We start from the raw sequence: 230,686 nt of genomic DNA on the forward strand, positions 1-230,686 counted from the left end.
TTAAAAGTTTGATCAAATGACGTAATCGAAACGTATGACAAGAACACTGATACCATGAGAATTACAACTACTGGAACTAAGATCACTCTCACGTTCGCAAAAGACTTAAATGGATTTAATTTCTTAATCTCAAACGGTTCCGAGTCCTGAACGGATTCAGTTTTGTTAAGAAAAATAAAATAGGATAACCCTACGATCATGCAGAGCGCAATTTGGATTTGGAAAGTTAAGAAGATAGAAATATCGCCAACAAAACCACCTATGAAAAAGCCGACAGTTCCAGCTGCACTAATAAAAATACTGCTCAAGGTCAATTGATAACCACGATCTTCGGGTTTACTTTGGCTGACAAGGTAGTTAAGCTGTGAAACTTGGAAACCACCGGAAAAAATTCCTGCCAAAAAGCGCGCTAAAATGACAGAAATTTCTGTCGTGGCATTCATAAATAAATACTGCGCGAAACCATAACCAAATAAGGTAATTAAAAGAATGGTCGACTTTTTAATACGAGAGGACAATTCTCCCCAAAATAATGAAAATAAAAAAATTCCTAAGGCCATACTGGCAAATGCCGTACCAAACATGGAATCCCGTAGTTCTAGATTATTTATAAATGCGGGGGTAACAGGATGCGCTAAATTATTAGAAATCCCCTGAAACATGGTGATAATGTGAAAAATAATAAGCGACGTCTTTGTTTTTCTCATAGTGCCTCCTTTTAACGAACAGTTGTATTCTTAATAGTTTAACAGCATTCTGTTAATATTCAATGAAAAGTAAACTTTATATTTATAAAAGTCATAAAAAAACTGAAACCCTTTTACGAAGGATTTCAGCATATTTAAACATTATTCCCACTCAATAGTAGCTGGTGGCTTGCTGGTAATATCATAGACAATTCGGTTGACGTGGTCCACTTCGTTTACGATGCGGCGTGAAACAACTTCAAGAACGTCATACGGAATGCGTGCCCATTCAGAAGTCATCCCGTCTACAGAATTAACTGCACGGATACCGACTGTATAGTCATAAGTACGTCCATCTCCCATAACGCCCACACTTCTGATACCTGGTAAGACAGTGAAGTATTGCCAGATTTCGCGGTCGAGTCCTGCTTTTGCAATTTCTTCGCGAAGAATCGCATCAGATTCACGAACGATTTCCAGTTTTTCTTCGGTAATTTCGCCAAGAACACGAATACCGAGGCCTGGTCCTGGGAAAGGTTGACGCCATACTAGCGTTTCAGGCATCCCTAATTCGACACCTAGTTTACGGACTTCATCTTTAAATAATGTATTTAAAGGTTCAATCAATTTGAATTGCATATCGTCTGGTAACCCACCAACATTATGGTGTGATTTAATTGTTTGTGCTGTTTCAGTCCCACTCTCAATAACATCTGAATAAATGGTTCCTTGTGCAAGGAATTCAATTCCTTTTAATTTGGTTGCTTCATCATCGAACACACGAATAAATTCTGTTCCGATTACTTTACGTTTTTTCTCTGGATCAGAAACACCTGCAAGTTTAGATAAGAAACGCTCTTTTGCATCCACTTTTATAACATTCAAGCCAAATTTACCTTCTAAACTAGCCATAACAGAATCTGCTTCGTCCTTACGCAACAAGCCGTGATCTACAAAAATACATGTTAATTGATTGCCAATCGCACGTTGCAGTAATACACCCACAACAGACGAGTCTACCCCACCAGAAAGTCCGAGTAGCACTTGTTTATCGCCGACCGTTTGACGGATTTTCTCCACTTCCATATCGATAAAGTCAGCCATCGACCAATCTCCTTGGCAACCACAAATATCAAAGGCAAAATTATGAAGCATTTCGTTACCATGCACAGAATGACGCACTTCTGGATGAAATTGCACCCCATATAATTGGCGTTCAGGGTTAGCAAATGCTGCGACTGGACAGTGTTCGTTTTTAGCTGTTACTTGGAAATTTTCAGGGACAGCAGTAATTAAGTCACCATGACTCATTAGCACGGTTTCGTTTTGGTCTAAACCTTTAAATAGCCCTGTTTCATTTTCGAGGATTTCAATTTCAGAACGACCATACTCACGTTTATGACTGCTTTCAACACGACCTCCGAAAGCCATCGTCATTAGCTGCATACCGTAGCAAACACCTAGAACAGGTAAGCCAAGCTCGTAGATAGCAGGATCAACGGTAAAAGATCCTTCTTGATAAACACTATTTGGTCCACCAGAGAAAATAATTCCTTTCACGTTCTCCATTTTTTTGATATCTTCTGCTGTCGTCCGGTGTGAAAGTAATTCTGCAAATACCCCTAGTTCACGTATGCGGCGTGTCAACAGTTGGTTGTATTGACTACCAAAGTCGAGCACAATTATTTTTTCGATGGTCGTAAAATCTTTTGTCATGAGTGTGTCATCCTCCAATTAATATTTTTTTATATTTAAATAATCAATAAAATGATTATCTGTTTTGTGAATAATCAAGTCTGCTCGCGTCATCGTTGGTGCGATAAAATTCACCAAGTTAGGCAAGTTAACCGTCTTCCAAACCCCTCTCGCCATTTCAATAGCTTCTTGGCGATTGCCAATTGCATAGGAATAGTAATAGTTATCCGGTTGGTCGATTGCTAAATCCATTAACATTTCAAATCGTTCCAGATACCAATTTTCAATGTTCTCAACTGCAGCATCCACATAAATAGAATAATCAAAAAAATCACTGGCATAAATCTGTTCATTTGTAGGAAGCTGTAAAACATTGATCCCTTCCACAATCAATATGTCAGGCTGATGTATTTCATTATACGCGTTTGGAACCACATCGTAAATACGATGTGAGTAAATAGGATATTTCACATGCGGTTTTACTGTTTTAATATCCAACAAAAACTGAATCAATTTTCCCATGTCGTAGCTTTCAGGGAATCCTTTTCGGTTTAAAATCCCCCGCCTTTTAAGCTCAGCATTCGGATACAAAAACCCATCCGTTGTAATCATACCAATTTTTTTATCCGGATAAAACTTCTGAAGTAATTTTTGCAAAACGCGGGCTGTTGTACTTTTACCAACCGCGACACTACCGGAAACACCGATAATTAAAGGTGCTGGTTCATAGGAGCGGCCTAGAAAAGAACTTTTCATTCGTCTTAAATTACGATAGTTTTTGGCATATAAGTCAATGACTTCTACTAAAGGGACGTAAATATCTTTTACATCCGCTAAAGATAATTTATCATTTAGAGAAATTAAACCTTTTAGTTTATCTTCAGATAATAAAGGTACTGAATCTTGATGAAAATTTTTCCACTCATCACGATCAATTCTATAGTAGTTACTATTTGAATTCATGAACTTTCCTTTCATGCTACATACATTTTAAATAATTGTATCATAATTTACGATTAATTCACTAGTTTCTATCATTACCAATCTTTTTTTTAGAATAGCAGTTAAGTTTTCTTAAAATAAGCCGTGATTTGTTTACTTTATACAGTCCCTTAGCTAAAATGAAGAAAATAGAAATACAGAAAGGATGAGTACCTTGAAAAAAGAAACAAAATACCTAGAGCTATGGGGCGACTTAGTCAATTTGAAAGATTTAGTAGTAGCCATCATCCTGTCTGGTAGCTTAACTATGCTTGGTTATTTTCTAGCGCCAAATGGTGATACCACCAAGCAGCTTTTCTTTGGATTAGCGGGCGCTATTATAGCGCTTCTTATTAATACCTTTTTTATAAAACCTAAACGACTCATCTCTAAAAGTCCTTCACAGGAGGTTGATTAGATGGATCTAACACTTCTTTTGCAAATGTTTTTAGCTTCAATAGGAGCCACCGTTCTTTATACAATGATTGGGTTTATTCCTGGAACAGATGAAACGGCCGTTTTAATGCCAATTACTCTTGCAGTTATTTTAGCTGGTGTTCAACCTATTGTCGTTTTAACCTTTTTCATCTCAGCAATTGTCGCTTTGAATTTAATGAATGCGATGCCGACACTCGTAGTAGGTTTACCTGGTGGTGTCATGTCAACCCCAATGATTCCTCATGCTATGACTATAAAAAGAGCGGGTTTGACACATGAAAACATTCGTAAAGCGGCCGCTGGTTCTTTGATTGGTGTCTTAGTGGCTCTTCCAACAAGTCTCTTAATTGCCAACCTAATCGCATCACAAGCTGGCGTTATTAAAGAATATGCGAGTTGGCTCTTTGTTTTTGGTGCTATTTTTCTCTCACTCATGGGCAAGGCTAAATTACTTTCATTACTCATGATTATCCCTTTAGCTATGCTTTTTCAAAGTTTGCGAACCATTTATTGGGAATTAGGTATTGTTTTACCGGAAAAAAATATTACGACCTCATTTTTCCTAGGAATTACTGTAGGACCACTATTAGTTAATCTATTATCTTTCCTTATCCCTGCTAACCGCTCGAAGCTTGAGACTGATAAACTTAAAGAAACGCTGATTCCAACGATTTCTAAAGAAAATCTAACTTTAAATCCTTTCCAAATTATTAAAAAAGACGAATCCATTGCGGCGATGCTAGCTTCTTTCTTTTCAACCTTTGTTTTTGTTTTAAGCCCGGTTGGATTGATTATTCTTTTTGGAGAATTGGTTGGTAAACGGAAAAAAGATCCCATCGAAAAGGCGAGTACCTCGATTGTTACAATGAGTGCTTTAGCGCAGTCTACTTATCTTTCAGGAATTATCATCTGTGTAGTCGCCTTAGGAATTCCTTTGTCTCCTGCAGCCATTGGCCCTGGTGGTGCTCTCTTTACAGCTCCGCCAATTTTTTCAATGGAAAATAATATTCATCACGCTCTATCTGGTTTTGAGTTTGTTGTAGCGATTACTATGGGAGCTTTAGTTGCGGTTACAATTGTCTATTACCTAGCTTTGCGCTACGCTACTCAAATTACTACTTTTGTACTAACAAAAATTCCCCATGAAGCGATTTTGGGTCTTTTTATCGGTTTAGTTTTGTTACTGGCTTATATGGACGCTGGTCTATTAAATATTTTTGGTGTCATCTTGATTGGCTTTATTGGTGGCTACTTGAATAAACTAGGAATGAATTTTGGTATTCAATTTATGACTCTTTATGCAGCGCCATTTATTCTATCATGGTTTGCAAAATAGAGTACGCTCTTATAAAGGAAGATGACAAATGAAAAATGAACAAATTATCGGTACGTCACACGGAAAAATTATCTTAATGGGAGAACATTCAGTTGTTTATGGACATCCCTCCATTGCTCTTCCCTTTCCAGCTGTTCATATGGAAGCAACCATTAAACCAGCTAATGAAGCCACAATTATTGACTGTTCTTACTACAGTGGTATTGCCGATGATATGCCTGAAGTCTTGCAAAGTTTAAAAACAGCAATTGAGACTGCTCTACTTAGTTTAGATAAAGAAAACGAAAAACTAATGATATCGGTCAATAGTACCATTCCTCCAGAGCGAGGAATGGGTTCCAGTGCAGCAGTAGCGGTAGCCATTACCCGAGCAATTTATCATTACTATCATCAGCCGCTTTCCCACCAGCGGTTACTGGAATTGGTTGATGTTTCTGAAAAAATTGCACACGGTAATCCGAGTGGTCTGGATGCCATCATGACAAGTGGTGATCATCCTGTTTTCTATAGAAAGGGACACCCTTTTGTTGAGTTTGACTTGCGTTTGGATGGCTACCTTGTAGTAGCAGATACGGGTGTAACTGGACAAACCAAAGCAGCAGTTGGTAGTATTGCCAGTCGCTTAGAAACGAATGAAAAACAAAAAACTAAGCAACAAATAGAAAAATTAGGCTTATTAGCTGAAAAAGCACGCACTTATTTAGAAACCAACCAACCAATTGCATTGGGTCAAGCCATGAGTGAAGCACATGATTTATTATCTGACCTAGGTGTCTCAAGTACGGAATTAAACCGCCTTGTAGAAGCTGGCAAAGAGGCTGGTGCATTAGGTGCTAAACTAACTGGAGGCGGACGTGGTGGCTGTATGATTGCTTTAGCGGCTAATAAAAATGCTGCTGATAAAATTAGTCAAGCTCTACTAAATTCAGGTGCTGTTAAAACATGGATTACTTATTTAAATGAGGAGGTTAAGGTTTGAAAAACGCTGCCTTTCGCGCACATACGAATATCGCGTTAATTAAATACTGGGGCAAGGAAGATGAGACGCTATTTATCCCTATGAATAGCAGTTTGTCGCTCACGTTAAACGAATTGTACACCGATACCTTTGTCAGCCGTTTAGATGAAGGTGCAAAAGATTCTTTCATATTAAATAACCACGAACAATCGGAAGAAGAAACAAAAAAGATTTCAAAATTTCTTGATTTATTTCGAAAAGAGGCTGGTATTTCTTCGGCTTTTCGAGTAGAAAGTATCAACCATGTCCCAACTGCTGCAGGGTTAGCATCTTCTGCTTCGGCCTTTGCTGCTTTAGCGGGTGCAATGAACCAGGTAACCGGTCTTCAGATGGATCCACAGAAACTATCTACATATGCGCGTCGTGGTTCTGGCAGTTCCACTCGGAGTCTTTTTGGAGGATTCGTTGAATGGCAAAAAGGAACTTCATCAGAAGATTCTATGGCAATTCCGATTGACCCTGCCGATTGGGATATTGGCATGGTTATTGTGGCAGTTAATAAAACTGCTAAAAAGATATCAAGCCGCTTAGGTATGAAACAAACGGTTGAAACCTCTCCTTTTTATCCGGCTTGGGTTTCTTCTGCTAAAGATGATTTAATTGCTATTAAGGAAGCCATTCATGAACATGATTTTAAACGATTAGGTGAAATTACAGAGCATAGCGCCATGAAAATGCACGGATCGATGTTGGGGGCTAAAAGACCGATTATCTACTTTGAACCGGATAGCATGAAAGCTATACAAACTGTCAAAAAGTTGCGAGAGGAAGGCCTTTTATGTTATGTTACCATGGATGCCGGACCAAACGTTAAAGTACTCTGTCGTCTCTCAGAAGCGGAAAAAATCAAGCAAAAATTGCTAGAGGATTTCACTGAGGAACAAGTACTCATTAGTGGTCCTGGACCCGGAATTCGCCCCCTTACAGACAATGAAGCACAGGTCTATGGGTGGTCCATTCGTTAGAGAGGAAGAGGACAGTGATACAAGCCAGTGCACCAGGAAAGTTATTTATAGCAGGTGAGTATGCCGTGGTAACACCCGCACATCCTGCTATTTTAGTGGCCGTTAATCAATTTATTACGGTAACCTTAGAGGAAGCTATCGATAGCGGCTCCATCCATTCATCTTTAAACCAAGGCTTACCCATTCCTTGGACACGATTAGATGGTTCCCTCTACATTGATCAAAGAGAAAACACCTTTATTTATATTACAGAAGCAATTAAAATTACCGAAGATTATATTCAAGAACAAGGAATTTCCCTGCGGTTTTTCCATCTTTCAGTTGAAAGTGAACTGGATAATGCTAAAGGAAAAAAATATGGTCTTGGCTCTAGTGGTGCGGTAACCGTGGCAACGGTTAAAGCTTTACTGCAATTTTATGGTCTTACTATTTCCCCCGAACTTGTTTATAAATTATCTAGTCTGGCTCATTTAGTTGTCAAAAGTAATGGTTCTTTTGGTGATATTGCAGCGAGTGCTTATACCGGTTGGATTGCTTATGCTTCTTTTGACCGCGATTGGGTCATCGAAAAACAAGCCAGCTTATCAATAACCGAGCTCGTGGCATTAAATTGGCCTGGGCTTATGGTTCACCGCTTAACTGTTCCAAAGGAAATACAGCTTTTAATTGGCTGGACTGCTAGCCCTGCATCAACCACGCATCTTGTTGATAAAGTGAACCAACAACGCGTCGATATGGCTGAGTTTTTCCCACAATTTTTACAAAAAAGTAAACAAATTGTGACTGACTTAATCTCTGCTTTTGATAATAAAAATATATCAGAAATTAAAGACAACATTCGTAAAAACCGATTTATTCTTAAAGAACTCGCTGCTAAAGCTGGGGTGCCGATTGAAACCACTTTATTAGAGCAGTTAATTAAGATTGCCAGCTCCTATGATGCGGCTTCAAAAACATCCGGTGCAGGTGGTGGAGATTGTGGTATTGCCTTATTAAATGATAAAGCTGCTGCTCACCTCCTCCTCCAAGAATGGGAAAAAGCTAGGATTCAACCTCTGCCGTTAGAGGTTTATCAAGAAGACTGTGAGGGTGAAAAATGAATATAGACTCGAAACGTAAAGATGAACACGTAGAACTAGCTGAAAAACAATATGTCTCTGGAAGTCAATCTGATTTTCAAAAGGTCCGCTTTGTCCATCATTCCTTTCCCGAAATGGCCACAAAAGATGTGTCGCTTCAAGCGCATCTATTAGGACACGATATGCCCCTCCCCTTTTATATTAATGGGATGACCGGTGGTAGTGAAAAAACTAAAAAAATCAATGCCGATTTGGCAGAAGTTGCACGTCAATTGAACCTTGTAATGGCTTCTGGATCCGTTAGTGCCGCTATTAAACATCCCGAGCTTGTAGATAGCTTTAAAGTTATTCGCGACGTTAATCCTAATGGGTTTGTGCTTGCTAATATGGGCCCCAATCACTCTGTCGAGAATGCCAAACGTGCGGTTGATATTTTGCAGGCAAATGGGTTACAAATTCATATAAATGCACCTCAAGAACTGGTTATGCCTGAAGGCGACCGCGATTTTTCTATCTGGCTCAAACAAATTGAACAGATTGTGGCTCACGTCGGTGTCCCTGTTATGGTCAAAGAAGTTGGTTTTGGAATGAGCCGTCAAACTATTCAACAGTTGATGTCTATAGGCGTACAATGGGTGGATGTTTCAGGCCGTGGTGGTACAAACTTTGCTGCAATTGAAAACGAACGTCGGACAAGTTTTTCTTATGATGATTTGGAAAATTGGGGTCAATCAACGGTTATTTCCTTATTGGAAGCCTATGAGTTCAAGAGCGACGTTCATATTTTAGCTTCTGGTGGAGTTAAAACACCTTACGATATTATTAAAGCGCTCAGTCTAGGAGCAGAAGCAGTTGGTCTATCTGGTCAACTCTTAAACATGGTCGTAAATGATGGCCCTGAAAAGACTATTATGACCCTAGAAGGATGGCGTGATAAACTAATCGCTATTATGACTTTACTTGGTAAAAAATCAATTACAGAATTGCAAGAAACAGATCTTATTTTCCAAAGAGACATCATCGATTGGTGCGACATGCGCATGATTGATTACCGTTCCTTTAGCCTGCGATCAAAATAAGTAAACAGACAGACTCAAGTTAGACTTGAATCTGTCTGTTTACTTTTTATTTGTATTTAAATTAAGTAAGCCAAATGAATAGTGCGATGGAGAAAACGCCAGCTAGAATGGCATAAATCATACTTTTGGTTTTATAGGCGACCAAGACGGTTATAATGGAGGGTAACAGTTTAACATTGGTCATTAAGTTAAAAGTTAATTGATCCTCCTAAAAGAAAATATCAGTCGCGATAAGAGAAGCAAAAATTGATATTGGTAAATAAGTCATCCATTTTTGAAACCACTCCGGCAATTGTGCATTTCTAAATGCAAGAATGGGTATTAAACGCGGTAGGTAGGTTACCAAAGCGGCTCCAAAAATAATTAGCAAGATATCAGGATTCATGTAGTCGCGCTCCTTTCCAATCTTTAAATAATTCCAGGCTAAGACCAAATAAAGAGGCTAACACTGAAGCAAATAATATGACAATTCCGCTCGGCAAAATGAGCTTTAATAAAATAGCTACAGCCATTCCAAATATCCCCGTCCAAACAACAATCTGATTATCCATCTGAGAAACAAGTAAAAAAATAAACATAGCTGTTAATACATAATTCATCACAACCGTTGACAAAGCGATCGTATTGCCTAATAAGGAACCAATAAAGGTACTACCAACCCAAGTCATGTGGGCAATAATACCTGCTGCTAATGCTTTTTCGGGTGTCCAATCTTTATCCACTTTAAACTTCATCGTATTCACTGCAAAGGACTCGTCGGTAATGATTTGGGCAAATAAGAGGTTAAAGCGTGTTGATTGCCTTTTGAGTCTTTTAGCGAAGGTTGAAGCCATCAATAAATGCCGTAAGTTTATAAAGAAAACCATGGTAATGATTTCAATAATTGCCGCACCACTTAATAGCATGGACGCTATTAGAAATTGAGAAGCCCCTCCATAAATCAATAAGCTAGCCATAAAAACTGAAAAAGGATGAAAACCTGATTGTTGAAGTAAAATTCCACATGCTAACCCCAACGGTATATAGCTAATACTAATCGGAAAAATAATTTTAGCGCCGGCCAACCAATCGTCTTTTTGCAAAAGAATACCTCCTCATTAAATTTTAGTAGTTTTGATTTTAACATAATTTGGTACGATAGTAATCAGCTTCTTTTGTACATTTTGCTTGTAATGCATTAAAATAGATGCAAATAGGAACGGGAGGTGCGTTAATGTATATTTTAGACAATATGGAAGTCACCGTTCGATTGGTTGTGGCTGTTTTAATTGGTTCAATTATTGGACTTGAAAGAGAGCGCAAAAACCAATCAGCTGGAATTCGAACGAATATCATTGTATGTGTATCTGCCTGTATTCTAACGATTATTCAAATAAAGATATCTTTTTCTGTTATACAAATGGTTTCTGCTGATCCAGAGCTACATGGGGTACTGTCAACAGATTTCGCGCGTATTACCGCTCAAATTGTTAGTGGTATTGGTTTTTTAGGAGCGGGTGCAATTTTGACTACACAGATGGATACCATATCCGGTTTAACAACAGCCGCGACCATTTGGGCCGTTTCAGGTCTTGGTATTGCTGTTGGAATGGGTTATTACTTCTTATCTATTTCTTCAACACTCATTCTCATCTCAGTTTTATACTTATTAAAAAAAGTCACCAAGCCGGGAGAAAAGCACGTATTAATTATCAAAATGACTAATGATAGGCATATCAAAGAAGTTCGGAAAGTATTTGAAACCTATGAACTTCATAAAATTAATGAAGACTTTGCGATGTCCCGAGTAGATGGCGAATTAATTTATACCTTTACTTATTTTTTATACATCCCTAATAAACTTGACAATAGTGACTTAATTGATGCTTTTTTAGATATTAGTGATGAAATTGTTGGGATTACTATTAAAGATTAAAAAAATTCGTAAGGTTTTTAGCCTTACGAATTTTTTTATTTAGTAATAACTTCATGGATCAGTGTGGGGATAAGTTGCTCTTCCCCAATTTTGTAAGCAGCTAACGCCATATTTTCTGCTTCAGTCATCTCTTCTTTATTAGCATATAAAGTGACGATGACTTCGCCAACTTCAACTGCGTCGCCTACTTTTTTATGTAGCATTAAACCGGCTGCTAGATCAATTTCTGATTCTTTGGTTGCACGTCCTGCACCTAACTTCATCGCAGCTACACCAATGTTATCGGCAATAATTTCAGTCACAAATCCTGACTGCTCTGCTTTGACATCTTTAGTAAAGGATGCTTGCGGCATGAGGCTATAGTCATTTACCACTTCGGGATTTCCGTCTTGAGAGGCAATGAATTCTTTGAATTTTTCTAGTGCTTGTCCATTAGCTAATTTTTCTTCTAGCAAGGTTCGTGCTGCTTCTAGTGAGTCTGCTCCTCCACCTAGATAAACCATTTGCGCTCCTAAAACCAAACACAATTCTTTTAAATCATCTGGGCCTTTTCCTTTTAAGGTTTCAATCGCTTCTTCTACTTCAAGCGCATTACCAATTGCTTGTCCAAGTGGTTGGCTCATATCAGAAATAATTGCCATTGTATTGCGTCCAGCTAGATTTCCAATTCGAACCATGGCTTTAGCTAATTCTTCAGCAGCTTCTGTTGTTTTCATAAAAGCTCCTGCGCCCACTTTTACATCCAGAACAATTGCATCTGCTCCTGAAGCGATTTTTTTACTCATAATAGAACTTGCTATTAATGATAAGGAATTAACGGTTCCTGTTACATCACGTAAGGCATATAATTTTTTATCAGCAGGAGTCAAGTCGCCTGATTGCCCGACGACTGATAGTTTATTTTTATTTACTAATTCAATGAATCGCTCTTCTGATATTTCAACGTGAAAACCAGGGATTGATTCCAATTTATCAATTGTCCCACCAGTATGTCCCAGACCACGTCCACTCATTTTAGCAACTGGAACCCCAGTACTTGCAACAAGTGGTGCTAATACCAATGTAGTTGTATCCCCTACTCCACCAGTAGAGTGTTTGTCTACTTTGATTCCTTCAATCTCAGACAAATCAATTTGATCCCCTGATTCTGCCATTGCCATGGTCATTTCCATCCGTTCATTATCAGTCATATCTTGGAAATAAATCGCCATCGCAAGTGCGCTCATTTGGTAATCTGGGATACTCCCATTTGTAAAACCGTTAATTATATAGTGAATTTCTTCTTTAGATAATTCCTTACCTTCTTGTTTTTTAACAATGAGATCAACCATTCTCATAAGTATAGCCACCCTTTCAATTTTTATCGTTCAACTTTGATATCTTTGACGCCTTCATCTGTTCCGACTAATACACGGTTGACACGATTTAAGAAAAGCCCATGTTCAACCACACCAACCATTTCAATCAATTCATTTCCTAATGAAAGAGGATCGGTAATTTTACCCATATGTAAATCTATAATATAGTTTTCTTCATCGGTTAGATAGCGACTGCCATCTTGGTTAGTACGAAATTCTGGGTTATACCCTTTTGCTTTTAATTGATTGAATATATGTTGTGAACCATATTTAATCACTTCAATTGGTAGTGGAAAAGCTCCTAGCTCATCAACCATTTTGCTCTGATCAACAATCCAAATTACTTGGTCAGAATTATTAGCAACAATTTTTTCAATTAAGAGCGCACCACCGCCACCCTTAATCCCTTGAAAATCTTTACTGATTTCATCTGCTCCATCCACTGTAATAGCGATTCGTTCGACTTCATCAACACTTTTTAGTGGTATTCCTAAACTTTCAGCCTGTTCTTTTGTTCGTGTCGATGTTGTTACACCGGTTACATTTAAATGTTCTTCCTTGACACGACGACCAATTTCTTCAACAAAATAATATGCGGTTGAGCCTGTCCCTAATCCTACAACCATTCCATCTTCAATATACTTCGCGGCTTCGATACCCACTGCTTTTTTCAATTCCATGGTTCACCAATCCTCTGTATTTGTAGTAACCACATTATAACATAGGCTATTCTTTCGAAAATAAGATATAGATGAGAAAATCAATCAAAATAATTGTTAATGTCCACTTTTGTATATATTTTAGAGCCAGGGTGGGGATAAAATAAAAATAATGACCACATCAACTTATTTTGAAACTCTAATCTGAGAATTAAATCAATATAATAACCACTTTTGCACAAAAAAGACTAGAAGGAATTAGATTCCTTCTAGTCTTTCATTAATTTCGATACATTTTTACTTCTAAAAACAAATCATTATAAAGACCTAACCATTCTGGCCCTAAATTTTCGTAAACTTCCATATTTTCAATGGCTGCATCAGATGGATAAAATTGCGGATCGGCAATAATTTCGGGATCCATTAATTCTTTAGCAGCATCGTTTGGTGTTGAGTAACCCACATATTCTGCATTGATGGCGGCATTTTCAGGTTCGAGTAAAAAGTTTATAAAGGCATAGGCACCTTCCACATTTTTAGCTGTTTTAGGAATCACAATATTGTCAAACCATAAGTTTGTGCCTTCTTCTGGGATTACGTAGTGTAAATTCTCATTTTCCCAAACCATTTCACTTGCTTCACCAGAAAAACTAACCGCAATGGAGGCTTCTTCTTGAATCATATACATCTTAATTTCATCGGCAATAATGGCTTTTACATTGGGAGTCATTTCTTTTAATTTCGCAGCTATTTCGACTAGTATTTGTTTATTCTTTAAGTTTAAAGAATAACCCTCGCTCTGCAAACCAATTCCCATTACTTCACGGGCACCATCTATAAGCATTAACTCATTGCGGTAACTATCATCCCATAAATCATTCCAGGAGGTAGGTATATCCTCAATCATCTTATCGTTATAAATAATCCCTAAAGTACCCCAAAAATAAGGAATAGAATAGTCATTGCCTCTATCAAAACTTAAATCTAAAAAGCGCGGATTAATATGCTCTAATCCTTTAATTTGGCTATGGTCTAATTCTCGTAACATGTTTTCCTCAATCATCCGGGAAATCATGTATTCTGACGGAACGGCAATATCATAAGACGTTCCACCTTGGTTTATTTTTGTATACATGGCTTCGTTGGAGTCAAAGGTTTCATAAGAAATTTTATAGCCGGTTTCTTCTTCAAATTCTTTCAATAAAGAAGGATCAATATAATCGCCCCAGTTATAAACCGTTAGCGTATTATCCCCGGTAAACCCCTGCGCATGATTCAAATAGTCAATTCCAGAAACAAGTAATAAGGAAAAAGCCAAAACTGAGAGAATCCCTATCAATAGCTTTCTCATAATGAAATCCCCTCACTTTCTATAAAGTGAACTGTTTTAGCGGCTTTTTCGCGGCGCTTCTGTCCATAAATCTGAATGCCATTATATCCAAGTACTAAAGCTAGTGTAAATATGAACATTAAAGCACTCAAAGCATTGATTTCTAGACTGACACCACGGCGGGCGCGTGAATAAATCTCAACTGCTAATGTACTAAAGCCATTCCCGGTTACAAAGAAAGTTACCACAAAATCATCTAAAGAGTAGGTAAAAGCCATAAAGAAGCCACTTAAAATCCCTGGTGTAATACTTGGCAGTAAGATGCGTGAAATCACTTGCCAAGAATTGGCTCCTAAATCTTCTGCTGCTTGAATCATCGAGTCTTTCATTTCATAAAGACGTGGTAGAACCATCAAAACGACAATCGGAATAGAAAAGGCAACATGCGAAAGAAGAACGGAAACAAATCCTAAATTAAAACCAATTAAGGTAAAAAGGATCAAGAGGCTGGCACCGATAATAACATCTGGTGATACCATTAAAATACTATTTAAACTCAATAACAGTTTTTTATTTTGCTTCTTTTTAACATAATAAATATAAATGGCTCCAAAAGTACCAATAAAAGTCGCTAATAAAGCGGCCAGCATGGCTACTAATAAGGTATTTAATACAATCCCAATTAAACGTGTGTCTTCAAAAACCGCTTGATAATGCTCCCAGGTGAAGCCAGTAAACTGATTCATCGTTCCACCGGCGTTGAAAGAATAAAAAATCAGATAAAAAATAGGTAAGTAAAGGATAACAAATATTATGAAAAGGAAAATATTATTTCCTTTGGAGTTAGAAGTTAATTTCATACTTTACTTCCTCCTTTATTTTTTCGGTCACCGGTTAAAAGTAAAATTAGGATCATCGATATAATTAAGACCACTCCAATTGTTGAACCCATTCCCCAATTTTGAGTCACTAAGAAATGTTGTTCCACAGCCGTCCCTAGAGTAATAACGCGGTTTCCACCGATCATTCGCGTCAACATAAAGAGAGAGAGCGAAGGAATAAATACTGCTTGAAAGCCACTTCGAACGCCTGTCATACTTAATGGAAAAATAACCCGTTTTAGGGTTTCCCAACGCGTCGCTCCTAAGTCGAAACTCGCCATTTGTAGCGAGGGATTTATTTCCATAATGGAGTTATAAATAGGTAAAATCATAAAAGGTAGTTCAATATAGGTTGCTACAAATATAAAACTGAAATCGGTAAAAAGAATTTGTTGCGGTCCCAATCCTAGAAAAGTCAGAAATTGATTGACCGAACCGCTTTGACTAAATATTCCAATAAAAGCGTAAGCTTTTAAAAGGAGATTAACCCAGGTTGGTAGAATGACTAGCGACAGCCAGAGTTGTTTGTACTTTGTTCGACTCAAAAATAAAGCAGTCGGATAACTAATCAAAAAAGTAAAACCTGTTATTAATAAGGCATAAAAAAATGAATTGATTGTCATTGTTAAGTAATTACCTGATGTGAAATAAGCGGTATAGTTACTTAATGTAAAGTTACCTGAAATATCAAAAAAAGATTGATATAGAATTAATAAAACAGGAACAATGACGAATAGTCCTAACCATAAAACATATGGGGTCGCGAACCAGTATTTAGCTTGTTTTGTCATCTTGGCCCTCCTCACTCATCATAACTTTCCAGACGTGCATCAAATTCTTCTTCGGTTTCTCCTAGACGCATGACATGAATATCTTCGGCATTGAAATACAAGCCCACTTCAGAGCCAATATCGGCTTTTTTAGTTGAGTGAACCATCCACTCATTTCCATCCTCATCATATCCAATTATTTCATAATGGACGCCGCGGAATAGTTGCGTATCAACTTTGACAATTAACTTTCCTTTTTCGACCGATGTTAATTCTAAATCCTCTGGACGAATAACAATTTCAATTTTTTCCCCAGGCGTAATTCCAGCATCGGCACATTCAAATTCTTTACCGACGAAACCTACACGGTAGTCTTCAATCATTTTACCAGGAACAATATTACTTTCTCCGATAAAGTCAGCTACAAATCGATTAATCGGTTCATCGTAAATATCAACCGGTGTTCCACTTTGAACGATATGTCCCTTGTTCATAACAAAAATCCAATCGCTCATAGCTAATGCTTCTTCTTGATCATGAGTGACAAAAATAAAGGTGATTCCTAATCGCTGTTGGATTTCACGCAACTCATATTGCATATCCGTCCGCAACTTCAAGTCTAAAGCAGACAAAGGCTCATCCAACAAGAGTACTTCTGGTTCATTCACAATTGCTCGCGCGATTGCTACTCGCTGTTGTTGCCCACCAGACATTTCACGAATTTCACGTTTTTCATAGCCAGACAATTGCACGAGTTTCAGAGCATTTTTCACTTTTTCTTGAATCTCATTTTTAGGTAATTTCTTTAATGATAATCCAAAAGCAACATTGTCATAAACATTCATATGGGGAAATAAAGCATAATCTTGAAAAACCGTGTTTACTTTTCTTTTATTGGGCGGTACCTCGTTGACTCGTTCATTATTAATCCGAATTTCTCCACCAGATGCCTCTGTGAATCCAGCAATTAAGCGTAAAATAGTCGTTTTCCCACAACCAGATGGCCCTAAAAGGGTATAAAATTTTCCACGTTCTACTTCAAAATCAATATCATGTAAAACTGTCTCATTATCATAGACTTTGTTAACATTTTCTAAGGTAATAATCATTTCATCTGCCATATTGACACCTGCTCTTTCGTTTCATTTATAAATAAGAATTCGTCACGACGATTAAGACTTCTGCTGGTCCGCGACTTCTATTTCTTAACTGATGGTATTCTCTTGCTTGAAAATAAAAAGATTGTCCCCTTTTTATAGAATAGACTGTCTCCCCTAATTGTAATTCTACCGAGCCTTGCATAACATATCCAAATGTTTCGGATAATGAAGGCGGGAATTGCTTATGTTCTCCATTTGGTTTTAAGGTTAACATAACTGCTTCCATTTCTTTATCATTTGAATCAGCCATGAGCCAATTCATTGAAAAACCCTTTTCTTCATCTTCAAAAATAGTCCCATCACTCGCTGTATAGACAACCGGTTGACTTGAGTAATCTGAATCAAAAAAAGTTTTAGGATTGGTGCCCAGTACTTCTAATAAATTAAAAAAGGTTTCCATAGAAGGTGAACTTAGTCCATTTTCAAGTTGCGAAATATACCCTTTGGTCAAATCGGTTCGCTCTCCTAACTCTTCCTGCGTTAAGTTTTTTCGGAGACGTAATTCTTTTAATTTTTTGCCGATATCCACCGTCTTACCTCTTCTCTAAACTTAGTTTAGTATAAGTAATTATATTGTTTAGCTGCATTTAAAATTATAAAGATTATTTCCTAAAAAAACAATGCTTATAGGCAAAAAAACAGAAAAGATGAGAAATAGGAACTCAGCTTTTCTTGTAGGTAGGATTTTTATTAAAATAATCGAGCAACACGGTCATAATGAATGAATTTCTCGGTGAACGCGTATGGATCTGTCATATTAATTTGTTTCGCAAAGGTATATAAATTTGTCTCTTTCAGAGACGAAGCTTCAATAATTTCTGGACTTGCTAACACAAATACAGGACTCGCATCGGCAATAACTTTTCCCTTCACCATTACGATTGTACGTTTAGAATACTCTAACATCAAATGCATATCATGAGTGACAATTAAAACAGTGACCCCTTGGACGTGGATGGATTGGAGAAAATTCATTATTTCTGTGTAGTTGCTAAAATCTTGCCCCGCTGCTGGTTCATCCACAATAATTAACTCAGGATTGAGAACGAGAACCGAACCGATGGCAACACGGCGTAGCTGCCCAAAACTCAAAGCTGTCATTGGTAACTGCCGAATATACTGTAAGCTACAAATGCGAATTACTTTTTCAACACGCCTTGAGATTTCTTGATCAGTAAAATTCCGTTCCCGTAGACGATAAGCAAGTTCTTCATCAATCGTTTCTTGTGAGATGGAATCAAATGGATTTTGTGGGATGTAGCCAATACAAGTTTCTAGTTCCTCTTCGCTGTAAGCAGAAATATCTTCTCCCTTCCAAAGTATTTTTCCAGTCTGAATCTTCTCTTGACCGGACAACACTTTAGCTAAGGTTGATTTTCCTGAGCCATTAGGACCCACTAGACTCAACATTTCGCCTTCATTAATTCGAATACTCACTTGGTTTAGGATGGGTCTGACATTCCATGGATATTTAAAGCTGATATCTTGTAACTCTAAGAGGGCAGTTGACTGAACAGGGTATTCAAATTGCGGTAAATAAGATAACCATTGTTCCATCTTCTCTTTTAAATTCGGACCATTCAGTTTATGGACCAGATCCAAATGGTTGACCTCGTCCAAATTAACACCGGCATAGCGCATAGCAGTAATATAGAGTGGCTCGCGAATACCGATTTCGCTCAAGACTTCTGTTTTTAAAATATCAGATGGCGCACCATCTGCCATAATACGGCCGTCGGAAAATAAGATAAGGCGTTCCACAGGATATACAAGTGCATCCTCTAAGCGATGCTCGATGATAATAATCGTAGTATTAGTCTGGTTGGCTAGTTCATCAATAAATTTCATGGCTGCATCCCCTGATTTAGGGTCTAAGTTTGCTAATGGTTCATCTAATATTAAAACTGGTTTATCATCAATAAAGAACCCTGCTGAATGTATCTTTTCAAATTGATTATCAGTGAGTTTGCTAAAGCTTTCTTTCAAATCAGGCGTTCGACTTAAAAACCAATCCATACCGGCTAATTTTTTCTTTTCTAAGTATGTTTGGAAGGGTTGGACTGCTGTTTGATTGTTACTGTCACGATTTTTTTCATTAAGAGCTGCCATACTGGCTGCCATACTAATGGCAAGTTCATTTGGCAAAAAATTAGAAATAGTGGGAGTCGTTCCTTCTCTTCCGTATACAATACGTCCCATATAGTCGTTGTTGTCTTTATTAGGTAAAACCCCAGACAGACAACGTGCAAAGGTAGATTTTCCTGAACCACTTGGCCCAACAACTAATATTTTTTCTCCTTCATTAATCGTTACGTTTAATTCATTTAAAACAGGAGTAACTTGGTCTGAATAAGTAAATGTAAAGTTCTGAAAGCTTATAAATGGTTTTTTCAAGAAATATCCTCCTTTGCAGCATTCTTTGTCTGAATCACGAAGGTACAGCTGCTATATTTTCAACTAAATTTTCGCCGATAACGCGCACTTCTGTTTCAAGCGTAACATCATACACTTCTTTAATGGTCTTTTGGATATAAGCAATTAATTCCAAATAATCAGTTGCAGTAGCATTGTTTATATTGACAATAAAGCCTGCGTGTTTTGTAGAAATTTGGGCGCCTCCCCATATTTTACCTTGGAGACCTGCATCTTGAATAAGTTTCCCTGTAAAATAGCCCGTTGGACGCTTAAAGACACTTCCACACGATGGATATTCAAGAGGTTGTTTGGATTCACGTAATTCGGTTAATTCATCCATTTTTTCTTTAATATGCTCAAATTTTCCTTTTTCAAGTTCAAAAACGGTTTCTAAGACAATGTCTCCTCGCTCTTGAATCACACTCGTGCGGTAACCAAATGCCATTTCTTCATTGCTATAAACATGACGCTTTCCTTCTAGAGTGACCACTTCGACTGACTTGATCACTGTTTTAACTTCACCGCCATAAGCACCAGCATTCATAAATACGGCACCCCCGACACTACCAGGAATACCACAAGCAAATTCTAGGCCAGTTAAGTTAGCACTTAAAGCTTTTTGAGCTGTTTCGATAATGGAAGCGCCACTTTGGACGACTAGTTTATTTTTCTTAATTTCAACTTCATTTAAGTCAGTTAAAATTATGACAACACCACGTATGCCGCCATCTTTGATAATGACATTACTTGAATTTCCTAAGATAGTTAGTGGGACTTTATGTTCGTGTACCCATTTGACAATACCTTGTACATCTTCTTTGGTATTAGGAAAAACGACGATATCTCCAGCGCCACCCGTTTTCGTATACGTATATTTATTTAAAGGTTCATTTTTTTTAACAATGGTTAATGGAAAAAGCTGACGCAATTCCTTAGCTATTTGTTGTTTTTCTAGCACACTTCTCGCCTCACTATGTTTTGTTCTTATATATGGTATAAGTATCCCAGCATATAGTCCTTATCATTAATAATTGTAGCATAACATATTTTTATGATAAACTGTGATAAAATCATTTTATTACCAGAAAGGATGAACGTATTTTGAAAAATAAGCAACTCAGAGATGCAACTATTTTTACTGCGCTCAGCATTCTCTATCCCGTTTATCTTTTTACGACACGCAACCCTGAATCAATTGCGACAGTGTCTATTTTACTTGCACTTCTCTTTCCAATTGTAGGCGTTATTTATGGGTTAAATGTAAAAGAAGCAAAATTTAAATGGTCCATTGTTATCATTAATTTAATTGTTTTAACTATTTTTACTAATTACGCCTTAGTCATTTTATTTTAAGATAAACAAAAACCACTCGAAATAAAATTCGAGTGACTTTTTTAGTCAATTAATAAACTCATCATGACACCATCAACAAAGGTACCATTAATACACATGATACGTGATAAAAGACCTTCACGATGATACCCCATTTTCTCGTATAATACAATAGCTCGTTCGTTTTCAGAGTGAACTGTTAACTCTAAGCGACGAATCACACCTGATTCTTTGGCCCATATTTCAATTTCTTCCATTAAAGCTGTTCCTAGTCCAAATCCCCAAAATTCTTTCGAGACGGTAATACCCACTTCACCCACATGTTGGGTTTTTGGCTTATCATCGGCCCCAACTGATGCCATTCCAATTATTTCTTCATTATTAATAATTGCCACAAGTAAAATTGCATTTTGCTTATCCATTAAACCTTCTAGATACATCTCTTCAAATGCTTCGGACAATTCTAAGCCCTCTTCACCATATGTTAAGAAATCAGTTTCAGCACCTGTTTGTCGGCTAAAAGCTAATATTTCTTTCGCATCAGAGGGGATAGCTTCCCGTATCATAATCTCTATTTTTTCAGTTTTCATTTACATCCTTCCAATCTAATAACAATTTTTCGTAACGTTCTCCTAATGCTTGGACAGTGAACCGGCGTTTTTCCATTTCTTCACCGACTTTATTAATTTCTATCAATAAATAAGTTGTTGGTAGATCTTCCGAAATAAATTTTGACCATTCAACCACACTAACGCCCTTACCATAAAAATACTCCTCTAATCCCAGCCCTTCTCCACCTGCTTCTTCTAAACGATAAACATCCAAGTGGTAGAGTGGTAGGCGCCCTTTGGTATATTCGCGGATCAATGTATAAGTCGGACTTTTAATGATTTGATCAATTCCCATTCCTTTTGCTAATCCCTTTGTAAAGGTTGTTTTTCCACTACCTAAATCTCCTTCGAGCAAGATCACATCACCTGGTTGTACCCGCTCACCTAGAAGTTTGGCAAAAGCTAGTGTTTCTGCTTCTTGAATCGTTTCGAAAACGTATGTCATCTGACTACCTCCTTGTAAAACTTTGGTCTATTATAACCCAAAATCGTTTTAAAAAGACAGCCTTAACAATAAAGTTAAGGCTGTCTCAAATGATTTATTAAGCTAAGGTTTGGTTTGCAGTAATAATGGCAGTTTTGTAAACATCTTCTTCAATACATCCCCGTGAAAGGTCAGAAATTGGTTTATTTAGTCCTTGTAGAATTGGACCAACAGCTTCAAATCCACCAAAACGTTGCGCAATTTTGTAGCCAATATTTCCTGATTGAATTTCTGGGAAAACAAAGACAGTAGCTTTACCAGCAACTTTTGATTCGGGGGCTTTCTGGTTAGCGACCGATTGAACAAAGGCAGCATCAAACTGTAGTTCGCCATCAATATTGTATTGTGGTGCTAATTCTTGTGCAATTTTTGTTGCTTCTGCAACTTTTTCTTGTTCAGGCGATGAAGCGGAACCTTTAGTAGAGAAGCTAAGCATGGCTACATTTGGTTCAATTCCAAACATTTCAGCTGTTTTAGCCGATTCTACCGCAATTTCAGCCAATTCTTTGGCATTTGGATTAATGTTAATCGCACAATCCGCAAATAGATATTTTTCTTGGTCACGTCCACGAAGCATAATGAAAGCTCCTGATGTCCGACTGACGCCTGGTTTTGTTTTAATAATTTGAAGTGCCGGACGAACGGTATCACCGGTTGTATAAACAGCACCACTGACTAATCCATCAGCGATTCCCATATGTACCAACATCGTTCCAAAGTAATTACTATCTTGGAGCATTTGGCGTGCTTGCTCTTCTGTTGCTTTACCTTTACGACGTTCAACAAATGAAGCAACCATTTTATCAATGTCAGCATAGTTTTTTGGATCTTCAATTGTAATGCCATTGATATTAAAGCCACGGTCTTTAGCAGCTTGTTCTACAGCTTCTTTATTTCCCACTAATACAGGCTCTACCAATTCTTCTGACTTTAAGCGTACAACTGCACCTAAAATACGTGGATCAAGTGATTCAGGAAAGACGATTTTAATTTTTTTTCCTTTAATTTTTGCTTCTAACGCTTCAAACATTTCCATTTAGAGTTTTCCTCCTCAGAATTTTTATACCTTCTTTATCATACATGACTTGTCTAAATATTTCACTGTTTTTATCTGAAACAGTAAAAAAAACTGTTTCAAATGTACTTGAATGTATAAAGATAACAGGTATTAGACCTTTTAAAAAGTCCAAGTCCGCAATATTTCTTCAAGTGTTGGTACTAAATACTCATCTTCTGGTTCATATTCTTTCTTATAATCTTTTTCAGCTATAACAAGGTGGTCATAAAAGACGTAGGGTGTATCGGAAAATCCAATCGTTTCAAAATCGGGATTCACTAGGTGATAAGTGGTTCCGATTGCAGCCGTTTCTTTTGCTTCAGGATCAAAGACCACACTTGCTTCATATTGCTTAAACTCAATTCCATCTTTTTCAAAATAAAAATGGCGTTGTTTTTTCCCTAAAAACCTTACTGGTTCAGAAACCCACTCTTCTTGGTAGAGACCAGTTGCTTTAATTCCTTCAACATCATGATAACGCGTATAAGCTTCAATCGTTTGGCGTGTCAAGGGCTCATACCCTGTAAAGGGTTTGTACTGCATCTGGCGGATTAAAGGCGTTACGTGACGAACTGATTCAAGATAAGCCTGAAATTTCCTATTATTGATTACTGTCACTAGTGCCATGCCACTGACTATTAGAAGTGAAAACACGAATAGACTCTTACCAATTTTTGTATATCGCTTGTAAACAGAAAAGACCGCAATCAAAATTAATAAGAAAATAGAACCTAACAACAAAGGAGCCCATAAGTGATACCATTTCTCTGCTGAAACCCAGTATTCTAAAGTCAAAATTGTTGGCTCCTTTTATTTTATAAATTAAATTCTTTGGCTATTAAGCGGTAAGATTCATGACGTATTTCTTGTGGATCGGCAAAGGTCATAATCATCGCTTCGTCGATTTGGTAGGTTTCGGCATAGCGTCTTAGTTTTTCAGCAATTAACTGGGGTGTACCAATTAGTAGCGCGTCTTTTACCTTTTCTACTAATGCACGGTCCAGTTCAGTTAACGGATACGTGGTTGCTTCTTCAGCGGTTAAAAATTTGTTCATACGTTGACCACGTAATAAATTCATCATGGCAATTAAATAAGGCAGCGCATAATAGTCAGCTTCTTCTGTTGTTTCACAGGCCATTGCATAAAATGCAACTGATAATTTTTTTTCTGGCATAAACGGTGAAGGTTTAAAGTTTTTATTGTAGTAGTTAAAAGCTTCTGGATTCATCTTGCCACTAAAAAATTGTGCATAAGAGTATCCCATCCCTTTTAGGGCAGCTTCTCTGGCACTTTCCCCACTTGATCCTAACAACCAAATGGATGGAACGGTTTCAATTTCAGGAGTTGCTAATGTTTTTTGGTAGAGTTCATATTGGGGTTGTTGATCCAATAAAAGTGCTCTCACGATATCAACTTTGTCATAAATGTTCGTTGCATTTGGTAATTTACCTTGTGCCAAAGCCATAATGGCATGGCGGTCACCGCCAGGAGCACGACCAATCCCTAAATCAATTCTGTTTGGGTAGAAGGCTTCTAAAGTTTTAAACACTTCTGCTACTTTTAAGGGCGAATAATGCATCAGCATGATGCCTCCTGCCCCAATACGGATTCTTTGTGTTTGAGATGCGACATGTGCAATAACAATTTCTGGTGCCGAGCTGGCTAAATTAGGTGCACCATGGTGTTCTGAATACCAGATACGTTTATATCCCAGTTTTTCGCCCATTTGAGCGAGCTTCACTGTATTTTCTAGCGCCATTTTCGCGTTTCCTTGCGTTGATATAGGTATCTGATCGAGTATGCTTAAATCCATTTTAATAAAACCTCCTATAAATGCTGTCTTTTTAGATCTTTTACCTGTCCGTTTCGTTACCTTAATCTAACACAAAAAGACTAACAAATTAACCTGTTAGCCTCTTATTTTCTATAAATGATACTTATACTTCTTCCCTTTATTTTTTACAGCTGATTCAGTTTCGTATCGGCTTCTTCTAAACGTTGGCGTCGCTCAGTTGATTCTTGAAACATTTCTTCTAACTCACACCCATTCTCAGTTACAAGTGCGTGTTTCATCGCAACAAACTGTTTTTCAAAATCAGCCATCGCGTTTAACAAAGCCTCTTTATTTTCTAAAAATAACTCGGTCCATAATGGGGCATTGATTTTAGCAATTCGCGTTAAATCCCGATAGCTATCACCAACAAACGATGCCGTCTCTCTTTCAGGATGATCACTGTTTATTAGTGAAACTGCAATCGCATGGCAAAGTTGACTGGTGAAAGCAATCATTTCATCGTGCTTCTCAGGTGTAACGATGGAAATTCGTTTAAATCCTAATCGTTCAAAACGTTTTTTTACTTTCTCAATATTTGCCAGTTGGTTTTCCGGTCGGGGCGTGATGACATAGTTTGCACCTTGGAAAATAGCTCCATCTGCGTATGCGTAACCTTTACTTTCACGACCAGCCATCGGGTGACCAAAAATAAAATCAACTTGCTTGGGTAAACTTTTTTCCATGTTAGCCATCAGCGCGCCTTTTACTCCTGTTACATCCGTTAAAATCGCACCCTTTTTAAATTCAGACTTGTGGCTTTGTACGAAATTTTTTAAGGCTTCTGGATAAAGACAAATAATGACGAGATCAGCGCGTTGTAGAATGGTTTGGTTATGACTTTCGCCTTCCTCAATTACACCGTCCGCTAAGGCTTTATCTAGGGTTTCTTGGTCGCTGTCAATCGCTAATACACATTCATCAGAAAGCGGCTTCTGTTTTAAAGCTTTCGCAAACGAGCCGCCTACTACTCCTAAACCTACAATTGCTATTGTTGTCATCTGTCTTCCCCCTTTATGAGATACGAGATTCTTGTTCAATAATTTGAGGAAGGGGTTTATCCACCATACTGGCATCCCAAATACCTTCCGATTTCGCAATAATTAAATTTGCTTGAATATCACTTAACATATTTGTCGTTGTAAAGGCCATGTCTAAAAGGCGATAAACAGCAGCAATAGGACCCATCAAAGCAAATGGTAATCCAACAATAGATAAATAAGTGGCCCCTAAGATTATTCCACCACCAGGAATACCAGGTGCTCCCATATTTAGTAACAATGAAACAAACATACCAAAGGCAATTTGTTGCCAAGATAAACTTAATCCATAGAAATCAGCAACGAATACCGTTAAACAAGCAAAAGATACAGATCCTCCAACCATATGAATAGTCGTTCCTAAGGGTAAAATAAAGCGAGAAATTTCTTTAGGTACTTTAAAATGCCCTTCTCCTACTTGAATTGATGTCGGTAAACTTGCAGCTGAACTTGTAGTGGATAGCGTCATTAAAGAAATAGGATACATTCCTTTTAAAATCGTTAAAGGACTGATTCCAGTAATGAGAACAGTTGGTAAAATAATAACGAGAATAATGACTACGAGGCAAGCAATATAAGCAGTCAGAATGTACATTCCTAAAGCTGAGAATATCCCAGCGCCATATTGCGTTACCGCAACAGCCATCAAAGAGGCAACGCCTAACGGAGAAAACTCCATAATAATCCCTAAAACTTTAAACAGAACTTGGGAGAGGCTGTTCACGAAATCTTTTACGGGTTTAGCGGGTTCACCAACTGTAATGACTGCCATTCCGAACAAAGCGGTAAATAAAATAACTGCTAAAATATTTCCCTCAGTCATAGCTAAAAGAATATTTTTAGGCACAATACTGGTCACAAAACCAATTAGTGATGGATTGGCAAGCTCGCCTTCAAAAACGGGAGCCGATGCTAAGGAAACACCTCTTCCTGGACGAATTAATAAAGCAACGCCGTAAGCAATGAGCGAACTCACTATTAAATTAACAATAAAGAGGGCAACTGTTTTCATACCCACTCGACCTAATTCACGGCCGTCCCGCATACTAATGATTCCGGTTGAAACAGATGCGAATATAATTGGAACAATCATCATCTGGATACCATTTAAATAAATTGTGCCTAAAAACTCTGTTGCTAATGCCAATCTCGGTGCAGCAATTCCAATAATAATTCCGAATACAAATCCTAAAGTAATTCGAATAAATAAGTATTTTTTTGACATTATCTTTTTCAACATTACTCATCCCTCTTTCTTTATTTCTACATCAAATTGTCCTAACAATTGAACGTATTCCGATACTTGTTGTAAGGTTTGCCATAATATTTCAAACGGCACTTGCATGCTTGCGATATTTAATTCAATAAAAAAACCATAAACAAATGACTTTCCGGATATGGGTCGGGCATTTAAAGCTAGCAGGTTACAATCAAACAAATTAAAAACTTGTAATAACTTAGATAAGGCACCTGATTTATGACGGGTTTCAGCGTAGAGTGACAACTGATTACCAGTTAAAACCGCGTTATCTTTATATTTCATCATGTAAAAGCGCGTGGTATTGCTGTTTTCTGTTTGAATTTGAGACTTTAAATCTTTTAATCCATATAACTTACCGGCTCTCGGGCTTGCAATTGCCGCTTGGTTTGTATCCATTTTTTCTTTAATAAATAAAGCTGCCTTAGCGGTATCTTCGTAAGCTTTCGCTTCTAAATAAGGGTGAACTTTAAAAAAATGATCACATTGAGAGAGTGCTTCTGGATGCGAATAAACAGTTTGGATAGTTGATAGCTCACTTCCAGGTAATCCCCATAAAGTATGTTGAACGGACTCATAATGTTCAGCAGTAGCAACAATAGGTTGATAACGAAATAAATCAACTGATCGAGCGATAAGTCCTGTTGTCGAGTTCTCTACTGGAATGACAGCACAATCTAATTTTTTAGTCGCTAAATCATGAACCAAATCAGGAAAATTTGAATAACCAACCACGTCTAATTCTTCGGTTGCCTTGTATTGACTTTGAACAACCGTTTCACTATATGAACCGGGAATACCTTGATAACCTACTTTCATTCCATCATCTCCTTATATAATGATAATAAAAAAGAAGCACCACTTAGTTTTCTAAGCGATGCCTCTTTTCTAAGTTCTTCAAAAGAACTATGAGAGTAGACTCATATTGACCGCTCAGTATTTCTAAGCGGCTGGAAAGACCATGAATAAGCCACTTTAGATATGAAAGTTCTTCACTGTTCATACCCAAAGTTTGAATACGAACTATCTAAAGTAGCGATAAAAAACAGATAGATGCGTTCGTTGCTTATTTAACATGTTCTGACCTCGTTTCATTTTTTATTCTCTCTATCATAAATGATTAAGATTAAAATTACAAGTTTATTTTAATTTTTTTCTAATCATTCTGTTAATTGCCAGTTTATCGGCTCTTTTCTTAATTGTTTTAAAGCATCATTCGTCTTTGAAAAAGGTTTAGATCCAAAGAAACCTCTCCTTGCCGAAAGAGGACTTGGATGGGGTGCAGTCAAAACAATATGTTTATCCGTATTAATCAGCGCTTTTTTTGCGATAGAAGCATTTCCCCATAAAATAAAAATTACAGGGTCTTCCCGTTCATTTAAGCTATGAATGACTGCATCCGTTAGCTGCTCCCAACCCTTTTTCCGGTGTGAATAAGCTTGTCCTTTTCGAACAGTCAAGACGGTATTTAAAAGAAGAACGCCTTGCTCTGCCCACTGGTTTAAATGTCCATGATGAACGGGTTTCACACCTAAATCACTTTCTAGCTCTTTATAAATGTTACGTAAGGAAGGTGGAATCGGCACGCCTTTTTGAACAGAAAAACTTAATCCATGAGCTTGGTTTGGTCCATGATAAGGATCTTGTCCGAGAATGACTACTTTAACATCTTTAAAGGGGGTTTTTTCAAAAGCAGTCCACAAGTTGTTCATACTTGGATAAATGATGTGATTACTGTACTCTTCTTTTAAAAAGTCTCTTAACTGAAGATAATAGTCTGATTGAAACTCTGATTCTAAAATATCTTGCCAGTCGTTTTTGATAAGCGTCTTCATTTCTCACATCTCCTTTTAGACTAGTGTACCAAAACCAAAAAAATGTTACACTAGTCTTATCTAGAAAAATTTTAGGAGGCGCTATTGTGATCCAATTAATTGTATCTGACATGGATGGTACCTTACTGGACAATAAATTAGCTGTTTCAGAAGGAAATCAGTTGGCGATTCAAGCAGCTGAAGAAAATGGGATTAAGTTTATGGTTGCAACAGGACGTGGTTATACTGAAGCTGTACCAGCTCTTACTGAAGCAGGTATAAGTTGCCCTATGATTTCCGTTAACGGCGCACAGACCTATGATAAAAACGGGCAACTTATTGATAGTATCGGTATTGATAAAAAAGATATTCGCGAAATCCTCGCTTTTACAAAAGCAAATGGTTTGTATACAGAGCTGGTCATGTCAAGTGGGGTTTATTCCAACGACAAATTGCAATATGTTGAAACCTTGACGCACTTACTTAAAACGACGAATCCTCATACTAGTTATAAAATGGCTTTGGTCTTAGCTCTTGGTCGGATGGACCAGTTTAATATGAATTACGTGGATGAATACGAGGAAGTTCTAGCCGATGATAAAGATTTAGCCCTTAAAGTTTTAGTTTTTAGTAACCAAGGACAAACTGAATTACAATCGGTTCGTGATGAATTTGGAACAGACAGCCAACTAGTAATCACTTCTTCTTTCTTCAATAATATTGAAATCAACCATGTTGATGCTCAAAAAGGGATTGCCCTTGAACGGGTTGCAAAAAAACTAAATATTCCAATGGAAAAGGTTATGTCAATTGGTGATAATTTCAATGATGTGTCTATGTTAAAACGAACAGGAGTTAGTTTTGCTATGGCCAACGCAGAAGATGGTGTGAAAGAAAGGGCCAAATACATGACAGCTTCCAATTCAGAAGATGGTGTTGCTGAAGCAATTTACCGTTGTATTAACGAAAAATTGTAACACTTTAGGGATTTCAAACGTCTTTATTAATAGAAAGGAGGCGTTTGGAATGGAACCAGGATTACTTCCCTACATTGAAATGATCAGTAACACAGGCTTTCCGATCGTAGTTTCACTCTATTTACTTAACCGTATGGAAAAGAAACTCGATACGTTAGTCCTAGCTATTGAAAAATTAGGTAGGAACGAATAAAATCAGTGAAAGGCTAAAATAAATGTTTCACTTTAGCCTTTCTACTAGCGATACTCAAAGGAGAACAAACATGGTAAAAACAAAAGTAAAGGTTAGCGACCTCAAAAAAAGTTTTGGTACAAACGAAGTTTTAAAAGAAATCAATGTAACAGTAACAGAGGGTGAAGTTGTTTGTATTATCGGCCCTTCTGGCTCTGGAAAAAGTACCTTTCTACGCTGTCTAAACGGATTAGAAGAAATCAGTGGTGGAAAGGTAGAAATCGACGATTTCGACATCACAGATTCGGAAACAGACATCAATAAAGTTCGCCAAGATATTGGTATGGTTTTCCAACATTTTAACCTTTTTCCACATTTGACGGTGGCTGAAAATATTGTTTTGGCTCCGGTAGAATTAAAACGCATGACTAAAGAGGAAGCCCACCAAAAGGCTGTAGAATTACTGGAAGTCGTTGGGTTAAGTGAAAAAATAGATGTTTATCCTAATTCTTTATCAGGTGGACAAAAACAGCGGGTCGCTATTGCGCGTGCTCTAGCTATGAATCCAGATATTATGCTTTTCGATGAGCCTACTTCTGCTCTTGACCCTGAGATGGTTGGTGAAGTTTTAGAAGTTATGAAACGTCTAGCGAAACAAGGGATGACTATGATCGTAGTGACGCATGAAATGGGCTTTGCCCGTGAAGTTGGCGATCGGGTTATTTTTATGGATGGCGGCTATATTGTAGAAGAAGGTACGCCAGAAGCTATTTTCCAACACGCAAAACAACCTCGTACACAAGATTTCTTAAATAAAGTTCTATAAATCAAAAAAATCCATTCGCATCTGCGAATGGATTTTTATTTTCCTTTAATTTAAAACGGTAACTGTCATCCCTTGTCTTCCGAAAGCATGAACAGCTCCTAAATCTTCCATATGAATATCAATACGGTTCCCGATAATTGCCCCACCAGTATCTCCAGCTACATAAATACCATATCCTGGCACTTCAACTAAAGACCATAATGGAATAACTGACGGGTCAACGGCGATAACTGCGGAATTTGAACGAAGATCAATTCCTGTTGCCGTAAAGTTAGTTAGCCCTGGCTCGTTACGTGAATAAGCAGTTGCTTCTACCGCGATTTTTTGACCAGAAGCAGGACTCGTTTCTACTGGTTTGGCAGCAGGTTTTACGGGTTCTGTTACTGGTTCTTGTTCTTCTACGACTGTTGTTGTTTCTTCAGTAGTAGGAGTTGCTTCTTCTTGTTCACTTGCTTCTTTTTTAGCTGCTTCTTGTGCTGCTAATTTTTCTGCTTCAGCTTTCTCAGCACGAGCAACTTCCGCTAAGCGATTTTCTTCTGAGTTCTTTTTCGCTAAAATACGATCGAGTTCTAATTGATTATCATTTAAAACGGTTTGTAGCGAACTTAATTCTTGCTCTAATTTTTTTGATTCTTCATCTGCTCGTTTTGTTTTTTCTTCACTTGCTGCAAGTTCTTGAGCAAGTTCGGTTTCTAGCTCTTTCAATATTTCTTCCGCTTCAACAGCTGCAGAAATACGTTCGTTATCTGCCCCTTGGAGTTGGCTAATGATTAGCAACATATTAATAAATTCTCCAAAATCTTCTGCTTCTAGTAGCATTAATATCATATTATTTGTTGAAGGAGATGTTTGTAAAGCTAATAACCGTTCTTGTACTTGCTCTTTTCTAGCTAAAACAAGTTCTTCTTGAATCGCGATTTCTTCAATCGTTTGTTCTTTTTCAGCTTCTATTTCTTCTACTTGAGAAAGTAAGTTTGAAACTTCTGCTTTTTTCTCATTTACAACAACAAGTTTTTCATTAATTGTTTCTTCTAATTCTGAAATTTCTTGGGTTTTAGATGTCTCTTGGCTTTGTAATTTGTCTAAGGTACTTGCTTGAATTGGAGCTGCAAACATCAATTGGCCTGCTAAAGCAGCTAGTAAAAACTTTCCAGCTTTATTTCCTTTACGCAATTTATTCTCCTCTTTCCTTAAAAATTCTTCTACTCATTATACGACTAATTCATATTAGAGCCATTGCACAGACCTTACGATTGTGTATCAACTCATTACATCATGTAACACTCTCGTAATATGTACGATTAAAATCCTCTTTACAATTGTTACCTGAACTTGCTATGATGAATGGAATGAAATTTAAAGGAGAATGTCTCATGACAAAAAAAGGTTACTACGCTGCTCCCCTCTTTTCTCATATGGAATTAGAGTATAATAGTAGGATGGTTGAAAGAATCCGCGACTCTTATCCACAACTAGATCTCTATGTTCCCCAAGAAAATGGTGCGATTAATGATAAAAGTGCTTATGCAGACTCCGTCACAATTGCTAAGCATGATACGGATGCTCTTTTAGCTTCTGATATCATGATTGCGATCTTAGATGGTCAAACAATGGATGTTGGCGTTGCAACAGAAATCGGCGTCGCTTATCAAGCCGGTATTCCAGTTGTTGCTCTCTTTTCTGATTCCCGCCAGCAAGGCGCAACTAATTCAAAAAAATTAGCAGCTTTACAAGAAGTGGCTGAATCACAGTTTCCTTATGTTAATCTGTATACGATTGGGCTTATCAAGTCACATGGTGTTGTTGTTAACAACCCTGAAGCTTTAATTGAACACATACATATTTTTTAGATAAATAAAAATTAAGAAGTGGTTCGGATACATTAGCCGAGCCACTTCTTTTTTTATCTGCCTATTCTGTGACATTACGGGTGCTTTTCGGTAAAATAGATGTAATTGTTAGACTCAAAGGAGAGTAACTATGAATAACGAAAAAATAGCCTTAATCGATATCGGTTCCAATACAATCCGTTTAGTAATATTTGGTGTAACGGACGACTATAATATTTTTGAATTACAAAATATTAAAACACCGGCACGACTTACTCAGTATTTAGATGAAGACTTATATATGTCTCAAAAAGGAATTCAGGTATTAATTGCAATCTTAAAAAACTTTTCCGAAGTTATAGATTTATACCAAGTTACGCAAACGCTCCCAATGGCAACAGCAGCGATTCGTCAATCTAAAAATCGAAAGGATATTGTTCACCAAGTCTGGCAACAAACCGGTATTGAAATACAAATTCTACCGGAAGAAAAAGAGGCTTTTTATGGTAGTTACGCAGTTACTTTATCAACCGAAACGGCCGATGGTATTACAGTTGATATCGGTGGTGGTAGTACGGAAGTCACCTACTATGAAAAAAAAGAAATCATTCACCAACATAGTTTCCCGTTTGGAGTGGTGAGTCTTAAGCAGTTATTTTTTGCGGATAAAAAACATAATAACGAAAAAGCAATTGAAACAATGACCGATTACATCCAAGAACAATTTGAATCTCTACCTTGGTTACGTAAAAAGCGTGTACCGATTACTGCAATAGGGGGTTCGGGGCGTAGTATTGCTAACGTCCACCAACGCCAAATAAATTATCCCTTAGCCGGTGTCCATGGGTACCGTATGTCGCGTAAAGACTTAACACAGACACTGGAACTATTTAAATCTTTATCGATTCCCGAGTTAAGAGATTTAGATGGTTTAAGTCAAGACCGAACCGATATTATTATTCCAGCTAACATTGTATTTCAAACACTCTTTGATTATGTAAAAGCACCGATTTTTATTTTCAGTAATCAAGGTCTTCGTGAGGGAATTATCATGGATTATCTCAATAATAAATCTGACGGTGAAGCTTTTTCTAAAAAAAATACTGCTACACAAAGTATTTATAAACTCGGTCTCAGCTATCAGACACAAAACAAAGTTGCTGACCAACGTGGACATTTAGTTGGTATGTTGTATGAAGAGCTATGTAAAGTTGGTGTCTTTGAAAAAGATGCCTATGATGGACGTCTCTTACAATATGGAAGCTATTTATACTTCTTAGGTTCTTATGTGGAGAATGGTGCTGTTTCACAACATACTTTCTATATCATTTCTAATAGTGAACTCAATGGACTGCCTCATAAAGAAAGAGTAGTCGTTGCTTTACTAGCCGGCTATAAAAATAAATCTCTTTTTGAGCAGTATTTAGAATCCTTTAAAGGTTGGTTTGATTCAGATTTCACGGATCAACTTCGTGATTTCGGTGGGCTAATCAAGTTTGCAAATGCACTAAATGATTCTCATCTAAACGTCGTTAAAAACATACAAATTGAAAAGAAAAAAGATGACATTGAGATTCAACTCTTTTATAAAGGGACAATTATTGCTGAAAAGTATCGAGCGCTCCGTCAACAAAAGCACATTCACCGTCTCATAAAAGGTGATACTCGTATTGTCTTTATCAATTTAGAAACTGGCGAACGAGATCAACTGGAATATTAGTTCTCAATGATTAAAAGGAAGTGGCCACTTTGACGATACCCATTAATCAATATGACTTACACGCACCTGAATATTTTTTTAATCGTGAATTGAGTTGGTTAGCTTTTAATCAACGGGTCATTTTAGAAGCTAAGGATGAAACCAACCCCTTGTTAGAAAAAGCTCGTTTTCTAGCGATTGGTAGCTCAAACTTGGATGAGTTTTTTATGGTTCGAGTGGCACGGCTACAGGACCAACTTAAGTTAGCACCCGCGCATAGAGATTTGAATTCCCAATTGACTGCTCACCAACAGTTACAAGCAATTTCAGAAATGAATCGCGAAAATACGCATCTTCAATATGAGCTGTTTTCTCAACTGAAAAAGGAATTCAGTGACCAGGATATTTTCTTTTCTTCTTTTGATCAGCTCGATCCCCTAGAAAAAGATGAGGCTACCAATCACTTTAGAAAAAACATTTTACCTTTGCTTGATCCCATTAGGATTGATAACCGCGGCGAATTCCCTAAATTACAAAATAAAAGGTTATACTTATTTGCCCGTTTAAGAAAGTCACAGGTTGATTCTCTAACAGTTATTCCGCTCTCTGAATCACTAGAACGTTTTTATATATTGCGTAGTGAAAATAAAATAAAGGTTATTCTAATAGAAGACTTGGTAGAAAGTCTTCTAGGGGAATTATTTAGTAATTTTGAGCTCGTATCGACCTTTCCTTTCCGAATAACTCGCAACGCAAATTTTGAAATCGATGAAGATGATGGTGATGACTTTTTAGTTGTGATGGAAGAAGCGATTCGACAGCGACAAGATGGCGAAACCGTACGTTTGGAAGTAAAAGTAGATTTATTAAATAAGGCTCACCAAATTGACTTTGCATTTTTAAAGAATCAATTAGAAGTGAATCAACGCGAATGCTATATTTTTCATGATACCTTAGATTTAACCTTTTTGTTTGAGCTTATTACTGAGTTACAAGATGGATTCCCGACATTTTTATATTCACCCTTTTCGCCTATTATCCCAAGGGAACTACGTGACCATTCTTTGTTTACAGGAATTAAAAAAGGAGATGTTTTTCTTCACCATCCCTATGATTCCTTTCAACCTGTTATTGATTTCATCGATGAAGCAGCAAATAATCCACAGACTTATGCCATTAAACAGACCCTTTACCGTCTCTCTGAAGCTTCCCCTATTATTGCTTCTTTAAAACAAGCAGCAGAAAATGGGATTGCGGTCACCGTTTTGGTGGAATTGAAAGCACGTTTTGATGAAAAAAATAATATTCACTGGGCAAAAGAATTAGAAGATTCCGGGGCAAGTGTTCTTTATGGGGTTACCGGGTTGAAAACACACAGCAAAATTTCTCTAGTTATCAAAAACGAGGGGCACCATCGTGTTTGCTATGCACACATTGGAACCGGTAATTACAATGACCACACGGCAAGGGGCTATGAAGATATGGGTATTTTTACTAATCATCCTGAATTAGTTGAAGATGCTCACACCTTTTTTAACTATTTAATTGAACAAGCGAATAGACCGACTTACAGACAGTTATCAGTTTCTCCTTACGATATTCGCTCGTCTTTAATCCACTACATTGATCGCGAAATTGCCTTACACCAACAATACGGAAACGGTCGGATGATTGCCAAAATGAATTCCCTTACCGATAAAACACTGATTATTAAGCTCTATGAGGCCAGCCAAGGTGGGGTACAGGTTGATTTGATTATTAGAGGTATTTGTTGTTTACGGCCGGGAATCCCAGGTGTGAGTGATAATATTCGTGTTACAAGTGTCATAGGACGCTATTTGGAACACAGTCGGATTTATTATTTTCACCATAACGGTAAGGATAACCTTTTCTTATCATCGGCAGATATGATGACACGAAATATGATTAATCGTGTTGAAATTGCTTTTCCAATTTTAGATGCTACCATAAAACAAGAAATTCAAACGATCCTCTCCGTATATCTTGCTGATAATCAAAAAGCTTGGAGTCTAACTAAAAATGGTGATTACTTGCCTATTAAAAATCAAGAAAAGCCCTTATCAGCACAAAATTATTTTATTAAAAAAGCTTTAGATGAAGAAAAGAAAAAATAAAAAGTTGGCTTTCGCCAACTTTTTTTATTATTTCTTTTTAGATAGTATCCATCCAATTACTAAACCAATTAGAGCTGGAATGACCCAACTCATTCCAATTTCAAAAAACGGAATTGTTTCTGTCGCCCACAAGGAGACTTTATCTAACTGTAGTGTTTCCTTAAACCCTGTCGGGAGATTATGAATAAAATCAAGAAGCGCAAACGGGAGTGTAAATACCGTTGTCATTTGATAAACAATCGCTTTATCTTTAAACAAAGGACTCATAATTGCTACTAGAATTAAGGTAATTGCTAAAGGATACAAAAACATCAAAACAGGAATCGATAGCGAAATAATTTGAGATAAGCCTAAGTTTGCAATCCCAAAAGATATTCCAGTAAAGATATAAACAAAGTGGTTATAAGTCAGTTTATTTGGGAAAAGTGTTACAAACATTTCGCTGATAGCTGTAATCAGCCCTACAGCTGTTTTGAAGCAAGCTGCAGTAATAATAATTGCGAGCACAATCGCTCCGAAGTTTCCGAAGTAATGATTTGATACAACTGCTAAAGCGACGCCACCGTTAGGACTAACTTCAAAAATAGCTTGGCTGGTTGCTCCGATATAAACGAGACTCGCATAGATAACTGCCATCAAACTGGTGCTAAATAGTCCAGCTATCATGGTATCTTTTGCAATCTGTTTGGGATCAGTTACGCCTAAAGTCTTAATGGTACTGATTATAATAATCCCAAATGCTAAGGCTGCCAAAGCATCCATCGTATTATAACCTTCTAAAAAACCACGAAATAAAGCGCCCTCTTGGTAAATTTCTTGTACCGGAATGTCATTGACACGCCCCATTGGATTTACGAGTACAAACACAATTAAAAATGCAATTGACACTAGAAAAATAGGGTTCAAAACCTTACCAATCCATGTCAAAATTTCTGTTGGCCGTAAAGAAAACCAAAGCGAAGCCCCAAAAAACAAAGCTGAGAAAATAAGTAGGACGATTTGTAAACTTCCTGGACTCAGATAAGGTGCAAAACCTGCTTCAAAAGAAACCGTTGCGGTTCTTGGAATTGCAAAAAAGGGACCGATTGTTAGATATAAAGCAATGGTATAAAATACCCCATAACTTGGACTAATTTTACTTGATAGCTCGTATAAACTTTCTTTGCGTGAAACCCCCATCGCGATGATACCTAAAAAAGGCAGTCCAACGGCTGTAATTAAAAGGCCAAAGGTAGCAGAAACCATATTCGCACCTGCTAATTGTCCCATTTGGATTGGGAAAATTAAATTACCAGCCCCAAAAAATAAACCAAATAACATCGAGCCAATAAATATGTATTCCTTCAAAGTCAATTTTTTCCCCATAATAATCTCCCATCTTTTTGATTTTCCTATTCTAACATGATTCACTCCTTCTATCCATATGATATAATGATATTGTTGAACAGATTCCGTCAAAAGGAGGGATAAAATGGACCAAAAGGACATTCTGCTAACCAATATTACGATAAAAGGTCATTTTCATGACATTTATATGTATAGTCGTTTCTTATATCTATGGAAAAATAAACATGAAGTCCGTATTTATCATTGGGGAAAATTGATGAAAGAATGGGCGATTGAAGATTTGCCTATTTACCAAGATCGTCTTCATAATCAAATTTTAAAACAGACAGAAAATAGTTTAAAACCGTTTCTCTTTAAAACGATTACCTTTGAAAAAGCTGTTTATGACAGTTTGATTTATCGTCATCGTCTCTATTACCTAAATGAAAATGGTTTTTACTATTTAGAACCAGAAAAAGCCACCCCCACTGAGATCCTCTTAACGAAAGGAAATTTCCGCACGATAAAACTTAATCGCAGTAATCGAATGATTTTAGTTTCCGATGAACGAGGTGTTTTTGAATGGTATGATAACAAACTGATACAGTGGGATTCCATCCCAACCTATAAAATGGTTTGGAACGATGAGAATATTCTGCAATTAGATGAACATAATCGTCCTATCCAGTTACTACAGTTTGAGATCCACCAGAAAATTCCTTATTTAATGAAGCGCATTCCTGCTCATGACCTATCTAAAATGGATTTATACTATGAAACTTCTCTCGAAATTGATAAATCTGAAGAAGAGGATTATCGGATTAGTCTGTTTGAGTTTTTACCGGAGACTGAATCTTTATCTTCAAAGAAAATTGGTGAACAAGTCAAACTGGCTTTAAAACCTCATAAAAAACTATCTGGAATGGTCTTAGATAACCATAGTCTTTACCTTTCTCAACAAAAATCTAAATTGAGTCTCGAACTAAAGGGTGATTTATTCCTGTCAATCGCGAACGATGAATATCATACTTTCCGTATCTATCAAAAGTCTCATCACTATCAAAATCAGCTTCATCTTCTTTCCGATCAACAGCTAACGATTCTAATTTTTAACCAATTGCTCTAGAACTTGGCAGTAAAGCTGTTATTTTAATTGGATTATGTTAGAATATGAAAGGACAAAATTAAACGAATTGAGGAATGCCAAAAATGATTACCGTATCAAATGTCAGTTTACAATTTTCTGATCGTAAACTTTTTGACAATGTAAATATTAAATTCACACCGGGCAACTGTTATGGCGTAATCGGCGCAAACGGAGCCGGTAAGTCAACCTTTCTAAAGATTCTATCAGGTGAAATTCAACCTACAACAGGTGACGTAATCATGAACCCTGATGAGCGTCTTTCAGTACTAAACCAAAACCAATATGGGTTTGAAGAACATACTGTTCTAGAAACGGTCTTAATGGGTAACAAACGTTTATATGAAGTGCGTAAAGAAAAAGACGCTATTTATATGAAAGAAGATTTCACTGATGCTGATGGAATTCGTGCGGGGGAATTAGAGGGTGAATTCGCTGAACTAAACGGTTGGGAAGCTGAAGCAGATGCTGCTAGCTTGCTACAAGGTTTAGGAATTTCAGAAGAGTTCCTTGATAAGAAAATGAGCGAATTAATTGGTGCGCAAAAGATTAAAGTTCTTCTAGCACAAGCTTTGTTTGGTCAGCCAGACGTCCTCTTGCTAGATGAGCCGACGAACGGTTTAGACAAGCAGTCTATTGAATGGTTATCTGAATTCTTAATCAACTTCCCTAATACCGTTATCGTTGTATCCCATGACCGTCATTTCTTGAATACAGTTTGTACACATATGGCCGACGTCGACTTTGAAAAAATTCAACTGTACGTGGGGAACTATGATTTCTGGTTACAATCTAGTCAACTCGCTGCCAAATTAGCAGCCGACCAAAACGCTAAAAAAGAAGATAAAATCAAAGAACTTCAAGATTTTATCGCGCGCTTTAGTGCCAATGCCTCTAAATCAAAACAAGCAACTTCTCGTAAGAAAACATTAGATAAAATTACCTTAGATGATATCCAACCATCCTTACGTAAATATCCTTTTGTTGGTTTTTCCCCAGAGCGTGAGATTGGAAACGATGTATTGATTGTTGAAAACCTTTCTAAATCAATCGACGGTGTTAAGGTATTGGATAACATTAGCTTTGCAGTTAATCGTACGGACAAAGTTGCCTTTACAAGCCGCCGTGATATTGCAACAACTACTCTATTTAGAATTTTAATGGGTGAAATGGAAGCTGATTCTGGTTCTTTCAAATGGGGCGTCACAACGTCACGTAGTTATTTACCAAAAGACCATTCTTCTGAATTTCCTAATCCTGATGTTGATATTCTTGAATGGTTACGACAATTTGCTGGTAAAGATGAAGACGACAATACCTTCTTACGTAGCTTCTTAGGCCGCATGCTCTTTACTGGTGACGATGTTATGAAAAAAGTCTCAGTCTTATCTGGTGGTGAGAAAGTTCGGATTATTTTATCGAAAATGATGCTTTCTAAAGCGAACGTTTTAATTTTAGATGACCCAACCAACCACTTGGACTTAGAATCTATTACGGCATTAAACGATGGAATGATTGCTTTCAAAGGTGCCTTGCTCTTTGCATCGCATGACTATGAGTTTATCAATACGACTGCAAACCGAATTATTGAAGTAAGTGCAAATGGTATGGTTGACCGTTTAGATACTACCTATGAAGATTTCTTGAACAATAAAGACGTGCAAACTCGCGTTGACTCACTTTACAAATAATCTAACGTATCAAAAAAGTCTGGAGTAAAATCCAGACTTTTTTGATACGTTAATTTCTTTTTACCCACGTTATATTAGCGCGGCATGCAATCGCGTGATCATTTTCAATATGGTGGACAGTCATGACTTTGTCTTTTTCTACTTCTTCTACCGAAACGAAACTATTAATAATATTTCCAAAATTCACTTCTTTTTCATATTTAATATTAACAGAACCGACTGTATAATTTTTTAAAATTTCAAGATCAATTGAATTGATCATCCAGTCAAAGTACTTGGCATTATTAACATGATTATTACCATCAATATCTAAATAGCGTACGCGAAAAGGTAGCTCGGAAGCAGTTTCTAGATTAACAGCTTGAATTTTTGGTGCTCGAATCATCGTCCGTATCTTTTCAGCTTGATAAGGGGCGACTAATTCTTCTTGGATTTGAGTTAGTTTGCGTGTTTTAATATCCATCATAGCAAATGTTGTTAGAACTTCTACTAATATATTATCGGCTTCATCAAATGCACGAAATTTCCGGTAGGTAAAGAAGCGGTTGTAGCTAATAGCTTCTGTTTCAATCGTAATCGTTTCACGACTCTTTGGCATTTGAGTAATTTGCATATCGTATTGAATAATAATCCACGATAAACCGCGTTCACTCATTTGTTCATTTGTATTTCCCAAATGGCGACTCTGTAGACCAGATGTTTCGACCATAATATTGATTAAAGCTGGTAAAGTCATTTCTTTTTTGACATCGCACTCAAATGTATGCACAATGTGTTTTCTTCTAAATTTTAAACCACTCATTTTATTCCCCCGCCTCTTCATTCACCTTATAGTTTGTTATAATAAGTAACAATAGTAATCAGTACATTTAATTCTACCATAAAGGAGTGATTTTTTTGCGAATTTTACATACAGCGGACTGGCATCTTGGAAAGGTTGTCAATGACTTCTCCATGCTAGAAGAACAGCGCAATCTCTTGTACCAGATAATTGAGACCATTCAAACCCTAGACTTAGATGCAGTGATTATAGCGGGTGATCTATACGACCGTGCCTTACCACCTAAAGAAGCCGTTTCTTTAGCTGATGAAATTTTAACTTATTTAAGCGATACATTAAAAATTCCTATTTTACTGATTGCAGGTAACCACGATAGTAATGAGCGGCTCGAATACGGAGCGCGCCTATTTACCCAAAATAATCTTTTTATTGCCGGTACTTTAAAAGAAGAAACGCAAAAAGTAAGAATAAATGGAGTAAATTTTTATTTACTACCTTTTGCTGATCCCGCCTACGTACGCGAAATGACTCAAAACAAAGATATTCGCTCTATGGAAGATGTTGCACGCTACCAAATTGCGGCAATAAATAAAGATTTGAATCCTACGGAGGTAAATGTATTAATTGCACACGGCTATGTCATTAATGGAACGGCTGATTCTGTGGAAGCTTCCGACTCTGAGCGACCCTTGACTATTGGGACAGCAGAATACATCCCGGTATCATTGCTGGAAGATTTTGATTACGTAGCTCTAGGGCATTTACATAAGCCCCAAAAAGTAAAAGAAAGTCATATCCGTTATAGTGGTTCCTTATTGAAATATTCAAAGTCAGAAGTCAGCCATAAAAAGCAGATAACCCTTGTAGAATTAGAAAAAGGTAACTGTACCGTCACACCCCTCAATCTCCAACCACAGCACGATATGGTTGTCAGGCGTGGTTACTTTAAAGAACTTCTACAGGAAAGTTCGCAAAATTACATCTTTTTTGAGTTACTCGATGATACGGTTATTTTTGATCCCATGAACCAACTTCGGAAAAAATTTCCACGGGCAATGGGCTTAGAATACATCAACCGTAAACAACTAAGTCAAACAGGGATTCAGGTTACACAAAAAGATTTAAAAGTAAAAAGTTTTCCTGATTTATTCTGTGATTTCTATGAAGAGCATACTGGTAAACAATTAACTGCATCTGATCAAGCATTTATTTCAAATGAGTTTTCATTTGCTGAAAGGAGTATTCATGAGACCAATTAAATTAGAGATGGCTGCATTCGGCCCTTATAAAGAACATACAATTCTTGATTTTACACAATTTAATAACCAATCGCTCTTTCTAGTTAGCGGTCCGACTGGTTCTGGGAAAACAACTATATTCGATGCTATCGCCTATGCTCTTTATGATTCTCCTAGCGGTGAAAGTCGCAACAAAGATGCTTTTAAGTCGGATTTTGCTACTGATATGGATCTTTGTAAAGTCGCTTTTACTTTTGAAGTCAATGGTAAGGAATATTATATTGAACGGATTCCCAATCAAACAGGTCCAGGTGCGCGTGGACCAAAAAACATTGCTTCGTCGGTTCTTTTTCGCGATGGTGACATCGTTACCACAAAAATTAAAGAAGCAAATCAGGAAATTGCAGAGTTGTTGTCTATAAATTATGAACAATTCAAACAGATTGTCATGCTCCCTCAAGGTGAGTTTAAACGTCTACTTGAATCGGATAGTAAAAATAAAGAAGTTATTTTCAGAAATATTTTTGGAACCGAAGTTATCCTTGCTTTCCAAGAACAGTTACAAAAGCAAGTCGCCCAACTTAATAAAAAAGTAGAACATAATCAAGTGCGATTGCAGTCTTCTCTCGCCTATTTGCCAACTCTTGAAGATGAAGAATTAACGAACTTAGTAGAAACGGAAGATTATTCAGCTATCATTCAACGCTTAAGCCTATTACAACAAAAACGAATAGAAGAAACCAATAAAATAAATGAAGAACAAACCAAACAGACTTTAAAAACGAGAGCGCTTGAACGTCATCATGAAGAAAAAGGTGTATTGGAAGATTTAGAAGAAAAAATAAAACAGTTAGCTGATAAAGAGACAGAATTTAATTTATTAGAAATAAAAATCAAACAGTTCGAAAATGCACAAGCATGTCTTGAGGCCAAGCATCAGTTAGATAATGAAAAAGAAGAAGAAATGACTCTTGCTGCTCATCTTCTCGATACCACTAACGCGATTAACGAAACAAAAGAAAAGATAACTGCTATTAATTCTTCGTTCGTTCATGTAGAAAAAGATTACCAAGCTCTCCCTGAATGGCGAGAACAAGAACAACAACTAAAAGAAAACATAGCTGTTTTTAAGCAGTTAGATCAATTACAAGAAGAACTCGACCTTTTGACATCAAAGGATCAGACCAACCAATTAGATTTAGATAATCTAATCTTAGAACTCGCGCAAGTTGAGCAGGATTCAAAAGCAATTGCTCAAACAATTAAAAAAATTCAAGACTCACATATCCAAATTTCAGAAATAAAAGAAAAATTAACAAAACAAAAAACCATCCAAACATCTCATGAAACAAGAGAGAATGATTTGAACCGAATGGCTCGTCTTTTAGACAATTATGAACAGGCAAAACTTAATATGCAAACTGAAGAACAGATATTTAACAGTAAAAACAAAGCTTTTACAGAGGCAACGCATCAATTTAATCAGAATATAGCTGGGCTACTGGCTTCTAAAATGGAGGAAAATCAAGCTTGTCCAGTATGTGGGTCGCTTGACCACCCTGCTCCAGCCCCTCTTATTAATCACGCTCCTACGGAAGCTGATTTACAAATTTTACAAGTAGACGTATCAGAGGCTCAAATGAATTATTCCCAAGCAGCAGCCAGAGTAGGAAGTTTGAATAATCAGTTGCGTGAGTTAGAAAACCAATTATCAATTCAACGCTCTAGCCTTTCAGATAAACAAGTAGAAATTCAAATAAAAAAAGCGGAAGTACATGAAAAAATAACCGACTTAAATATACAGTTAGAAGAACTACAAATCATGACACAAACAGAAGAAACGATTCAAAGTAAACAGACTGATTTACGAAAAAAAGAAAAAACTTTACTCATTCGCCAAGCACAACTTGAAACAGACCAAGAAAGAAATAAAAATGAGAAAGTGAAGAAAGAAAATCAATATCAGCTTTTGGAAAAGTCAGTCTTAGACCTTGAGCATGCAAGATTAGAAGAAGAAATAAAAGATTTATCTGAGAAAATAAAGGAAACAGAAAAGAATTATCCTTTGCTTAAATCCCAAATAACCGATTTAGAAAAACAGTTAGCAATCTACGAAAACACCTTATCTTCACAAGAAAAACAAATTCAAGCGATTAAAAAACGTATGATACTAGCTGAAAAAAATTACCAAGAAAAATTATCACAAGCCCAATTGGATGAAAATTTTGAAGATCAGCTCTTGCCCATTGACCAAGTGGAGTCTTCAAGAGCTAAACTCTCTGAATATCAAGATACGGTTAAAATAACTCATAGTCGTTATCAAGAACAATTGACAGTGGTTGCCTCTTTTGGCGAACATTTAGACGCTCAAACCTTACAAAATCAATTGCAAGAGTCATTCAAAATAGCCGACCAACTAAAACGTGAGTACCAGCATCTCGCTACCCAGCTAGATGCGATTAGTCAGGTACTAACAACTATGAAAACAACTTATGAAGAAGGACAACTCTTGATGGATAAATTTGGCCATTTACAGCGCATCTCTGATATTGCCAACGGAAAATCAACTGAAACAGGTCGCCTTTCTTTTGAGCGTTACGTCCTAGCTATTTACTACGAAGAAATCGTCCTTGCTGCTAACCAACGGTTGGCGCAAATGACTGCGAATCGCTATTTACTTCAGCGATCCGAACGAGAAAGTAAAGGTGCTGGCGCCAAGGGATTAGAGCTAGATGTATTTGATCACTATACCGGTCAAATACGCAGTGTCAAAACACTTTCTGGTGGTGAAAGTTTTAAAGCCTCTTTAGCTTTGGCGCTTGGTTTGAGTGATGTCATGCAGCAACAAAGCGGTGGTGTACAAATTGATACGCTCTTTATTGATGAAGGTTTCGGGACGCTTGACTCTGAATCTTTAGAACAAGCCATCCAAACATTAGCGGAACTAAACGCAAATGGCCGAATGATTGGGATTATCTCACATGTAGATGAGTTAAAAACACGCATCCCTGCTCATATTAAAGTAACCCACTCAACAAGTGGGAGCCAGGCCGAGATTATCGTTTAATTCAGACAAAAAAAGCGATTAGCCGTTTATAATTTCCACAACCTAAAACAGTGTAGTGTGATTATAAGAAGAAGCTAGTCGCTTTTATATTTGCTTTTAACTAACACTGCGATTGGAAATTCACCAAATCGTTTAATTTCTTTTTCTAAACTTGCTTGGTTCAATTCTTCTCGAACTCTGTAAGTAGATTTTGCTGTTAACAATGCATTAACGACTCCTGCTTTCAAAACATCTTTGGGATTATTTGTTTGTCTGTATTGATAAACAACTCCCGCAACTAAAGCTTCATGGGTCCCCCAGAAATAATTGGTAGCAGCTTGCTCTTTCTTCATAACGAACTGAAATATTCCTTCTTGAGAGCTCCCATAAGCAATACTCAAATCTTCACTGGTTATTAAAACATACTCAGCACCCATTTTTAAATAGCGCTTAATAATTCGAATGATATCTTGATCGGACTCTATCTTGGTATCAAAGTAACGTTCTGAATCCGTTCTACTCGTTACTAATAATTTAATCCCTTTAAAGTTCTCTGGTAAATGTGCGGATTTTAATACAGAATCCGTTACTAATATAAGGGGAATTTTATTTTTATTCGTTAAATCCATTAAGGCTTGCAAGGTAGCTTGAGGAAGACTCGTATCGACAATGATGACGCATGCTTGTTTTAACAATTCCTTATGTTCTTTGAGCCACTCAACAGTCATTTGCTCATAAATTTCAACCTCAGCTAAAGCTAGAAAAATATCCCCACTACTGTCAATAACATCCATATAATTACCTGTTTTCGTATTTGCAATCGTCTTGACAGCGTCTATTTTGGCGAAGGGCTGGATAGCATTTTTTAGCCATTCTGCCTCTTTATCATCACCTACCACACTTAACAAAACAACATCTTGATCTAAACGTCCTAAGTTCTCTGCAACACTTAAGGCAACACCACCACCAGTTATTTGAGATATAATTTCGTCTGACTCTTTGTCAACTAATTTATTGGTAATGAAATAACGTCTATCAAGTGCAGCAGCACCTATACAAATAATCGGACGTGTTTCATTAACAACATATGCTTTTCCTAATAAGTAGCCACGTTTTACCAGACCTGAAATGATATTGGCAACAGCAGGACGTGACAAACCTATTCGATCTGCTATTTCTTGTTGCGAAATAAAAGGATCTTCCTTGATATATGTAAATACTTTGGATTCTTTTTCATTTAAGGCCATTAGATATCCCTCTCTTCAAAACCTTCATCCTAGTAGCTAAAAGTCGGTTACTTTCTGAGCGTTTGAAAGTGCTTCTTTGAATACTTGCTCATATTTTTCAGTATCTCCTAATTTCCGGTAGATTTTTGAAGCTTCAAAATATGCAACTGCTAAACCTTCATAATCATTGGGGGCATGTTTTTTTCGATAAAGAATTTCTTCTTCACTTAAGAGTTTTGCTGCTTCAATGTCACCTGCTTGCCGGTAGACCACTACCAACAAATGATGCATTTCTAATTCATGGCTAATATTTTCTGCTTTTCTAGCGTTCAAACGTCCTTCTTCAAAGCACCGTCTTGCTCCCTCAAAATTGCTTTGTTTTAAATAGTTAAGACCTAAACCGTATACAATTAACTGATAGAGTTCATTCTCTTTGTCATCTAAAAGATATAATGCTTCTAAAAATTTTTCCTCTGCTTCTTCATAGTCTTTCTTCTCATGGCTTTTCAATGCACTATCGGCTAACTGCTTAATTTTATTAGCTGTCATCATTTTCCCACCTCTAATCTTATCTTGATTAAAGTTTTATATTGTTTTTTATAAGTAATATGAGTGTCCCAGCAATTGCGATCGTACATCCCAAGACAAGAATCCGATTAATGAATAGGTTTCGGCGTACTACCGGCGAAACGCTTGACTCTTTAAATCTCATGGTAATATTCATCATGGAGTCACTATCTTCATTTGTATGAGAGATTATTTCTGTTGTTGTCGTTCCTTCAGTTTCTGTTTGATTCTTAACCGTCGTTTCTGTGACAACCTCAGTGGATTCTTCTGGTGGTAATTCTTCACCTAAATCAATTGGATTCGTTGGATTTGTTGGACTAAGGGCTGTTTGAGTTGTGGGAATACGCTTAGCATGAACAAGAATCCGTTTATCATTCACCATAAAAGGATGGCAAGAGAGTAGACTCAATAAATCTTGTTCCGGTACGACCATAATACCCGATGCATCGTTTGCTTCTACTATTTGGGTTCCTGTTACTTCATAGGTTAACACATTATTTAAAATTGTTACTATGATTTCATCTCCAGGCACTAAAAGATCAATATGCCGGAAGTAATTGGCACCTGCATAGCCACGATGAGCAGAAATAACCGCATGTGTACTTTCTCCACCTACCGGCAATGAAGTGCCTGTTACCGTTGCAGCTCCCATAGAAAGATGATAAGAGGTTGCCCCATTATAAATAGGAAGTTCCTCACCTATCTTAGGAATAGAAAGATATCCCAAAAAATTATCCGTAAACACCTCATCTGTAACACCAATGTCATCAGCTGCCACATCTTGTGTAAAGGGATCGCGAATTTCACGGATACCCTCTTCATAAATAACTTCTTCTTGAGTAACTGAATTAACAGTTTCTAACTGACGGGTGATCATTTGTAAATCTTCATCAGGGTAATTTCTGACACGTTCTTGATAAGTTTCAACTTGCGTTGCTGTTTCCATTTCTTTTATCAAAATACGAAATTGCGGAATTCCAATAATTAAAGTTCCAATCAGAAAAATTAACAGGTATACGTTCTTTTTCATGGTTGTTCACCTGCACTTTTCTGCTTCTTACGAATGATGAAAATGATAATAGCAATGATGACTCCCAATCCTAAAACTATTAAAATAATAACCATTTTATTATTACTTGCTACTGTAGTGGCATTTCCTTCATCTTTTTCTTCCGCTGTAGGAACATAAGGAACACGTGTACCAGTCACCAAAATACGATGAGTGTTAATCATATAAGGGGTACAGGTAATTAGAGTCACTAAGTCTTCACCTGGTACGATTTTAAGCGTTTCAGTTTCATGGGGTAAGACCGTTTTAATTGTTTTCACTTCATAAGCTAAGGTGCCTGCTAATGAATGAATTAAAAAATCATCACCAACTTGCAAATCATCTAAATGAGTAAATAGCTCTGATTGAGGTAGTCCGCGATGCCCAGTTAAAGCAGCATGAGTACTACTCCCACCAATGGGTAAGGAACTTTTCTCTAACAATCCAATGCCGTTTTGAAGAATATAGTCGGTTGTTCCTTTATAGATAGGAATATCAATTTTTAATTTAGGGATTTCGATATGACCCAGTGTTTTCCCTAAACGCTTGTCTTTAGGAATATTCTCTTGATTAGCTTCCTTTTCAATTTCTTCAAAAGGATCCACATAAATGAACTCGTCTGCGGTTAAAGAATGATTATAAGCTTGTAATTTTTCCAGTTCTAACTCTTTTATTTGTTCATCCATATCTGCTTGTTGTCGTTTATAATCCAAGATAATTTGCAGCTGCGAATATTCTGCGTAAATCTTCCCTATATTTGGGTATAAAAAAATGGCAAGCCCAACCGTAAATATGAAGGCCAGCACCCATTTTTTTCTGTTTCTTTTTCTATTCATACGCTCACCTCATTAATAGTCGGAGCAATTGTTCACCAAAAGGATGGTTAACCACCATCCCTTTGGTGAACAGATGAATGGCTTCATCTGTCACTTCTAGCTATTTATTCTTTTTCTTCTTTTCTGTATAGTTTAACAGCACCTGCCATCAAACCAATCCCTGCAATTGTAAAGGCAATGGTACCCATACCACCGGTTTCTGGAAGCTTAATTTGTGTCTTATTTAGAATTTCATGTGGATTTGTAACTCCATAAGAATCTGCACTGACTACAAAGTCAAAGTCTGAACGAAGCATATGTCCTGGTAAAGCAACCCGTTCTTCTAAAGAATAGTTTCCGAAAGATAGACCTTCGATTTCAAAGTTCCCATTGGTATCTGAAACTAAGACCATAGGATTAGCAGTTCCATCTCCCCAAGTATAGTTGGTTTGAAGATATTGTTTAGCTGCACCACTGCCGCGGTAGATCCAGAATTCTGCGCCACTAAAATCTTCTAAGGTACTATCGCTAGATGTTTTATCAAATTTAGCGCCACCTGTTTGTGTATATGGAGGTGTTGGATCTGTTTTTGTTTGTGTTCCAGAACCATTATCAAATTCGAATACGAAATTGTTTGGAATTTTTTCGCCCATCTCAGCAGTTTCATTAATTTTAGTATTAAATGATATTTTTAGCATTTTACCAGCGTAATTTGCTAAGTTTTCTTTAGTAAAAGCGACAACTAATGTTCCTCCACCAGTCATTGCCGGTTCTGTTTTGGTAAATTCAACAGCAGTGCCGTCCACAGTAGCTGTTAGGCCTCCAGCATAATCTAAACGTGAATCTAAATCATCAGTAAATTGGAATTCAGTGTAATCGCTAATGTTGGCAGGAATACGAACGTCAATATTCCAATTAACAATTTCTCCTAAGTTAGCAGAAAAGTCATCGTTATCATCATCCGTATTTTCTTTATTTGGTTCGGTTAAAAGGTAGTTATTGAATTTTTTATCTCCTAGTGCATGGATTGTAGCTTCCCCATCTTGAAGATCAGTATCATGATCACCATTTGTTACCTCAAATGTAATTACCTTGTTATTTAAACCGTAAGGGGCATCGACAGCAGTTTCTACAATATAGTAGTTACCTACTTCCAAACCTTGACCTGCATTATCAAAGTAGACACGACCTGTTGCATCATTTGTGTTAACTATTTTTTCTTCAATTAATGTGCCACCTGGTGATGTTCCTTTGTATAGTTTGAATGTAGCTGTTTTATTAGGGTTTTCTTCTTTGTTTTCAAAGAACTTATAGAAGTCTACGGTTGCAACAATGAGCCGGTTTTTTGGATAAACGTGAACTTTTTCTAACCAACCGGTTCCATCTACTTTAGTCATTGGTACATCTACCAAGAAGTTAGGACTTGTATAAGTAACCCCAAATGGCAAGCTCTCTATATCTTCAACAACTAAGTAGCGTCCTGCAGTTAAACCAGGAAATTCAAGTAGTCCATCAGTTCCTGTAACTCCAGTGCCTACTACTGCACCTGCTGGAGTGGTTGTGTCAGTTGCATCATCTGCTACTTTATAAATATTGAAGGTAACACCTGCTAAACCTTTTGTACCAGTAATCGTTAATTCCTCACCATTATGGTTTTCAATATTAGGAATCTCATCGACGTTAAATTGTAATTTATGAATGATTAAATCCCCAGTTGCTGGTCTCCCATTTACCTCTGTGGTTGGCGTGTCATCATCTCCAGATACTGCAGATGTTAGAATTGGTCGCGTTGCGCCGGCGAACATCAACATTGCTAAAAAGATGGTAGCAATCCATTTGAATAGTTTATTCATTTTTCTCTCCTCCTTACTTTTCATTTTTTCTGATAAAGGATAATCCTGCGGTAATCATGATGATAAGACCCATCATTGTAAATATTGGTGTGCCTATTCCCCCTGTTGAAGGAAGAACACTTTGTTTTTTATTTACAATTTCAATTAAAACATTTGGATCTTCTTCATCACTAATGACGATGGTCCATTGTTTACTTGGCAATTGATAATTAGCGGGTGCCTTTGTTTCTACCAACGTGTAAGTGCCATAAGGAATAGACGTAAATACTAATTCTCCATTGACGGTTTTACCTTGAAGAGGATTTCCTTCAATGTCCATTGCAATTGTTCCATCTTCTAGCTGCATTTCAAATTCTGCATCATCCAGTAAGATTGGTTCATTAGGATTCTCTTTATCATATTTAGTGATGGTTAGGGAACCTAATTTTAGTGTGTTTGTAATTTCAAATCCTTCAACAGTAGCTTCGTAATTTGGAACCGATACTTCTTTAATGGTATATACATATTCATTACCTTCAGCATCTAATTTAGGAAGAGTTTCAAATGAACCAGTCCAATCAGCTCCAAAAGTTAATTCTCTGTAGGCTTCTTCAGAGCCGTTTTGATAAAGTCTAACCGTAATACTTTCTGGGCGTGTATTAAATTCATTGTTGTTGTCTACCCAAATTTTCTTAACTGGTATAGAAATTTCATTAAGCTTATTAATAATTATTAAGGGTGAACTTTCTACAGTTTCTTCATTTTCATCAGTAACAACGACCGTTACTTGTCCATCTTCGATTCCAACAACTACTCTGTAAGTTAAGTATTCGTTTATGTATCCATTAGGTGCATTTGTTTCAACCAATGTATAGATACCTTTTGCAAGACCATTGAAAGTAGCAATTCCAGCAGCATTCGTTGTTTGGGTTACTTCTGTATTATTGGAGTCAGTTAATGTAAAGGCAGCTGGATTATTAGTAATAAGATTTCCTTGCTCATCTTTTTTATGAACAATGAGTTGTCCTTTTTTAATTCCTACCTTTATGTATCCGGTTGTTTTACATCCTTGCGCATCTGTTACAACAACACGATAGGTTGTTTGGCTAGTAGGTGTCACAGTTGGATTTCTATCTGTAGAAAATGAAGTTGTTTGATTGCCGAGATACCAAGCGTATGTGTAAGCACCTGTTCCGCCACTTTCTTTCATATAATTATCTTTGCTAGAATTTGTTTCAATTCCCAATTGAATCGAATCACCCAGTAAGATATCAACATCTGTAGTGGCAATTTCCAAACGTAGCGGTACATGAACAGTTGGTACAGGGAAGGTTAGTTTTTGATTGGGGACATTATTTATATCAGTGTAGGTCAATTGAGCAACTTTATTAGTTGGTAATTTGTCTGCTAAATTATTACTTCCTAAAACAGTCTCTTTAGCTTGAACCTTATAGGTTAATTTTGGATTTTGTGCAAGTGTGCCAATGTTCCAGGTAATTGTTCGAGTTGCCAGATTGTAAGTTGCACCTGATGGCAAAGAGCTTTCAATTAAATTGAAATCATCGCCAATTGTGTCAGTAACAATTCCATCCTTACCATAATATTCAATTTGATTGTAAATACTATCAAAAATACTCTCTAAGTCTGTTGCAGTTGGTGCTTCGTAAAAGCCTGAATTCTGCACGTTATTCAAAAAACTACGAGCCGCTGTTAATTGAGCAGGTGACATTCCTTTAGTTAATCCAATAGAGAATAAATTACCATAACTTTTCAGTGAATTAGATGCGGTGATAGCTCGGGTATAGTGAACCGTGTCTGTATTGGTCGTTTCATTATATCGGTAACCATTACTTGCAGTTGGCAATCCATCCGTAAACAAGATAGCCACTTTTGCGGAGTTCGGATTTTGTGGGTTTGCACTTGTAAATGCGTTACGACCCGCAATCAAACCTGCTTCAGTATTCGTACCATTTGCGGGAGTCAAAGCATTAATCTTATTTGTCACATTCGTTAAATTATTAGTAAAAACCTGAGAAATAACAGCTTGACTTTGATCACCATTGGCATACACACTACTAGGTCCATCATATTGAACTACTGAAACACGGTTATTAGGTTTCCCTTGTAATACAAGTGTCGTAAATCGAATTGCGGCAAGTTTTAAAGCTGCCATCCGGTTTTCAGCGCCTATGCCTTCAGCCATACTTCCAGATTTATCGAGTATTAGCACTACATCAACTGGTTTGACGGGTGGAACACCTTTAATATCTAACGTGACTTGGTAAGTCCGGCATCCTTTAATTGCAACTGCTGTTTTATTCAATTCAATCTGCCCAGGTATGTTTGATGATGCTCTCATTTTTTTTGTGATCAATGGAATTGGAAATGTTTGATGGACATAATCTTTTGATACTGGTTCAGCAATGTCGGACTCTTCTTCGTCTTTAGAAGTTTCTGATTCTTTTACTTCCGTTGAGGATTCCTTCATTTCATTTTCAGATTCTTCTGATGAAGATGATTCTGTCATGACTTCTTCAACTTTAGATTCTTTTTCAGATACCATTTCTTCAGAAACTTCTGATTCTACTTCGATAATTTCCTCAGGAATTTCTTCTGGCTCTGAAATAATCTCTTCTACTACTTCTGATTCAACCTCTTCTACTACTGGTTCTTCAGGGATTTCTTCTACTGGTTCTGATTCTTCCACGGTTGGGATTGGGGCGGCAAAGGTAATTGTTTTGGTTAGAGGGGAATTGTATAAGGTGATGGGTCCTTGTGTTTCTTCATCTACTATTTCGATTAATAAACGAAGACTTAAGTTAATAAAACTTTCATCTGTAATATCTGTGCGGAAAGTCACGACTTGCGACTCGGCTGTGGGGGTGAGAGTGGGGTTTTGAATTTGTAAAATTCCTTCTTTATCTTCCTGACTTAAACTTGTCGTAATAGCATAGGGAGCTCCTAGTCCACCACCATTTGCGTCAATTTCTAACTTCATTGCAGATGATTTTTCAGTTGCTGCTTTGTCTAGGTTTACCGTCCATAATACACTTGATTCTTCGGCATCAAGCGTGGCTTGTACCGATGCTTTTCCATCGGGTCCATCGTATAGGACTGTATCCACAACATTTGTCAGAGATTCGGCTTGTACATAATTATTAACATTTCCTACAAAATTGAGGATATTCGGTAATAGAATGACAAGGCTCATCAGCCAAACAAATGCTTTATCGAGATAACGCATACGATTTTCCATATTCTGACCTCCTTTTTGTAAAAGAGAATATGCGAAATAAGCGTGTGGCTAAGTGATTAAATTGTAAGGGAGTGTTAGTATCCATTTGAGGAAAAAGATACAAGTAGATAAATAAGAGGGATAGAGCAAGTGTAGGTACAGAAATAAAAGAATAGAATGGGAACATACGTAGAAAGAATATAGTAGTGATAAGGAGATGGATTATGCTAGTGAATGTGTATTTTAGGAAAGGGATGAGGGATTTTATTGACTAATGTTTATCTTTATGGCTACATTGTAAACTCTTTTGAAACTTAATGCAACCGCTTTCGAACTTTTGTCGGTATTTTTTTAAAAAACGCCAAGATTCCTTTTTAATAAGGAATCTTGGCGTTTTTCACTGTTAGTTTTTATTTAGATACTCTGCATCAATTACTTGGTCTACAATTGCTTGGTAGTTTGCTGGTGAAATGGTTATGTGATCATAAGCATTTAATCCGTGTTCAACTCCAAGTTCATCTGTATATTCATCTAAGAAATAAATTTTAAACTTCCGTTTCAGTACATCATTGTCATTATAGTGATAAGTGAAGTGTGAAATAGTTGGTTTGAAAATAACATTATCGATAAATGTTTCTTCATCTTCCACTACGAAATCAAAGGTTATCATACCACCAAGTGTATTGTAATCTTCTAGCGCATGGGCTAGTAAGTTTCCAAGCGACCAAACGACTAGGGTTTCATTACCGTTTTCCCCCGTTAACCATTCAATTGGTTGAATCATATGCGGATGCGTCCCAATCACAACATCTACTTCTAAATCTGCAAATAGTTGTCCATAATAACGTTGGAAGTCATTGACAACCGTTGTGTCTTCATCTCCCCAGTGGGCAGAAACGATCACAACATCACTTACTTCTTTGGCACGTGCAACATCTTGCCGAATTTGTTCTTCATCAAAGTAAGCAATACGCCAGTCTGTATCTGGTACCATTCCATTAGTTCCATAAGTATAGGCTAGAAAAGAAAAGGTTACGCCATCGCGTTCAATGGTTGGGACGGTAGCGCGGTCTTCTTCTGAAAGGAACGCACCTGTGTAGATAACATCCTCAAATTGATTCCAATAATTGACCGCATGAATGGTTCCTTCTGGACCATAGTCCAAAGTATGATTTGTAGCGCCATTAACCAAATCAAAACCTAAATCCACCATATTTTTACCTAAAGCTTCTGGTGTATTAAAAGAAGGATAACCGGCATAAGGAAAATCCGGTCCGGCAAAAATGGTTTCTTGATTTAAAAATGCTAAATCAGCATTCGCCACTTCATCGCTGATATTTTCATACATATCAGAAAAGTCATAGCTGCCATCTTCTTGCTCACCAGCAAGTATAACATTTTCATGAATAAGGTTGTCCCCCACACCAATAAAAGAAATACGTTTTTCTTCTGGTTCAATGTTGCTTTCTTCCACAACTGTACTCAGTTCACTTTGAGTTGACTCTATTTTTTGACTTTCTTTTACATCGGGTGCCTTTGCACTCGCACAACCCCATAGCGTTAGCATGGAAAATACTGTCAGCCATTTTTTCATTTTTTATTTCCTCCATTATTATAAAACCTTGTGTCATCACCTTAAATTACCACAAAAAAAAAGAGAGTACAAGTTCATAAGCTTGAACTTCTACCTCTTTTCTCTCTATTCTGGTACAAGAATTGTATCCGGATTAATATTTAATTTTTCAGCCATCTCTTCATTTATGACCAAACGAAGGACTTTGGATGATTCTACAGCCATGGTCGCTGGGTCTGCATCGTCTTCTATTATCTCTAAGGCCATTTCGCCTGTTTGGCGACCTAATTCATGATAATCAATCCCATACGTAGCTAGTCCTCCTGCTTCTACTTGCTCAGTGGAAGCTGCAACAACAGGTAACTGGTTGGCTTCAGCTACTTGAGCAACGGTTCCCATTGTACTAGCCAGTGTATTATCTGTTGGAATATAGATGCCTTCTACTTCACTTGCCAGAGATTCCATCGCTTGCATGACCTCGTTTGTAGAGGAAACTGTTTTAAGGACAACCTCTAAATCTGATTCTTCAATAAGACGCGTTGCTTCGTCGCCTTGGATAACCGAATTTGGTTCACTTGAGTTATAAATAATACCGATTTTTTTTGCCTCTGGGGTCAAAGAAAGTAACAGTTTAATCTGTTCTTCAATCGGTCCAGCATCCGTCGTCCCGGTTAAATTGCCGCCAGGTTCCTCAAGATTTGCAACAAGACCTGCATCCACGGGATCAGTAATGGCAGTAAAGAGTATCGGTGTTTCTTGATCCACATTTGCTAAAGAAACCGCAGCTGGCGTTGCAATTGCAAGTATCAAATCATTATCACCAGACAAACGCTCGGACATCGATTGTAGGTTCGATTGGTCGAGCTGGGCATTTTGATAATCGATGTTTAAGTTCTCGCCTTCAGTATAACCTGCTTCGGTTAATACTTCTAAAAAACCTTCTCGGGTGGCATTTAAAGACTCGTGATCCATCAGTTGTAAAATTCCTAAATTTACTGTTTCTGCTGATTCATTTGTACTACTAGTGCACCCTGCTAACACGAGACCTGCTATGACCGTTAATCCTGCTTTTATTGTCCATTTTTCCATCATTTTTATTCCTCCATTTTATCAGTGGGTTTCTTCAATGAATTGCTTCTTTCTAAAACAAAAACCCCATTCAGATATTTATCCATCTGAATGGGGTCTAACTTCAATTGAAGAAAGAAATAAATACTTTCCGCAATTACCACTCAGATTTTCATCTATGTGGCAATTGCTCGCGCAAACTAACTCTAGCCTCATAGATACAAACACTGTTTGTTGTGCTTGTACCCATCAGCGATGATTACAAACACTATCTAAAGAAGCTAAAGAAATAAGTGGATTGTGTTAGAGTTCGTTTAAGCTTTGTCATTTTAAAAACCTCACTGTTGTTTTTTAGTAAAGTCATCATAACCTATAAAAAATGAGAAGTCAATGATAATATGAGAAATAAATGAGTTTATTTTATATCAGTACTCTATTGATGCTTTTATAAACTAAAATAGCTAGAAAAGCTTTTAATAAATCTCCCGGTAAAAATATAAAGACACCAGAATAAAGCATTTGCCAAGGGGTCATCTGTAAGTTCAAAATATAATTTAAAACAAACGCCATATAAGGAGTCCCTATCAAGTAAGTTATTCCGATACCGATAAGAACGAGTAAATAAAGATTTTTCCATCCTTTTTTTGTTTTTAGCCAAGCGATAAGCATTGCCACTACAATAAAAGAAAGTAAAAATCCAAAACTTGGGCCTAGAATAATTTGTGGACCTTTTAATAGAACTGTCATTACAACTGCTAATAGCTGTGTATAAAAAGCGAGATGTGGGAGAAATAATAAACCAGTTAACAAAACAAATAAAGTTTGTAAGGTAATCGCTACAGGTCCTAATGGGATTACTATAAAACTACTGATCACTGTTAAAGCAGCCATCATACTCATACGCGTCATCTCACGCGTCCGTACGGTCATGATTCATATCTCCATTTAATACTCACTTCTCCATACGATAAATTTCGTTGTGATCCATCAGGTAATTGTATTTGTAAGGCTCCTGTATCATCTATTCCACTAGCCAAACCTTCAAGAAGTTGTTTTTGGTCTAAAAAGGATACCTTTTTACCTAAAATAAAACAGCGTTTTCGATATTCATCAAGGTATTGTTTATCATCCATATTTTTATAAAGAATATAGAACTGATTAATTATTTCAGCGATTAAATGGTTTCGGCTAATCTCGCCTTTTTCTTTAAAGAGTGCCCCTACTAAGTCTTGAAGAGTCTCTGGCAAGTCCGGATTTTCAACAATATTCATTCCAATTCCTAACACGATGGATTGAATCGATTGTGTTTCTAAGCTAATAATACCTTCTGTTAAAATCCCCCCCACTTTATAGCCTTCTAAAAAGATATCATTCACCCATTTTATTTGGGGCTTAAGGGAGGTCAACTTCTCGATCGCTTTACAAACAGCTACAGCGGCTACTGTCGTAATTAAAGTGGCATCTTTTTTTGAGTCTAAATCTTTTAAAACGAGACTAAAATAAACTCCCGTTTCAGCTGGTGAATAAAAAGCGCGGCCTAACCTTCCTCGGCCTTCTTCTTGATAATCAGAAACAATTAAAAGATCCTTGTCTAAACTACCGTTTAAACGGCGCTTTGCTTCTGAATTAGTCGAATCTATTTTGGAAAAAACTTCTACATCAATATCAGCATGTATTAAAGGAAGAATGACTGCTGCATTTAAGGAGTCTGTCCTTTGCGTCAAACGATACCCTTTATTAGTAGTTGAAGCCACTTGAAACCCTTCATCTTTTAATGTATTTACAGCCTTCCAAACGGAATTTCTACTGACATTTAATTGACTCGCAATCAACTGACCTGATATAAAGTCTTCACTTGTCTCTAAGATTGCTAATACTCTATCTTTTGTGGACACGGGTTCACCAACTTTCTTATAATACTAGTTAGTGTACGAAGTCATCGAGCTAATGTCAACCCTATTTTTAAAAGGGTGACATTAGACGAAAAAAGATTGGACCAAAGTCCAATCTTTAGGTAATCTCTATGTTTATTGTGGAATGACAGTGACTGTCATAGCTTGACGGCCAAATGCAGTTGCTGTACTTAAATCAGTAATATGAATATCAATACGGTTTCCAACGATCGCTGATCCGGTATCCCCAGCAATGTAAGTCCCATAACCTGGTACAATAACGGTTGATCCCAATGGAATAACACTTGGGTCTACAGCAATAACGGCAGGATTTTGACGTAAGTTAATTCCTGTAAAGGTATAGTCGCTTAGAGATGGTTGGTTTGTTGAATAAGCAGTTGCTTCAACTTGTACTTGGTACCCTTCACCCGAAACTTCTTGAGCGGGTGCTGTATTTGTTTCTACTGGTGCCTCAACAACTGGTTCTTCATATACTTCTACTGGGTTGACAGCTTCTTCTTCAACCGCTTCGTATACTTCAACCGGTGTTTCAACTTCAACCACTTCTTCTTCTTGACTCACATCATAAGATTTTTGCTCTGTTCCTTCGCCAACTGTAACGACTTTTTTATCTGCTGATAAGCGAATTGAGTTTCCAACAATAATCATGTCTGCATTATTAATATTATTTACTTCTACTAATCTATTTAATGGAATATCTGTCGCTTTTGCAATAACTGAAAGGGTGTCTCCCCATGCAAAGGTATATTTACTCCCATTATCATCAGCTTTGATATCTTTTTTAATTTCATCTGCTGTACGGGCTGTCCAAGCTAATTCACTTGCACTTGCTTCAGTTGGTGTCGCAAATGCTAAAATTCCAGAAAAAGCAACGGATGCTCCAGCGATAAATAGTCTTTTTTTCATATTCATAATTATAATTCGACCCTTTCTTTGTTTGCATCTATTGTGCAACTGTTCCTTAAATTTTCGGTTGGTTGTCTTGTTTCACGCCTGCTCTTCTTGAGCCACGTTCATCCTAACACGTTAAAAAGCGAAAGTACGGTTTATCATAGTTTTGTCAATACGCTTTAATATCCTTGTATTACTCTGGCCTTTAAATGACAAGTTTGATGCAACCGTGACAAATATTACTGATCCACTTACTTTTTGTAATATATTATGAAATAGAAAAAGACCACCCTTGGAATTTTTAATTCCAAGGGTGGTCTTTTAAGTTTAATGTTTAATGCGATACTTTAAATCTTTTAAGCCGCAAAGCGTTAAGTAAAACAGATACGGAACTAAAACTCATAGCTGCACCAGCAATCATTGGATTTAGTAATGGACCACCGAATATATAAAGAAGTCCCATCGCTACTGGAATACCTAAGAGGTTATAGGCAAAAGCCCAAAATAAATTTTCTTTGATATTTTTTATAGTCGCTTTACTTAAGGCAATGGCAGTTGGGACATCCATTAAATCACTATGCATCAACACAATATCTGCTGATTCAATCGCCACATCGGTACCCGTTCCAATTGCCATTCCGATATCAGCTTGTGCTAAAGCAGGTGCATCATTAATACCATCACCAACCATTGCTACTTTTTTACCTTCTTCTTGTAAAACTTGTACTTGGTGAGCCTTGTCTTCTGGTAATACTTCACTCACTACCCGATCAATTCCGACTTGTTTAGCAATCGCTTGAGCAGTACGCTCGTTATCACCAGTCATCATCACCACTTCAATTCCCATATCGTGTAATTTGTTAATAGCAGCTAGACTGTTTTCTTTTAAGGTATCTGCTACTGCAATAATCCCTGCCAATTCGTTATCGATAGCAATAAACATCGGTGTTTTACCTTCCATTGCCAAACGATCTGAATCTGTCTGAAAATAATCTAAATCAATATTTTGAACTTCCATCAGAGCACGGTTCCCTAATAATATCCTTTTTTCAGAAACCGTCACTTCAATTCCCTGGCCGGGAATCGCATTAAACGCACTTGCTTTCAATAAAGACATATTTCTATCTTCTGCTGCATTGACAATCGCTTCACCAAGGGGATGTTCAGAGCTTTTTTCGGCAGAAGCTGCCAAAAGAAGCAATTTTTCTTCTTTTATAGTTCTTACTAAAATATCTGTTACTTTAGGTTTTCCTTCAGTGATTGTCCCAGTTTTATCTAAAACAACTGTTTGGATACGATGAGCTGTTTCTAAAGCACCACCACTTTTAATAAGTACACCATTTTCTGCACCTTTTCCAGTTCCGACCATAATAGCAGTTGGCGTTGCTAAACCAAGCGCACATGGACATGCAATGACCAAAACCGAGATAGTGATGGTAAGAGCAAAAACCCATGATTCTTGTCCGAGAAAATACCAAGTAAGTCCAGAAAGTAACGCTAAAACAATAACAATAGGAACGAAAACACCTGATATCTTATCTGCTAATTTTGCGATTGGTGCTTTAGATCCTTGTGCATCCTCTACTAATTTAATGATTTGTGCTAAGGCAGTATCTTTACCAACTTTAGTAGCTTGGTAGCGAATCGTCCCATTTTTATTCATACTTGCCCCAATTACAGAGTCTCCGGTATGTTTTTCAACTGGCATACTTTCACCGGTTATCATTGCCTCATCAATAGCAGTTGTTCCTTCTAGAATAAGGCCATCCACAGGGATTTTTTCACCAGGTCTTACAATAATGACGTCCCCGACGACTACAGCTTCAACTGGAATCTCTACTTCCTTATCTCCTCTTACAATACGGGCAGTTTTAGGTGCAAGCCCCATCAATTTCTTGATTGCTTCAGATGTCTTTCCTTTTGAGACAGCTTCAAAATATTTACCTAACGTTATTAATGTTAGGATAACTGCCGCTGATTCATAATAAAGCGCCATTGCAAATTGGCTAGAACCTAGATAAATAGCTACAGTCGCGTATAAACTATAAATAAATGCTGCACTCGTTCCTAACGCTACTAGGGAGTCCATATTGGGATGCCCTTTAAATAAAGAGCGAAAGCCTACTATAAAAAACGATTTTCCTAAAATCATAACTGGAATAGTCAAAATAAGTTGCGTCATGGCAAAGACAAGTGGTTGATTATTTGGGTTAAGAAAGGTAGGTAGTGGTAATCCAATCATATGTCCCATAGAAATATATAAGAGTGGAATAGTAAACACTGCTGAAAGCCAGAACCGTTGCCACACCGCTTGTATATGCTGTTCTTTTTTTTCTTGAACAGCGTCTACTGCCTCTATACTGTCTACTTCTTCTGTTGCTTTATACCCTGCTTCTGCCACTGCTGCTTTAATATCAGCCACAGTTATACGTGTAGGATCATAGTTGACAACCATTTTTTCAGTTGCTAAATTGACTGCTGCATTCCCACTTCCAACAAGTTTTAAGGTTGTATTTTCGACTGTTTGAGCACAAGAAGCACAGGTCATTCCTTCCACAGCTAAGCGAATTGTTTTGAGTGGCTTGACCATTTTGTAACCTGCGTCCGAAACGGCTGCATCTATAGAAGAAATTGAAACATCATCAGCCATTTCAATATTTAATTTTTCAGTTGCTAAGTTGACAGATGCTTGCGTAACACCTGCTACTTTACTAGCAGCTTTTTCAACTGTCTGCGCACAGGACGCACAAGACATCCCTTCAATGACGAACGATTCTTTTTTCATTTTCATTCTCCTTCATATAACTGTTATGACATTGGCATTGGCCTGGTAAACAATCACAAAAAATCTTTTCGACTGCCTGTTCTTTTTTCTTTTGGAGAATATCTTCTATTAATTGAATATCATCTCGGCTAAGAGTGGCTTGCTCAATCTGATTTGCAAGCGTAGCACCAACTTTGGTAGCACAAATATGTTCAAAGACGTCTGTAGCAAGAGCATTAATACTATCCTCTTCTGATATCATCGCGCTGTATAAGTATTTTTTCCCTTGTTTTTTTGTTGAAACAAACCCTTTTTCAACGAGTCTACCAATTAATGTTTTTACGGTTGCAGACTTCCAGTTCATTTGTTCGCTTAAGACTTCTGTAATAAAACGACTTGTAGCCGGCTGGTTTGTCCAGATAACGCGCATAATTTCCCATTCAGCTTCAGTAATTTTAACGGCTGGGGTAGTTTGCATTTGTATTTCCCCTCTCTGTTTACACTTGTAATCTATAATAACAGTTTACATCTGTAACCTTTTATTGTCAAGGATTCTAGAATAAAAAAAAGGCTTAAGACAAATGTCTCAAACCTTCCTTAGAAGCGATTAATGTAACGTTGCGAGCGCACCCATTGGATCCCACGGTTCCAATTTAATAACTGGTTCATCTAAAGCTTCTAACCATTTTGAATCAATGTATTTTTTATTTACAGCAATTTGATAATTATATTCATCAAACCACGCATCTTCCATAGAAAAAATACCTTTATCACCGACTGCGTCGCCCCAACTATTTTCAACTTTCCATTTAATTGGTTTTCCATTCGCATCTAAATCTACGCCAACAAACACCATCGCATGAGTGAGTAAGCTTTCTCCATAATCTAATCGTTCTGCTTTATTAAGCAGAATATCTTGTCCTAAAACAAGATCATAGACATAAGTTTGGCTGTCCATAATACCATGTTTACGTTCAGACATTTTCCCGACATCACAACCGAACCAAACCGGTTCGCCTGCTTGAATAGATCGAATCGCTGCCTCTTTTAACGCTTCGATCGGTGCATTGATATAAGTGACGGGTTTTGCTTCCCTAACAGTTCCTAAATATCTAACTGTATAGGCGCGTTTATAGGGTTTATCTGCAGTTGGTGCATTTAAGAGACTCACCATATTTTCTAAATCCCAGCCTACGTATGTCTGGAAAAATTCCCGTGGTGTTATGTCCTGGATGCGTTGGAAATTTCCATCTTTATCACGGTATTCATAGGTAAAGGTTTCAGGAACTTCACCCAATGCTTTGACAAGTAAACTGTAAATAAAGTAGAGCATTTCTTCTTTTTCTTCATGTAATTGCTCAACTGTATGACCTGCTTGAGAGCTGTTTCTTAACTCTTTGGCGAACTGACGCAATTTAGAAGTTAATAATTGATTCAAAGTTGCTGTTCGAGAAGAATGATAGGTCTCAGGCATAGCCGATTTAGGTACGGCTCCATATTTTTGAAGAATTCCTGAAAACATATCCCACTGTCCACCATCTTGGACTGGATCTGTTAATAAATGCGCAAGTAACCGTGAATCTAACGGTTCCTCACTTGTTTCTAAAATGGATTCTAAAAAATAATTTGCTTTTTCCAGTTTATCCCAAAACAGCGTGTAGTTTTGAGAAAATTCGAAATGATCAACATTTAACTGCTTCATTGTATCCACACGCGCAGTGTTTAAGGCTGCAAACATCCAACAACGTCCGGATTGTTTTTGATTCGTCATCTTGCCTATTTTTGTTTCATCACTAAAGACGAAATTATGACGGCGTAAAACTTCGTTATTAAAAGCTGTATCCTCAAAGCCAACGCGGGCAACAGCATTTTTTATCGTCTGGTCTTCTTTGCTCGTTGCGAAACGGGATTTAAATTCTGTTAGCATATCTGTATGAATCATAAAATAACTTCCCTTCTATATAAATTCCTGTCCCTCTATGTTACGCCTCTTTCCAATGACTTACAATAAAAAAAGCACCCAAATTAATGGACGCTTTCTTTTATAAAACATGAGGATGGTTCAAATTGAAATTTACTTTTTGGTTTTTTTCCCCAAATTTCAATCTTAATTGACCCTTCTTCTACATTAATGGGGCATCTGATACGCCCTTTGATTATAGGTATGTCTAAGTATATATTCCCATTATGAAAAACTTTCACTCGCTCAGGCTGTGCATTCATTGAATATAAAGCCTTAGTAGCAGCGTCAATACAAGACTCAGCTCTTACCTCAGTTGAGTGAATAAATTCGCTATTAGTGAATAATTTCTCATCCATTTAATAAAAACTCCTTTTATTTTTGAAAACGCTGTATACTTGTTCGTTAAATTAACTTATATAAGATACCACCTTACTCGTCATTTGTCAAATAAAGCCAAAAGAGAGAGTGGAACAAGCGTTCCATTCTCTCTTCTTTAGTCTGCTACACTTTCGATAATTTTTTCAATTGTATTTAGGAGACTATCGGTATCATTATGACCAATTTCATAAGCGGCAACTTCTTTAACGCTTGGTGTTGCATTTTCCATTGCATAACTATGCGTCACACTTTGTAACATTGCAATGTCATTTGGGCTATCGCCAAATGCTGCACTCTCGCCAGCTGAAATGGCCCATCTTTCTTGAAGTAATTTCATACCTAAACCTTTGTCAACATCATTCAATAGAAGATCAATGAAACCATTTCCACTCGCCAAAGGAGTTAGAACATCACCCAGTTCATCATTTAAATAAGTAACCATTTCAGAAACATCTTCTACTCCAAAGTTTGAGGTAAACTTAACGATCTCATCTGTGACCTCATCAAAATGGTCCACTTTTTCTAGTTCAATATAGAATTTCTTGAAAAGATTGAGGTATTTCTCGTCTGTCTCTTTTAAGACATAAGCTTTCTCTTTTCCACAAATCGCAAAAGCAACCTTACCGTCACCATAAGCTTGCAAGGCCCGAATGGCTCTACGAACAATCGAATCCTTCATTACAGCTAGATACAACTCTTTGCCATCATCGTATACGTAGGCACCATTTTCCGCTATAAATGTTATCTCTGACTCTAACCCTTCAAAGTAGTTTAATAGTTGTGGCAATTGATTACCACTCGCGCAAATAAAATGGATATTCTTCTCTTTCATGCGCTTAAGTAGTGACTCAAAATAAGGGCGATTATACGACATCTCAGTATTTAAAAATGTGCCATCCATATCAACTGCAATTAATTTTATTGACATCATCCCACTCCTTTTAATTATACCTTTCTAGTTTAACAAAAAAACATGCGATTAGCTCGCATGTTTCGTTTTTTCATCATTGGTTATTAACTTTTCGGCAATAATCAGTAAAATAGGAACCATGATATCATCTAAATAACCGATTGCGGGAATAAAATCAGGAACAAGGTCGATGGGGCTCACAATGTAAAGAATGATGCCTAAAACAATCCATTTTCGCCGACCCTTCACTTCCTTATCAAACAAAGAAGTAATCAGCGATTTAACTTTACCAACTGGCGTTGATTTTTCTTTTTTCTTGATTTTCATCGTCTATTCCTCCCCTTTAGTTCTTATTATATAAAAAATAGTCGCCTATTAAATCAGCCTTAAGCATGAGTTTAAGAATTTATGGAAATTTTAGTCTTAACTCTGTCCTTTTTAAGATTTTTTTGGATAATTCTTATGACTTCGTCTTGATCTTCTTTATTATTGACAATATCGAAATCAGCGATGTTAATTTTTATCTTAGCACTATGGTTGTAATTCTCATACCATTGCTGATAATTATCAAATAGGAGTCGGTAATAAGCGAGTAACTCCGGATTATCATCAATTTGTTCAAAATCACGACCACGTTCTTGAATACGATTTAAAATCATTTCAAAGGGACCGTCTAAAAATACAAGTAAGTCAGGAGACTTCTTAGGTACCCCTTCTAGTTCTTCCATCATATTTTCTAATAAATCATTATAGATCACCAACTCTTCCACAGAGATATTTCCTTGAAGATGGTTAACATACGTAAACAAAGCATCTTCATAAATCGAACGATCTAACACATTATGGTCTGCTCTCAAGGCATCTTTAATACTTCTAAATCGTGCATTCAAAAAATAAATTTGGAGACTAAAGGCCCACTTTTTTGGATTATCATAAAACTTGTCGAGGATAGGATTGTAATCAACACTCTCGTAGAACGCTTGTGTTCCTAACTGACTCGATATCATTTCTGTGTAAGTGGACTTCCCAGCCCCAATCATACCTGCTAAAACTATCACACTCATCATATCCCTTCTTTCAATTACAGCTCTTCAATCTATCTTTTTTCGAAAAAAACATTCTAAAAAAACTCCCAAAAATCAAACCTCCCCCGAGGTATACCTGAGGGAGGTAACGTAATTATTCATTTATAAAGGCTTCAAAATATTCTGTGACTTTAGCTGGATCTGCGACAAGTTCATTGCCTGTATCAACTAATGGAGAAACAGTGGAATAAGCCGGGAGTTTTTTACCCTCATAGGCTGCATTAATTTCTTCTTGATTAATTGAATATAAAATTGATTTTCTTAGGTTTGCACTTTCTGAAACTGTACGACCATTAGTATTAAATAACATGTAAGTAACAGCATTACTTGGTATACTTTGCAATGCTAAACTGTCATCATTCTCAACAATTTCGTACTTGGTCTCATCTAAACCATATAAAAGATAAATTTCACCAGAACGCAATGACGATAGAGCACTATCAGGGTCTGAAATGAAACGGACAGTTACATTTTTGATATTTGGTGCCTCTTGTGTTTCTGGTCTGTATCCTGGGTTCGCTTGGAATTGCGCTTCATAATCATCTTTTGTAGTCATTATGTAAGGTCCGCTTGCATAAAGGTGATTCGTACCATTAATAATAGCACGTTGATCGCCATATGCAATATCTATTGACGGATTAAAAGAATTTATATCATAATTATTGACACTTTCAACTTGTTGTTGAGAAACGATACCTGCGGATTGATGTGCTAAATAATTTAACACTTGCGGAAACGGTTCAGTCGTAGTTACCTTAATGACTTGATAAGAACCTGATGTATTATCTACTTCTGCAATTTCTTCAACTGCATCAGCAATAGGCATGTCTAGATTTTCTTCTAACCCCTCTAAAACAGTGCCAGAACCGTTTGATAGTTGAATTGATTCTAATTCAGAAAGATTAGTTACTAATTCCACTGTATCGATATGCTCATGCAAGGTATAGGTACGGTGATCTGGAACAGAATTACTATCTTTAGCACGGTTCAATGAAAAAATAACATCTTGTCCACTAACCATCTCACCCGTATCAATTGCTTGTCCATTCTCAACCGCTGCAAAGTTGATATCATCTCTAAGGACAAAATAGAAATCAGAATTTCCTTCGGCAATAGCGTGACTGTGAGATAGAGCTCCTTCAGAAGTAACTTGGTCATCATCAGTTAAGTTAACTAACCGTACATACATATTTGTATTTAATTGATTGATTGATCCATCATTAGCTTTAATAGGATCTAGTGATGTTAAATCACTCATTGTCTGCGTAAGCATGAGTGAATCCGTTTCATTTTTTGTTTCATCACTAAATGAAACAGGTTCCCATGCGAACGCACGTGATTTTGATAAATGAATAGACTCTTCCTTTAAAAGATTTTTATCGAATGCTTGCGCTTTTAGAGAATTATAAAGCGGAACAATATAAGCTTTTTCTGTTACTAATACATTTTCTAGTTCCTTATACGTTTCTTGATATTCTTCGGGCGTTTCAAGAGCAGCTTCATTAATCAAAGCGTCTACTTCTGGATCAGACATAATACTGTAATCACCATTGGTTGTAAACAAAGAACGGACGGCGTAATCTGGATTTCCTGTTACAGTTGTCCAACCAGTAACTGCTAAATCAAAATTTCCCGCGTCTTGTTGTGCACTAAAACTTGAATAATCGGGCTGTGTGTTTAATTTAACGTCAAAACCGTTTTTAATCAATTGATCTCGAACAATATTCATATCGGTTTCATTTGCACTCATACCTAATATTTCTATTGTTGGTTTTTCCTCCGAGCTTGTATTGGTACCTTGACTAACATCACTCTCCGTTTGTACTGAGCAAGCTCCTAAAATTAAGGCTGCAGTAGTGGCCAGAAATGGTAATAATTTTTTTTTCATTATAGATAACCCTCCAATGTTTTTAATTTAGCTTCGGATCAGTCGCATCGCGCAACCCGTCACCCAAAAAATTAAATGATAACACTAATAAAATAATTGCCAACCCGGGATAAACAGCTAAATAAGGATTGGTTTCTAAATATTGGCTGCCATTTCTCAATATATTTCCCCACTCAGGAATATGAGCTTCTACTCCTAATCCTAAATAGCTAAGACTGCTAGTCGCAATAACTGCTGTACCAATTGTTAAGGTGGAGCGAACAATCATCGGAGCCATAGCATTAGGTATGATATGTTTGCGAACTAAAACCCAATTGCTCTGTCCAAGCGCTCGCGCTGCTTCTACGTATTCATAATTCGCAACCTGCATGACATTGGCGCGCATTGTTCTAGCATATGAAGGAATGGACCCTAAACTCAAAGCTATGATTAAATTAGTTGTTGAAGCGCCAAATGACGCAACAATTGTAATTGCAAGCAGCATACTGGGAATTGCGTAGAGAACATCTAAGAAACGCATGATTAAGCTATCAGTTCGGCTACCATAAAAACCTGAGATTGCTCCTAAACTACCTCCAACGAAAAATGGGAGGAAAGTTGATAGCAAACCTATCGATAGTGATATTTGAGAACCAAATATAATTCTTGAGAAAACATCTCTGCCGTAAGAGTCTGTTCCAAAAGGATAGGTAATTGACGGTGGTTGTAAAATATTTGCATAGTTGTTCTCAACAGCAAAGGATTCACTAAAACTATAGTTACTTGTAATTGCTATTGTAATTAAAAAAGCAATAAACAACATCCCTAGTAAGGCCGCTTGATTCCGCGTTAATTTTTCTATAATACTTGTTTGTCTTCTTTCACCATTTAAATCTTTATTTTTTATATACATAGATATAGCTACGAATAGAACTAAGATATTTCCGGTGGTGGCAGTTAATAGCAGAAAAATAAAAGTCAATAACTTCACCTTTCTGTCCCATTTATACCATCTATGCCCCCATATCATAAATATGATATGAAAAACAAACACAAACCCAAGTATATACAGCATCGGAATAAAATAATTAGAAACAAAAGGTTTAAAAATATTCAATGCTGTAATAGCAATAACGAAAACATCTACTAATACCATATACAAAGAATAAATAAACCCTGAATCTGGTATTTTTTTTAAACTCATCATGCCGGATAAGAAGGTAAAAACGTTTCCTCCCACTATCCCTAATACTAAAATGATTTCTAACACTTTCATAAAAAGTTGTTGATTGTCAGCATCAAAATTAGCTTTCTTTATTTTTCCTAAGAGATAAGTATGGATTATACTTAAGCTTATATGGAAAACCGCTAAAAATATTAGCGGTACATTAAACTGAAACGGAGTCCAACTTATACTAGCAATTAATAAAAGAATTGCCATTCCCCACGTCAATCCATTATTAAATTGGAAATAACGTAACATTTGTCTTGCACGATAGCTTCTCATTTACTATTTTCACCCACTTTTATTGTTGTCCTCTCTGAATCCGTGATCTAATTCGTGGATCTAAGAAACTATATAAGACATCAACAAACATATTAACAATTGATAAAACAACTGCAATGTAGATAACGCCCCCCATTACACTAGGGATGTCTGGAACAAACTGTTTGTCAACAATATAGCTACCAATACCGTTAATATTAAAAACTTTCTCAGTAACGGAGGCACCACCTAACATACCACCAAATTGTAGACCGATTATTGTTACAATAGGAATTAAAGCATTCGGAACAGCATGCCGTAAAATAACACGTCTATTGGATAGACCTTTTGCACGTGCAGTTAAAATATAGTCTTCATTAATAACTTCAAGAGTAGACGAACGCGTCATTCTGGCTACAGATGCCATTAAACCCGTACCTAAAACAACTGCTGGCATTAATAAGGATAAATAATTATTCACACTGTATGTTGCTGGTAGCCACCCTAAGTTAATTGAAAAGACCAAAATAAATATTAATCCTTGCCAAAAGCTAGGGATTGAAATACCAATTAAAGCGATAAACATGAACAAATTATCAAATGTTGCGTTTGCTTTCACAGCTGCATAAATACCAGCAGGTAAAGCAATCGACAAAGATAACGTTAATGCCATAAGTGTGAGCTGTATAGTAACTGGGAAACGCCGTAATATTGATGAAACAACGCGCTCATTTCCTTGAAAAGCATTACCTAAATCAAATGTAAAAATCCCTTTAATGGTACGAGCTAATTGCGCTACATATGAATCATTTAGACCATGTAACTCACGAAAAGCTTGATATTGCGCTTCCGTTGCTTGGTCCCCTAATATATTCACCGCTGGATCGGATGGGGATAGATATAAGAGCGTAAAAACAATAACTGTTACTCCTACGATAACGAAAATCATCATAATCAAACGATTCACAATGTAGTGAAGCGTTGGTACAGAAATAACTAGCAAATAAATATACATAGGCCAAGCAAGTATCAAAGAAATAAGTATGCCTGGCCATGTATCTAATATGTCTAACGTTGTTCTTAGGTAGGTTTGTTTATTCTCCCCTACTTCATCATCGTATTGTTTTTTCATCTTAGAAATTTCATTCAATCTTTGAATTTCAAAACGTCTCTCTACATCTTTTTTTTCTTGATTTTTAGATTTTTCAATACCTAGAAATTTATTTTTATTTTCTTCTTGTTGTTGCAATTTACGCCTTATTTTTTCTGAGTGGCCAATCTTTTCAAACTCATTTTGCCAATCAGGTGTATTTTTTCCTTCATCAAAATGTACAGTGAATTGATACCTTATGTAAACTAATATATGAAATAAAAATCCAAATAAGAGCAACCCGAACTGCCAACTCCTTTTACTATATGCCTGTTCATAATAAAAGCGAATGGTGCTAGTTAGTCGATCCACCGATGCCATAATCACTCATCTCCTTTATCTAATATTAAAGCCGTTAAAAAACTGCAGATTGTTTGTTATTGTATTTTACATACATACACTGGTAAATGAGAGAAATAGTATCCTTTTTCTTGTCATATTAAATTTGATATTAGTGATAGTAAATAAGGTTTTTTAGACTTACAACAGTTAAATACATATGCTCGAATCAATCTGAAATAAGTTGTTTGAAACCGAATGAATTGGTATAAACGCCTATATAAAAACATTTTCAGTCATTTTTTCCGTTACTAACCACCGGTTAAATTGTAGTAATTTAATCAATAATATAACAGAGGGAAATTTGATAGTCAAGCTATTAAGCTTACTTTTTGTATGTAAGAATCTGATTAATAGCCCATTTATGAGAAAAAACCTCATTTTATTATAATCAGCATCTCTCTCTTCTAAATCTTATGCTTTCATTTCTTACAAAGTCATGCTATTTTCTTCTTAAGGATAACTTTATCATGAAAGGACAATATTATGACTCATTTATTAAATGTTAACCACCTATCAGTATCATTCACTACTGGTTCGTCAATTCAGAAAGTTGTTTCTGATATCTCTTTTAGTGTGGATAAAGGAGAAACAATTGGGCTAGTCGGTGAATCTGGAAGTGGCAAGAGTGTGACCGCACGCTCAATTATGCAACTTCTATCTCCTAATGCTTATATTCATCCTGAATCAAGTATCTCTTATAGAGGTGAGGAAATGCTCGGTAATTCAGAAAAGGACATGCAAGTCATAAGGGGAAATGATATTGGAATGATTTTTCAAGATCCGATGACCTCTCTCAATCCTACCATGACTTTGGGGAAACAAATTACTGAATCAATCCTACTTCACCAAAAAGTCTCAGGAAGAGAGGCGGAAAAACGCGCTAAAGAGATCATGGAAAATGTTGGTATTTCTAATGTTGATTATCGTTATACGCAGTATGCTCATGAGTTCTCTGGAGGAATGCGTCAGCGGATGATGATTGCGATGGCACTGGCGTGTAACCCTTCTCTCATTATTGCAGATGAGCCTACTACTGCTTTAGATGTGACAATCCAAGCTCAAATTCTCCAGTTACTTAAAGATTTACAGGAAAAATTTGGTATGGCAATCATATTAATTACACACGACTTTGGTGTTGTTGCAAATATGTGTGACAAGGTAGTTGTTATGAAAGACGGGCACGTTGTTGAAACTGGAGAGACGCGTTCTGTATTCCAATTTCCCAAAAATGATTACACAAAAATGTTGCTCCAAGCAATTCCAAATTTAGATCAAAAAAAGACAGTAGCAGATAAAGAAAAATTAATAGAAATCGTTTCCGGTAAGCGTGATTCTCTTTTGCAAATTTCACAGTTAACAAAATCATTCCCTTATGGTCGGAATCAGAAAATTACTGCTGTTGATCATTTAAATTTTATAATCTACCGCGGTGAAACCTTGGGGCTTGTGGGAGAATCTGGATCTGGTAAGTCGACGACTGGACGTACCATTTTACGATTACATCAACCAGATATGGGAGAAACCCTATATGAAGGTTTTGATATAAATCATCTTAGTTCAAATGAATTAAAATCCATGAGGAAACATATGCAAATGGTTTTTCAAGATCCCTATGCCTCTTTAAATCCACGTATGAAAATACAAGATATTATCGGTGAGGCTCTAGATATTCATCATTTAACTAAAAACAAAAGTGATCGACAAGCGCGAATTTATGAACTATTAGAGCTTGTAGAATTGGATAAAAGTTTTGCTCAACGTTATCCTCATGAATTTTCTGGAGGACAACGTCAAAGAATTGGTATTGCTCGGGCATTAGCAGTAAATCCAGAATTTATTGTTTTGGATGAACCTCTCTCTGCCTTAGATGCATCCATTCAATCTCAAATTGTGGTTTTACTTAAAGATTTACAAAAAAAATTAAACCTTACTTACTTATTTATTGCGCATGATTTAGCAATGGTAAAACAAATTTCAGACCGTGTTGCTGTTATGTATAACGGCAAAATAGTTGAACTCGCTGGAGCTGAAGAGCTGTTTACAAACCCTATCCATCCTTATACTAAAAAATTACTATCGGCTATCCCTATTCCACATCCAGATTTTGAAGCTCAGCGGTCAAAAGTTGAAATAACCGACTGCGAATTAGAAGTTTCTAAAGGTCAAGCTTTCAAAGAAATTAAACCTCATCACTGGGTATATTGTTAAAGTTCAAGTAAAAAACTACTATAAACGAGGTGTTTGTGTGTCACTCGGTTTACGTGCATTAAAGATTTCAGTTGCTACTTTTTTAGCTGTGACATTAGCTAGTTTATTAAACTTAGATTATCCCATATCCGCGGGAATTATTGCCATTTTAAGTGTTTCAGATACTGTTAAGACATCATGGTTAATTGCTTATCAGCGTTTACTTTCTACTTTACTTGCGCTCGGGATTGCAAGTTTACTTTTTTATTTTTTAGGCTATCATATTTTTATTTTCGCACTCTATTTACTTATTTATGTGCCTATTGCTTATAAACTAGGCATTGAAGTTGGCATTGCTCCTTGTTCAGTTTTGGTTAGCCATTTATTAGCAGATCAATCGGTAGCTTTTCCATCTTTAACCAATGAAGTCATGTTAATGGTTGTAGGTGCTGGAATCGCCATTATTATTAATCTATATATGCCTTCTAATGAAGCGTATATCCTAGAACTACGTAATCAAGCAGATCAAAAAATGAAAGATCATTTACTCGCTATGTCTGAACGTTTAAAAAGTGGCGCGCCTTTTCAGACCAGCCAGCTAAATGATATGTTTGAACTGTTAGATAAAGCTGAAACCCTTATTGTTACAGAAATGGAAAATCGCCCTTGGGATGAGTCTAATTACGTCTTACGTTACCTAGAAATGCGAAAAAATCAAGCCCGAATTCTTCAATATATGCAGCAAAATATTTTAGTCTGTCGCATCCCTATGAAGGAAAGTCAGTTCCTTGCGCGTTTAATCTATCAATCCGCTCAAGAATTTCACGAAACAAATACAGGAATTCATATTTTGTCGGATATCGAACTTTTATTAAATAAATTCCGCAATAGCCCTTTGCCTGAAACCCGTCAAGAATTTGAAAACAGAGCCAAACTCTTGCAAATAATGAATGATTTCACACGTTTTATCCAAATAAAAAAAGCTTTCTACGATCAGTATGGGAAATAATTCCCACTCATCGCAGAAAGCTTTTTATTTATTCAAAACTTAAAATAATAATGCCTATTAATATCGCCGTAATCGCTAGATATTGATTACGAGTTAGTTTTTCTTTCAAAAATATTCGTGACAGTATCACGGAAACTACTGAATAAGCAGACATCATCGGCGCTACTATAACGGCATTTGAACTGATCGCATAGACATAAAAAAATTGTCCTAAGGTTTCAAAACTCGCAGCAAGGCCACGACTGATTTGGTCCTTGGCTCGGAAAGATTGTTTTTTTATTATTACAACATAGACAAAAACAATGATGGCTACTAAAAGCCAAGTAAACTCATAAGATAAGTTTGCCTGCATCTCTAACGTTCCATCATCAAATGCGGCATAAGCATCGAAAAACCATGCATCAGCAAATGTTCCCAGTGAGTCTAAAAATGCGTATAAGAGTGGAAAGATTAAGGCTAAGGCACCATATTTGTACTTTCGATCAATTACTTCTTTCTTTTCAATACGTTCTTGCTCTGCAAGCTGATGTTCAAACACTCCTAGTAAAATAACACCCATGGTAATTAAAAAAACAGCACCAAATTGAATTCCGGTCATAGTTTGTCCCAAAAATATAAAAGTCATCAGTCCGGCAATAGCACCGGATGAATTTTGGACAGGTGACGAAACCGAAAGCTCTAAAAAGCGTAAACCCGCATACCCAATCGCCATCGATAAAATATAAAAAAATGATACCGGTAAATATTTAATTAAATAAGTTGGGTCGTATTGGATATCATTGACTAAAAGAATGTAGAGAGCATGGAGACCCATTATAAACCCCACCAAGATGACTGTTTTTAAATAACTGTATTTATCATCGGGATCAGCACCTTTTTTATAAAATAAATCAGCTGTTCCCCATGCAACCGTTGCAACAAGAGCAGGAATAAACCACCACAATACTATCAACTCCTTTTTTTTGAAATACTGTATGAGTATACTAGAAAAATGATCCATTAGACAAGGTTTATTTTCTAACCCTATGTCCAATTGAATAATATTATTATTGGCTATTTTACGTCTGGCATGCTATCATGTTTATATATTATGCGCACTAAATGAATGGCGCAATAAGGAGAGTATATTTATGAAATTAAATGCAGAAAAAAGAGAACGCCTTGGTACATCAGCTTCTAAACAGGCGAGAAGAGATAACAAAATACCTACAATCATTTACGGACGTGATATTGAAACAACCCCAGTCCTAGTTGATCGTAAGGAATTTGATGACATTTTAAGAAAACTTGGTCGTAACGCTGTCTTTAACGTCGTACTAGATGGTAAAGAAATTCGCGTATTGATTAAAGAAATCTCAATGTCCGCGTTAAAACCAGAAGTTTATAACGTAGAGTTAAACGCTCTTACAAAAGGGCAAAAGGTTACTGTTGAAGTTGCTGTTGTTATTCACGGCGCTGAAGAAATTAAAGAAGGCGTTGTAACACAGCCATTAACTGAAATTGAAATTGAAACTGAGCCAGGAAATATCCCAACTGAAATCACATATGATATTAGCGAACTAGTCATTGGTGATACAGTTGCAGTTTCTGATTTAGTTGTTCCAGAAAATGTTGAAGTACTAACAGAACCTGAAACAACAGTTGTTATGGTTTCTGCACCTCGACTAGAAGAAGAGCCAGCAACAGATGATGAAGTAGCTGAACCAGAAGTAATCGGCGAAGAAGAAGAATAATATATTTCATTTCACCCGTTTATCGTATTACTACGATAAACGGGTTTTTTGATAATTGAATTCTCTTTACGTATATGCTATAAATTCATTAGAAAGCTCTCATTTAGAAAGGAGTTCTTCTTATGTCCGTATATTACCACTCTACCCGTGACCGAAAGTAGCTACGACGAAATCGCTTATACCGTCTTAAGTACTTATTTAACTGACTTTACCGAAACTGAGCTACTAGCGTGTATCTAAGTCTATCAAGAAAAGTTTCTACCTGAATCGGTTACTCCACTCGTAAAAGTTAAAAGTAGTTATTATCTGGAGCTATTCCATGGCCTACCCTAGCATTTAAAGATGTAGCGCTCTCTATTCTTTCTAAGTTTATGAGACGAGCTGCGAAAAAAACAATAATGATAAAGACATTGTTATTTTAACAGTAACAAGTGGTGATACAAGAAAAGCAGCTTTGGATGGTTTCTCTAATGTTCCGGGAACGCGCATAATTTTTTTCTATCCTAAAGATGGTGTTAGTGAGTTTCAAGAACGCCAGATGTTAACACAATCCGGTCATAATGTTTCGGTAATCGCTGTGGAAGGTAATTTCGATGAGGCACAAAATGAAGTTAAAAACCTATTTGTAGACGAGAAATTAAAAAAGGAATTAACAGAAAATAATTTAATATTTTCTTCTGCTAATTCCATTAATATTGGAAGGTTGATTCCCCAAATTGTTTATTACATTCATACATATGGAAAACTATTGAATGACAAGCGCATTCAAGCTGGCGATTTTATGAATGTTACTATTCCAACCGGAAATTTTGGAAATATATTAGCAGCTTATTATGCGCAACAGATGGGGTTGCCTATTAAAAAATTGATTGTTGCTTCAAATGAAAATAATGTCTTAAGTGATTTTTTTCATTCTGGTATTTACAATCGTAAACGCGAATTTATACGAACACACTCCCCTTCCATGGACATCTTGGTATCCAGCAATTTAGAACGACTCTTGTATCACTTATCAAATAATACAGATACTGTAAAAAATTATATGACTGCTCTCTCTAATGATGGCTTTTACGAGGTAACGGCAGAAATAATAGCAAAAGCAAAAGATTTCTATGCCGACTTTGCTTCTGAAATAGATGTCCTTCAAGAGATTAAGCGGGTCTTTGATGAGACGGGTTACCTCTTAGATCCACATACAGCCGTTGCATCTATTGTAGCTGAAAAACATAACGATCACCTTCCCATGATTATCGCTGCAACAGCAAGTCTATACAAGTTCCCTAAAACTGTTTTAACCGCATTAGATGTTGATTTAAAATCTTCCACGTTAGAATCTGCCCTCTTGCATTTAGCAAAGTTAAACAAACAAACCTTGCCACTATCTGTTGAGAAAGCTTTATACGATGATTTTCTACATCACACCAGTATTCCTATTTCTAAGATGAAGCAAGCAGTTCTAGAGAAACTTAATTTATAAAACAAATCATTCGTTATTTTAGAAACAATACTATATAATTTGCTTTATCTATTTAAGGAGGAACAAACAGTATGGAAATTTTTGTGATTTTAGGCTTGTTATTTATCTTTACCATCTTTTTATTCATCATCTATCGCATGTCTACTAAACATATTAAATTTACAACACGCGTCTTCACAGCGCTGATTATAGGGGTCGTATTTGGTTCAGTTATTCAGCTAGTATGGGGATCTGACAGTTCAATCACACGGACCTTTATTGATTGGGCTAATATTGTAGGCTCCGGTTATGTTCGCTTTTTACAAATGCTGATTATGCCACTTATTTTCGTCTCTATCGTTGGAGCATTTACTAAAATAGAAGAAACGGGAAAATTAGGTAAAATTAGTGTAGCTGTTTTGGCTACTTTACTTGGGACAACAGCGATTGCTGCTTTCGTGGGTTGGGCTTCTGTCCTCTTGTTTAATTTAGACGGTGCACAGTTTACGGAAGGGGTAGCTGAATCGGCTCAAATTCTCGCTTTGGCAGATCGTCAAAGCCAAGTAGAAGGGTTGACTATACCTGGTCAAATTCTTTCTTTTATTCCCACAAATATTTTTGAAGATTTCGCTGGTTTAAGAAGTACCTCGACCATTGCGACGGTTATTGTTTCCTCCTTTACAGGCGTTGCCTATATGGGTATCAAACGTAAAGAGCCAGAATATGCCGCAAGTTTTAAACATGGTCTTGATACGCTTCATGCGATTGTTATGCGGATTGTTACACTCGTTTTACGTCTAACTCCTTATGGAATTTTGGCTTTATCAATCCGAATGATGGCAACTTCTAGTTTCCAAGCAATTGTTAATCTTGGAGTCTTCGTGCTCGCCTCTTATAGTGCCTTAATTGTTGTCTTATTGGTTCACAGTGCAATTTTGCTGACGCAAAAGGTGAATCCTTTAACGTTCTTTAAAAAGTCCTTTCCAGCATTAAGTTTTGCTTTTTCATCCCGATCCAGTGCTGGTACCTTGCCACTCAATATTAAAACGCAAACAGAAGCCTTAGGTGTTGACTCAGCTTCGGCAAACTTCTCGGCTAGCTTTGGTGTTTCTATCGGCCAAAATGGTTGTGCGGGTGTTTACCCGGCAATGCTTGCAACTATCATTGCGCCATCAGTTGGAATTGATGTCACAAGCATCGGCTTTTTACTCTCACTGGTACTTGTTGTCACCATTAGTTCATTTGGTGTTGCCGGTGTCGGTGGTGGTGCGACCTTTGCAGCTTTGATTGTTTTAAGTACATTGAATTTGCCAGTCGCTATTGTTGGTTTAGTTATTTCTGTTGAACCAATCATTGATATGATGCGAACAATGGTTAATGTTAATGGTTCCATGCTTGCAGGTGTTGTTTCTTCAAATGTCATTAATGAATTTGATGGACAAGTCTTCACTGATACAGAAGCAACAGTTGAAAGGGAAGCGCTTTAATCTAAGTAAATTTAAGGAGTCTGGGATTTTTTCCAGACTCCTTTTTTGGTATGATAAATGTGACTCAAAAAAGGAGAATGTTTATGTCTGAAAAAAATACCGGCTACTTAGCCCAATTTTATAAGAAGTCGCAAACAGAACGTATACAAGCTTTAATCCAGGCGGGCTTTCTAGAAAAGGAAAAACAAGATGCGTTTGATGATCAGTTAGCGATTTCCTTAGATATTGCTAACGGGATGATTGAAAATCAAATTGCCACCTATCAACTTCCTTTTGGTATTGCTACTAATTTTTTAATTGATGGGAAGGACTATGTTATCCCTATGGCTATTGAAGAACCTTCTGTTATTGCTGCTGCCAGCTCTGCTGCTAAATTAGTTGCACAATACGGTGGGTTTCAAACAGCAGTCACGGATCGTCTGATGATTGGACAAGTTATTTTAACGGACGTTCCTCATTTAAGTGAAGCAATCGCAATCCTCCATGACAATGAAATTGAAATTATTCAAGCAGCTAATCAAGCGCATCCTTCTATTGTTAAACGGGGTGGCGGCGCGGATGGTATACGAATTCGCGAGATTGCAGAGGATTTAACAGTAGGAAGTCCTAGCTTTTTAATTATCCATTTGCATGTGGAGACGCTTGAAGCGATGGGTGCCAATATTATTAATACGATGATGGAAGCCATTATTCCCATGCTAGAAAATCTTACCAATGGAAATGCGTTGATGGGAATTTTATCAAATTACGCGACTGAATGTTTAGCCACCGCAACGTGCCGTCTTCCGGTATCTGCTCTCGCCAAAGATAATTGGTCCGGCGTGGAAGTGCGCGACCGTCTTATATTAGCAGCTCAAGTGGCCACTGTTGATCCCTATCGCGCTGTTACGCATAACAAAGGCATTATGAATGGCATTGATGCCATTGTTCTTGCAAGTGGAAATGATTGGCGCGCGATTGAAGCAGGCGCACATGCTTATGCTTCACGCAGCGGTCAATACCGTAGTCTTTCTAGTTGGCGCAAAGCTGATAATGGTGATTTAATCGGTGAATTGACGCTTCCACTTTCAATTGGTACGGTCGGGGGTTCGATTTCCTTTCATCCAGGTGCTCAAATGGCTCATCATTTATTGGGAAATCCTGACGCCGAAACACTTGAAGCAATTATCGCGAGTGTTGGTTTAGCACAGAATTTCTCAGCACTACGAGCACTCGTTACTGAAGGTATTCAACAAGGTCATATGGGCCTACATGCGCGCTCATTAGCTATTAGTGCAGGTGCAAGTAGAGAAGAAATCGACCAAGTTGCAACACAATTAAAAACCGTAAAGAATATGAATCTAGCGACTGCTAAAGAAATATTAAAAAATATCCAAAAAAAATAAGCACAGGCTTTTGCCTGTGCTCTGTTTTTTATTTTACGAATTTATTTGTAAATGTAACAAATTCTTGTGTAACACTTTTTAGGAATTCTGCTGTACTTGCATTTGCAACTTCACCTGTCTCACCTAATAATTCGGATGAGTTAGCAATGTAGACTTCTGGTTGTTGCATAGTAGGCATATCCAAGAAAGTTAGTGATTGACGTAAAATGTGGTTTGCTAGCGCTCCAGAAATACCTGATAACGATTGTGAAGCCACTAATGCCGGTTTTCCAGCCCAAATATTTTCTCCCCAAGGACGAGATGCAACATCTAATGCATTTTTCAATGCTGCTGGTACACTACGGTTATGTTCTGGTGTGGCAAAGATAATAGCATCTTGTGCAGCCACTTGCTCACGGAATCTTGTGTATTCTGCAGGTGAATCAGCATCATAATCTTGGTTATATAATGGAAGATTCGCAATTTCGATAAATGTTACTTCTGCGTCTTTAGGCAATCCTGCAACTAGCCCATTTGCTAGCGTTTGAGAAAATGAATTTTTACGAATTGATCCTACAATTACACCATACTTTGTCATATAAAAAACTCCCTTTAAGTAAATTTTCCTTGCTTATATAACTAATGCTAACATCTCGAATTTGAAATATCAAGTTTCATGCTTTTATTTTACAATATAGGAGCGTTTATGATCTTTTACTTCTACTAAACGACATGCTGAAGAATCATTTGCTGTATCAATTGTCAGAGCTGAACCATCTTCAGGTAGATTTTGTGTAAACATAGCCTCATATTCAGCAACCGTTACTTGCTGGCGTTTTGCCAATAGTTCGGTATATTTATCAGAAGCTAGCCCCTTTTTGAAATCTTCAGCGATCAGACCTGTAAAGAATTCTCCAACCGCGCCTGATCCATAACTGAAAAGACCAATTCGGTCACCCGCCTTTAGCCCTTTTCCATTTTCTAGAAGGGATAATAAGTTTAAATATAAAGAGCCCGTATAAATATTTCCTACTAAACGGTTAAACGCCAGGCTCTCTTCAAAAATAGCTGATAGAGCCTTTTGTTTAGCATCGTCCGCTTCAGGTAATACTTCTTGCAGTGCTTTTTTACCCATTTTCGTATAAGGTAAATGAAAAGAAAAGGCCTTTATATCTGCTATACTACGATTGGTTTTTTCTTTATACAAGTTCCAAACCGTATTAAAGAAAGAAAGATATTGTTCGTTTGAATATTTTCCATCAACCATGGCATATTCTGAATAAACAGGACGCCAAAAGTCCATAATGTCTTTGGTTGTATAAGCAGAATCTTTTTCTAAAATTAAAATAGTTGGATCTGCACTCACAAGCAGTGCCATTGCACCTGCTCCTTGCGTGACTTCGCCACCCGTTGCTAACCCATAACGCGCAACATCTGTTCCAATTACCAAAGCCTTACGATCTGGGTGTAAGGTAACATAGTCTTTGGCCATTTGTAAGCCTGCAGTTGCTGCATAACACGCGTGTTTGATTTCAAAGGATCGTGCATGAGGTTGAATATTTAATAATTCATGAACATAAACGGCCGAGGACTTAGAAGCATCAAAGGCACTTTCAGTTCCCACAATGACTAAATCGATCTTACTTCTATCTTCATCGTTGATTATTTGCAAACCTGCGTTGACTGCCATCGAAACAATATCTTGACTTATTGGCGTTACTGCCATTTGGTCTTGTCCAATACCGATTGTGTATTTAGCTGGTTCATCGCCACGCGCATGCGCGAGGTCCGTCATATCTAAGTAAAAGGGAGGTGTATAAAAACCAATCTTACCGATTCCAACCTTATTCATATCAATTCCTCTTTTCATCTCTTAAATTTGGTACGCTCATGTTAATTTATTTTAGGCAATAAAACAAGGTTCCGCCATTTAACTTAAACAAATTTCAAGTTTTAAATTTTAAGTCATGATAATATAAAAAGAAAGGACTGATTCATATTAAAGTTATAATCGATAGTGATGCAAGTCCTGTTAAGGACATCGTCGTTGAAGAAGCCGGAAAAAAACCGTTGCCGGTGGTCCTTGTCTCAAGCTATGCGCATTTTTCAAATAAAATTTACCCTAATTATGTAGAAACGATTTATGTTGACTCCGAACAAGAAGCAGCCGATTATCGAATCATGCAACTGCTCCAACAAGGGGATGTTTTAATTACCCAAGACTATGGTCTCGCATCTCTAGCTTTAGGAAAAAAAGCAATTGTCTTACATCATAAAGGTCTTCAGTATACTTACGAAAACATTGACCGCTTATTAGAGACACGTTATTTGAGTGCTCAAATGAGGAAAAGTGGGAAGCGAACGAAGGGACCTCGGCCTTTTACAAAAGAAGCAGCTGAAAATTTTAGGGCTGTATTTAAACAAGTGATTGATGATGAATAAAAAGAAGCGTGTGGGATAGCAGCCTTGAGGCCGTTTCCAACACGCTTTTTTCTTACGCGATACTTTCTTCTACTATTTCTTTTTCTTTAAGTGCTATATTTAATACCAAAGCAACAATCGTTCCAGCCGAAATACCCGATGAGAATAATCCTCCTAATATACCCGGTAAGCTCGCGGTTACTTCTGGTCGGAAAGAAACACCTAAACCAACTGCTAATGATCCCGCTACAATAATCATGTTGCGATTTGTAAATTTCACACGTGACAGAGATTGGATACCTGCTGCCGCTACATTACCGAACATGAGTAACCCTGCGCCTCCTAAAACGGGCATAGGCATAATCGATACAAAGGTAGCAAATTTAGGAAATAAACTCATTAAAATCATAATATAACCTGCTGTAATAGCAACTTTACGAGACGCATTTCTTGTCATTGGTATTAATCCTGCATTCTGACTGAATGTTGCCGCTGGTCCTGATCCCAAAACTGGGCCAATCCAAGAACCTACTGCATCCGCCCGAACGCCTGCGGCAATATCCTCATTTTTAACTTCGGTTTTGGTTACTTGCCCCAGTGTTTGAATAACTCCAACAGATTCAATAATTGTAACTAAGTAACCCGTTAAAAACGGTAGCGCATATTCCCATTTAAATGAAATTCCGTATTTAAAGAACTGTGGTAAAGCAAACCACGAAGCATTGCTAACTTGCTGAAAGTCAACCATTCCTAAAGGGATACAAACAATATAGCCAATGATTGCACCAATCAAAACAGCTAACGGCGCAAATTTTTTACCAGCATAATGATTAACCATTGCAATAATTAAAAATACAAAAGCCGTAATACCTAGATTAATAGGTGCGCCATATGTTGCTGAACCCACTCCACCAGCAGCCCATTCCATGGCGACTGACATTAACGTCATTCCCATTAGCGTAATAACCGATCCTGTTACAACAGGCGGGAAAAACTTCATTAAAGGTTTGATAAAATAACTCATTCCAAATTCTAAAAGAGATGCTAACATGGTTCCACCAAAGTAAGCAGCGATCCCCCCTGTACTAATAACTGCAGCAGCGGGACCAATAAATGCAAAGTCTGTTCCCATAATGGTTGGCAAGCCGACTCCAACTCGAAAAGCTTTGGGACCGACTCCTTTGGATTGAATAATAGATACGATACCAGAAACTAAAAGAGCAGCACTAACGAGATAAGCCGTATCGATAACGCCAAACCCTGCCATACCAGCAATAATAAGCGGAACAGCTACAATACCACCGAATGCTGTAATAACATTTTGAAAACCAAGGATTGATGATATAAAAAAGCTAGGTGAATCTTCAACGCCATATAACAATTCCATTTCACCATTTTCCTCTTGCGTTTCTTCTTTTGCTAGTCTTTTTACATTTACTTCTAAGTTCGCTTCCATATCTTCCTCCAATTTACGAACATTAGTGTTTTTAAAACTTTAATTGTTCTTTTTTTAAATATATTCATATTTTATAAGCATTATAAGAAAAAGTAAACACCCTATAAACGAACGATACGGTTTTTTTATTAGAATCCTCTCATAAAAGCTTCTATCTTAAAATAATGACAAACTCCTTGTTTTGTTAGATAATAAAGTATGAAAGAGGAGGGACTTAATTTGATTCTAGAAGAAATAAAAAAACAAGTTGAAACGGCCTTAAATGAGCTTATTGCTGTTTCTAAACTTGAAGATGGTGATATCATTGTCATTGGCTGTTCTTCCAGTGAAGTCAATAATGAAAAAATTGGAACGGCATCAAGTGAAGAAATCGGTAAAGTAATCTTTGATACTGCAAAAAAAATAACCGATCAACACAAGCTCATCCTAGCCGCTCAATCTTGCGAGCATCTCAATCGTTCCTTAGTTATTGAAAAAGAAGCTGCGAAAGAAAATCGGTATCCAATTATTAATGCCGTACCTCATTTGCATGCAGGTGGTAGCTTTGCGACTGCAGCTTACCACGGTATGGAAAATCCTGTTTTAGTTGAAACTATTCAAGCTAAAGCCGGATTAGATATCGGGCAAACCTTTATTGGAATGCATCTCATTCCGGTGGTTGTGCCAGTTCGTTTGTCTGTAAAAAATATTGGGAGTGCCATACTCTCTGCCGCTCGAACACGTCCGAAATCTATTGGTGGCGAACGTGCTCGCTATGATGAAGCTCTAAGTTAAATCTTTGGAAAACAAATTAAAAGTGAAGCAGCTAAGATAATTTATCTCAGCTGCTTCGCTTTTAATTTATATTTTTATCCATTAATTCTGTATTTTCAATATATAGCGTGTTTATCATATCTGATTTATTTAAGCTATCAATGATTTCGTTTACTTTATTTTTTAAATCAGTATCACCTTTACGAATAGCTATTGCTGAATCATTTTGCGTTCCTATTTCTTCTATATCTGCAATAACTAAATCTTCATTTTGCTTCACATATTGCTCAGCAACTGCCTTCACCATTAAAATAGCATCTACTTTTCCAGTTTTTAAAGAAACAATTGCCGTTCCCCACTGACCAACTGATTGTATGTCAGAATCAGGATAGTTTGTTTGGAGCCATTCTTCTTGAACCGTTGTTTTTTGAGTTGCCCAAGAAACAAAATCCATTGTTTTTAAATGATTAAATTGATTCATATCTTCTTCACGAACTACTACGACATCCTCTTGTGAAATATAAATATCTGAAAAATCAACACTTTCTGCTCTTTTGGCTGTTGGTGTCATTCCTGATATAATTAAATCTGCTTTTCCTGTAGACAAAGCTGGAATCAACCCATCAAAGTCCAAATCAGAAATATGTAACTCAACTCCTAGTTCATCTGCAATTATCTGTGCAATATCAATGTCAAAACCAACAATTTTATCCTTACCACCCTCGACTAAATGCCACTCATAAGGTGCGTAGTCAGCGGATGTTGCTAAATTTAATACGCCCGCTTCTTGAATTTCTGTAATTTTACTGGTTTTTTCAGAGAATATTTTTTCATTTCCACACCCTATCAAAAATATCAAACTTATCAAAATTAAAACTTGTTTTACTATTTTCATTCTATTTCCTCCTATTATTAACTTATAAAATCTTAGATAAGAACTCTTGTGTTCGCTTATGTTGAGGAGAAGTAAATAGCTCTTCAGGTGTTCCTGTTTCGACTACCGTACCTTCATCCATAAAAATTATTCGGTCACCTACTTCACGTGCAAATCCCATTTCATGTGTTACGATAACCATCGTCATTCCATCATTTGCTAACTTTTTCATTACTTGTAAAACTTCATCAACCATTTATGGATCTAAAGCCGAGGTTGGTTCGTCAAATAGCAGTAGGCGTGGTTGCATAGCAAGGGCACGTGCAATCGCTATTCGCTGCTTTTGTCCACCTGATAGAGATTTGGGATAGACGTTTGCTTTTTCTATTAAGCCCATACTCATTAATAAATCTTCCCCAATTTTATTAGCTTGCGAAACTGTTCTTTTTTGTATTTCTATTGGTCCAATGGTGATATTCTCAAGTACGGATAGATGTGGGAATAGGTTAAACCCCTGAAAAACCATTCCCATCTTCATACGAATAAGATCCATATTAACTTTAGGTTGATTAATCCGCTTTTTCTCAAATAGAACGTCACCAGATGTAGGATTTTCCAGTAAATTCAAACATCTTAGAAAAGTACTTTTACCTGAACCTGAAGGCCCAATTATAACCACCACTTCACCCTCTGTAATTTCTTCATTAATACCTTTTAAAACTTCTTTATCACCAAATGATTTCTTCAAATTAATAGTCTTAATCACTTTCTTGTAACCTTCTTTCATAATATCCCAGTCCTCTAGTAAAGATACTAGTAAGTGCGAAATAAAAAACTGCTGCAATCATATAAGGCAAAAAAGGCATAAAAGTTGCACCGGCAACAACTTTAGCTTTAAACATCAAATCTTGCATGCCGATTACTGAAATAATTGATGACTCCTTCATCAACGTTATAAATTCATTACCTAGTGCTGGTAAGATATTTTTTAGAGCTTGAGGATAAATAATTTTCCGCATTGCTAGGACTTTATTCATTCCGATTGAACGTGCTGCTTCCATTTGTCCTTTATCCACCCCGTTTATCCCAGCACGAATAATTTCTGCAATATAAGCAGCAGCGTTCAATGCAATTGTAATGGTCCCAGAAGTAAAATCTGGTAATTCAATATTTAAAGAAAACAGTCCGTAATAGATAATAAATAACTGCACAAGTAAAGGTGTTCCTCTTACTATTTGGATATACCCACTAGCCGGTTTACTCAACCATTTTCTTTCTGACATTTTCGCAAGTGCTAGTCCACTTCCTAAGACAACTCCACCGAGAATTGCAAAAAAAGATAAAGCAATTGTATAAACAGCCCCTTGAAAATAAATGGGCAGATAGGTTTTTAAAAATTCAATTGACATAGTATAACCCTAACTCCTTCATACCGATATTTTGAACACAAAAAAACCGTCCCTTGTTTTACAAGAGACGGGCTAAATTTATATTATCCGCGGTACCACTCTAGTTGACATGCCTTGGCATATCCACCTCATTATAGTAACGCCTGATTCGCGGAAGAGGCTACTTTTTTCACCACTTCATCGATGAAGTGCGTTTCGACTAAAGTTTTCTGTCAGGCTCTCCCTCCCCTCACTCGCTTAAAGAAAAACATTCTGTTTACTCTCTTCATCATTGATTATTTTCTATTCAATTTTTACCAAGTTGGTATTTCTCTATAAAAGAGTCTAAGATTGTATCAAGATTTGGCCCTTCTAGCTCATTTAATTCATAATGCACACGCGTCGTGGGCTTATTTATTGTAATAATACGCGACAAATCAATTGGCGTTCCAATAATAACCGTATCACAATCCGCATTATTAATTGTTGTTTCTAAATCCTTTAATTGTTCTTTACCATAGCCCATTGCCGGCAATATCTTTCCAACGTGTGGGTACTTTTCATATGTATCAATAATTTTCCCAACAGCATAAGGATGAGGATTTACAATGGAATTGGCACCAAGTCGTTCTGCTGCTACCGTTCCAGCACCAATTACCATACCTCCATGAGTGACTGTCGGCCCATCTTCAACGATTAAAACATTTTTATTTTTTATCAGCTCTGGATGGTCTACCGTAATCGTTGAATCTGCTTTTATAATTGTTGCGTTGGGATTCGTTGCCTGAATATTCCCTTCGACGATAGCAATTGACTCACTGCTCGCACTATCAATTTTGTTAATAATGGTTACGTCAGCTTGACGCAAGGAAACTTCTCCTGGGTAATATTTTAATTCATGACCAGGACGATGCGGGTCCAAAACAGTAATCCCCAAATCGGCTTGATAAAAGGAGAAATCATTATTACCACCATCCCACAGAATAACGTCGCATCCATTAGGATCGTTTTCAGCAGCCATTAAAATATCTGCATAATCGACACCTGCATAAATGACATTGCCACGACTAACATGTGGTTCATACTCTTCCATTTCTTCAATTGTACAAAGATGTTTCTCAAGGTCTTCAACCGTTTCAAAACGCTGAACACGTTGTGCATTTAAATCTCCATATGGCATCGGATGACGAACGGCAATCACTTTTATCCCTTTTGCCATCAAACTCTCAATTACCTTACGCGATGTCTGGCTCTTACCAGCTCCGGTACGAACCGCTGTTACTGAAATCACTGGTTTTTTACTTTTTAGTTGGGTTTTCTTAGGTCCTAATAGCGTAAAATCGGCACCAGCTGCATTAACAATGGCACTAATTCCCATTACTTCTTCATAATGAATGTCACTATAAGCAAACACGCACTCTTCTACATCAAATGATGCAATCAGATTGGCTAAATCTTCTTGTTTATAGATGGGAATACCGTTTGGATAAGCCTCTCCCGCTAGTTCAGTTGGATAACTACGTCCGTCGATGTCTGGGATTTGTGCTGCAGTAAACGCCACAACATTATAAGACTCATTGCCTCGATAATAGGTATTAAAATTGTGAAAATCGCGACCTGCCGCACCGATAATGATTATATTTTTTTTTGTCATTTTTATTTCCCCTTTAATGATTCCTATGATAGTTGTCAATAGATTAACTTTTTTATTTTCGGTAACAGCTTTGCCTGTCTTTTCTTACCCAATAAGGGACTCTTGTCTTATTTACCATTTCATCGATTCCCCTTTTCCTTATTTATAAACACAAAAAAACCCATCCCTTGCATCTGCAAGAGACGGGTCTATATATCATATATCCGCGGTACCACTCTAGTTGACATGCGCTCGGGCATATCCACCTCATTGTAGTAACGCATGATCTGCGGAAGAAGCTACTCCTATTTCACCTCTTCATCGATAGAGTGCGGTTCAATCGGTTTTTACTAACAGGCTTCCACTACCACCCGTCTCACTGAAAATAAAAAATTCGATTTACTCTCTCTATCATTGATTTTTTCATATGTAGTTTTGTCATTGCAAGTATAATATTAGATTAAAATAAGATTGTCAAGCATTTATTTTAATTCATTTGTTAACTCAATCATCCGATCAACAGAACGATTTAAATAGGCAATGGTATCTTTTAGAGGTTTATCAGTCCGAATATCAACGCCAGCAACAGCTGCAGCATCCGCTGGAATATAGGTATCGCCCGTTTTTAAGAATTCTAGCCAGCGGTCAACAGCACGTTGCCCTTCCTCTTTTACTTTTAAGAAAGCTTGGGTTGCAATTGTTAATCCTGCAGAGTAAGTATAAGGATAGAGCCCCATATAATAATGTGGCTGACGCATCCAAGTTAGTTCTGCACCCGGATTAATTTCCACGGCATCTCCCCAGAATTCTTCTAGAATTGCACGTTTGATTTTGCTTAATTCTTGGGCGTCAAATCCTAATCCTGCATCGACACGCTTGTAAACTTCGCGTTGGTAGGCAGCTTCCAATAAATGAGTTACAAAATTATGGAAGTAAGTATCCGACATCATTTTTGTTAAAGCAAACCGTTCCATTCGCGGGTCATCGGTTTGACTGGTTAGAGAGTCTGTCAACAATAACTCATTAAATGTGGAAGGGCCTTCTATCAAATAAAGAGACGGATTATCCCCTACAACAGCGTTGTGTTCAGATGCTAAAATTCCCTGACCAGCATGACCGAATTCATGGATGAGTGTGTAGACATTGCTCAAATGATTCGTCCATGACATTAAAATATAGGGATGTGCAGCGTTTCCGGAAACAGTTGAACAAAAACCTCCCGTAGATTTACCAATATTTTGGGCAAAATCGACCCAACGTTCTGGGTAAGCTTTCATAATCATATCGGTATATTCCTGGCCTAAAACAGAAATGGCTTCTTCTACAAGTTGCTTCGAATCTTCAACGGTAACTTTAGGAGAGTACTCTGGATCTAAATCAATCTTCAAATCCGCATAGGTTACTTTATCTAATCCTTGAACGTCTTTTAAATGGGTAATATATTTTTGCATAACCGGCGCTAAATCTGACATAATCACATCAATTTGACGATTATACAGTTCTTGATCGACTTCCTGGTCATACAAGAGATAGTCAAAAACAGAATCAAAGCCGCGCATAGTTGCTAGCGTCTTTTCAGTTTGGACCTGTGTATAATAAGCTTGTGCAATAACGTTTTCGTATTTTTTCAAAACTTTAGAAAAAGCATCAAAGGCAGCTCTTCTCACTTTTGTATCCGTGTGATACATATAGTGATCTTCATACAGAACAAAACTTAAAGGATACACTTCGTCATCGACGGTGAAACTTCCAAAATCCATATCGGCTAATTTAGCTTGTTCATAAATACCGACTGGTGCATTAAACGTTGGTGCGAGCAATGCCAATGCCTGTTCAAGTTCTGGTGTTAATTGAATTTCTTTGTCTGCTTTCATATGACGGACAAATGACGTGTAGCGAGGTTCTTTTTCAGCAACTGCATCCAAAATGTCAGTATTCACTTGTGTTAGTTGCGAATTATAGAAAGAAAGACGTGCATACGTATCTGCCATCATTTGATCAAGTTGACGTGACATTTGTGTATAAGTAGCATTTGTCAAATCTGTTGTTGCTGGTAAGGATCCATAATGGTATAAGCGCGACATTTGAACTTGAATCGCTTCATAATCCGCAATAGATTTGAGAATCATTTCTTTATCAGCTAACTGATCTTTATAGTTTGTTTCAAAACGTTTAACCGCTTCTTGTAATTCTTCTTGCGCTCTTTGGTAATCTTCTTTTGATGCAAAAATACTTTCTAGGTCCCAAGTAAGTTGTGTAGGGACCTCTGAACGTTTCATTAAGTTTTGTTTCTCCATAGGCTAATTATCTCCTTTAAACATTTAATAGTATTTTAACATAATTAAAATAAAAGTTGCTAATCATCTGGATTTAAAAATTGCATTAAAAAAGGTAAATCGGTTTCAAATTGAACCCCATATTTCGTATCAATTTGGCTATCAATCGTTCGTGAAATGACCCGATTAACATATGTGACTGCAATTTTAGTCGCTTCTTGAAGGGTTTTTCTTTGGAAGAGCATACCAGCGACCACACTCGAAAATAAATCGCCTGTTCCGTCAAAGTGACCGGGATGCCAAGCGTCTAAACTGAGCGAATAATCTCTTTCTGGGAGACTATAACTTGCTGCGCCTAAGTTAACTGCGTCTAAACGAACACCTGTTAGAACCACGGCATTTTTGTTTAGCTGGACCAGTTCTGCTAATAATTGGCGGACATAAGTTTCACTAAAGGGTCCTGGTTGATAAGGGCGATTTAATAATAAACTGGCCTCCGTTGCATTTGGAATAATGACGGTTACTTCCTGGCAAAGTTGACGCATACTTAAAACATATTGACTATCAAAGCCTGGATATAAAAAACCGTGATCTCCCATAACAGGGTCTAACACAACGGTTCCATTAGGTTTGACAAAATCACGAATAATGCTTCTAACAATTTCAATCTGTTCCAGTGACCCTAAATATCCAATCAATAAGCCATCAAATTTTAGATTCAATGACTGCCAATGGTTTAATATTTTTTTTATTTCACTTGTTAAATCAAGATAAGTATAATCTAAAAAACCCACACCCGTATGTGTACTGAGCAAGGCTGTTGGCAAGATATTTACTGCATTATTCAAGCAACTTAAAACAGGTACAGCAACATTTGCTGAAATTCGGCAGCTGGCAGAAATATCTTGAATAACTAAAATACGTGGCTGTTGCATCCTTCTTCTGCCTCCTCTTTCTTATTTTCCTTACTTATTGTACCAAAAGTTATGGTTTTATGCCGTTTTGATTCTAAATATTATTTTGCGTATATTTTTATATCCCTAAGAAGAAATACTTACGGTATAATAAACAACTAGGAGGAATGTGTATGAAAAAAAACCCCACTACGCAAATGGTTCGCTTTGCTATGTTTGCTTCACTAACAGCCGTTATGACTTTATTATTTCGTATTCCTATCCCAAATGGGCAAGGGTATTTGAATATTGGAGATGCAGTCCTTTTATTAGCAGCACTCCTCATGGGACCCGCTGCTGGTTTTTGGGTTGGTGCGATTGGTTCTACTTTAGCTGATATGATTGCAGGTTATGCCATGTATATGCCCTTTACCTTTGTTGTAAAAGGAGTTGAAGGATTATTAGCAGGTGCCCTTTACAAGCGTACCCATACGTTGAGTTTATCCGTTTTCTTACCTGCTTTATGGATGGCAGGTGGCTATTTTCTAACCGATTGGTTTCTATATGGATTAGCTGCCGCTCTTGCGGCAATTTTGATGAATCTACTTCAGGGAATATTGGGTGCTGTTTTGGCTGTAGTTCTTTTTAAAATTTTAAATCCTATTTTCTCAAAAAGAACACCTTAATCTCATCTGTTTATTAAAATTTTCATTTACATCTTAGAAAACATCCGTTATATTAACGTCATAGATTGAAATAGATAAGGAGGTGTAAATAATGAACAAACAATCTTTTTTAGACCAAGTGAAAGATGGTATCATTGTTTCTTGTCAAGCTTTACCCGGTGAACCTTTATACACAGAAGAAGGTGGTATCATGCCACTCATGGCACTAGCTGCTCAACAAGCGGGTGCTGTTGGTATTCGTGCCAACTCCGTTCGAGATATTTTACAAATCAAAGAAAAAGTGGCACTGCCAATGATTGGAATTATTAAACGCGATTATCCACCTCAAGAACCCTTTATTACAGCTACCATGAAAGAGGTAGATGAGTTGGTGGAAACAGGAGTTGAAGTTATTGCATTAGATTGTACCTTGCGTGAACGTTATGATGGTAAATCGGTGCAATCTTTTATTCAAGAAATTAAAACAAAATACCCACAGCAATTATTTATGGCTGATATTGCCACTTTTGAAGAAGGGTTAAATGCTTATAAATCTGGAATCGATTTTGTTGGTACAACCTTAAGTGGTTATACAAAAGAAAGTGTCCAACAAGATGGTCCTGATATTCCCCTTATGAAAAAACTCGTTGCTGCTGGTATTCCCGTTATTGCAGAAGGAAAAATCCATACGCCTGCCCAAGCCAAAGAAATCCATGCGCTTGGTGTCGCTGCAATTGTTGTCGGTGGAGCTATTACACGTCCTTTAGAAATTGCGAAACGCTTTATTGATCAGATTAATTAGGAGGTTAGAATATGTTTAAGAAATTTTCTCAAGTTGGCCGTGCGATGATGCTTCCAATTGCTATCTTACCGGCGGCTGGTTTACTACTCGGACTAGGGGGCGCGCTAAGTAACCCCAGTACCCTAGCCGCTTATCCATTCTTAGATATTGCTTGGTTACAAGTTATTCTAAATATCATGAGTGTGGCTGGAGGAGCCATCTTTGCGAATTTACCCCTTATCTTTACAATTGGGATTGCGGTTGGGCTTTCCAATCGAGATAAAGGAACAGCTGGTCTAGCTGGGGGTATTGCGTATCTCGTTTATGCAGCCACAATAAGTGGGTTCCTGCAACTTTTCTCTGCAGAAGGCGCCTCCATTGATACCGGCGTCGTTGGTTCAATTGTAGTAGGTAGCACAGTTGCTTTTCTACACAATCGTTATCACAAGATTGAATTACCACAATTTCTTGGTTTCTTTGGTGGTTCACGCTTTATTCCCATTGTTTCATCCTTTGCAGCGATTATTCTAGGTGCTTTCTTCTATCTCATCTGGCCGCCTATTCAAGGCGCTTTAGCAGATGCGGGTGCCCTTATAGCTGAAATGGGTAGTTTTGGTACTTTCTTGTATGGTTTCTTACTCCGTTTAACAGGTGCAGTCGGTCTTCACCATACCATCTATCCCTTATTCTGGTATACATCATTAGGTGGAACTGAGACAGTCGCCGGTATGACTGTATCAGGTGCACAAAATATTTTCTTTGCACAACTAGCTGATCCTAACCATACCGGTCTCTTTACTTATGGAACACGTTTCTTTGCAGGACGTTTTGCAACAATGATGTTCGGTTTACCTGCTGCTGCACTTGCCATGTATCATTCTATTCCAAAACAAAACCGTAAAGAAAATGCTGGTTTGTATTTTAGTAGTGCTTTAACCTCTTTTCTGACTGGTATTACAGAACCACTTGAGTATATGTTTCTATTTGTTGCACCTTGGCTATACGTTGTTCATGCCTTTTTAGATGGCTTATCTTTTTACGTTGCTGACTTATTAAGCATTCGTATTGGTAATACCTTCTCAGGCGGTTTTATTGACTTCTTCCTATTTGGTCCTCTACAAGGAAGCGCCAAAACCAATTGGCTATGGGTTCTGCCAGTTGGGGCAATCTGGGCCCTCATTTACTACTTTGTATTTAGAATTTTAGTTACTAAATTCAAGGTTATGGTGCCAGGTATGGAAGTTGTCGAAACACAAACAGAAGAAACGATTGTTACAAGTGCTCCAAAAAGTACAAAAGCGACTTCTTTAAATGAAGATGCGCGTATTATTATTGAAGCCCTTGGTAATGAAGCAAATATCGAATCCGTTACGGCTTGTGCAACCCGTTTACGTGTTTCTGTTAAAGATGGTGATGTTGTTCAAAAAGAAGTGATCAAAAATCTTGGCGCAACAGCGGTCTTTGAAGTACAAGGTGGCATTCAAGCTGTGTTTGGCGGTAGAGCAGACTTGTTATCCCAAGAAATTAATCAAATTATGGGAACTGATGAATAGAATAAATATGAACATGTAAAAAGAGCGAGAATTTTATTTCTCGCTCTTTTTTGTTGCTTAATTATTTATACCTGTTTTCGATTATAATCCCAGAGTAACGCAAATAAGCCACCTAATCCTACTAATTGCATGAGAATGTAAGGTCGACCAATTGTTTTTTGGCCTACGACTACTAAGCCCACACAAATTAAAAACAAAATTCCTTTGATAAACAGTGACGTTTTATTTCCCATTTAAATCTCCTCCCACCGAATTTCACTTGGTTCGAGTGTCACTTCAAAACGATTTCCTTGCCCATCAAAATAAACGGTTTCTTGTGAATCCATTGTATTATTGACCAATGCAAATTTTTCTATTTCAGGATAGTAGTTCAATTCGCAAGCAGGATTTGTGGTATTCCATTTCTCAAAAGCCTCTTCCTTACGAGCCGCATAATAGAGCGAACGATAAAGGAGACGAGAATTTTCAATACTATAAGGTAGGCCAGCGATGTAAACGCCACGACCTTCTCCGTAATCATGACTTGAGAGGTGAACTTCTCCGTTTGAGTATTCAATAATTTCTGTGTCAGCATTAAGAGCATAAACGTTCTTCATACCTTCACCAAAATCAAATGCCTTAGTGTCTTGGGTTATGAAATGCTCTGTTTTTACTTCAGTAAAGTATTTATCTGTTGATAAGGTAAAACCAAGTTCCTTATCCACTCCCAAAACTTGTGCGAGTTGGAAAAATTGACCATTTTTATGAATAGCACTTGGCTCACCTACTCCGATAAAGCCCCCACCTTCATAAACCCATTTTCTAATGGTTGTCACTAGTTCTGTATTTTCCCAATAGTCGCCACCGGAGAAGGCTGTTTCTGCGTCCCCTGCATTAATAATGACATCGATATCAGCCGGAACACCAGAAGCGATTATATCATCAAAGCTAATAAACGAAACTTCTACTGGCATGCCACTTAATGACTCTAAAATCCCTTGATAGGAATAAATTTGTTTATACCAAAGAGCATGGGCAACCATGTGCGTTTGCCAACTACGTAATGCTCCCCAAGCATTTAGTATAGCCACTTTAAGTACAGTATGAGGCTTAACATCTTTAATTTTATCGTGAATATCACGAAACTCGTCGGCAACCTCCGCAATATAATCAACAAAATATGGGAACTTGTAAGCTAGACTTAAGTAGCCACCATATCCAATACGATCAATCGGTTTACGCATAATTGCTCTTCGCGCAGTTAGCCAATTCTCGTTGGCTTCAATATTGGGATTATTACCTTCATGAAAGGTGTCCGGGAAGAAGTAAGGTAAAAACCGTCCTTCTGTATAGCGAACGTGTGGAATATCGGCTAACATCCTTAAGGTTGCTCCACCGCCCACACTACCAACAACCGCATCTAAACCGATACTTTCAAAAAGTTTGCCATAAGGTTCTGTTCCAATCCAGTTATCTCCCAAAAACATCATTGCTTCTTTACCACTAGCATGAACCATGTCTACGAGTTCTTTCGCTTCTTTGGCAACAAAGGCCTGAATAAAATCGATATAATCCAAATAAGCTGCTGTTGGGTTACGGAAGGTGGAATTATAATAACCTTCATCAATAAAATCTTCTGGGCGTAAGCGATAACCTTTTTCTGCTTCAAAATCATTAAGCGCTCTTACTGAAACAGTGCCCCCATAACCAAACCAATCAACAAACTTTTCTTTCCGTTGGTCATTAAAAAATAAAGTGAAATGATAATAAAACGTTGTAAAACGAACAACATCCGTATCAGGATTATCTTTTAACCACTGCTTCAAATAGGTCTTCATATGATGATTGGAATACGGTTGGCGCACATCAAAAGGAATGTCATGCGCTTTATCTCCCCAATCATTTGTTATGTGATTATACATTTGAGTTGGATCCCAAATCATATAAGCGAGAAAGGATACGGTATACTCATGAAAAGCTTTCGCCTGGTGAATAATGACTTGGTCATTTGCTTTCTCTAGTTCCCAGTCTGTAGTTGGAACAACCTCACCACTTGTTCGATCAATGACTTCCCACCATTTTTTGGCATCATTTTGATAGTCCGGTTTAATCTGTTCTTTTAAAAATCCTTTCATAAAAGAAATGGTCACAGATGAGTTAACAGCTGTTATCCGATCGGAAAGGAGATACAGTTGCTGTGTTTCTTCTGGATGCTTTTCAGCAAATTCGTTATGAGCCCGTGCTACAAAATAAGTGGTATAAATTTTAGCGGGTAAGCTTTTTATTTGTTCATCTAGTTTTGTTCCATCACTGTCGCGAATCGCATCTGCGCCCCATCGCTCGATCAGTTCTTTTGTTTCTTCTAAAAAGTTTGTTTCACTTGGTAACGTTAATCTTCCTTTAGTCATAACTGTCTATTCCTCCTATCCTTTAATACCGCCGGCGGTCATCCCTTGTGTTAATTGTTTTTGAACGAGAATATATAAAACCAATGTTGGTAGCATAACGATGACCATCCCTGCATACATAGGTCCATAATTTGCAGCTGCCCGTTCAGCAGCCATTAAATTCATCAGTCCTACCGGCAATGTTTTGACACTACCAGGCATTAAGGTCAAAGCTAAAATGTATTCATTCCAAAACGATAAAAAATTAAACAAGATAACCGTTATAATACTGGGTTTGGCCATAGGAATCATGACAGAAACCATCGTTTTTGCCATACTTGCACCATCAATATAAGCTGCTTCTTCAAAACCAACAGGAAGCGTTTGGAAGTAGCTCGTTAAAAGATACGTCGTAAAAGGAAGTGCAGTTGCGGCATATATTAAAGCTAACATAAATCGATTATTTAAGAAGAAACTTGCTCCGCCAGCTTCACGTAAACCATTATCCCAACCTAACAACATTAAGAATATTGGCACCACAATGTAACTCACATTAATAAATAATCCTGAACGAATCACCGTCATAACGATTTTCTTCATTCGAAATTCAAAGCGCGCCAGCACATAAGAAGCCGGTAAAGCGACTGCTAATAGAATGAGAATGGCCATTGCGGACACGATTACCGAGTTAAATAAATAGCTCCCCATATTGGCTTCTGAAAAGGCAGTAACAAAGTTTTCAACATGGACTCCCATTGGCAGTGCCCATGGATTACCATAAAATTCTGAGTTTTCTTTGATTGAAGCAAAAAATATCCATGCGACTGGAAGTATAATGGAAACAGCTAAGGATATTAAAGCGACATAGATAAAAATTTTATAAATACGATTCGATTTTTTTTCTGTTTCAACGTTGGATTGCGCCATTTTTTATACTCCTCCTTAATACTGTAGTATTTCTCGTTTTGTAACCCGGTTAATAATGGCCGATAGAGCAAAGGAGAATAAGAACACAATCACTCCAATTGACATCCCATATCCGTAAGTTGAATTTGTGTAGGCTTGATTATACATATAGAATAAAAATACATTCGTAGAACCGTCCGGTCCCCCACCTGTCATGGCTTGAACCAAGAGGAAGCTCAAATTGATGGTACTAATGATGAAAAAGGTCAAGGTAGTTCGAATGTTATTCCAAATAAGTGGTAAGGTAATGTTAAAGAATTGCGTCACACGTCCGGCACCTTCTAGTGAAGCCGCTTCATAAAATGATTCGGGAATACTTGCCATACTAGACATGTACATGACCATATAATACCCCGTTGCCTGCCAAATGAGCGCACCGACAATGCTATAAATAACAATATTTTGATCACCTAACCAGAGTCTCTGTAAGTTTTCAAGCTTAATCATCCCTAAAACACTATTTAATAACCCTTGTGTTGGATTATAAATAGCTGAAAAAACACCGGCAATAACAACAATGGATAAAATATTTGGAATATAAAAAATAATTCGGAACAAATCTGTTCCCTTCAATTTTTCACGTGTCAAAATTGCTGCAAAAAAGAGTGCCAATAGAACTGTGACAATTGTCACGACTACAATTAGCAATACCGTATTTTGAAATGCTTGCATAAATTTAGTATCGTTCCAAAGAACTTTAAAGTTATCCAATCCAATAAATTGTTGATTATTAGAAAAACCACCCCAACTATAGAGAGACATTCTAAAAACTTCAAATGTTGGAACGAGGACAAATAAGGTTAATAAGATAAGAGCAGGTGATAAACACGCTGCTATAAATAATGTTTTTTTCTTACCATTGTTCATTTTTATTCACCTCTCAAAATAAAGATGGCGAGGACAGAACCTCATCCTCACCACCCTTTTATCTATTATCTTTTTTATTCTGCTGCGCTTCTTAATTGATCGCTAGCTGCTTCTACTTCTGCTTGCCATTCTTCTACTGTCTTATCGCCTGACATGACACTGTCAATTGTTCCATAAAGTGTGTCCGTCATATTCACACCAGGTACTGGTGTTGTTGCAGCGAAACCACCTAAAGCTGGCAATGCGCCTTCTTCATAAATGTTGTAGAAAACTTTTTTGTCATCGCTCATTTTTTCTACCATGCCTTCAATTGGTTGTACAGCATCTGATTCTAAAAAGATATCTGCCGCTTCGTCAGAATAGACATAAGTCATAAATTCTTTAGCAGCATCAATATTTTCTGCTTGAGAAGGGATCCAAAGTTGTTCAAAGAATGTAAATGAGTATTGATCGCCATTTTCTTCATAAGCTGGAACAGCTGTCATACCCCATTCGAAGCCATCTGCGCGTGGTGCTTCTGCCATTTCACCGACAACCCATGTCCCATTCGGCATGAAGAGTGCTTTATTATCTAGAACCAGTTGTTGGTTTCTTGTAAAATCATTTGGATTAGCATTGGCTACAGTTGATGATTCTACGTAATCGGCTAAGCCCCCTACCGTTTCAAAAACTCGTGTTGCTTCAGGCGATTCCCACACACCATCTTGGTAAGTCATGGCTTCTTCAAAGAACTCTGGGCCACCAGAAGCATATAACATCGCTCCTAAGAAGGTATCAAAGTATCCTGAGACTGGATAGGTAAATAAGGCAGTATCTTCTGCAGCTGCTTTATCACCCAAAGCCCACATTTCATCCCAAGTCGTTGGCGTTTCCCAACCCTTTTCAGCAAGTAATGCTTGGTTGTAGAATAGTCCAGTTGGGCTGTAGAACATTGGCGCTAAATAGGTTGCGCCATCACCATATGGATTTGTTGCTAATGTTTCAGTAAAACCGTCTAGTAACTTATCTCCTACTGTCACACCTTCACCATAAACATTCATATCAATAACATCCGAAATATCTTCGATCCCTTTTTCTTTAATCAATGTTTCTGTTAGGGCTTCTTCACGACCCGTTGCCAGTAAAACGATGTCTGGGTATTCACCTGCTTGCATATTCGGACGAATAACTTGTTCTAAGTTTTTCTCTTGTGTCAATTCTACCGTTACATTTTCGTTGGCTGCTTCATAAGCATCAGCAATTTTTTGCCACATTTCTGCGCCATAACCAGATTCTAAAGCGGCTACGTGTAAGGTTACTTTTTCTCCATCCGTTGTTTCAGCAACTTCACTTGTTTCATTCATATCGTTTGTCGAAGTTGTCTCTTCGGTATCTGTTGTTCCACATGCTGCTAAACCTAATGTTAAAGCGATTGAACTTGCCCATAATATTTTTTTATTCATGCTCTTTATCCTCCTACATATCTTTTTGTTACCTAAATTATATGCATTTATAAGCGCTTACACAATGTACATATTGTTCATTTTTTTATATATCTTGCTTTCCGTCTAAATTAAACATAAAATGAAGAAAATATAACAAGCAAGATTGGAGAAAGATATGTCAAACCGCGTATATGAAATTGCCGCACCTACTGAAGAAAAAATCTCCACAAAAGTTTTTTATGTGACAGAAGCAAAATACGAACACGATTGGCACAGTACCTTCCACAGTCATTTTTTTACGGAGTTAATTTATGTAACCAAAGGTAAAGGCTATTTTATGGTTCCAAATAAAAAATTTCCTATTCAAGAAAAAAGTCTCATTATTGTCAATGAAAACGTAGACCATACTGAAATGTCTGATCCAGATGGCAAACTCGAGTACATTGCCATTGGAATCCAGGACATTCTGTTTTCAAGTAAGCACAGTGATCAATTTGAGTCTTTCTTTATTTATAATATTACCAAAGACCTTAAAATTATTAATGAACTTTTTAATATTATTTTATTAGAGGCTAAGAGAAATCTTGATAGCAATGCAGATATTACCAAAAACTTACTTGAAGTTTTACTCGTTTATTTAAATCGAAATAACAGCATTGAATTTAATAAAACCGATCAATCCGTTGTGAATAAAAATATATCGCTCATCAAGCATCACATTGATAACAATTTTCAAGATTCCTTAACGCTAGATGACTTGGCCACAATTGGACATATGAATAAGTACTATTTGGCACATACCTTTAAAAGTACCCTAGGAATGTCCCCTATTGAATACCTAAATGAAGTTCGAATTAATCGAAGCCGTTACCTACTAGGTTCTACGGATCATCCTATTAGTATGATTGCGGGCTTCGCTGGATTTTCTTCTCCCTCTTACTTCTCACAATCATTCAAACGCAAGACCGGATACACCCCTATCCAATATCGAACCTTACAAAAAAAGGGGCATCAATCAAAAAAAGAGTAATTTGGATCTCTCCAAATTACTCTTTTGGCACTTTTTTGTTAGGCTTTTGTTTTTTTTGTAAATAAAAATAACCGAGCGTAACAATCAATAAAGCCCCTAGTGTGTTAACAATAATGTCTTCCATCGTATCGCTGATGGCTTCTCTACCTACTAACACTTCCCCTTGGAACGTAATAAACTTCTGCATATTCGTTCCCAATATCCCATCTGCTAGAAATTCATAAATTTCCCAAATAGCGCCCACTGTAACAGAAAAGCAAAAAGCAAAGAATGAAACAAAAAACGGACTTAAATCGAGATTTAATTTATCAAAACCATTTAAATAATCAACAAGAAAGAAGCCTAAAGCTCCTGACATGGTTGCACTAAAAAAATGTAAAATATTATCCCAATGCGGAACTCGAAAATAAAAATTTCTAACTTCACCTAAATAAATAGCTAAAAACAAAAATATAATATAAATAATTTTGATTAGATTGGGGATGCGTACTTCAAACCGATCCTCTACCTTTTCAGGTAAGAAAATAACAATCGCACCAAACAAACATTGTAAAACCATTAACACATAATCACTCTTGACACGTTGGCCTGCATACTCTGCTAATCCACTAGGTGCATGAAAGAGCATATAAATAGCATAAAAAATTGAAATAACGAGTAAAAATAAAACAATAGAAAAAACCACATTTTTTCTTTTCTCTAATTTACGTTCAGGTTTCATCATTCGCTCCTTTCATAAATGGTTTTTATAGCAAGTGGATAATTTGAGTTGCAATCGAAAAATAAATAAATAATCCAATCAAATCATTAATAGTAGTAATAAAAGGGCCAGAAGCAACTGCTGGATCAATATTTAATTTATTGATTAATACAGGAATAACTGCTCCTACCACATTTGAAATACTTAAGGTAATTAAAAGTGAAATTCCAATTGCAATCGCCAAAATAGTGTTTCCGTAAAAAATGGCAACGATAAGACCTAAAACACTTCCGGCTGCCAAGCCTAAAACTGCACCAACAAAAAACTCTTGTAGCAAAATTCTCCCAATCGATCGGCTTGAAGATGTTTCACCCATCGAAATTTTACGAACGGCTACTGCAAGGGATTGCGTTCCCACATTCCCAGCTGCATCAGTAATAATGGGAATAAAAGCTGCTAATAGAACAACTTCATTTAATGTAGTCTCAAAAGAGCCAATCAATGAAGCACTAATCATACCCATGAAAATTAAAATAATAATCCAAGGCATCCGCATACGGGCGACTCCCCAAACGCCATCTTCTACATCTTTACTCTTTTTTCTTGAGATACCAGCAAACTCATTAAAGTCTTCCGTTGTCTCTTCTTCTAAAATATCCATCACGTCGTCAACGGTAATTAAACCGACCATTTTTTTAACTGCATCCAAAACGGGAATGGCAATCAAGTTATATTTTTGAAGGAGTCGGGCTGCAATTTCTTGGTCAATATCTACATTTACAAAAGCAACTTGCGTAATCATGATGTCTTCTAGGGTTTGGCTTGGTGGCTTAACCATTAAATCTCGTAAAGAAGCTACCCCTTTCAAAATCCCTTCCTCATCTAATACGTAAATATAATAAATCATTTCAACATCTTTTGCGGATTCCCGGATATCTTCTAGAGCTTGCCTAACGGTCGTTTTTTCTAATCCTGTCACATAACCTTTATTCATGACTGATCCAGAGGACTCTGATTTGAATAACAACATTTTAGTAATTTCTTCGCGGTCATCAGCTTCTAGTAAGCTGAGTATTTTATTTTGTTCTTCATGAGTGAGGTAGCCTAAAAACTTAACGACGTTGTCAACTTCCATATAAGGAAATAGTGTTGCAATATAGGTATCAGAGAATACTTCATAGACATTCTTTTGCTCTAGTGGATCCATCCACTCGAATAATTCCGCGAATTCATCTGGTTCTAAAAATTGTTCTACTTTTTTTTGATTTTGAGGATATAATGCTTGGAATAAATCACCTTGGTCCTTCACATGTAACCGTAAAAAGAGCTTACGAAAAGCAGCATGATTATTATTTTTTGCTGCTTTAAATATTTTTTCATAATTAGCCATACTAATCATCCCTTTCAGAGAGAGCGATGTCTCCCTTTTCATTCTTAAACACGTACCTGTTTGAGTTTGTAAACAAATGAGGACTCGGGTCCACATCAACCACCCCCTGAAATATCAAACAAAAAAGCACGCTCTAAAGAGCATGCCCCAAATTTGTTTATCTTAAAATGCGCACCTCTTCATTGAGTTTCAGCTCTGTACAGCATAGGGACTCCCAGCTACATTAAGAATCCCCTTAATTCGGAAATTCCTGTTGACCCGTTGGCGTCTTTGGACATTTCTGGGCAGCAGCGTATCTCTAGTACAGTAACCTCACCTAACAAGGCTATTCACTTTTCATCTTAACCATTGTAACAGGTATCTTTAAGAATGTACATTTCAAATCTGATTAGACGATTTTAGTTCCATGAACTTCTTGGAAAGATAGTTTTTCTTGTAAAGCCCCAAGATTATCTTTTGTAATCCCGCCCCCTGGTAAAATCGTTATACTCTGACGCCACTCCATCAGTTTTTTTAAGTTTTCAACTGTTTCAAAGATAGACTGACTCATTGGCCCTCCGTGTGTCAAAATACGATCGAAACCAATCTCTTCTAAGCGATGAAGGGCTCTTTTCTGCTTATCGGTTGGAATTTCATCAAAAGCCATATGAAAAACAAGTTCTCGTTGTCTTTCTTTTACTTGTTTTGCTATTTCTATTAAAAATGCTTCATCCAGCTGATTGTCATCTGTTAAAGCACCGATAACAACGGCATCTGCATTTGCATTTAAAATTGTTTTTAAATCTTCAACCATTATCTTTTTTTCATCAGGAGTATAAACAAAATTTCCGCCACGTGGGCGAAGCATCACTGCCACTGAAACTTCTTTTTCATGGCAATAGTTAATTGCTTTTTTCATCACACCTACGCTCGGTGTCGTCCCACCCACTGCTAAATTATCACATAACTCAATGCGTTGTGCACCTCTTTGGATGACACTTGGAACTTTTGTAAAGTTTTCGACACATGCTTCTTTTAACATATCCTCACCTCCCTCTTACTATACTATGTTCAATTAAATTTTAAAATACTTTCATTTATGGTATCATACACATGAACAATTAATCATGTATGCAACCATTTGAAAGGAGTTTTATTGATGAAAAATTACCGTATTCGTGGCATTCACAGTGAAAAACGCGCAAAAGCAATTGAAGAGAAATTTAATCGCGCCATCAATACCGATTCAATCAGAATCGATTATCCACATCGAACTCTATCTTTTCCTTCTGACCTCGATATCAATAAGCTAAACCGTATCGCTGCTTTTGAAAAAATTATTATTGAAGCAGAAGATAATAGTGAGCAAGAGGATAGTCACTCGCATCAACATGAAAGTGGTCACAGTCATAGCCACCATCAAGATGTTGATTTTTCTTCTAGTGACAAAGCAGCAAAGAATATGAAAATTGTTTTTATTATTAATCTTTTCTTTTCGATTTTAGAATTCTTCTTTGGTGTTCTATTTAATAGTGCTGCCATTTTAACTGATGCCGTTCACGATTTGGGTGACGCCATTTCAATCGGTTTGGCTTGGTTTTTCCAAAAAATATCTACACGTCAAGCCGATGCTAAATATAGTTTTGGTCATCAACGCTTTTCTCTTTTGGGCGCTTTAGTAACCGGTGGTATTTTGCTAACCGGGTCACTCTTTTTAATTGCCAATACGATTCCTATTTTATTTGACCCTCAACCTGTTAATTACCAAGGAATGTTTTGGTTAGCAATTTTTGCAATTGTGGCAAACGGATATTCTGCTTGGCTGATGAATAGAGGATCTTCTGCTAATGAATCGATGCTTAATTTGCACCTATTAGAAGACGTTTTAGGTTGGATTGGTGTTTTAATTGTTAGTATTGTGGTGAAATATACAGAGTGGTATATATTAGATCCTATTTTATCACTTATAATTGCTGCATTTATTATCTGGCAAGCATGGCCCCTTTTTAAAGAAACTGCTCAAATCTTTTTAGAAGTTGTTCCAAGCGAGATTGATATAGAAGCTATTAGAGAAGAAATTTTAAATATTTCGGGTGTCCATTCCCTCGCTCATTTACATATTTGGTCTATTGATGGTGAAGAACATGCCATGTCTGTTACAATCAGTACCGATAATTTTTCGAATGATGGACGGGAAAAATTAAAGGAAAAAATTCGTAGCTTGGTTATACCATTAAACGTTACGCATACAACAATTGAAACCATCGCTGATCCAGATAACATTTTATAAACAAAAAAACCAAAGCAGATCGTGCTTTGGTTTTTTTGTTTTACTCGAGTCGATTCTTTTGATGTAAGAGAAAATCATCTACCCACTGTTGGCTTGGTTCTATTACTTTTGTTTGCCCAGCATCATTTTGCTTAGCTATATAAATAGTTGGTTTTTGTTTTTCGGTCGCAACTACAAAGGTAAAATCAACATTAGTCGCAACTCCCCACTCACCGTTTTTATTCATACAAATTAAAGACATGGCTCCTACTTTGCCAGCTTTTTTCAGTAATTTTCTTTCAAAATCAGTCAATGTTTGCTGAGCTGCTTCCATTGGTAGAAGTCCTGCTTCCATTTTCCTAACAATCTCATAACTTAGGATTCCTTTCATTAAATCTTCCCCAAGTCCCGTGGCAGTAGCACCGCCACTATCACTATCTACATAGAAGCCAGACCCTGGCAGAGCAGAATCGCCGATGCGACCGTCCTTCTTCATAAAGAGGCCACTGCTAGATGTTCCAGCTACCATGTGTCCCTTTGGATCTAATACAACTACCCCAATTGTGTCATGCCCATCATAGGGTGTTATTTCGCCTGTTTTAACATGATTAATTCGTTCTTGATAACGCGCGTTTGAACCTTCTGTTAATAAGGTTTCTATCTTAAAGCCATTCAGTGAAGCATAACTTTGTGCGCCTTTTCCGACTAGAAAGGAATTAAAGCGCTCTGAACTTAATTTTTTTGCAACAGAAATTGGGTTTTTCACATTCTCCATCCCCGCTACTGCACCGATTTCAAAAGTGGATCCATCCATAAAGGCACCGTCTAGTTGTACCTTTCCATCTTGATTAGGTAAGCCACCATATCCTACTGAAATATAATTGGGAAAATTTTCGACTTCGCTAATAACTGCTTCGAGGGTTTGCCCAGCATCACTTTCGTTAGCTAACGTACCAATATTATTAAGAACGGCTTGATAAGCCATCCGCCAAGTTGCAATCACTCCATAAGACATACTTTCTCCTCCGTTTTCCTGTTTTACAATATTATACCCTTACATACAAAAACATCACAAAAAATATTTTTTTGTGATGTTTAGCGACTTTATTTTTTATCATCTAATCTTAAAAACAGGGCATTTATTGCTACAATTACCGTTGAAAGCGACATTAAAATCGCTCCAACTGCAGGTGAAAGTGTAAATCCGATAGGCGCTAAAATTCCAGCTGCCAGTGGAATCGCAATGAAGTTGTACCCTGCTCCCCATAGAAGGTTTTCATTCATTTTACGTGTGGTTTTTTGAGCTAGTTCAATAAAGGCAGCAATGTCACCTGGATCTGATTGAGTCAAGACCACATCTGCTGAATCAATCGCAACTTGTGTTCCCGCTCCGACCGCTAGACCAACATCTGCTAAGGCTAACGGCGGTGCATCGTTGACACCATCCCCTACCATAATAACTGTTTTGCCTTCTTTTTTTAATTTTTCTACAAGGTTATATTTGTCTTGAGGTGATTGATTGGATACATACGAAATTCCCAGTTCATCGGCAATTGCTTTTGCTGCTGCTTCGTTATCACCGGTTGCCATCAGTGCCTCAATTCCTTGTTCTTTCAAAGTTTTGATTAAATCAGCGCTGGTTGCTTTTAATTCATCTCCTAAAGCGACCATACCAATGGCTTGTCCTTCTTCAATCAGAATACTGACTGTAGCGCCTGTTGGAATATCTATATTTAAATCTTTTCCATAGCTCTTTTGGCTTAGTAATTGATAATGTTTACCTGCCGACTCTCCTTCAACACCAGAACCAGAAATAATGGAAACAGAATCAAATGCGACTGGTTTAACATCGGCTGCTTTAGAGTAAGCAACGATTGATTTTGCAATCGGATGACTGGATCCAGATTCAATCCCCGCTAGTAATCCAATCACTTTTTCTTTTGCATAGCTTTCATTTAATACTTGTACGTCTAAAACTTCAAAGGTCCCTGTTGTGAGCGTTCCGGTCTTATCTAAGACCATGATATCTGCTTTGTTAGCTAGTTCTAAAGCTTCCCGGTCTTTAACGAGTAAACCACGACTAGCACCTAAACTGGTACTACGAGCCACCACTAAGGGAATCGCTAAACCGAGGGCATGCGGACAAGCAATGACTAGCGTTGTCACCGTGAAGCGAACGGCAGTTTGAAGATCCGCTAGTATCAGCCAAACGACAAATGCAACAATGGAAACTCCTAAAGCAATGTAAAATAGCCACCCGGCAACTTTATTAGCCAGATTTTCCGCATGAGAAGGTTGATTTTGTGCTTCTCTAATGAGGTTTTGAACTTGTGAGATAAAGGATTGATCGCCTGTTTCACTGACTTCAATAAAGAGAGCAGCATCGCCGTTCGTAGAACCACCAATCACTTTATCTTCTACTTTTTTCTCAACTAATTTAGATTCACCTGTTAGAAGTGCTTCGTTAACTCGCGATTCCCCGCGAACGACTTTCCCATCTGCAGGGATATTCTCGCCCGCTTGGACACGTACCAAGTCCCCTTTTTTTAATTCAGAGACGGGACGCTTTTCAATGGAATCATCTTCTTTGACCAGTGCAGCTTCTTTTGGAATCAGCTCGGCAAGCGATTGTTGCGCATCCCCTGCTTCACCGACTGCTTTCATTTCAATCCAGTGTCCGAGTAACATAATGAGGATTAAAGATGCGAATTCAAAGAAAAAGTCCATCATTGTATTACCGGTTAAATAAGCTGTCACAACAGCGTAGACACTATAAATATAAGATACAGAAATACCGAGTGAGACTAAAGCCATCATACCAGGTGCCTTTTGTTTAAACTCCGCAATAGCGCCTTGATAAAAAGTTCTCCCGCCATAAGCCAGTAAAATTGTAGATAGAATTGCTACTAAAATATCTGAGTATGGGAATGTAAACTGAAATGGCAAGGTAATGCCCATTAAAGGCGATAAAATTAAAATGGGAATACCTAAGGGTAATGAACCAAAAAATAGTTTCTTAAAATCACCATGATGATGGTGCTCATGCCCTCCACCCATATGCTCGTCGTGATGATGTTCATCATGTTTGTGCCCCTCATGATGCGAATGGTCGTGTTCATGATGATCTGCGTGTTCTGCTGATTCTTTCTTCATGTTAAACTCCCTTTCTTTTATCGATTACACTTGTAATCGTTTGTTCATTTTCATTTTACCACAGCTGGTTTTTAAGTCAACTACAAAGAAAAAAAGGCGCCTTAAGGCAACCTTTTTATTTTTATCATTTCTCTTGACCAGAATAAAAATCTTCTGGCGCTATATCCTCATAGATCACACGAATAGCATCCGGAGATGCAAACTTTAATTCCTCCATTTTTTCAATAATGGCCTTAGCTAATTCTTCTTTTTGTTGTGGTGTCCGTCCTTCTTTTAACTGGATTCTTACAAATGGCATCGTTATTCCCCCTCTTTTATTTACCTGAATTGTAGCATATCTCACAAAATACGAGTATAATAAGCAACTATTCTTTGACAAAAGGGATATTCTTCGTGCATAGTAGGGATACAAATATAGCGTAAGGCTGGTGGATATATTGGCAAACCGATTAACAAATCCAAATTTGTTTCAAGGTAATCTCAATAAAAAACAATATTTTGAAGGTTGGTACTATAAACAGGTCAGTGCAGATGGTAAAACCGCAATCAGTTTCATTCCAGGTATTAGTTTAAATAAAGACGAACCCCATTCCTTCGTTCAATACATTATTGTTCAAGAAGATGAACGAGAAGATACTCATACGGGTTATTTACGATTAACCAAAGATGCTTTCAAATGGCAAGATGACCCTTTCCAAGTCATGGTGGGTGAAAATCTTTTCTCGACCGAAAAATTATCTGTTAATATTGAAACAAAAACAGACCGCATATCCGGTGCCATCTATTTCGGTGCCCTTAGTCCAATTGGAACCTCTGCACTACAGCCAAACATTATGGGGCCATTTGCTTATTTTCCTAAAATGGAATGCTACCATGGTATCACGAGTATGAATCATAGCCTACAAGGTAGTTTGTTGATTAATGGAAAAATGGTTGATTTTACAGGTGGCAAAGGGTATATCGAAAAAGATTGGGGAAGTAAATTTCCTAAACACTATGTTTGGATTCAAAGTAATCATTTTAGAGAAGAAGATACGAGCGTTTTCTTTTCCGTTGCCCATGTTCCTTTCTTAGGAATGGAGCTTCAAGGCTTTATTTCAAATATTCATGTTAAAGGAAAAGAATATCGTTTTGCTACTTATAACAACTCAAAACTCAGCATCTCTTTCCCCTCTGAAAACCAAGTAAACGTTAAAATAGAAAACGATCAAGCTGAAGTGACCCTAATTGGTACCGTTGAACATCTCGGTAATCTACAAGCACCAGTTGAATCTGGTATGCATAAAACCATTAAAGAAGGCGTTTCTGGTAACCTTCAAATGGAATTATGGGATAAAGAAACCGATTATTACTACCAAGGACTTGGAACCATGGCCGGAATTGAAATTGTTGACGCCCATGAGATGAAGAGTACTATGTAGAATATTTTAAGAATACAATAAATATCTATAATTAAAAAAGAGAATAAAAAATACTATGGAATTAATAAAAACAAGAGGCTATTAATCTCTTGTTTTTATTAATTCCATATAATACAATCCCGTTTCTATCAAACTAATTCTTATTGCATCTTTATTTGCACTATGTAAATCTGATAGTTTCACAAAACTAGAATTTTCAACACCTAATCTACCTCTTATATATTTCCCAATCATGCTTTTACTTGGAAATGATGATATTTGTTTAGGATAAATCCCATTAGGGCCTTGACTTCCTTCTAAAATCGCCTCCATTTTTATACCATCGTCCCACAATATTTCTACCGGTTCATTTTGCCGAATAGACTCCCCACTGCTATTTCTTACCACAACTGCATCTGTTTTCTTTTGTGGAAATAGTTTTGGGAACTTTCTAATATTCTCCATTGAAATAGGGATATATGCGACATCCTCACGATTATGTGCGCCACCATGTCCCCAGTTAATTCCACTTTTTTGCGGCATAGTTTTTTCTCCTGTAGAACTATCAAATATATACAAAGGTACTATACATCTACTATCACTAAAATAAATAGTGGATGTTCCAATTAGGGGGCTAGAGCCATAGTTTTGAATTATATTAGTAGCATTCGCACTATTTACGGAATTTCCTAATATAGTGTCCGTGTAAGAAGATAGTGTCTCGTAAGAATCATCGGTAGCTTCTCCTAATATTTCTCTATATGGTTTTTTTAAACCGTTTACAGAAAAGTTAGCTGAACCCAATAGTGCATAAGTAATTTTTCCTTCTTTCCTCCAAATATATACTTTTGAATGAACAGGTATTTTTGAATATAAAATTTCTAAGTTAGAACTATTCTGAGATATTTGTTGTAATTGTTTATGTAAAGCTTCGGATATTCCGCTCGCCCCATACATACCATATACTACAGTTGCCTTAAGAGAAGTCTGGCTCAGATCTTCAACTGGTTTTGGCCCTATAAACCCAGAAATAATAATAATCTCATCAGAAAATTGGTTGGCTTTGTTATTAAATATTAATCTATATAAATCATCTGAAAAAATCATAAAAACAGCTCATTTCATTATTTTAATATAATTAACTCTTTAAATTGTTTAGTGATATTTTTCTCAGATAAATATTACTAAAGACAATATCAATATTCCAGCTTATAATATAATTTTTAACATCAAGTTTATGGAGGTGATTTAATGAATGAAGATATATTCCAAATAATTAAAGATTATGTAAAGTTAATTGGTTTAGATAAAAAAAATATTGTTACCTTTACTATTGATGATAATAATACCAAACAAATAGAGGACATAACAATAATAGATACTATGAAAAATATTAACCATGTACTTTTAATAGAAAGCTTATATAATTTAAGCCTAAATAACATTGGTAAAAGTATTATAATACTTCGCAAGGTTGACTTTAGTATGGAAAATATTAATACTATTTCTAATGGTTTAGATTTATTATATAAAGTTCAAAATGAAAACTACGATTTCCAAGTTATTGATTATTTGCTAAGTGACGGGTTATTTTATTTTTCGTTAGTGAGCAACGACTTAATTTAGCATTACTTTTTAAGTTAGATATTTTGAATACATAATTTGTGGATCTCTTGCTATTACATTTATTGGATCAAGCCCTAAATCGTCCATAAATTCTAGTGAAACATAAGAGTATTTTACTCCTAAGTCGTTATCTTCAGCTAAATTATCTTTAGGTACTATAAATGAGTTCGTAAATGTATATTGATTAATCATTGCTAGGTTTGAGAAAGCTAATTCGTATAAATATTGCTTTGTAATATCCCCTACACCAGGTTGTTTACGAACCCTACTATCCGTAAATTCAATTAAATAATACTTAGCATCAAATATATCAAATCTCTTTTCGATATTATTAACATGCAAAATGTCTAGCTCTAATGTTTTACTTGCTTTATATTCAGTTTCTGTTTCCATTAATGTCCATTTAGGAACATCTACTACTTCTTTTAGTGGTAAGTCCTGTCTATATTGAATTAACTTATAATTATTTTTTTTAATTACAGTTCCTTCTGAAATAAGATTTAATTCAGCTAGTGTTTTGTTTAAATCATTTTTATAATATTTTTTACATACTTCTTCCCATACTAAATTAAATGAACTAGTTCCGTAAAATTCTACTTCTGAACTATCTGTTTTTAGGGCCTTTTTTCTAATATATTTTAGAAGGTTTTTTAAAATTAATTGCTTAGAATTAATAAATTGAGAATTTAATTCTGACTCTAATAAATACTCTAAGTAATCACTATTTCCAATATCTTCCAAATAATCATCTGAGATAATTACTGGTTCAAATCCGATTAAATTTAAGACATCTTTTAATTCAGTAGATATTTCTGTTAATATTGCAGCATGTATTCTCCTAATTATGTTGCCATTATCTTGAATAACATTTTTGTTAATATAATTTAAATAAAAAGGAACTCCTTTTATAATGTGAGCATTTTTTTCATTAATTGTTTTATCCCAAAGTATTTCTCCATCTCCATTTAACTCAATATTAGTAGTTTCACTTGAATATAGTCCATTCTCAAAATAAGACGTTTGCAAGTACATCTTTAGTGCTAAAAAACTCTCATTATCGTTATCAAATTCCAAATTACTATCAATGTATAAACTCTGAAACTTTTGTATTACCCGTAGTATTTGTATAAGCTTCTGTTTATTTCCAGAATAATCTGCAAATATATTGTTAATATATTTCGGATAAACTACTATACAAATATCTTTAATTAATAAAATACCTACGTATTTAAAGTAAAAATATTCATCATATTTTATTTCGTTTTCTAAATCAGCATTGACTAAGCTATTAATTTCTACTTTGGAAGATTTTTGGTATAAGACTTTTGTTGACTTTAATTTTTTTATTAAATTATTTGCTGGATAAGCACTAGTAGACTCAAATTCACTTTTAATTTTGGAAGGAGTTATTTTACTATCTTCTTGAAAATATAGTATATGCATTAATCTATCTCCTAAACAATAGTAATAAACATTGATTAATAATTCTTTGTTTTTTATTCGTCATTTAATTCAATATCAATTTCCTCATGATTAATAAATATTCTAACCCCTATATTATCAAATTCATTCAAAATTTCAGAATAAATCATTTTCTCTTGGTCAAGAGTGAATAATTCATTCCTCCGATGCTTTCCAACATCTTCAAATAGGTAATTTAATACTTTTCTTTTAAACGAATTAGTTAAACGTATATTAGCTTCTTCATATGTTTCATTTGATTTAACTTCTAAAATTTTTTTTGAAATAAAATAAGGACCAAGGAGTTTATCTTCCGCTATTTTTAATTTAATTAATTGTTTGTTTATAAACTGGCGCAATTCGTTCCACTCTACAGTCCCATTATTTAATATAATTTTTGCATACTGCGTAAATTCTTCTCTGTTTTCTTCAAAAGCCTGGTTTATTCCAAAATATTTTTGCTCCCATCTCCGCTTAAACGCTGTATCTAAAGGCATGACTCCTTGGTCAGCACTATTCATTGTAGTCCATATATAAAAATTTTGAGGAAATATAAGCCCTTCGTTTAATTGTCCCCCTTCTGTATAACTGTTAGGATTCATTAAGCCTTCTTCGGTTAAATATATTTTCATATCCTCACCGATACTTATTGGATACTCACTTCTATCATTATCGTCTCTATCTAATAATTGAAAAAAATCTCCAAATACAGCACTAACATTAGCTCTGTTAAGCTCTTCAATTATTAATAAAAACGGTTGATTAGGTTTCATTAAGGCTTCTACTAAAGTTTTTAGTAAAATTCCCGGAATATATTTGTACGTTATTCTTTCTTCTCCTTCAAAGATATAAGGGAAGGGCTTAAATGTTCCAATAAATTGTCCGTAGGTCATATTAGGATGGAAAGTTATCCTTTTAATATTTTGGGATGGAAAGGCTTCACTATCTTTTTTCAATCTATAACTTTTTCCAGTACCTGGAGCCCCAAAGTATATATATTGTCTATAATCTTCAATCAATTCATATGAATCATCGTTAGTTCTAATTTCCGAAGTGTTTGTCTCAATACGGTCGAACCCACTACTAATTTTAGCTATTTCTAATTCGTGATTATTTTGAGTTACAACTTCAACATATCTACTTCTATTTGTTCGATTATCCAATGTTGATCTTGCAGTTTCAAATGAAAGTTCGGAGTGCTCTTTATTACATATACTTTGTAAATGGGCTATCTTTCCAACCCAATTAGGGTGGATTTTGAGCTTTCTACTAGAAGAAGAAATAAAATATTCGGTTCCAATTAAATACTGAAACATTATATTTCTTTGGCTTCTTTTGTGCTGTTCAGTACTCTCATCATTAAAATCGTAATATATGTTTCCTATTTCTTCTATACTTATTTCTATGGATTCTTGCTCCCTACCACTTTCTAGTATGTGTGTTAGTAATTTATCTAATAAATGGAAGTACACAATCTCTCCTTCTTCATTAGTGGCATAAGAAAAAAGATTTAAAAATACAATACTGAGATATCTCGATATTGTTATTTCATTATTTGCAACTCTTTTTGCGAGTGCAGATAGTGTGAAATTTTGATCTTCCCAGATACCAAAAGCACCACCATCTTGATAAATTTTTTGAAACTTATCTTTCAAATTTTGAAACTCTTCTTCTGAATAACTTCCATCAAGAAATTTTATTGTATCTTCTATGTTCGCACCACCATAACTAAATCTTCCTCCTTCGCGGAATATTTCAAAAGCTGATATAGATCTAATAACAATTTTTTCAGATGGTGATAACTCTCTATTTAATCCTTCATGAGATAATTGGTAGTTTGCTATGTCTTTTGAAGCATATATTAATGCTTGTAAGTGGTTTACTTTATCTGCTTTTATACTTTCATCAAAACGTGACTTAAGTGAATCTAAAATCGCCATTTAATCCCTCCTATACTTAATACATTATACCATTAGAATTTTAGTAATAAACTTTATATATTAAGATGAATACGAAATATAAAAAAGAGATAATCTAATTAGATTATCTCTTAAATGGGCATCTATAAAATTTTAAATAAACATTTACACAATTTTTTTTTCTTTTTTTACTATTTCAATCATTAATTCTTCAATTGCTAAAGCCAATCGACGAGCAAATTCTGGTGGTACTGCATTCCCAATCATTTTATAATTATTTCCTCTTGTTGATATAAATTCAAAATCATCCGGAAATGATTGTAATCGGGCTGCCTCACGAACGGTAATTGTTCTTTTTTGCTTTGGATCGGGGTGAATAAACCTCAATCCGTCTTTGTAGAGATGAGCTGTAATAGTGGTACTAGGTAAGTTTTCCCTTAAAACATGATATTTGTGTACTTTAGAATTACCACCAGTAGCTTCATTATATATTTTATTAAGTGCTCGTGCATCCTGGAGCTCATTCTTACCACTAGCTATATCGTTAGCTAATAATTCGAATATTTTTATGTCTCTTTCATTTTGAAATCGTGCTACATGTCCCCAAGTGTAATGATACTTATCTGTAAGAGTATGAGATTGTTTACCAATTCCCACTATAAAATCTGCTTGCTCTTTAGGGTAAAGAGCTGGTAAATCACCAATTGCATCCGTTACTGTTAACTCAATACTACTTTTATATTTTGGTAATATCTGTTCATAGAAATTAACAAGTATAGATTGCATTTCTTCATAGGATTTATTGCCTTTTCTAATCCCTACTAATATCACTCTACGTCTATTTTGAGGAACTCCATAATTCTTTATATCAATTAATGCATGTTCTTTTATATTATCAACAATTTCATACCCTATACTCTCAACATCATTTTTTATTAAATCTACTATTTTTGTACCATCTGGCATTGCCGATAGCATTCCTGGTACATTTTCAAAAACAAAAATTTCTGGTTGGTATCTTTCAACAGTCTTTAAATAATATTCAAACAAATAATTACGATAATCATGTTTCATACCGTATTTGTCTTTTGTTCTACCCGCTTGAGAGTAAGCCTGGCACGGTGGCCCTCCAATTATTACATCTAACTTCTCTTTTAAAAAATAGTCTAAGCCCTTGGACTTACCATATTTTTTATCTTCAAAACCATTAAATAGCTCGTCTGTTCTTTGCATATCAAACCATATTGAGCTCTTTTCAGCATCTTTTATTCCGTAATGATTAACTAACCTATTCTTCAAGGTTTCAAGAGGTGCTTTCTCCCATTCTACTGATGCTATTGGTTCGTATCTTTTTGTTTGCATAAACCCTTCTAGAAGCCCACCAGCACCTGCAAATAAATCCATAATCTTAATTTTCCTCATTATCTAGCAACTCCATTACTTTTATAGCTACTGCTTTTCCTAGTAAAGGCGGAACTGCATTCCCGACTTGACGATATTGTTCTTGTTTATTTCCATAAAATATAAAGTCGTCTGGAAACGATTGTAATCTAGCATTTTCTCTAACGGTTGGAATTCTATTCCATTTATAATGAAAATGTGTTCTATGTCCAGTATCTATCGTTCGGGAAGGTTTGCCACTATGATATCTAGTCAAAGCTTCATTATATTTAAATTTCCTTTTGTCTAACTCTATTTTAGGTAGTGCTTTGTAATTATTACCTTCAGGTATCATAGAAATTAATCTTATTGTTTCATCTGCATGATTTGTTGCAATATGATTATGAATTTTCTTTGAATTTTTCCTCATATACTTTTGATATGTTGTGTAACTATTATTGGGATAATTCATTATTTGATCTAAATTAAATTTTTTAACTCCCTCTAAGGATGGTAAATCACCTATAGCTTGTTCTGTAGTTATATAATCATCTTCTGTAAGTTCAGGTTTAGGATATATAAATATATTGCTTATCTCTTCTTTTAGAGTCATTACAAAAAATACTCTTTTTCGAATTTGAGGCACTCCATAGTTAGGTGCATACAATATTTTTGGGTCTTCAAAATGATATCCAATTTCTTCAAAATCTTCTTTAACTCTCTTAGCTCCTGCACCATTATATAAAGTTAACATCCCAGGTACATTTTCTAAAACTACTACCTTTGGCCGTATTTTTTTAGCAGTCTTTACCATTGCGCTATACAAAACATTTCTTTTATCGAATTCTTCTCTTTTACCAGCTAAACTAAAACCTTGACAAGGTGGTCCACCTATTAAAACATCGGCAAAAATATTTCTAGTTTCAAGATATTCAACAATTTTGTCTATATTTTTATGATTAAACAAGTCTAATTTTATTGCATCAGCATTCCCATGATTTTTTTTAAAAGTTTTTAACGCAGCATCATCGTAATCAACGCCTAGAACCACATTAAATCCTGCATCCATAAATCCTCGTGATAGTCCCCCAGCTCCTGAAAACAAATCAACAACACTGTATTGTTTACTAGATATATTTGAGGTATCATTATCTTTAGCCTTAATGCCATATTCTAGGCAGTCTCTAATTCTATCTTGAACGGTTTTACCAGTAAAATTTAGTTCTAATTGTTCACAAACTTCATCTGATAGTTTTATTTTAAGCTCTTTACCTGGTATACTTGTTCTTCCAGAACCTGGTCTAGCTCCGCCTCTTGTCATGAAAATTCCTCCACATTAACTAATATTCATATATATTTTTAAAAGAATGCCATTGAATTAAGTCCTTTTTTTCAATACCATTATTATACTATATTAATTAAGTAAAAAAAGCAAGAACGTTAGTTCCTATATTTAATCCTTTATAGAAAGATATTTATTTTAATTACAGTGTCTTTTTAAATATAAATTTTAGATAGTACTATTTAGCTTTAGAATTATTTTTTTGACCTGACAAGCTCGTCACCATACAATGAATGAATCACCATATAGAAAGTATGAGGGACTTATATCTTGAATAAAAATAATCGTTTTCGTATTCTGATGACCCTACTAGGATGTATCGCGATTGGAATAGGAATTGGAACTTTACGTATGGCAGATCTTGGAACCGATCCTTTCACAACTTTATTATTAGGAGTCAGTTATTTCTCCAATATTGCGTTTGGTCATGTTTCGTTAGTGGTCAATGCGATTGGAATCTTAATTATGGTTCTATTTGGCCGCAAGTTTATTGGTATTGGAACTTTTTTCAATATGATTTTGGTTGGCTATATAGCAGATTTTACCTTTAATGGACTAGCTTCTCTCATCCAGCAGCCTTCATTTATGATGCGCTTATTGATTGGTTTGATTGGGTTACTCATTGTTATCGTAGGCGCTTCTTTATATATTGCCACACAACGCGGCGTTGCGCCTTACGACGCCTTACCGCTTATCATTGAAGAGCGTAGTAAGGGAACCATCTCTTTCCGCAACATTCGGGTCTTTTCTGATGTCACGAGTGTGATATTGGGCTATTTACTTAGCGCAACGGTTGGCATTATGACGGTGATTGCAAGTTTTCTAGTTGGTCCACTCATTCAATATTTACGTCGAGTGTTCACAGATTTTTTATTAAAAATAGAATCAAACACATCACATTCATAAAAAAATGGGTAGAAAACTCTCAAGAGTTCCTACCCGTTTTTTTATTCAACTATTTTGTAAGTTTCAGGGTCAATCCCTTGTAGTAGTTTTGAGTCTTTGTTTGAAGTAATCAGATACAGTTGGTGCATAGCTCGGCTAAAAATTGTATACCAAATTTGTTGGTTATTACTTCCAGCAATCGATGCAATAATCTCATCTGTTCCTACTCCAACGACAACGTCAAACTCCAAACCTTTTGCTAAGCCAATAGGCATGGCAACAATTTGTTTATTCATGATGGTGTCATCGGTGTAAATGGTTTGGTAATCCACACCCCACTCATCTAAAAAGCTGACGACCTTATCAATTCCTGCACTAGTTGGCGTCAAGAAAGCAATCCGCTCACCTCTAGCTACACGTTCATCTAGTCGTTCTTTTAAATCTTTTGTAAAAGTTTGACTTTCACGAAAGAGAACTTCTGGTTTTTCACGCGAACGGATAGGTTTGGTTTCTTGATCGTCCAAGATGGCAAACTGGTCCGCAAAAGCCATGACTTCTTTTGTTGAACGGTAACTGGTTAAGAGGAGGTGACGTTTTATTTCTTCTTCTTCGAAAATATTTTTTAATACGTCATAATCCAAACGGTTCTGCCAGATATTTTGATTTAAATCCCCCGCCATCACATAACGTGCACGTGGATATAATTTCTTAAGTAAACGCATTTGAAAGGGAGTAAAGTCTTGAACTTCATCAATACAAATGTATTGGTATGACTTTTGAGTCATCATCCCCTTCATTTGTAGTAAAAGTGCGTAATAAGTCGTCATATCATAGTAATAAAATCGGTTCTTGCGCATTTCTTCACGTACATCGCCAATATGATCAGACCATTCCTCAGTGGAAACATGAAAGCTTTCTAAATTCATTAAGTTAGGAATTGATTTTAAAAAGTGCAAGTACTGCGCACGATAACGTATATGGGCTTGACTATTTACACGGTGCTCAATCGGTTTAAAGGCGTCGCTGACAATTTGTTGGCGCATATAGCTTTCCATTTTAACAATATTATGGGATTGGCTTTCGAAACGATGCAAGCTATCGGTATCGTAGTGTTGAAGAGCATCATCCACCCAATCGGCATCCAAACTACTTACTCTTAATTCATCTAAGCGTTGGAGCAATCTAGCACGCAAAATTTCTAACTTAGCAGCCAAGGTTCCTTTACTATCAATAGAACTATAAATTTCTTGAATTTCTTCTTTGGAAATCAAGACATCATCTTCACGCATAATATTTCGGAATAACAAATATTTATTTTTAAGAAGTTGACTGTATCGTTCTAGAGCACCATAAAAGGCACTGCTTCCTTTAACGTTTTGAATCGCCGTGTTTTCACCTACTTCATTAGGAATCATTTTGAAGTTAGTGACACGTTGTTGAATAAATTGTGGAAAAGTATTACCTTCCACATCCCATTCGCCAAGTGAAGGCAAAACTTGCGAGATGTAAGCTTGGAAAATACGGTTAGGCGAAAAGAGTAAAATTTCATCTGTTTTAAGATGGGCCCGAAACGCATATAGAAGATAGGCAATCTTCTGCATCATCACAACGGTCTTTCCTGAACCAGCCACACCTTGTATTAAAACATTGCGTGATTGGGTATCACGGACGATACGATTTTGTTCTTTTTGTAAGGTTGCCACAACGGGTCCCATTAAACTCGATGATCCTGCTTCTAATACTTCCATAAGATAAGGATCACCCATAACGTTATCCGTATCAATCATACCAACGATTTTACCTGCTTGAACACGAAACTGTCTTTTTAAATCTACTTCAAAAGCTTGGAAACGGTCGCCGATACGTAGTTTGACGGTATCGCCCACATTTCCTTCGTAATAAAGTGCAGAAATAGGCGCGCGCCAGTCTACAATATAATTCTCATTGTCTTCAAAGAGTGAGCCGATTCCCACATAAATTTGTTCTTCTTCTGAATAAGCAAGATTTTGGTAATCAATCCGTCCAAAATAAGGATCTTCTTGCATTTTTTCCAAAACCGTTCTTCTATTTTGAACTTGAATCAGTTCGCTACTTTTTATGGTTAAGTTTTGTTCAAACTCTCTTAATTCGCCGGAAGTTTCCCACATGGCTTCACTGGAACTATTATTGATTCGAATTTCAGAGGATTGTTTTAATAATTGCTTTTGGATTTCAAGCTTTGTCGTATATTCGGATTTTAATTGATCTGCTTCTGCTGTGATAATAGCAATCACCTTATCCATACGCGCTTGTTCTTCTTGAATTGTTTTATTATTCATATGGGTATATCCCCTTTCAAACTCTAATGAAATCGCTCTAATTGGCTAAAAGTAACATTTTTAATTATAGCATATTGCACACTAGTTTTCCATTTATTCGAATACGCAAAGAAGCCATCCCATTTAACCTGGAATGGCTTCTTGATATACGTGGTTATCTCATTCTAATGTTTTCTTTTTTGTTGATGACCGGCAATTTTAACAAGGAGGCTTCTTGGTGCTATTTTAGCAATAACAGCTGCAACCTTTAAGTTCGCTCCTGGAATAATTAAAACTTTATTATTGAATAAATTACGAACACCATAACGCGCGCACTCTTCAGCAGTGATACTTGCTAGAGCAAAGGAAGCGCCCGCTACTTCATTAAACTCGGTATCAACCGGTCCCGGGCAAAGCGCACTTGCTCGCACTTGGCTATCTCGATTTTTTAATTCTTGATTAATTGCTTGCGTCAAACTGACCACATAGGCTTTTGTTGCATAGTAAGTAGCCATATATGGACCAGCTGGGAGAAGCCCTGCTATAGAAGCAACGTTTAGGATATGCCCTTTATCTTTTTCGATAAAGTCCTGTAAAAAGAGTTTCGTTAATATGTGGAGAGCAGAAATATTAAGATTGATCATATCGATTTCACGGTCTAATTCTGTGGTTGCAAAATCACCTAAAAGCCCAAATCCTGCACAATTAACTAGTACCGTCACGTTTTGGTCTTGAACCGTTTCGTGCAAACCATGCGCTTCACTTAAGTTGGCTAAGTCAGCTGTAATAATCTGGCAATGGGTGTCAACTTCTTTTGCCAGCTCTTCTAAACGGTCCTCACGTCGTGCTACAAGAACAAGATTGTAACCACGCTTACTGAGGTTCTTGGCAATCTCTCGCCCAATTCCAGAACTTGCTCCGGTTATAACTGCTACTTCATTTTTCATCTGTCAAATTTCCCCCTTATAGTTTTGCTACTATCATTTTTTCTATATAAAAATCCGTTTTTGAAGCTCACGTACTATTTCGCTACCGTTAAAGAATAAAATCAGTAATAGTAAGAGACTACTAAAACCAATGGATATCCAACTCGGAATAGTTGTACTCACCCAGCTAAAAATTAAAAAAAGAATGGGAATTAATCCTAGCATGGCTGCTGCAGCCAAATAGAGAATGTAATCAGCTAATTTCATTCTCATTAAGCGACTCGATACAAACATGCCAATGACGGCTGAACTGCAAAAAATCGGCACTGCAAAGGTTGTTGACCACCCTGTCCAACCAATTAAATAGTCAAGGTACACACACAGAAGTGACAGAATGATGAGTAAATATAAAAGACTTTTTGCTAAATTACGCCGCTTGCGGACGATTGTTAAAACAACCAGCCACATGGACATAATGCCAAATAACGCTGCTTGAATCCATTGAATATTCCCCCGCCAAATGAAACCTAACCCGAGCGTCGTAAATATAATGATTAAAGATAAGAGGGCTAACCATTTTGTTATCCGTTGTTTATTAAACCGTAAGGGAACATCTGGATAGGAACTCGCAACGGGGGGTTTGGTTGTGTCTAGCGGTGTCTGACACAAAGGACATTTTTCCCGATTGCCTTTGACAGCAACATGGCAATTTTCACACTCCCGCATGAGAACCCCCTCCTAACTCCTCTTCCGTAACCTTGTTAACCGTTACTGTGATTGGTACGCCATCTTCTGTTAAAGAGCGTGCGAACTCTTTGAATATATCGGTTTCAATATAAGGCGACGTAAAGGAAATGGTAAAATAGTCGCCATGACTAATCGCACAAAATTGCGGACGAACCGCAATCGTATGGAAATAGACTTGGTTGATGAAACTTTCAATTGGTTTTGAAAAAGACACCCTGCCTAAATTTGATATTGCCAGTGTCAAATTTTTATTCGTCGAATGATTAATTAATTTTAACCCAAAATCTTTTAAGGGGCGAATAATAATACGCGCGAGTGGATGATATTCAAAATAAATTAATCGCGTCAAAATTTTCTCTAAATGTTTTTTTTCTAATTGTGGACTTAATTGCTCTTTCAATTCTTTACAAATATCCGACACAGAATTTTTTTTGCCTGGTTGATAGGTATACTCTAAGCGTGTTACTGCGAAAAAATTTCGCGCGGAAGTCGAAGGATAAAATTGCCTTAAATTGACCGGGACTGAAACAGCCATTGTCTCGTTGCCGTGAAAATCCTTGGCACTTTTACGGACAGACTCCATAAACAAAGCAGTTAAATAAATGGTTAAGGAAACTTGCTCCTTTTTAGCTCGTTTTAGTATCTTTTTAACCGGCATTTCCATCTCGACAATACGTGGACGATTATCAGGTGTGTAAGTTCCTTTGTAATGATAAACCTTCTTTTCATCAGCGTCTCCTGTTGGATAAAGCAGTTCTTTTGCTTTAACCGTGACCTTACTAAAACTGCGTAAGGCCGATTGGGTCGCTTGCCCAAAATTTTTCTGATCTTTGACCCGAAAATGTCTCGCAAAACTATCTTCACTTGAGGTGTCATGATTATATTCGGCTACTTCCAAATCTTCTGGATTTATTTCAGGATTTTTTAACAAGAGGTATTCTTTTAACAAATCTTGGAAAAACCACATAGCTCCGGTTCCATCAGACAAAACGTGGAAGACTTCTAAGCTGATCCGCTTCTTCCAATAGACAACTCGGAATAATAATTCACGTCGATCAAAATGATAAAGCGGCTGGCAAGATGGGTTGGTGTCCAGTTGAACAACCGGCTTTAAGTCACTTTCTTCTAAATAATACCAAAAAATACCGCGCCGCAAAACACTATGATAGAGCAAGTATTGGCTATAAACTTCATTTAAAGCTTGCTGCAATAGATCCGAATCAACGGTATCTGTCAGTTCCGCACTGAATCGAAAGACTTTGCTATCCCGATTAGTCATTGCGGCAAGGAAGATGTTGGATGCATTATCAAGCCGCACCCATTTTTTACGGTTGGTAGCCTTTCTCTTCTCCATATGCATCACTTCCTTTTAAACGGTTTTCCAAATAATCTTCAATTAGTCGGTAGGTTTTTTCATCTGAGTCGGTAGAAATAGGACCAAACAGATAGTTATGGATGGTATTCTTTGCCTGAAAAATTCGAACTTCATTACCTGCTTGCCATAGTAGCTGCCCGTAAGCTTCGCCCTCGTCTCTTAAAGGATCAAACTGGGACGTAATAATGAGTGTCGCTGGTTGGTTGGCTAAATCATCTGCCACTATGGGAGAGACATAAGGCGATTGCCGTACTTTTTCATCTGGGGCATACATTTCCATATATTCGCGTAATTTTTTATTAGTCAGTCCATAATCGTAGCCATTTTCTTCAACGCTTTGAAAAGGAGAACGTTCATCGTGATTCCAATAAGTAACGGGGTTAATCAGAATTTGCTTATGCGGTAATTGCTTTCCTTCATCTCTTAATCGTAAGGAAACTGCCGCTGCTAAATTTGCGCCTGCTGAATTGCCAATTAAGACGAGGTTTTCTGCATTGTGAAGCCCAGTTAATTCGGGACGATTAATGAGTACTTCCGCTACACGAAAACAATCATCAAATCCAGCTGGAAATGGGTGCTCTGGTGCTTTGGAATAATCAACTGCTAAAACGGCCCGACCTGTCTTATCGGCCATTCGGATGCAGTCCCTTGTATATGTATCAATACTTCCCAGTACCCAACCACCGCCATGGAAGAAAAGTAAGATTTCATCACTACGTTTTTCTTTAGGCTGGAAAATCCGGACTGGAATTTCATGACTCATATCTTCTGCATAAATTTGGCGATCCAAGATTCGATAACTATCTTTTGGTGGCTGTTGAATAAACTCTTGCAGGCGCCTTACTTGTAAATAGTTCTCCTGCATATCTATTTTCGGTGAGGAAAAGAGTTTGAGTATAAATTTTGTTATATTGTTCATAGCTATTCCCTCATTTACAATTTTAATGGATGGTATGGGTAAAGATAGTCTCATTATATCATGATTTTTTGAGATACTCGCTTGATTCAATATCGATTTCATCATTAGAAGCTTTATATTCTTGTCTGGTGATGAAATTTGCCCGGATTTCATCACTAGGAATTATTTTGAACCACTTACTGATGAAAAAAGTAGTTTTTTCATCGCTAGAGCCCTAATTTTAACAAGTTATGATGATTTTATTAAAAAAAAGATTGAGAACTTAGAATGTTCCCAATCTCTTTTTATTCATCGCCTAAAATACCGATAATTTCCTCTTTGGATAAGCTTGTAAAGGATTGTTTTCCTTCCGTTATCACTTGGTCAATCAATTCGCGTTTTTTATCTTGTAATTCATTAATCCGCTCTTCAATAGTACCGGTACAAATCATTCGAATGACTTGGACTTTTTTGGTTTGTCCATAACGGTGAACACGGTCCGTTGCTTGGCTTTCAACTGCGGGATTCCACCAACTATCATAGAGAATAACCGTATCGCCACCAGTCAAGTTCAAACCAGTACCGCCTGCTCGTAGGGAAATTAAAAATAAATCTTTTTCACCCTCATTAAAGCGTGTCGTTAAAGCTAAGCGTTCTAGGTTTGGAGTTTGACCATCCAAATAAAAATAATCACGCTCTTGTTCAGCTAGACGGTTTCGAATAATTTGAAGCATTTGTGTAAATTGCGAAAATAGGACCACACGCTTCCCATTTTCGCGTGCATTATCCAAGTACTCCATCAACCGTTCTAGTTTGGCCGACTCCCCCTGATAATCGGGATTAACTAAGCGGGGATCACAACAAATTTGGCGCAAACGCGTCAATCCTGCTAGGATTTTAATTCGGTTTTCGTTAACTGTCCCTGCTTCTAATAGCTCATTGGTTTCGCTCCGAACGAGGCGCAATTGAGACAGGTACATAGCTTTTTGTTGGTCAGCCAAGTCAATATATTCAACAGATTCTACCTTATCTGGTAGTTCAGTTAAAACATCCTTTTTGAGTCGACGCAAAACAAATGGTTTTATTTTCCGATTTATTTGTGCAATGTCCATATTTTTAAAGGCTTTTTGAGATGGGAATAAACCGGGAACAACAATAGAAAAAATAGAGAAGAGCTCTCCTAATTGATTTTCTAAAGGTGTCCCACTCAAAGCAAACTTTGTATGAGCTTTTAATTGACGGACTGCTTTAGTCGTTTTAGCAATATTATTTTTAACAATTTGTGCTTCGTCTAAAATAATACTCCGGAAAATTATTTCACCATACAAATCAATATCACGTAATAAAACAGGATAAGAAGTGATCCATAGCTTAATTCCATCCGCTTTTGCTTGCGCGATTTTAAGATCCCGCTCTTCTTTGGGACCGGTAATTAAAGCTGTTTCAAGATTAGGTAAAAATTGACGGGCCTCTTTTTGCCAGTTATACAAAACACTGGACGGGCAAACAACTAAGATGGGCTGATCATTTTCCTCAATCGATGAAGCAATGTAAGTGAGCGCTTGGACCGTTTTTCCAAGACCCATATCATCTGCTAAAACACCGCCAAACCCATAGGCATCCAGCATCTTCAACCACTGAAAGCCTTCTTCTTGATAAGGGCGTAAGTTGGCGACTAGAGCACTTGGCCGCGGATAATTAATCGTTTCTAATGAGTCTAATCGTTTTAAAAACTCCTTAACCGGATTTTTCAAATTAGCACGTTGCAAGGTGGCATCATCTAAAGCAAAAATACGGTGTAAAGGCATTTCCATCTCGCGACTAGCCTTAGTAGGGTTAATATCTAATTGCTGTAAAGTTTCTTGATACTGTTGGAATGCTTGATCTTTTAAGTTGATGAGTTTGCCATTAGATAAACGACGGTATTTTTTATTAGCGGCTAAATCCTTCATAATTTTCTTTAATTCGGCTTCATCAATACCTTCAATGTCAAAGGTGACCTGTAGTAGATTACTTTTTTCATTCATATCAATAACTAATTGTGGGGAAGCTTGAGCAGTATAGAGAAGATGGTTCATATTCTCAGTGGTATAAATTTCCATCATCTCACCAAACTCAGGCAAGGCATCATAAATGAAACGGTATATTTCATCGGGATCATAAAGGCTTAACTTATCCTCTACAATATCAAAAGGAAATTCAAAGTCATAAAAGACATTCAAAATGGCTCCTTCTGCTTCTAAATCTACTAAGACTGTTTCAGGCAAACCGTCCGTTTCATTGAATACGAGTGGTCTATAAGACTCCTCACCGTAAAAGAATTGTAAATCTACCCAGAGACGCTCTTCTTGCCAATCTAAATACAGCTTCGCCTTGAGTTTTTCTTTTTGAAATTCTTTTTTTACTTTAGGAGAGACTGTTAAAGAAAATCGTTTCCGGATTGTTGGAACCGAACTGGTCATAAAGTCGCGCATCATATTTTTAGGAATAACGACCCGATCTTTTTTATTACCATGTGTAGCATTAATTAAAATATTAATAATGCGCAACTCTTCATCTAATAAAAAGTATAAAGTATTCTCTTGAACCATAACTTTTTGGATTGGAAACAAATGAAAAGGCATAGCTTCTTTTTCTTCTTGGCGAAATTCATAGAGATCTTCACGACCAGCTACTTCAGAAATCTCAAAAGATAAAGGCAGTAAGGTTTCTCCCTCTTCAAAAATAATCGGATCAATTATTTCTTCAAAGGCTTTATCTTGATGATGGATCTTAACGCTATGATTTTCTGTATCCAATACCTTTTTCAAAGTTTCTTTAATCATAACCGGTGGTACGGTAATTTCAGTTTTATTTCCTGCGCTGTAATTGTAATAGGATTTTGATTGGAAGTGGTAATTTTTGAGTTCTAACAAGGTGTAAAGCATATTACGGTCTTTAGAACCAATGTAATGTTCCGCTGGGTCATATTCGAAATCTTTACCAAACCATTGCGGAGTTTCACGTAAAAACAGCTCAGCAGCTTGTTCTACATTTTTAATTTGGTAAAGCTTATTTGTGCCCACTCTGACTCGGATAGAACTTTCTTCGTCTTCATCCAATGATTGAATGGCAAATTGATATTCAAATTTTACCTTTTTTCGTCCGCGGTAACCTGTATCCGCATCTAAAAAATCCGTCATATTATTCATAATATAAGTAGCTGCTAGGTAGTTATCCGTTTCTGGTTCTACTTCTATTTCAGCCTTGTTTTCAGATTCTTGCGCATTGTGTTGATCAGCTAAATCATTGTATTTAAGCATGGAAGCGATTAGGTGCTCACAGGGACCTTCATTGTTTTTAAAGTAAGAGCATGTACACGTTCCAGAAAGATTTTCGCGAATCGCATCCACATTTACTTCCGTCATTACTAATGGATTGCTGGCAACTGAAAAAGTAATTTTGACACGGCTCGGTTTTTCTTCTACGGTTTGTTGGTTTACTTTATTTGTTCCATAAAGGGCTACCCCTTTGTTAAATATATCGTTGGGTAAATTTTCTTCTGACAGAGTCAATACTGGTACTTTTCTCCATTCCAATCGCTATCCCTCCTTACAAGATATCATTTCTCCATTATAGCATAAATGATTTCACTTTAAGAAGCTGTCACTAAAAGCGACTTTGTTTAAAAATCAAATCTGTTTAATGGAGTACTTTTTCGTATGCATAACGTAAATCGCCATTTTCTAAATAAATATGGCCACAATAGGTGTAGCCCGCTTTTTCTATCGCCCGCTGCATTCGTTTATTATCAGGGTGTGTATCAACTCTTAAACTGGCATAGCCTCTTTTTAGTGTCTCTGTCTCCGCTATTTTAAATACTTGTCCCATAACCCCTTTACCTAATTCTTGTTCAGCAACAGCAACACGGTGAAGCGCACTATAAGGCTTATCCTCCGTCAACCATTCACCGTTTGTAATCACCTTATAGTTCGGATCGCCATCAAAAACCAATGCTAGAACGGCCATGAGCTTCTCTTCGCGAACATATAAATAATAATCACCACGAGAAATATCCTGTCCTAATGATTCTTCATTCGGATAGCCATCTTGCCATTGATCAATGCCACTTTTTTGTAATCTTCTTTTTGCATCGTTAATAATTTGCATAATTTCTGGCATATCCGTTTCTTGTGCGTGAATAAATGTCATCTTCTATCACCTATTTATCCATTCTTTTAGATTTTAATCTTCTTCAACCATAACCGATATGGTTTATTTTTTCCATCAAAAAAGGTCTCTCTTAATCATTTGATGACTAAGAGAGACCTTTTTAAATTATTTAGCTAGAAGCTTCTTAACTACTTGAGAAACCATGCGTTTTTCTGCTTTACCGTTCAATTCACTCATAGCAAGTTTCATCGCATCTTTCATAACCATATCGGGAACGCCTTTTTTAGTTAAAAACTCGGTTACTTCTGCTTCGGTCATCATTTGAGGTAAGTAAGCCCCAATGATTTCTCGTTTCGCCTGATTTTCTTCTACTAGATCAGCACGATTTGCTTCTTTTGCAAACGTAATGGCTTCTTCCGTTTGTTTTTGCTCTTTCAGGAGATAATTCACTTGTTCTTTATCATCCATTTCGCGTCCATTATCGATTTTAAATGCATCAAAATATGATTTGATTATTCGCAAAACATCTGTCTTCAATTTATCCTTGTCTTTACGCGCTTGAATAAAATCTTTACTCACTTGTTCTTGAATCGTCACCAAAATCACTCCTTTAATTTTTAAAAACAAATGGACTTAAAATAAATACTGAAGAGGTGATCTCTCATTATCCTTTTAACGAATTGTTTGAAACGCTTGTGACCATAAAACGAGATCATCTAACATGCCATTTGCATTCACTTCATTATAAGCGTTTGGTTTGAAAATTGACATATTTTCGAAGTCAGTCATTAAAGAAAAGTTCGTTGATCTCGGAACCGTTGCAACACCGAGCCCACCTAAAATCAAACGCATGTTAGCATGTGCACGTGTTCCACCTAAACCGCCGTAACCGACCATTGCAGCAGCTTTATTAGCTACTTCTGGTTTTAGGTAGTCAAGTGCGTTTTTCAAAGCACCACCAATTGCATGATTATACTCTGGTGTAATGAAAACATAGCCATCAAAACTAGCCATTTTTTCAGACCAGTTTTTTATTGTAGACATGGTTTTCTCTTTCACTTTCTCTGGAATTCTTGCTCCTAATAAAGGAAGTTCGTAATCGGATAGATGCACCAATTCGTAATCAACACCTTCGTCATTACGTTGTGTTGCAAAATTATGAACCCATTCTGATACTGCTGTTGCGTTATTTTGTTCCCGCACACTTCCTGAAATAATACCAATTTTCACGTTCTAAAACCCCTTTGATTATTTTTTATTTAATTCATATATCTTCATTTCGAAACAATTATATCGTGTACGCTTTTGTTTGTCAACCATTTAAATAAAAAAATGACTACCGAAATTGTCCGGTAGTCACAGGTTGAATTATTGATAAATTGCTTTAATAGGATCCATTCTTGAAGCACTCAAAGCAGGGATTATTCCAAAGATTAATCCGGTTAGTATGGAAACGGAAGTTGCAATTGTCATAATACCTGGGGTTAAATAGACTGGCATGTTGATAAAGTGACCAATTAAAGTCGCAATACCGTAACCAAGTAAAAGTCCAATTAATCCCCCAATAAAGGTAATAAAAGCGGCTTCTAATAAAAACTGCCACAATATCATGCGTGGTTTAGCCCCAATGGCGCGCCGGATACCAATTTCGCGTTTCCGCTCCGTAACTGACACATACATAATATTCATGACACCAATACCACCAACAAACAAAGAAATTGCTGTAATTGCCACTAAGAACATTACAATGCTATTGATATAGGTGTTGATTTCCTCAAGCATCTGTTCATTGGTACGATCTTCTTCAAAGTAACCATCATCATCTGGATAGGCCATCATCAAATCATCCAGAACTGCCATTGTTACCACATCACGTTCAGCCGCATCAGATGTTTTAATTTTTAAAGATTTAATGTCTCGTGTCCCGGTTAGTTGATTAAAAGCCGCATGTGGAACGACACTAGTATAGGATTCTTCCCAGGTATAATCACTATTAGGGAGCATCGTTTCATAATCAAAAGCTTCTTTGATTCCGATAATTTCAAACATAAACCCATTAATACTCAATGCTTGGCCTAGTAATTGTGTAGGATCATCGACAATAATGCCATAATCCAATACTTCATGGGATAACACAATCACATCACGACCAGCATCTTGAGAAGTAATATTCCGGCCGTAAGCAATTCGTGTTTCTTTTTTAAAAGGTGTTAAACTGCTACTAGCTTGGGCGCCAAAATAATCAAGATTTGCATCAATGCTATCTTCAGAGACCATTCCCCACGTCTCATAGCCTGGCAAAACAGATGCTACTCCTTCCAGACGTGAAATCCGACGCATATCTGATTTTGAAAAGGTAAAATCATCTTCCACATACATCATGCCCGAGTCATCTGCTGTATCAGCTCCATGCTTAATCGTCACCACATTTGCTTGCGTAGTATCGGCTAAGCCCAAACTCTCTTGGCGCACCCCTTCTCCTAACGCAGCAATCGTTACGACAGAGGCAATCCCAATGATGATTCCCACCATGGTTAAGAAGACACGCAACTTATGGGCACGTAAACTTAATAGGGTACTCATAAAAATATTTCGAATCATCCGTTCATCCTCTCCTCTTCAATAAAGCTACCATCCTGCATCCGAATAACACGTGTGGCATAAGCTAACAGGTCTTCATCATGGGTAACCATCACTATGGTTTTACCAGAGCGGTTTAACCCTTTAAGAAGTTCCATTACTCCAGCGCCTGTTTCTGAGTCAAGCGCACCCGTTGGTTCATCTGCCATAATGATTAAGGGTTCATTAATCAAAGCACGTGCAATCGCCACACGTTGTTGTTGCCCACCTGAAAGTTCGGTTGTCTTAGCTTGCATTTTTTCTGGAATCCCTACTAATTCTAGGTATTTTTTTGAAAGTTTTAGGCGTTCTTTACGATTTGATTCGCCCCCATAAACGAGCGGAAGCTCCACATTTTGACTGACATTTAATGATTGAATGAGATGAAACTGTTGAAAGATAAAGCCGACGTTCTGATTTCGAATTTCTGATTTTTTATTTTCAGAAAGATGTGAGATATCCTCTCCTAAAAAAGAATAGGTACCCGTTGTCAAGCGATCCAAAAATCCAATAATATTCATTAAAGTTGTTTTCCCGCTCCCAGATTTACCCAGGATCATTAGAAAATCTCCTTCATAAATCCGTAAATCAACATTTTTAAGTACATTTGTAGCTAATTTTCCTGAATAGAAAACTTTTGTGGCATCGGTTATTTCAACGAGAAGGCGGTGTTCCTTTGTATCCATTCTTACTCCTCCTCTGGCAATGGTACTTCCATCATAGTTGGATCGAGTATATCTCCTTCTTGCAACGCTTCTTTTGAAGAGACAATAATCTCATCTTCAGCTTCTAATCCACTTGTAATTTCAACTTCTTGGTCTTTTTCTTTACCTAATTGAATGACACGCTTTGCCACGGTTCCAAAATCATTAACAAGCACATAAGATTTTTCTCCCTCTGTATGAATAGCTGCTGCTGGAATCCACACTTGATTTTCTTCTAACTGAATAGTTGCTTGAACATGGTAACCATTTACAATCCCTTCTAAGGAGTCAAAATCTAGTTTTACTGGATAAGAAGACATGGTTGAAGCACCACCAAAGGCATCTGTTTCACTATCAGCGGGCGTCGTGTCAACAAACGATACTTTTCCACGAGTCGTAAAATTATTAGAAACCACGGTAATATCGGCCGCTTGATCTACTTTTACTTTTTCAAGGTCTTTTTCATTTAACGTGCCTGAAACATAGAAGTTTTCTGAAATTAATTTCATAAGTGGTGCGTTTGCTGTTATTTCTTCTGGGATAACTACTTTTCCTTTAAAAGGTGCTAATACTTCTGTATACGCTTCTGCTTCTAAATCAGCAATCATCGTATATGCTTCTTGGATTTGGGAATCAATATCAGGTATGTTAAATTCCATATAAATTTCATCTAGCGTTTGATTTTCACGTTCTTCATCGGATGCAGCGTACCAACGGTCAATGGCTAGTTGTTGTTTATAAGCAGTATTTGCGCGTTGTGTTTCTAAACGTGCTGCTTCGCTGGTCATTTTTGAAATTTCTCTTAAGAGTTCTTCATTGGTATAGCTGTATAAAAGTGTATCTTTTTCAACAACTTGACCGTTTTCTACTTGCAAATCACTTTTAGTTCCCAGTGTAGTTTCTTGATTAAAATCTTGAGATTGTTCCGGTTTTACAATACCATTTACATAGACTTGTTCCATAGGTGGAACGGTAAAATATTCAATTCCAAATGGATCTTCCATCACGAGTGAGTCATCAATCGGTTCATTTCTATTGCCAATAAATCCCACGACAACGACCGCTATAATAATAGCGAGTAAGACGCCGCCAATCCAAAACCATTTTTTCTTCATCTGTATTCCTCCAAAGTCTCTATTTATATCTTACCAGTGTATTATACACTCAATACACAGAATGCCAATACTTATTTATGTTATAATTCAAGATATATTTAGATGGGAGTTGTCGAGATGATTGAGATAAATCGTAGTGAAGATGCGCTTTACTATGCCACTGCTGTTCGCGAAAAACGTTTATCTGCCAAGGAGCTCGTTCTACAAGCAATTATGAAGATTGAAACTCATAATAAACAAATGAATGCCGTGATTCATCCCCGATTTGAAGCAGCTTTGAAAGAAGCAGAGTCACGAGATTTCACTGGCAAGCCTTTTGGGGGTGTCCCTATTTTATTAAAAGATATGGGCCAAACGCTAAAAGGTGAGCCTGCTACTTCTGGATCGGTTTTATTAAAAAATGTTCGTAGTCATCAGACCAGTCATTATACTCAAGCCTTGCAAGATGCTGGTTTTATTGTAATTGGCCAAACCAATATTCCTGAATTTGGCTTTAAAAATATTACTGAGCCTGAACTTTATGGTCCTAGTCGTAATCCTTGGAATACCGCCTACTCTCCAGGAGGATCAAGTGGAGGTGCCGCTGCTGCTGTTGCAACTGGTATGGTGCCAATTGCTGGGGCCAGTGATGGGGGCGGGTCTATTCGTATTCCTGCTTCTTTTACCGGTCTCGTGGGTTTGAAACCAACTCGCGGGCGTATGCCGGTTGGACCGGGGAGCGGACGAAATTGGCAAGGTGCCTCTATTGATTTTGCGTTAACCAAATCAATTCGTGACACAAGTACGTTGCTACAATCTATGCAAACCGTGCAGTTAGCTGCTGCTTTCCAGACACCGCTTTTACCGAATAACTTTATGGAAAATAGTAAGCGACAATTTCGAATTGCTTACTCTTTAAAATCGCCCATTGATTCGCCAGTGAGTGATGAAGTTAAAAAAGCCGTTTTAAAGATAGTGGCTTGGCTTGAAAAAAATGGTCACGATGTCAGTGAAAAAGATCCAAATTATGACGGGATTTCTTTAATGAAGAGTTATTACACAATGAATTGCGGGGAAACAACTGCGATGCTAGAGGGGATTGAAAATCAATTAGGTCGCGGGCTTACCATTGACGATATGGAGTTAGTGACTTGGGTCCTCTATCAAGCTGGTAAAAACATTTCGGCTGCTGATTATTCGCGTACTTTAAAAGCATGGGATGCTACTGCTGAAACCATGGCTCACTTTCATGATGATTATGATTTATTATTAACACCTACCACTGCTGATGTGGCACCTCTTGTTGGTCAAGAATGGCAATCTCAGGAGTTACAGGCTAAAATGGCTACTATTCAAGATTATTCAGCCAGTGAACAAGCCCAAATTGTTTGGGATATGTTTGATGAGAGCTTACCCATCACACCGTTTGGGATGCAAGCGAACTTAACAGGCGCGCCATCTTTAAGCCTACCCGTTCATTTAACAGCATCGGGTCTCCCTTTAGGCGTACAATTGACTGCTCCAAAAGGCCGTGAAGATTGGCTGTTGGTTTTAGGTGAAGCAATCGAAGCAGCTAGCTTGTTTATATAGAGTTTTTCATCATAAAGTTTGTTTGAAGTAGTTCTTATGATGAATTTTTCCGAAATTTCATCATAAGAAAGAGAATAACTCTTGCTTATGATGAAAAAGCTGATTTTTTCATCATAAGGGCACATTAAATTTTTTCTTATGATGTTTGCATCAAAAAAATGCGTAGTGGATATAAATCCTTACGCATTTTTCTTTATCTGTATTTTTCTTCTGCTTCTTGACGGGCAGCAATTGCTTCTTCAAGCGTTAAAAAGGTTCCTAAATGTTTATTTTTACCTTTTACACTAATATTTGCTTTGTAGCGTGTGCCACTTTTCAATTCGTTCTTAGTCACACCTACATAACCTGTACCATTTGAAGCTTTTTTAGATTTTTTCTTCTTAACAGTTTGGGTTAATGATTCATGCCCGCAATCTTTAATAACGCCATTCTTTAAAAGAGATTGTTCGATCATAAATTCTTTACCACAGACACATTTAACATTCCAAAAGCGTCCTCTTTCTTTTATTCCCGCTTTACTCAAAACAGTTAAATCGTTGAATTGTCTTCCTGTTAAGTCAATTCTTTTTTTCATCCTAATAACCTCTTCCTATCGATAGCATCCAGTCCTTTATAAGAACCAACTTTTTTTATTATACTGAATGCCTATCTATTTGGCAAATAAGGCTTTATTTAGGAATCAACGCGGTCTTTAATAGTTATCACTTCAAAGACAGATTTTAGAATTATGGCTACGACTGCACCGAAGACTGCCCCTAATGGCCCAAATATAATCCCGCACACAACTGTTGATAGCAAGGTATAAACAGCGCGTACCCCAATTTCTCGGCCTGTTATAATGGGTTCAGCGATTTGGCGCACAATTACAAGAACAACATACAAGAGTCCCAATTGAATCGCTAAAGTCGTATTGCCTAAAAACAGATGCCCTAAAGCCCAAGGAACCATAATCAAGCCACTTCCTACAATAGGAACGAGATCAATGATGGCAATGGTTAGTGCTTTGAGAAACCACCAATCAATATTGAAATACCACAATCCAATACTCAAAATAACCAGACCGAGAAGCGCTAACTTGGCCATTGCTTTTAAATAACCGGTTAAGCCTTTGGAAATAGATTGAGTAAGTTCATTAAAATAGTAAAGCCATTTATTCATTGCCTCACGCCTCTCCGATTTATTTTTTAAAAGCCTCACGCCACGTGACCAGTTCAATATTCTCTTCTTGAATGACTTTTAGAAAATCAGTATCCATTAAAAACTGGTAGTCCCAAATACGTTTTTTCCATTCGATTGTATCCTCGAAAAACTTACTCTTTTCGCTAGCTGGTTGTACGTATAGTTCAGATACCCCATCGGGAAGATTCTTTAATAAATGGAGATAATATTCTTTTAACCCCTGATAAGTGGTCAATTCTTGAATAGGGGCATGATAAGATAGTATCTGTTCTGGCATGTCTACATCTTTTTGCTGTGCGAATCTCGCTACTTGGTATTGAGCCTTTTGAGCTGGTTTGTTGTCAGTCTTCAAAAAATTCTCAAAAAGTTCTTCTTGATGACGAATTGCATAACGAAACGGTAATCCATTCGTTGCACAAAAATGGAGACAAACAGGTAAACAATCAACCCGTCTTTCTTCTTCTAGCGAATCACAATTGCTATTTAGATGGTCAAAAGCTATTCCGTGGTTTTTACCTTTTTCAAATTGGGCAGCAATTTCTTTCATAGCCCGAATGCTTTCTGATTTTTCATACATATTTTGAGGTTTCTCACTCAGTAAATTTCTTTTATCATAATCAATGGGAAGTTCTACATGCAAACCGACACCAATATGTTTTAATTGTTCAAGTCGTTTGACAGCATCAATAAAACCTTCTCCTACTACAGTCAAGGAACTGGACGTGATGCGACCTGCTTGAGCCAGCCGTTCAATAGCAGCGTTTGTTTCTTGACAAATACCCAAATTATCAGCATTCACAATCAAATATTTTGCCATATCGTCATTCCTTCCTCTTCTTTCTTATTGTAAGGCATTCGACGACGAAAGTACAAATTATGTTGTTAATACTGCTATTGATTGGTAGAATGAGCTATCAAAATAAAAGTGAGGGCAAGATTATGAACCTAGAAGAAATTTTAAATAAAGTAAATCAATTTAAATTAGATCATACTAACTCGACATTGGATATCATCGTGGAGCATGTAAAGGACTTAGATGATTTTTACGGTGAGGTCTATATCCTTGCTACCAATTCATCAGACGAATTGGTAGCAGACACTCTTCTTCTATCCGTTGAAGATCCTACCAGCAAAGATTTAGAAGAATTACAAACCATCGCTGACGCATTAAAGGAAAAACTGTAAGAAATTGTGAGGTAAATGGATGATATTATTAGGCGCCCTAACAAATGGTTTAGCAATTATTCTTGGAGGAAGTTTTGGTCTTATTTTTAAACGTGGTTTATCAGAAAAAATCACAAATGCACTGATGAACGCACTCGCTCTTTGTGCCCTTTATGTTGGAATGGAAGGTCTGTTAAGTGGCGATAATATGCTGATTATTATCTTATCCATGGTATTAGGGACTTTAATTGGCGAAGGGCTGGATCTTGATTTAAAAGTAAATCAATTTGGTAATAAATTGGAAACACGCTTTATCCAAAATGAAAAAGGGGATAGTCCTTCTATCGCTCAAGGTTTTATTTCAACCAGTCTCATTGTTTGTATTGGATCTATGGCAATTGTAGGTGCTTTACAAAGTGGTATAACAGGTAATCACGATATTTTATTTGCCAAGGCAATTATAGATGGTATTATCTCCATTGTGCTTGCTTCTACTTTGGGTCTGGGGGTTCCGTTAGCGAGTATTTTAGTTGTTGTTTATGAAGGAGGTATGGCTCTTTTTGCTTCTTCTTTGACTCCCCTTTTGACAGAAAGTGTTATCCAAAATTTGACCAGTGTTGGTTCCTTATTAATTCTTGGTCTAGCATTTAACCTGTTAAAAATAACCGATTTAAAGGTCATCAATTATTCACCGGCCATCTTTATGCCCATCTTATTTGGACTGTTTATATAAAAAAGGTTAGAAACTTTAGCGAATAAAGTTTCTAACCTTTTAAATTTTATACGATAAGTGCGAATAGTCCTGCTGCAATAACCGCTCCTAGAATCGGTCCAACGATTGGTACCCAAGCGTATCCCCAGTCTGAAGTTCCTTTGTTAGCGATTGGTAATAATTGATGCGCAATACGAGGACCTAAGTCACGTGCAGGGTTAATTGCATAACCGGTTGCCCCACCGAGAGAAAGACCGATTGAAACAATTAGAATACCCACAAGAACCGGACTCATACCGTCAGCGACTGTATATTGGGCAAAAGCGAAGAGTCCTAGAATTAAGACAATAGTTCCAATTGCTTCTGTGATAATATTAGATACCGGATTTTTTATGGCTGGGCCGGTTGAGAAGATACCCAAGATGGTTGCTTTATCATCAGTAATTTTGAAGTGATCCATATAAGATAACCATACCAATGTTGCTCCAACAATCCCACCAACGACTTGTGCTACTATAAAAGGTAGAACTAATCCCCAGCTTAAGTTACCTGCTATGGCCATAGCCACAGTAACTGCTGGATTTAAATGAGCTGGTCCCATAAAGCTTGAGATATAAACAGCTATTGTTACAGCTGCCCCCCATCCAAGTGCAATAACAATCCAGCCAGAAGCTTCAGCCTTACTCTTTTTCAAACTAACGGCCGCAACGACACCGTCTCCTAAAAGAACTAAAATCAAAGTTCCTAAAAACTCACTAAATATCTGCAATATATCTCCACTCATTAAACTGTCTCCCCTTTTAGTGCGACCAAATCGGATTCATCAATCGCTTTATTTAATTCCATACTGTAATGATTTTTTTCTTCTTCACTCCAGTCGAATAGATTTGCCATCGCTTCAATAACTGGCTCTTTGATTTGATCCAAACTATTGCGCATGAATAGCAGATGATTTGTTCGACGAAGTAAAAAGTCAGCTGGTGTAAGTGTCATTTCTTGATCCATAGCATAGTCTAAACTCAAACTCTCTCTTAGAGATAGTCCAGGGAATGCAGTAAATGTATCCACTTTTTCAAAAATTTGGGTTACATTTGTTCCATATAAATCTGCTAAATACTCAGCATCTGCTTGGTCTAAACCTTTATCAACGCCTATTTGAACTAATTCTGCAAGTGTTTCCTCAACCTTTTGCGGGTCCATTTTTCCACCTGAAACTTGGTAAGTTTTGGAATCAACCAGTGTAAACTCTTTTTTAAATTCAGTCTCGAGTAATTCTTGGATTAATTTCATGGCGCCTTCAGCCATTTTTCGGTAATCAGTGATTTTTCCACCTGATAAAGTGATTAAGCCATCCTCTTCTCGGACTAAATCGCTCCCACGAGAAATTGCTGAAGGGTTATCCTCTCCCTCAGACAAAACACTTTCTAAACGACCAAGAGCTTCTTCTACGGCGTTACGATCAACAATTTTTTGATTGTACATAGTAACCACATTCACAACACGCTCAAAACTTGCATCGGTAATTCTTCCATTATCGCCTCCGTTATAATCGGAACCACTATTGGTTGAAATTAAAGGCCGCAAGCCTACCCAGCTGGACTCAACATCTTCTAACGTAATGTTTGCTTCTGGGTAACGGTAGTTTATGCAATCAAGCAGGTAATCCACGTCCTCTTGCTCGATTATTGGATTGAGATAGTCGCCTTTGTAATCCGTATCAGTCGTACCAAAGTATGTTTTGTTTTCTCTGGGAACAACGAAGAACATCCGCCCATCTGCTTTGCCTGTATCTAAATAAGTAGGCTGTGGAACGCTCAATCGGCTTTTATCAATCACTAAATGAATTCCTTTGGTTGGTCTTAGTTGTGGAACCACTTGTCGCGACTCATCCAGTTGGCGAACTTTGTCAGCCCATGGACCACTTGTATTGATAACCAAATTTGCTTTGATATCAAACGTTTCATTTGTCATCAAATCTTTAGCTTTTACACCGATAATTTTTCCTGCTTGGTCATAAATAAAGCCAATTGCTTTGACACGACTCAACATCATTCCACCATCAGCGGCGGCTTGTTTAATGTTTTCTATGACTAAACGAGCATCATTGTTTTTGAAGTCTAAATAAACGCCCCCACCTAATAAACCGTCTTTCTTCAAGTAGGGTTCTCTTTTTAATACTTCTTCCGCTGTCAGGGTATAGTTTGCGTAATTACTACCTGTTACTTTGGCCAATTGGTCGTATAAATCCATAGCTACTTTAACAGAAAACATATTAAATGTTGAATTGTCCTCATCGTAGATGGGTAGGAGCATCGGTGCTGGTTTAGGAATATGCGGCGCAATCCCTTGTACAACCGCGCGTTCCGTTACTGTATCTGAAACCACTTCTACGTCAAAATTTTTCAAATAACGAATTCCACCATGCACGAGTTTAGTCGAACGTGAGGATGTTCCTTCTGAAAAGTCTTGCATTTCGATTAAAGCGGTATCCATACCGGCGGCGCTAGCTTGAATCGCAACACCAGCACCTGTAATTCCACCTCCGATAATCAATAAATCTAATTGTTTTGTCTTTACTGCCTCAATATTTTTTTTGCGTGTTTCAATTGAAAAACTCATGTAATATTTCCTCCTTAAAAAATAACATTATGGCATTGGTTTAAACGCTTGTGTCGCAGCGACTGCCTGTTTCCATCCGTAGTATAATTCTTCGCGTTTTTCAGGAGTCATAGATGGTTCAAAAGAATCGCCTGCTTCGTAAAATTCTTTTAATTCATCCAAATCTTTCCAGAATCCAACTGCTAATCCTGCTAAAAAGGCAGCACCTAAAGCGGTTGTTTCTAGATCACGTGGTCTTTGGACAGAAGAGTTTAAAATATCTGTTTGGAATTGAAGTAAATAATCATTGTGAGCCGCACCACCATCTACTTTTAGTAATGGAATATCAATCCCCGTATCTTCTTTCATGGTGTCAATAACGTCTTTTACTTGATAAGCGATTGACTGCAAGGTTGCTTTAACAAAGTCAGCTCGTGTAGTCCCACGTGTAATTCCAAATACCGCTCCACGTGCACTAGAATCCCAATAAGGAGCGCCTAATCCTGTAAAGGCAGGAACGATGTATAAGTCATCTTCAGTCGTAGATTCCATCGCAATTTTTTGTGTATCGCCAGCATTTTGGATAATTTGCAAGCCGTCTCGTAGCCATTGAATAGCAGATCCTGTTACAAAGACACTCCCTTCAATCGCATAATAAACTTTTCCATTAATTCCATAACCAATGGTTGTTAATAAATTATTTTTTGATAAGGTCGGTGTTTCACCTGTATTCATAACGATAAAGGAACCCGTCCCGTAGGTACTTTTGACCATTCCAGGTTCGAATGCCATTTGACCAAATAAAGCAGCTTGTTGGTCACCAGCCATTCCGGAAATAGGAACTTCTGCTCCATAGAAATGGAAACTACGGGTATGGCCATACACTTCAGAATTAGAGCATGCTTTTGGTAACATTATTTTAGGTATATTTAGTAAATCAAGAATTTCTTGATCCCATTCTAAATTATGAATATTAAACATCATGGTTCGACTAGCATTCGAATAATCGGTAACATGTGAACCACCGTCTGTTAATTTCCAAACTAACCACGTATCAATGGTTCCAAAAAGAAGTTCCCCTTTTTCTGCTCGCTCTTGTGCACCTTCTACGTGGTCCAATATCCAGCGTACCTTTGTTGCGGAGAAATAAGCGTCAATAATTAAACCGGTTTTTTCATGGATAAAATCGGCATACCCATCTGCCTTCAACTTATCTGCTAACCCGGCTGACTGACGTGATTGCCAGACAATTGCGTTATAAATAGGTAAGCCGGTTTCTTTATCCCAGACAACTGTTGTTTCACGTTGGTTGGTAATCCCAATCCCTGCTATTTCACTTGGTCGGATACCAGATTCAATAAAGGCACCTGCAATAACCGATTGAACAGAGTTCCAGATTTCGTTAGCATTATGTTCTACCCAACCATCATCTGGAAAATACTGTGTGAATTCCTTTTGAGAATTCGCTACGTTTCTACCATTTTTATCATAAATAATTGCGCGTGAACTTGTTGTACCTTGGTCAATGGACATAATATATTTTGAATCTGTCATGTTAAAACCCTCCTGTTTTTTGAAAGCGTATTCTTGCTATGTATGTATAATAAACTGTTTTCTCTTGTAAATACTCCCAAGTTTTTTTATTTTTTAGATTGATTATGAAAGTTTTTAATGGAAACCCTTTCATTTAGCGGTTTATAAAAAATCCATTCTATCAAAATAGTATGGATTATTTTTAAATTTGACCCTTTAGCCCATCAATAATTGACTTTATTTGAAATAGGTCAAATTTAGAGAACCTCTCGGAAATAAGATAAACTTCTGTTCCAGGTGAATAATAAGTTGCTTTATTTGTGGTCACGACAAGATCATAATTGCTATTTTCTTGATAGCTCTCAACGGTAAGGCCTATCGTATTTTTCAATTTTAAAATAAGTGTTTGGGTTAGATATTCTCTTTGCATATCATCTAAATCCAAGTCTATCCCCAAAGCTACTTCCTTGGAAATACTTAAATCAACAATTGCCAAAATCGTGTTGTAATTCATCAAGGTTAAAGCTTGCAAGGAACTTTCAGGTATACGTGTTTTTTGAATCGTTGCGAGTGCTGTTTCTAAAAGTTGTAGACCTAATTGATCCAAATTATTCTCCCAGATCCCATTAACTTTTGATAGCTCACTGTTGGCTGCGCGTATTTCAAGTGCACCATCAAAAAAATAGAGGATGCCATTGATTTGAGATAAGTAGAACGTTATCTTTCTTTCTAATGCAATGGTTGGTTTAATCGGTCGATAATAAGAGAGAATCGTCTCTCGTGATAGCGTGTCCATCATAGCGGTCGGTGTTCTGCGACTTCTAATTAACTCGTAATTATTAAAATCTTGCTCAGACAAAATCGATTGGGTTGTCAAGAAAATATAATGCAACATCGTCTCTTCATCTTCAAGCTCAATCGAATATCGACTAGAGTAGAGTAAAACAAGTTGCCTTACTTGGTTATAAAGATAATCATCGCGGTAAGGCTTCATTTTTTGCAACATAGTTCGGTATATTTTCTTTACGCTTTTAGCTCTTTTTTTACTAATTAAAACCCATAAACCCACTCGTTTACGACTAAATCCACTAATTTTAATTTCGAGCTCTTTTTCAAAGGCAGCAATTAGACTATGGCTACGATTGGCTAGTAAAGCTTCTTGAAGCTCTGCTTCAGTCATGATATAGGCGTAAACTTGAAAGTAGAAATAACGAATCTGTAATTCTTCGCCGTAAAGATGACCATTCTTAATTTTAATATTAAACTCTTTTAAAAAGGCATTAACTTCCTTAATTTTTCTAAATAAAGTCGACTCACTGATTGCTAAGTCCCGGACAATCTTTACGACGGTAAATTCTTGATGCTTATAAATATAATCAATGATTTGAAATTTTAACGATTTCCTTACGTAATCACTGTAAATGGTTTCAATTGAAAATAAATTGTCTACCTGTAAAGTAATCTCGCTTCCATTCAGTTGAAGTTGGCATTTCCCTTGATAGTCACTAAAATTAATGCGAATTTCATCGAGATAGTTCTCTAGAGAGGCTTTAGAAATATTTAAATAATGCCTTAGTTCTTCATAAGAGATTTTTCCACCTTCGTGAATTATTTTTTTCAAAATTGAAACATGGTTTGCTTCTTTTTTCTCTAGAAAGTGTTCAATTCGCATTCCATCCCACCTATCCCTTCATTAAGCCTAAGTGATTGGTGACATCGTAAATCGGACTCCATGCGGAATGAAAAAAATAATCTTTCTGTGCGAGTTCAGTAATGGTAATTCCCATCTGAATCCCCAGCGATAAGGTATTGATTTTCTCTAAAATGTTGGTTTGCGATATTAATTGTGCTCCCCGTACTTGCCCAGTTTCAACACTGTAAATAAGCTTTCCTGAAATAGTCGCTTGTTTATTAAACAAAGAGGCTGGTTGTGTCATGTGTATACTGGCAACTTTTTCATCAAAGAAAATACTCTCTGTTTCCGTCATGCCTGTGCTTGCAATATAATAACCAAATACTTTAGTCCCAATAGTTCGGGCTGTTCCAATGAACTTAGTTTGCGGTTTTAAAAGATTATCTGCGACGACAATTCCGGTTCGAACTGCATTATTAGCTAAAGAAATATAGAAGCTTTCATCGGATAAACTAGAAGGTGTTTGAATCGCGTCTCCAATTGCAAAAATATTTTCTACAGATGTTTTCAAGTAGCGATCAACATAAATAGCCCCATCTTCGTGTAGGCGAATCTGATCATCTAAGTAAGCGATTTGTGGTTTGACACTTAAAGCAAAAACTGCGCAGTCACTGGTGATTTCTGAGTTTTGCGTTTTAAATAGCAACCTTTCATCTATTTCTTCAATCTCTCTAACCGTTTCATTAAAGTAAAAGTGTACACCTCGACTCTTCATTTCTTTAATCAAGGGCTGTAACATTTCTTGGTCAAAATATTTCACCAAAATTCCATTCATACTCTCGACTAGTTGCACCTTTTTTTTGTTTCTAATTAGACTGTCAGCCATTTCAACCCCTACTTGTCCACCACCTAGAATAGTAAAACGATGGTTCTGAGCAACGAGCGCCAAGGCTGTTTTCGTTTCTTCTACAGACTTATAGGTGATAATCTTATGGGACTGAATCCCTTTAATGCGGTAGGAACTTTGTACAGATCCAGTCGCTATAATGAGCTTGTCATAGTTTATTTTCTTTGACTGGTTCGTTTTCTGATAAGTAACTTGTTGTTGGTTCGAGTCTAAACTTTGAACCTCCGCATTTAAAATAACGGTTATACCGTATTCCTGTAATTCTTCTTTGGAAATAAAATAGGCTTCTTCTAGACGCTTGATTTGTTTATTTAAAATAGCATGCAAGGCGCCGGGGATAAAACCAATTTGAGCCTGTTTTTCTAATAAGGTTATTTGCGCATCTTTAAAATTTTGACGCGTCCTTATAGCTGCGGTCACACCAGCAAAAGAACCTCCTACAATGACTATGTGCATAAACATCTTCCTTTACTCCATTTTTTGTTTAAAAAAAACCTGTAGAATTTTCTCGTTCGAGAATCTGTTCTAAAGGATTTAACGTTTTCTTTTATGTGTTTTTCTTAAATACCATAATCATATCATCATCTTCTTGTTTCAAAGGTTTACCTTGCCAGTTCCCCCATTGATGAATGATTTCAAGACCCGCTAGTTTACCCATTAATTGTAACTCAGAGGGCCAAATATAGCGATGGACTGTTTTATGTGAAGCGACGTACTCACCAGAAAGGTCAAATTGATAAGATGTAATTTGCTGGCTAATCCGTTCATATTGATCAAAACCAATGAAATCATCTTCCAAAGAAAACGGGGCAATTTCATCTCCAACAATTTCATGGACACGTGGTACAAACGATTCTAGAACAAAAAGGCCGCCTGGTTTTAAATGCTTCGCTGCATTTTGAATGGTGGCCAATTGTCCTTCCAGTGTCTTTATGTATGTAATACTATTAAAAATAAGATAAATAAGATCAAATTCTTCATTTAAATCCGCTGTTTGCATATCTCCAAGAACGATTTCGACTTGTTCGCCGCCCTTTTTTTGCTTTAGCTGCTTCAGCATTTGCTCCGAAATATCTAAACCAGTCATATCGAAACCACGTTGAGCCAAAGGATTGGCAATTCGCCCTGTTCCTACTGCTAACTCTAATATTTTTTTACCCGGCGCTAGTTCAGCTAATTTCTCTACTGTGGGCAGGACAAAATCTCTTTCATTTAAAGGATAAATACTTTCATCGTAATCTGCTGCAATTTCATCAAATTGATTCATGAGACACCCCTTTAGATATAAATCCAAAAATTTGAGTTCGAACATTCTCTTTGCTATATTGATTATACAAATAATGAAGGAGGAAGTCATTTGAAAATTGAAATATGGTCAGATTTCGTATGCCCGTTTTGTTATATTGGTAATAAACATTTAGAAAATGCCCTTGAAAAATTTGAGCATGCTGACGAAGTAGAAATTGAATTTAAATCTTATGAATTAGATCCCACAGCTAAACACGTTCCTGGGAAAACCATGGCGGAAACATTAGCCGAAAGTAAGGGTCTTCCTATGGCCCAAGTAGAGCAAATGAATCAACAGATTACCCAAATGGCAGAGTCAGCAGGTTTAACTTTTAATAATGCTACTGCACAATATGCCAACACCTTTGATGCTCACCGCTTGTTCCAATATGCAAAATCCATCGGTAAAGGCTATGATTACGATGAACGTTTGAAAAAAGCTTACTTTACTGATTCATTACTAATTAGCGACTTTGACACTTTAGTTGAACTAGCTGGTGAAATTGGTATTGACAAAGAGGAAGCACGTGCAATTCTAGAATCCGATCGTTATGCTGAAGAAGTTCGAGCAGACGTTCAGGAAGCCAGACAAATTGGCGTACAAGGGGTTCCTTTCTTTGTTTTTGACCGTAAGTATGCTGTTTCCGGTGCTCAACCTGAAGAAGTTTTTACCCAGACACTTGAAACAACTTGGGCCGAAAAACAATAACTCTTTATGATATACTTTCTTAAGAAAGTGAGGTAAAAAAATTGGGTTTATTTGATTTTTTAAAAAACAATAAAGACAAACCAACTCCTTCTTCGCCTATGGCTGATTTAAATCAAACACTAAGCAAAGAAACCAAGTTAAAAAAACAATTAACTGGTCGGCAAATAACCAATGACCAAGTCTTAATCCAGGAAGTGGCACTCGCTATTATAGCTGAGGATCCTTTTGTCAAACCTTTCAAAGGACAAGACCAGCTTCAACCAGGTACAAAACCCCTCTATGAATTTGAGGATGTTTCGACCATGAATATCGCCATTGATTCGGATTTTTCCGTTATTATTGAGGGTATTAATTTAGGGAAGTTACCGAACGAAATAGTGTCAGAAATACAGCCTTATTTTGGTAAGGATATTTTAACGGCTTATGTTTATGTGAATGGTGGCAACTATCGTATCCAAAAAAATAATGAAGTCCTTACGCAATCTAGCCCTTATGGTCTTGATATTTATTTACAATTTAATTAAAAAAGAGGTAGGAAATTATAAACTGGACCCTATAAAGTAGACTCTTTAAAAAAGAGACCCTTTATAGGGTCTTTTTATGTCTTGTACGAGAATTAGTCTCCCTTTCCTGATAAACTGGAGGAAAGGAACGGGAACCGCGACCGCTCCCCCAAGAGAGCCTTACAAAAAATACATTTTTAAGAGGAGGAACCCATGTCAAAACGAACATTCACGGACGAGCAGGTTACAGACCTATCCCACAACCCCTATGTTCAGAACGTCTCCCCCAAAGCCATCACCTACTCGGACGAGTTCAAGGTCCACTTCCTTGCGGAGTGGAAAAAGGGAAAGACTGCCCGACAGATTTTCATGGAGGCGAGTCTCCCAGTGGAGGTCCTAGGCGAGCGGCGAATCCACACCGCTGCCAACCGCTGGAAGAAGGCCTATCAGGAGAGCGGGATCACGGGCGTACGAGATCAGCGCAAGGGCGCATCGGGGCGCCCCCGCCTCACGGAGCTTTCGACCGAAGAGCAGCTCCGCCGGGCCAAGCAGGAGAATGTCCTCCTCAGACAGGAGAATGAGCTGTTAAAAAAAATCGACTTCGCAGAAAGGAGGGGAAATGAGTTAAGCAAGCAGGAGCGGTTCGCCCTCATCCAACAGGTGACGAGTCGCCCCGGCTCGCTCTCCGTCAGGAGAGCTTGTCTGATTCTGGAAGTATCCAATTCCGGCTACTACGCGCATTTCTCCCCCGAGAACCAATGCAAAAGGCAGGAGAAGGAAGAGGAGGACCAGAGGTGGCGCGACCGTGTTCTGGAAGCAATGGCCTATAAACGGGTGGCGAAAGGTTCCCGTGCCATTGTCATGTACTTCCTCAACACGAAGAAAACTGTAGTGAACCGCAAGAAAGTCCAGCGGATCATGCGAAAGTATGGACTCCAGTGTCCTATCCGCCGTGCGAACCCGTACCGAAAAATCGCAAAAGCCACACAAGAACATCGCACCGTTCCGAACCGGCTCCAGCGGCAGTTTGATCAGTCAGCGCCGAAGAAGGTGCTCCTGACTGATATTACCTATCTCCGGGGAAAAGACGGCTTCCTAGGCTACCTCTCTACCATCTTGGATGGCGCCACAAAGGAGGTTTTAGCCTACGCTGTCGCCGACCGAATCACCTTGGACATAGCTCTCGATACGGTGAAAGATCTAGTGGCAAAACATGGAGAGGACCTCCCTGCGCAAGCCCTCCTCCATTCCGACCAAGGGTCGCACTACACTAGCCCCATCTTCCAGAAACTGGTGCAGAAGAATGGCCTAACCCAATCTATGTCCCACCGTGGGAACTGCTGGGACAACGCCCCACAGGAGAGCTACTTCGGCCACCTAAAGGACGAAATTCCTTACGAGGAGTGTCATTCACTGAAGGAGTTACAGTCTGTCATTATCAACTATATGGACTACTACAACCACGAGCGCGGCCAATGGAAACTGAAAAAGCTGACCCCGGTTTCCTACCGGGATCAGCTCTTGAAACAAGTAGCCTAGATTCTCTCTTTTTTAAACTGTCCTTGACTTGGGATCCAGATTAATTAATTCCTACCTCTTTTCTTTATGGATAAAATAAATAATGGTTATTCTCCAAAAACTTTTACTAAGAAACGACCAGTCATTTTTCCATCTATCATTTTTTGAAATGCTGCTGGTAATTCTTCTAGCTGTAATTCTTGATCAACAAAACTTGTCAAGTCACTTGGTTTCAAATCAGTTGCTAAACGCTGCCAGAGTTTTTGACGTTCTTCTTGAGGAACTTGCACAGAATTTATTCCTTTTAATGTGATACCTCGTAAAATAAAGGGTAAAACAGTCGCACTAAATTTAATTCCACCTGCGTTGCCACTTAGAGCAATTGTACCGTTTTCTTTTACTTGAGCTAGATAATCAGCAAGTTTATCGCCACCAACGGGATCAATAATTGCTTGCCATTTCTGAGAAGAAAGCGGCCGTGCTTTTTCAAGCTGGTTTTCCTCTGGTGTTTGAATGTTACTTGCTCCTAAATTCTGTAAAAAAGTAGAACTCGTTTCCTTTTTACGAGACTCTGCAATAACCGTATAGCCCTTTTGACTGAGCATTTTGACCGCCATACTCCCTAAACCACCCGTCGCACCACGTACCAATACAGGCAAATCTGCGGGGTTGCCACCATTTTTCTCAAGAGCATCAACGGATTGGCCTGCGGTAAATCCTGCTGTACCCAGAATCATCGCTTCTTTTAAGGTTAACCCGTCTGGAAGGGGCACCACCCATTCGGCCGGAACACGCGCATATTCACTGTAGCCCCCGTCATGCGAGACACCCAGGCCATAGCTCGTTACAATAACGAAATCTCCTACTTTTATTTTCGGGTCGTCAGATTCAACCACTTCTCCACTCAAGTCAATGCCCAAAACGATTGGATATTCTCTGATTACACCGCTTTTTGCGTTTGTTGCTGCTAATGCATCTTTATAATTAACACTAGAATAGTGGACCTTAATGACTACATTTCCTTGTGACAGCTCTTGTATTTCTAATTCTTTCAACTCTAAGTTAACGTTACCTTCTGAATCGAGAAATGCTTGTAAGGCTTTCATATGATCGCTCCTTATTATTTTTTAACGACTAAGACAAAAAAACCGGCCTATAAAAGCACCGGAAGTTTTATTATAGTAATGTACTAACTTCAACGTATTCTTTTTCAAGGGACTCTGCGACATCGGAGTTGGTAACTTTTCCTTTGAAAACATTAATACCAGTTAAAATTGTATTGTCGGTAGTTGCTGCTTCGTGAACACCTAACTTAGCAATTCGAGCTGCATATGGTAAGGTCGCATTCGTCAAAGCAATTGTCGACGTACGCGCAACAGCACCTGGCATATTCGGTACAGCATAATGAAGAACACCATGTTTTGTATAAGTTGGGTCATCATGTGTAGTTGTGTGACTTTCAGTTTCAAAAATACCACCTTGGTCAACTGCGATATCCACGATAACGGAACCTGGTTCCATTTGTTTAACCATTTCTTCTGTTACAAGCGCTGGTGCTTTACGTCCTGGTATTAGAACAGCTCCAATCGCGATATCCGCGTCTTTCAATGCTTCTTCAATATTTACAGAATTTGACATCAAAGTAATAACTTCATTCCCATATAATTCTTCGATTTCAGCCAATACCTCTGGTTTAACGTCTAAAACGGTACAGTGTGCGCCCATTCCCAAAGCAATTTGCAAAGCGTTACGCCCAGTAACACCACCACCGATAATAACTACTTTCCCGTTTTGAACGCCTGGTACACCACCAATTAATGTTCCTTTACCACCATTGTGGCTTTCTAGGAAGTGAGAACCAATTTGAACGGCTAAACGTCCGGCAATAACACTCATTGGATTTAATAGCGGTAAGGTATTATTCTCATCAACCATTGTTTCGTAACCAATAGCAGTTACGCCTGATTCTTCTAAAGCTGTTGTCAATTCTAATTCGTTAGCAAGGTGTAAATAAGTAAATAGGATTAATCCTTCACGGAAATATTTAAATTCAGATGGTTGCGGCTCTTTGACTTTAATAACCATATCTGTTGCCCATACTTTTTCAGCAGAGGGTTCGATAGTTGCGCCTGCTTCAATATATTGCTCATCTTCAAAACCAGAACCAATACCACCACCTTGTTGCACTAAGACAGTGTGGCCCTGACGAACCAACAGCTCAGCACCAATTGGTGTTAGCCCTATACGATTTTCATTGTTTTTAATTTCTGTAGGTACTCCTATTATCATATAATTATTTCCTCCAAGTTTCGTTAGATTTGTTAATCTACTTTTTAAGTGTAACACGAATCGGACAAATTATAAAAAGATTTACTTGATAGGCTCTATAATACAAACTTATTTCTAATTTGTTTGAGGCGGTATTGTATCTCTTTTATATTTTGGATTGCTCGATTTGCTATCTGGTCAGCGGAGACAACTTTCCCCTTATCATCCATAACCCAGACACCGCCTAGATAAGGTTTGGTTGCCCAGTGAGTCGCATATTCAAATTCCTCTTTTTCTGCCCACAAGTAAGGTGTAGGCATGAATCCGGATGCAAAAATTATATAAAGACCTTCTGGTGAATAAGGGTCCGGCACATGTGCTTCAATCGCACTAATCATCGTTTGAACGCGTTCCAACAAGATTTCTGTTCTTTCCATAACGTCTTTATCTTTGTTCATATCCGCTACTAAACCTAATCGGCGCAAACGGCGATAGGTTTGTATAGCTGTTTGTGTGATTTGAACGCTCTCATTAATAACAGCTGGAGTTGCTAAGTGATCGGCCTCTGTATAGCTAACAACATGTAAGACTGATGGACTTTGTTCATTGTGTGGCTCAATATCATCAATCAAAGCTGAAACAGCTGCTAACTGGATTCGTGCCATCTCTAAATCTGGTGAAAAATAATCTAAACCAGCACGTGGCTGTAATAGTACTCGAAAGTTCTCATCTTCTAAAGTCCTTACTAATTTCAAAGTCGCACGTGCTTTTGCTAAATCTTGTATACCCCATGTATAACGTGGTGTATTCATCATGGTCTGCAGGACAAACGTCTGAATTCCTGCTTTCTTAGCAAGTTTAGCAGCTAAGAAAGCTGAAAGGACATAGGTGGTATCGTCTGAACCGCGGAAACTAAAATGGTGCGGTGTATTCGCTTCAAAGGGTTTCTTTGTTGTAGCAATATATTGCATCGTTTTAAAATGCGCTACTAAATTCGTGTAAACATCATATGGACCTCTGCCATCCATACGATTAAACCACCATAAAGATAGAGCATGCCAAGCAATATTTAAATGATTTTCATAAATTTTAGCCATTTCTGTAATTCTTTGCGTTCCCGAATAAGTCCTTACAAGCATCGGACTTGCAGCTTCCATAATTTGTTCCAGCTCTTGCGCACTGTTGATGGGTACGCCTCCACCGTTAGGTTTATCCAACCAATCCTCACCAAAATTTGACTGTGACAGTTGAGAGCTTCCAATGGAGAGGATATCAAGATAACCAGTTTGTGATAGATGTTGGCACCAATTTAGAAATTCTGCTACATTTTCTTCGCGTGTAGCAGAAGCCGAAAAGGGACCCACATGGGCACGCATTAACGGTAAAAAATTAGGAGTCAAACTATTTTCAAGTCGTTTCATTAACGTATCGTTTCTGTGACCTTTATCCGGATAAGCAGGCCGTTCAATTGGTTTCCAATCTAAATAAGATTTCGTTTGAATAATGCCTTTAGCAAAATCTAAAAGTGTTTCATCATGCTTACTGCCTTCTAAAATTTCCACAGGAATCTTCTCTTCTGGGACACCATATTTTTTTAATGTTTCCTGCGGTGATTCACTGCCTTGAAAAGTTAAGATGGATGAACTGAATTGTTCTTGAATCAAGCGACACGATTTCGGTAACCCAGCAAAAGAAATGCCTCTTATTTGGCCTCCTTGGTAATCCCATAGATTATTTGAGCGCAATGCATACATGACGTAACCCACCATAGCCAGTGCAACCTCTTCATCTAATCGGTAACTTAAGGCCACATGGGTTACTTTATTTATCTTTAACCAGTTAATAAACTTTTCTTGGTTGGATGAATAACGAATATCATTTAAATAACGAGAAACTTCTTCATCACCTGTAATAACTTGATAACCACAGGAACGTAATAACTCACTGGCTGCATTTAAACCTAATGTATGAGCATCAAGTGATGGTTTCATCATCGCAAATACTTCATCGTCTTTTATCAACATCTCATCACCTCTTATTGTAAAATTTTGTAAGCTGAAATATTATTAGTCTTTATTAATTCATGAAGATTTCGTCCCTCTTGACGGAAATCAATGTCTAAAAGGCTTGAAGCCAAATCAATTACTAATTGGATAGTTTTCATTTCTAAACCGATTTCTTTTCCAACTGCTTCAAGAGGGACAAGTCCCATCGGGATATCCTCCGTAATATACCGATGTTGGAGCGTCTGAGGAGCTTGGATACTCTCATAAGCCAGATTGTTTTGAATCACTTGATAAAGACTGTTTCCCTCAATCTGGTAGGTTCGCTTCATCCATTCTTTAACTGATTCAACTGGGGTACCTAGTTTTTCAGCAACCTCCATACGTTCTTGATCCATTTTTTCAATAAATCTTGCAATGGTTGGACTAATTCCGGTGCGGTAATAACAAAAATTATCTTCCGGACTCTCCACCCACCCAACATTTAACAAAATAGGTGCACAGTGTAGAATCATCCCTACATTGCCGATTGATGTTTCAATCATCGACTTCGCTGGGATAAACATGCTTTGCAAACAAACCGGCATACTAGTAATTAATGCTTGGTTGTCATTCGCATCAATCGTAGAAATGAGAACATCATTTTTTAATGCATAAACTTCAACAGCTCTATCTGAGGTTTTTCGACAGGTATAAATGATAGTTTGTGTTTCTGCAACAATTGGATTAACTGTGGCATTGACTTGCTTAAAACTGTGGATAAACTCCATAGCTCCAAACGTTCGTCCCGGATTTAGGACGATTGTAGTTGGTTTTAACAACGCATATCCTATTTTTTTAGCTAGTTCTGCATGGGAAAAGGCAGGTGTTGTCACGAAAACCATTTCTGCTCCCTCTAAGGCATCTCCCAAATTACTCGTGACCAATGCAATTCTTGCCTTTCCATTAATAACTCCTGAACAATTTATAACAGGATTTTCCAACAATTTTTCAATATGTTGTTCGGTTCGATTCCATAATGTCACGGTATTCCCTTCTAAGGTTAAGTGTGCTGCCATCGCAAGTCCTGAATTTCCTGCACCTAGTACGGTCACTTTCATATCCTCACCCCATCTAATCCCGGTATATTAACAGTAATTGTTAACGCTTTCATTTGCTTTAATCATAAATCAAAGTAATGATTATTTCAATCAGATTTTTTAATATTGCGATAACCATTTTTTCATAAAAAAAGAGTAGAATCAAAAACACTTAAGTTTCTGACTCTACTATTTTCTTATAATTTTACTTTTTATTCTTGGACACTTACCTTTTCAGTCCATGGTTGTGCGGCTACTTTAATTACTTCATTTAAATCTTCGATATTTTTTCTTCCTTGGGTACGCAACCACTCTCTTGCTGCCTCTTCACCGTCACGGGCAAAAATAGCTACCGAATCTTTCCAAGTTGCACGGCCACATAAAACGCCATTAAATTTAGACTCTGCTTCTTTTGCAAAACGAATGGTTTCTTGGAATAGTTCTGCTGAAACTCCTGCACTTAGGAAAATAAATGGTAGATGTGTTGCTTCAGATTGATCGCGGAAATGTTGTAACGCCTCTTCGCGCGTATAAACAACTTCTCCTCCTTCTGGTGCAAATCCTTCTACATAAGTCATATTTACAGGTACTTCCATTTTTAAAACATCGACTCCATATCGTTCTTCTGAAAAGATACGCATGGATTCATTGACTTTATGAGGTTTCACTTTTGCAAATTCTGCTGATTTTGCATCATCATTTTCAGCATCATAGGTAACAATTTCTAAGAAGAAAGGAATATCTTCTGCCATACATTCAGATCCAATACGTTCAGTAAACGCATGCTTGATATCATTTATTTCTTGATCTTCGTCCACATCGTAATAAAGCAGAAGTTTCACTGCATCCGCTCCTGTTTCTTTAATACGTTTTGCAGACCAAATTGGCAGTAAATCAGGTAAGCGACCAACAGCATTCACGTCATAACCAGTTTTTTCATAAGAAATGAGGAGACCAGCATTTTTGTCGCGTAATTCTGCAGCGGGCATGCCGTATTCTGGATCTAACAGAATGGAAGTGGAGTATTTAGTAAGCTCACGGGAAACTTCTTTTTTAAAGTTAATAATACCTTCATCGCCCACTTCTTTCGAACTGTTTGCGGCAATCATTTTCTTCAAAGAACCACGTTGATCAATAGCTAAAGCGTTAATTAAATGATTTTCATCGGATAGATTTTCTAAGTAAGCATATTTTTTTGGACTTATTTTTAACATTTTCATACCCCTTTATAATTTTTTAATTGTGACTTGATTGAAATATTCATGAAACAAGTCTTTGTTAACGGTTCCTGTTGTCATCTCCATCGTATTTAGCATACCAGTTGTCATAGCTGTTCTCAATAATTCCTCAGGTGCTAGAGCTTGATTAAGCGCTACGGCAATTCCAGCTACTGTCGCATCACCAGAACCAACTGGATTAACGACTTCAATAGAAGGAATGGATACTTGATAAAAATCATGTTTATGTTTTGCAAATGCACCAGCCGCGCCTAATGAAGTAATCACCCAATCAATCTGATTGTAACGTGGTGTTTCCAGTATTTCTTGCCACTCTGAAGGATTCGTTGATAACTCCTTGTTTTCAATGGCACTTAATTCATCATAATTGGGTTTGATTGCCGCAATTTTTAGCGAAGAATCTTCTAATACTTCAATCAAAACGGACCCCGATGTATCAAGTACGACTGGTATATCTTTTTGATTTGCTAAAGAGATAAGACGTTTGTAAACATCCGCTGTCATACCTTTTGGTAAACTGCCAGAAATTGTTAACACAGAAATATTTTCAGTTTCTAAGAGTTGCTGGAAATATTCTAAAAAAGCTGCTGTTTCTTCTTCAGAAATATGAGGTCCTTTTTCTAGTATTTCTGTTTGTTTCCCCTCATGCAGAATGGCAATACAGTTTCTAGATTCTTTATTGATTTTAAAGAAATATTCACGTAAGTGCTGCTCAGCTAATTTTTCGGTTATAAAATTACCGAGCGTTCCACCGATGATGCCTGTCGCACCCACTTCTAAACCTAAGTCATGAATCACACGTGCCACATTCAAACCTTTCCCCCCAGCAGTTTTGCTGACATCCGTAACCCGGTTAACATCGTCTAATAGAAAGGTTTCTAAACGGTAGCCGATATCTACTGATGGGTTCATTGTGACTGTTAATATCATTTCTTACTTCACCCCCTAATCTAGCGTATAGAAAACACTCACTCCAGCGCCCACTAAACCTGATAAATGTTTAAAATGGCTAATTGAGATATCTTTGAGAATGTGTTTTTGGTCTGGCAAGAGCCATGTTTCCATATTTTCTTTGATAAGTTCAATGAAGAATGGATTATTGGTTGCGACGCTTCCTCCAAAAACAATATGGTGTGGATCCAATAAAGCTACAATCGCATACACTTTTTCTGCAATGGCTTGTGCTGCTCCATCGATAATTTCTTGGTAATGCGTAGCGACTTGATAATTTTCAAACATTATTTTTGCAGTGATAGCACTATCAGCTGTTTGTAATTGGTAAGCCCGTTCCATTCCTGGGCCAGAGACGACTTCTTCTAAGCGTTTTTTCTCACCATCAAAAGGTGAAACAATAGGGATTTGCCCCACCTCACCAGAAAAACCTGCCCCACGAATAAAGCGTTTATGCTGAATAAAAGAACTCGCTATTCCTGTACTAATAGTGATATAGGTAAATAATTCTTCATCTGAAACTTTTTTTTCATCCCATTCCGCTAATGCTGCCATCCGCACATCATTATCAATAGCTACGTTTGAAACAGGAAAATCTTCTTTTAAACGCTTTGACACTGGAAAATTAGCCCACGGAATATTAGCTTGATAAATGGCTAACCCCTTTTTGGAATCTACTAAACCTGGAACCCCTGCGCCAATTCCTTCAATGGACTCCCATCCAAGAGAGGCATCACTCATTACTTGAGAAATCGCTGTTTTAACAGAGGCATACATCGTTTCTGCATCCCTAACATCACTCTTAACAGAGTAGCTACTCACAATTTCTCCATCTTTTGATATAAGACCTGCAGCAACTTTTGTGCCCCCGATATCTAATCCAATCGCATATTGCATAAAAGCCTCCTTGCTTTTCTCTTTTTTAGCTCGTTTAAGAAAAGAAGCTCTACAATTTGACTTGTAGAGCTCAATTTAATTGTGCTTTTACCAGATAGATGGCCAAATTCCGAATCCGGAACCTAATAAACCAAGAATCAAGAGGAAGACAATTCCTTTAAGTGGTGTCCAGTTGTATTTAACAAACATAAAGTAAAGAAGTAAGGTTAATACAAGTGGAATAATTTGTGGTAAAATACCATCTAAAATTTCTTGAATATCAATAACAACAGGTACTTCGTCAAATTCATTATAAGTAACGGAATAGTTACCATTTGAAAGCTCTCTAACGGCAGACCCTTCTGCTAGTTCTCTTTCACCCGTTTCTTCATTGGTGGTATATAAAAGGTCATCGTAAAGTGCTAATTCATTCTCAGAAAGAACTGTGGTAATTTCAACAGGTTCAAAGGTTGAACCGTTTGGAATAACAATGTCCAAAGCAGTTGCTCCGTACAAACTTGTTAAAGATCCAACTACGAAAATACCAAGAATACTTGCTGCTCGCGTAAACTCTTTAGCGTTTGCAGTTAAAATTCCAATGGCTTCTGTCCCAATCTTGTAAGACCAGTGCATCAAAATAAAACGAATCGCGAACTGAGCAATGTTAAAGATTGCTAAGAATATGAAAGGAGCGGCAAGGTTACCGGTTAAAGCCATATTTGAAGTAATCCCTGCTGTAATAGGAACGAGAGTAAACCAGAATAAAGCATCTCCAATCCCGCCTAAAGGACCCATAGCTGCAACACGCACAGCACGAATCGTTGGGATATCCGCTTTATTTTGTTCAAGTGATAGTACAATCCCCATTACAAAAGTTACTAAAAATGGATGCGTATTAAAGAACTCTAAGTTATGAGACATAGACGCAGATAAATCTTCATCATTAGTATGAATTTTTTCTAACCCGGGTAGAATTCCGTATAACCATCCACCTGCTTGCATCCGTTCATAGTTAAATGACGCTTGTAAGAATAGGGAACGCCAAACCATTTTGTTTAAGGTTTTTTTATCAAGCATTTCACTCGGTGTTTGATTTTGATAAGTATCTGGAATATTATATGCCATCTTCGTAGTCGCCTCCACTCATATTATCATTTGGTGCTAGTTTGAATTTGGATTGAAGTTGGAAATCCCAATATGCAAATGCAAAACCAATAAAGGCAAGTAAGAGAAGTGCGGAACCACTTATTGATGGGATACCGGCCATAACGTTTGCCAAAGCAAATCCCATAAAGTAGAAGCCCCATAGTTCACGTGAAACCATAACTTTCAAGAGAATTGCGAACCCGACATAACGCATCATGCCCCCAGCTGCTGATAGTCCAGCCATTAACCATTCTGGAATGGCATTAACAACAGTTTCACCAAAGGTTGCGCCACCTACAAAGAATAATGTTACAATAATTCCAAAAATTGCTCCAATTGCAGCCATTGCACCAAAGTTAATCCAAACAATTTTCTTTGGATTGGCTTCGTGAGCTGCTTTGTCGGCAACAGTCATTAAGGGTGAAGCAAGTGTAAAGAGAAGGGTTACTGCATATTGTCCGAGCAGTGAAAACGGAACTGCAGTTGCTACCGCTACCGTTGGCTCTAATTTTAAACTAATTGCCAAAACAGTTGCCATAATCCCACCAATAACAGCGTTAGGCGGTTGTGCTCCCCCTACTGGCATATTCCCGATGGTCATTAACTGATAGGTACCCCCAACAATCAAACCTGTTTGAACATCGCCTAAAACGGCTCCAACCACAGGTCCCATTACAATCGGTTGATATAAAGATTCTAAAAAGCTAAATTGGTCAATCGCAGCCACAAATGTGACGAGGAAGACAAGGATGACTTGAATAACATTAATATCCATATTTTTTCTCCACTCCAATCAATTTGAATTAGGAATTAAATAACTTCGAGGTATCTTCTGCAGCAATAGACGGAACACGTCTGATCTCTAGTTCTACCCCTTTTTCTTGCATTTTTTTGAAAGCCTCAACATCTGCATCGTCAACCGCAACCGATGTGGCAACTTGTCTTTTTCCTTCAGACATGTGCATGTTCCCAACGTTTACTTTCTTGATTGGAACCCCCCCTTCAATTAATCTTAAAGCGTCAGTTGGTGATTCTACAATAATAAAGATTTTCTGACGATCGGCTGCTTTATGAATAACTTCGATTGTTTTATCAATAGTAAAATAGCGTGTTGCGACACCATTGGGAGCTGCCATATCCATTAAACCTTGTCGCATTTTGTCTTCAGCAACTTTATCATTGGCTACGAGAAGTAAGTTCGATCCTACTGAGGAATTCCATTGTGTAGCTACTTGTCCATGAATTAAACGGTTATCAATACGCGTTAATAAAATATTTGGCATTTTATATTCTCCTTTTAATAAATATTAGATTTTATTTGATAATTTCTGAAATCGCAAAACGGGAGACAGTGATAATCGCACCGGATTTGACTTTAATATCGACGGTTTCGTCTCTGACCGCGCTCACTTCTCCATAAAGGCCGTTACTAAAAATAACTTGTTGACCTTTTTGTAAAGACTGATGTAATGTTTCAAAATGTCCGCGTCTTTTTTTCATACCTTTTAGATTGACGAAATAATAAACAATCATTGCGAGCGCAACCAATACAATCAGAGCAATTGATGCTGAAAGAATCGATATCCAAAAGCTATTTGCCATTAGATTCCCTCCGAATCTTCGGTATCTTGGCTTTCTGGTTCTAAATCAGATAAGCGAACATGTTGAACGCCTTCTTTTCCAATCTCTGTAGCACGCGTTGCTAAATTAACAGCATCCGTCTCAAACATTCGTAACATACTGATTTCAATTAACATCGGTAGATTCGTTCCCGTTAAAACTTGAACATTTTTAAAATCAGCCGCAGCTAACATTGCAGTTCGAAAGGGTGTGCCTCCCAGTAAATCACTAAAGACAATGACGCCTTCTGTTTCTTCTAATGTGTGCGCAATTGCTTGTCTTACTTCTGATTCGTACTCTTCTAAAGGTTCTCCCTCTTTGAAGGCAACTATTTCAAGTTTTTCTTGCGGTCCGGCAATCATTTGAAGCGCTTTTAGCATTCCTGGTGCAAACTCACCATGCCCTGTAATGACACATCCAATCATCTACATCCCTCTTCCCTTGTACTAGTTTTAATCGATTTATCTTTTATAGTCATATATGGTGACACCCTTAACAACCCGGTTAACCGTTCCACTTGGGCTTGGAGTATCTGGTTTATTATCAACTTTTAATGCTGCTAATAAGGAAACAACTTGTCCAAATACCGTGTAAGGTAGTGCTAAATAGGCATCTGGTAAGTTTTGATAATTCATCGCGAATGTAAAGTGAGACCCTTCAAATTTAGTACCTTGTTCCACTTGTACAGCTGCTACGGTATTCGCAATTTTATCAGCGTTTAACTCGTTTAACATGTCTAAATCATATTGACGTGTGTAATAGTCATTAGAGACAAGTAAAAATACAAGTGTGTGCTCATCTACAAATGATTTTGGACCATGACGGAAACCAAGTGAACTATCAAATGCTGTGGCAAGTTTTCCTGCTGTCAATTCTAAAATTTTAAGCTGCACTTCACGGGCAATTCCGGCTAACGGACCTGATCCCAAGTAAACAACTCGGTTAAAATCACGGTCAATCCATGCTTGAATTTCTTTCTCTCTGGAGAAAATATCAGCAGTCATTGCTTCCATTTGAGAGACGTAATTTTGTTTTTCTTCTATTGATGCTGGATCAAAAACGAGGGCAGCTGTTAGTGTCATAGATGTGAAACTACCTGTCATCGCAAAACCTTGATCATTTGTTTTAGCCGGCATCATTAAAAGTAGATTGTTTGGGTCACCTTCCGCACGTTTGGCTAGTTGTCCTTCTGGCGCACAAGTGATGGTCATCTGATAAAAATCATCAACTAATTGACTTCCTAATTCAACACTCGCGATACTTTCTGGACTGTTCCCACTACGAGCAAAGGAAATTAAAATAGTAGGCGCATCTTTTTTAAAGTAGCTAGCTGGATTCGTTACTAAATTAGTAGTTGGAACTGCTTGGAAATCAAATGCGGATTCATCGCCTACTTCTTTCAAGTGAGGTAAAACCGTATCGCCTACATAAGCTGAACTACCAGCACCCGTTAAAATAACGCGTAATTTTTGATGTTTTTCTTTTAATTGATTCAAATATTTTTCAATATTATCAGCTTGTCCTTTGTAAGTTTCAAAGGCCTCTTGCCATATTTCAGGCTGCTGCTTGATTTCCCGAACGGTAATTTCTGCACCTAACTTTTCTAATTCTTTCTTGTTTAATTCAAACATTTTAATTTCCTCCTAGTCGTTTGTTGAAATGCTGTATTTTATAAATAAATTGGTCACCCCGAGCAACACTAATTGTATACTCAATAATTTTATTATCATTATTATAGGTTGTTCTAAAAATACGTAAACAAGCAGCCCCATATGGAACGTCTAAACGTTTTGCTTCTTTTTCCTGTGTTAGAGAAGCAAAAAACTCTTCATCCGCATATTTGATTTCTTGCTGGTATCTATCTGAAAATAAATCATAAAGCGGCATCGTTTCTAACAATTCAACCGTTAAATTAGGAAACAAATTTGCTGGAATAAAACTTGTTTCGTATAACATTTTCATATTGTCTGCTGAACGGAGACGTTTTAATTTATAAACTTCATCGTTGGTTGATATTTGTAAATTTTCAGCTATATAAGGAATTGCTTTTACTTTTTCAAAGGAAAGAATATCTGTATGTGGGCTTTTTCCAAGTTGCTTCATCTGTTCTGTAAAACTAAAAGCATTAGATAGATTTTTCATCTCTTTCCAAAGACCAGAAACAAAGGTTCCTTTTCCATGTCGTTTGTAAATAAAGCCTGTTTCTTCTAATTCACTCAAGGCGGCGCGAACGGTCGTACGACTTACATTATACTTGTCACAGATTTCACGTTCTGATAACATCTTTTCATTTTCCGTTAAGCTTGTTTTAATGTAGTCAATGAGTAACATTACAAGTTGGTTATATAAAGGGATCGCACTTTTTTTGTTAAGCATTCGATGTCCCTCCTTTTTTCCTTTTACTCCAACTGGTAACTACCAGTTATAAATCAATAATAATGGTTTCGCTTTCATTTGTCAACACAAATATTTTAAGGTGTAACTATTCATTAATTTTGGTATACTTTTGTCAATAGTTATAAGAGAAGGGATGATCTTTAAAATGGCACAAGCACTAATTGTATTTGCAAGTCTGACTGGAAATACAGAAGAAATAGCTGAAATTACTGCAGATTTTTTTAAGGAGAAAGGCGTGGATGTTGATGTTGTTGACTGCGTCCAAGCGGATCCGGCGGACTATGAAACCTACGACTATTGCATTGCGGCGAGTTATACTTACGGCGTCGATGGTGATTTGCCTGACGAAATTCTTGATTTTTATGAAGAATTAGAAGACATTGATTTGACGGGGAAAATTTATGGCGTTGTCGGTTCTGGCGATACCTTCTACGAGCAATTTTGTACAGCTGTTGATGACTTTGAACAACAATTTGAAAAAACAGGTGCGCTTAAGGGTGCTACGGGTGTGAAAGTTGACTTAAATGCCGAAGAAGAAGATGTGGCAAATTTAAAAGTATTTGTTGAGACAATGATTCAGACGTACGAAACTCAATTAAGTTAGGCGGTACTCAGTTGAATCCACTAAAAAATTCAAAAGACCTTGAAATGGAATATGAAATCTTACTTCTACAACTAGGTTCTCTATCTCGCAAATACAATAATGCCGAAGAAACATTCTTGAAATTGAAAGAGAATCTCGACCATGCCATTAAAATATTAGAGGAAAAAAATATTTATATAGAAAAATTAAAACGGCAATCCTTCTCAAATTCCGTGATGAAAATACTTGGTCAATACGACAACAAAGTCAATTCTGAAATGAACGAGGCTGTTGTTGCAAAACTTGAATTTGATAAAGCTTATATCTTAAAATTATCCGGTCATCGTGAGATGGAAATATTAAAAGAAGAAATTGAAGAAAAAAAATTACGATTAAAAGAAGTGAAAAATCAACTCCTCCACTCTCGTCAAAATGCCTCACCGACTCTTTCGGTTCGTGAACAAGAGGCATTAAAATTACAATACGAGTACAACCAAGTACTCGAAGCTGAGGATGCTGCTTATCAGTTACTAGAAGTGATTAGCGATATCAAAGGCTATTTAGATACATCAGAGACTATTTCTAATTGGGAATTGATTACCGAAATCGATAACCTTCTTAAATACGTCAATCAAAATCAACTCGATCGTGCAGAAGCGATCCTCTTAAGCTTAGAAAGAAAAATTCAAAATTTAGAACGTGAGCTTTCTGACTTAAATTATATCTATAAAAAACACAACCAAACCTTAACAACAGCTGCTTCTGCCCTCGAAAAATTCTTCGAAGATTTATTTTCTGATTGGTCCACTAAAGGTGTGATAGAAAAAAATCTACACCATCTAAAACTTCTAGAAGACGGTGTTATACAAATTATCGATTTCCTTACGATTCATAAGAAAAAATTGGAAAATAAATATCTTTCTCTCATTTCGAACAATTAATCTTTTTCTATTTCTCAAAACATGCTATAATTTAAGTGGTTACAATCAATGTAACTTTAGTAATTAAATCCCCCCAAGATTTAATTATTTGGGTCCTTCGGCTTCGGCTGGAGGATTTTTTTGGTCTATTTTCAGTCTACTATGGTATGATTAATCTTATAAAAACTAAAAGGAGTGTCGTATGATATGGTCTTACCAAATTTTAAAGAAAATTTGCAGAAATATGCAAAACTATTAGTTTCAAAAGGAATTAATGTTCAGGATGGTCATACAGTTATTATTAATATTGATGTTGATCAAGCTGAGTTTGCACGTCTATTGACTAAAGAAGCGTATCAATTGGGTGCAGAAGAAGTTATCGTTAAATGGACAGACGATGAAATTACTCGTGAAAAATACTTGCATACCCCTCAAGAAGTTCTAACTAATATTCCGCAATATAAAATTGACGAATCAGAGGCGTTGATTAAACGTAAAGCAAGTCGCTTATCAGTTCGTTCCGCCGATCCTGATGCTTTGAATGGCGTAGATAGCTCTAAACTCGCTGCAACCATGAAAGCAACTTCTGAAGCACTTATGGCGCAACGTATCGCGACACAAGCAAACAAAGTATCTTGGACAGTTGCCGCTGCTTCTGGTGCTGCTTGGGCGGCTAAAGTTTTCCCTGAATTAGAAACAGAAGAAGAACAAGTTGATGCACTCTGGAATGAAATTTTCAAAACCTGTCGTGTTTACGAAGCCGATCCAGTTAAAGCATGGGATGAACATGAAGAACGTTTGCGTTCAAAAGCTTCCGTCTTGAACGAAGAACAATTTGACGCGCTTCATTATACAACGCCAGAAGGAACTGATTTAACAGTGGGTATGCCAGAAAACCATATTTGGGATTCTGCTGGTGCTATTAATGCGCAAGGCGAAGTTTTCGTAGCAAATATGCCAACAGAAGAAGTTTTCTCTGCTCCAGATGGTCGCCGTGCTGAAGGAGTAGTTAAATCAACCAAACCTTTAAGTTACAGTGGCAATATCATTGAAGGAATGACTTTTACTTTTAAAGATGGTGCTGTTGTTGACGTTACTGCTGACAAAGGAGAACAAGTTCTTAAGCATTTAGTTGAGGACAATGAAGGCGCTCGTCGCCTCGGTGAAGTTGCTTTAGTTCCACATCAATCCCCTATCTCTCAATCAGGTTTAGTATTCTTTAATACCTTATTTGATGAAAATGCTTCTAACCATTTAGCATTAGGATCTGCTTACGCGTTCTCAATTGAAGGCGGAACAGAAATGTCTCAAGAGGAGTTAGCAGAACATGGGATTAACCGTTCAAATGTTCACGTTGACTTTATGATTGGATCTGAAACGATGAATATCGATGGTATTCGTAAAGATGGTTCGCGTGTCGCTATCTTCCGTAATGGAGACTGGGCATTTTAATTAGAGATTTTCAATACAAAAAGAGCTTAAAGCAGGTGCTTTAAGCTCTTTAACTATTACTGATTGATTAATTTTTTATCAATTGCTTTTTGTCGCAATTCATCTCGGAATTTCGGATGCGCAATTTTGATTAAAGCCTGAGCACGTTCACTGAATGTTTTACCAATTAATTCAGCTTTACCGTATTCTGTTACCACAGTGTCAATATCATTTTTTGATGTTGATACAATTGACCCTAATGCCAATTCCGAAACGATGGTAGAAATTTCGTCATTTTTAGCAGTAGAATAAAGACAGATGATACCGCGACCATTTTTTGTTAAACGAACACCTTTTGTGAAGTCAGCTTGCCCACCTGTTGATGAGTACAAAACCCCTCCAACAGATTCTGAGTTACATTGACCATAAAAGTCAACTTCAACGGTTGAGTTAATTGAAACAAGATTATCTACTTTAGCAATATTCATGAGACTATTTGTTTCATCACACGGTAGCATAAGAATATCTTCATTGTTATCCATAAATTCATACAATCGTTTTGAGCCGATTGCGAAAGTGGACACTGTTTTACCTGGATGAGTAGGATTAAATTTATTTGTTACAACACCTTTTTCAACTAAATCAACTAATTTATCAGGTAACATCTCGCTATAAATACCAAGATCTTTTTTGTCCATTAGATACTCCATCACAGCATTTGGCATCGAACCAAATCCAATTTGTAAGGTTGCACCATCTGAAACCGTATCTGCGATGATTTTCCCAATTGCTAAGTCTTTTTCTTTCAAAACAGGTGTTGGCAATTCTGGTAAATCAACTGTATTTTCAACTAAGGCGTCGACTTGGCTAATATGAATATTATTTTTTGTACCAAAGGTCCGTGGCATGTTCTCGTTGACTTCTAAAATAATTGTTTTAGCATGTTCAATCAACGATGCTACGTAGGAGGGACTGGTCCCTAAAGAGAAGTTTCCATCCTTATCCATAGGCGAAACAGTTGCCATGATGACAGGATGTGGGGAACGCTTCAATAACAGGGATGGAATATCAGAGAAGTGGTTCGGCAAGAAATCAACGAATCCTTCGCGATAATATTTACGGTCTGCTCCCGATAAGAAGATTGATACTTGTTGTAGCTTATCTTGTTCAATATCTAAAGGTGCTGAACTAGGTAACATTCGGTGTAAGTAGTTACCTGCTAATTTTTCATTCGTTGGAATAGCTGCTAATAAGGCTGGTGGTTCACCAGGATTAATAGGAAATACAATTTCTTCGCCTGCTTCTACCAACTGTACCGCACGCTCAGGCGTTGTCAGTTTCTCTTGATATAATTTTTTATAGTCCGTCATAAGGAAGTCCCTCCAAATATCTTGTTTTATTTATTTTTGAAAGTGGCTTTACGTTTTTCAGTGAAAGCGGTCATGCCTTCTTTTTGATCTTCTGTTGAAAATAAAATTCCGAACATTTCTGCTTCTAAAGCGAGTGCGTGTGAAAGGTCCATTTCAAGTCCGCGGTTAATTGCTTCCTTACTTGCCTTCACTGCTAATGGTGCTTGTTTTAGGATCATAGTAGCCATTTTATTAGCTTCATCAAGTAATTCTTCAATCGGAACCACAGCATTTAAAAGGCCAATTGTTTCAGCCTCTTCTGACTTAATAACTTTACCAGTATAAATAAGCTCTTTTGCCTTGGCTGGCCCAACTAGTCGACTCAAGCGTTGAGTCCCACCAAAACCGGGGATAATTCCTAGGCCTACTTCTGGTTGACCGAATTTTGCATTCTCACTCCCAATACGGATATCACAAGCAAGAGCTAATTCACATCCACCACCTAATGCAAAGCCATTTACAGCTGCGATGGTTGGTTGACTTAAATTATCTAACAATGAGAATACCTTATTCCCAAAATTAGAAAACTCACGTCCGGCAAGCGCATGTTTTTCTTTCATTTCTTTGATGTCTGCACCTGCTACAAAGGCTTTTTCGCCTGAACCAGTAACAATTAGTACATGAATATCTTTATCTTGGTCAATGGCGATAAAAGCATCGTGCAGTTCTTGAAGAACTTGCGAATTAAGTGCATTTAAGCTTTTAGGGCGGTTAATTGTTAGTGTTCCAATCCCATCTTTTTTTTCAATAAGTAAGGTTTCATACTGTTTCATTTTTATTCCCCCTATTTATAACTGTAAAATCCTTGACCTGTTTTTTTACCTAAGCGACCTGCTTCAACGTATTTTTTCAATAATGGACAAGGACGATATTTGGAGTCACTAAATCCTTCATATAGAACTTCCATAATCGCTAAGCACACATCTAAACCAATATAATCAGCGAGTGCAATTGGTCCCATTGGGTGGTTTGCACCTAGTTTCATGGCTTCGTCAACCTCTTCGGCTGATGCAACACCTTCATAGACGGTATAAATTGCTTCATTAATCATAGGAATTAAAATCCGGTTTACTGCAAAACCTGGTGAGTCTTTTACATCAATACCGACTTTACCGATTTTTTTAGTTAAATCGAAAATAGCTTCAGCTGTTTCTTGACTTGTTGTTAAGGCACGGTTTACTTCTACCAATTTCATGACTGGAACTGGGTTGAAGAAATGCATACCAATCACACGGTCAGGACGTTTTGTAGCATTGGCAATTTCTGTTACTGATAGTGAAGAGGTATTACTTGCTAAAATTGTCTCAGCAGGAGTGATTTCGTCTAGTTTACGGAAAATATCAAGTTTAATTGTTTTATTTTCCGTTGCAGCTTCGATAACAAGTTGTACATCTTTTGCGTCTGCATAATCCGTTGAGAGTGTAAAACGCTCTAAAATCGCTGTTTTATCTTCTTCTGTCTTGCGTTCTTTTTGAATATCACGATCTAGCTGTTTTGCAATCTTCTCAATTGCTTTATCTAAAAATTCTTGTTTAATATCATTTAGAATAACTTGGTATCCTGTTTCTGCCATTACTTGTGCAATACCGCTTCCCATTGTTCCAGAACCGATAACCATTATTTTGTTGATTTCCATTAAATTATTCTCCTTTATTGTCATGTATCCGCTTTAACCAAGGTTTTGACATGAGTGTCATTTGGGTGTGACTACTACCACCGTAGATTTGGGTGAGTTTTGAATCACGAACATATCGCTCAATGGCATTATCTCTCATATATCCGTATCCCCCCGTTAGTAGCATCGCCATCTCTGCTGTTTCAACCGCCACGTTAGAGGCTTTTAGCTTCACGAGAGCCGGCAAACAAATTTCATCTGGGTTAAAAACTTCGATTTTTTCAAGGATAGCTTCGGCTGCATAAATTTCTGAATATGCAGTTGCCATTTTGTACTGATTATTTGGTAAATCAATCAACCGTTGTCCAAACCGGCGATCTTGTTGCATGTAGGCTAAAGTACGTTCAAATACCCCTTGTGCCAGACCAATTGCTTGAGCTGCTACAAATACTTTATTATAATTTTTGATTGCATAAACTTGCTCTTTTCCACCAGGCTTACCACCTAATACAGCATCTTTGGACAAGTGAACACGTTCAAAATTTAATTGGGCAACAGGAAGTCCGCGTATACCCATTTTTTCTTCTTGGGGACCAATTGTTAGTCCCGGCGTATCGCAAGGTACTAGGAAAATCCCATAATCTTCCTCACCATTTAACAAACGGGTGCGGGCTGCCACTGAATAAATGCCTGCTTTACCTGCTAATGAGATAAAATGTTTGGCACCAGTTAATTCCCACCCATCCTCTTTTTCAATCGCTGTTGTTTCAATTTTTTCTAAGTTACTTCCAATGTCTATTTCATTCATGGCAAAAGCCCCTAGTAGTTCTCCACTCAAAAGAGCCGGTAAATACAAGTTTTTTTGCTCTTGCGTTCCGTAGTCGTGAATGGGTGTAATACCAAAGGAAATTTGCGTTAGTAATACACTAGAAGTAGAAGCACACTCTTTGGAGACAAGTCGGATAACTTCTAAAGTGTCTTGTAGCGTTCCGTCAAGCCCACCGTTACAGCGGTAGAATGGGATACGTAACACGCCTAAATCAGCTAGATAATAAACTGTTTCTTCCGGAAAAACTTCATTCTTATCAATTTCTTTCGCTTGATCCCGCACAACAGTTTCTGAATACTCTTGAACGTTGTGAATGATGCCATCAATGGGACGTGTTACCATCCTAATTCCTCCTCTAACTATTTACTTATCTTTCTACAACTAAAGCAATTCCTTGTCCGCCACCAATACATAGGGTAGCTAAACCGCGTTTCGAATCACGTTTTTTCATTTCATGTAAGAGTGTTACAAGGATACGAGCGCCACTTGCACCAATTGGGTGTCCGAGGGCTATCGCACCACCATTAACGTTAGTAATACTTGTGTCTAAGCCAAGGTCTGTAATAACACTTAACGCTTGCGCCGCAAATGCTTCGTTTGCTTCAATTAATTCTAAATCAGATACTTCTAGATTTGCTTTTTTCAATGCTTTTTTGGTTGCTGGAATTGGTCCACAACCCATAATTTTCGGTTCTACTCCCGCACTTGCATAAGACTTGATTGTTGCCATCGGTTCAAATCCTAGCTCTTCAGCTTTTTCTTTTGACATAACAATGACTACTGCTGCGCCATCATTTAATCCGGATGAATTTCCAGCTGTAACGGTTCCGCCATCACGTTTGAAAGCAGGTTTAAGTTTACTCATAGATTCCATAGTTGTTCCAAAGCGAGGATATTCGTCTGTATCAAAAACAACAGGTTCGCCTCTTCTTTGTGGGACTGGGAACGGAATAATTTCATCTTTAAAACGGCCTGATTTAATTGCTTTTTCAGCATTATTTTGACTCAATACAGCTAATTCATCTTGTTGTTGTCTGGTAAAACCGTATTTTTCAACGATGTTTTCTGCTGTCATACCCATATGAATGTCATTAAAAGCATCCATCAACCCATCTTTAAGCATGGTATCAACCATTTTTGTATCACCCATACGTGCACCCCAACGCGCATCGTTCACAACGTAAGGCGCTTGACTCATCACTTCGGTTCCACCGGCGATCACAATTTCGTTGTCCCCTGCAATAATAGATTGTGCTGCTAATGCCACTGTTTTTAACCCTGAACCACACACTTTATTAATTGTAAATGATGGAACGTGTTTTGGAATCCCTGAGTTAACAGCTACTTGACGTGCTACGTTTTGTCCGAGCCCTGCGCTCAATACATTACCAAAAATTAATTCATCGACTAGGCTAGGATCTAGATTAATACTTGCCATTGCTTCTTTAACAGCATGCGCTCCTAAATCAACAGCTGAAACATTTTTCAATGCTCCTCCAAAAGCTCCCATTGGTGTTCTTAGTGCTTGTACAATAACTACTTCACGCATCATATATTCCTCCATTTATCTTTTTTAAACATTCCATTATGTATCATTTGTAAGTGTAAGGGGTGAAACGTTTACAATGTTATGATACCGTTGTTTATGATCTAGGTCTACAAAGTTTCTTTTAAGATATCTATAAGTTAAGTTAATACTCTTAAGAGATTCATGGTATTTAAAAAGACTAGATTGTTTTCTAGTCTTTTGTTTGTAGGTTATTTTGACTAATTAGTCTATTGGTTGGTAAAAATAATTTAGCATTTCTTCATGCAAATAAGCTTCAACTGGGCTATAGCTTTGTTTTATAGGGCGGCACAGTAAAACATTAAAGGGAATCGGATCATTAAATCTTTTCATAGCAACATCTTCAATTTTTAAATACCGTTTAATTGGAGCAGGTAAGATGGCAATAATATCAGAGTGATAGGTTGTCTCCACTAAAAAGTCCCAGGAAGCAGATGTTAAAGTAATGGCCGTTTCTGATTTTTTACTTTTTAATTTTTCTGAAACAAGTTTATTGGTAATAAAGGACTCTCTAAAAGTAGCTATCTGGTAGGGGTTTAAGTCTTGCCAGCTAATCTCTTCTTTTTTTGATAGAGCGTGGATTGGGTTCATAAAGGCGGTATATTCATCAATTTGGATTACGTGTTCTTCATAGCTTTTAGGGTCTAAACCAGTTGGTGCGACTAAAACGGCATAATCTAAATCTTTTTCAAAGAGCATTCGTTTCAGTTCATACGAGCCCTCTTCAATAATTTCTATTTTGACGTCGGGGTTTTCAACAATAAAACGTGAGAAAAAATTTGAAAATAAAACGGTTAAAACCAATGAGGGTAGACCAATTCGAATCGTTCCTTTTTGTTTTGCTGATTCTTTTCGAACCATCTCCTGCATCTCTTCATACATAGAAACAATTTTTTGTGCGTATTCATAAACTTTTTGTCCACTTGGGGAAAGTTCTTCTAGTCGGCTATTTTTACGAATGAATAACTCGATTTCTTCGTCGCGCTCGAAGTTTGTCACAAATTGGCTTAAGGCGGATTGTGAAATATGAATTCTTCGAGCTGCCAATGATAAATTACAACCACATTCTACAATTGTGATGAGATAATACATCTGAGTGATGTCCATCGCGCTCTCTCCTTACAATTTTCTTAACTCATGAATATTCCTACTCTATTATACCTTTAATGTATTTAAAAAGGACAAAAAAAAAAGAGGCCTACTTAAAAGTAGCCTCCTTTGAAAAATATTTTAAACGAATGCACTCTCACCAGTTAAGTAGCGGCCTACAATTAATGCGTTAATTTCATGTGTTCCTTCGTAGGAATAGATGGCTTCAGCATCTGTAAAGAAGCGAGCAACATCTGTATCTAGAGTGATACCATTTCCACCTACAACTTCACGAGCCAGTGCTACAGTTTCACGCATACGAAGCGCATTGTGCATTTTTGACATAGCGGAATTTACTTCTGAATAATTTCCTTCTTCTTGTAATTGCGCTAAGCGAACCGAATATGAAAGACATGCTGTTACATTTGCTTGCATAATGGAAAGTTTTTCTTGAACTAATTGGAATGAACCAATTTTCTTACCAAATTGTTCACGCTCTTTTACATAACGCAACGCTGCTTCAAAAGCACCTGCTGCTAAACCAGTAGCAAGATGAGATATGTCTGCGCGTGTTGTTCTTAAGATTGCTGCAACATCTCTAAAGCCATGGATATTTGGTAGACGACGGTCTTCACTAACTTCAACATTAATCATAGTAATGTGGCCATTTGGAACCATACGCAGTGATACTTTATTTTTAATATTTTCAACGGTTAGACCTTCGGCTTTTCCTGGAACGACGAAAGCTTTTACTTTGTTATCTTCAACGTCACGAGCAAAGATAACAATCTCATCCGCATTTTTCGCGCCACCAATCCAGCGTTTCTCTCCATTTAAAATCCAATTGTCACCATCGCGACGTGCGCTTGTTGCTAAGCCACCAGCAATATCAGAACCGTGTAGTGGTTCTGTTAAACCGAAACAAGTTAGGTTTTCAAAGGACGTTACTTTTGGAGCCCAGCGATCAATCTGTTCTTTTGTACCACCATATAGAAGTGCTGCGTAGAATAGACCACCATGGACTGTATAAAGCGTTGCAAATGATGGATCCATTTTAGCTAGTTCAAAATAACGGAATACATTAAATAACTCACTTGTTTTAAGTTCGTCTTCACGTCCCTCAAACAATCTTTTATCATTCATGAATCCTACTTTGGTTATTTCTTCCCATGCATGAAATGGAAACTCTGCTTTTTCTGTATACTCTGTTAAGATTGGATAAACATTTTTTTCTAGCGACTCGCGTAGTTCTTTCAGAACTTCTAGTTCACCATCAGTTAAATCATTTGAATATCCGAACAAATCTGTTGGATAAAATTCTTTTGTATCTACTGGTCTTGCTGTTTTTTCTGCTGCCATTTTGGTAGCCTCTTTTCTATTTATTTTATTTTTTTACAAACCCCTTAACCGCTTACATATAGAGTTTAATACATCCTATCTATTAGGTCTACTTATAGAAATTGATAGAAGCTATAAGTAAAACTAAATGTATCTTTTTTTACTGCGTTTCAAGGTAGCGATCATTTCTTTTCCTTCTTTATCCCATTGAATCATCCGGTAAACAACGTCATGGTAAAAGATAAATTTATAACCATTTTTATAAGCTTCTGCTAACCAAGCTTGTTTGGCGTAGATGGTATCCATTGGATAATCATCGTAAGCCATTACCCAAAGTGGATTTTGTTGGGCGTGGATTGGCATAATATCTGCCATATGTAGGAGTGTCTCATTGCCCTGAGTTAACTTAATAATGGCATGTCCCCTACTATGGCCACCCGTATGGTACATCGTTATACCGGGCACAACTTCTAATTCTTTTTCAAAAGTGACCACCTGATCTTGAATCGCTTCCCAATTCTGTTTCCAGTAGGTACTCTTAGAACGAATATTGGGCTCACGTACTTCATCCCATTCAATTTGCGTCATATAAATTGTTGCATTTGGAAAAGATGACACCAACTGGTCTTTCTCATACCGCGTTAATCCGGTGGCATGATCAAAATGCATATGGGTCATCAATACTACGTCAATATCTGCTCGTGTTAAATTTAAAGATTCCAAACTTTCTTCAATAGTTGACTCTTCGTGGACACCAAAATTTCTTTTTTGTTTTTCTGTTAACTTACCCTTTTCAATCCCGCTATCAATTAAATAATTTTTGCCTTGGTACTGAATTAATATCGGTTCCGTCGCATTTTCAATTTGATTGTTATCATTTGAAGCATATTTACGGCTCCATAGTGGTTTGGGAACAACACCAAAGATAGCACCCCCATCATAAGACACTACTCCACCATCCAACCAGGTTAAAGTCATATCATGAAACTGTAAAGTATCCATATTCAAGTCCCCTTTCTAACTTACCCTTTAAACTTTTTCTAATATTCCCTCATGGACTTTTTCTACTACATAATCAACAAAAATTCCTGGCGTTTGCGGAATCGTCGACTCAAATTCATTAGCCTCCACAACTTCTAAGGCTTCTACAACAGTTGTTTGTGATGCTAGTGCCATTAGATTGTTCATATTCCTATTTGTATATTTTGCTACCATATTACCGTGTCTATCAACCTTATTAGCAAACAGTAATGCAACGTCTGCATAATAGTTAGAATTTTGACCAAAACCAGCTTGTAATAACTTTTGATAAAGTTCTTCTTGAGGTAGAAGTTCCACTTCTAATTCACCAGCTTGTATTTGTCGTTTAGCCTCTTGATTGGTTCTAATATAGGATACAATTATTTTTTTAAATTGTTTGGCTGCTACCATTTTACCGGGACCTAGGTTAGTAAAACCGGTATCATTTGCAATTAACGTTAAATCCTTGACTCCACTTTTTACGATTGCATCAATCAGACTTTCAGGTAAGTCACTACCCAAAAACCCCCCAATCATTATCACTGCTCCATCTTCAATAGTATTTATCGCTTCTTCTATTGTTATGAGTTTATTCATCTTGCAACCTCCGCTAGCACTTTAATCATGTTTGTAAGAACGCTCTCTTTCTTCTACACTCTAATCGTTGAAACATTAAAATGCCACTAGCTAATTATAATACTCCTTATTAGCTCAGGTTATAGAGGGTTCTATTTTATTCTGTTATTTATTTAATGTGCCCGTGTGGTAATATGGAAGCAGAAAGAGGTGTTCGTTATGGAGTTTAATCAGCAATACACGCAAAAACAAACTCAAAAACAAACCTACGTCCCCAACTTAGTACAAGGGATGGAAATTTTACAGCTGAACCGAATGGATTTGGCAACTTATTTAAACCGTATCCTATTAGGAAACCCCTTTATTGAAATGAACATTAATGAACCTTTAACAATCTCCGCTAAAGATGTGTCTAATAATGATGTATCTGCTATTATTGAACAAACGTCTGTTTACCAGATTTCTCTTTATGAATTTTTACAAGAACAGATTTACCTTTTATATAAAGATACTACTTTACGCCAGTTAATTTTTTGGTGGATGAGTCAACTAGATGAACGTGGCTATGTGACCAAATCTCTATCAGAAGCGGAGATGGAAACTGGTGCTTCTCAAATAGCTTTGTTGGATGCTTTAACTTTATTGCAACAGTTGGATCCACCTGGTATCGCCGCACGTACCTTGCAAGAATGTTTAATGATTCAAACAGATCGTTCTGACTTTGCACCGAATATCGCTTACTTGGTTCTAGAAGAGCACTACGATGATCTCATCCATAAGCGTTGGAAAAAAATATCGAGCCATTATGATGTGTCTTTAGAGGATGTTAAAGCTGTTTATGAGTATGTTCAAGGCCTAACGACGGCACCGGCTGAAGCTTTTGAATCGCGTTCCAAAAAAATTCCTTACATTGTCCCAGAGCTTATGGTTGAATTAATTGATTCTAATCTCATAGTCAAAGAAACTAAATATAAAACACCTTTATTAACTTTAAACACCACTTATTTTAACGATATGAAAGCCGTCGATGATAAAGAAGTTTCCGCCTATGTTACAGCTAAGAAACAAGAATTCGAGCAGCTACAGGCTAGTTTAATCAAACGTAAAAAAACAATTTTAAAGGTTGGAACGGCAATTATTATGCATCAGCAGGCTTTTTTTATCAATGAAGAGAGTCCTTTGAAGCCACTTCAGTTAAAGGATTTAGCCGCAATTTATCAACTCAGTGAATCGACGATTAGTCGTGCTGTTCGTGATACCTTTGTCCAAACACCTAAAGGAATTTTTGAACTGCGATCCTTTTTGTCAAGGCGTATGCAAGATACCGACCAATCTCGCGATGATGTTTTGAAGATTATTGAAAATTTGATTGCGGAAGAAGATAAAGCGTCACCACTTTCAGATCAAAAATTAGTAGCATTATTAGAAGAACAAAGGATTCCTGTCTCACGTAGAGCGATTGCGAAATATCGTCAACAACTTCAAATCCCTTCGTCAACCAAGCGTAAAATAAGATAGAATCATCATCAGAATATCAAAATAGGCCGCTAGTGATGAAATTTCAAGAAAAATCATCACTAGCGGTTTTAATATTTTTGCTAGTGATGAAATTACTCCATATTTCATCACTAGCCAGTAAATGATAGATTCTAATGATGATTAGCGCAACAAAAAAGCCATCTGAAATTTTCAGATGGCTTTTTTTTATAAATTATCCAAAGATTCCTAATACATAACCGATAATTCCGACTACGAAAAGACCAAAGATAATTGTAATTGGGCTAACTTTTTTACGTAACAACCAGATACATAGTAGTGTTAATAGTAATGGTGCAATACCTGGTAATAAAGAGTCCAATGTATTTTGGATGGTGGTAACTTGTTGCGGTTCAATACTTAAACCGGATTGGATTTCAGTTACTACATTTTTAAGCATATCGCCTGAAACCACACCTTCATTGGCTGCATCCGCAACTGCTTGGAAATTGACCATATCTTGTGGGTCAACATCCACACGGCTTAATACCATTGGGAAGTTCATATTTGTCCAACGTGGTACAAGCACACCCATGATAAACATACCTAGAACTGATGCACCTTGTGTTAATTTTTGCATCAACCCACCGGATAGGTTTTGGGCAATATTCCCACCTTGTACATATCCTAATTCTTGTGAATACCATAGGAAAGCCATACGAATAAGGTTCCATGCTAGGAAGAAAATGATTGGTCCAAGATAATTTTTACTCAATGCTAATGAAGCTGCAAAGGCACCTAATACAGGACGAAGTGTTCCCCAGAAGATTGGGTCACCCACACCAGCTAAAGGTCCCATCATCCCAATTTTTACACCTTGGATAGCGGCGTTATCAATATCACGACCAGCTGCTCTTTCTTCTTCCAAAGTCAATGTTACACCCAGTACCGGTGCAGCTAGATAAGGATGTGTATTAAAGAATTCCAAGTGACGTTTCAATGCTTGGGCACGGTCTTCTTTTGTTGTGTAAAGTTTTTTAAGTGCTGGAATCATTGCATATGCCCAACCAACGTTTTGCATACGTTCAAAGTTCCAAGATGCTTGTAGGAACTGACTTCTCCAGAAAACTGTTAGACGATCTTTTTTGGTTAATTTATAATTTTTTTCAGACATTATTTCATCGCTCCTTTTTTAGTAATCATTTAAGATATCGTCGAGTGGATCGCCGCCATTGCTTGAAGATCCACCGCCACCGCCGCCACTGCCTTGGTTAAACTCAGGTGAGAATTGTAGGTATAGAAGTGCTAGTACAACACCAATAATCCCCATTGCGATTAAGTTCAAATCTCCAATTGCAGATAGCGCAAATCCTAGAGCGAAGAAGATCCATAGTTTTGGTGTCGCCATCATGTTGATAACCATTGCGTAACCAACTGCTACGATGAATCCACCTGCTACAGCTAGACCACCAGTTAACCAGTCTGGAATACTATTCAATGCATTTGTAACAAGTTCTGCTGGTACTGCTAAAATAATTGCTGCTGGAATCATGATACGTAAACCTTGTAATACAAGGGCACTTAAGTGATAAAGCTCTACGCCACGGAATGATCCTTCGGCTGCTTTTCTATCGGCACCATGTGCAAACGCAACAGTTGCAGTACGTACAAACATAGTTAGTACTTGACCTGCCACTGCCAATGGAATTGCTAAGGCAATCCCTTCAGTAATACTTGCGCCATTGACGGTTACAAGAATAGCTGATGCTACTGATGCTAAAGCCGCATCCGGTGCTACCGCTGCCCCAATGTTCATCCATCCAAGTGCAATCAATTGAAGCGTTCCACCTAAAAGAAGTCCTTCTAGTGGCTTACCTGTTGCGAGCCCGATTAATGTAGCTGCTACGATTGGTTGGTGAAATTGGAATTGGTCCAAAATCCCTTCCATTCCGGCAATAAATGCAACGATTAATATTAAAATAACTGTGATAATACTCATATCAATATTCCCTCCTTATTTCCTATGCTTATTAGTTGAATTTTGCTTTTTTCATTAATTCCCAGAGATTTTTACGTTGGTCTGCCGGAACTTTACGTACGTCAAATGTGACCCCTTTATCACGTAGAGCTTCCAAAGCTTTAACGTCTTCTTTATCAACAGAAAGCACATTGTTAATCATTATTTTACCTTCTGAATGGGCCATTGAGCCGATGTTTACTTCTTTAATTCCAACGCCACCTTCAACAACGCGAAGAATATCGGTTGGGTTTTCAAATAATAGAAGTGCGCGTGTTGCACCAAACCGTGGATCATTCCAAATTTCAATCATTTTAGAAATAGGAATCACGTTTGCTTTAATACCTGGAGGTGCTGCTTGGGTAATCAATGATTTACGCAAGTCGTCTTTCGCAACTTGGTCCGATACAACAATAATACGTGTCGGTTTAACATCTTTAGACCAAGCTGTTGCAACTTGACCATGAAGCAAACGTGAGTCTAAACGGGCTAAGGCGATATCAATCTGACCTGACCCAACAACGGTTCCTTCTGGTAAAGCTTGCATGGGTTGTTTTGTTTCTGTTGCTACTTTTGGTTCTTCATATAATTCTTCTGGTTTTACTTTAATGTTTTCTTTTGCGACTGGCACAATTGCTCTGGCGATATCATGTGAACTATCCATTGCAAAACGTGAAGTGATAGCTTCAATGACCATAGGTAAGTTTAATCCAGCTACAATTGCCCATTGTTCTTGATGTTGATCAAAAAGGGTTGTTGCTTGGTTAAAAGGTGTTCCACCCCATAAGTCTGCTAGTAATAATACCTCTTCTGTGTCAAAACTTTTTGCTGCCGCTTCAATTTTAGCACGAATGTCATCTGGTCCTTCGCTTGGTTGTAAGGTTACTGCTGCAATATTTTCTTGTTCTCCTACAATCATGGTTGCTGATTGAAGAATGCCTACTGCAAAATCTCCGTGGCTTGCTAATATAATTCCAACCATTCATTTCCCTCCTAAATATAACTGCCTTTTTTTAATACATCCATTAATAATTGTTTCCGATCACTGGGAACTTTTCGAATTTCCAATTCAATCCTTTGCTGATCCAAATATTTAAACGCATCAATGTCTTCTTGATTAACAGAAACAAAATGCGTCACCATTTGTTTTCCGTCTGTAAACTTCATCCCACCAATGTTAACTGTTTGAAAATTAATCCCATTTTTATAAATTGTGACGACATCTGCGGGATTTGTAAATAAGAGCATGACTTTAACATCTTTAAGCATGGGGTTCATATAAATATCAATGAGTTTATTCAAAGTTATGACATGTGCTTTTATACCAGGTGGTGCTGCTTGGCTCAACAGTGTTTTTTGAATGGGATTAGCTGCTACTTCGTCACTGACAACAATAATTCGGCTAATCCGATTATCTTTTGCCCACGTTATCGCAACTTGACCGTGAATCAACCGATCATCTATTCGGATTAATTGGATGTCCATAGTATTCTCCTTCCAATCGGTAGACGTCTCTCCTTTCTTCATATACATGAGAACAGATTATGCCCCTTATCTATATATAAGCAAGAAGCGTGCCAACTTGTATTAGTGTTTTTTCGCTATCTAACAGCCTTTACAACTATACACAAATAAAAACACACTAAGTAAGTGTGTTTTTAGTGTATTTTCTCATTTTATTTAGTCAAACAGTGTATCAATTTCTTCGATTTTTGCCTTTTCTTTCTCAATGAAATAGCTGATATAAAGATACTCATTCACAGGTATTTTAATTTTCAGTGCATGTTCGAATTTTTTAATTTCATTTAGAAGCATGGGATTCATTTGTTGATCCCCTACAATTTTAGGTTTTGCTAAACTGTCTTGGTGAACCAATCGTTCAATAACACCTGCCATATGCAAAGAGAGATTTATGTGAAAAGCATAACCCGGTTCTGGCTCGGCTTGGAAGGCACGACACGCAACTACAAAGTCCCAAATGAAAGGAAAAATTTTATTGGTATTTAAGAAAGTATAATTCGTTTCTATGAAATTTTTAATAAATTGTTTTGCTGCGGTAACATCTTCAAGTGTTTGACTTGGTTCAACATCCACTAGATGATTTAATTTTCCAAGCACGTTTTCAACATCATTTTCAATAAAGTTTTCTAACGGAATAAAAGGTGCCGATAATTTAGGATTAATGACACCCGTTGTAGCTACAATGGTATAGTCCTCTTCCCATAAGGCAATATTGGCCTTTAAATCGGTAATGGAACTGGTTAATACTCTAAGTGGATTACCTGGTTGCTTTGCTAATGGCTTTTCAATAATCTCTTTTAGTTTTTGCGCAGTCCCTTCCCCACTTGCACAGATGGCAACTAAAACAGGAGATTTATATAGCGATTGTATTTTGTTTTTATTTTCAATAGCGGTACTTGAGTAGCCCAGAAAACGGTCTAAGCTTTCGTGTAGTAAATCAATATCAGCATCCACTAAAGAAGCCTTACGTGCTGCTTCTAGAACGAGAGCGGTTGAGACCATATCAATGGTTCGGATATGAACCCCTGTTTCTTGCGTGAGATTTGATTCAAAGGTTGTGAGGGAGCCCATATCTACTAGTAATAAAACCCCATTTCCTTCATTTGCTTGTACAACGGCTTGTTTAACCTTTTCATAAGCGACTCGCGGTGACATATCAAGGGGCATATCTACCGCAATAATACCGCTTAACTCTAACAACTCTTCTGCGACTTGCGCCATACTTGTAGCGGTAGAGTTGCCGTGCGCAACGATTACTAAACCTACTCGGCCCATTGTTTGCTCTTCTTGTAGAGAAACTAGTAGGACAGCGAGGTAATAGACTTCACTCTCTGGTACTTCAATATCGAAGTGACGAGCAATGCGCTCCTTCAATAAAGTGGCTACTTCGATTTCAGTCGTGTAGCCCATCGCCATTTCCTTTATACGATCATTCAGTTGGCGCACTTCACCTGTTTCAATTTTATTTAAAAAGGCACTGATATGCAGGCTAACCGCATAAATATAATTGTGTTTAAAAGACGTAGCAAGCGCCGTTTCAATTTCTTTAGAAACACTATGCACAAACTGAATGACATCTTTAGAAACCACGTCGGCTAAACGAGAATCTGTTTCCAAAGAAAAACCATGATTGCGATAAAAGGACTTGAGATGAACATTAATATCTGTTGAAATATATTGGTTAATTGATTCTTGATCCAACCCTTCAGCTTCTAACAAAGTGGCCTTATCACCAATAATATCATAGAGATTATAAGGGAGTTCATAAGCATCTTCACTTCCAATTTGATAGAAGGGTTCATTTGGATAAACTGTAATTTGCGCCTCTGTTATTTTTGAAAGAGCGGAGCGATAGCGTGCATTGGATGATTTGTTAATCAGGTAAGCACGGATACTTTCCGGTAGATCACGTGCGGTTAAGGTAATATTATCTTGATCGAGTTGGTTCATAAACCCACGGGCACAAACCAACTGAATACCCGATTTTAACTGGCCAATATTTCCATAGCCAACACTAGCTATTAGTGCTTTAATGACGTCTTCACTTAAGGTAATTTGTTTTTGAATACGTGTAGCCTCTAAACTGGTTAATAACTTAACGAGATCTAACTGCTCGCCAGCTGAACGTTTCTTAAAGGATGGTAATTGAATGACAATTGGAATCCGTCTCATAAAAGTATCTAAAAATGTCGAGCGCGGATCTTCTGTCGTAGCGCAGACAATTCGTACGGTTGACGTACGTGATTTTCCAGACTCACCGAGACGACTATACATACCAGTATCCATAAAATAAAAAATCATTTCCTGTCCTTCTGGTGGTAAGCGGTGAATTTCGTCTAAGAACAACATACCGAGATCAGCTTGCTGAATCAAGCCTTCTTTATCTGCGTTAGCGCCGGTAAAAGCTCCTTGGCTATAACCAAATAAATGACTCATTAAGAGTTGAGGGTTATTAGCATAATCAGCACAATTAAAAACGATCAATTCCTTATCACTCGAAATAATTCCATTGCTCTGTGCGTAATGGAACATAGCATGAGCAAAGTACGATTTCCCTGAACCGGTTGGACCAGTAATCAAGGTATTTAATCCTTTAGGTGGATAAAGAACAGCTGCTTTTGCTTGTTCAACTGCATTTTTCATACTACCAGAAGCACCAATCATAGAACGAAAGACATCTGTTTCATTATGCGTTTTTCTTTTTACTTTGGCTTGAGGAGTCACTGCTTCTTTATAGCTCGGTACGTGTTTGGTAAGTGGCTGATGCGGTTCTAGGTTTACGTGGTAATATCGGACGGGACGACCCTCTGTCTTCGCCAACTTCCCTTCCCTTACTAATTGATTAAGATCTTTAGAAACATTACTGCGTTGAATATCAAGTGCCTCAGCGACTAATTTTGTTGTAAGGCCTTGCCCACTGTCTATTTCCCATTCTGTTAACGTGTGGGTATTTTCCTTTACATAACGATAAATACGGTTGATACGATTCACAGTGTGTCGCCTCCTATGGCTAGTGTATGATACTATCTATTATACACTATTTTTATCCGTCTCCCCACAAAAAAACCAAAGCTTTCCCAGCTTTGGTTTTTATACATTAATCTTGTTCAGTTAGTATTTTCGGACCATCACTCGTAATAGCAATGGTATGCTCAAATTGGCAACTAATTCCGCCATCTCTTGTACGCGCCGTCCAACCATTTTTATCCATTTTCGAACGCCACGTTCCGGTGTTCACCATTGGTTCAATTGTCAGCGTCATACCCTCTTTTAAACGTAATCCTTTGCCAGCCTCACCATAATGTGGAACAGCTGGACTTTCATGCATGGTGGGTCCAATACCGTGACCAATAAACTCACGAACGACTGAAAATCCTTCTGCTTCAACGTAGGTTTGAATAGCATGTCCAATATCACCAATGCGATTTCCAACGGTCGCTTGCTCAATACCCAAATAAAGAGCTTTCTTAGTTACTTCTAGTAAGTGGTCAAGTTCTGGTGTGGATTCTCCAACGATATAAGTCCAGCATGAATCTGCCATAGCGCCTTTGTAATTGACAACTGTATCTACTTTGACCATGTCCCCATCTTTAAGTACTTCGTTACGAACCGGGAAACCGTGGCAAATTTCATCATTGACACTGGTACATGTTGCATATTCATACCCTTCAAAGCCAATTTGTTCAGGGATTGCACCTGCATCACGAATTGCTTTTTCAACAAATTCATTGATTGCCATTGTTGTCATACCTGGTTTGATAAAGTCCCGTAAAGAAACATGGATACCGGCTAGTATTTTCCCAGCTTCTTCCATCGCTTCAATTTCACGTGGTGATTTTAATGTGATCATTTATAACTTCCTCCATTATCCTTACTTTTGCTATTCAATTATACCATTGAATCTGTGGAATAGAAAAAATATTATCTCGCCAGATGATGGGTTGGAAGTACCAACAAACTTGTAATTCTGTTAAAGTAGAGGTAACAGTATATTAAAGGAGGAATAACATGCAAGAACCATTATTTATACAACCCGTACTTCAAGAAAAAATGTGGGGTGGAACTAAACTCCGTGATATTTATGGCTATAAAATCCCTAGCGAGCACACGGGTGAATGTTGGGCAATTAGTGCTCATCCAGACGGTGTCGGCAAAATTACGATTGGAACGTTCGCTGGAATGGGTCTTGATGAACTCTATCAAACACATCCTGAATTATTCGGACATCCAACTTCTCCTGTTTTCCCGCTATTAACTAAAATTATTGACGCGGCGGATGCCTTATCGGTTCAAGTACATCCAGATGATGCTTATGCTCTTAAAAATGAAGGAGAACTAGGTAAAACGGAATGTTGGTATGTAATTGATGCTGATGAAGGAGCAGAAATTGTTTATGGCCACACAGCACAATCACGTCAAGAGTTTGAAGACCTTGTTGAAGCAGGTAAATGGGAACAACTCTTACGCTATATTCCAGTTAAAAAAGGTGATTTCTTTTTTGTTCCCAGCGGAACCATTCATGCAATTGGTGCGGGGATTACTATTCTAGAAACACAACAAAGTAGTAACACTACTTACCGTGTTTATGATTTTGATCGTTTGGACCAAGCGGGACATGCTCGGGATCTACATATTGAAGCGTCATTAGCTGTCACAACTATTCCGCATCAAGACCCAGAAAACCATTTCCAAACAGAAGGTGCGGTAACGACCTTTATTGAGAGTGAGTATTTTAATGTATATAAATGGGATATTTCTAATACTTTTGACTACCATCAAGAGGCCCCTTATACACTCTTCAGCGTCTTAGAAGGTCAAGGAGAATTATCTATTACCGACAACTCCTATTCCATTGGTAAAGGTATGCATTTTATTTTACCGCATGATATTGATTCTGTTCGCTTTACCGGACAACTCGAAATGATTGTCTCAACCCCTGGTCCTAAAAGCCAATAAGTAAAAAAGGAGCTGATATGATGAACTTACTAGACCGTTTGAAAGAAAAACTAGCGGAAAAAGAAGGACGCATGATTGAAATTCGTCGCTACCTCCATCAACATCCAGAACTTTCTTTTCACGAAGAAAATACTGCTCATTATATTGCTGAGTTTTATCAGGACGTGCCTATTGATGCGATTGAAACCAATTATGGAGGCCAGCGTGGGGTTGTGGTCACTATTAAAGGGGGACAACCTGGGGAAACCATTGCGATTCGTGCTGATTTCGATGCTTTACCCATTACTGAAGAAACCGGACTTCCTTTCGCTTCCCAAAATCCTGGTGTCATGCATGCATGCGGACATGATGGCCACACGGCTTATATGTTAATTTTAGTTGAAACCTTAGCTGAAATGAAAGATCAGTTAAAAGGAACCATTCGTGTGATTCATCAGCCTGCTGAAGAAGTTCCTCCAGGTGGGGCACTGGGGATGATTCAAGCTGGCGTCATGGAGGATGTGGATGCTGTTTTTGGAATACACCTGATGGCGAACGTAGAAACGGGAAAAATTCTTTATCGCCCTGGCAATACTCAGACTGGTCGCGCCTACTTTAAATTGGAAATTCAAGGCAAAGGCGGTCATGGTTCTTCTCCGCATACAGCAAATGATGCCATTGTAGCAGCTAGTTCCTTCGTTATGAACATTCAAACGATTGTCAGCCGCCGTGTCAATCCTTTTGATACCGCTGTTGTCACTGTTGGATCTTTTGACGGTAAAGGTAGCTTTAACGTCATCAAAGATGCCGTTACCCTAGAAGGTGATGTACGCAGCATGTCTGAGGAAACGCGCTTATTAGTTGAGGAAGAGATGCATCATTTTGTAGCCGGTTTAGAGGCTGGTTATGGTGTCCAAGCTGAACTTACCTATTCTCATGATTATCCAGTCTTATACAATGATCCAGAAATAACAGAAGCGGTAAAACAAGCTCTTGTGGAAGCTGAGATAGCTGAAATCTTAGAAGCAGAACCGCAGCCACCATCAGAAGATTTTGCTTATTATTTAAAAGAAAAACCAGGTAGCTTTTTCTATGTAGGAGCTAAACCATCTAACGGAAAAGACTATCCCCACCATCATCCAAAATTTGTTATTAATGAAGATAGCCTCTTGCTCTCTGCAAAAGCAATGGCTGCTGTTGTTACCCGTTTCTGTAGTTAATATAGATAGTACTTGTTTATTTAATACAAAGAGGCTGGGACAAAATATCTCAGCTAACCAAAAAGATGAATGAGTTCAAAAAACTCAATCATCTTTTTGGTTTTGTATTAAAAAGTCGCGTAATTCTGTTAACTAGCCTTCCTTAGATTATATTTTCTCAAGTTATTGGCCATCAAGGCCAATTCAATATCAACTTTTACCTTTTCTTTTCCACGTAAATGGAATCGAGTGAAACCCAAATTAGCCTTTATCTGGCCAAAAACAGGCTCAACATCGATTTTGCGTTGTGCAAAAATCCGAGACCCTTCGGGCGATAAAAGCTTACTCGTTTCTTGTTCTTTTAATTCCTCATAGTGCCAATTATAGTTAAATGATTTTTGGGGGGCTTCTTCCGGATTAGTCGGTTTATATACATGGATTATCTGAACGAAACCACTCGTGTTCTTCTTGCGGCTGATATGGCTGAAATAATATTTCGTACCATCCGGATGGACAAAATAATTTTCTTCCGCCACATACTCCCAATTTTTTCTGTTTTTATCTGATGATTTATAACTACGCTTTTGTTCTTTATCAAACGCATTATATTTGATAAGGTGTTCCACATCAATTTGGTCCAAGTAATCCAGGTTTCCCTCACTGCCATATCCAGCATCAGCTACAATGGTCTTCGGTAAAATGGTCAAGGAATCTACAAAAGGGATGAGTGTCCGCGTATCCGTAGGATTAGGAAACACCCGACGGCCAAAGCGAATTGGTTTTCAGTACCAATTTGAATATTGTATCCTGCCTTAAGTTGTCCATTTTGCATATAGTCATCTTTCATTCGCATAAACGTAGCGTCGGTATCCGTTTTTGAGAAGCTGTTCCGATCCTCAAAAACTTCTTCATACGCCGCATATTTTTTCTTACGTGGAATAAAGTCATTGACCAATTTACGCAAGTGTTTCTTTAGCGTCCGTCGTCTTTGCTTTTTAGGGTTTTTCCCTTTAACTGGATTCGCCTCGATGTCACTAGACAGGTCTTGAATTTCTTGCTCAATGATAGTGGCAATTTCTTCCAACTCAGCGGTGGACTGTTCATCAGAATCATCAATCTGCATGGCTTGGTCAACCAATGGTTGAATTTCTTCCTTAAAGTACTGCATCGCCTTTTCTTTAAGGGAAGCTTTGTATCTCTCAATGGCCTTTTTCCAGACAAAAGAAAACTTATTGGCATTTGCTTCAATTTTCGTGCCATCAACGAAGAGGGTTTCCATCGTGACCATATTTTCTGTCTTCAGTTTCGCAGCAAATTCCGCAAACAATTCCGGTAACAGATTTTGGCAAAACAGTGATGACCGAAACCGGTTGATTGTACGGTAGGAAATCGTTTCTTGGCTTACCAACCACATCATAGCGATGTTCTCCAACATCGTCTTTTCCATTTTCCGTCCCGAGAAGATACCTTCCGAGTAAGCGAATAACAAAGCCTTGATAAGCAAACGCGGGTGATAACCAGGCCTTCCTTCGGAAGCCTCGAATAAAGGATAGGCAGACCAATCTAACGATTCAATAAATTCATCGATAACAAAAACAAGATGGTCTTGGGGAAGCAAAGCGGATAATTCCAATGGTAAAGTGGTTTGGTTTGTGTTATATTTTTTATACATAAGAAAGCCCCTCCTGAATGTATTTGTCGTTATTTACATTATACTAGGTGGCTTTCTTTTTTTATACCAATAACAAAGCAGCCCGGAAGAAAAACTTCCGGGCTGCTTTTTAGCTAGGTTTTGTCCCAGCCTCTTTTCTTTATTCAGAGACTCAGTTTTTTCCCAGCCCCTTGAATGTTGATATATAAATAATATTAACGTTTTGAGAATTGTCCTGCTTTACGCGCTTTTTTCAAACCTGGCTTCTTACGTTCTACCATACGTGGGTCACGTGTTAGAAGACCGGCTGCTTTAAGCGGTGCGCGGAAGTCTGGATCTACTGTAAGTAGGGCACGAGAAATCCCGTGACGAGCTGCTCCAGCTTGTCCTGTAAAGCCACCACCGTTAACGTTAACGTAGATGTCATAGCTTCCTAGTGTATCAGTAATGTTTAATGGTTGTTTGATTACTTCGTACAAGTAAGGGAATGGGATATATTCTTCCATATCTTTCTTGTTGAAAATAATTTTTCCTGTTCCGGGTACAAGACGTACGCGAGCAGTTGAGTTTTTACGGCGACCAGTGCCGATATATTGTGCTTGTGCCATTTATATTCCCTCCTTAAATTAGGTTAGTGATATCTAAAACTTCTGGTTGTTGTGCTGCATGTGGGTGAGTTTCTTCACCATACACATGTAGTTTTCTAAATTGGTCAGAACCTAGTGGTCCTTTTGGAAGCATTCCTTTAATAGAATATTCCATTAGACGACGAGAATTCTTAGCACGCAATTCTCCAGCAGAAATTTGTTTTAGTCCACCGATATAGCCTGAGTGGCGAGAATAGATTTTATCTGTTGCTTTTTTACCTGTTAGTTTAACTTTATCTGCATTAATGATGATAACAAAGTCACCTGTATCCACATTTGGAGTATAAGTTGGTTTGTTTTTACCACGCAAGATTGATGCTGCAATTGATGAAATACGTCCCATAGGAACGTCTGTTGCATCGATTACGTACCATTTGCGTTCGATTTCGTTGGTCTTAGCCATGTATGTTGTACGCACGTTCATTTCCTCCATATTCTCTTATCTGAATGTTTGATCCATCTGAGTTTCCGGGGCTCTTGTGGGGCAAACAATACCGTCTTATATAATACTTCATATATCCGTTTTTGTCAAATGGTTACAAAGATTTTTTTATTTTAAAAATTACACTAAATAAGAAATCCCCTTATCAGGATTTCTTACCTGATAAGGGGATCCATTGCTTTATTATTTAACGTATTTTTTGATTGTTTCTGTAATCATTTCTGCTGCTTCTTTAGCGATTGCTAGATCGTCTTCTACAAGAGCTGGTAGCGGCTCACGTACAGAACCTAAGTCAAGGTCTTCGTTGATACGTAAAACTTCTTTGATCATACCATACATATTCCCGTGACCAGAAACAAGTTTACTAATAATACGGTTAATCGCATATTGTAATTCTTTAGCAGTTTCTAGCTCTTTGTTTTTAATTAATTCATCTAATGCTAGGAACAATTCTGGCATTGCACCATAAGTTCCACCAATTCCACCATTTGCGCCCATAATACGGCCACCTAGGAATTGCTCATCTGGTCCGTTAAAGACGATATAATCGTCACCGCTTGCTGATGCGAAAGTTTCAATATCTTGAACTGGCATAGAAGAATTTTTAACACCGATAACGCGTGGGTTTTTACGCATTTCTTCATAAAGAGCTGGTGTTAAATTAACGCCTGCTAGTTGTGGAATATTATAAATAATAAAATCTGTTTCAGGCGCTGCATCACTCATGTCATTCCAGTATTTTGCAATTGCGTATTCTGGTAGACGGAAGTAGATAGGTGGAATAGCTGCAATGGCATCCACGCCTAATTTTTCAGCATGTTTTGCTAATTCAATACTATCGCGTGTGTTGTTACATGCCACATGAGCGATAATGGTCAATTTGCCTTCTGCTGCTTCCACAACGTTTTCTAAAACAACTTTACGGTCTGCAACACTTTGGTAAATACATTCACCAGAAGAACCGTTTACATAAACACCTTTAACGCCTTTTTCAATATGGAATTTTGTTAGAGCTTGTACTCTTTCTGGACTGATTTCTCCTTGATCATCGTAGCAAGCATAAAAAGCAGGAATAACACCTTTGTATTTGTTTAAGTCTCTCATTATTATAATCTCCTTTGATTACTATTTTTTTAGTTTTTTAATAAGATTTTATTTTTTAATTCATTATGGAGTTGATCTGTTTATTATTTGCACCCCCTTTCATTTGCCCCATAATAAAGAAATGATTAACGTTTTTAAAATAATTTATCCACGACAGCCTTGGTACTTTTGCGGTGGTTCTCCACACTTACTTCTTTGTTTCGGCTATAGTAAGTTTGGAAGAGCAAATCAATTAAGAATAATTGACCGATTTTTACCGAAGCAGAACCACCTTCTAATGGTGATTCCTTCGTACCACAAAGTAAGAAAGCATCCACATAAGTCATTAAGGGTGATTGTTTAAAGCTCGTAATACACACTACCTTTACCCCTGCTTCTTTTGCTTTTTCAGCTATGTGTACAATATCTTTTGTGGCGCCAGAATAAGAAAATAAAACGAGTAAATCTTTTGGTGACGCTAAAGCAATCGCCATCGCTTGCATATGAGGATCTGGGATAATATTGACTTTATTAGTAATTCGTATAAAGCGATTCCAAGCATCTTGAGCCATCTGTAAGCTGTCACCGACACCGAAAAAGTAAATATTATTGGATTCTTCCATCATATTAACGATTTGTTCTAGCATGTTGGAATCAAGTAATTGGTAAGATTCCTCTGTCGCTTGAATGTGTTTTTGCCTGATGACATCTTCGATCTTACTCAGATTGTGTGTACGTTCGTTATTTTCTTCGGATGCTAAATATAAAGCAAGTTGCATTTTAAACTCTTGGTAACCTTGGAAGCCCATTGTTCTACAAAAGCGATAAACACTTGTTTCACCTACCGTACATTCATCGGCTAAATCCGTAATGGATAAATAGACTACCTTTTCAGTATTAGCGAGAATAAAGTCTGCTACTTTCTTTTCTGCCTTAGTCAGTTGGTTATAGTTCGTTTTGATTTGTAGCGTTAGCCCTAATTTTTTAGTCATAGACTTCTCCTTTGGCAGGTTTTTCATATCTATTCCCTTAAATCTGAATACGTTTACATTATAAAGGAAGGGATTTCTTTTTGCAACATAAAAATAAAAGATATTTCTTTTTTAGATGTTTAAATAAAAAAAGCACTCTCCCAAGGGGAAAGTACTTCATAATTTACCATAAATTCAATTACTCTTACTTATTATATATTTTCGGTCCTTTACGCATGAATTTTGCGTCATTTTTTGGGACATTGATATTTTTTGATTTTCCACCGGATTGCTTATTCTTTATTAATGCTAACATTTTTTCTTTCTTATTCATCTGTAACTCCTCCTTTACTTGTGATTAAAGATTTTCTTTGAAACTTTCATCATAGTAAACGTCTACGAGATACAGACCTTTTCCGGATGCTGTTGGTCCTGCTGCGTTGCGATCTTTCACTTCAAGCAGCCGATCGATTTCTTCTGGTTTTTTAAGTCCATCTGCTATTTGCAAACAAGTCCCTACGAAAATACGAATCATATTATATAAAAAACCATTTCCAATAAAGGTAAAAACTAACTCGTTATTCGCTTCGTCTCGTTCAACTTTAGCCACGTAAACGGTTCGCACCAAATTTTCTTTATCGGTTCTTGTCGAGCAAAAACTCGTGAAGTCATGCTCTCCTTCTAGTTTTGATAAAGCTAGAGCGAGATTATCTTCGTTCATGCGGTAAGGGTGGTGTAGGGTATAGAAGCGTTTGAAAGGATCCGCAAACCGATTTAAGTCGACCCGATAAATGTATTTTTTCCCTTTGGCGGAATAACGCGCATGGAAATCATCCACTACCTTTTCGACTTGTTTAATAGAAATGTCCGCCGGCAACATACTATTGACGGCGAGTCGTAAGGATTCTGGTTTAATGGAAATAGGTAAATCGAAATGAATCACCTGTCCTAGTGCGTGAACGCCAGAATCCGTCCGACCAGATGCAGTAATCTTAATAGTCTGGCCTTTCATCATCTTCTTCAAGGCTTTTTCGATTTCTTCTTGAACACTTTTCCCATTTATTTGAATTTGATAGCCCACATAGTTGGTGCCATCATATTGGACTAGACATTTATAACGTTGGGTTGACATATGACAATCCTTTCAAAATTAATTTCTAATATAAAGTAAAACAAAAGTTAAGACCACAAACGCAAGGATAGCGAGTGAATCACGCACCTTCCAATCTAACTCTCGGTACTTTGTTCTGCCTTCCCCACCCTTATAACCACGTGCTTCCATCGCATTTGCGAGCTCATCAGCACGGTTAAACGAACTGACAAAGAGTGGTACTAGGATTGGGGTGACAGCTTTCATTTGTTGAATAATATTTCCTTCCCCAAAATCAACACCACGAGCCCGTTGTGCATTCATAATCTTTGATGCTTCATCCATTAAGGTTGGAACAAACCGGAGTGCTATGGACAACATAAGCGCTAACTCGTGTACGGGAACTTTAAATCGTTTCAAAGGACCTAGCAGTGATTCGATGGCATCGGTTAAGGATATCGGCATTGTCGTTAATGTAAGCAAGGTGGACATAAAAATAATCAGCACAAAACGCATAAAAATAAAAGCCCCGTTCATCAATCCAAAAGAAGTAATATTTAAGATTCCAAAACTAAAGTATGTGGTTCCACCGGTAGTAAATAGTATCTGCAAAATAACCGTAAAAGAAATGAGCCAAATAAGAGGTTTTACACCATTTATGAATACCTTAAACGGAATATCTGATAAATAAACACATAGGAAGGTAAACAGAGTCATCGCCAAGTAACTCCAAAAGTTATTAGCTAGAAAAATAACAATAATAAAATAGAACGTACCAATTAATTTAGTTCGAGGGTCTAATCGATGTACAATCGAATCCCCTTGTATATAGCGACCAAACAGCATTTTCTCAAGCATCTTGGCCACCTTCTTTCAATTTGGCAATAATTGCTGCAGCCAATTTACTTGTTCCTAAGGGATGTTGTTCGGCAAAATCAATACCAGTTTCTTGTGTAAAAGTTTGTAAAAACTGGAGGGATGCTGGTAAGCCCAACTGTTTTTCTTGGAGCCATTCAGCATGCTTAAATATCTCTTCTGGCGTCCCTGTTTTAACGACTGTCCCTTTTTCCATGATGATGACATGATCGGCGTAGGTAGCAACGTCATCCATCTGGTGGGTAACTAAAACGATAGTAATACCTTTTTCATCGTGTAACCTTTTAAACATGGTCATAATCTCACGCCGCCCAGCTGGATCCAGACCAGCTGTTGGCTCGTCTAAAACAAGTACTTCTGGTTTCATTGCTAAAACACCGGCTATGGCAACACGACGCATTTGTCCACCTGATAAATCAAAAGGAGAGCGTTCAAGGAAAGATTCGTCCAAACCTACTAAAGGCAGTGTTTCCTTGGCTAAAGCGAGTCCTTCTTCTTCAGAAGCACCAAAGTTCATCGGTCCAAAAGCAATATCTTTCGCAATCGTTTCTTCAAATAATTGCGATTCAGGAAATTGAAAAACAATCCCTACTTTTTGCCGGATGTATTTCAAATTTTTATTGTTGGTTTTGTTGTTAATAACTCGGTCACCAATCGTTACAGTGCCTTTAGTGGGTTTTAACAAGGCATTGAGGTGTTGAATCACTGTAGACTTTCCGCTGCCTGTATGACCAATTAAAGCCGTATACCCGCCCTCAGGTATAGCGAGGTTAACATCATAGAGGGCGCGGCTCTCAAAAGGCGTGCCTGCTCCATAAGAATACCCTACTTCTTTGAGAGTAATGTCCATAACCACTCCACCATCCCTTCCTCGGTTAAATAGCCCTCCGGTACTTTTAAACCTTGACGCGATAATTGGTATTTGAGTTTTTCAGGGAAGGGAATGTCTAACCCCATATTAATAATATCAGCTCCGACTGCAAATATTTCTTCAGGACGCCCAATTCGTTCTAAATGCCCCTCTTGCATTACAAAAATACGGTTGGCTTGTGCTGCCTCATCAATATCATGTGTAATCGATATAACCGTCAAGTTACGTTCTGCTTTCAATTTTTGAATGGTTTGGATAACTTCTTTTCGTCCTTTGGGGTCTAACATAGTAGTAGCCTCATCTAGAATAATGATTTCAGGGGCTAAAGCAATTATACCGGCAATCGCAACCCGTTGCTTTTGTCCACCTGATAAGCGCGCTGGTTCTTTATCCATAAACTCGTGCATATTAACCGTTTTGACGGCATCTTCTACGCGCTTCAACATTTCTTCTCGTGGTACACCAATATTCTCTAATCCAAAGGCAACGTCATCTTGAACCGTTGATCCGACAAACTGATTATCAGGGTTTTGAAAAACCATACCAACTCTTGTACGAATGTCCCATACGGTCTCCTCAGTCAATGTGATGCCATCAATAATCACTTGACCCACGCTCGCCTCAATTAAACCGTTAATCGTTTTTGCTAAGGTTGATTTACCCGATCCATTGGGACCAATGATTGCAATCCACTCACCTCTATTAATTGAAAAAGAAACATCATTAAGAGCAGGACGTAAGTCTTCTTCAGAATAAGTAAATGAAATATTTTTTAATTGAACCATTTCTTCCATCATCGTTAATCCTACTTCCTTCATACATTAATCTATCCGTATTTTATAGATGAATGCCCTACTTAATAAAGCATTTGTCACCTATCTAGTATACTGTAAAGACTAGTAAAATGCATTACAAAGTAAACGAATACCGTTCGTTCCCTAAAAAAATTCACAAAAAAAAGTGAGGCGTTCGCCTCACTTTTAACCTCGTTGAACGGGAGATTATAGTTAGAAAAAAAAATAGAGCTGAACTTGTTGTCCATCTCTTCTCACAATCAAATGGTGAGCCGCTTACGAAAATTCAAAAATTTTCGTAAGGGTCCACGAGCTAGACTCGACATTCTCAACCTTTCGGAAGAAGTCATCATCATAACGCTCTTTTCATCTGAAAATGTTTATTATTAAACGAATTCAATGATAACCATTGGCGCTGCGTCACCGCGGCGTGCTTCTGTTTTAAGAATACGTGTGTATCCACCTTGACGGTCAGTATAACGCTCTGCCAAGCCATTGAAAAGTTTTTGTAATGCACTTTCAACAACGATTTCTTCGTCTTCTTCACGGACATCTGCCATTTCGTTGCGAACAAATTTAGCTGCTGCACGACGAGAAGCGATGTCGCCACGTTTACCTAGTGTAATCATTTTTTCAACTGTTTTACGAACTTCTTTAGCGCGAGCTTCAGTTGTTACGATACGTTCGTTGATAATTAAATCAGTAGTTAAATCGCGTAGCATAGCTTTTCTTTGTGAACTTGTACGTCCTAATTTACGATAAGCCATTTCTGGTAATCCTCCTTTGTTGCAGTACTAGTCCTCTTGGCGTAAACCTAAATCTAATTCAGTTAATTTATTTTTAACTTCATCGAGTGATTTACGTCCGAGATTACGCACTTTAATCATTTCTGCTTCTGACTTTTCAGTCAATTCTTGAATTGTGTTGATTCCTGCACGTTTCAAACAGTTGTATGAACGAACAGAAAGATCGAGTTCTTCGATAGTCATTTCAAGCATTTTCTCTTTTTGAGTTTCCTCTTTTTCAACCATTACCTCTACCTTGCGAGCTTCATCAGTAAGGTTAACGAAAATGTTTAAATGTTCTGTAAGGATTTTAGCTGCTAGACTGAGGGCTTCTTCCGGATTAACGGAACCATCTGTCCAAACATCTAACGTTAGTTTGTCATACATGTTTTGTTGACCAATACGTGTATTCTCAACTTGGTAGTTGACCTTTTTAACAGGCGTGAAAATCGAATCTACAGGGATAACACCAATTGGCATATTCTCTGTTTTGTTGTGTTCAGAACGAACATAACCGCGACCGTTTTTCGCGTCCATACGTACATGAAAATGTGCGCCTTCAGCTACAGTACAAATGTATAAATCAGGGTTTAATACTTCTATATCACTATCGTGATTGATATCCGCTGCAGTTACGACTGCTGGACCTTTTACATCAATTTCAATTGTCTTATCTTCTGAGGTAAAGAATTTCAAAGCTAATTGTTTTATGTTTAAGACGATTTGTGTAACATCTTCTAACACACCTTCAATTGCTGAATATTCATGCAGGACACCATCAATTTGAATGGTAGATACAGCAGTACCTGGTAAAGAAGACAAGAGAATACGACGTAATGAGTTACCAAGCGTTGTCCCATATCCCCGTTCAAGTGGTTCTACAACGAATTTGCCAAATGTAGCATCTTCGCTGATCTCAATCGTTTCAATTCTTGGTTTTTCAATTTCGATCATATGTCAATATACCCCTTTCAAAACGGTCGTTCATCCTAGTGAGGCCATTTCGATATACCATCTGGATAAAATTATACCCGGCGACGTTTCGGTGGACGGCATCCATTGTGAGGAATAGGAGTAACATCACGAATAGCTGTAACTTCCAATCCTGCAGCTTGAAGAGCACGGATTGCTGATTCACGTCCTGAACCAGGACCTTTAACTGCAACTTCTACAGTCTTCATTCCGTTTTCCATTGCTACTTTTGCTGTTGCTTCTGCTGCCATTTGTGCTGCAAATGGTGTAGATTTACGAGAACCTCTAAAGCCTAACGCTCCTGCTGATGACCATGAAATAGCATTTCCATGAACGTCAGTAATCATAACGATAGTGTTGTTAAATGTAGAACGAATGTGTGCTACACCTGACTCAATATTCTTTTTTACACGACGTTTGCGTGATACTTTTTTAGCCATGAAGTTTTAACCTCCTTCACTTATTCTTATTTTTTCTTACCAGCGATTGCTTTTGCGCGACCTTTACGGGTACGTGCATTATTTTTTGTGTTTTGTCCACGAACTGGCAAACCACGACGGTGACGAACACCTCTATAAGAACCGATTTCCATCAAACGTTTGATGTTTAAGCTGACTTCACGACGTAAGTCACCTTCGATTTTTAGTTTATCCACTTCTGAACGAATGCGATCTAATTCATCGTTTGTTAGGTCACGAACACGAGTTTCTTCTGAAACGTCTGCAGCAGCCAAAACTTTTTGAGCTGTTGTATTTCCGATTCCGAAAATATATGTTAATGAGATAACGATGCGTTTGTCACGCGGAATATCTACTCCAGCGATACGAGCCATTGAATGGCACCTCCTTGTTATTATCCTTGGCGTTGTTTGTGTTTAGGATTTTCGCAAATCACCATAACACGGCCGTTTCTGCGAATGACTTTACATTTTTCACAAATAGGCTTTACTGATGCTCTAACTTTCATTCTTATTTCCTCCTTTAAAATGATGGAGTGGCATTATTTGAAACGATATGTGATACGGCCGCGTGTAAGATCGTACGGGGATAATTCCACCGTTACTTTATCTCCAGGCAGAATACGGATGTAGTTCATCCGGATTTTTCCAGACACATGTGCAAGCACAATATGGCCGTTTTCAAGTTCAACCTTAAACATTGCATTTGGCAAAGTTTCAGCGACTATTCCTTCAATTTCAATGACATCATCTTTCGCCATTTTTATACCTCCTCACATTCTGCTGACCTGATTAAGTATGTCTTGTCGTTGCATTTATTTTACACTAACTGCTATATTATAGCATAATAAACAGCTATTGCAAAGATAATGTTTAACAAAAACACGCCTTACTCTTGTCTATTCAATGATTTCTTGGATCTCAACAAACACGTTATCAATTCCAATTTCACCATCAACAGTATGGAGTAATCCTTTTTTAGAATAAAATTCTAAAATGGGTGCGGATTGTTCTTGGTTAATGCGAATACGATTTTCCACTGTTTCAGGTTTGTCATCTTCTCTTTGGTACAAATCAGTGCTGCCACATCGATCACATACCCCTGCTACTTTTGGTGGGTGATTTATAATGTGATAAGTAGCGCCACAGTTGCGGCAAATGATTCTACCTGTCAAGCGGGCCATTAATACTTCAGGATTCACATCAATGTTAATGACTGCGTCAATCTCTCGATTTAATTCAGTCATAATTTGATCTAAAGCAATCGCTTGATCCATTGTTCTAGGGAACCCATCAAGTAAAAAGCCATTCATAGTATCTGCTTCTTGCAAGCGTTCCTTCACAATACCATTTGTAACTTCATCAGGAACTAATTCACCTTTATCCATAAAAGATTTAGCTGACATTCCTAATGCCGTTTCATTTTTTATAGCAGCACGAAACATATCACCTGTTGATATATGAGGGATTTCATATTTTGCAACAATACGCTCTGCTTGTGTTCCTTTCCCTGCTCCGGGAAGTCCTGTAATAATCAGGTTCTTCTTCATCTCTTCGCCTCCTTATACAAATGCAAGTTGTGGTAGTGGGGCATTACCCCACACACAGCTTACTATTGAATAAATCCTTGATAATTGCGTTTCACCAATCGTCCTTCAATTTGTCGTGCAGTATCTAAAGCGACACCCACTACAATTAATAGACTAGTTCCTCCAAGAGCTAATGTGTCTGGAAGGTTCCATAATGATGATGCTACAATTGGCAACAGGGCAATCAAGCCTAGAAACACGGCACCGACCGTACTTAAACGCATCAGCATACCTGTAATATAATCTTCTGTTTCTCTTCCGGGGCGTACACTTGGAATGTAAGCACCTGATCTTTGTAGATTTTCTGCCATTTTTTCAGGATTAATCTGAATCAAAGCATAAAAATACGTGAAGACAACAATTAAGATTGTGTAAATGACAGCTCCAATAGGCTCACGGAAGTTAAATATAGTATTTAACACGGTGTACCATGTTGTTTCACTCGAACTAGCTGCAAAAAAACCTAAGATTGTTTGCGGCGTCATCATGAATGAGCTGGCAAATATTACCGGGATAACTCCAGCAGAGTTAATTTTTAATGGTAAATGTGCTGCCTGGTTTGATCCAGTTGCTCTTTTTGAATATTGAATCGGAATTCTACGTTCAGCTTGTTGAATAAACACTACGAAAATTACGAGCATAATGATTGCAACAAGCAAAGCTGCTGCAAAAATAATGTTGGTTGTTAGCTGGTCTCCTGCATCAACAAATCGATCTTGATAAAAGGTTACCAAGTCGCTCGGGATACGTGCCACAATACCAGAAAAGATGATGAGAGAAGTCCCATTACCAATTCCATGCTGCGTGATGGAGTCACCAATAAAGATAACAAACATCGAACCAGCAGTCATTATCAAAGCGATAGTGAGGTAGGTTGACAGTCCAGGATCTCGAATCAATCCCAAATTGGATAATTGATTGAAACCAATGGAAATACCGATAGATTGTAGAAAGGCAAGTACTACAGCCATGTATTTCGTTGTTTGATTCAACTTTCTTCTACCCACGTCCCCTTGTTTCGACCATTCTGTAAATTTAGGAATGATATCCATTTGGAGAAGTTGAACAACGATAGAAGCAGTAATGTATGGTGAGACACCTAGAGCAAAAATGGAGTACTGACTAAGTGCTCCACCACCGAAAGTATTTAGTAAACTAAACAATCCAGTTGTTGCTAGATTTTTAATGGCGCCTGCATCAACACCTGGCACAGTTACATGCGTTCCAATTCGAAACACAATTAACATAGACAAGGTGAAGAATATTCTATTCCTAATGTCCTTAGTCTGAAATGCTGTTTTCAGAAGTTTAAACATTAGATCACCTCAACAGTTCCACCTGCAGCCAGAATTGCTTCTTTTGCTGCTTCTGAAAATTGATGTGCTTTAACAGATAGTTTTTTCTCAATTGCACCTTTAGCTAAAATTTTGATGCCGGATTTTTCATCACGGACAACGCCTGTTTCAACTAACAATGCTGGAGTAACTTCTGTACCTTCTTCGAAACGATTTAATGTTTCTAAGTTAACTACTGCGTACTCTTTATTATTGATATTTGTAAATCCACGTTTTGGAATACGACGGAACAATGGTTGTTGTCCACCTTCAAAACCTAGTCTTACTCCACCACCTGAACGAGCTTTTTGACCTTTATGTCCACGTCCGGATGTTTTACCATTACCAGATGATGAGCCACGGCCAACGCGGTTACGTACTTTACGAGAACCTTCTGCGGGTTGCAATTCATGAAGTTTCATATTTCTTGGGCACCTCCTTCATTATTGATTTGGTTATTTTACTTCTTCAACTTCGACTAAATGGCTAATTGTTTTAACCATGCCAGTGATTGCGTCGTTGACAGGTTTCACAACAGACTTGCCAATTTTGTTTAGGCCAAGAGCCTTTGCAGTATCTTTTTGGTTTTGAGGACGTCCAATCACGCTGCGCTTTAAAGTGATCTTTAATTCTGCCATTATGTGTATCCCCCTTAACCTGTAATTTCGTCTACGGATTTGCCACGTAATGCAGCAACTTCCTCAACTCTTTTTAATTGTGTTAAACCGTCAACAGTAGCGCGAACCATGTTGATTGGTGTGCTTGATCCTAGAGATTTGGATGTGATGTCAGCAATACCTGCTAATTCAACAATAGCACGTACAGGACCTCCAGCAGAAACCCCAGAACCGGATAGAGCTGGCTTCAACAGAACGTGTCCGCCATTAAAACGTCCAACAGATGCATGAGGAATTGTTGTTCCAACTGTAGGGACTTCAATCAAGTTTTTCTTAGCAGATTCGATTGCTTTACGAATTGCTTCAGGAACTTCTGCAGCTTTACCTGTTCCAAAACCAACGTGGCCATTTTTGTCACCAACTACTACTAAAGCAGAAAAACGTAAACGACGTCCACCTTTAACAACTTTAGTAACGCGGTTAATCGCAACAACGCGATCTTCTAAATCTAAATTTGATGGGTCAATGTATACCATGTGTGGGTATCCTCCTTTTCTTAGAAATCTAGTCCGTTTTCACGTGCAGCTTCAGCCAATGCTTGTACACGGCCGTGGTATAGATAGCCACCGCGGTCAAAGACAACTTTTCCAAGTCCTTTTTCCTTCGCGCGTTCAGCAATAACTTTACCTACAACTGCTGCATCTTCTATTTTTGTACCATTTTCTTTTACATCTAATTTACTAGAGGCACTTGCTAGCGTCACACCCGCTACGTCATCAATTAATTGAGCGTAGATGTGTTTATTAGAACGGAATACGTTCAAGCGTGGGCACAAAGCAGTACCAGAAATTTTTCTTCTTACACGAGCATGTCTAGATAGACGTACTTTATTTTTATCTGGTTTCGTAATCACAATTGTCACCTCTTTAATTTTAATTTTTAGGCTGCAAAAAATAATAACTGGAAATTATTTACCAGTTTTACCTTCTTTGCGGCGGATAATTTCGTCAACATACTTAATCCCTTTGCCTTTATATGGCTCTGGTGGACGTACGCCACGAACGTTAGCTGCTAGAGCGCCAACTTTTTCTTTGTTTACGCCAGAAATAACAATTTTAGTGTTTGAAGGTACTTCCACAAGTACATCTTCTTCTGGAGTAAATTCAACGGGATGAGAGTAACCAACGTTCAATACAAGTTTTTTACCTTGTAATTGAGCACGGTAACCAACCCCAACTAAGTCTAGTTCTTTCTTAAATCCTTCTGAAACACCTACTACCATATTGTTAAATAGGGCACGGACTGTTCCGTGAAGTGACTTTGTGAACTTTTCTTCGTTAGGACGAGTAAAAGTTACAATATTATCTTCAATATTAATTGTAATCAAGTCACTGAATGTTTGAGTTAATTCGCCTTTAGGGCCTTTAACAACAATCGTGTTTCCATCTTGAGTTACGGTTACGCCAGCTGGGATTTCTACTAGTTTATTACCAATACGACTCACAGGGCTGCACCTCCTTGTTTTTTTATGGGATCAGATTGGATTACCAAACGTAAGCCAATACTTCTCCACCAATGTTTTTAGCTCTTGCTTCTTTGTCTGTAAAAACACCTTCAGATGTTGATACAATTGCGATTCCAAGTCCGTTTAATACGCGCGGAACATCGCCAGCTTTAGCGAATACACGCAAACCTGGTTTAGAAATACGTTTTAGTCCAGTAATAACGCGTTCGTTATCTGCACCATATTTCATGAATACACGAATAACATTTTGTTTGTCATCTTCGATGACATCGTAGTTTTTGATAAATCCTTCATTTTTAAGGATTTTTGCGATTTCCAACTTCATGTTAGAAGCAGGTACCTCAAGACTCGCATGGCGAACCATGTTAGCATTACGAATACGAGTAAGGAAATCTGCGATTGGATCTGTCATAACCATTAACTTTTACCTCCTTCTTACGGGTTATCGCTGATTACCAGCTTGCTTTCTTCATACCAGGGATTTGACCTTTGTAAGCTAGTTCTCGCAAACAAATACGGCACAATTTGAACTTACGGTAAACAGAACGTGGTCGTCCACAACGTTGGCAACGTGAATGTTCTTGAGTAGAAAATTTAGCAGGGCGTTCACTTTTTGCGACCATAGATTTTTTAGCCATTTACATTGCTCCCTTCGATTATTTTTGGAATGGCATTCCTAATTGCGTTAGCATTTCTTTTGATTCTTCATCTGTGTTTGCAGTTGTAACAATAACAATATCCATACCGCGCACTTTGTCAACTCTATCATAGTCAACTTCAGGGAAAATCAATTGTTCTTTAACACCTAGTGTATAGTTTCCACGTCCATCGAAGGAACGCTTGCTGATACCACGGAAGTCACGCACACGTGGTAGTGAAACTGTAACTAGTTTGTCTAAGAAGTCGTACATTCTTTCGCCACGTAGGGTTACTTTTGTTCCGATAGCCATACCTTCACGTAGACGATATGCAGCGATTGATTTTTTTGCGTATGTGATAATTGGTTTTTGACCTGAGATCAAAGTTAATTCTTCAACAGCTTTTTCCAATGATTTAGCATTTGAAACAGCTTCACCAACACCCATGTTAATAACAATTTTATCAACTTTAGGTACTTGCATGATTGAAGTATAACCAAATTTTTCCATCATTGATGGTGTAATTTCTTTAGTGTATTTTTCTTTCAAACGGTTCATTTAACGAAATCCTCCCTTCTTAAATAATTAGCCGATAACTTCGCCGGTCTTCTTAGCAAAGCGGACTTTTTTACCGTCTTCAACTTTGTAACCCACTTTTGTTGGTTCACCAGTTTTAGGATCGATTAGCATCACGTTTGAAACGTGAACGGAAGCTTCTTCTTCAAGAATACCGCCAGTTGCGTTTGTTTGAGAAGCTTTACGGTGCTTCTTAACTATGTTGATGCCTTCTACGATGACACGGTCTTTTTTAGGCAACGTTTTAAGGATTACGCCTTCTTTGCCTTTATCTTTTCCAGTAATAACTTTGACTTTATCGCCAACTTTTACGTGCATAAGTTGTTGCACCTCCTTCAATAATACGGTTTATTACAATACTTCTGGAGCAAGGGAAACAATCTTCATGTAGTTACTATCGCGTAATTCACGAGCAACTGGTCCAAAGATACGTGTTCCACGTGGGCTTTTGTCGTCACGGATAATCACACATGCATTTTCATCGAATTTTATGTATGAACCATCTTTACGATGAGCACCTGATTTTGTACGAACAATAACAGCTTTAACAATTTCACCTTTTTTGACAACACCACCGGGTGTAGCTTGTTTAACTGATGCAACAATAACGTCGCCAATATTAGCATACTTACGTCCAGAGCCACCCAATACCTTGATTGCAAGAACTTCTCTAGCACCAGAGTTATCGGCAACTTTTAAACGAGATTCTGTTTGGATCACTTCAGTTTCCTCCTTCCGGATTAGGGATTACTTCAAATTTAAATTAGATAATTACAGATTCTTCTACGATATCCAGCAAACGGAAGTGTTTAGTTGCGGACAACGGACGAGTTTCCATAATTTTTACAACGTCACCCATTTTAGCTTGGTTGTTTTCATCATGTGCTTTAAACTTTTTAGAATAGCGCACACGTTTACCGTATGTAGGATGGTTTTTGTATGTAGATACTTCTACAACAATTGTTTTGTCCATCTTATCGGAAACAACTTTACCTTGGTAGACTTTACGTTGATTACGTTCTTCAGTCATTTATTAGTCTCCTCCTTTGCTGAATTACTGATTTTGCAATTCTTGCTGACGCAAAACTGTTTTAATGCGCGCAATTGATTTGCGAACTTCTTTTAGTCGGGCAGTATTTTCAAGTTGCCCCGTAGCAAGTTGGAATCGTAGATTGAAAAGCTCTTCCTTGAAAGATGCTTCTTTTTCAATCATTTCAGCAGTGGATAATTCTTTGATTTCATTAGCCTTCATTCGATTCACCACCAATTTCTGTACGTTTTACTATTTTTGTTTTAATTGGCAATTTATGTGATGCCAAACGTAAAGCTTCACGTGCTACTTCTTCAGAAACGCCGCCAACTTCAAACATGATTTTACCACGTTTAACAGGGGAAACCCAACCTTCTGGAGCACCTTTACCTTTACCCATACGAACACCAATAGCTTTAGATGTATAAGATTTGTGAGGGAAGATTTTAATCCAAACTTTCCCACCACGTTTCATGTAACGAGTCATTGCAATACGAGCTGCTTCAATCTGACGGTTTGTGATCCAACTTGAACCTACTGCTTGTAAACCGTACTCACCAAAAGCAACTTCTTTACCACCTTTTGCTTCTCCGCGCATTTTTCCACGGAATTCACGACGGTGTTTTACACGTTTAGGTACTAACATTGATTATTTCCCTCCTTTCTGTGTTTCTTTACGAGCTGGTAATACCTCTCCACGATAAATCCAGACTTTAACGCCGATTTTTCCGTAAGTAGTATCTGCTTCTTCCCATGCATAGTCAATATCTGCACGTAATGTATGCAACGGAACTGATCCTTCAGAGTGAACCTCTTTACGAGCCATGTCCGCTCCATTTAAACGACCTGATACCATTGTTTTGATACCTTTAGCGCCTGAACGCATTGTACGTTGGATTGCTTGTTTTTGTGCACGACGGAAAGCAACACGACTTTCAAGTTGTTTTGCAATTCCTTCTGCAACAAGTTTAGCGTCCAAATCTGCTCTTTTAATTTCAACAATATTAATATGAACACGTTTGTTAGTTAGAGCGTTAAGGTTTTTACGTAGTTTTTCAACTTCAGATCCACCTTTACCAATAACCATACCTGGCTTAGCAGTGTGAATAGAAATGTTAACACGGTTAGCAGCACGTTCAATTTCAACACGTGAAACTGAAGATTCGCTAAGGTTTTTAGCAATATATTCACGAATTTTCAAGTCTTCATGTAAGAAATTAGCGAAGTCTTTCTCTGCGTACCATTTTGCATCCCAGTCACGAATAATGCCTATACGCATTCCGATTGGATTAATTTTTTGACCCACAGATTATCCCTCCTTCTTTTCTGATACCACAACTGTAATGTGGCTCGTACGTTTCATGATTGGTGAAGCTGAACCTTTTGCACGTGGGCGGAAACGTTTCATAGTTGCACCCTCGTTAACATAAGCTTCACTTACTACCAAGTTTTCAATATCTAAATCATAATTATGTTCTGCGTTTGCAATAGCTGACATTAAAACTTTTTCCACTACTGGTGAAGCACCACGTGGTGTCAATTTTAAAATAGAAATTGCTTCTCCAATACTTTTCCCTCTGATAAGATCCACTACTAGTCGAACCTTACGAGGTGCGATGCGAACAGTATTAGCAGTTGCTCTTGCAGCTGTGATTTGTTCTGCCATGTTTATTCCTCCCCTCGTAATTAACGACGTCCTGTTTTCTTATCGGTTGATGCATGTCCACGATATGTTCTTGTAGGAGCGAATTCTCCCAATTTGTGTCCAACCATATCCTCTTGGATATAAACTGGAACGTGTTTTCTTCCATCATATACTGCGATTGTTAGGCCAATGAATTGTGGGAAGATTGTTGAACGACGTGACCAAGTTTTAACAACTTGTTTCTTCTCGCTCTTTCTTGCCACTTCAACTTTTTTCATAAGATGCTCATCAGCGAAAGGTCCTTTTTTCAAGCTACGACTCATGGTGAAGCCTCCTTCCAAATCTCTTCATTTCATATCAAGTTACGATTTATTTTTTACGTCCACGAACAATTAGCTTGCTTGACTTAGCTTTTTTATTACGAGTCTTCATACCAATTGTAGGTTTGCCCCATGGAGATCTTGGAGATGTAAGTCCGATTGGTGCTTTACCTTCACCACCACCGTGTGGGTGATCATTCGGGTTCATAACAGATCCACGTACAGTAGGTCTTTTACCTAACCAACGGTTACGTCCTGCTTTACCAATGTTGATTAATTCGTGTTGTTCGTTACCAACTGTACCAATTGTAGCACGACAAGCTGAAAAAATCATACGTACTTCGCCTGAATTCAAACGAACGAGTGTGTATTTTTCTTCTTGTCCTAAAACTTGTGCTGAAGTACCAGCTGAACGAATCAATTGTCCACCTTTACCAGGTTTCATTTCAATGTTGTGAATGAAAGTACCAACTGGAATATTTACCAATGGTAATGCATTCCCTACTTTGATATCAACATTTTCCCCTGATTCGATTTTTTGACCAACTTGAATCCCTTTAGGTGCAATGATATATGTTTTAACACCGTTTGAGTAATGAATTAATGCGATATTAGCTGTACGGTTTGGATCGTATTCAACAGACGCAACAGTTCCGACTACTCCGTCAGTGTTACGTTTGAAATCGATAATACGGTACGAGCGTTTATGTCCACCAGCTTGGTGACGGACAGTGATTTTACCTTGGTTATTACGACCGGCATGTTTGTTATTTTTTTCTAACAAAGTTTTTTCAGGTGTTGTTTTCGTAATTTCTGCGAAATCAGAACCTGTCATATTACGACGGCCGTTTGTGGTAGGTTTGTATTTCTTAATCGCCACGTTGTTTTCCCTCCTATGTATTAATGTAGGTAATTAAATAGTTCTTATTCTTCGTCGAATAGTTCGATTCCTTTTGAACTTTCAGTCAAAGTCACGATTGCTTTACGACGTTTCTTTGTATAGCCTTGATGTCTGCCCATACGTTTCAATTTGCCGCGTACATTCATAATGTTAACTTTCTCAACTTCTACTCCAAACACTTTTTCAACTGCTTGTTTCACGTGAGTTTTGTTCGCACGAACGTTTACTTCGAAGGTATATTTTTTATCGTCCATTACAAGCATGGAAGCTTCAGTAATTACGGGACGTAAAATGATATCGTGTAATTCCATTATTGAAGAGCCTCCTCTACCTTAGAAAGAGCAGCTTGTGTTAGAACTAGTTTGTTGTTAGATACAATATCTAATACATTCAGACCGTTTTCTCCCAATACAGTAACATTAGGTAGGTTACGTGCTGACAATGTTGCGAAGTCGTTATCCGTATCCATAACTACTAATACTTTGGAGTCAACATTTAAGTTCGTTAACACTTTTGCAAATTCTTTTGTTTTTGGTGCGTCGAAAGTTAATTGATCCAATACAATCAAGTTTCCTTCAGCAACTTTTTGTGAAAGTGCTGATTTAAGAGCTAAACGACGAACTTTTTTGTTTAATTTATATTGGTAAGAACGAGGTGTTGGTCCGAAGACAACGCCACCGCCAACCCATTGTGGTGAACGGATAGATCCTTGACGTGCACGACCTGTTCCTTTTTGACGCCATGGTTTACGACCACCACCGCGTACGGCGCTACGGTTTTTAACTGCGTGTGTTCCTTGTCTTAATGAAGCACGTTGCATAATAATTGCATCAAAAATGACGCTTTCGTTTGGTTCGATACCGAAGATATCTTCGTTTAATGTTACCTCACCATTTGTTGTACCATCTTGTTTAAATAAACTTACGTTAGGCATATTTCTCGCTCCTCCTTTCTAGAATATTTATTTAGCAGCTTTATGAGCTGAACGAATTTCGATTAGTGATTTTTTAGATCCAGGTACGTTTCCTTTAATAAGGATTACGTTGTTCTCTACATCTACTTTAACAATTTCTAAGTTTTGAATCGTTGTACGATCGCCACCCATTTGACCAGCAAGCTTTTTCCCTTTGAAAACGCGTGATGGATCAGATGCGCCACCCATTGAACCAGGGCGACGGTGGTAACGAGAACCGTGTGTTTCTGGTCCACGAGATTGGCCATGACGTTTAATTACGCCTTGGTAACCGTGTCCTTTAGATGTACCAGTGACATCAATGATGTCTCCTGCTTGAAATACATCTACTGTAATTTCTTTTCCTACTTCGTACTCTCCCAGCTCAACATCTTTGAATTCCTTAATGAAGCGCTTAGGGGCAGTTTTTGCTTTTGCTGCATGACCTTTAGCAGGTTTGTTTGTCAAAACTTCACGTTTATCTTGGTAACCTAATTGAATTGCTTCGTATCCATCAGTTTCTACTGTTTTAACTTGTAGAACTACGTTTGGAGTAGCTTCGATCACTGTTACTGGTACTAGTTCACCATTTTCAGTAAAGAATTGCGTCATACCTACTTTTTTGCCTAAGATTCCTTTGGTCATGGTAACACCTCCGTTGTTTTTAGTTTTTTAAAATTTTGGGTTAATCATAAACTATAGTTTGATTTCGATGTCTACGCCAGATGGTAAATCTAGTTTCATCAATGCATCAACGGTTTTACTTGTTGGGTTGATGATATCAATCAAACGTTTGTGCGTTAGAATCTCGAATTGCTCACGTGAATCTTTATATTTATGTGGTGAACGAATCACTGTATACAATTCTCTTTCAGTAGGCAATGGAATTGGACCTGAAACAGAAGCTCCTGTTCTTTTAGCCGTTTCCACAATCTTGTCTGCTGATTGATCTAGTGCGCGGTGTTCGTAAGCTTTTAAGCGAATACGAATTTTTTGTTTTGCCATGTTATTTCCCTCCTTCGTCATATGTAAATCATAAGACTAGCTCCACGAAAATTTAACCGGCCTCGCCCTCCGTGGCAAAGCGTCCGGGCGTGTCGCAACCTCTCGTTTCTTAGCTAGAGTCCCAAAAGCTGAGACCACTTGTGTTTGTTACTTTCGTAATTTCACACTTGATTAGTATACAGGGTATTGAATACTTTTGCAAGTCTTTTTATTTATAAATGTTTAATTAATTTTATATGCCTCTTTATATAGTAGAAATGATATTTATGGGACTTTTTTATAGTTGTTTTACAACATAAAAAAACAGATAGAGAGCGTACTCTCTATCTGTTTAAATTCGTATTAATTAGCCGTCGATAGTAGAAACAACGCCGGATCCTACTGTACGTCCACCTTCACGAACTGAGAAACGAGTTCCGTCTTCAATAGCGATTGGGTGAATTAATTCAACTTGCATTTTTACGTTATCGCCAGGCATAACCATTTCCACGCCTTCTGGTAACTCAACAACACCAGTTACGTCAGTTGTACGGAAATAGAATTGTGGGCGGTAGTTTGAGAAGAATGGAGTATGACGTCCGCCTTCTTCTTTAGATAGTACATAAACTTCAGCTGTAAATTTAGTATGCGGTGTGATTGTACCTGGTTTAGCAAGTACTTGTCCACGTTGAATGTCATCACGTTGAACACCACGTAGCAATGCACCAATGTTGTCGCCAGCTTCAGCGTAATCCAACAATTTACGGAACATTTCTACACCAGTTACAGTAGATTTTTTAACGTCTTCTTCGATACCAACAATTTCAACTTCGTCTCCGACTTTGATTTGTCCACGTTCTACACGTCCTGTTGCTACAGTACCACGACCAGTAATTGAGAATACGTCCTCAACTGGCATCATGAATGGTTTGTCTGTATCACGAACTGGGTTTGGAATGTATGTATCAACAGCTTCCATCAATTCTAGGATTTTAGCTTCGTATTCTTCAACGCCTTCTAGAGCTTTCAATGCAGAACCAGCAATAACTGGAGTGTCATCACCAGGGAAGTCGTAGTCAGATAATAGATCGCGAACTTCCATTTCTACTAATTCAAGCAATTCTTCGTCGTCAACCATGTCCATTTTGTTCAAGAAAACAACGATGTATGGAACACCAACGTTACGTGACAATAGGATATGTTCACGAGTTTGTGGCATTGGACCATCAGCTGCAGATACAACTAAGATAGCGCCGTCCATTTGTGCAGCACCAGTAATCATGTTCTTAACGTAGTCCGCGTGACCTGGGCAGTCCACGTGAGCATAGTGACGAGCAGGTGTTTCGTATTCTACGTGAGAAGTGTTAATTGTAATTCCACGTTCTCTTTCTTCTGGAGCGTTATCTACTGATGCGTAGTCAACTGCTGCTCCACCGTAGTTTTTAGCCAAAACTGTTGTGATTGCTGCTGTTAGAGTTGTTTTACCGTGGTCAACGTGTCCAATAGTCCCAACGTTAACATGGGGTTTTGAACGGTCGAATTTTTCTTTAGCCATTATTAATTTCCTCCTAATATAAGTATGTGTTTTATTTTATAGACTACTGCAAATTCGAGTCGCCTATCACTATAAAGTATACTGACCGCGACATCAAATTGCAATATTTCAATCTTTTATTAGAAACAATGATTAAGCATTTTTACCGCTTTTTTCAATGATTTCTTCTTGAATTGATTTTGGAACTGCTTCGTAATGATCAAATGTCATTGTAAAGGTTCCGCGTCCTTGTGTAGCTGAACGAATTGTTGTTGCGTAACCAAACATTTCTGATAAAGGAATACTTCCTTTAACGATTTGTGCGTTACCACGAGCAGTTGTACCTTCGATACGTCCGCGACGTGCACTTACGTGTCCCATTACATCTCCTAAATATTCTTCAGGAACTGTAATTTCTACAGCCATCATCGGTTCTAAAATAGCAGGGTCAGCTTTCTTAGCAGCATTACGCAATGCTAGAGAAGCAGCAACCTTAAATGCTGTTTCAGACGAGTCAACATCATGGTAAGAACCATCATATAGCTTCGCTTTTACGTCAACTAATGGATATCCAGCAAGAACACCATTTTCCATTGAGTCTTTCAAACCTGCTTCAACTGCTGGGACGTATTCACGAGGAACAACCCCACCAACGATTGCATTTTCGAATTCAAAGCCAGCGCCTTCTTCGTTAGGTGAAAATTCAATCCAAACGTGTCCGAATTGTCCTTTACCACCTGATTGACGAACGAATTTACCTTCAGCTTGAACAGTCTTACGGAATGCTTCACGATATGAAACTTGTGGAGCACCTACAGAAGCTTCTACCTTAAACTCACGTAGCATACGGTCAACGATGATATCCAAATGCAACTCTCCCATACCGGCAATAACAGTTTGACCTGTTTCTACGTTTGTATGTGCACGGAAGGTTGGATCTTCTTCAGATAGTTTTTGTAATGCTACGCCCATTTTGTCTTGGTCTGCTTTTGATTTAGGCTCAATTGCAACTTCGATAACTGGTTCTGGGAATTCCATTGTTTCAAGGATGATATGACGTTTTTCGTCACATAGCGTATCCCCTGTACCGGTATCTTTCAATCCAACTGCTGCAGCGATATCTCCAGAGAATACCTCAGGAATTTCGCTTCGGCTGTTCGCATGCATTTGTAGGATACGTCCTACACGCTCACGTTTACCTTTTGTAGCATTATAGACATAAGAACCAGATTGTAATGTTCCAGAATAGACACGGAAGAATGTTAAACGACCAACAAACGGGTCAGTCATAACTTTAAATGCAAGTGCTGCAAATGGCTCATCATCATCTGATGGAACCGCAACTTCTTCGTCTGTTTCAGGAATAATACCTGTAATAGCAGCAACATCAGTTGGTGCTGGTAGGTAATCAATAACAGCATCTAGAGCCAATTGAACACCTTTATTTTTAAATGCTGAAGCACAAAGTACAGGGAAGAATTCTACGTTAACTGTTGCGCGACGGATACCAGCTTTTAATTCATCAATAGTGATTTCTTCACCTTCAAGGTATTTCATCATCATTTCTTCGTCTGTTTCCGCAACAGCTTCAATTAATTTTGTATTCCACTCTTCTGCAATTTCTAAGTACTCCGCTGGAATATCTTCTTCATGGTATTCCCTACCGTCTTCTGAATCATAAATTTCTGCTTTCATTTGTACCAAGTCAATGATCCCAGTGAAGTTATCTTCAGATCCAATTGGTAATTGGATTGGGTGAGCATTAGCATCAAGGCGGTCATGAAGCGTACTGTTTGAATACAAGAAGTCAGCACCTATTTTGTCCATTTTGTTGATTAGAACAATACGAGGAACACCGTATGTTGTTGCTTGACGCCAAACTGTTTCAGTTTGAGGCTCAACACCTGATTGAGCATCTAACAATGCAACAGCGCCGTCTAGCACACGTAGAGAACGTTCCACTTCGACTGTAAAGTCAACGTGACCCGGAGTATCAATGATATTTACGCGGTGACCTTTCCACTGTGCAGTTGTAGCTGCGGAAGTAATCGTAATTCCACGTTCTTGCTCTTGTGCCATCCAGTCCATTTGTGCCCCACCATCGTGAGTTTCACCAATTTTATGGATTCGACCAGTGTAATAAAGGATACGTTCAGTTGTCGTTGTTTTACCAGCGTCAATATGAGCCATGATTCCGATATTTCTCGTGTTAGTTAGAGAGAATTCTCTTTTTCCCATGTGCGTCGTACACCTCTTTCAGTTTATTATTTGTTAATTCATAAAAGATATAGTTAAAAAAGTGATTACCAACGATAGTGAGCGAACGCTCTGTTGGCATCTGCCATTTTGTGTACATCTTCGCGTTTACGAACAGATGCACCTGTGTTGTTTGCTGCATCCATGATTTCTTTAGCTAATCTTTCTTCCATGGTATCTTCACCACGTAGACGAGAGTAGTTTACTAGCCAACGAAGTGCTAAGGCTGTACGACGTTCTGGACGAACTTCGACCGGCACTTGATAGTTAGAACCCCCTACACGACGAGCTTTTACTTCTAGAACAGGCATGATATTTTTCATTGCTTGTTCGTAAACTTCAATTGGTTCATTACCAGTTGAATCTTTGATGATGTCAAATGCATTATATAAAATAGTTGCTGCTTTTCCGCGTTTTCCATCAACCATTAGGCGGTTGATTGTGCGAGTAACCAATTTAGAATTGTAAATTGGGTCTGGCATAACTTCACGTTTAGCGACTGGACCTTTACGAGGCATACTGACTCCTCCTTCCTAGAGAATGTTTTATATGTGATTATTTTTTACTTGCTTTAGGTTTTTTAGCACCGTATTTTGAACGTGATTGCATACGGCCATTTACACCAGCTGTATCCAAAGCACCACGTACGATATGGTAACGTACCCCTGGTAAGTCTTTTACACGTCCACCGCGAATAAGTACCACGCTATGTTCTTGTAAGTTATGACCAATACCTGGAATATAAGCTGTTACTTCCAAAAGGTTTGATAAACGCACACGCGCATATTTACGCAAAGCCGAGTTAGGTTTTTTAGGAGTCATTGTTCCAACACGCGTACAAACACCACGTTTTTGAGGTGAGTTTGTATATGTTACTTCTTTTTTAGCACTGTTATATCCTCTTCCTAAAGCAGGAGTATCGGATTTTTGAACAGTAGATTTACGAGGTTTGCGAACTAATTGATTAATTGTAGGCATTTTGTTTCCTCCTTCCTCATTTCATAATTTTCTTGGTCCACACATCCAGGTGGTCCTTATTTGTCGAAAAATAAATAATCGAACAAAATTCGATTTTAATTTGGTGTGTAAAGGTATGCAACCAGCCAGAACGACTGAATTTCTTTTTCAGGAAACTGTGCACAAATTCACCTTTGTAATAGTACCATGCTTATTTTAATCCGTCAACACTAAAATAAAAAAAGATGATTTTTTTATCATCTTTTTTTATCTACACTTATTCTTCTATGTTTCGCATAGTTGGGAAGAGTAAGATATCGCGAATCGATTGGCTATCTGTTAATAGCATCACCATCCGGTCAATACCAATTCCCAATCCACCTGTTGGCGGCATACCATGTTCTAGCGCTTCGATAAAGTCTTCATCCACACCATGTGCTTCTTCATTTCCCTGTTCCTTCTCTACAGCTTGTGCTTCAAACCGTTCGCGTTGATCAATTGGATCAGTTAACTCAGTAAAAGCATTCGCATACTCTTTACCTACAACGAAAAACTCAAAACGATCGGTGAACCGCGGATCTTTTTCATTTTTACGCGCAAGTGGAGAAATAGCGGTTGGGTGGCCATAGATAAAGGTTGGTTGAACCAATTCATCCTCTACAAACATTTCAAAGAACTCATTCACCACATGACCATATGTCATATGCTCCGTTATCGGAACATTATGTTCGTGAGCGATAGCACGTGCTTCTTCGTCTGACATTTCTTGCCAGAAATCAACACCTGTTTTTTCTTTAATCGCATCTACCATATGAATACGAGCGTACGGTCCAGCCATATTTAATTCTGTACCTGCATATGTAATGGCAGTTGTTCCTTTTACTTTCTCGGTAACATATTGGAAGATACCTTCAACCAATTCCATGACATCATAATAATCGGTATAAGCGGTATAAACTTCTATCATAGTGAACTCCGGATTGTGTGTGGTATCAATTCCCTCATTACGGAAGACACGACCAATTTCATAAACTTTCTCCATGCCACCAATGACTAGACGTTTCAAGTGAAGCTCTAAAGCAATACGCATGTACAGTTCCATATCCAGTGCATTGTGATGAGTCACAAAAGGTTTTGCAGTTGCACCACCGGCTAAATTATGTAGGACGGGCGTTTCCACTTCTAAGTATCCTCTGTCGTTTAGATAGTGACGAACTTCAGAAACAACCCGACTACGAGTTACAAAGCGTTCAAAACTATCTTGATTACTGATTAAATCTAAATAACGTTGACGATATTTCTGTTCCACATTTGTCAACCCGTGGAATTTGTCTGGCAAGGGACGTAACGCTTTGGTTAAGTGAACAAATTGGCTTGGTTTTACTGTTACTTCCCCTGTGTTAGTTTTCATAACCGAACCGACAACTCCTACAATATCACCTAGGTCAGCATGATCAAATAGGTTGTAATCTTCTTCACCAACAGCATCTTTTCGCACATAAATTTGAATACGGCCTTGGCTGTCTTGTAAATGTGCAAAACCGACTTTCCCTTTTCCGCGCTTTGTAACAATTCGTCCCGCAATCGCTACTTCTACATGCTTTTCTTCAATTTCCTCTTTTGTCAATTCATCGTAGGCTGTATGCAATTCAGCAGACAAATGGGTTCGTTTAAATCCATTACTAAATGGATCCTTACCCTCATCGCGTAATTGTTGCATCTTCTCACGGCGAATGATCAATTGGTCATTCATTTCTTCATGATGATTTTCTTGACTCAATGCGGTCACTCCGTTCTTGTTATATCTACTATACTGTCTTCCCTATATTGCCAAGAAACACGTGAAATTGCAAGACGTCCATTGCATTTTTTATATTTTTGCTAATAATTCGGTTAGTTCTGCTTCATCATAGTAGTATTTGTTCTCACAGAAATGACAAACAACTTCCGCTCCGTGATCTTCTTCAATAATCGTTTGGAGTTCTTCTCGACCAATTGCCGCAAGTCCGTCTTTAAAGCGTTCGCGAGAACAGTCACATTTGAATTGAACGGGCATTTTTTCAATAAAACGCACATTATCTTTACCTAGTATTTTTATTAAAACATCTTCAGGTTTTGCGCCATCTTCCATAAATCGTGACACAAGCGGTAAATCTGCTATGTTTTTCTCGATTTGACTAATGGCTGCATCCGTTGCGCCAGGTAAGACTTGAATCATAAAACCACCGGCTACTTTGATGGAGTCATCCGTATCCACCAAGACGCTCAAGCCAACCGCTGAAGGAATTTGTTCGGAGTTTACCATATAATAAGTAAAATCTTCTCCTAACTCCCCACTTACAAGTGGGACTTGCCCAGTAAAGGGTTCTTTTAACCCTAAGTCTTTAATAACCGACAACGTTCCTTCCGTTCCAACAACCGCCCGAACATCTAACTTGCCATTTTCATTTAAAGGTAAGCTAACATTTGGGTTTTGGATATAAGCACGCACGTCTCCTTGGCCATTAGCTCCTGCCACGATTCTACCGCCTAATCCATTCCCGTTAATCATAACGGTCATTTTATCATCATTTTTTAACCCAGTTGTTGCGATAAGGAGTGTTCCTACCATCGCTCTTCCAAGTGCTGCTGAAGAAGCACTCCAAGTATCGTGACGTCGTTGCGCTTCAGCAACTGTTTGAGTAGCATCTACTGCATATACACGGAATTGACTATCGTAAGCCAACCCTTTTACTAAATAATCTGTCATTTTTTCCTCCTATAAAGGGTATCCCTTTTTTTAACATATTTATATTCTACTACAGCTTTTAGTATTACCAAATAACTTGCCTAGAAAAGAATAGAGTGAGAAGTTCAGGAACCTCCCACTCTAAACTTTTCTATTCTTCTTCGGAAGATTTCTCTTCTCGTTCTTCTTCTTCATGTTCCTCTTCTTGCTCTTCTTGACGTTTTGCTTCTTTTTTTTCTAAAGCACGTTTGGCTTGATCAAATGAAGCTGCTGATTCACTTGGGTATTCTTCATCACCTTTTTCAACTGGCATTTCGCCTGTCTCAAAAAGGCTCTTGATTGTTTTCTCATCCAAGGTCTCAAGTTCAAGAAGTTTTTCAGCAATCAGGTTGAGTTGTTCACGATGTTTGGTAATGATAGCTCGTGCTTCTTCGTGGGCTTCTCCCATGATACGGCGAACTTCGGAATCAATTTGGTAAGCAATATCTTCAGAATAAGCGCGTTTAGAGCCGTAATCACGGCCTACAAAAACCTGGCTATTTCCTTCATATTGAACGGTACCTAGTTTTTCACTCATCCCATATTCAGTAACCATACTTCGAACCAAGTTTGTCGCTTGTTGGAAGTCATTACTTGCACCGGTTGTTTGAGCGTCAAAGACAATCTCTTCAGCTAAACGTCCACCTAGAAGTCCAACAACTTGCTCAAACAGCTCAGTTTTCGTCATCAAGAAACGGTCTTCTTTTGGAAGCATAATTGCATAGCCACCAGCACGTCCACGCGGCACAATTGTAACTTTGTGAACCGTTCGGGCGTCGCTCAAGACCATTCCAACTACGGTATGACCCGCTTCGTGATAGGCTACCATCTTACGCTCTTGCTTACTGATTGTTTTATCCTTTTTAGCAGGTCCAGCAATAACTCGGTCGTGTGCTTCATCAATATCAAGAGCATCAATAACCGTTTTACCACGTCGTGCTGCTACTAAAGCTGACTCATTTAATAAGTTTTCTAAATCTGCTCCAGTAAATCCTGGAGTTTGTTGCGCGATGACTTGCAAATCAACATCATTAGCAATTGGCTTGTTACGAGCATGAACTTTCAGAATTGCTTTTCGTCCTTTTACATCAGGACGGCCAACTAAAACTTGGCGGTCGAAACGACCTGGGCGAAGCAAAGCGGGATCGAGGACGTCCGAACGGTTGGTTGCCGCAATGACAATCACACCTTCGTTACCTTGGAACCCATCCATCTCAACCAATAGTTGGTTTAAGGTTTGTTCACGCTCATCATGTCCGCCACCCATACCAGCGCCACGTTGACGACCAACTGCATCGATTTCATCAATAAAGATAATAGATGGTGCAGCTTTTTTAGCATTTTCAAATAAGTCACGAACACGACTTGCTCCAACCCCAACAAACATCTCTACAAATTCAGAACCTGAAATGGAGAAGAATGGAACGCCAGCTTCACCAGCAACTGCTTTAGCTAGTAGTGTCTTCCCGGTCCCTGGTGGCCCTTCTAAAAGAACACCTGCGGGAATACGTGCACCGAGTGCTGTGAAACGTCGTGGATCTTTCAAGAATTCTACAACTTCTACTAATTCTTGTTTTTCTTCTTCAGCTCCAGCAACATCAGAGAAGCGCACTTTAACGTTTGTCTTAGAGACATCTTCATTTTTCGTTTTACCGAAATTCATAACGTTACGGCCGCCGCCACCTTTGGCACCACCTTGGCCCATCATCATGTACATAAAGAATATAAAGATAACAAGTGGTAGAATTGTAAACAAGAGACTCACCCAGGCACCTGATTGATCTTGTTCGACAACAGTGATTTCAGTATTGGTTTGTTCAGCTAATTCGCCGATTTTACCTAGCGTTGCGTCATTTGGTAATACGACCGTCGTAAAGGCTGTCGTAGTTGCTTCGGTATCATCAAAGAGAATAAGATTGGCTGCGCTTGATTCATTCGCAATTTCACGTTCTTCTCGATATTCCCCTACAACCTCCCAAACACCTGCGCCTGGCTGCATACTAAATTCTTTGATTTCTTCGTTCTCTAACTCATTGACAAATTCTGTCGTGGTAATCGCTTGACTGGCTTCAGTTCCTGTACCATTTGTAACCATTGTTACAACAGCGACAACTGCTAGGAAGATAAGGATCCAGAATCCAGTGCTTTTAAAAAGTTTATTGTTTTTCATATGACCCTCCTTGCAGATAGAATGCCTCTTTGGGCTCTTATCTTACACGTATTGTGAGATTCAAGTTGCATGAAGATGAATCTCAATAATGATAACATATCTGACCTATTTTCACTATTGGTTTTACTTATAAATTTCTTCTTTTAAAACACCGATATAAGGAAGGTTCCGATATTTTTCATCAAAGTCCAAGCCATAGCCCACTACAAATTCATTTGGCACATTGATTCCAACCCAATCCGCTTTTAAATCCACTACACGGCGTTCTTTTTTATCTAATAATGTGACAATCTTAATTGATTTCGCTTTTCGATAACGGAATAATTCAATGAGATGACTCAATGTCCGACCGGTATCAATAATATCTTCCACAACCAACACATGGCGACCTTCTATCGATGTATCGAGGTCTTTTAATATTTTAACATCTCCGGTTGATTCTATTCCAGAACCATAACTTGAAACATCCATGAAATCCAGTTCCAGATCACAATCCATTTTACGGGACAAGTCAGTCATGAACATAACGGCTCCCTTTAGTACGCCGATGACAAGTGGATATTTCCCTTCATACTCTTTTGTCAAGATTTCACCTAAATCAGCGGTTACCTTCGAAATGTCTTCTTCTGAATACAATACTTCTTTAATATCTGGATGTAACATTTTGCACCTCTTCTTTTTTTATAACTGCTATTTTAAACTCACCTTGATCATGCAACCAAATGGATGTTGCATAACCTGGTACCCATAGTACTTTCCCCGTATAATCCGTTATAACCCATACGCGCTCACGCTTTTCAATGGGAACTTTACCATCAATAAGTATCCTTGAAATTTTTTTAGTAAATGGACGCTTCTTATTGAGTTGGATGATATCTCCAGGCTGCCAATATCTAATAATGAGCGGTAAAACAACTTCCGTGGGTTTCATATAAAATACTGATTCTTCAGTAACAAGTTGTTTTTTTGATAAAAACAACCCTATTCTACCATTAAAAGGTAAATCTAACCATTCATTTAAATGAATTTCTGCTTGAAACGGTTTTACCATCGCTTTTTCTTTTTTCTGTGGTTCAAACAAAATCAAATCATAACGTCTTTTAGCAACTCCACCTGAAAAACTCAGACTGGCTTGTGGTTTATCCCCTTTTAACAGATGTAATATTTTTTCGACGTGTTGCCGCTGTGTAGGCAATACCCAAACTTGCGTTAAAAAGTAGGTTAGGATGAGCCTTTGCATGGCTTCCTTTTGTTTTAGAAATAGGGGGATAGAGAGTACCCATTGCTTGCCTTTGTTTTCAAAAACTTGATTGAAACAAGTCTCAATCATTGGTTCCGCAATCGTTAATAAGTCTAACAGCTCTTCAGAGAATTGATTAAAATGCGCCGTTGCTTTTCTATTTTCTTGTTTTAACAAAGGCAAAATCTGATGGCGATACCGGTTTCGTGCATACTCAGTTGTTTGATTGGTTTCATCTTCTCGATATGGAACGCCGTTGTTTATGCAATAGTCATAAAGTTGCTCTTTTTCAAAATCAAGCAAGAGTCTAACTAATAAACCGTTATCAAAAGAACGTTGCCGCTTCATACCGGCAAATCCCTCCAAAGTACTCCCCCGAGTCAAACGCATTAAAATTGTTTCGACTTGATCATCGCCATGGTGACCCGTTAAAAGAATGTTTGCTTCGTGATTTTTCATTTCTCTTGCAAAAAACTCATATCTAAACTGACGTGCGGCGGCTTCAATGTTGCTTTCAGGATGGTTTTGCCAATGACTAACAACTAACGGAATCGCTTGAAGTTGGCAGTACTTTTCGACTAATTGCCAGTCTTTTGTAGCACTTTCACGCAGATGATGATGGACGTGTAAGGCGAGTAGGTGTGGTCGCTCCTCATCAGGTAATTGTGTCAATGCGTGCAAGAGCGCCATTGAATCAGCTCCCCCAGAAACTGCTATTGCCAGGAGATCCGTTGGCTTCCAATATTTATAGCGCTGATTCTGCATCTGAATTGTCTCTACTAGGCTCTTCATTCGACTCCTCCTTGGGATAGAACGAAAAAAGAGGCGGAACAAATAGGCGTTACGCCATCGTTCAACCTCTTATTTGTTGGCATCTTAGTTACGTCTTCCGCCACGTCCGCCACGTTTACCTTCAGTATTACGTTTTAATGAAGTCAAGCGGTCGTCGCTATCTTTTAAGAAAGAACTCATTAAGTTATCAAAACTATCTTTCTTTGGTTCTTTGGATTGTGGTGCACGTTCTCGGCTGTCTCTTCCCTTGTTATATGAAGGACGGTCTTCCCTTGGTTTGTAGGCAGTTGTACTGCGTGGTGCAGGTTTATGTTGACGTTGTGGTTGAGAATCTTCTGTAGCATTTTCTTGTGCTTTACGAATGGACAACCCAATTTTACCGTCGTCAGCAATCGTCAACACTCTAACTTCTACTTCATCTCCAACAGTTAAAACATCGTTAATATCCTTAATGTAACTGTCAGAAATTTCACTGATATGTACAAGACCGGTCTTTCTATCTCCTAAATCGATAAAAGCTCCAAAATGTGTAATACCTGTTACCTTACCCGTTACAACCTTACCAATCTCAATTGACATAAAAAAAATGTTCCTCCTTAAAATAGTGTAATATTATTATATCATGTTATGAATTTAAAAAACAGACAGATTACTAAGGTTTTTCTAGTTGTTGCTATCTGTTTTGTTTTGATTGTCTTCCGGCAAGCTAAAAATGATTTCATTGTCTTTACTATAATAGTAGCGACTACGTGCCAATTTTGCAATATAATCATCATCTTGAAGCAGCCCCAGTTGAATGTTTAGTTCTTGGTTTTTATCTTCAATTGTTTTTTTCTCTTTCGTTGCCTCAATAATTTGTGTATCCATATCTCGAACTAACATCATACTGTCTACTAATCGATAAGTGAGCGGCAATAAGAGTACAAGTCCAAATAGTAAAATAAATCCCATCCGACGCTTGGCCTTTAACTTTTGCAGGGCTTTTTTTCTCTTTTTAGTTTTTTCTTGGTCGATATAGTCGTTGTCGATATGTGTAATATTTTCTTGTTGTCGTTCCTCTATTTCTTCCTGACGTTTAAATAGCATCGCCTATCCCTCCTATTATAGCTCTATACAGTTTAAGTATAGAAGATATAGGAGGGAAAGTCACGCTGTTTCCGGTATTTGAGCTTCTTACTTTAGTTATTCTGGATCTCTTTCTATCGCTGTTTCACTTACAATGGTATACATTTCTTTTGCTTCATCTTTTTTTGTCGTATCAACAATTTTTTCAATTCGAATCACTAAGGTTTTATTGCCAAATTGAATCGTCATTTCATCGCCAACTTTAACATCGGTACTTGATTTAGCTGGGCGGTTATTAACAAGAATACGACCTTTATCTGCAACCTCTTTTGCAACAGTACGGCGTTTAATAATACGGGATACTTTAAGAAATTTATCTAATCTCATCATGATTCTCCTTTTCTTTTTTCTTGATTGCTTGCCACATAGCGTCTATATCTTCAACTGTTCGGACCTCGTAACCATCAAAAACATGAGGATGACGACGTCGAAGTTTCCGATTAAGGACATCTAAAATATCTTCTAATAAAAAATTCCCCTTTTGCTCTGCATGATTGGCATGATAAAGAACCTGGAGCAAAACATCCCCTAGTTCCTCGATTAAATTTTCGCGGTCCTGATTTGCAATTGCTTGTGCAACTTCTTGACTTTCCTCTTCTAGATAGGCTAGAAGACTATCATGTGTTTGTGCTTGTACCCAAATATCCCCTGCTTGAATCGCATCCATATACCACTGTGTGGTTGCAAAACTTTTAGTACGTTCATCACGACTTAAGGGCGGGATATAAAGAATTTCTGGCACTAATGATCGATCATTGTCAACAAGTTTAGAAAGGGTCTTCCAAATAATACTTTCCTGTTCTCTACCAATTGCATGAAGCAAAGCGACTGGATGTTCCAGTGGGTATTTTGTAAGAATCGCTTCTTTAATGTCCAAAAAATGACGTGGTTTTGATATATCAAGGACAAGGATATGACTGCCTAAGTCAAGTCGATCTGCCTCAAACCTTCGACTAGCAAGAACTTGCACCCCATCTAAAGGTGTTAAACTAAGTGTTTGCAAGAGTTTATCTAAAGAATAGGGAATTTCCATTTTTTCACTTCTTTTCTTTCTGTTTTTGATTGATGGCGAATTTTTTAAGGAGCTTTTTACCAAAAGGAATCGCTAACCACTCTCTTGCGGTAAATAATTGTACCTTCAAAATATAGCTAATAAAGACAATTACTCCTACTAACATGGTTAGAATTGCAATGATACTTGCACCACTTCGTGAGTTACTGATAAAAATAGCCAAAATTAGTTTAGTCGCATAGGCGCTAGTAAAAACAATCGCTGCACCATTCATCAGTTTGAATAAAAAATGGTCTTTTATCCAAATGGCTCGTAATTCTAATGGCAAGTATTGGAATAAAAACAATCCCATAGCTATCAGCCCTACTACAGTCGCTAAACTAGCTCCAACTGTATTCCAGAGCGGTACTAACAAAAGATTGGTTAATAATTTAACACTTAATCCCAATGCTAAGGCGATCAGCGTCAACAAATAACGATTAAAACTTTGTAAAATAGAATGAAAAGTTAAAACAATGGACGTTGTGGCAATAGCAACAATGTAAATTGATAAAACAGTATTACCACTGGTATCCCCAAACAACATTCTATTTACTTCAGGTAATATAGCGAGCAACCCTGCTACAGCAACAAAAGAGAAACTTGCCGTCATACGAATGAGTGATCGCGCTGCGCGGTGGAACTCTTCCATTTTTTCATAAGCAATTGCTTGACTCATGACGGGAATAAAGCCTGCAGAAAAACCAGTCCCCACTACCATTCCTAATTGCACAAGTGGTTGTCCGCGGTCATAAATCCCTTTTAAAGATTTAGCTTTTAGTGGATCAATCCCATTTTCTATTAAACCTTTATACAGAGTGAAGGAATCGATTAACTGGAATAAAACAAGAATGGACGTTAAGAGGCAAATAGTCAGACCTTCTGTTGCATAACGTTTTGCTAAGTCGAGCAGTGTTAAGCCATCCGTAGTGGAGTCTTTATTGAACAAAAACTTTTCCTTACGCATCGCAAACAACAAGATACCCGTCGCAATGGCTGCACCCCAGATAGCCCCACTCATTGCTTGTGTTCCCATGACATATATATCGGTGCCAGTGGATGCATAAATCCAAGCGGCGTATAGAATAACTAAAACCCGAACCAGTTGTTCAGCTACTTGTGAATGAGCTGTCGGTTGCATCCGGTAAGTACCTTGGAAATAACCTCGAAAACTTGCCAAAATCGGCATAAACAAAAACATCCAAGATACACTTTGAATAAGTGGTGTTAGTTGTAAATCACCCATATAAAAAGCGATTTGGTTTGCAAAGCCATAGGCTAATCCAAACAAAACAAAAGAAAATAAACTCAAGATCAGTAGACTATACCAAACTAACTTCTTTCGTTCATTTGGCGTTTTAGCTTCTGCAATCGTCTTTGAAAAGAACACCGGAAACCCCGCTAAGGCGAAAGTCATGCCGATACCATAGATGGGATAAACCTGTTGATAAACATAAAAACCAGTGTTTCCAACCATGTTTTGGAACGGAACTCGGTAAACTGCGCTCAATATTTTAGAAAACAAACCCGCCACAGATAATAATACGGCTCCGTTCATCATCAACTTCAGTTCTTTATTTTTCATCCTCTTTTTCCTCTACAATCGCACACGCTTCAAGAAACACCTTCAGATAATCCATCCATGATTCGGTTGCTAGTTTTTTTATTTCTAAGGTAACAAGTAGCTTCTCTTTGCGAGTGATAACTTTTGCACGCAAGGGGATACTACTCAATGCTTCAAATATAGCTGCGCCTTGTAGACGAGTACTACCTGATTCATTCAATGTCACCAAGACATTCTCTCCTTGTCGTTTAATCGCTTCAACTTCTGCCTCTTGTGAAACGTGTCTGAGCAACCCTATCTGAGCCAGTTGATTAACTTCAACCGGTGTTTCACCAAAGCGGTCAACAAAGTCATCCATAATTTCATAATAATCATTTTCACTTGCTGTTTGTTGAATGCGCTTATACATATCAATTTTTTGTCTTTCATCGGAGATATAGGTTGCGGGAATATACGCATCAATATTTAAGTCAATCTCAACATTTGCCAGTTTTCTACTTGCGCCCTTACCTTGTTTACGTTCTACTGCTTCACGCAACATTTCTGAATAAAGGTCAAATCCAACAGAATCGATAAAGCCGTGTTGTTGTGCGCCTAAAAGATTCCCAGCTCCACGAATAGCCAAGTCACGCATGGCAATTTTAAAGCCCGAACCTAGCTCTGTAAAATCTTTTACCGCTTTTAATCTTTTTTCACTCACTTCACTTAAAATTTTGTTAGGTTGATACATCATATAGGCATAAGCAATCCGATTGGTTCTACCGACACGTCCTCGTAACTGATAAAGTTGTGAAAGCCCCATAAAATCGGCATTTTCAATAAAGAGTGTATTCGCATTGGGGATATCAACCCCAGTTTCAATAATTGTCGTGGTAACTAAAACATCAAAATTACCCTCTACAAAATCCATCATGATGTTTTCTAATTGTACTTCGGTCATTTGTCCATGTGCCACACCGACCCGTGCACCCGGCACTAGAATACGAATTTCATCAGCCTTTCGTTCAATCGTCTCAACGCGATTATAGACATAAAAAGTTTGACCGCCACGAGCCATTTCACGTTCTATGCCGTCCACAACTGCTCCCATATTTTGTTCCATGACATAAGTTTGGACGGGATAGCGGTTAGCTGGTGGTGTTTCAATGACTGATAAATCACGTACCCCTAACATAGACATATGTAAGGTTCGCGGAATCGGAGTAGCTGTTAAAGTCAATACATCTACTGATGCTTTAAGTTGCTTCAATACTTCTTTGTGTTTAACTCCAAATCGTTGCTCTTCATCCACAACTAAAAGCCCGACATCAAAAAACTTTACGTCTTTCGATAAAATCCGATGTGTTCCGACAACTATATCTACACTGCCTTTGCGCAATCCTTCTATCGTTTTTTCTTGTTGTTTCTTGGTTCGAAAACGACTCATCAGTCCAATTTCAAAAGGCCACTCTTCAAAACGTTGGATTAAAGTTTCATAGTGCTGCTGCGCTAAAATTGTAGTGGGCACTAAAAAGGCAGCTTGTTTTCCTTCGCTTACTGCTTTAAAAACCGCACGCATTGCGACTTCGGTCTTACCATACCCAACATCACCAACTAATAAACGGTCCATCGGTCTACTTTTTTCCATATCCTTTTTGATCTCTTGGGCGCTTCGAAGCTGATCTTCTGTTTCTGTAAAGGGAAACTGATTTTCAAACTCAATTTGCTCTTTTGTATCCGGTGGAAAAGCATACCCTTCTTCTGCTTCACGTTGGGCATATAAGGCAATCAAGTCCTCAGCGATATCTTCTACACGCGACGCAACTTTATTTTTTGTTTTTGTCCATTCTGTTCCACCTAATTTATTTACTTTGGGTGTTTTGGACTCAGAAGAAACATATTTTTGAACCAAATGAAGTTGCGTAACCGGAATAAACAACTTGGCACTGTCTTTGTATAAAATAGAGATATAATCTTGGTGTGAACCATCCACCACAATTGTTTCCATACCGGTATATTTACCTATTCCGTGATTAACATGCACGACATAGTCACCTGGTGACAGTTCTGAGTAACTTTTTATACGTTCCGCATTAGATATTTTTTGGCGGCGAACCTGTCTTTTTTGGGCCTTGTTAAATAATTCCTTTTCAGTCACAAAAACGACTTTTTCCATGGGCATTTCAAACCCGTTTGCCATAGCACCTACTACGATGTTTACATGCTCCGGCGTGACCGAATCGTTCCCTTTAATGACGCTTTCAATATGAAAATCAGCAAAGGTTTGGTGTACTTTTTCAGCCCGCTCATGGTCCGCCACAATGGTGAAGATAGTCATACCTTGTCTTAGCCAACGTTCCATTTCTATCTTAACCATATCCATTTGACTAAAGAATTGGACAATTCCTCGGTATTGAAGGGCGTGAATATCCGTAAATCGGATATTTCCTAATCCTTTTTGGAAGAGAGAGTAAAATACTTTAGGGTGATGGCTCTTTTTCATTATATGCCGAACGTCCGCCATCATTTTTTGTTTGGGTAGAAGTAAGCCATCATACTGCTTACTGGCTTGCCAGTCGGCTGCTTCTACTTCTTGGTTACGGTCACTTTCTAAGGTGCGACCATATTCATCTACAATAATCAGCGCATCTTTAGGAATATAATCAAGTAAGGTTGTCTCTTCAGAGTAAAACAAAGAGGTATACATTTTAGGATTAGCAGGAATTTCTCCTACTTCCAGTTTTTCGATAAGGTCATTAAAATGCACTTGCATCCGCTCTTTAACTTCCTCGTCTTTGATCGATTGACTGGCTTTTTTTACCATCTTACTAATCGCGTCGCTACGTTTTGAGAGTAGATTAGCTGGATAAACAGAGTCTTGAGCAGGAAGAACAAGAACTTCTGTCACTACCTCATCAAACGACCTTTGTGTGGTCGGTTCAAAGAAACGCATCCGATCAATTTCATTATCAAAAAATTCAATTCGGACCGGTTCTTCTTCATTGAGCGCATAAATATCAATAATGTCCCCACGAATACTGAATTCACCTGGAGCTGCTACCATAGATTCGCGATTGTAACCCATGGCGACAAGCTTATCCGGTAGCGTTTCGAAGGTAACTGTTTCTCCTTCTTTAAAAGTGAGATTGTGGTCTTTCCAAATTGAAACAGGCGATAGTAATTTTTTAAATCCTGCGCTTGGAACGATAACAATCCCTTTCTGTCCGGTTGCCAAAAAATGCATGGCTTCTACACGTTGGCTACGGAATTCAGGAGAAGAAAAAGCTAATTCAACTGCTAAAGATTCTTCAACCGGAAAGAGGAAAACAGGTATATCCTCAGAAATTTGCGTTAAATCATCATAAATTTGGCTCGCTATCAACAAATTAGGCGCCCAGACAACAATAGGATGTTCAGTGTTTCTGTAAATAATCGACGTTAATAAATTACGCGAAGAACTGCTAATACCAGTTACGAGTTGATTACCCTCGTTTTTTACTTGCTCAACTATTTTCTTTATCGCTGGTGTCTTTTGTAAGTAATTCTCAATATCACGCATTTTTTCACTCCTAACATGCCGTACAAATAGGCTCAGCAAGAGCTGAACCTATTTTTTCCGGTTAAATTTATTCATAACACTTAAAAAATCTTCTCCATTTATAAAATCATCAATTGCTTGAGCGCTATCTTTCACTGCAAAAAGCATTTCTTCATGCGCGTCTTTCGGAAAAGGACTCAAGACGTGTTGGATTACATTCATATTGACTGGAGGTCTACCGATTCCAATCCGAATACGATTAAACTCTTGTGTCCCAAGATGTTGAATCAAACTCTTGACGCCATTGTGACCACCCGCACTGCCTTTTTGGCGTAGACGAATGCGACCGGGCGACATATCCATATCATCGTAAACAACAACAATATCATCTATTTCGATGTTAAAATAATCCATTAACGGTCTAACCGCTCGTCCTGACTCATTCATATACGTCATAGGTTTGACAAGGATAACGCGCTCACCGTTGATTCGTTCATCAGCATAAACAGCCTCAAATTTAGATTTATTAAAGGTTACTTTATTCTGGTAGGCCCATTCATCTACGGCAATAAAGCCCACATTATGCTTAGTATTGCTATATTTTGGCCCCGGATTCCCTAATCCGATGATCATTTTCATATTTTTCACCTATTCTTCTTAAAATGGAAAAAGCTGGACGAATTCCGTCCAGTTGTCCACTCTATTATAACATATTATCTCTGAATACAAAAAGTAAAGTTCTCTCTCTGGTATCGGTATTGCTCCTCTATTAAAAAATGTTATAATAACTACCATCAACTACTAAAGATTGATGGAGGGATGCAGATGTCCGCAAGAGAAAGAAAGTTTGGTCAAAAAATTATCCTAATTGGTAACGGTGCCGTCGGGTCAAGTTATGCTTTTGCTCTCGTTACGCAAAACGTTGGGCGAGAACTTGGCATTATCGATATGAACACAGATAAAGCAGAGGGAGATGCCATTGATTTATCTGATGCGCTCGCTTATACAAGTCCTAAGAAAATATATTCGGCAAGCTATGCTGATTGCAGCGATGCTGATTTGATTGTTTTAACAGCTGGTACAGCCCAGAAACCCGGCGAAACACGTTTAGATCTTATCAATAAAAATTTGAAGATTTTTAAATCGATTGTTGAACAAGTGATGGCAACTGGTTTTAATGGCATTTTCTTGGTGGCAACAAATCCAGTCGATATTTTAACTTACGCTACTTGGAAGTTTTCAGGTCTGCCTGCCAAACAAGTAATTGGTTCAGGAACTTCTTTAGACTCTGCACGTTTCCGCCAAGAAATAGCCAAACTTGTAAATGTTGATCCTCGTAATGTTCATGCTTATATTTTAGGAGAACATGGCGATACAGAATTCCCAGTTTGGTCCCATGCCAATGTAGGTGGGTTACAAATGTATGAGTGGATTAAATTAAATGGAACCAATGTAGATG

The 230,686-nt window shown here is 37.6% G+C and carries 222 protein-coding genes, 3 pseudogenes, 1 riboswitch and 2 other annotated features (2 of these 228 running past the window's edge); of the genes and pseudogenes, 47 read left to right on the forward strand and 178 right to left on the reverse strand.

Translation table 11 applies throughout. The features are described from left to right. The 3 genes from BW727_RS06285 to coaA form a co-directional block, all read right to left on the reverse strand. A protein-coding gene (locus BW727_RS06285; RefSeq protein ID WP_062468782.1) for an MFS transporter crosses the window boundary here: on the reverse strand, window positions 1-707 show its 5' portion. Its footprint begins 487 nt before the window's first position; only the first 707 of its 1,194 coding nucleotides appear in the window; the start codon lies at window positions 705-707; the stop codon falls past the left edge of the window. Between the two features lie 141 nt (window positions 708-848). After that, on the reverse strand, window positions 849-2,402 hold the full coding sequence (guaA, locus tag BW727_RS06290) for a glutamine-hydrolyzing GMP synthase (RefSeq protein ID WP_062468778.1): 1,554 nt from the start codon (window positions 2,400-2,402) through the stop codon (window positions 849-851). Between the two features lie 18 nt (window positions 2,403-2,420). Beyond that, window positions 2,421-3,344 (reverse strand): type I pantothenate kinase, encoded by a 924-nt coding sequence (coaA, locus tag BW727_RS06295; protein ID WP_062468775.1) that lies wholly within the window; start codon window positions 3,342-3,344, stop codon window positions 2,421-2,423. Window positions 3,345-3,537: 193 nt separating this feature from the next. Here coaA and BW727_RS06300 point away from each other — a divergent pair, with 193 nt between their 5' ends. The 6 genes from BW727_RS06300 to fni are packed head-to-tail and all read left to right on the forward strand — an operon-like array spanning window position 3,538 to window position 9,277. Further along, window positions 3,538-3,780 carry a hypothetical protein gene (locus BW727_RS06300; protein WP_062468771.1) on the forward strand — a complete coding sequence of 81 codons (243 nt, stop codon included), beginning with the start codon at window positions 3,538-3,540 and terminating at the stop codon, window positions 3,778-3,780. Continuing rightward, on the forward strand, window positions 3,781-5,136 hold the full coding sequence (locus BW727_RS06305) for a tripartite tricarboxylate transporter permease (RefSeq protein WP_062468769.1): 1,356 nt from the start codon (window positions 3,781-3,783) through the stop codon (window positions 5,134-5,136). Window positions 5,137-5,164: 28 nt separating this feature from the next. After that, a complete protein-coding gene (mvk, locus tag BW727_RS06310) occupies window positions 5,165-6,115 on the forward strand; it encodes a mevalonate kinase (protein WP_062468766.1) in 951 nt (316 codons plus the stop codon). Further along, entirely contained in the window at window positions 6,112-7,119 is a 1,008-nt protein-coding gene (mvaD, locus tag BW727_RS06315) for a diphosphomevalonate decarboxylase (protein ID WP_062468763.1), read from the forward strand. The genes mvk and mvaD overlap by 4 nt, the downstream gene beginning before the upstream one ends. Window positions 7,120-7,133: 14 nt before the next feature. Next, complete coding sequence (locus BW727_RS06320; protein ID WP_062468760.1) at window positions 7,134-8,219, forward strand: phosphomevalonate kinase; 1,086 nt, start codon at window positions 7,134-7,136, stop codon at window positions 8,217-8,219. Beyond that, a complete protein-coding gene (gene fni / locus BW727_RS06325) occupies window positions 8,216-9,277 on the forward strand; it encodes a type 2 isopentenyl-diphosphate Delta-isomerase (protein ID WP_062468757.1) in 1,062 nt (353 codons plus the stop codon). The genes BW727_RS06320 and fni overlap by 4 nt, the downstream gene beginning before the upstream one ends. 61 nt (window positions 9,278-9,338) lie before the next feature. Here fni and BW727_RS10730 read toward each other — a convergent pair. Together BW727_RS10730 and BW727_RS06335 are read right to left on the reverse strand one after the other, a co-directional pair. Beyond that, a pseudogene (locus BW727_RS10730) lies at window positions 9,339-9,662 on the reverse strand (AzlD domain-containing protein). Beyond that, the gene (locus tag BW727_RS06335; protein WP_062468754.1) at window positions 9,652-10,359 is read right to left on the reverse strand and encodes an AzlC family ABC transporter permease; all 708 of its coding nucleotides are present in this window, start codon (window positions 10,357-10,359) and stop codon (window positions 9,652-9,654) included. The pseudogene BW727_RS10730 and the gene BW727_RS06335 overlap by 11 nt, the downstream one beginning before the upstream one ends. Before the next feature lie 131 nt (window positions 10,360-10,490). Here BW727_RS06335 and BW727_RS06340 point away from each other — a divergent pair, with 131 nt between their 5' ends. Next, window positions 10,491-11,192, forward strand: coding sequence for an MgtC/SapB family protein (locus BW727_RS06340; RefSeq protein ID WP_062468751.1), 702 nt, complete (start codon window positions 10,491-10,493; stop codon window positions 11,190-11,192). Between the two features lie 35 nt (window positions 11,193-11,227). On the opposite strand, the gene BW727_RS06345 is transcribed toward BW727_RS06340, so the two are convergent. The 9 genes from BW727_RS06345 to murB form a co-directional block, all read right to left on the reverse strand. Continuing rightward, entirely contained in the window at window positions 11,228-12,529 is a 1,302-nt protein-coding gene (locus BW727_RS06345) for a pyrimidine-nucleoside phosphorylase (RefSeq protein WP_062468749.1), read from the reverse strand. Window positions 12,530-12,552: 23 nt separating this feature from the next. After that, on the reverse strand, window positions 12,553-13,230 hold the full coding sequence (gene rpiA, locus BW727_RS06350) for a ribose-5-phosphate isomerase RpiA (protein ID WP_062468746.1): 678 nt from the start codon (window positions 13,228-13,230) through the stop codon (window positions 12,553-12,555). A gap of 259 nt (window positions 13,231-13,489) precedes the next feature. After that, entirely contained in the window at window positions 13,490-14,560 is a 1,071-nt protein-coding gene (locus BW727_RS06355) for an ABC transporter substrate-binding protein (RefSeq protein ID WP_062468743.1), read from the reverse strand. Continuing rightward, window positions 14,557-15,399: an ABC transporter permease gene (locus BW727_RS06360; RefSeq protein WP_062468741.1), complete on the reverse strand. Its 843-nt coding sequence runs from the start codon at window positions 15,397-15,399 to the stop codon at window positions 14,557-14,559. The genes BW727_RS06355 and BW727_RS06360 overlap by 4 nt, the downstream gene beginning before the upstream one ends. Next, window positions 15,396-16,211: an ABC transporter permease gene (locus BW727_RS06365; protein ID WP_062468738.1), complete on the reverse strand. Its 816-nt coding sequence runs from the start codon at window positions 16,209-16,211 to the stop codon at window positions 15,396-15,398. The genes BW727_RS06360 and BW727_RS06365 overlap by 4 nt, the downstream gene beginning before the upstream one ends. A gap of 11 nt (window positions 16,212-16,222) precedes the next feature. Then, the gene (locus tag BW727_RS06370) at window positions 16,223-17,311 is read right to left on the reverse strand and encodes an ABC transporter ATP-binding protein (RefSeq protein WP_062468735.1); all 1,089 of its coding nucleotides are present in this window, start codon (window positions 17,309-17,311) and stop codon (window positions 16,223-16,225) included. A gap of 25 nt (window positions 17,312-17,336) precedes the next feature. Further along, on the reverse strand, window positions 17,337-17,879 hold the full coding sequence (locus BW727_RS06375; protein ID WP_062468731.1) for a helix-turn-helix domain-containing protein: 543 nt from the start codon (window positions 17,877-17,879) through the stop codon (window positions 17,337-17,339). Between the two features lie 161 nt (window positions 17,880-18,040). Continuing rightward, window positions 18,041-19,744 (reverse strand): ABC transporter ATP-binding protein, encoded by a 1,704-nt coding sequence (locus tag BW727_RS06380; RefSeq protein ID WP_062468729.1) that lies wholly within the window; start codon window positions 19,742-19,744, stop codon window positions 18,041-18,043. A 34-nt stretch (window positions 19,745-19,778) separates the two neighbouring features. Continuing rightward, window positions 19,779-20,723, reverse strand: a complete 945-nt coding sequence (gene murB, locus BW727_RS06385; RefSeq protein ID WP_418268836.1) for a UDP-N-acetylmuramate dehydrogenase — start codon at window positions 20,721-20,723, stop codon at window positions 19,779-19,781. Window positions 20,724-20,866: 143 nt separating this feature from the next. Here murB and BW727_RS06390 point away from each other — a divergent pair, with 143 nt between their 5' ends. Next, window positions 20,867-21,118, forward strand: a complete 252-nt coding sequence (locus tag BW727_RS06390; protein ID WP_062468726.1) for a hypothetical protein — start codon at window positions 20,867-20,869, stop codon at window positions 21,116-21,118. Window positions 21,119-21,159: 41 nt separating this feature from the next. On the opposite strand, the gene BW727_RS06395 is transcribed toward BW727_RS06390, so the two are convergent. The 9 genes from BW727_RS06395 to BW727_RS06435 form a co-directional block, all read right to left on the reverse strand. Then, window positions 21,160-21,687: a GNAT family N-acetyltransferase gene (locus BW727_RS06395; protein ID WP_062468724.1), complete on the reverse strand. Its 528-nt coding sequence runs from the start codon at window positions 21,685-21,687 to the stop codon at window positions 21,160-21,162. Next, entirely contained in the window at window positions 21,677-22,153 is a 477-nt protein-coding gene (tsaE, locus tag BW727_RS06400; RefSeq protein WP_062468722.1) for a tRNA (adenosine(37)-N6)-threonylcarbamoyltransferase complex ATPase subunit type 1 TsaE, read from the reverse strand. Before tsaE ends, BW727_RS06395 begins: the two co-directional genes overlap by 11 nt. Window positions 22,154-22,250: 97 nt before the next feature. Continuing rightward, a complete protein-coding gene (gene pta, locus BW727_RS06405; RefSeq protein WP_062468719.1) occupies window positions 22,251-23,228 on the reverse strand; it encodes a phosphate acetyltransferase in 978 nt (325 codons plus the stop codon). Window positions 23,229-23,369: 141 nt separating this feature from the next. After that, window positions 23,370-24,044 carry a hypothetical protein gene (locus BW727_RS06410; RefSeq protein ID WP_062468717.1) on the reverse strand — a complete coding sequence of 225 codons (675 nt, stop codon included), beginning with the start codon at window positions 24,042-24,044 and terminating at the stop codon, window positions 23,370-23,372. A gap of 20 nt (window positions 24,045-24,064) precedes the next feature. Next, complete coding sequence (locus tag BW727_RS06415) at window positions 24,065-25,063, reverse strand: LLM class flavin-dependent oxidoreductase (protein ID WP_062468714.1); 999 nt, start codon at window positions 25,061-25,063, stop codon at window positions 24,065-24,067. A gap of 146 nt (window positions 25,064-25,209) precedes the next feature. After that, window positions 25,210-26,082, reverse strand: a complete 873-nt coding sequence (locus BW727_RS06420) for a prephenate dehydrogenase (RefSeq protein WP_062468711.1) — start codon at window positions 26,080-26,082, stop codon at window positions 25,210-25,212. Between the two features lie 13 nt (window positions 26,083-26,095). Beyond that, window positions 26,096-27,361 (reverse strand): dicarboxylate/amino acid:cation symporter, encoded by a 1,266-nt coding sequence (locus BW727_RS06425; RefSeq protein WP_062468708.1) that lies wholly within the window; start codon window positions 27,359-27,361, stop codon window positions 26,096-26,098. Window positions 27,362-27,364: 3 nt separating this feature from the next. Then, the gene (locus BW727_RS06430) at window positions 27,365-28,198 is read right to left on the reverse strand and encodes a prephenate dehydratase (RefSeq protein ID WP_062468705.1); all 834 of its coding nucleotides are present in this window, start codon (window positions 28,196-28,198) and stop codon (window positions 27,365-27,367) included. Window positions 28,199-28,539: 341 nt separating this feature from the next. Continuing rightward, complete coding sequence (locus BW727_RS06435) at window positions 28,540-29,214, reverse strand: uracil-DNA glycosylase (RefSeq protein ID WP_062468701.1); 675 nt, start codon at window positions 29,212-29,214, stop codon at window positions 28,540-28,542. An 86-nt stretch (window positions 29,215-29,300) separates the two neighbouring features. Here BW727_RS06435 and BW727_RS06440 point away from each other — a divergent pair, with 86 nt between their 5' ends. From BW727_RS06440 to BW727_RS06450, 3 genes are all read left to right on the forward strand, one after another. Then, window positions 29,301-30,170 (forward strand): Cof-type HAD-IIB family hydrolase, encoded by an 870-nt coding sequence (locus BW727_RS06440; protein WP_062468698.1) that lies wholly within the window; start codon window positions 29,301-29,303, stop codon window positions 30,168-30,170. Between the two features lie 49 nt (window positions 30,171-30,219). Beyond that, the gene (locus BW727_RS06445; protein ID WP_077795792.1) at window positions 30,220-30,363 is read left to right on the forward strand and encodes a YvrJ family protein; all 144 of its coding nucleotides are present in this window, start codon (window positions 30,220-30,222) and stop codon (window positions 30,361-30,363) included. A 70-nt stretch (window positions 30,364-30,433) separates the two neighbouring features. Further along, a complete protein-coding gene (locus BW727_RS06450) occupies window positions 30,434-31,168 on the forward strand; it encodes an amino acid ABC transporter ATP-binding protein (RefSeq protein WP_062468695.1) in 735 nt (244 codons plus the stop codon). A 45-nt stretch (window positions 31,169-31,213) separates the two neighbouring features. On the opposite strand, the gene BW727_RS06455 is transcribed toward BW727_RS06450, so the two are convergent. Further along, on the reverse strand, window positions 31,214-32,341 hold the full coding sequence (locus tag BW727_RS06455; protein ID WP_062468693.1) for a 3D domain-containing protein: 1,128 nt from the start codon (window positions 32,339-32,341) through the stop codon (window positions 31,214-31,216). A 200-nt stretch (window positions 32,342-32,541) separates the two neighbouring features. On the opposite strand from BW727_RS06455, the gene BW727_RS06460 reads away from it, so the two are divergent. The 3 genes from BW727_RS06460 to ppk1 all read left to right on the forward strand — a co-directional run bounded on the left by BW727_RS06460 (window position 32,542) and on the right by ppk1 (window position 36,831). Next, entirely contained in the window at window positions 32,542-33,018 is a 477-nt protein-coding gene (locus BW727_RS06460) for a nucleoside 2-deoxyribosyltransferase (protein WP_062468690.1), read from the forward strand. A gap of 130 nt (window positions 33,019-33,148) precedes the next feature. Further along, window positions 33,149-34,717 carry a Ppx/GppA family phosphatase gene (locus tag BW727_RS06465; protein WP_062468687.1) on the forward strand — a complete coding sequence of 523 codons (1,569 nt, stop codon included), beginning with the start codon at window positions 33,149-33,151 and terminating at the stop codon, window positions 34,715-34,717. Between the two features lie 29 nt (window positions 34,718-34,746). Next, the gene (ppk1, locus tag BW727_RS06470; RefSeq protein ID WP_062468684.1) at window positions 34,747-36,831 is read left to right on the forward strand and encodes a polyphosphate kinase 1; all 2,085 of its coding nucleotides are present in this window, start codon (window positions 34,747-34,749) and stop codon (window positions 36,829-36,831) included. Window positions 36,832-36,858: 27 nt separating this feature from the next. Here the strand turns inward: ppk1 and brnQ are convergent, their stop codons facing one another. Further along, window positions 36,859-38,196: a branched-chain amino acid transport system II carrier protein gene (gene brnQ, locus BW727_RS06475; protein ID WP_062468681.1), complete on the reverse strand. Its 1,338-nt coding sequence runs from the start codon at window positions 38,194-38,196 to the stop codon at window positions 36,859-36,861. 106 nt (window positions 38,197-38,302) lie between these two features. Here brnQ and BW727_RS06480 point away from each other — a divergent pair, with 106 nt between their 5' ends. Further along, on the forward strand, window positions 38,303-39,283 hold the full coding sequence (locus BW727_RS06480) for a hypothetical protein (protein WP_062468678.1): 981 nt from the start codon (window positions 38,303-38,305) through the stop codon (window positions 39,281-39,283). An 83-nt stretch (window positions 39,284-39,366) separates the two neighbouring features. Further along, the gene (locus BW727_RS06485; RefSeq protein ID WP_062468674.1) at window positions 39,367-40,992 is read left to right on the forward strand and encodes an ABC-F family ATP-binding cassette domain-containing protein; all 1,626 of its coding nucleotides are present in this window, start codon (window positions 39,367-39,369) and stop codon (window positions 40,990-40,992) included. 49 nt (window positions 40,993-41,041) lie between these two features. Here BW727_RS06485 and BW727_RS06490 read toward each other — a convergent pair whose 3' ends face one another. Then, window positions 41,042-41,794 (reverse strand): acyl-[acyl-carrier-protein] thioesterase, encoded by a 753-nt coding sequence (locus BW727_RS06490; protein ID WP_062468670.1) that lies wholly within the window; start codon window positions 41,792-41,794, stop codon window positions 41,042-41,044. A 95-nt stretch (window positions 41,795-41,889) separates the two neighbouring features. Between BW727_RS06490 and BW727_RS06495 the strand changes: the two genes are divergently transcribed. Both BW727_RS06495 and BW727_RS06500 read left to right on the forward strand, forming a co-directional pair. Further along, entirely contained in the window at window positions 41,890-43,032 is a 1,143-nt protein-coding gene (locus BW727_RS06495) for an exonuclease SbcCD subunit D (RefSeq protein ID WP_077795795.1), read from the forward strand. After that, window positions 43,019-46,078 (forward strand): SbcC/MukB-like Walker B domain-containing protein, encoded by a 3,060-nt coding sequence (locus tag BW727_RS06500; protein ID WP_062468667.1) that lies wholly within the window; start codon window positions 43,019-43,021, stop codon window positions 46,076-46,078. The genes BW727_RS06495 and BW727_RS06500 overlap by 14 nt, the downstream gene beginning before the upstream one ends. Before the next feature lie 74 nt (window positions 46,079-46,152). Here the strand turns inward: BW727_RS06500 and BW727_RS06505 are convergent, their stop codons facing one another. From BW727_RS06505 to BW727_RS06605, 21 genes are all read right to left on the reverse strand, one after another. Next, window positions 46,153-47,304, reverse strand: a complete 1,152-nt coding sequence (locus tag BW727_RS06505) for a PfkB family carbohydrate kinase (RefSeq protein WP_062468662.1) — start codon at window positions 47,302-47,304, stop codon at window positions 46,153-46,155. Window positions 47,305-47,340: 36 nt separating this feature from the next. Continuing rightward, complete coding sequence (locus BW727_RS06510) at window positions 47,341-47,832, reverse strand: tetratricopeptide repeat protein (protein WP_062468659.1); 492 nt, start codon at window positions 47,830-47,832, stop codon at window positions 47,341-47,343. Window positions 47,833-47,860: 28 nt separating this feature from the next. Continuing rightward, a complete protein-coding gene (locus BW727_RS06515; RefSeq protein WP_062468656.1) occupies window positions 47,861-48,880 on the reverse strand; it encodes a class C sortase in 1,020 nt (339 codons plus the stop codon). Beyond that, window positions 48,877-49,734: a class C sortase gene (locus BW727_RS06520; protein WP_062468645.1), complete on the reverse strand. Its 858-nt coding sequence runs from the start codon at window positions 49,732-49,734 to the stop codon at window positions 48,877-48,879. Before BW727_RS06520 ends, BW727_RS06515 begins: the two co-directional genes overlap by 4 nt. A gap of 104 nt (window positions 49,735-49,838) precedes the next feature. Beyond that, complete coding sequence (locus BW727_RS06525; RefSeq protein WP_062468643.1) at window positions 49,839-51,566, reverse strand: isopeptide-forming domain-containing fimbrial protein; 1,728 nt, start codon at window positions 51,564-51,566, stop codon at window positions 49,839-49,841. 13 nt (window positions 51,567-51,579) lie between these two features. Further along, window positions 51,580-54,801 (reverse strand): SpaA isopeptide-forming pilin-related protein, encoded by a 3,222-nt coding sequence (locus tag BW727_RS06530; RefSeq protein WP_062468641.1) that lies wholly within the window; start codon window positions 54,799-54,801, stop codon window positions 51,580-51,582. Between the two features lie 382 nt (window positions 54,802-55,183). Then, window positions 55,184-56,374: a CapA family protein gene (locus BW727_RS06535; RefSeq protein WP_062468637.1), complete on the reverse strand. Its 1,191-nt coding sequence runs from the start codon at window positions 56,372-56,374 to the stop codon at window positions 55,184-55,186. A gap of 105 nt (window positions 56,375-56,479) precedes the next feature. Continuing rightward, a complete protein-coding gene (locus BW727_RS06540) occupies window positions 56,480-57,442 on the reverse strand; it encodes an ABC transporter substrate binding protein (RefSeq protein WP_062468874.1) in 963 nt (320 codons plus the stop codon). A 399-nt stretch (window positions 57,443-57,841) separates the two neighbouring features. Then, on the reverse strand, window positions 57,842-58,351 hold the full coding sequence (locus tag BW727_RS06545; protein ID WP_062468634.1) for a biotin transporter BioY: 510 nt from the start codon (window positions 58,349-58,351) through the stop codon (window positions 57,842-57,844). Next, the gene (locus BW727_RS06550) at window positions 58,348-59,316 is read right to left on the reverse strand and encodes a biotin--[acetyl-CoA-carboxylase] ligase (protein WP_062468631.1); all 969 of its coding nucleotides are present in this window, start codon (window positions 59,314-59,316) and stop codon (window positions 58,348-58,350) included. Before BW727_RS06550 ends, BW727_RS06545 begins: the two co-directional genes overlap by 4 nt. A 132-nt stretch (window positions 59,317-59,448) precedes the next feature. After that, window positions 59,449-60,246 carry a 3D domain-containing protein gene (locus BW727_RS06555; protein WP_227807165.1) on the reverse strand — a complete coding sequence of 266 codons (798 nt, stop codon included), beginning with the start codon at window positions 60,244-60,246 and terminating at the stop codon, window positions 59,449-59,451. Between the two features lie 313 nt (window positions 60,247-60,559). Further along, window positions 60,560-63,010, reverse strand: a complete 2,451-nt coding sequence (locus BW727_RS06560; protein WP_062468628.1) for a heavy metal translocating P-type ATPase — start codon at window positions 63,008-63,010, stop codon at window positions 60,560-60,562. Next, window positions 62,985-63,467, reverse strand: coding sequence for a CopY/TcrY family copper transport repressor (locus BW727_RS06565; protein WP_062468625.1), 483 nt, complete (start codon window positions 63,465-63,467; stop codon window positions 62,985-62,987). Before BW727_RS06565 ends, BW727_RS06560 begins: the two co-directional genes overlap by 26 nt. A 129-nt stretch (window positions 63,468-63,596) precedes the next feature. Further along, window positions 63,597-64,931 (reverse strand): C1 family peptidase, encoded by a 1,335-nt coding sequence (locus BW727_RS06570; protein ID WP_062468624.1) that lies wholly within the window; start codon window positions 64,929-64,931, stop codon window positions 63,597-63,599. A gap of 83 nt (window positions 64,932-65,014) precedes the next feature. Next, on the reverse strand, window positions 65,015-65,308 hold the full coding sequence (locus tag BW727_RS06575; protein ID WP_062468622.1) for a hypothetical protein: 294 nt from the start codon (window positions 65,306-65,308) through the stop codon (window positions 65,015-65,017). A 137-nt stretch (window positions 65,309-65,445) separates the two neighbouring features. Continuing rightward, a complete protein-coding gene (locus BW727_RS06580) occupies window positions 65,446-66,258 on the reverse strand; it encodes a Cof-type HAD-IIB family hydrolase (protein WP_062468619.1) in 813 nt (270 codons plus the stop codon). Window positions 66,259-66,309: 51 nt separating this feature from the next. Then, on the reverse strand, window positions 66,310-66,567 hold the full coding sequence (locus BW727_RS06585; protein ID WP_062468616.1) for a YkvA family protein: 258 nt from the start codon (window positions 66,565-66,567) through the stop codon (window positions 66,310-66,312). A gap of 71 nt (window positions 66,568-66,638) precedes the next feature. Beyond that, window positions 66,639-67,298 (reverse strand): deoxynucleoside kinase, encoded by a 660-nt coding sequence (locus BW727_RS06590; RefSeq protein ID WP_062468868.1) that lies wholly within the window; start codon window positions 67,296-67,298, stop codon window positions 66,639-66,641. 121 nt (window positions 67,299-67,419) lie between these two features. After that, entirely contained in the window at window positions 67,420-69,213 is a 1,794-nt protein-coding gene (locus BW727_RS06595; protein WP_062468614.1) for an ABC transporter substrate-binding protein, read from the reverse strand. Window positions 69,214-69,235: 22 nt separating this feature from the next. Then, the gene (locus tag BW727_RS06600) at window positions 69,236-70,699 is read right to left on the reverse strand and encodes an ABC transporter permease (RefSeq protein WP_062468612.1); all 1,464 of its coding nucleotides are present in this window, start codon (window positions 70,697-70,699) and stop codon (window positions 69,236-69,238) included. Between the two features lie 19 nt (window positions 70,700-70,718). Beyond that, window positions 70,719-72,149: an ABC transporter permease gene (locus BW727_RS06605; RefSeq protein WP_062468610.1), complete on the reverse strand. Its 1,431-nt coding sequence runs from the start codon at window positions 72,147-72,149 to the stop codon at window positions 70,719-70,721. Between the two features lie 504 nt (window positions 72,150-72,653). Here BW727_RS06605 and BW727_RS10865 point away from each other — a divergent pair. Beyond that, window positions 72,654-74,378 (forward strand): ABC transporter ATP-binding protein, encoded by a 1,725-nt coding sequence (locus BW727_RS10865; RefSeq protein ID WP_062468608.1) that lies wholly within the window; start codon window positions 72,654-72,656, stop codon window positions 74,376-74,378. Between the two features lie 37 nt (window positions 74,379-74,415). Further along, window positions 74,416-75,366: an aromatic acid exporter family protein gene (locus BW727_RS06615; RefSeq protein WP_062468606.1), complete on the forward strand. Its 951-nt coding sequence runs from the start codon at window positions 74,416-74,418 to the stop codon at window positions 75,364-75,366. Between the two features lie 28 nt (window positions 75,367-75,394). Here BW727_RS06615 and BW727_RS06620 read toward each other — a convergent pair whose 3' ends face one another. After that, the gene (locus BW727_RS06620; protein ID WP_062468604.1) at window positions 75,395-76,309 is read right to left on the reverse strand and encodes a DMT family transporter; all 915 of its coding nucleotides are present in this window, start codon (window positions 76,307-76,309) and stop codon (window positions 75,395-75,397) included. A gap of 187 nt (window positions 76,310-76,496) precedes the next feature. Between BW727_RS06620 and BW727_RS06625 the strand changes: the two genes are divergently transcribed. The 4 genes from BW727_RS06625 (at window position 76,497) to BW727_RS06640 (ending at window position 81,427) form a co-directional block, all read left to right on the forward strand. Next, window positions 76,497-77,099, forward strand: a complete 603-nt coding sequence (locus BW727_RS06625; protein ID WP_062468603.1) for a 50S ribosomal protein L25 — start codon at window positions 76,497-76,499, stop codon at window positions 77,097-77,099. Window positions 77,100-77,514: 415 nt separating this feature from the next. Then, a complete protein-coding gene (thrC, locus tag BW727_RS06630; RefSeq protein WP_233418533.1) occupies window positions 77,515-78,576 on the forward strand; it encodes a threonine synthase in 1,062 nt (353 codons plus the stop codon). Window positions 78,577-78,647: 71 nt separating this feature from the next. After that, window positions 78,648-80,042: an L-cystine transporter gene (locus BW727_RS06635; protein WP_062468601.1), complete on the forward strand. Its 1,395-nt coding sequence runs from the start codon at window positions 78,648-78,650 to the stop codon at window positions 80,040-80,042. A 77-nt stretch (window positions 80,043-80,119) separates the two neighbouring features. Then, on the forward strand, window positions 80,120-81,427 hold the full coding sequence (locus BW727_RS06640; protein ID WP_077795800.1) for a hydroxymethylglutaryl-CoA reductase, degradative: 1,308 nt from the start codon (window positions 80,120-80,122) through the stop codon (window positions 81,425-81,427). Between the two features lie 28 nt (window positions 81,428-81,455). Here BW727_RS06640 and BW727_RS06645 read toward each other — a convergent pair whose 3' ends face one another. Further along, window positions 81,456-82,004: an NADPH-dependent FMN reductase gene (locus BW727_RS06645; protein WP_062468599.1), complete on the reverse strand. Its 549-nt coding sequence runs from the start codon at window positions 82,002-82,004 to the stop codon at window positions 81,456-81,458. Window positions 82,005-82,088: 84 nt separating this feature from the next. Next, entirely contained in the window at window positions 82,089-83,258 is a 1,170-nt protein-coding gene (locus tag BW727_RS06650) for a hydroxymethylglutaryl-CoA synthase (protein WP_062468598.1), read from the reverse strand. A 158-nt stretch (window positions 83,259-83,416) separates the two neighbouring features. Here BW727_RS06650 and BW727_RS06655 point away from each other — a divergent pair, with 158 nt between their 5' ends. Then, window positions 83,417-83,848 carry a YaiI/YqxD family protein gene (locus BW727_RS06655; protein WP_335617530.1) on the forward strand — a complete coding sequence of 144 codons (432 nt, stop codon included), beginning with the start codon at window positions 83,417-83,419 and terminating at the stop codon, window positions 83,846-83,848. Window positions 83,849-83,900: 52 nt separating this feature from the next. Here BW727_RS06655 and BW727_RS06660 read toward each other — a convergent pair whose 3' ends face one another. Next, window positions 83,901-85,283, reverse strand: coding sequence for a uracil-xanthine permease family protein (locus tag BW727_RS06660; RefSeq protein ID WP_062468595.1), 1,383 nt, complete (start codon window positions 85,281-85,283; stop codon window positions 83,901-83,903). A gap of 219 nt (window positions 85,284-85,502) precedes the next feature. Between BW727_RS06660 and BW727_RS06665 the strand changes: the two genes are divergently transcribed. Then, window positions 85,503-86,057: a TIGR01440 family protein gene (locus BW727_RS06665; RefSeq protein WP_216596688.1), complete on the forward strand. Its 555-nt coding sequence runs from the start codon at window positions 85,503-85,505 to the stop codon at window positions 86,055-86,057. 61 nt (window positions 86,058-86,118) lie between these two features. Here the strand turns inward: BW727_RS06665 and BW727_RS06670 are convergent, their stop codons facing one another. The 6 genes and pseudogenes from BW727_RS06670 to BW727_RS06695 all read right to left on the reverse strand — a co-directional run bounded on the left by BW727_RS06670 (window position 86,119) and on the right by BW727_RS06695 (window position 93,142). Next, window positions 86,119-86,931 carry a transporter substrate-binding domain-containing protein gene (locus tag BW727_RS06670; protein WP_062468592.1) on the reverse strand — a complete coding sequence of 271 codons (813 nt, stop codon included), beginning with the start codon at window positions 86,929-86,931 and terminating at the stop codon, window positions 86,119-86,121. Window positions 86,932-86,953: 22 nt separating this feature from the next. Beyond that, window positions 86,954-87,676 (reverse strand): annotated as a pseudogene (locus BW727_RS06675) (amino acid ABC transporter ATP-binding protein). Further along, entirely contained in the window at window positions 87,669-88,319 is a 651-nt protein-coding gene (locus BW727_RS06680; RefSeq protein WP_062468591.1) for an amino acid ABC transporter permease, read from the reverse strand. Before BW727_RS06680 ends, BW727_RS06675 begins: the two are co-directional and overlap by 8 nt. 60 nt (window positions 88,320-88,379) lie before the next feature. Next, window positions 88,380-88,600: a binding site (T-box leader), on the reverse strand. Window positions 88,601-88,605: 5 nt separating this feature from the next. Beyond that, window positions 88,606-89,952: a cyclic 2,3-diphosphoglycerate synthase gene (locus BW727_RS06685; RefSeq protein ID WP_062468589.1), complete on the reverse strand. Its 1,347-nt coding sequence runs from the start codon at window positions 89,950-89,952 to the stop codon at window positions 88,606-88,608. Window positions 89,953-90,127: 175 nt separating this feature from the next. After that, window positions 90,128-90,355, reverse strand: a binding site (T-box leader). Window positions 90,356-90,413: 58 nt separating this feature from the next. Further along, complete coding sequence (gene pepF / locus BW727_RS06690) at window positions 90,414-92,228, reverse strand: oligoendopeptidase F (RefSeq protein WP_062468586.1); 1,815 nt, start codon at window positions 92,226-92,228, stop codon at window positions 90,414-90,416. A gap of 59 nt (window positions 92,229-92,287) precedes the next feature. After that, a complete protein-coding gene (locus BW727_RS06695) occupies window positions 92,288-93,142 on the reverse strand; it encodes a pyridoxamine kinase (protein WP_062468585.1) in 855 nt (284 codons plus the stop codon). Window positions 93,143-93,294: 152 nt separating this feature from the next. Between BW727_RS06695 and BW727_RS06700 the strand changes: the two genes are divergently transcribed. The 3 genes from BW727_RS06700 (at window position 93,295) to BW727_RS06710 (ending at window position 96,099) form a co-directional block, all read left to right on the forward strand. After that, window positions 93,295-93,786, forward strand: a complete 492-nt coding sequence (locus BW727_RS06700) for an ECF transporter S component (protein ID WP_062468584.1) — start codon at window positions 93,295-93,297, stop codon at window positions 93,784-93,786. Between the two features lie 91 nt (window positions 93,787-93,877). Continuing rightward, window positions 93,878-94,567 carry an N-acetylmannosamine-6-phosphate 2-epimerase gene (locus BW727_RS06705; RefSeq protein WP_062468583.1) on the forward strand — a complete coding sequence of 230 codons (690 nt, stop codon included), beginning with the start codon at window positions 93,878-93,880 and terminating at the stop codon, window positions 94,565-94,567. Window positions 94,568-94,578: 11 nt separating this feature from the next. Then, complete coding sequence (locus BW727_RS06710; RefSeq protein ID WP_062468582.1) at window positions 94,579-96,099, forward strand: PTS transporter subunit EIIC; 1,521 nt, start codon at window positions 94,579-94,581, stop codon at window positions 96,097-96,099. Window positions 96,100-96,164: 65 nt separating this feature from the next. Here BW727_RS06710 and BW727_RS10665 read toward each other — a convergent pair whose 3' ends face one another. From BW727_RS10665 to BW727_RS06730, 5 genes are all read right to left on the reverse strand, one after another. Next, a complete protein-coding gene (locus tag BW727_RS10665; RefSeq protein WP_169749236.1) occupies window positions 96,165-96,332 on the reverse strand; it encodes a DUF6903 family protein in 168 nt (55 codons plus the stop codon). Next, the gene (gnpA, locus tag BW727_RS06715; protein WP_062468581.1) at window positions 96,333-98,486 is read right to left on the reverse strand and encodes a 1,3-beta-galactosyl-N-acetylhexosamine phosphorylase; all 2,154 of its coding nucleotides are present in this window, start codon (window positions 98,484-98,486) and stop codon (window positions 96,333-96,335) included. It lies immediately after the preceding gene. Between the two features lie 15 nt (window positions 98,487-98,501). Beyond that, on the reverse strand, window positions 98,502-99,392 hold the full coding sequence (locus BW727_RS06720; RefSeq protein WP_062468580.1) for a carbohydrate ABC transporter permease: 891 nt from the start codon (window positions 99,390-99,392) through the stop codon (window positions 98,502-98,504). A 15-nt stretch (window positions 99,393-99,407) separates the two neighbouring features. Next, window positions 99,408-100,298: a carbohydrate ABC transporter permease gene (locus BW727_RS06725; RefSeq protein ID WP_062468578.1), complete on the reverse strand. Its 891-nt coding sequence runs from the start codon at window positions 100,296-100,298 to the stop codon at window positions 99,408-99,410. A 74-nt stretch (window positions 100,299-100,372) separates the two neighbouring features. Further along, a complete protein-coding gene (locus tag BW727_RS06730) occupies window positions 100,373-101,740 on the reverse strand; it encodes a carbohydrate ABC transporter substrate-binding protein (RefSeq protein ID WP_062468575.1) in 1,368 nt (455 codons plus the stop codon). A 157-nt stretch (window positions 101,741-101,897) separates the two neighbouring features. On the opposite strand from BW727_RS06730, the gene BW727_RS06735 reads away from it, so the two are divergent. After that, complete coding sequence (locus BW727_RS06735) at window positions 101,898-102,752, forward strand: AraC family transcriptional regulator (RefSeq protein WP_062468573.1); 855 nt, start codon at window positions 101,898-101,900, stop codon at window positions 102,750-102,752. Between the two features lie 16 nt (window positions 102,753-102,768). Here BW727_RS06735 and BW727_RS06740 read toward each other — a convergent pair whose 3' ends face one another. The 3 genes from BW727_RS06740 to BW727_RS06750 form a co-directional block, all read right to left on the reverse strand. Next, a complete protein-coding gene (locus BW727_RS06740) occupies window positions 102,769-103,473 on the reverse strand; it encodes a DUF2238 domain-containing protein (protein ID WP_217994412.1) in 705 nt (234 codons plus the stop codon). 25 nt (window positions 103,474-103,498) lie between these two features. Next, the gene (gene mgtE / locus BW727_RS06745) at window positions 103,499-104,842 is read right to left on the reverse strand and encodes a magnesium transporter (protein ID WP_159443134.1); all 1,344 of its coding nucleotides are present in this window, start codon (window positions 104,840-104,842) and stop codon (window positions 103,499-103,501) included. A 168-nt stretch (window positions 104,843-105,010) separates the two neighbouring features. Then, a riboswitch (M-box (ykoK) riboswitch) is annotated at window positions 105,011-105,173 on the reverse strand. Window positions 105,174-105,230: 57 nt separating this feature from the next. Then, entirely contained in the window at window positions 105,231-105,863 is a 633-nt protein-coding gene (locus tag BW727_RS06750) for a copper homeostasis protein CutC (RefSeq protein WP_062468570.1), read from the reverse strand. A gap of 117 nt (window positions 105,864-105,980) precedes the next feature. Here BW727_RS06750 and BW727_RS06755 point away from each other — a divergent pair, with 117 nt between their 5' ends. Next, window positions 105,981-107,111: a cation diffusion facilitator family transporter gene (locus BW727_RS06755; protein ID WP_216596690.1), complete on the forward strand. Its 1,131-nt coding sequence runs from the start codon at window positions 105,981-105,983 to the stop codon at window positions 107,109-107,111. A 40-nt stretch (window positions 107,112-107,151) separates the two neighbouring features. Here BW727_RS06755 and BW727_RS06760 read toward each other — a convergent pair whose 3' ends face one another. The 3 genes from BW727_RS06760 to BW727_RS06770 all read right to left on the reverse strand — a co-directional run bounded on the left by BW727_RS06760 (window position 107,152) and on the right by BW727_RS06770 (window position 110,541). Beyond that, window positions 107,152-108,105 carry a glycosylasparaginase gene (locus BW727_RS06760; protein WP_062468568.1) on the reverse strand — a complete coding sequence of 318 codons (954 nt, stop codon included), beginning with the start codon at window positions 108,103-108,105 and terminating at the stop codon, window positions 107,152-107,154. A gap of 89 nt (window positions 108,106-108,194) precedes the next feature. Further along, window positions 108,195-110,243, reverse strand: coding sequence for a copper-translocating P-type ATPase (locus tag BW727_RS06765; RefSeq protein WP_062468566.1), 2,049 nt, complete (start codon window positions 110,241-110,243; stop codon window positions 108,195-108,197). Between the two features lie 124 nt (window positions 110,244-110,367). Beyond that, window positions 110,368-110,541 carry a tautomerase family protein gene (locus BW727_RS06770; protein WP_077795802.1) on the reverse strand — a complete coding sequence of 58 codons (174 nt, stop codon included), beginning with the start codon at window positions 110,539-110,541 and terminating at the stop codon, window positions 110,368-110,370. A 139-nt stretch (window positions 110,542-110,680) separates the two neighbouring features. Between BW727_RS06770 and BW727_RS06775 the strand changes: the two genes are divergently transcribed. Beyond that, entirely contained in the window at window positions 110,681-111,664 is a 984-nt protein-coding gene (locus BW727_RS06775) for a tocopherol cyclase family protein (RefSeq protein WP_062468564.1), read from the forward strand. A gap of 81 nt (window positions 111,665-111,745) precedes the next feature. Here the strand turns inward: BW727_RS06775 and BW727_RS06780 are convergent, their stop codons facing one another. Then, window positions 111,746-112,750, reverse strand: a complete 1,005-nt coding sequence (locus BW727_RS06780; protein WP_062468562.1) for a restriction endonuclease PLD domain-containing protein — start codon at window positions 112,748-112,750, stop codon at window positions 111,746-111,748. A 144-nt stretch (window positions 112,751-112,894) separates the two neighbouring features. Between BW727_RS06780 and BW727_RS06785 the strand changes: the two genes are divergently transcribed. Beyond that, entirely contained in the window at window positions 112,895-113,269 is a 375-nt protein-coding gene (locus BW727_RS06785) for a hypothetical protein (protein WP_062468559.1), read from the forward strand. Between the two features lie 9 nt (window positions 113,270-113,278). Here BW727_RS06785 and BW727_RS06790 read toward each other — a convergent pair whose 3' ends face one another. The 4 genes from BW727_RS06790 to BW727_RS06805 form a co-directional block, all read right to left on the reverse strand. Beyond that, complete coding sequence (locus BW727_RS06790; protein ID WP_062468557.1) at window positions 113,279-114,712, reverse strand: LlaJI family restriction endonuclease; 1,434 nt, start codon at window positions 114,710-114,712, stop codon at window positions 113,279-113,281. A gap of 53 nt (window positions 114,713-114,765) precedes the next feature. Next, window positions 114,766-116,670, reverse strand: a complete 1,905-nt coding sequence (locus BW727_RS06795) for an AAA family ATPase (protein WP_062468556.1) — start codon at window positions 116,668-116,670, stop codon at window positions 114,766-114,768. Window positions 116,671-116,814: 144 nt separating this feature from the next. Then, complete coding sequence (locus BW727_RS06800; RefSeq protein ID WP_062468554.1) at window positions 116,815-118,071, reverse strand: DNA cytosine methyltransferase; 1,257 nt, start codon at window positions 118,069-118,071, stop codon at window positions 116,815-116,817. Then, on the reverse strand, window positions 118,058-119,350 hold the full coding sequence (locus BW727_RS06805; RefSeq protein WP_077795803.1) for a DNA cytosine methyltransferase: 1,293 nt from the start codon (window positions 119,348-119,350) through the stop codon (window positions 118,058-118,060). The genes BW727_RS06800 and BW727_RS06805 overlap by 14 nt, the downstream gene beginning before the upstream one ends. 291 nt (window positions 119,351-119,641) lie before the next feature. On the opposite strand from BW727_RS06805, the gene BW727_RS06810 reads away from it, so the two are divergent. After that, window positions 119,642-120,277 carry a YczE/YyaS/YitT family protein gene (locus BW727_RS06810; protein ID WP_062468552.1) on the forward strand — a complete coding sequence of 212 codons (636 nt, stop codon included), beginning with the start codon at window positions 119,642-119,644 and terminating at the stop codon, window positions 120,275-120,277. Window positions 120,278-120,318: 41 nt separating this feature from the next. Here the strand turns inward: BW727_RS06810 and helD are convergent, their stop codons facing one another. The 12 genes from helD to BW727_RS06870 all read right to left on the reverse strand — a co-directional run bounded on the left by helD (window position 120,319) and on the right by BW727_RS06870 (window position 135,089). Continuing rightward, on the reverse strand, window positions 120,319-122,574 hold the full coding sequence (helD, locus tag BW727_RS06815; protein ID WP_062468550.1) for an RNA polymerase recycling motor HelD: 2,256 nt from the start codon (window positions 122,572-122,574) through the stop codon (window positions 120,319-120,321). Between the two features lie 164 nt (window positions 122,575-122,738). Then, entirely contained in the window at window positions 122,739-123,500 is a 762-nt protein-coding gene (locus tag BW727_RS06820) for an SDR family NAD(P)-dependent oxidoreductase (RefSeq protein ID WP_062468548.1), read from the reverse strand. 42 nt (window positions 123,501-123,542) lie between these two features. Further along, window positions 123,543-124,205 (reverse strand): DUF6320 domain-containing protein, encoded by a 663-nt coding sequence (locus BW727_RS06825; RefSeq protein WP_062468546.1) that lies wholly within the window; start codon window positions 124,203-124,205, stop codon window positions 123,543-123,545. After that, window positions 124,192-125,580, reverse strand: a complete 1,389-nt coding sequence (locus BW727_RS06830) for an alcohol acetyltransferase (protein WP_062468544.1) — start codon at window positions 125,578-125,580, stop codon at window positions 124,192-124,194. Before BW727_RS06830 ends, BW727_RS06825 begins: the two co-directional genes overlap by 14 nt. Continuing rightward, window positions 125,552-126,520 carry an alpha/beta hydrolase gene (locus BW727_RS06835; RefSeq protein WP_062468542.1) on the reverse strand — a complete coding sequence of 323 codons (969 nt, stop codon included), beginning with the start codon at window positions 126,518-126,520 and terminating at the stop codon, window positions 125,552-125,554. Before BW727_RS06835 ends, BW727_RS06830 begins: the two co-directional genes overlap by 29 nt. Window positions 126,521-126,804: 284 nt before the next feature. After that, complete coding sequence (locus tag BW727_RS06840) at window positions 126,805-130,077, reverse strand: DEAD/DEAH box helicase (protein WP_062468540.1); 3,273 nt, start codon at window positions 130,075-130,077, stop codon at window positions 126,805-126,807. A 103-nt stretch (window positions 130,078-130,180) separates the two neighbouring features. Continuing rightward, window positions 130,181-130,690: a GNAT family N-acetyltransferase gene (locus BW727_RS06845; protein ID WP_062468537.1), complete on the reverse strand. Its 510-nt coding sequence runs from the start codon at window positions 130,688-130,690 to the stop codon at window positions 130,181-130,183. Between the two features lie 126 nt (window positions 130,691-130,816). Further along, window positions 130,817-131,248 carry a GatB/YqeY domain-containing protein gene (locus tag BW727_RS06850; protein WP_062468535.1) on the reverse strand — a complete coding sequence of 144 codons (432 nt, stop codon included), beginning with the start codon at window positions 131,246-131,248 and terminating at the stop codon, window positions 130,817-130,819. A 75-nt stretch (window positions 131,249-131,323) separates the two neighbouring features. Beyond that, window positions 131,324-131,881 carry an NADPH-dependent FMN reductase gene (locus tag BW727_RS06855; RefSeq protein ID WP_062468533.1) on the reverse strand — a complete coding sequence of 186 codons (558 nt, stop codon included), beginning with the start codon at window positions 131,879-131,881 and terminating at the stop codon, window positions 131,324-131,326. Window positions 131,882-132,019: 138 nt separating this feature from the next. Continuing rightward, window positions 132,020-133,252 (reverse strand): ABC transporter permease, encoded by a 1,233-nt coding sequence (locus tag BW727_RS06860; protein WP_062468531.1) that lies wholly within the window; start codon window positions 133,250-133,252, stop codon window positions 132,020-132,022. Beyond that, window positions 133,249-133,956: an ABC transporter ATP-binding protein gene (locus tag BW727_RS06865; protein ID WP_062468529.1), complete on the reverse strand. Its 708-nt coding sequence runs from the start codon at window positions 133,954-133,956 to the stop codon at window positions 133,249-133,251. Before BW727_RS06865 ends, BW727_RS06860 begins: the two co-directional genes overlap by 4 nt. 2 nt (window positions 133,957-133,958) lie before the next feature. After that, the gene (locus tag BW727_RS06870) at window positions 133,959-135,089 is read right to left on the reverse strand and encodes an efflux RND transporter periplasmic adaptor subunit (RefSeq protein ID WP_062468527.1); all 1,131 of its coding nucleotides are present in this window, start codon (window positions 135,087-135,089) and stop codon (window positions 133,959-133,961) included. Between the two features lie 117 nt (window positions 135,090-135,206). Here BW727_RS06870 and BW727_RS06875 point away from each other — a divergent pair, with 117 nt between their 5' ends. Further along, window positions 135,207-136,658 (forward strand): amidase, encoded by a 1,452-nt coding sequence (locus BW727_RS06875; protein ID WP_149025740.1) that lies wholly within the window; start codon window positions 135,207-135,209, stop codon window positions 136,656-136,658. A gap of 193 nt (window positions 136,659-136,851) precedes the next feature. Here the strand turns inward: BW727_RS06875 and BW727_RS06880 are convergent, their stop codons facing one another. From BW727_RS06880 to BW727_RS06890, 3 genes are all read right to left on the reverse strand, one after another. Then, window positions 136,852-137,232: an AP2 domain-containing protein gene (locus BW727_RS06880; RefSeq protein ID WP_062468523.1), complete on the reverse strand. Its 381-nt coding sequence runs from the start codon at window positions 137,230-137,232 to the stop codon at window positions 136,852-136,854. Between the two features lie 98 nt (window positions 137,233-137,330). Next, on the reverse strand, window positions 137,331-137,816 hold the full coding sequence (locus BW727_RS06885) for an AI-2E family transporter (RefSeq protein ID WP_062468521.1): 486 nt from the start codon (window positions 137,814-137,816) through the stop codon (window positions 137,331-137,333). A gap of 19 nt (window positions 137,817-137,835) precedes the next feature. Next, complete coding sequence (locus BW727_RS06890) at window positions 137,836-138,654, reverse strand: ChbG/HpnK family deacetylase (RefSeq protein ID WP_062468519.1); 819 nt, start codon at window positions 138,652-138,654, stop codon at window positions 137,836-137,838. Window positions 138,655-138,713: 59 nt separating this feature from the next. Between BW727_RS06890 and BW727_RS06895 the strand changes: the two genes are divergently transcribed. Then, entirely contained in the window at window positions 138,714-139,022 is a 309-nt protein-coding gene (locus BW727_RS06895; RefSeq protein WP_149025741.1) for a hypothetical protein, read from the forward strand. 19 nt (window positions 139,023-139,041) lie between these two features. Continuing rightward, the gene (locus BW727_RS06900) at window positions 139,042-139,734 is read left to right on the forward strand and encodes a DUF554 domain-containing protein (RefSeq protein ID WP_062468515.1); all 693 of its coding nucleotides are present in this window, start codon (window positions 139,042-139,044) and stop codon (window positions 139,732-139,734) included. A 46-nt stretch (window positions 139,735-139,780) separates the two neighbouring features. Here the strand turns inward: BW727_RS06900 and BW727_RS06905 are convergent, their stop codons facing one another. The 6 genes from BW727_RS06905 to BW727_RS06930 all read right to left on the reverse strand — a co-directional run bounded on the left by BW727_RS06905 (window position 139,781) and on the right by BW727_RS06930 (window position 147,651). Further along, window positions 139,781-140,497: an MIP/aquaporin family protein gene (locus tag BW727_RS06905; protein ID WP_062468513.1), complete on the reverse strand. Its 717-nt coding sequence runs from the start codon at window positions 140,495-140,497 to the stop codon at window positions 139,781-139,783. After that, entirely contained in the window at window positions 140,497-142,332 is a 1,836-nt protein-coding gene (gene glpO, locus BW727_RS06910; RefSeq protein WP_062468511.1) for a type 1 glycerol-3-phosphate oxidase, read from the reverse strand. The genes BW727_RS06905 and glpO overlap by 1 nt, the downstream gene beginning before the upstream one ends. A gap of 27 nt (window positions 142,333-142,359) precedes the next feature. Beyond that, window positions 142,360-143,865, reverse strand: a complete 1,506-nt coding sequence (gene glpK / locus BW727_RS06915) for a glycerol kinase GlpK (RefSeq protein WP_062468509.1) — start codon at window positions 143,863-143,865, stop codon at window positions 142,360-142,362. A 181-nt stretch (window positions 143,866-144,046) separates the two neighbouring features. After that, entirely contained in the window at window positions 144,047-145,516 is a 1,470-nt protein-coding gene (locus BW727_RS06920; RefSeq protein ID WP_062468507.1) for a helix-turn-helix domain-containing protein, read from the reverse strand. A gap of 10 nt (window positions 145,517-145,526) precedes the next feature. Further along, window positions 145,527-146,840 (reverse strand): FAD-dependent oxidoreductase, encoded by a 1,314-nt coding sequence (locus BW727_RS06925; RefSeq protein ID WP_062468505.1) that lies wholly within the window; start codon window positions 146,838-146,840, stop codon window positions 145,527-145,529. A gap of 91 nt (window positions 146,841-146,931) precedes the next feature. Beyond that, entirely contained in the window at window positions 146,932-147,651 is a 720-nt protein-coding gene (locus BW727_RS06930; protein WP_062468503.1) for a class I SAM-dependent methyltransferase, read from the reverse strand. Between the two features lie 90 nt (window positions 147,652-147,741). Here BW727_RS06930 and BW727_RS06935 point away from each other — a divergent pair, with 90 nt between their 5' ends. From BW727_RS06935 to BW727_RS06945, 3 genes are all read left to right on the forward strand, one after another. Then, window positions 147,742-148,380, forward strand: coding sequence for a DsbA family oxidoreductase (locus BW727_RS06935; protein WP_062468501.1), 639 nt, complete (start codon window positions 147,742-147,744; stop codon window positions 148,378-148,380). A gap of 41 nt (window positions 148,381-148,421) precedes the next feature. Further along, window positions 148,422-148,904, forward strand: a complete 483-nt coding sequence (locus tag BW727_RS06940; RefSeq protein ID WP_062468499.1) for a hypothetical protein — start codon at window positions 148,422-148,424, stop codon at window positions 148,902-148,904. Between the two features lie 192 nt (window positions 148,905-149,096). Next, entirely contained in the window at window positions 149,097-150,422 is a 1,326-nt protein-coding gene (locus tag BW727_RS06945) for an IS3 family transposase (protein ID WP_077795806.1), read from the forward strand. 86 nt (window positions 150,423-150,508) lie between these two features. On the opposite strand, the gene BW727_RS06950 is transcribed toward BW727_RS06945, so the two are convergent. From BW727_RS06950 to BW727_RS07015, 14 genes are all read right to left on the reverse strand, one after another. Continuing rightward, window positions 150,509-151,507 (reverse strand): acrylyl-CoA reductase family protein, encoded by a 999-nt coding sequence (locus BW727_RS06950; protein WP_062470302.1) that lies wholly within the window; start codon window positions 151,505-151,507, stop codon window positions 150,509-150,511. Window positions 151,508-151,577: 70 nt separating this feature from the next. Further along, a complete protein-coding gene (ald, locus tag BW727_RS06955; protein WP_062470307.1) occupies window positions 151,578-152,690 on the reverse strand; it encodes an alanine dehydrogenase in 1,113 nt (370 codons plus the stop codon). A 95-nt stretch (window positions 152,691-152,785) separates the two neighbouring features. Then, window positions 152,786-154,693: a hypothetical protein gene (locus BW727_RS06960; RefSeq protein ID WP_062470311.1), complete on the reverse strand. Its 1,908-nt coding sequence runs from the start codon at window positions 154,691-154,693 to the stop codon at window positions 152,786-152,788. A gap of 11 nt (window positions 154,694-154,704) precedes the next feature. Continuing rightward, window positions 154,705-155,772: an NAD/NADP-dependent octopine/nopaline dehydrogenase family protein gene (locus BW727_RS06965; protein WP_062470315.1), complete on the reverse strand. Its 1,068-nt coding sequence runs from the start codon at window positions 155,770-155,772 to the stop codon at window positions 154,705-154,707. Window positions 155,773-155,963: 191 nt separating this feature from the next. Continuing rightward, window positions 155,964-156,971 carry a tagatose-bisphosphate aldolase gene (lacD, locus tag BW727_RS06970; protein ID WP_062470318.1) on the reverse strand — a complete coding sequence of 336 codons (1,008 nt, stop codon included), beginning with the start codon at window positions 156,969-156,971 and terminating at the stop codon, window positions 155,964-155,966. A 6-nt stretch (window positions 156,972-156,977) separates the two neighbouring features. Beyond that, window positions 156,978-157,919 carry a hexose kinase gene (locus tag BW727_RS06975; protein ID WP_062470321.1) on the reverse strand — a complete coding sequence of 314 codons (942 nt, stop codon included), beginning with the start codon at window positions 157,917-157,919 and terminating at the stop codon, window positions 156,978-156,980. Between the two features lie 15 nt (window positions 157,920-157,934). Beyond that, complete coding sequence (locus tag BW727_RS06980; RefSeq protein ID WP_062470324.1) at window positions 157,935-158,837, reverse strand: ROK family protein; 903 nt, start codon at window positions 158,835-158,837, stop codon at window positions 157,935-157,937. An 87-nt stretch (window positions 158,838-158,924) separates the two neighbouring features. Next, the gene (locus BW727_RS06985; protein ID WP_062470327.1) at window positions 158,925-159,941 is read right to left on the reverse strand and encodes a PTS system mannose/fructose/sorbose family transporter subunit IID; all 1,017 of its coding nucleotides are present in this window, start codon (window positions 159,939-159,941) and stop codon (window positions 158,925-158,927) included. Beyond that, entirely contained in the window at window positions 159,931-160,737 is an 807-nt protein-coding gene (locus BW727_RS06990; protein WP_062470330.1) for a PTS mannose/fructose/sorbose/N-acetylgalactosamine transporter subunit IIC, read from the reverse strand. Before BW727_RS06990 ends, BW727_RS06985 begins: the two co-directional genes overlap by 11 nt. Before the next feature lie 28 nt (window positions 160,738-160,765). Next, window positions 160,766-161,245 (reverse strand): PTS N-acetylgalactosamine transporter subunit IIB, encoded by a 480-nt coding sequence (gene agaV / locus BW727_RS06995; RefSeq protein ID WP_062470333.1) that lies wholly within the window; start codon window positions 161,243-161,245, stop codon window positions 160,766-160,768. Window positions 161,246-161,276: 31 nt separating this feature from the next. Continuing rightward, entirely contained in the window at window positions 161,277-161,564 is a 288-nt protein-coding gene (yajC, locus tag BW727_RS07000; RefSeq protein ID WP_062470336.1) for a preprotein translocase subunit YajC, read from the reverse strand. Beyond that, the gene (gene agaF / locus BW727_RS07005; RefSeq protein ID WP_062470339.1) at window positions 161,564-162,007 is read right to left on the reverse strand and encodes a PTS galactosamine/N-acetylgalactosamine transporter subunit IIA; all 444 of its coding nucleotides are present in this window, start codon (window positions 162,005-162,007) and stop codon (window positions 161,564-161,566) included. Before agaF ends, yajC begins: the two co-directional genes overlap by 1 nt. Window positions 162,008-162,043: 36 nt before the next feature. Continuing rightward, window positions 162,044-163,213, reverse strand: a complete 1,170-nt coding sequence (locus tag BW727_RS07010) for an SIS domain-containing protein (protein WP_062470342.1) — start codon at window positions 163,211-163,213, stop codon at window positions 162,044-162,046. 1 nt (window position 163,214) lies between these two features. Beyond that, the gene (locus BW727_RS07015; RefSeq protein ID WP_062470345.1) at window positions 163,215-163,958 is read right to left on the reverse strand and encodes a GntR family transcriptional regulator; all 744 of its coding nucleotides are present in this window, start codon (window positions 163,956-163,958) and stop codon (window positions 163,215-163,217) included. A gap of 166 nt (window positions 163,959-164,124) precedes the next feature. Between BW727_RS07015 and BW727_RS07020 the strand changes: the two genes are divergently transcribed. The 3 genes from BW727_RS07020 to BW727_RS07030 all read left to right on the forward strand — a co-directional run bounded on the left by BW727_RS07020 (window position 164,125) and on the right by BW727_RS07030 (window position 166,934). Continuing rightward, window positions 164,125-164,583: a flavodoxin gene (locus BW727_RS07020; protein WP_062470348.1), complete on the forward strand. Its 459-nt coding sequence runs from the start codon at window positions 164,125-164,127 to the stop codon at window positions 164,581-164,583. A gap of 11 nt (window positions 164,584-164,594) precedes the next feature. Next, window positions 164,595-165,503, forward strand: a complete 909-nt coding sequence (locus BW727_RS07025) for a hypothetical protein (RefSeq protein WP_062470350.1) — start codon at window positions 164,595-164,597, stop codon at window positions 165,501-165,503. A gap of 186 nt (window positions 165,504-165,689) precedes the next feature. Further along, window positions 165,690-166,934 (forward strand): aminopeptidase, encoded by a 1,245-nt coding sequence (locus BW727_RS07030; protein ID WP_062470353.1) that lies wholly within the window; start codon window positions 165,690-165,692, stop codon window positions 166,932-166,934. Between the two features lie 56 nt (window positions 166,935-166,990). Here the strand turns inward: BW727_RS07030 and BW727_RS07035 are convergent, their stop codons facing one another. From BW727_RS07035 to BW727_RS07075, 9 genes are all read right to left on the reverse strand, one after another. After that, window positions 166,991-168,283, reverse strand: a complete 1,293-nt coding sequence (locus BW727_RS07035; RefSeq protein ID WP_062470355.1) for an acetyl-CoA hydrolase/transferase family protein — start codon at window positions 168,281-168,283, stop codon at window positions 166,991-166,993. A 26-nt stretch (window positions 168,284-168,309) separates the two neighbouring features. Then, window positions 168,310-169,095 carry an enoyl-CoA hydratase-related protein gene (locus tag BW727_RS07040; protein ID WP_062470358.1) on the reverse strand — a complete coding sequence of 262 codons (786 nt, stop codon included), beginning with the start codon at window positions 169,093-169,095 and terminating at the stop codon, window positions 168,310-168,312. Window positions 169,096-169,106: 11 nt separating this feature from the next. Further along, window positions 169,107-169,958: a 3-hydroxybutyryl-CoA dehydrogenase gene (locus BW727_RS07045; RefSeq protein ID WP_062470361.1), complete on the reverse strand. Its 852-nt coding sequence runs from the start codon at window positions 169,956-169,958 to the stop codon at window positions 169,107-169,109. Window positions 169,959-169,962: 4 nt separating this feature from the next. Continuing rightward, the gene (locus tag BW727_RS07050; RefSeq protein WP_062470363.1) at window positions 169,963-171,108 is read right to left on the reverse strand and encodes an acyl-CoA dehydrogenase family protein; all 1,146 of its coding nucleotides are present in this window, start codon (window positions 171,106-171,108) and stop codon (window positions 169,963-169,965) included. Between the two features lie 25 nt (window positions 171,109-171,133). Beyond that, window positions 171,134-172,315, reverse strand: a complete 1,182-nt coding sequence (locus BW727_RS07055) for an acetyl-CoA C-acetyltransferase (protein ID WP_062470367.1) — start codon at window positions 172,313-172,315, stop codon at window positions 171,134-171,136. Window positions 172,316-172,537: 222 nt separating this feature from the next. Beyond that, on the reverse strand, window positions 172,538-173,440 hold the full coding sequence (locus tag BW727_RS07060; RefSeq protein WP_062470369.1) for a LysR family transcriptional regulator: 903 nt from the start codon (window positions 173,438-173,440) through the stop codon (window positions 172,538-172,540). Window positions 173,441-173,563: 123 nt separating this feature from the next. Further along, window positions 173,564-174,781 carry an acyl-CoA dehydrogenase FadE gene (gene fadE / locus BW727_RS07065; protein WP_062470372.1) on the reverse strand — a complete coding sequence of 406 codons (1,218 nt, stop codon included), beginning with the start codon at window positions 174,779-174,781 and terminating at the stop codon, window positions 173,564-173,566. A 123-nt stretch (window positions 174,782-174,904) separates the two neighbouring features. Further along, the gene (locus BW727_RS07070; RefSeq protein WP_062470374.1) at window positions 174,905-175,762 is read right to left on the reverse strand and encodes a YtnP family quorum-quenching lactonase; all 858 of its coding nucleotides are present in this window, start codon (window positions 175,760-175,762) and stop codon (window positions 174,905-174,907) included. A gap of 27 nt (window positions 175,763-175,789) precedes the next feature. Then, the gene (locus BW727_RS07075) at window positions 175,790-176,377 is read right to left on the reverse strand and encodes a CoA transferase subunit A (RefSeq protein ID WP_062470378.1); all 588 of its coding nucleotides are present in this window, start codon (window positions 176,375-176,377) and stop codon (window positions 175,790-175,792) included. 198 nt (window positions 176,378-176,575) lie between these two features. Here BW727_RS07075 and rpoN point away from each other — a divergent pair, with 198 nt between their 5' ends. Continuing rightward, complete coding sequence (rpoN, locus tag BW727_RS07080) at window positions 176,576-177,874, forward strand: RNA polymerase factor sigma-54 (RefSeq protein ID WP_062470384.1); 1,299 nt, start codon at window positions 176,576-176,578, stop codon at window positions 177,872-177,874. Between the two features lie 193 nt (window positions 177,875-178,067). Here rpoN and BW727_RS07085 read toward each other — a convergent pair whose 3' ends face one another. The 6 genes from BW727_RS07085 to map all read right to left on the reverse strand — a co-directional run bounded on the left by BW727_RS07085 (window position 178,068) and on the right by map (window position 185,220). Beyond that, window positions 178,068-179,006: a PTS system mannose/fructose/sorbose family transporter subunit IID gene (locus BW727_RS07085; protein WP_062470387.1), complete on the reverse strand. Its 939-nt coding sequence runs from the start codon at window positions 179,004-179,006 to the stop codon at window positions 178,068-178,070. Between the two features lie 18 nt (window positions 179,007-179,024). After that, the gene (locus BW727_RS07090; RefSeq protein ID WP_062470390.1) at window positions 179,025-179,831 is read right to left on the reverse strand and encodes a PTS mannose/fructose/sorbose transporter subunit IIC; all 807 of its coding nucleotides are present in this window, start codon (window positions 179,829-179,831) and stop codon (window positions 179,025-179,027) included. Between the two features lie 31 nt (window positions 179,832-179,862). Continuing rightward, complete coding sequence (locus BW727_RS07095) at window positions 179,863-180,831, reverse strand: PTS sugar transporter subunit IIB (RefSeq protein ID WP_062470393.1); 969 nt, start codon at window positions 180,829-180,831, stop codon at window positions 179,863-179,865. A gap of 11 nt (window positions 180,832-180,842) precedes the next feature. After that, window positions 180,843-181,334 carry a mannose/fructose/sorbose PTS transporter subunit IIB gene (locus tag BW727_RS07100; RefSeq protein ID WP_062470396.1) on the reverse strand — a complete coding sequence of 164 codons (492 nt, stop codon included), beginning with the start codon at window positions 181,332-181,334 and terminating at the stop codon, window positions 180,843-180,845. 195 nt (window positions 181,335-181,529) lie between these two features. Then, window positions 181,530-184,361 (reverse strand): sigma-54-dependent transcriptional regulator, encoded by a 2,832-nt coding sequence (locus BW727_RS07105; RefSeq protein ID WP_062470398.1) that lies wholly within the window; start codon window positions 184,359-184,361, stop codon window positions 181,530-181,532. A 106-nt stretch (window positions 184,362-184,467) separates the two neighbouring features. Next, window positions 184,468-185,220 (reverse strand): type I methionyl aminopeptidase, encoded by a 753-nt coding sequence (map, locus tag BW727_RS07110; RefSeq protein WP_062470401.1) that lies wholly within the window; start codon window positions 185,218-185,220, stop codon window positions 184,468-184,470. A 158-nt stretch (window positions 185,221-185,378) separates the two neighbouring features. On the opposite strand from map, the gene manA reads away from it, so the two are divergent. Beyond that, window positions 185,379-186,326, forward strand: a complete 948-nt coding sequence (gene manA / locus BW727_RS07115; RefSeq protein WP_062470404.1) for a mannose-6-phosphate isomerase, class I — start codon at window positions 185,379-185,381, stop codon at window positions 186,324-186,326. Window positions 186,327-186,343: 17 nt separating this feature from the next. Then, window positions 186,344-187,525 carry a M20 family metallopeptidase gene (locus BW727_RS07120; RefSeq protein WP_217994424.1) on the forward strand — a complete coding sequence of 394 codons (1,182 nt, stop codon included), beginning with the start codon at window positions 186,344-186,346 and terminating at the stop codon, window positions 187,523-187,525. 128 nt (window positions 187,526-187,653) lie between these two features. Here BW727_RS07120 and BW727_RS10980 read toward each other — a convergent pair. The 55 genes and pseudogenes from BW727_RS10980 to pth form a co-directional block, all read right to left on the reverse strand. Continuing rightward, window positions 187,654-189,176, reverse strand: a pseudogene (locus BW727_RS10980) (IS1182 family transposase). 194 nt (window positions 189,177-189,370) lie between these two features. Further along, on the reverse strand, window positions 189,371-189,763 hold the full coding sequence (rpsI, locus tag BW727_RS07130) for a 30S ribosomal protein S9 (RefSeq protein WP_062470681.1): 393 nt from the start codon (window positions 189,761-189,763) through the stop codon (window positions 189,371-189,373). Window positions 189,764-189,776: 13 nt separating this feature from the next. Next, a complete protein-coding gene (rplM, locus tag BW727_RS07135) occupies window positions 189,777-190,220 on the reverse strand; it encodes a 50S ribosomal protein L13 (protein ID WP_077795807.1) in 444 nt (147 codons plus the stop codon). 207 nt (window positions 190,221-190,427) lie between these two features. Continuing rightward, window positions 190,428-191,348, reverse strand: coding sequence for a dihydrodipicolinate synthase family protein (locus tag BW727_RS07140; protein ID WP_062470687.1), 921 nt, complete (start codon window positions 191,346-191,348; stop codon window positions 190,428-190,430). 134 nt (window positions 191,349-191,482) lie between these two features. Beyond that, window positions 191,483-192,319: a MurR/RpiR family transcriptional regulator gene (locus BW727_RS07145; RefSeq protein ID WP_062470690.1), complete on the reverse strand. Its 837-nt coding sequence runs from the start codon at window positions 192,317-192,319 to the stop codon at window positions 191,483-191,485. 184 nt (window positions 192,320-192,503) lie between these two features. After that, entirely contained in the window at window positions 192,504-192,632 is a 129-nt protein-coding gene (locus tag BW727_RS10850; RefSeq protein ID WP_062470692.1) for a hypothetical protein, read from the reverse strand. Window positions 192,633-192,656: 24 nt separating this feature from the next. Beyond that, window positions 192,657-193,430 (reverse strand): tRNA pseudouridine(38-40) synthase TruA, encoded by a 774-nt coding sequence (gene truA / locus BW727_RS07155; protein ID WP_062470695.1) that lies wholly within the window; start codon window positions 193,428-193,430, stop codon window positions 192,657-192,659. A gap of 18 nt (window positions 193,431-193,448) precedes the next feature. Then, window positions 193,449-194,246: an energy-coupling factor transporter transmembrane component T family protein gene (locus BW727_RS07160; RefSeq protein WP_062470697.1), complete on the reverse strand. Its 798-nt coding sequence runs from the start codon at window positions 194,244-194,246 to the stop codon at window positions 193,449-193,451. Continuing rightward, window positions 194,239-195,114 (reverse strand): energy-coupling factor ABC transporter ATP-binding protein, encoded by an 876-nt coding sequence (locus tag BW727_RS07165; protein WP_062470700.1) that lies wholly within the window; start codon window positions 195,112-195,114, stop codon window positions 194,239-194,241. Before BW727_RS07165 ends, BW727_RS07160 begins: the two co-directional genes overlap by 8 nt. Beyond that, window positions 195,090-195,929 carry an energy-coupling factor ABC transporter ATP-binding protein gene (locus BW727_RS07170; RefSeq protein WP_062470964.1) on the reverse strand — a complete coding sequence of 280 codons (840 nt, stop codon included), beginning with the start codon at window positions 195,927-195,929 and terminating at the stop codon, window positions 195,090-195,092. Before BW727_RS07170 ends, BW727_RS07165 begins: the two co-directional genes overlap by 25 nt. Before the next feature lie 386 nt (window positions 195,930-196,315). Then, a complete protein-coding gene (rplQ, locus tag BW727_RS07175) occupies window positions 196,316-196,696 on the reverse strand; it encodes a 50S ribosomal protein L17 (protein WP_062470704.1) in 381 nt (126 codons plus the stop codon). A 27-nt stretch (window positions 196,697-196,723) separates the two neighbouring features. Further along, on the reverse strand, window positions 196,724-197,668 hold the full coding sequence (locus tag BW727_RS07180; protein ID WP_062470707.1) for a DNA-directed RNA polymerase subunit alpha: 945 nt from the start codon (window positions 197,666-197,668) through the stop codon (window positions 196,724-196,726). A 71-nt stretch (window positions 197,669-197,739) separates the two neighbouring features. Continuing rightward, window positions 197,740-198,126, reverse strand: a complete 387-nt coding sequence (gene rpsK / locus BW727_RS07185) for a 30S ribosomal protein S11 (protein WP_062470710.1) — start codon at window positions 198,124-198,126, stop codon at window positions 197,740-197,742. A 26-nt stretch (window positions 198,127-198,152) separates the two neighbouring features. Beyond that, complete coding sequence (gene rpsM / locus BW727_RS07190) at window positions 198,153-198,518, reverse strand: 30S ribosomal protein S13 (RefSeq protein ID WP_062470713.1); 366 nt, start codon at window positions 198,516-198,518, stop codon at window positions 198,153-198,155. A gap of 20 nt (window positions 198,519-198,538) precedes the next feature. Then, a complete protein-coding gene (rpmJ, locus tag BW727_RS07195; RefSeq protein ID WP_062470716.1) occupies window positions 198,539-198,652 on the reverse strand; it encodes a 50S ribosomal protein L36 in 114 nt (37 codons plus the stop codon). Window positions 198,653-198,685: 33 nt separating this feature from the next. After that, a complete protein-coding gene (gene infA, locus BW727_RS07200; protein WP_062470719.1) occupies window positions 198,686-198,904 on the reverse strand; it encodes a translation initiation factor IF-1 in 219 nt (72 codons plus the stop codon). A 138-nt stretch (window positions 198,905-199,042) separates the two neighbouring features. Then, window positions 199,043-199,693 (reverse strand): adenylate kinase, encoded by a 651-nt coding sequence (locus BW727_RS07205; RefSeq protein WP_062470722.1) that lies wholly within the window; start codon window positions 199,691-199,693, stop codon window positions 199,043-199,045. A gap of 62 nt (window positions 199,694-199,755) precedes the next feature. Further along, on the reverse strand, window positions 199,756-201,048 hold the full coding sequence (gene secY, locus BW727_RS07210; protein WP_062470728.1) for a preprotein translocase subunit SecY: 1,293 nt from the start codon (window positions 201,046-201,048) through the stop codon (window positions 199,756-199,758). Then, complete coding sequence (gene rplO, locus BW727_RS07215; protein ID WP_062470733.1) at window positions 201,048-201,488, reverse strand: 50S ribosomal protein L15; 441 nt, start codon at window positions 201,486-201,488, stop codon at window positions 201,048-201,050. The genes secY and rplO overlap by 1 nt, the downstream gene beginning before the upstream one ends. Window positions 201,489-201,521: 33 nt before the next feature. Next, the gene (gene rpmD, locus BW727_RS07220; protein ID WP_062470736.1) at window positions 201,522-201,704 is read right to left on the reverse strand and encodes a 50S ribosomal protein L30; all 183 of its coding nucleotides are present in this window, start codon (window positions 201,702-201,704) and stop codon (window positions 201,522-201,524) included. Window positions 201,705-201,718: 14 nt separating this feature from the next. Next, a complete protein-coding gene (gene rpsE, locus BW727_RS07225; protein WP_062470739.1) occupies window positions 201,719-202,219 on the reverse strand; it encodes a 30S ribosomal protein S5 in 501 nt (166 codons plus the stop codon). Window positions 202,220-202,239: 20 nt separating this feature from the next. Then, a complete protein-coding gene (gene rplR / locus BW727_RS07230) occupies window positions 202,240-202,596 on the reverse strand; it encodes a 50S ribosomal protein L18 (protein ID WP_077795808.1) in 357 nt (118 codons plus the stop codon). A 54-nt stretch (window positions 202,597-202,650) separates the two neighbouring features. Continuing rightward, window positions 202,651-203,187: a 50S ribosomal protein L6 gene (rplF, locus tag BW727_RS07235; protein ID WP_062470745.1), complete on the reverse strand. Its 537-nt coding sequence runs from the start codon at window positions 203,185-203,187 to the stop codon at window positions 202,651-202,653. A 40-nt stretch (window positions 203,188-203,227) separates the two neighbouring features. Then, window positions 203,228-203,626 carry a 30S ribosomal protein S8 gene (gene rpsH, locus BW727_RS07240; protein WP_062470748.1) on the reverse strand — a complete coding sequence of 133 codons (399 nt, stop codon included), beginning with the start codon at window positions 203,624-203,626 and terminating at the stop codon, window positions 203,228-203,230. A gap of 34 nt (window positions 203,627-203,660) precedes the next feature. Beyond that, window positions 203,661-203,846: a type Z 30S ribosomal protein S14 gene (locus BW727_RS07245; RefSeq protein WP_062470751.1), complete on the reverse strand. Its 186-nt coding sequence runs from the start codon at window positions 203,844-203,846 to the stop codon at window positions 203,661-203,663. A gap of 18 nt (window positions 203,847-203,864) precedes the next feature. Then, window positions 203,865-204,404 carry a 50S ribosomal protein L5 gene (gene rplE / locus BW727_RS07250; RefSeq protein ID WP_062470754.1) on the reverse strand — a complete coding sequence of 180 codons (540 nt, stop codon included), beginning with the start codon at window positions 204,402-204,404 and terminating at the stop codon, window positions 203,865-203,867. 27 nt (window positions 204,405-204,431) lie between these two features. After that, window positions 204,432-204,740 (reverse strand): 50S ribosomal protein L24, encoded by a 309-nt coding sequence (rplX, locus tag BW727_RS07255; protein ID WP_062470757.1) that lies wholly within the window; start codon window positions 204,738-204,740, stop codon window positions 204,432-204,434. Between the two features lie 33 nt (window positions 204,741-204,773). Beyond that, the gene (gene rplN / locus BW727_RS07260) at window positions 204,774-205,142 is read right to left on the reverse strand and encodes a 50S ribosomal protein L14 (RefSeq protein ID WP_062470760.1); all 369 of its coding nucleotides are present in this window, start codon (window positions 205,140-205,142) and stop codon (window positions 204,774-204,776) included. Window positions 205,143-205,185: 43 nt separating this feature from the next. Continuing rightward, entirely contained in the window at window positions 205,186-205,452 is a 267-nt protein-coding gene (gene rpsQ / locus BW727_RS07265; RefSeq protein WP_062470763.1) for a 30S ribosomal protein S17, read from the reverse strand. A 24-nt stretch (window positions 205,453-205,476) separates the two neighbouring features. Next, entirely contained in the window at window positions 205,477-205,674 is a 198-nt protein-coding gene (gene rpmC, locus BW727_RS07270; protein WP_062470770.1) for a 50S ribosomal protein L29, read from the reverse strand. Beyond that, window positions 205,664-206,098, reverse strand: coding sequence for a 50S ribosomal protein L16 (rplP, locus tag BW727_RS07275; RefSeq protein WP_062470782.1), 435 nt, complete (start codon window positions 206,096-206,098; stop codon window positions 205,664-205,666). The genes rpmC and rplP overlap by 11 nt, the downstream gene beginning before the upstream one ends. 3 nt (window positions 206,099-206,101) lie before the next feature. After that, window positions 206,102-206,758 carry a 30S ribosomal protein S3 gene (gene rpsC / locus BW727_RS07280; RefSeq protein WP_062470785.1) on the reverse strand — a complete coding sequence of 219 codons (657 nt, stop codon included), beginning with the start codon at window positions 206,756-206,758 and terminating at the stop codon, window positions 206,102-206,104. A 3-nt stretch (window positions 206,759-206,761) separates the two neighbouring features. Further along, complete coding sequence (gene rplV / locus BW727_RS07285) at window positions 206,762-207,118, reverse strand: 50S ribosomal protein L22 (protein WP_062470788.1); 357 nt, start codon at window positions 207,116-207,118, stop codon at window positions 206,762-206,764. Between the two features lie 20 nt (window positions 207,119-207,138). After that, the gene (gene rpsS / locus BW727_RS07290) at window positions 207,139-207,420 is read right to left on the reverse strand and encodes a 30S ribosomal protein S19 (RefSeq protein ID WP_062470791.1); all 282 of its coding nucleotides are present in this window, start codon (window positions 207,418-207,420) and stop codon (window positions 207,139-207,141) included. 46 nt (window positions 207,421-207,466) lie between these two features. Next, window positions 207,467-208,297 carry a 50S ribosomal protein L2 gene (rplB, locus tag BW727_RS07295; protein ID WP_062470794.1) on the reverse strand — a complete coding sequence of 277 codons (831 nt, stop codon included), beginning with the start codon at window positions 208,295-208,297 and terminating at the stop codon, window positions 207,467-207,469. Window positions 208,298-208,341: 44 nt separating this feature from the next. Then, window positions 208,342-208,629, reverse strand: a complete 288-nt coding sequence (gene rplW / locus BW727_RS07300) for a 50S ribosomal protein L23 (protein ID WP_062470797.1) — start codon at window positions 208,627-208,629, stop codon at window positions 208,342-208,344. Next, a complete protein-coding gene (gene rplD, locus BW727_RS07305; protein WP_062470799.1) occupies window positions 208,629-209,252 on the reverse strand; it encodes a 50S ribosomal protein L4 in 624 nt (207 codons plus the stop codon). Before rplD ends, rplW begins: the two co-directional genes overlap by 1 nt. A gap of 27 nt (window positions 209,253-209,279) precedes the next feature. Continuing rightward, window positions 209,280-209,915, reverse strand: a complete 636-nt coding sequence (gene rplC, locus BW727_RS07310) for a 50S ribosomal protein L3 (protein ID WP_062470802.1) — start codon at window positions 209,913-209,915, stop codon at window positions 209,280-209,282. 51 nt (window positions 209,916-209,966) lie between these two features. Further along, the gene (gene rpsJ, locus BW727_RS07315; protein WP_062470805.1) at window positions 209,967-210,275 is read right to left on the reverse strand and encodes a 30S ribosomal protein S10; all 309 of its coding nucleotides are present in this window, start codon (window positions 210,273-210,275) and stop codon (window positions 209,967-209,969) included. Window positions 210,276-210,621: 346 nt separating this feature from the next. Next, entirely contained in the window at window positions 210,622-211,809 is a 1,188-nt protein-coding gene (gene tuf, locus BW727_RS07320; protein WP_062470809.1) for an elongation factor Tu, read from the reverse strand. Window positions 211,810-211,941: 132 nt separating this feature from the next. Continuing rightward, a complete protein-coding gene (fusA, locus tag BW727_RS07325) occupies window positions 211,942-214,026 on the reverse strand; it encodes an elongation factor G (protein WP_062470812.1) in 2,085 nt (694 codons plus the stop codon). Window positions 214,027-214,091: 65 nt separating this feature from the next. After that, window positions 214,092-214,562, reverse strand: coding sequence for a 30S ribosomal protein S7 (rpsG, locus tag BW727_RS07330; RefSeq protein ID WP_062470815.1), 471 nt, complete (start codon window positions 214,560-214,562; stop codon window positions 214,092-214,094). 37 nt (window positions 214,563-214,599) lie between these two features. Continuing rightward, window positions 214,600-215,022 carry a 30S ribosomal protein S12 gene (rpsL, locus tag BW727_RS07335; protein ID WP_062470818.1) on the reverse strand — a complete coding sequence of 141 codons (423 nt, stop codon included), beginning with the start codon at window positions 215,020-215,022 and terminating at the stop codon, window positions 214,600-214,602. A gap of 256 nt (window positions 215,023-215,278) precedes the next feature. After that, window positions 215,279-216,754 (reverse strand): lysine--tRNA ligase, encoded by a 1,476-nt coding sequence (lysS, locus tag BW727_RS07340; protein ID WP_149025764.1) that lies wholly within the window; start codon window positions 216,752-216,754, stop codon window positions 215,279-215,281. A 117-nt stretch (window positions 216,755-216,871) separates the two neighbouring features. After that, window positions 216,872-217,750: an Hsp33 family molecular chaperone HslO gene (gene hslO / locus BW727_RS07345; RefSeq protein ID WP_062470823.1), complete on the reverse strand. Its 879-nt coding sequence runs from the start codon at window positions 217,748-217,750 to the stop codon at window positions 216,872-216,874. 130 nt (window positions 217,751-217,880) lie between these two features. After that, entirely contained in the window at window positions 217,881-219,938 is a 2,058-nt protein-coding gene (gene ftsH, locus BW727_RS07350; protein WP_062470826.1) for an ATP-dependent zinc metalloprotease FtsH, read from the reverse strand. Between the two features lie 123 nt (window positions 219,939-220,061). Next, window positions 220,062-220,601, reverse strand: coding sequence for a hypoxanthine phosphoribosyltransferase (gene hpt, locus BW727_RS07355; protein WP_062470829.1), 540 nt, complete (start codon window positions 220,599-220,601; stop codon window positions 220,062-220,064). Then, window positions 220,582-221,970 (reverse strand): tRNA lysidine(34) synthetase TilS, encoded by a 1,389-nt coding sequence (tilS, locus tag BW727_RS07360; protein ID WP_062470833.1) that lies wholly within the window; start codon window positions 221,968-221,970, stop codon window positions 220,582-220,584. The genes hpt and tilS overlap by 20 nt, the downstream gene beginning before the upstream one ends. Window positions 221,971-222,054: 84 nt before the next feature. Continuing rightward, on the reverse strand, window positions 222,055-222,549 hold the full coding sequence (locus BW727_RS07365) for a S1 domain-containing RNA-binding protein (protein ID WP_062470836.1): 495 nt from the start codon (window positions 222,547-222,549) through the stop codon (window positions 222,055-222,057). An 84-nt stretch (window positions 222,550-222,633) separates the two neighbouring features. Further along, window positions 222,634-223,056 (reverse strand): FtsB family cell division protein, encoded by a 423-nt coding sequence (locus BW727_RS07370; protein ID WP_062470839.1) that lies wholly within the window; start codon window positions 223,054-223,056, stop codon window positions 222,634-222,636. Between the two features lie 96 nt (window positions 223,057-223,152). Then, complete coding sequence (locus tag BW727_RS07375; protein WP_062470842.1) at window positions 223,153-223,422, reverse strand: RNA-binding S4 domain-containing protein; 270 nt, start codon at window positions 223,420-223,422, stop codon at window positions 223,153-223,155. After that, window positions 223,409-224,128, reverse strand: coding sequence for a MazG nucleotide pyrophosphohydrolase domain-containing protein (locus tag BW727_RS07380; RefSeq protein WP_062470845.1), 720 nt, complete (start codon window positions 224,126-224,128; stop codon window positions 223,409-223,411). The genes BW727_RS07375 and BW727_RS07380 overlap by 14 nt, the downstream gene beginning before the upstream one ends. A 4-nt stretch (window positions 224,129-224,132) precedes the next feature. Further along, window positions 224,133-225,731, reverse strand: coding sequence for a putative polysaccharide biosynthesis protein (locus tag BW727_RS07385; RefSeq protein WP_062470849.1), 1,599 nt, complete (start codon window positions 225,729-225,731; stop codon window positions 224,133-224,135). Continuing rightward, window positions 225,721-229,248 carry a transcription-repair coupling factor gene (gene mfd, locus BW727_RS07390; protein ID WP_062470852.1) on the reverse strand — a complete coding sequence of 1,176 codons (3,528 nt, stop codon included), beginning with the start codon at window positions 229,246-229,248 and terminating at the stop codon, window positions 225,721-225,723. The genes BW727_RS07385 and mfd overlap by 11 nt, the downstream gene beginning before the upstream one ends. 48 nt (window positions 229,249-229,296) lie before the next feature. Further along, window positions 229,297-229,866: an aminoacyl-tRNA hydrolase gene (gene pth / locus BW727_RS07395; protein ID WP_062470855.1), complete on the reverse strand. Its 570-nt coding sequence runs from the start codon at window positions 229,864-229,866 to the stop codon at window positions 229,297-229,299. A 186-nt stretch (window positions 229,867-230,052) separates the two neighbouring features. Here pth and BW727_RS07400 point away from each other — a divergent pair, with 186 nt between their 5' ends. Further along, window positions 230,053-230,686, forward strand: partial view of an L-lactate dehydrogenase gene (locus BW727_RS07400; protein ID WP_062470858.1) — the 5' portion only. It continues 344 nt past the right edge of the window; only the first 634 of its 978 coding nucleotides appear in the window; its start codon is at window positions 230,053-230,055; its stop codon lies beyond the right edge, outside the window.

The sequence above is a fragment of the Jeotgalibaca dankookensis genome, from assembly GCF_002005405.1.
In the GTDB taxonomy this organism is placed as follows: Bacteria; Bacillota; Bacilli; order Lactobacillales; family Aerococcaceae; genus Jeotgalibaca; species Jeotgalibaca dankookensis.

Coding starts and splice junctions, on each gene's coding strand:
- BW727_RS06895 (WP_149025741.1), top strand. CDS start 138,714: ATGTTGTTAATACTGCTATTGATTGGTAGAATGAGCTATCAAAATAAA.
- BW727_RS06485 (WP_062468674.1), top strand. CDS start 39,367: ATGATTACCGTATCAAATGTCAGTTTACAATTTTCTGATCGTAAACTT.
- helD (WP_062468550.1), bottom strand. CDS start 122,574: ATGAATAATAAAACAATTCAAGAAGAACAAGCGCGTATGGATAAGGTG.
- BW727_RS06975 (WP_062470321.1), bottom strand. CDS start 157,919: ATGATATTAACAGTCACAATGAACCCATCAGTAGATATCGGCTACCGT.
- BW727_RS07020 (WP_062470348.1), top strand. CDS start 164,125: ATGGCACAAGCACTAATTGTATTTGCAAGTCTGACTGGAAATACAGAA.
- BW727_RS06365 (WP_062468738.1), bottom strand. CDS start 16,211: ATGACAAAACAAGCTAAATACTGGTTCGCGACCCCATATGTTTTATGG.
- BW727_RS07010 (WP_062470342.1), bottom strand. CDS start 163,213: ATGTTTGAATTAAACAAGAAAGAATTAGAAAAGTTAGGTGCAGAAATT.
- rpsI (WP_062470681.1), bottom strand. CDS start 189,763: ATGGCACAAGCACAATATATCGGCACTGGTCGCCGTAAAAACTCAACT.
- BW727_RS07035 (WP_062470355.1), bottom strand. CDS start 168,283: ATGACGGACTATAAAAAATTATATCAAGAGAAACTGACAACGCCTGAG.
- rplE (WP_062470754.1), bottom strand. CDS start 204,404: ATGAACCGTTTGAAAGAAAAATACACTAAAGAAATTACACCATCAATG.
- ftsH (WP_062470826.1), bottom strand. CDS start 219,938: ATGAAAAACAATAAACTTTTTAAAAGCACTGGATTCTGGATCCTTATC.
- BW727_RS06625 (WP_062468603.1), top strand. CDS start 76,497: ATGAAATTAAATGCAGAAAAAAGAGAACGCCTTGGTACATCAGCTTCT.
- BW727_RS06830 (WP_062468544.1), bottom strand. CDS start 125,580: ATGGAGAAGAGAAAGGCTACCAACCGTAAAAAATGGGTGCGGCTTGAT.
- BW727_RS07030 (WP_062470353.1), top strand. CDS start 165,690: ATGGTCTTACCAAATTTTAAAGAAAATTTGCAGAAATATGCAAAACTA.
- BW727_RS06500 (WP_062468667.1), top strand. CDS start 43,019: ATGAGACCAATTAAATTAGAGATGGCTGCATTCGGCCCTTATAAAGAA.
- fusA (WP_062470812.1), bottom strand. CDS start 214,026: ATGGGAAAAAGAGAATTCTCTCTAACTAACACGAGAAATATCGGAATC.
- BW727_RS06835 (WP_062468542.1), bottom strand. CDS start 126,520: ATGAACAATATAACAAAATTTATACTCAAACTCTTTTCCTCACCGAAA.
- BW727_RS06425 (WP_062468708.1), bottom strand. CDS start 27,361: ATGTTGAAAAAGATAATGTCAAAAAAATACTTATTTATTCGAATTACT.
- BW727_RS06525 (WP_062468643.1), bottom strand. CDS start 51,566: ATGAATAAACTATTCAAATGGATTGCTACCATCTTTTTAGCAATGTTG.
- BW727_RS06420 (WP_062468711.1), bottom strand. CDS start 26,082: ATGACAACAATAGCAATTGTAGGTTTAGGAGTAGTAGGCGGCTCGTTT.
- rplP (WP_062470782.1), bottom strand. CDS start 206,098: ATGTTAGTACCTAAACGTGTAAAACACCGTCGTGAATTCCGTGGAAAA.
- BW727_RS07120 (WP_217994424.1), top strand. CDS start 186,344: ATGATGAACTTACTAGACCGTTTGAAAGAAAAACTAGCGGAAAAAGAA.
- BW727_RS06600 (WP_062468612.1), bottom strand. CDS start 70,699: ATGAGAAGCTATCGTGCAAGACAAATGTTACGTTATTTCCAATTTAAT.
- BW727_RS06560 (WP_062468628.1), bottom strand. CDS start 63,010: ATGAAAAAAGAATCGTTCGTCATTGAAGGGATGTCTTGTGCGTCCTGT.
- BW727_RS07045 (WP_062470361.1), bottom strand. CDS start 169,958: ATGGAAATCAACAAAATAATGGTTATCGGTTCTGGAACAATGGGAAGC.
- BW727_RS07145 (WP_062470690.1), bottom strand. CDS start 192,319: ATGACTAAAAAATTAGGGCTAACGCTACAAATCAAAACGAACTATAAC.
- BW727_RS06685 (WP_062468589.1), bottom strand. CDS start 89,952: ATGACAAAAAAAAATATAATCATTATCGGTGCGGCAGGTCGCGATTTT.
- BW727_RS06950 (WP_062470302.1), bottom strand. CDS start 151,507: ATGAAAGCCTTACAAGCATTTCTCGATTCAGAAGGTAACGTTAACTTA.
- BW727_RS06680 (WP_062468591.1), bottom strand. CDS start 88,319: ATGTCAATTGAATTTTTAAAAACCTATCTGCCCATTTATTTTCAAGGG.
- BW727_RS06795 (WP_062468556.1), bottom strand. CDS start 116,670: ATGGCGATTTTAGATTCACTTAAGTCACGTTTTGATGAAAGTATAAAA.
- BW727_RS06930 (WP_062468503.1), bottom strand. CDS start 147,651: ATGAATCAATTTGATGAAATTGCAGCAGATTACGATGAAAGTATTTAT.
- BW727_RS06720 (WP_062468580.1), bottom strand. CDS start 99,392: ATGGCGCAATCCAACGTTGAAACAGAAAAAAAATCGAATCGTATTTAT.
- BW727_RS06450 (WP_062468695.1), top strand. CDS start 30,434: ATGGTAAAAACAAAAGTAAAGGTTAGCGACCTCAAAAAAAGTTTTGGT.
- rpmD (WP_062470736.1), bottom strand. CDS start 201,704: ATGGCAGAATTAAAGATCACTTTAAAGCGCAGCGTGATTGGACGTCCT.
- BW727_RS07385 (WP_062470849.1), bottom strand. CDS start 225,731: ATGAAAAATAAAGAACTGAAGTTGATGATGAACGGAGCCGTATTATTA.
- BW727_RS06845 (WP_062468537.1), bottom strand. CDS start 130,690: ATGACATTTATTCACGCACAAGAAACGGATATGCCAGAAATTATGCAA.
- BW727_RS06820 (WP_062468548.1), bottom strand. CDS start 123,500: ATGAAAAATGAAGTAGCAGTTATAACCGGAGCAAGTTCTGGAATTGGG.
- rplD (WP_062470799.1), bottom strand. CDS start 209,252: ATGCCTAACGTAAGTTTATTTAAACAAGATGGTACAACAAATGGTGAG.
- BW727_RS06705 (WP_062468583.1), top strand. CDS start 93,878: ATGAACAAACAATCTTTTTTAGACCAAGTGAAAGATGGTATCATTGTT.
- BW727_RS06370 (WP_062468735.1), bottom strand. CDS start 17,311: ATGGCAGATGAAATGATTATTACCTTAGAAAATGTTAACAAAGTCTAT.
- BW727_RS07140 (WP_062470687.1), bottom strand. CDS start 191,348: ATGAGAGACTTAAACAAATACAAAGGTGTTATTCCTGCTTTTTATGCT.
- glpK (WP_062468509.1), bottom strand. CDS start 143,865: ATGACAGATTCAAAATATATTATGTCCATTGACCAAGGTACAACAAGT.
- BW727_RS07180 (WP_062470707.1), bottom strand. CDS start 197,668: ATGATCGAAATTGAAAAACCAAGAATTGAAACGATTGAGATCAGCGAA.
- BW727_RS06645 (WP_062468599.1), bottom strand. CDS start 82,004: ATGACAAAGTATGGTGTAATTGTAGGATCAATTCGTAAAAATTCATTT.
- BW727_RS06780 (WP_062468562.1), bottom strand. CDS start 112,750: ATGATTTTTTCAGATGATTTATATAGATTAATATTTAATAACAAAGCC.
- BW727_RS06730 (WP_062468575.1), bottom strand. CDS start 101,740: ATGAATAAAAAAATATTATGGGCAAGTTCAATCGCTTTAACATTAGGT.
- infA (WP_062470719.1), bottom strand. CDS start 198,904: ATGGCGAAAGATGATGTCATTGAAATTGAAGGAATAGTCGCTGAAACT.
- rpsE (WP_062470739.1), bottom strand. CDS start 202,219: ATGGTATACATTGACCCATCAAATTTAGATTTAGAAGATCGCGTTGTT.
- tilS (WP_062470833.1), bottom strand. CDS start 221,970: ATGAAGAGCCTAGTAGAGACAATTCAGATGCAGAATCAGCGCTATAAA.
- BW727_RS06750 (WP_062468570.1), bottom strand. CDS start 105,863: ATGTTAAAAGAAGCATGTGTCGAAAACTTTACAAAAGTTCCAAGTGTC.
- BW727_RS06575 (WP_062468622.1), bottom strand. CDS start 65,308: ATGGATGAGAAATTATTCACTAATAGCGAATTTATTCACTCAACTGAG.
- BW727_RS06360 (WP_062468741.1), bottom strand. CDS start 15,399: ATGAAATTAACTTCTAACTCCAAAGGAAATAATATTTTCCTTTTCATA.
- BW727_RS07070 (WP_062470374.1), bottom strand. CDS start 175,762: ATGGATACTTTACAGTTTCATGATATGACTTTAACCTGGTTGGATGGT.
- lysS (WP_149025764.1), bottom strand. CDS start 216,754: ATGAATGACCAATTGATCATTCGCCGTGAGAAGATGCAACAATTACGC.
- BW727_RS10665 (WP_169749236.1), bottom strand. CDS start 96,332: ATGGGAAATAAAACGTCACTGTTTATCAAAGGAATTTTGTTTTTAATT.
- BW727_RS06355 (WP_062468743.1), bottom strand. CDS start 14,560: ATGAGAAAGCTATTGATAGGGATTCTCTCAGTTTTGGCTTTTTCCTTA.
- BW727_RS06885 (WP_062468521.1), bottom strand. CDS start 137,816: ATGAATAAATGGCTTTACTATTTTAATGAACTTACTCAATCTATTTCC.
- BW727_RS06860 (WP_062468531.1), bottom strand. CDS start 133,252: ATGATTCGAAATATTTTTATGAGTACCCTATTAAGTTTACGTGCCCAT.
- BW727_RS06900 (WP_062468515.1), top strand. CDS start 139,042: ATGATATTATTAGGCGCCCTAACAAATGGTTTAGCAATTATTCTTGGA.
- gnpA (WP_062468581.1), bottom strand. CDS start 98,486: ATGACTAAAGGAAGATTAACGTTACCAAGTGAAACAAACTTTTTAGAA.
- BW727_RS06985 (WP_062470327.1), bottom strand. CDS start 159,941: ATGGCATATAATATTCCAGATACTTATCAAAATCAAACACCGAGTGAA.
- guaA (WP_062468778.1), bottom strand. CDS start 2,402: ATGACAAAAGATTTTACGACCATCGAAAAAATAATTGTGCTCGACTTT.
- agaV (WP_062470333.1), bottom strand. CDS start 161,245: ATGCCAAATATTTTATTAACGCGTATTGATAACCGTTTAATTCATGGA.
- BW727_RS06445 (WP_077795792.1), top strand. CDS start 30,220: ATGGAACCAGGATTACTTCCCTACATTGAAATGATCAGTAACACAGGC.
- rplC (WP_062470802.1), bottom strand. CDS start 209,915: ATGACCAAAGGAATCTTAGGCAAAAAAGTAGGTATGACGCAATTCTTT.
- brnQ (WP_062468681.1), bottom strand. CDS start 38,196: ATGGGGAAAAAATTGACTTTGAAGGAATACATATTTATTGGCTCGATG.
- BW727_RS06945 (WP_077795806.1), top strand. CDS start 149,097: ATGTCAAAACGAACATTCACGGACGAGCAGGTTACAGACCTATCCCAC.
- BW727_RS06635 (WP_062468601.1), top strand. CDS start 78,648: ATGGAAATTTTTGTGATTTTAGGCTTGTTATTTATCTTTACCATCTTT.
- BW727_RS06965 (WP_062470315.1), bottom strand. CDS start 155,772: ATGAAAGTGACCGTACTAGGTGCAGGAAATTCAGGACTTGCGATGGCA.
- BW727_RS06345 (WP_062468749.1), bottom strand. CDS start 12,529: ATGAGAATGGTTGATCTCATTGTTAAAAAACAAGAAGGTAAGGAATTA.
- BW727_RS07015 (WP_062470345.1), bottom strand. CDS start 163,958: ATGCTTAACAAAAAAAGTGCGATCCCTTTATATAACCAACTTGTAATG.
- BW727_RS06920 (WP_062468507.1), bottom strand. CDS start 145,516: ATGCGAATTGAACACTTTCTAGAGAAAAAAGAAGCAAACCATGTTTCA.
- BW727_RS07060 (WP_062470369.1), bottom strand. CDS start 173,440: ATGGACATCACTCAGATGTATTATCTCATCACAATTGTAGAATGTGGT.
- BW727_RS06520 (WP_062468645.1), bottom strand. CDS start 49,734: ATGAATAGAAAAAGAAACAGAAAAAAATGGGTGCTGGCCTTCATATTT.
- coaA (WP_062468775.1), bottom strand. CDS start 3,344: ATGAATTCAAATAGTAACTACTATAGAATTGATCGTGATGAGTGGAAA.
- BW727_RS06785 (WP_062468559.1), top strand. CDS start 112,895: ATGAATGAAGATATATTCCAAATAATTAAAGATTATGTAAAGTTAATT.
- BW727_RS07085 (WP_062470387.1), bottom strand. CDS start 179,006: ATGTCTGAAAAAAATTATAAATTAACCAAAAAAGATCGTCTAACAGTT.
- rpsK (WP_062470710.1), bottom strand. CDS start 198,126: ATGGCTAAAAAAGTATCACGCAAACGTCGTGTAAAAAAGAATATTGAG.
- truA (WP_062470695.1), bottom strand. CDS start 193,430: ATGTCAACCCAACGTTATAAATGTCTAGTCCAATATGATGGCACCAAC.
- BW727_RS06585 (WP_062468616.1), bottom strand. CDS start 66,567: ATGAAAATCAAGAAAAAAGAAAAATCAACGCCAGTTGGTAAAGTTAAA.
- ald (WP_062470307.1), bottom strand. CDS start 152,690: ATGATAATAGGAGTACCTACAGAAATTAAAAACAATGAAAATCGTATA.
- BW727_RS06765 (WP_062468566.1), bottom strand. CDS start 110,243: ATGAAGAAAGAATCAGCAGAACACGCAGATCATCATGAACACGACCAT.
- BW727_RS06305 (WP_062468769.1), top strand. CDS start 3,781: ATGGATCTAACACTTCTTTTGCAAATGTTTTTAGCTTCAATAGGAGCC.
- BW727_RS07165 (WP_062470700.1), bottom strand. CDS start 195,114: ATGGACATTACTCTCAAAGAAGTAGGGTATTCTTATGGAGCAGGCACG.
- BW727_RS07160 (WP_062470697.1), bottom strand. CDS start 194,246: ATGCTTGAGAAAATGCTGTTTGGTCGCTATATACAAGGGGATTCGATT.
- BW727_RS06395 (WP_062468724.1), bottom strand. CDS start 21,687: ATGAAAACTGAAAAAATAGAGATTATGATACGGGAAGCTATCCCCTCT.
- pta (WP_062468719.1), bottom strand. CDS start 23,228: ATGGAAATGTTTGAAGCGTTAGAAGCAAAAATTAAAGGAAAAAAAATT.
- rpsG (WP_062470815.1), bottom strand. CDS start 214,562: ATGCCTCGTAAAGGTCCAGTCGCTAAACGTGAAGTTATGCCAGACCCA.
- rpmJ (WP_062470716.1), bottom strand. CDS start 198,652: ATGAAAGTTAGAGCATCAGTAAAGCCTATTTGTGAAAAATGTAAAGTC.
- BW727_RS06700 (WP_062468584.1), top strand. CDS start 93,295: ATGAAAAAAAACCCCACTACGCAAATGGTTCGCTTTGCTATGTTTGCT.
- mfd (WP_062470852.1), bottom strand. CDS start 229,248: ATGCGTGATATTGAGAATTACTTACAAAAGACACCAGCGATAAAGAAA.
- map (WP_062470401.1), bottom strand. CDS start 185,220: ATGATCACATTAAAATCACCACGTGAAATTGAAGCGATGGAAGAAGCT.
- BW727_RS06805 (WP_077795803.1), bottom strand. CDS start 119,350: ATGACAAGAGGCGGAGCTAGACCAGGTTCTGGAAGAACAAGTATACCA.
- BW727_RS06535 (WP_062468637.1), bottom strand. CDS start 56,374: ATGAAAAAATGGCTGACAGTATTTTCCATGCTAACGCTATGGGGTTGT.
- fni (WP_062468757.1), top strand. CDS start 8,216: ATGAATATAGACTCGAAACGTAAAGATGAACACGTAGAACTAGCTGAA.
- BW727_RS06505 (WP_062468662.1), bottom strand. CDS start 47,304: ATGGCCTTAAATGAAAAAGAATCCAAAGTATTTACATATATCAAGGAA.
- BW727_RS06430 (WP_062468705.1), bottom strand. CDS start 28,198: ATGAAAGTAGGTTATCAAGGTATTCCCGGTTCATATAGTGAAACGGTT.
- BW727_RS06510 (WP_062468659.1), bottom strand. CDS start 47,832: ATGACAGCTAATAAAATTAAGCAGTTAGCCGATAGTGCATTGAAAAGC.
- rpsJ (WP_062470805.1), bottom strand. CDS start 210,275: ATGGCAAAACAAAAAATTCGTATTCGCTTAAAAGCTTACGAACACCGC.
- BW727_RS06605 (WP_062468610.1), bottom strand. CDS start 72,149: ATGGCATCGGTGGATCGACTAACTAGCACCATTCGCTTTTATTATGAA.
- BW727_RS06755 (WP_216596690.1), top strand. CDS start 105,981: ATGAAAAATTACCGTATTCGTGGCATTCACAGTGAAAAACGCGCAAAA.
- BW727_RS07090 (WP_062470390.1), bottom strand. CDS start 179,831: ATGAGTATTATCACAGTTATTTTAATATTAATCGTTGCATTTATTGCC.
- BW727_RS06990 (WP_062470330.1), bottom strand. CDS start 160,737: ATGGATATTAATGTTATTCAAGTCATCCTTGTCTTCCTCGTCACATTT.
- BW727_RS06710 (WP_062468582.1), top strand. CDS start 94,579: ATGTTTAAGAAATTTTCTCAAGTTGGCCGTGCGATGATGCTTCCAATT.
- manA (WP_062470404.1), top strand. CDS start 185,379: ATGCAAGAACCATTATTTATACAACCCGTACTTCAAGAAAAAATGTGG.
- BW727_RS07100 (WP_062470396.1), bottom strand. CDS start 181,334: ATGGACATCCAATTAATCCGAATAGATGATCGGTTGATTCACGGTCAA.
- rpmC (WP_062470770.1), bottom strand. CDS start 205,674: ATGAAGGCTAATGAAATCAAAGAATTATCCACTGCTGAAATGATTGAA.
- BW727_RS06565 (WP_062468625.1), bottom strand. CDS start 63,467: ATGCAAACTACCCCAGCCGTTAAAATTACTGAAGCTGAATGGGAAATT.
- BW727_RS06740 (WP_217994412.1), bottom strand. CDS start 103,473: ATGAAACCTGAACGTAAATTAGAGAAAAGAAAAAATGTGGTTTTTTCT.
- BW727_RS06465 (WP_062468687.1), top strand. CDS start 33,149: ATGAATAACGAAAAAATAGCCTTAATCGATATCGGTTCCAATACAATC.
- BW727_RS06980 (WP_062470324.1), bottom strand. CDS start 158,837: ATGCAATATGCGATTGGATTAGATATCGGGGGCACAAAAGTTGCTGCA.
- BW727_RS06660 (WP_062468595.1), bottom strand. CDS start 85,283: ATGGAAGCGAACTTAGAAGTAAATGTAAAAAGACTAGCAAAAGAAGAA.
- BW727_RS06800 (WP_062468554.1), bottom strand. CDS start 118,071: ATGAGGAAAATTAAGATTATGGATTTATTTGCAGGTGCTGGTGGGCTT.
- BW727_RS07375 (WP_062470842.1), bottom strand. CDS start 223,422: ATGAGATTAGATAAATTTCTTAAAGTATCCCGTATTATTAAACGCCGT.
- BW727_RS06640 (WP_077795800.1), top strand. CDS start 80,120: ATGTTTATGTCTGAAAAAAATACCGGCTACTTAGCCCAATTTTATAAG.
- rpsM (WP_062470713.1), bottom strand. CDS start 198,518: ATGGCTCGTATCGCTGGAGTAGATATTCCGCGTGACAAACGCATCGTT.
- rpsL (WP_062470818.1), bottom strand. CDS start 215,022: ATGCCTACAATTAATCAATTAGTTCGCAAACCTCGTAAATCTACTGTT.
- agaF (WP_062470339.1), bottom strand. CDS start 162,007: ATGATTGGATGTGTCATTACAGGGCATGGTGAGTTTGCACCAGGAATG.
- rpoN (WP_062470384.1), top strand. CDS start 176,576: ATGGAGTTTAATCAGCAATACACGCAAAAACAAACTCAAAAACAAACC.
- rpsH (WP_062470748.1), bottom strand. CDS start 203,626: ATGGTTATGACAGATCCAATCGCAGATTTCCTTACTCGTATTCGTAAT.
- BW727_RS06670 (WP_062468592.1), bottom strand. CDS start 86,931: ATGAAAATAGTAAAACAAGTTTTAATTTTGATAAGTTTGATATTTTTG.
- BW727_RS06570 (WP_062468624.1), bottom strand. CDS start 64,931: ATGATTCATACAGATATGCTAACAGAATTTAAATCCCGTTTCGCAACG.
- BW727_RS06695 (WP_062468585.1), bottom strand. CDS start 93,142: ATGCAACAGCCACGTATTTTAGTTATTCAAGATATTTCTGCCAGCTGC.
- BW727_RS06760 (WP_062468568.1), bottom strand. CDS start 108,105: ATGTCTTATGGAGTGATTGCAACTTGGCGGATGGCTTATCAAGCCGTT.
- secY (WP_062470728.1), bottom strand. CDS start 201,048: ATGTTTAAACTTCTGAAAACAGCATTTCAGACTAAGGACATTAGGAAT.
- BW727_RS07370 (WP_062470839.1), bottom strand. CDS start 223,056: ATGCTATTTAAACGTCAGGAAGAAATAGAGGAACGACAACAAGAAAAT.
- glpO (WP_062468511.1), bottom strand. CDS start 142,332: ATGAGTTTTTCAATTGAAACACGCAAAAAAAATATTGAGGCAGTAAAG.
- BW727_RS07075 (WP_062470378.1), bottom strand. CDS start 176,377: ATGAATAAACTCATAACAATAGAAGAAGCGATAAATACTATTGAAGAT.
- BW727_RS07050 (WP_062470363.1), bottom strand. CDS start 171,108: ATGGTAACACGTCCCATTGATGGCATCATTCACAACGTTCAAGAGTAT.
- rplV (WP_062470788.1), bottom strand. CDS start 207,118: ATGGCAGAACAAATCACAGCTGCAAGAGCAACTGCTAATACTGTTCGC.
- rpsS (WP_062470791.1), bottom strand. CDS start 207,420: ATGAGTCGTAGCTTGAAAAAAGGACCTTTCGCTGATGAGCATCTTATG.
- lacD (WP_062470318.1), bottom strand. CDS start 156,971: ATGAAAATGTTAAAAATAAGTCCAAAAAAATATGCTTACTTAGAAAAT.
- BW727_RS06960 (WP_062470311.1), bottom strand. CDS start 154,693: ATGTTGATAAAAGACGATGAAGTATTTGCGATGATGAAACCATCACTT.
- yajC (WP_062470336.1), bottom strand. CDS start 161,564: ATGGCAAATAGCTTTTGGATATCGATTCTTTCAGCATCAATTGCTCTG.
- BW727_RS06415 (WP_062468714.1), bottom strand. CDS start 25,063: ATGGATTTAAGCATACTCGATCAGATACCTATATCAACGCAAGGAAAC.
- rplQ (WP_062470704.1), bottom strand. CDS start 196,696: ATGGCTTATCGTAAATTAGGACGTACAAGTTCACAAAGAAAAGCTATG.
- BW727_RS06515 (WP_062468656.1), bottom strand. CDS start 48,880: ATGAAAAAGAACGTATACCTGTTAATTTTTCTGATTGGAACTTTAATT.
- BW727_RS06435 (WP_062468701.1), bottom strand. CDS start 29,214: ATGAAGACGCTTATCAAAAACGACTGGCAAGATATTTTAGAATCAGAG.
- BW727_RS06340 (WP_062468751.1), top strand. CDS start 10,491: ATGTATATTTTAGACAATATGGAAGTCACCGTTCGATTGGTTGTGGCT.
- BW727_RS06480 (WP_062468678.1), top strand. CDS start 38,303: ATGGACCAAAAGGACATTCTGCTAACCAATATTACGATAAAAGGTCAT.
- rpsQ (WP_062470763.1), bottom strand. CDS start 205,452: ATGACTGAAGAACGTAATCAACGTAAAGTCTACCAAGGTAAAGTTGTT.
- BW727_RS06460 (WP_062468690.1), top strand. CDS start 32,542: ATGACAAAAAAAGGTTACTACGCTGCTCCCCTCTTTTCTCATATGGAA.
- BW727_RS06870 (WP_062468527.1), bottom strand. CDS start 135,089: ATGAAGAAAAAATGGTTTTGGATTGGCGGCGTCTTACTCGCTATTATT.
- mgtE (WP_159443134.1), bottom strand. CDS start 104,842: ATGGCTAATTATGAAAAAATATTTAAAGCAGCAAAAAATAATAATCAT.
- BW727_RS06580 (WP_062468619.1), bottom strand. CDS start 66,258: ATGTCAATAAAATTAATTGCAGTTGATATGGATGGCACATTTTTAAAT.
- BW727_RS07245 (WP_062470751.1), bottom strand. CDS start 203,846: ATGGCTAAAAAATCTATGGTCGCAAAAAGTGAACGCCCTGCTAAATTT.
- BW727_RS06905 (WP_062468513.1), bottom strand. CDS start 140,497: ATGAGTGGAGATATATTGCAGATATTTAGTGAGTTTTTAGGAACTTTG.
- BW727_RS06545 (WP_062468634.1), bottom strand. CDS start 58,351: ATGACCGTACGGACGCGTGAGATGACGCGTATGAGTATGATGGCTGCT.
- pepF (WP_062468586.1), bottom strand. CDS start 92,228: ATGGAGAAACAAAACTTAATGAAACGTTCAGAGGTCCCTACACAACTT.
- BW727_RS06790 (WP_062468557.1), bottom strand. CDS start 114,712: ATGCATATACTATATTTTCAAGAAGATAGTAAAATAACTCCTTCCAAA.
- BW727_RS06735 (WP_062468573.1), top strand. CDS start 101,898: ATGTCAAACCGCGTATATGAAATTGCCGCACCTACTGAAGAAAAAATC.
- BW727_RS06725 (WP_062468578.1), bottom strand. CDS start 100,298: ATGAACAATGGTAAGAAAAAAACATTATTTATAGCAGCGTGTTTATCA.
- BW727_RS06530 (WP_062468641.1), bottom strand. CDS start 54,801: ATGGAAAATCGTATGCGTTATCTCGATAAAGCATTTGTTTGGCTGATG.
- BW727_RS10850 (WP_062470692.1), bottom strand. CDS start 192,632: ATGAATAAGAAAGAAAAAATGTTAGCATTAATAAAGAATAAGCAATCC.
- BW727_RS07040 (WP_062470358.1), bottom strand. CDS start 169,095: ATGAAACAGTATGAAACCTTACTTATTGAAAAAAAAGATGGGATTGGA.
- rplX (WP_062470757.1), bottom strand. CDS start 204,740: ATGCACGTAAAAGTTGGCGATAAAGTCAAAGTTATTACTGGAAAAGAT.
- BW727_RS06540 (WP_062468874.1), bottom strand. CDS start 57,442: ATGGAAAAATGGACAATAAAAGCAGGATTAACGGTCATAGCAGGTCTC.
- rplW (WP_062470797.1), bottom strand. CDS start 208,629: ATGGAATTACACGATATCATTTTACGTCCCGTAATTACTGAAGCTTCC.
- BW727_RS06890 (WP_062468519.1), bottom strand. CDS start 138,654: ATGGCAAAATATTTGATTGTGAATGCTGATAATTTGGGTATTTGTCAA.
- BW727_RS07380 (WP_062470845.1), bottom strand. CDS start 224,128: ATGGAAATTCCCTATTCTTTAGATAAACTCTTGCAAACACTTAGTTTA.
- hpt (WP_062470829.1), bottom strand. CDS start 220,601: ATGTTACATCCAGATATTAAAGAAGTATTGTATTCAGAAGAAGACATT.
- BW727_RS06770 (WP_077795802.1), bottom strand. CDS start 110,541: ATGCCATTTGTAAGAATCCAGTTAAAAGAAGGACGGACACCACAACAA.
- BW727_RS06825 (WP_062468546.1), bottom strand. CDS start 124,205: ATGCGGGAGTGTGAAAATTGCCATGTTGCTGTCAAAGGCAATCGGGAA.
- BW727_RS06490 (WP_062468670.1), bottom strand. CDS start 41,794: ATGAGTGGTTTAAAATTTAGAAGAAAACACATTGTGCATACATTTGAG.
- BW727_RS07365 (WP_062470836.1), bottom strand. CDS start 222,549: ATGTCAATTGAGATTGGTAAGGTTGTAACGGGTAAGGTAACAGGTATT.
- fadE (WP_062470372.1), bottom strand. CDS start 174,781: ATGGCAGCAGAAAAAACAGCAAGACCAGTAGATACAAAAGAATTTTAT.
- pth (WP_062470855.1), bottom strand. CDS start 229,866: ATGAAAATGATCATCGGATTAGGGAATCCGGGGCCAAAATATAGCAAT.
- BW727_RS06925 (WP_062468505.1), bottom strand. CDS start 146,840: ATGCACATAGTCATTGTAGGAGGTTCTTTTGCTGGTGTGACCGCAGCT.
- BW727_RS10865 (WP_062468608.1), top strand. CDS start 72,654: ATGACTCATTTATTAAATGTTAACCACCTATCAGTATCATTCACTACT.
- BW727_RS06555 (WP_227807165.1), bottom strand. CDS start 60,246: ATGAATATGAAAAAAAGACTATTTATCGCTGGAGCATCCGTTGCTTTT.
- BW727_RS06595 (WP_062468614.1), bottom strand. CDS start 69,213: ATGAAAAAAAAATTATTACCATTTCTGGCCACTACTGCAGCCTTAATT.
- rpiA (WP_062468746.1), bottom strand. CDS start 13,230: ATGGAATTGAAAAAAGCAGTGGGTATCGAAGCCGCGAAGTATATTGAA.
- tuf (WP_062470809.1), bottom strand. CDS start 211,809: ATGGCTAAAGAAAAATTCGACCGTTCAAAACCCCATGTTAACGTTGGG.
- BW727_RS07170 (WP_062470964.1), bottom strand. CDS start 195,929: ATGGAAGAAATGGTTCAATTAAAAAATATTTCATTTACTTATTCTGAA.
- hslO (WP_062470823.1), bottom strand. CDS start 217,750: ATGACAGATTATTTAGTAAAAGGGTTGGCTTACGATAGTCAATTCCGT.
- BW727_RS07095 (WP_062470393.1), bottom strand. CDS start 180,831: ATGGTTGGAATTATATTAGCAAGCCACGGAGATTTTGCAGTAGGCATT.
- BW727_RS07205 (WP_062470722.1), bottom strand. CDS start 199,693: ATGAAGAAGAACCTGATTATTACAGGACTTCCCGGAGCAGGGAAAGGA.
- BW727_RS06865 (WP_062468529.1), bottom strand. CDS start 133,956: ATGGATACAAAGGAACACCGCCTTCTCGTTGAAATAACCGATGCCACA.
- BW727_RS06875 (WP_149025740.1), top strand. CDS start 135,207: ATGATTGAGATAAATCGTAGTGAAGATGCGCTTTACTATGCCACTGCT.
- BW727_RS06650 (WP_062468598.1), bottom strand. CDS start 83,258: ATGAATAAGGTTGGAATCGGTAAGATTGGTTTTTATACACCTCCCTTT.
- tsaE (WP_062468722.1), bottom strand. CDS start 22,153: ATGACATACGTTTTCGAAACGATTCAAGAAGCAGAAACACTAGCTTTT.
- BW727_RS06880 (WP_062468523.1), bottom strand. CDS start 137,232: ATGAAAAAAAGAATTGACTTAACAGGAAGACAATTCAACGATTTAACT.
- rplO (WP_062470733.1), bottom strand. CDS start 201,488: ATGAAACTTCATGAATTGCAACCCGCAGAAGGTTCTCGTAAAGTACGT.
- mvk (WP_062468766.1), top strand. CDS start 5,165: ATGAAAAATGAACAAATTATCGGTACGTCACACGGAAAAATTATCTTA.
- BW727_RS07055 (WP_062470367.1), bottom strand. CDS start 172,315: ATGCGTGAAGTAGTTATTGTACAAGCACTAAGAACACCAATGGGAGCT.